The sequence below is a fragment of the Nocardia altamirensis NBRC 108246 genome, from assembly GCF_001612685.1.
GTDB lineage: Bacteria > Actinomycetota > Actinomycetes > Mycobacteriales > Mycobacteriaceae > Nocardia > Nocardia altamirensis.
The window spans coordinates 1-179509 of record NZ_BDAY01000019.1; the positions used below are offsets into that span (position 1 = coordinate 1).

Annotated in this window: 151 protein-coding genes, 4 tRNA genes and 1 pseudogene; 78 read left to right on the forward strand and 78 right to left on the reverse strand. The window is 66.5% G+C overall.

From position 1 onward, the window contains the following. Positions 1-175: 175 nt before the first annotated feature. The 6 genes from NA11_RS12305 to NA11_RS12330 all read right to left on the reverse strand — a co-directional run bounded on the left by NA11_RS12305 (position 176) and on the right by NA11_RS12330 (position 6000). Positions 176-1006 carry an ESX secretion-associated protein EspG gene (locus NA11_RS12305; protein ID WP_084654552.1) on the reverse strand — a complete coding sequence of 277 codons (831 nt, stop codon included), beginning with the start codon at positions 1004-1006 and terminating at the stop codon, positions 176-178. After that, positions 1003-2184, reverse strand: coding sequence for a PPE domain-containing protein (locus NA11_RS12310; RefSeq protein WP_069161988.1), 1182 nt, complete (start codon positions 2182-2184; stop codon positions 1003-1005). Before NA11_RS12310 ends, NA11_RS12305 begins: the two co-directional genes overlap by 4 nt. 43 nt (positions 2185-2227) lie before the next feature. Further along, entirely contained in the window at positions 2228-2545 is a 318-nt protein-coding gene (locus tag NA11_RS12315; RefSeq protein WP_069161989.1) for a PE domain-containing protein, read from the reverse strand. A 159-nt stretch (positions 2546-2704) separates the two neighbouring features. Then, entirely contained in the window at positions 2705-3055 is a 351-nt protein-coding gene (locus NA11_RS12320; RefSeq protein ID WP_069161990.1) for a metallopeptidase family protein, read from the reverse strand. A gap of 8 nt (positions 3056-3063) precedes the next feature. After that, positions 3064-4206: a septum formation family protein gene (locus NA11_RS12325; protein ID WP_439957068.1), complete on the reverse strand. Its 1143-nt coding sequence runs from the start codon at positions 4204-4206 to the stop codon at positions 3064-3066. A gap of 93 nt (positions 4207-4299) precedes the next feature. Then, complete coding sequence (locus NA11_RS12330; RefSeq protein WP_069161991.1) at positions 4300-6000, reverse strand: aldehyde dehydrogenase family protein; 1701 nt, start codon at positions 5998-6000, stop codon at positions 4300-4302. A gap of 92 nt (positions 6001-6092) precedes the next feature. Here NA11_RS12330 and serS point away from each other — a divergent pair, with 92 nt between their 5' ends. The 3 genes from serS (at position 6093) to NA11_RS12345 (ending at position 10853) form a co-directional block, all read left to right on the forward strand. After that, a complete protein-coding gene (gene serS / locus NA11_RS12335) occupies positions 6093-7355 on the forward strand; it encodes a serine--tRNA ligase (RefSeq protein ID WP_069161992.1) in 1263 nt (420 codons plus the stop codon). 148 nt (positions 7356-7503) lie between these two features. Further along, positions 7504-9369 (forward strand): putative bifunctional diguanylate cyclase/phosphodiesterase, encoded by a 1866-nt coding sequence (locus NA11_RS12340; protein ID WP_245745841.1) that lies wholly within the window; start codon positions 7504-7506, stop codon positions 9367-9369. A gap of 200 nt (positions 9370-9569) precedes the next feature. Further along, the gene (locus NA11_RS12345; protein ID WP_069162103.1) at positions 9570-10853 is read left to right on the forward strand and encodes an MFS transporter; all 1284 of its coding nucleotides are present in this window, start codon (positions 9570-9572) and stop codon (positions 10851-10853) included. A 143-nt stretch (positions 10854-10996) separates the two neighbouring features. On the opposite strand, the gene NA11_RS12350 is transcribed toward NA11_RS12345, so the two are convergent. Then, a complete protein-coding gene (locus NA11_RS12350; protein ID WP_141717547.1) occupies positions 10997-12010 on the reverse strand; it encodes a poly(ethylene terephthalate) hydrolase family protein in 1014 nt (337 codons plus the stop codon). A gap of 260 nt (positions 12011-12270) precedes the next feature. Further along, positions 12271-12918: a TetR/AcrR family transcriptional regulator gene (locus tag NA11_RS12355; RefSeq protein WP_069161995.1), complete on the reverse strand. Its 648-nt coding sequence runs from the start codon at positions 12916-12918 to the stop codon at positions 12271-12273. Between the two features lie 137 nt (positions 12919-13055). Here NA11_RS12355 and NA11_RS12360 point away from each other — a divergent pair, with 137 nt between their 5' ends. The 4 genes from NA11_RS12360 (at position 13056) to NA11_RS12375 (ending at position 17489) form a co-directional block, all read left to right on the forward strand. Then, positions 13056-14306 (forward strand): oxygenase MpaB family protein, encoded by a 1251-nt coding sequence (locus tag NA11_RS12360; protein WP_069161996.1) that lies wholly within the window; start codon positions 13056-13058, stop codon positions 14304-14306. A gap of 341 nt (positions 14307-14647) precedes the next feature. Then, entirely contained in the window at positions 14648-15604 is a 957-nt protein-coding gene (locus NA11_RS12365; RefSeq protein ID WP_245745842.1) for a DMT family transporter, read from the forward strand. A 277-nt stretch (positions 15605-15881) separates the two neighbouring features. Next, positions 15882-16871, forward strand: coding sequence for a peroxiredoxin family protein (locus NA11_RS12370; protein WP_141717548.1), 990 nt, complete (start codon positions 15882-15884; stop codon positions 16869-16871). A gap of 276 nt (positions 16872-17147) precedes the next feature. Continuing rightward, positions 17148-17489, forward strand: a complete 342-nt coding sequence (locus tag NA11_RS12375; RefSeq protein WP_069161998.1) for a BP74-related protein — start codon at positions 17148-17150, stop codon at positions 17487-17489. A 59-nt stretch (positions 17490-17548) separates the two neighbouring features. Here the strand turns inward: NA11_RS12375 and NA11_RS12380 are convergent, their stop codons facing one another. Both NA11_RS12380 and NA11_RS12385 read right to left on the reverse strand, forming a co-directional pair. After that, a complete protein-coding gene (locus tag NA11_RS12380; RefSeq protein WP_069161999.1) occupies positions 17549-19087 on the reverse strand; it encodes a Rieske 2Fe-2S domain-containing protein in 1539 nt (512 codons plus the stop codon). A 61-nt stretch (positions 19088-19148) separates the two neighbouring features. Continuing rightward, complete coding sequence (locus tag NA11_RS12385) at positions 19149-20102, reverse strand: hypothetical protein (RefSeq protein WP_245745843.1); 954 nt, start codon at positions 20100-20102, stop codon at positions 19149-19151. Positions 20103-20331: 229 nt separating this feature from the next. Between NA11_RS12385 and NA11_RS12390 the strand changes: the two genes are divergently transcribed. Both NA11_RS12390 and NA11_RS12395 read left to right on the forward strand, forming a co-directional pair. Beyond that, positions 20332-21078, forward strand: a complete 747-nt coding sequence (locus tag NA11_RS12390; RefSeq protein WP_069162000.1) for a lysophospholipid acyltransferase family protein — start codon at positions 20332-20334, stop codon at positions 21076-21078. Between the two features lie 15 nt (positions 21079-21093). Further along, positions 21094-21849, forward strand: a complete 756-nt coding sequence (locus NA11_RS12395; protein ID WP_069162001.1) for a lysophospholipid acyltransferase family protein — start codon at positions 21094-21096, stop codon at positions 21847-21849. Positions 21850-21911: 62 nt separating this feature from the next. Here NA11_RS12395 and NA11_RS12400 read toward each other — a convergent pair whose 3' ends face one another. Then, on the reverse strand, positions 21912-22757 hold the full coding sequence (locus tag NA11_RS12400) for an AraC family transcriptional regulator (protein ID WP_218023292.1): 846 nt from the start codon (positions 22755-22757) through the stop codon (positions 21912-21914). An 86-nt stretch (positions 22758-22843) separates the two neighbouring features. On the opposite strand from NA11_RS12400, the gene NA11_RS12405 reads away from it, so the two are divergent. After that, entirely contained in the window at positions 22844-23716 is an 873-nt protein-coding gene (locus NA11_RS12405; protein WP_069162106.1) for an NAD(P)H-binding protein, read from the forward strand. Positions 23717-24079: 363 nt separating this feature from the next. Here the strand turns inward: NA11_RS12405 and NA11_RS12410 are convergent, their stop codons facing one another. The 13 genes from NA11_RS12410 to NA11_RS12470 all read right to left on the reverse strand — a co-directional run bounded on the left by NA11_RS12410 (position 24080) and on the right by NA11_RS12470 (position 41955). Next, the gene (locus NA11_RS12410; RefSeq protein ID WP_069162002.1) at positions 24080-26332 is read right to left on the reverse strand and encodes a heavy metal translocating P-type ATPase; all 2253 of its coding nucleotides are present in this window, start codon (positions 26330-26332) and stop codon (positions 24080-24082) included. 152 nt (positions 26333-26484) lie between these two features. Continuing rightward, positions 26485-27426 carry a DUF8832 domain-containing protein gene (locus tag NA11_RS12415; RefSeq protein WP_069162107.1) on the reverse strand — a complete coding sequence of 314 codons (942 nt, stop codon included), beginning with the start codon at positions 27424-27426 and terminating at the stop codon, positions 26485-26487. A 273-nt stretch (positions 27427-27699) separates the two neighbouring features. Next, positions 27700-28413: a sterol desaturase family protein gene (locus NA11_RS12420; protein WP_141717549.1), complete on the reverse strand. Its 714-nt coding sequence runs from the start codon at positions 28411-28413 to the stop codon at positions 27700-27702. Between the two features lie 17 nt (positions 28414-28430). After that, a complete protein-coding gene (locus NA11_RS12425) occupies positions 28431-29198 on the reverse strand; it encodes a FadR/GntR family transcriptional regulator (RefSeq protein WP_069162003.1) in 768 nt (255 codons plus the stop codon). Positions 29199-29286: 88 nt separating this feature from the next. Next, on the reverse strand, positions 29287-30501 hold the full coding sequence (locus NA11_RS12430; RefSeq protein WP_069162004.1) for an MFS transporter: 1215 nt from the start codon (positions 30499-30501) through the stop codon (positions 29287-29289). A 41-nt stretch (positions 30502-30542) separates the two neighbouring features. Beyond that, on the reverse strand, positions 30543-32228 hold the full coding sequence (gene murJ / locus NA11_RS12435) for a murein biosynthesis integral membrane protein MurJ (protein ID WP_245745844.1): 1686 nt from the start codon (positions 32226-32228) through the stop codon (positions 30543-30545). Between the two features lie 107 nt (positions 32229-32335). Continuing rightward, the gene (locus NA11_RS12440) at positions 32336-32998 is read right to left on the reverse strand and encodes a hypothetical protein (protein ID WP_084654554.1); all 663 of its coding nucleotides are present in this window, start codon (positions 32996-32998) and stop codon (positions 32336-32338) included. Then, positions 32995-34671 carry an ABC transporter family substrate-binding protein gene (locus tag NA11_RS12445; RefSeq protein WP_069162005.1) on the reverse strand — a complete coding sequence of 559 codons (1677 nt, stop codon included), beginning with the start codon at positions 34669-34671 and terminating at the stop codon, positions 32995-32997. Before NA11_RS12445 ends, NA11_RS12440 begins: the two co-directional genes overlap by 4 nt. Positions 34672-34701: 30 nt before the next feature. After that, positions 34702-36381 (reverse strand): ABC transporter family substrate-binding protein, encoded by a 1680-nt coding sequence (locus tag NA11_RS12450; protein WP_069162006.1) that lies wholly within the window; start codon positions 36379-36381, stop codon positions 34702-34704. Positions 36382-36414: 33 nt separating this feature from the next. Further along, positions 36415-38103: an ABC transporter family substrate-binding protein gene (locus tag NA11_RS12455; RefSeq protein WP_069162007.1), complete on the reverse strand. Its 1689-nt coding sequence runs from the start codon at positions 38101-38103 to the stop codon at positions 36415-36417. 12 nt (positions 38104-38115) lie between these two features. Next, complete coding sequence (locus tag NA11_RS12460; RefSeq protein WP_069162008.1) at positions 38116-39996, reverse strand: dipeptide ABC transporter ATP-binding protein; 1881 nt, start codon at positions 39994-39996, stop codon at positions 38116-38118. Next, positions 39993-40913 carry an ABC transporter permease gene (locus tag NA11_RS12465; protein ID WP_069162009.1) on the reverse strand — a complete coding sequence of 307 codons (921 nt, stop codon included), beginning with the start codon at positions 40911-40913 and terminating at the stop codon, positions 39993-39995. The genes NA11_RS12460 and NA11_RS12465 overlap by 4 nt, the downstream gene beginning before the upstream one ends. Before the next feature lie 64 nt (positions 40914-40977). After that, positions 40978-41955 carry an ABC transporter permease gene (locus NA11_RS12470; protein ID WP_069162010.1) on the reverse strand — a complete coding sequence of 326 codons (978 nt, stop codon included), beginning with the start codon at positions 41953-41955 and terminating at the stop codon, positions 40978-40980. A 156-nt stretch (positions 41956-42111) separates the two neighbouring features. Between NA11_RS12470 and NA11_RS12475 the strand changes: the two genes are divergently transcribed. Further along, positions 42112-43002 (forward strand): hypothetical protein, encoded by an 891-nt coding sequence (locus tag NA11_RS12475; RefSeq protein WP_069162011.1) that lies wholly within the window; start codon positions 42112-42114, stop codon positions 43000-43002. A gap of 130 nt (positions 43003-43132) precedes the next feature. Next, on the forward strand, positions 43133-43972 hold the full coding sequence (locus tag NA11_RS12480; protein ID WP_069162012.1) for a Cof-type HAD-IIB family hydrolase: 840 nt from the start codon (positions 43133-43135) through the stop codon (positions 43970-43972). Between the two features lie 78 nt (positions 43973-44050). Here NA11_RS12480 and NA11_RS46600 read toward each other — a convergent pair whose 3' ends face one another. Then, positions 44051-47014 carry an N-acetylmuramoyl-L-alanine amidase gene (locus tag NA11_RS46600; RefSeq protein ID WP_069162013.1) on the reverse strand — a complete coding sequence of 988 codons (2964 nt, stop codon included), beginning with the start codon at positions 47012-47014 and terminating at the stop codon, positions 44051-44053. Between the two features lie 205 nt (positions 47015-47219). Between NA11_RS46600 and NA11_RS12490 the strand changes: the two genes are divergently transcribed. Further along, positions 47220-48815, forward strand: a complete 1596-nt coding sequence (locus NA11_RS12490; RefSeq protein WP_084654571.1) for a SpoIID/LytB domain-containing protein — start codon at positions 47220-47222, stop codon at positions 48813-48815. Positions 48816-48906: 91 nt separating this feature from the next. Here the strand turns inward: NA11_RS12490 and NA11_RS12495 are convergent, their stop codons facing one another. Then, complete coding sequence (locus NA11_RS12495; RefSeq protein ID WP_069162014.1) at positions 48907-49407, reverse strand: MarR family winged helix-turn-helix transcriptional regulator; 501 nt, start codon at positions 49405-49407, stop codon at positions 48907-48909. 108 nt (positions 49408-49515) lie between these two features. Here NA11_RS12495 and NA11_RS12500 point away from each other — a divergent pair, with 108 nt between their 5' ends. From NA11_RS12500 to NA11_RS12510, 3 genes are all read left to right on the forward strand, one after another. Then, on the forward strand, positions 49516-50520 hold the full coding sequence (locus tag NA11_RS12500; protein ID WP_084654555.1) for an EamA family transporter: 1005 nt from the start codon (positions 49516-49518) through the stop codon (positions 50518-50520). A gap of 85 nt (positions 50521-50605) precedes the next feature. Then, a complete protein-coding gene (locus NA11_RS12505) occupies positions 50606-51364 on the forward strand; it encodes a MerR family transcriptional regulator (protein ID WP_069162015.1) in 759 nt (252 codons plus the stop codon). A 94-nt stretch (positions 51365-51458) separates the two neighbouring features. Next, positions 51459-52013 (forward strand): alpha/beta hydrolase family protein, encoded by a 555-nt coding sequence (locus NA11_RS12510; protein WP_069162016.1) that lies wholly within the window; start codon positions 51459-51461, stop codon positions 52011-52013. A gap of 29 nt (positions 52014-52042) precedes the next feature. Here NA11_RS12510 and NA11_RS12515 read toward each other — a convergent pair whose 3' ends face one another. Continuing rightward, a complete protein-coding gene (locus NA11_RS12515; protein ID WP_069162017.1) occupies positions 52043-52690 on the reverse strand; it encodes a TetR/AcrR family transcriptional regulator in 648 nt (215 codons plus the stop codon). 105 nt (positions 52691-52795) lie between these two features. Here NA11_RS12515 and NA11_RS12520 point away from each other — a divergent pair, with 105 nt between their 5' ends. From NA11_RS12520 to NA11_RS12600, 17 genes are all read left to right on the forward strand, one after another. Beyond that, entirely contained in the window at positions 52796-53518 is a 723-nt protein-coding gene (locus NA11_RS12520; RefSeq protein ID WP_069162018.1) for an SDR family NAD(P)-dependent oxidoreductase, read from the forward strand. A 176-nt stretch (positions 53519-53694) separates the two neighbouring features. Continuing rightward, a complete protein-coding gene (glf, locus tag NA11_RS12525; RefSeq protein ID WP_069162019.1) occupies positions 53695-54924 on the forward strand; it encodes a UDP-galactopyranose mutase in 1230 nt (409 codons plus the stop codon). Further along, positions 54921-56861 carry a glycosyltransferase gene (locus NA11_RS12530; RefSeq protein ID WP_069162020.1) on the forward strand — a complete coding sequence of 647 codons (1941 nt, stop codon included), beginning with the start codon at positions 54921-54923 and terminating at the stop codon, positions 56859-56861. The genes glf and NA11_RS12530 overlap by 4 nt, the downstream gene beginning before the upstream one ends. 35 nt (positions 56862-56896) lie before the next feature. Beyond that, positions 56897-57481 carry a phosphatase PAP2 family protein gene (locus NA11_RS12535; protein ID WP_245745851.1) on the forward strand — a complete coding sequence of 195 codons (585 nt, stop codon included), beginning with the start codon at positions 56897-56899 and terminating at the stop codon, positions 57479-57481. Between the two features lies 1 nt (position 57482). Beyond that, the gene (locus NA11_RS12540; protein WP_069162021.1) at positions 57483-58409 is read left to right on the forward strand and encodes a decaprenyl-phosphate phosphoribosyltransferase; all 927 of its coding nucleotides are present in this window, start codon (positions 57483-57485) and stop codon (positions 58407-58409) included. A gap of 4 nt (positions 58410-58413) precedes the next feature. Next, positions 58414-60366 carry an arabinofuranosyltransferase AftB family protein gene (locus NA11_RS12545; protein WP_084654557.1) on the forward strand — a complete coding sequence of 651 codons (1953 nt, stop codon included), beginning with the start codon at positions 58414-58416 and terminating at the stop codon, positions 60364-60366. 226 nt (positions 60367-60592) lie between these two features. Further along, complete coding sequence (locus tag NA11_RS12550) at positions 60593-61672, forward strand: alpha/beta hydrolase (protein WP_069162023.1); 1080 nt, start codon at positions 60593-60595, stop codon at positions 61670-61672. A gap of 320 nt (positions 61673-61992) precedes the next feature. Next, positions 61993-63054, forward strand: a complete 1062-nt coding sequence (locus tag NA11_RS12555; RefSeq protein WP_069162024.1) for an alpha/beta hydrolase — start codon at positions 61993-61995, stop codon at positions 63052-63054. A gap of 334 nt (positions 63055-63388) precedes the next feature. Continuing rightward, positions 63389-64423: an alpha/beta hydrolase gene (locus tag NA11_RS12560; RefSeq protein ID WP_084654573.1), complete on the forward strand. Its 1035-nt coding sequence runs from the start codon at positions 63389-63391 to the stop codon at positions 64421-64423. Between the two features lie 426 nt (positions 64424-64849). Continuing rightward, positions 64850-65857: an alpha/beta hydrolase gene (locus NA11_RS12565; protein ID WP_069162025.1), complete on the forward strand. Its 1008-nt coding sequence runs from the start codon at positions 64850-64852 to the stop codon at positions 65855-65857. Between the two features lie 206 nt (positions 65858-66063). After that, entirely contained in the window at positions 66064-67860 is a 1797-nt protein-coding gene (locus NA11_RS12570; RefSeq protein WP_069162026.1) for an alpha/beta hydrolase-fold protein, read from the forward strand. A 176-nt stretch (positions 67861-68036) separates the two neighbouring features. Beyond that, positions 68037-68570 (forward strand): DUF732 domain-containing protein, encoded by a 534-nt coding sequence (locus NA11_RS12575; protein WP_069162027.1) that lies wholly within the window; start codon positions 68037-68039, stop codon positions 68568-68570. Continuing rightward, positions 68567-69553, forward strand: coding sequence for a cutinase family protein (locus NA11_RS12580; protein WP_141717551.1), 987 nt, complete (start codon positions 68567-68569; stop codon positions 69551-69553). The genes NA11_RS12575 and NA11_RS12580 overlap by 4 nt, the downstream gene beginning before the upstream one ends. A 190-nt stretch (positions 69554-69743) precedes the next feature. Further along, positions 69744-70763, forward strand: coding sequence for an LLM class F420-dependent oxidoreductase (locus NA11_RS12585; RefSeq protein WP_069162028.1), 1020 nt, complete (start codon positions 69744-69746; stop codon positions 70761-70763). Positions 70764-70953: 190 nt separating this feature from the next. Continuing rightward, the gene (fadD32, locus tag NA11_RS12590; RefSeq protein WP_069162029.1) at positions 70954-72867 is read left to right on the forward strand and encodes a long-chain-fatty-acid--AMP ligase FadD32; all 1914 of its coding nucleotides are present in this window, start codon (positions 70954-70956) and stop codon (positions 72865-72867) included. Between the two features lie 62 nt (positions 72868-72929). Beyond that, positions 72930-78272 carry a polyketide synthase Pks13 gene (gene pks13 / locus NA11_RS12595; RefSeq protein WP_069162030.1) on the forward strand — a complete coding sequence of 1781 codons (5343 nt, stop codon included), beginning with the start codon at positions 72930-72932 and terminating at the stop codon, positions 78270-78272. A gap of 81 nt (positions 78273-78353) precedes the next feature. Continuing rightward, the gene (locus tag NA11_RS12600) at positions 78354-79898 is read left to right on the forward strand and encodes an acyl-CoA carboxylase subunit beta (protein ID WP_069162031.1); all 1545 of its coding nucleotides are present in this window, start codon (positions 78354-78356) and stop codon (positions 79896-79898) included. Positions 79899-80077: 179 nt separating this feature from the next. Here the strand turns inward: NA11_RS12600 and NA11_RS12605 are convergent, their stop codons facing one another. After that, positions 80078-80575 (reverse strand): peptidylprolyl isomerase, encoded by a 498-nt coding sequence (locus NA11_RS12605; protein ID WP_069162032.1) that lies wholly within the window; start codon positions 80573-80575, stop codon positions 80078-80080. A 322-nt stretch (positions 80576-80897) separates the two neighbouring features. Here NA11_RS12605 and NA11_RS12610 point away from each other — a divergent pair, with 322 nt between their 5' ends. Then, positions 80898-84260 (forward strand): arabinosyltransferase domain-containing protein, encoded by a 3363-nt coding sequence (locus tag NA11_RS12610; RefSeq protein ID WP_069162114.1) that lies wholly within the window; start codon positions 80898-80900, stop codon positions 84258-84260. Between the two features lie 250 nt (positions 84261-84510). Here NA11_RS12610 and NA11_RS45595 read toward each other — a convergent pair whose 3' ends face one another. The 6 genes from NA11_RS45595 to dprE1 all read right to left on the reverse strand — a co-directional run bounded on the left by NA11_RS45595 (position 84511) and on the right by dprE1 (position 94762). Further along, positions 84511-84672, reverse strand: a complete 162-nt coding sequence (locus NA11_RS45595) for a hypothetical protein (RefSeq protein WP_167837625.1) — start codon at positions 84670-84672, stop codon at positions 84511-84513. 143 nt (positions 84673-84815) lie between these two features. Beyond that, on the reverse strand, positions 84816-88184 hold the full coding sequence (locus NA11_RS12615; protein ID WP_069162033.1) for an arabinosyltransferase domain-containing protein: 3369 nt from the start codon (positions 88182-88184) through the stop codon (positions 84816-84818). A gap of 15 nt (positions 88185-88199) precedes the next feature. After that, positions 88200-90026, reverse strand: a complete 1827-nt coding sequence (locus NA11_RS12620; protein ID WP_069162115.1) for a glycosyl transferase — start codon at positions 90024-90026, stop codon at positions 88200-88202. Positions 90027-90208: 182 nt separating this feature from the next. After that, positions 90209-92206 carry an arabinofuranosyltransferase gene (locus NA11_RS12625; RefSeq protein ID WP_084654560.1) on the reverse strand — a complete coding sequence of 666 codons (1998 nt, stop codon included), beginning with the start codon at positions 92204-92206 and terminating at the stop codon, positions 90209-90211. A gap of 316 nt (positions 92207-92522) precedes the next feature. Continuing rightward, on the reverse strand, positions 92523-93284 hold the full coding sequence (dprE2, locus tag NA11_RS12630; RefSeq protein WP_069162034.1) for a decaprenylphospho-beta-D-erythro-pentofuranosid-2-ulose 2-reductase: 762 nt from the start codon (positions 93282-93284) through the stop codon (positions 92523-92525). Further along, on the reverse strand, positions 93281-94762 hold the full coding sequence (dprE1, locus tag NA11_RS12635; RefSeq protein ID WP_245745846.1) for a decaprenylphosphoryl-beta-D-ribose oxidase: 1482 nt from the start codon (positions 94760-94762) through the stop codon (positions 93281-93283). Before dprE1 ends, dprE2 begins: the two co-directional genes overlap by 4 nt. A gap of 173 nt (positions 94763-94935) precedes the next feature. On the opposite strand from dprE1, the gene NA11_RS12640 reads away from it, so the two are divergent. Next, a complete protein-coding gene (locus NA11_RS12640) occupies positions 94936-95391 on the forward strand; it encodes a GtrA family protein (RefSeq protein ID WP_141717553.1) in 456 nt (151 codons plus the stop codon). A gap of 50 nt (positions 95392-95441) precedes the next feature. Here NA11_RS12640 and NA11_RS12645 read toward each other — a convergent pair whose 3' ends face one another. From NA11_RS12645 to NA11_RS12655, 3 genes are all read right to left on the reverse strand, one after another. Further along, positions 95442-96074 carry a pyridoxamine 5'-phosphate oxidase family protein gene (locus tag NA11_RS12645; RefSeq protein WP_069162119.1) on the reverse strand — a complete coding sequence of 211 codons (633 nt, stop codon included), beginning with the start codon at positions 96072-96074 and terminating at the stop codon, positions 95442-95444. A gap of 237 nt (positions 96075-96311) precedes the next feature. After that, positions 96312-98498: a molybdopterin oxidoreductase family protein gene (locus NA11_RS12650; protein ID WP_069162035.1), complete on the reverse strand. Its 2187-nt coding sequence runs from the start codon at positions 98496-98498 to the stop codon at positions 96312-96314. A gap of 179 nt (positions 98499-98677) precedes the next feature. Next, positions 98678-99160, reverse strand: a complete 483-nt coding sequence (locus tag NA11_RS12655) for a hypothetical protein (protein ID WP_069162120.1) — start codon at positions 99158-99160, stop codon at positions 98678-98680. Between the two features lie 310 nt (positions 99161-99470). On the opposite strand from NA11_RS12655, the gene NA11_RS12660 reads away from it, so the two are divergent. Together NA11_RS12660 and NA11_RS12665 are read left to right on the forward strand one after the other, a co-directional pair. Next, entirely contained in the window at positions 99471-100046 is a 576-nt protein-coding gene (locus NA11_RS12660) for a DUF4282 domain-containing protein (RefSeq protein ID WP_069162121.1), read from the forward strand. Between the two features lie 249 nt (positions 100047-100295). After that, a complete protein-coding gene (locus NA11_RS12665) occupies positions 100296-101144 on the forward strand; it encodes a helix-turn-helix domain-containing protein (protein ID WP_245745847.1) in 849 nt (282 codons plus the stop codon). A 50-nt stretch (positions 101145-101194) separates the two neighbouring features. Here NA11_RS12665 and NA11_RS12670 read toward each other — a convergent pair whose 3' ends face one another. The 3 genes from NA11_RS12670 to rfbA all read right to left on the reverse strand — a co-directional run bounded on the left by NA11_RS12670 (position 101195) and on the right by rfbA (position 103164). Beyond that, positions 101195-101620: a MarR family winged helix-turn-helix transcriptional regulator gene (locus tag NA11_RS12670; RefSeq protein WP_069162037.1), complete on the reverse strand. Its 426-nt coding sequence runs from the start codon at positions 101618-101620 to the stop codon at positions 101195-101197. A gap of 120 nt (positions 101621-101740) precedes the next feature. Then, complete coding sequence (locus NA11_RS12675) at positions 101741-102289, reverse strand: dTDP-4-dehydrorhamnose 3,5-epimerase family protein (RefSeq protein ID WP_069162038.1); 549 nt, start codon at positions 102287-102289, stop codon at positions 101741-101743. Positions 102290-102291: 2 nt separating this feature from the next. Beyond that, positions 102292-103164 carry a glucose-1-phosphate thymidylyltransferase RfbA gene (rfbA, locus tag NA11_RS12680; RefSeq protein WP_069162039.1) on the reverse strand — a complete coding sequence of 291 codons (873 nt, stop codon included), beginning with the start codon at positions 103162-103164 and terminating at the stop codon, positions 102292-102294. A gap of 237 nt (positions 103165-103401) precedes the next feature. Here rfbA and NA11_RS12685 point away from each other — a divergent pair, with 237 nt between their 5' ends. Then, complete coding sequence (locus NA11_RS12685; protein WP_069162040.1) at positions 103402-104394, forward strand: alpha/beta hydrolase; 993 nt, start codon at positions 103402-103404, stop codon at positions 104392-104394. A 133-nt stretch (positions 104395-104527) separates the two neighbouring features. Here NA11_RS12685 and NA11_RS12690 read toward each other — a convergent pair whose 3' ends face one another. Further along, entirely contained in the window at positions 104528-105241 is a 714-nt protein-coding gene (locus tag NA11_RS12690) for a DUF8020 domain-containing protein (RefSeq protein ID WP_069162041.1), read from the reverse strand. A gap of 178 nt (positions 105242-105419) precedes the next feature. Next, positions 105420-106139, reverse strand: a complete 720-nt coding sequence (locus NA11_RS12695) for a DUF8020 domain-containing protein (protein ID WP_069162042.1) — start codon at positions 106137-106139, stop codon at positions 105420-105422. A 308-nt stretch (positions 106140-106447) separates the two neighbouring features. Here NA11_RS12695 and rfbB point away from each other — a divergent pair, with 308 nt between their 5' ends. Next, entirely contained in the window at positions 106448-107464 is a 1017-nt protein-coding gene (gene rfbB / locus NA11_RS12700) for a dTDP-glucose 4,6-dehydratase (protein WP_069162043.1), read from the forward strand. A 7-nt stretch (positions 107465-107471) separates the two neighbouring features. On the opposite strand, the gene NA11_RS12705 is transcribed toward rfbB, so the two are convergent. Further along, positions 107472-109052, reverse strand: coding sequence for a DUF2142 domain-containing protein (locus NA11_RS12705; RefSeq protein WP_069162044.1), 1581 nt, complete (start codon positions 109050-109052; stop codon positions 107472-107474). Continuing rightward, complete coding sequence (locus NA11_RS12710) at positions 109049-110041, reverse strand: glycosyltransferase family 2 protein (protein WP_069162045.1); 993 nt, start codon at positions 110039-110041, stop codon at positions 109049-109051. The genes NA11_RS12705 and NA11_RS12710 overlap by 4 nt, the downstream gene beginning before the upstream one ends. A 70-nt stretch (positions 110042-110111) precedes the next feature. Here NA11_RS12710 and NA11_RS47040 point away from each other — a divergent pair, with 70 nt between their 5' ends. The 3 genes from NA11_RS47040 to NA11_RS12720 all read left to right on the forward strand — a co-directional run bounded on the left by NA11_RS47040 (position 110112) and on the right by NA11_RS12720 (position 112820). Further along, complete coding sequence (locus tag NA11_RS47040) at positions 110112-110243, forward strand: hypothetical protein (RefSeq protein ID WP_281196871.1); 132 nt, start codon at positions 110112-110114, stop codon at positions 110241-110243. Continuing rightward, positions 110230-110775 (forward strand): GtrA family protein, encoded by a 546-nt coding sequence (locus NA11_RS12715; RefSeq protein WP_141717554.1) that lies wholly within the window; start codon positions 110230-110232, stop codon positions 110773-110775. Before NA11_RS47040 ends, NA11_RS12715 begins: the two co-directional genes overlap by 14 nt. 128 nt (positions 110776-110903) lie before the next feature. Next, on the forward strand, positions 110904-112820 hold the full coding sequence (locus NA11_RS12720) for a glycosyltransferase (protein WP_069162046.1): 1917 nt from the start codon (positions 110904-110906) through the stop codon (positions 112818-112820). Positions 112821-112896: 76 nt separating this feature from the next. On the opposite strand, the gene NA11_RS12725 is transcribed toward NA11_RS12720, so the two are convergent. The 6 genes from NA11_RS12725 to NA11_RS12750 all read right to left on the reverse strand — a co-directional run bounded on the left by NA11_RS12725 (position 112897) and on the right by NA11_RS12750 (position 118912). Further along, positions 112897-113748 carry an SDR family oxidoreductase gene (locus tag NA11_RS12725; protein WP_069162047.1) on the reverse strand — a complete coding sequence of 284 codons (852 nt, stop codon included), beginning with the start codon at positions 113746-113748 and terminating at the stop codon, positions 112897-112899. Between the two features lie 181 nt (positions 113749-113929). Then, positions 113930-114976: a ribosome small subunit-dependent GTPase A gene (gene rsgA, locus NA11_RS12730; RefSeq protein ID WP_069162048.1), complete on the reverse strand. Its 1047-nt coding sequence runs from the start codon at positions 114974-114976 to the stop codon at positions 113930-113932. A gap of 204 nt (positions 114977-115180) precedes the next feature. Next, entirely contained in the window at positions 115181-116242 is a 1062-nt protein-coding gene (gene glfT1, locus NA11_RS12735; RefSeq protein WP_245745848.1) for a galactofuranosyltransferase GlfT1, read from the reverse strand. 70 nt (positions 116243-116312) lie between these two features. Continuing rightward, positions 116313-117152 carry a galactan export ABC transporter ATP-binding subunit Wzt/RfbE gene (gene wzt, locus NA11_RS12740; RefSeq protein WP_069162049.1) on the reverse strand — a complete coding sequence of 280 codons (840 nt, stop codon included), beginning with the start codon at positions 117150-117152 and terminating at the stop codon, positions 116313-116315. 10 nt (positions 117153-117162) lie between these two features. Further along, complete coding sequence (wzm, locus tag NA11_RS12745) at positions 117163-118182, reverse strand: galactan export ABC transporter permease subunit Wzm/RfbD (protein ID WP_084654561.1); 1020 nt, start codon at positions 118180-118182, stop codon at positions 117163-117165. Between the two features lie 124 nt (positions 118183-118306). Beyond that, positions 118307-118912 (reverse strand): bacterial proteasome activator family protein, encoded by a 606-nt coding sequence (locus tag NA11_RS12750; protein WP_069162050.1) that lies wholly within the window; start codon positions 118910-118912, stop codon positions 118307-118309. A gap of 250 nt (positions 118913-119162) precedes the next feature. Between NA11_RS12750 and NA11_RS12755 the strand changes: the two genes are divergently transcribed. Then, the gene (locus NA11_RS12755) at positions 119163-120365 is read left to right on the forward strand and encodes a cysteine desulfurase-like protein (protein ID WP_069162125.1); all 1203 of its coding nucleotides are present in this window, start codon (positions 119163-119165) and stop codon (positions 120363-120365) included. An 11-nt stretch (positions 120366-120376) separates the two neighbouring features. Here NA11_RS12755 and NA11_RS12760 read toward each other — a convergent pair whose 3' ends face one another. Then, positions 120377-121354 carry an NAD(P)H-quinone oxidoreductase gene (locus NA11_RS12760; protein ID WP_069162051.1) on the reverse strand — a complete coding sequence of 326 codons (978 nt, stop codon included), beginning with the start codon at positions 121352-121354 and terminating at the stop codon, positions 120377-120379. 108 nt (positions 121355-121462) lie between these two features. Between NA11_RS12760 and NA11_RS12765 the strand changes: the two genes are divergently transcribed. The 3 genes from NA11_RS12765 (at position 121463) to NA11_RS12775 (ending at position 123302) form a co-directional block, all read left to right on the forward strand. After that, positions 121463-122641, forward strand: a complete 1179-nt coding sequence (locus NA11_RS12765; RefSeq protein WP_069162126.1) for an alpha-hydroxy-acid oxidizing protein — start codon at positions 121463-121465, stop codon at positions 122639-122641. Between the two features lie 50 nt (positions 122642-122691). Continuing rightward, a complete protein-coding gene (locus tag NA11_RS12770) occupies positions 122692-123192 on the forward strand; it encodes a MarR family winged helix-turn-helix transcriptional regulator (protein ID WP_069162052.1) in 501 nt (166 codons plus the stop codon). A 25-nt stretch (positions 123193-123217) separates the two neighbouring features. Continuing rightward, a tRNA-Ser gene (locus NA11_RS12775) sits at positions 123218-123302 on the forward strand. Positions 123303-123354: 52 nt separating this feature from the next. On the opposite strand, the pseudogene NA11_RS12780 reads toward NA11_RS12775, so the two are convergent. Beyond that, positions 123355-124512 (reverse strand): annotated as a pseudogene (locus NA11_RS12780) (tyrosine-type recombinase/integrase); the annotation flags it as partial. A 141-nt stretch (positions 124513-124653) separates the two neighbouring features. Then, on the reverse strand, positions 124654-125004 hold the full coding sequence (locus NA11_RS44735) for a hypothetical protein (RefSeq protein WP_141717555.1): 351 nt from the start codon (positions 125002-125004) through the stop codon (positions 124654-124656). Positions 125005-125376: 372 nt separating this feature from the next. Here NA11_RS44735 and NA11_RS12790 point away from each other — a divergent pair, with 372 nt between their 5' ends. The 8 genes from NA11_RS12790 to NA11_RS12825 all read left to right on the forward strand — a co-directional run bounded on the left by NA11_RS12790 (position 125377) and on the right by NA11_RS12825 (position 129327). Next, positions 125377-125586, forward strand: a complete 210-nt coding sequence (locus tag NA11_RS12790; protein ID WP_069162054.1) for a hypothetical protein — start codon at positions 125377-125379, stop codon at positions 125584-125586. Between the two features lie 106 nt (positions 125587-125692). Further along, positions 125693-125950 (forward strand): hypothetical protein, encoded by a 258-nt coding sequence (locus NA11_RS12795; protein WP_141717556.1) that lies wholly within the window; start codon positions 125693-125695, stop codon positions 125948-125950. Continuing rightward, entirely contained in the window at positions 125947-127230 is a 1284-nt protein-coding gene (locus tag NA11_RS12800; RefSeq protein WP_069162056.1) for an AAA family ATPase, read from the forward strand. Before NA11_RS12795 ends, NA11_RS12800 begins: the two co-directional genes overlap by 4 nt. Then, the gene (locus NA11_RS12805) at positions 127227-127610 is read left to right on the forward strand and encodes a helix-turn-helix domain-containing protein (RefSeq protein ID WP_069162057.1); all 384 of its coding nucleotides are present in this window, start codon (positions 127227-127229) and stop codon (positions 127608-127610) included. Before NA11_RS12800 ends, NA11_RS12805 begins: the two co-directional genes overlap by 4 nt. Further along, entirely contained in the window at positions 127577-128227 is a 651-nt protein-coding gene (locus NA11_RS12810) for a hypothetical protein (RefSeq protein ID WP_141717557.1), read from the forward strand. The genes NA11_RS12805 and NA11_RS12810 overlap by 34 nt, the downstream gene beginning before the upstream one ends. A gap of 4 nt (positions 128228-128231) precedes the next feature. After that, on the forward strand, positions 128232-128423 hold the full coding sequence (locus NA11_RS12815) for a hypothetical protein (RefSeq protein ID WP_069162059.1): 192 nt from the start codon (positions 128232-128234) through the stop codon (positions 128421-128423). Between the two features lie 6 nt (positions 128424-128429). Further along, a complete protein-coding gene (locus NA11_RS12820; RefSeq protein ID WP_069162060.1) occupies positions 128430-128636 on the forward strand; it encodes a hypothetical protein in 207 nt (68 codons plus the stop codon). Positions 128637-128859: 223 nt separating this feature from the next. Then, the gene (locus NA11_RS12825) at positions 128860-129327 is read left to right on the forward strand and encodes a hypothetical protein (protein ID WP_141717558.1); all 468 of its coding nucleotides are present in this window, start codon (positions 128860-128862) and stop codon (positions 129325-129327) included. A gap of 104 nt (positions 129328-129431) precedes the next feature. On the opposite strand, the gene NA11_RS46285 is transcribed toward NA11_RS12825, so the two are convergent. The 4 genes from NA11_RS46285 to NA11_RS12845 all read right to left on the reverse strand — a co-directional run bounded on the left by NA11_RS46285 (position 129432) and on the right by NA11_RS12845 (position 132960). Further along, positions 129432-129932: a hypothetical protein gene (locus NA11_RS46285; protein WP_069162062.1), complete on the reverse strand. Its 501-nt coding sequence runs from the start codon at positions 129930-129932 to the stop codon at positions 129432-129434. Between the two features lie 5 nt (positions 129933-129937). Then, positions 129938-130195, reverse strand: a complete 258-nt coding sequence (locus tag NA11_RS12835) for a hypothetical protein (RefSeq protein WP_069162063.1) — start codon at positions 130193-130195, stop codon at positions 129938-129940. A gap of 975 nt (positions 130196-131170) precedes the next feature. After that, positions 131171-131761 carry a flavoprotein gene (locus NA11_RS12840; RefSeq protein ID WP_369691128.1) on the reverse strand — a complete coding sequence of 197 codons (591 nt, stop codon included), beginning with the start codon at positions 131759-131761 and terminating at the stop codon, positions 131171-131173. Between the two features lie 23 nt (positions 131762-131784). Continuing rightward, complete coding sequence (locus NA11_RS12845) at positions 131785-132960, reverse strand: helix-turn-helix domain-containing protein (protein WP_069162065.1); 1176 nt, start codon at positions 132958-132960, stop codon at positions 131785-131787. A gap of 823 nt (positions 132961-133783) precedes the next feature. Between NA11_RS12845 and NA11_RS12850 the strand changes: the two genes are divergently transcribed. Further along, positions 133784-134212 (forward strand): hypothetical protein, encoded by a 429-nt coding sequence (locus NA11_RS12850; RefSeq protein ID WP_141717559.1) that lies wholly within the window; start codon positions 133784-133786, stop codon positions 134210-134212. Positions 134213-134294: 82 nt separating this feature from the next. On the opposite strand, the gene NA11_RS12855 is transcribed toward NA11_RS12850, so the two are convergent. Further along, entirely contained in the window at positions 134295-135419 is a 1125-nt protein-coding gene (locus tag NA11_RS12855; protein ID WP_141717564.1) for a nitric oxide synthase oxygenase, read from the reverse strand. 869 nt (positions 135420-136288) lie between these two features. Between NA11_RS12855 and NA11_RS12860 the strand changes: the two genes are divergently transcribed. Beyond that, positions 136289-137359: an alpha/beta hydrolase gene (locus NA11_RS12860; protein WP_069162128.1), complete on the forward strand. Its 1071-nt coding sequence runs from the start codon at positions 136289-136291 to the stop codon at positions 137357-137359. A 5-nt stretch (positions 137360-137364) separates the two neighbouring features. Here the strand turns inward: NA11_RS12860 and hisC are convergent, their stop codons facing one another. Then, positions 137365-138444 (reverse strand): histidinol-phosphate transaminase, encoded by a 1080-nt coding sequence (hisC, locus tag NA11_RS12865; protein WP_069162067.1) that lies wholly within the window; start codon positions 138442-138444, stop codon positions 137365-137367. Positions 138445-138561: 117 nt separating this feature from the next. Between hisC and NA11_RS12870 the strand changes: the two genes are divergently transcribed. From NA11_RS12870 to NA11_RS12885, 4 genes are all read left to right on the forward strand, one after another. After that, entirely contained in the window at positions 138562-139281 is a 720-nt protein-coding gene (locus tag NA11_RS12870; RefSeq protein WP_069162068.1) for a dienelactone hydrolase family protein, read from the forward strand. 91 nt (positions 139282-139372) lie between these two features. Then, positions 139373-139462 (forward strand) — tRNA-Ser (locus tag NA11_RS12875). Between the two features lie 36 nt (positions 139463-139498). Then, positions 139499-139571 (forward strand) — tRNA-Arg (locus NA11_RS12880). 413 nt (positions 139572-139984) lie between these two features. Next, a complete protein-coding gene (locus tag NA11_RS12885) occupies positions 139985-141052 on the forward strand; it encodes an MAB_1171c family putative transporter (RefSeq protein ID WP_141717560.1) in 1068 nt (355 codons plus the stop codon). A gap of 84 nt (positions 141053-141136) precedes the next feature. Here the strand turns inward: NA11_RS12885 and NA11_RS12890 are convergent, their stop codons facing one another. The 4 genes from NA11_RS12890 to NA11_RS12905 all read right to left on the reverse strand — a co-directional run bounded on the left by NA11_RS12890 (position 141137) and on the right by NA11_RS12905 (position 143351). Next, complete coding sequence (locus NA11_RS12890) at positions 141137-141613, reverse strand: SRPBCC family protein (protein ID WP_069162070.1); 477 nt, start codon at positions 141611-141613, stop codon at positions 141137-141139. Beyond that, positions 141610-141933: an ArsR/SmtB family transcription factor gene (locus NA11_RS12895; protein WP_069162071.1), complete on the reverse strand. Its 324-nt coding sequence runs from the start codon at positions 141931-141933 to the stop codon at positions 141610-141612. The genes NA11_RS12890 and NA11_RS12895 overlap by 4 nt, the downstream gene beginning before the upstream one ends. Before the next feature lie 225 nt (positions 141934-142158). Beyond that, the gene (locus tag NA11_RS12900) at positions 142159-142881 is read right to left on the reverse strand and encodes a maleylpyruvate isomerase family mycothiol-dependent enzyme (RefSeq protein WP_069162072.1); all 723 of its coding nucleotides are present in this window, start codon (positions 142879-142881) and stop codon (positions 142159-142161) included. A 77-nt stretch (positions 142882-142958) separates the two neighbouring features. Beyond that, positions 142959-143351: a RidA family protein gene (locus tag NA11_RS12905; RefSeq protein WP_069162073.1), complete on the reverse strand. Its 393-nt coding sequence runs from the start codon at positions 143349-143351 to the stop codon at positions 142959-142961. Positions 143352-143456: 105 nt separating this feature from the next. Here NA11_RS12905 and NA11_RS12910 point away from each other — a divergent pair, with 105 nt between their 5' ends. After that, positions 143457-145031, forward strand: coding sequence for an esterase-like activity of phytase family protein (locus tag NA11_RS12910; protein WP_245745850.1), 1575 nt, complete (start codon positions 143457-143459; stop codon positions 145029-145031). On the opposite strand, the gene NA11_RS12915 is transcribed toward NA11_RS12910, so the two are convergent. The 3 genes from NA11_RS12915 to NA11_RS12925 form a co-directional block, all read right to left on the reverse strand. After that, on the reverse strand, positions 145012-145737 hold the full coding sequence (locus NA11_RS12915; RefSeq protein WP_084654563.1) for a DUF998 domain-containing protein: 726 nt from the start codon (positions 145735-145737) through the stop codon (positions 145012-145014). The two genes, NA11_RS12910 and NA11_RS12915, sit on opposite strands and share 20 nt — an antisense overlap. 249 nt (positions 145738-145986) lie before the next feature. Next, positions 145987-146397 carry a very short patch repair endonuclease gene (locus NA11_RS12920; RefSeq protein WP_069162075.1) on the reverse strand — a complete coding sequence of 137 codons (411 nt, stop codon included), beginning with the start codon at positions 146395-146397 and terminating at the stop codon, positions 145987-145989. Beyond that, positions 146394-147527, reverse strand: a complete 1134-nt coding sequence (locus NA11_RS12925; RefSeq protein WP_174567684.1) for a DNA cytosine methyltransferase — start codon at positions 147525-147527, stop codon at positions 146394-146396. Before NA11_RS12925 ends, NA11_RS12920 begins: the two co-directional genes overlap by 4 nt. Positions 147528-147929: 402 nt before the next feature. On the opposite strand from NA11_RS12925, the gene NA11_RS12930 reads away from it, so the two are divergent. The 5 genes from NA11_RS12930 (at position 147930) to NA11_RS12950 (ending at position 155884) form a co-directional block, all read left to right on the forward strand. Continuing rightward, positions 147930-149177 carry a KasA/KasB family beta-ketoacyl-ACP synthase gene (locus NA11_RS12930; RefSeq protein WP_069162077.1) on the forward strand — a complete coding sequence of 416 codons (1248 nt, stop codon included), beginning with the start codon at positions 147930-147932 and terminating at the stop codon, positions 149175-149177. Positions 149178-149283: 106 nt separating this feature from the next. Further along, entirely contained in the window at positions 149284-151200 is a 1917-nt protein-coding gene (fadD32, locus tag NA11_RS12935; RefSeq protein ID WP_439957066.1) for a long-chain-fatty-acid--AMP ligase FadD32, read from the forward strand. 320 nt (positions 151201-151520) lie between these two features. Beyond that, positions 151521-153344: an ABC transporter ATP-binding protein gene (locus NA11_RS12940; RefSeq protein ID WP_069162078.1), complete on the forward strand. Its 1824-nt coding sequence runs from the start codon at positions 151521-151523 to the stop codon at positions 153342-153344. Beyond that, complete coding sequence (locus NA11_RS12945) at positions 153341-155215, forward strand: ABC transporter ATP-binding protein (RefSeq protein ID WP_439957067.1); 1875 nt, start codon at positions 153341-153343, stop codon at positions 155213-155215. Before NA11_RS12940 ends, NA11_RS12945 begins: the two co-directional genes overlap by 4 nt. Positions 155216-155266: 51 nt before the next feature. Continuing rightward, the gene (locus NA11_RS12950) at positions 155267-155884 is read left to right on the forward strand and encodes a putative glycolipid-binding domain-containing protein (protein ID WP_084654564.1); all 618 of its coding nucleotides are present in this window, start codon (positions 155267-155269) and stop codon (positions 155882-155884) included. Here the strand turns inward: NA11_RS12950 and NA11_RS12955 are convergent. Then, a complete protein-coding gene (locus tag NA11_RS12955; RefSeq protein WP_069162080.1) occupies positions 155881-156264 on the reverse strand; it encodes an SRPBCC domain-containing protein in 384 nt (127 codons plus the stop codon). The genes NA11_RS12950 and NA11_RS12955 overlap by 4 nt on opposite strands. A gap of 16 nt (positions 156265-156280) precedes the next feature. Then, positions 156281-157291 (reverse strand): prephenate dehydrogenase, encoded by a 1011-nt coding sequence (locus tag NA11_RS12960; protein ID WP_084654566.1) that lies wholly within the window; start codon positions 157289-157291, stop codon positions 156281-156283. Between NA11_RS12960 and NA11_RS12965 the strand changes: the two genes are divergently transcribed. The 3 genes from NA11_RS12965 (at position 157290) to NA11_RS12975 (ending at position 158481) form a co-directional block, all read left to right on the forward strand. Continuing rightward, a complete protein-coding gene (locus tag NA11_RS12965; RefSeq protein WP_069162082.1) occupies positions 157290-157829 on the forward strand; it encodes a tRNA adenosine deaminase-associated protein in 540 nt (179 codons plus the stop codon). The genes NA11_RS12960 and NA11_RS12965 overlap by 2 nt on opposite strands. Positions 157830-157851: 22 nt before the next feature. Further along, positions 157852-158286 carry a nucleoside deaminase gene (locus NA11_RS12970; protein WP_069162083.1) on the forward strand — a complete coding sequence of 145 codons (435 nt, stop codon included), beginning with the start codon at positions 157852-157854 and terminating at the stop codon, positions 158284-158286. Positions 158287-158390: 104 nt separating this feature from the next. Next, positions 158391-158481 (forward strand) — tRNA-Ser (locus NA11_RS12975). 159 nt (positions 158482-158640) lie between these two features. On the opposite strand, the gene NA11_RS44740 is transcribed toward NA11_RS12975, so the two are convergent. Next, positions 158641-158937, reverse strand: coding sequence for a hypothetical protein (locus NA11_RS44740; RefSeq protein WP_141717561.1), 297 nt, complete (start codon positions 158935-158937; stop codon positions 158641-158643). A gap of 208 nt (positions 158938-159145) precedes the next feature. Beyond that, positions 159146-159832: a DUF8020 domain-containing protein gene (locus NA11_RS12985; RefSeq protein ID WP_069162085.1), complete on the reverse strand. Its 687-nt coding sequence runs from the start codon at positions 159830-159832 to the stop codon at positions 159146-159148. A 502-nt stretch (positions 159833-160334) separates the two neighbouring features. On the opposite strand from NA11_RS12985, the gene NA11_RS12990 reads away from it, so the two are divergent. Continuing rightward, positions 160335-161480: a hypothetical protein gene (locus NA11_RS12990; RefSeq protein ID WP_141717562.1), complete on the forward strand. Its 1146-nt coding sequence runs from the start codon at positions 160335-160337 to the stop codon at positions 161478-161480. Between the two features lie 27 nt (positions 161481-161507). On the opposite strand, the gene NA11_RS12995 is transcribed toward NA11_RS12990, so the two are convergent. Next, complete coding sequence (locus NA11_RS12995; protein WP_069162087.1) at positions 161508-161936, reverse strand: hypothetical protein; 429 nt, start codon at positions 161934-161936, stop codon at positions 161508-161510. 125 nt (positions 161937-162061) lie between these two features. Further along, positions 162062-162448: a winged helix-turn-helix transcriptional regulator gene (locus NA11_RS13000; RefSeq protein ID WP_069162088.1), complete on the reverse strand. Its 387-nt coding sequence runs from the start codon at positions 162446-162448 to the stop codon at positions 162062-162064. 62 nt (positions 162449-162510) lie between these two features. Here NA11_RS13000 and NA11_RS13005 point away from each other — a divergent pair, with 62 nt between their 5' ends. Continuing rightward, a complete protein-coding gene (locus NA11_RS13005) occupies positions 162511-163362 on the forward strand; it encodes an SDR family oxidoreductase (RefSeq protein ID WP_069162089.1) in 852 nt (283 codons plus the stop codon). Positions 163363-163380: 18 nt separating this feature from the next. On the opposite strand, the gene NA11_RS13010 is transcribed toward NA11_RS13005, so the two are convergent. The 3 genes from NA11_RS13010 to NA11_RS13020 all read right to left on the reverse strand — a co-directional run bounded on the left by NA11_RS13010 (position 163381) and on the right by NA11_RS13020 (position 165653). Beyond that, the gene (locus tag NA11_RS13010; protein WP_069162090.1) at positions 163381-163998 is read right to left on the reverse strand and encodes a carboxymuconolactone decarboxylase family protein; all 618 of its coding nucleotides are present in this window, start codon (positions 163996-163998) and stop codon (positions 163381-163383) included. Position 163999: 1 nt separating this feature from the next. Beyond that, a complete protein-coding gene (locus NA11_RS13015; RefSeq protein ID WP_069162091.1) occupies positions 164000-164323 on the reverse strand; it encodes a hypothetical protein in 324 nt (107 codons plus the stop codon). 73 nt (positions 164324-164396) lie between these two features. Continuing rightward, positions 164397-165653 carry an acyltransferase family protein gene (locus tag NA11_RS13020; RefSeq protein WP_069162092.1) on the reverse strand — a complete coding sequence of 419 codons (1257 nt, stop codon included), beginning with the start codon at positions 165651-165653 and terminating at the stop codon, positions 164397-164399. A 196-nt stretch (positions 165654-165849) separates the two neighbouring features. Here NA11_RS13020 and NA11_RS13025 point away from each other — a divergent pair, with 196 nt between their 5' ends. The 3 genes from NA11_RS13025 (at position 165850) to NA11_RS13035 (ending at position 166835) form a co-directional block, all read left to right on the forward strand. Further along, positions 165850-166050, forward strand: a complete 201-nt coding sequence (locus NA11_RS13025) for a hypothetical protein (protein ID WP_069162093.1) — start codon at positions 165850-165852, stop codon at positions 166048-166050. Positions 166051-166310: 260 nt separating this feature from the next. After that, a complete protein-coding gene (locus NA11_RS13030; RefSeq protein WP_069162132.1) occupies positions 166311-166511 on the forward strand; it encodes a hypothetical protein in 201 nt (66 codons plus the stop codon). Positions 166512-166574: 63 nt separating this feature from the next. Further along, on the forward strand, positions 166575-166835 hold the full coding sequence (locus tag NA11_RS13035) for a hypothetical protein (RefSeq protein ID WP_369691126.1): 261 nt from the start codon (positions 166575-166577) through the stop codon (positions 166833-166835). A 64-nt stretch (positions 166836-166899) separates the two neighbouring features. On the opposite strand, the gene NA11_RS13040 is transcribed toward NA11_RS13035, so the two are convergent. The 3 genes from NA11_RS13040 to NA11_RS13050 all read right to left on the reverse strand — a co-directional run bounded on the left by NA11_RS13040 (position 166900) and on the right by NA11_RS13050 (position 174078). Then, the gene (locus NA11_RS13040) at positions 166900-168438 is read right to left on the reverse strand and encodes a M4 family metallopeptidase (RefSeq protein ID WP_167837626.1); all 1539 of its coding nucleotides are present in this window, start codon (positions 168436-168438) and stop codon (positions 166900-166902) included. An 838-nt stretch (positions 168439-169276) separates the two neighbouring features. Then, entirely contained in the window at positions 169277-171574 is a 2298-nt protein-coding gene (locus NA11_RS13045) for an MMPL family transporter (RefSeq protein ID WP_069162095.1), read from the reverse strand. 209 nt (positions 171575-171783) lie between these two features. After that, entirely contained in the window at positions 171784-174078 is a 2295-nt protein-coding gene (locus NA11_RS13050) for an MMPL family transporter (RefSeq protein WP_069162096.1), read from the reverse strand. Between the two features lie 201 nt (positions 174079-174279). Between NA11_RS13050 and NA11_RS13055 the strand changes: the two genes are divergently transcribed. From NA11_RS13055 to NA11_RS13070, 4 genes are all read left to right on the forward strand, one after another. Next, the gene (locus NA11_RS13055; protein WP_069162097.1) at positions 174280-174861 is read left to right on the forward strand and encodes a TetR/AcrR family transcriptional regulator; all 582 of its coding nucleotides are present in this window, start codon (positions 174280-174282) and stop codon (positions 174859-174861) included. Positions 174862-174904: 43 nt separating this feature from the next. Beyond that, the gene (locus tag NA11_RS13060; protein ID WP_069162098.1) at positions 174905-175414 is read left to right on the forward strand and encodes an RrF2 family transcriptional regulator; all 510 of its coding nucleotides are present in this window, start codon (positions 174905-174907) and stop codon (positions 175412-175414) included. A 99-nt stretch (positions 175415-175513) separates the two neighbouring features. Next, a complete protein-coding gene (locus tag NA11_RS13065; RefSeq protein ID WP_069162099.1) occupies positions 175514-177247 on the forward strand; it encodes an ABC transporter ATP-binding protein in 1734 nt (577 codons plus the stop codon). After that, positions 177244-179163 (forward strand): ABC transporter ATP-binding protein, encoded by a 1920-nt coding sequence (locus tag NA11_RS13070; RefSeq protein ID WP_069162100.1) that lies wholly within the window; start codon positions 177244-177246, stop codon positions 179161-179163. The genes NA11_RS13065 and NA11_RS13070 overlap by 4 nt, the downstream gene beginning before the upstream one ends. The last annotated feature ends 346 nt before the right edge of the window (positions 179164-179509 follow it).

The following is a 179509-nucleotide window of genomic DNA, read 5'->3' on the forward strand; positions in this document are numbered from 1 at the left end:
CCCGGCAACCATTCGACTACCGCCCGATGGAGGGTCAGTAACCATCCGCCTCACCCCGACGGACCCGGCAACCAATTCTCTCCCGCCGATCCACGGTTACCAGCCGCGTTTGACTCCCCGCACAACTACCCCCACACCTCACCCGACAAGCCCCGCAACTACCGCCCGAGAACGACTACCCCTGCTCAGGCTTCAACGGAAACTCGTCCCGCTCCGGCAACGAATCAATCAAGTCCTGCAACGCCGTCCGCAACCGCCCCGTGGTCCCAGTGGCAAGCGACGTCCACTTCACCCCATCATCAGACCTACTCGCGGTCGCAATGAGTCGCCCACCTCGAGTGTTGTAAACCGCGATGTGGTTGTCCGTGACATCGCGAGTGCCGTCGCCGTACACCACACCGACGATCTCGGCGTGTGAGTCAATCTGCACCATCGCGGACGCCAACGTTTTCGCATCCCGTGGCGGCGTACCGACTTTGGCGAGTCGAGAGGCGGTCGCCGTCGCATCGCCGGTGTCGTCGAAGATCGGGACGAGTTGTTCGGTGGGCGCGTTCATTCCGGTGATATCGAGCGGGTCGGCCGCGCCGAGCGCCGCGATCACCGGGCCGGGCAGGTCGTCGCCGGCTTCGTCGATCACGTAGGACTGCGGCCCGCGCAGGGCGATGGTGACGAGATCATCGCCCTTTGCGAGACACATGCGACTCACCTGACCGTCGACGTGCAGCCGCAGCGCGATCACCCAGTGCGGTCGATACAGCGCGAACAGCCGGTCTTCGAGTTCCTGGTGGACCGCGTCGCCGATCAGCAGTTCCCGGTCGATGAGCGACTCGGCCGCCACCGCCATTGCGGCGTCGTGATCGGTGACGTTGTCGTACTGCCCGCGGGCTTGGAGCACCACGGGCAGTTCGTCGATCTCCAGTTTCTCCAGGAGGAACTGCATTTCGTCGAGCGACAGCACGACGGAAGCGAGCATGGACGGGCCGCGGCCCGCACCCAGCACCGTCACTTAGGCGTCCCGACGGCGTCGGCGCCGATCACCCCGTCCGCGGCGTAGCGGCCGTCGTTGAAGTGCTCGGTCGAGCGCAGGAGGTCCTGGCTCTTGTGCTCGGACTCGTCGTCCTCGTCCCGGACCTGGTTGCCGAGCAGCGGGCTGCCGGACGCGGGGTTGTTGCGCACCGGCGCGCCGGCAGGCTGGCTGACCGTGGCGTTCTCCACGACCGGAGCCGTGGTCGGCGTGCCGCCCGCGACGTGGCCTGCCGCACCCCAGCCTTCGGGGAGCTTCAACGAGCCGTTGCCGTAGGACGCCGAGCCGCCTGCCGCGCCGACCGACGCGGAACGCGTTGCCGCGCCGCCGACGGCCGCCGCCATGCCCATGCCCATCCCGCCGGCCATGGAAGCCGGTGCCGCACTGGTGAATCCGGGGGTCACCGCGCTGGTGACCGCCGAGATCGCGTGGGTGCCGATGGTGCCCGCCGTCGAAACACCGGTCGTCGCCACCGAACCCGCGAAGTTCGCGGCCTGCGTGGCGGCGCCTGCGACGGCGGGGTTGTTCACGAATGCGCCCGCCGCTGCGATCGCGGCCTGGATCGGATCGGTCGGCTGGGCGGCCTGCTCGACCCCGTTCGGGTTCGCCTGGCCCGCACCGTGCGCGATGGCGGGCGGCTGGGCGAACTCACCGGGGGTCACCACCATCGCGGTGGTCGCCGCCTCGTAGGTCTCCATGGTCAACGCGGCGCGCAGGTCGAGCGCGGCCTTGGCCGCCTCGGCCGCTTCCGCGGTGCCGTTCAGGACGCCGCCGGTCGAGTAGGCGGCGACCCGTGCGGTGTCGACGGCCACGATCTCCGGGATGCTCGGCATGGCGATCGACGCCACGGTGTAGGCGATCGCGTTGGACGCCGCCTTCGAGCCCATGGTGGCCGCCATGACGCCCTGCTGCTCGGCCCAGCCGATGAAGCCGGTGAGCTTGGACAGTGCCGAGATGCCGTTGATGCCCTGCATGCCGACGCCGAGCTCGGCCATCACCCTGGCGACGGTCGCGGTGGCGTCGACCCACGCGGCGGTGAGCCCGCCCCACGCGGTCGCGGCGGCCGAGATCGGGATCGCGTGCGCACCGGCGTTGAGCGCGATCGAGTTTCCTTCTGCGAGGCGGGGCAGCCAGAACACCCCGGTGATTCCTGCGGTCATGCGTTTCTCCCCTTATTTGTTCTTCTGTGCTTGGCCCGCAGGCTCAAAGTGCGCTACCGGTGGCCGCGATGCCCGCTGCGCGGACGATGTCCGAGCTCATGTGCGTGGCGAGCTGGCTGCGCAGGGTTGCGGCGGCGTGATGCAGTTCCAAAATCCCCTGGGCGACGGCGTTGTCGTGGGTCACCGCAGCCTTGTTCAGGTGCTGCGCGGCGTGCAACGACACCTCGTCGACGCCAGAGGGAACGACATGCGTCGCGGGTGCGGTCAACGCGGCGGCGGCGGCGAGCCGCTCGGCGAGTAGATCCAGCTCCGCGGCGGCGGCGAGGACGGCTTCGGGTGCGACTAGTACGTGGCCAACCATGACTCGACTCCTTCTAGTGGCGGCTATGGGGCGGAACCACGAGAATTCCCCCTTCGAGTGATAGGACGCGACAGCGAGGCAATCGGTTCCATCGAATCCCCTAAATTTTCTTCCTGTCACACCCCAACTGCAACCGCACTCATACAGCTGGGGTAAAGACTAGCCCCATCCCAGCTGATGCAGGCGGTCTTCGTCAATGCCGAAATAGTGTGCGATCTCATGAATCACAGTGATCGCCACCTCTTCCACCACTTCCGCCTCATCCGCGCAGATCGCGAGGATGGTGTCGCGATAGATCGTGATGGTGTCGGGCAGCGAACCCCCGTAATGGCTGTCCCGTTCGGTGAGCGCGATCCCCTGATACAACCCGAGCAGATCCGGGTCATTCGGATTGTGAGGTTCGATCAGCACGACCACGTTATCGATGGCCCTCGTCAGCTCGGGTGGAATCCGATCAAGAGCATCACCGACCAATTCCTCGAACCGGTCTTCGGACATGAATACCGACATCCGGCGAACTACCTCGGCTGGGGTTGCGGCGGCAGCGGCGCGGCGCCGGGCAGCGGCGCAGGCGTGGAGCGGCCGGTGTTCGGCGGCGGCACCGGAGCCTGACCGTTGATCAGGATGTCGCCCTTCGCCGAACCGGTGATCGGCGCGAAACCTTCCCGATCAGCCCCCTTGCCGATCATGCAGTCCAGTTTGCGACTGCCTGCCAGCCAACTGCGGGCATCCAGGTAGTCGAAGAACAGCGTCAGCGTCTTGTTGCGCACCACATCGGGCCCGCCGAGATAGTCGGACGAGGTGCGCGCGCACTCGTCCTCGACGAACTTGTCCTGCGCGTCCTTGTCGGGTGGGCCGCCCTGGAAGCGCTGGCCGAGATCGATGGTCGAGACGACCTCGACGGCATGCTGCTGCGCACAGTCCACCGGATCGGTGGGCAGATTCTGGTTGATGCCGAGGCACACTCCCGGCCCGTACACCTTCGACTGATCGTGTTCGGCGGCACTGCCTGTCGACGCGGGCGTGCCCGCGCTCGCCGCGTACTGCAACCCGCAGCGCAACGTGCGGTCGCCGTGCTGCCAACCGTCCGGGCTCGGGTACATGAGTCCGACGATGTAGCGCCCGCGCGGATCGAACTTGCCGTTCAGGTACTGCTGCACCGCGGGCACGCAGTGCTCTTCCTTCAACTCGGTGAGCCGCAGCGAGTCCGGGAATCGGGAGCCGGGCCCGAACTCCTTGCCCGGGTACTTCGCCATGTCGACGTCGGCCGCGACCTCGAACATGTGCTTGTTCTCGCACCGCACCTTGACCAGATCGGAGTGGTCCGGCTTGGTCCAGCTCAGGCAATCACCTTCGACGGCGGTGCCGAATTCCTTGTCGACCACCGGCTCTGCGGGCGAGCCCGGCGTGTGCGCCTCCAGCCCCTTGTTGTCGAAGCCGGTCACGAACATCGTCACCAATGCCGCGACCACGGCCCCCGCCGCGACCAGCAGCAGCCCCCAGCGGAGCGTCGGCGCAGGCACGTGGGTCTTGCCGGTGAACACACCGATCACCGCGTCGAACGAGCGCCGCACCGCGTCGACGCGCGAGGGTGCGCCGCGTCTGGTCGAGCGCCCGGACGGCTTGGGCTTGGGCAATTGATCGGAAGAGGACATCGCGATCCATCATGGCAGTCTCTGCGCTGCGGTGCCATTACCTGGCCTGATCAGCGCTTTCCGGGCAGATCTTGGCCAACGATCCGGCGCGGCGGTGCACTATCCGCGCAGCGCGGACACGAAGATGCCGGGGATCTTGGCAGGATTGCCGCTGGCGTAGAACTCGGTCAGCCTGCGTCCGGTGGTGGCCGCGGTGGCGTTGTCGACGAACCACGGCGGCTTGGGCGACAGCGCGAACTCACCGCGCAGCACCGAGCGCGGGGCGGGCCGGAACGGTCCGTACACCACCGTGCGCTCCACGTCGTCGAGCAGGAAAGCGTTGTGCACCACGCCGATTCCGCTTTGCACGTCGTCGAGCGTGTGGCCGGGGAACGCGCCCCATGACGCGCGCGGTGCGAGGAAGGCGAGCCCGGTCCAGGTGTTCACCGCGATCGCGCCGTAGCGCAGCCGTTCGATGGCGCGGTCGAAGCCGATGCCGAGCGTGCGGATGGTCGCCGGATCCGCGAGCACGTTGGCGCCGAGCGTCCCCGTCAGTTCCGTGTTCGCGAAATCGACCGCATGCTGCAGGAATTCGCCACCCGCATAAGGCAATTCGACCACGCCGAGCACCGGCGAGAAGTATTCGGTGCGCAGCAGCGGGGTGTCGCTGAGCGGCAACTGATCGACAAGCACCCGGCCCGAGCCGAGCTGCTCGGCCGCCGGATAGGACGTCAGCGCGTCCGCAACCCGCGCATCGCTGCCCGGATAGTAGGCGGTGCGCTGCGGTGCGGCGGCGAGCGCGACGCGCAGCTCGGCCAGGAACCTGTCCTTGAGCGCCCAGTCCTTGCTCACCACGATCGCCTGGGCGGCGACGCAGTTGTAACCGCCGTTGTGCAATCGCTGCGTCGCCACATGCTCGGCCTGGTACTTCAGGTCGGCATCGGACCAGTCGCCGGGCACCACGATCGTCGGCGATACCCCGCCGAGCTCGCTGGTGATCGGCTTGTCCAGCAGCGGCCGGTTGTCCTTCTTACGCTCCAGCCCTTCCGGGCCGGGCCCCCACACGATCGTGTCGTGGGTGTTGGCGCTGCCGGTCATGTGCACGTGCGCGACATCGGCGTGGTGCACGAGATAGTTGCCGGTCTCCGCGCCACCCGTGACGATCCGCAACACCCCGAGCGAGCACAGCGGCGCGAACACCATCTCGAACACCGTGTACAGCGGGTCGGTGATCGGGTTCAACTTCAGCATGACCACCCGGTTGTGCGCATACAGCTCGTACAGCGCGTCCAACGGCGGGATCGAGGTGATGTTGCCCGCGCCGAGCACGACGCCGATGCCGCCGGTCGCGGTCGGATCGAGCTGGGCGAGCCCGGCCCGCCTGCGTGCGGTGTCGGCGTCGACGCCAGGCCGCAGCCACACCTCGCCACGAAAGCCACTGAGCAGCAGTTTGTCGTAGCCACTGAGCGGCAGGATCGGTACCGCGACGCGACCACCCGGCGCGTCCTGCGTGGTGACACCGTCGAGCGGGCTGCGCCCTTCCTCCAGCGCGGTCAGCGTCGCGGAGAGCGCGGCGACGGCCTGCAGCAGGGTCAGTGGTCCCGACATCCATTCCTCGCCGACCAGCGGCGAGTTCTCGTCGAGTCCCTTGATGGTCCGCGCGGCCCGCACCCAGTCGTCGGCGAACCGCCCGGTTCGGGTGTGGATGTCGTCGAGGAGCTCCCTGCGACGACGCAGCGGGGTCTGCGCCCACACCTTCTCGCCCTCGGTCAGCTCGTGCAGTGCGTCATCGATCGCTGATTCGTCGAAAGTTGTGCCCACAAACCAACTATGCCCGTGTCGAGGGGCCGGTGGCCCGCATCCTGGGATATCGGCGTGAAACAGCAATGGCCCGACCACTAGGCTGAGTGCCCATGATCGACCTCCGATTCCTGCGGGACAACCCCGACGCGGTCCGCACCTCGCAGCGGGCCCGCGGCGAAGACCCCGCCCGCGTCGACGCGCTGCTGGAAGCCGACGCGGCGCGCCGCGCGGCGGTGGCCACCGCCGACAACCTACGCGCCGAGCACAAGGCGATGGGCAAGCTGATCGGAAAGGCGAGCGAAGAGGAGCGTTCCGCTCTGCTCGCGCAGGCGCAGGAGATGTCGGTCAAGGTCAAGGAGGCCGAGGCCGCGCAGCACGCCGCCGACGCCGACCTGGACGCCGCGCACCGCGCCATCTCGAACCTGGTCGCCGACGGCGTGCCCGCGGGCGGCGAGGACGACTATGTCGTGCTGGAAACCGTCGGCACCGCACCGGAATTCGATTTCGAGCCGAAGGACCATCTGGAACTCGGCGAGTCGCTCGGCCTGTTCGACATGGAGCGCGGCGCGAAGGTCTCGGGTTCGCGCTTCTATTTCATGACCGGCTACGGCGCGCTGTTGCAGCTCGGTCTGCTGCAGCTGGCGGCGCAGAGCGCGGTGGCCAACGGCTTCACCATGATGATTCCGCCGGTGCTTGTTCGCCCGGAGATCATGGCAGGCACCGGTTTCCTCGGTCAGCATGCGGCCGAGATCTACCATCTCGCCGAGGACGACCTCTATCTGGTCGGCACGTCGGAGGTGCCGCTGGCCGGCTATCACGCGGACGAGATTCTCGATCTGAGCGCGGGCCCGAAGCGGTACGCGGGCTGGTCGACGTGTTTCCGGCGCGAGGCGGGCAGCTACGGCAAGGACACTCGGGGCATCATCCGGGTGCATCAGTTCGACAAGATCGAGATGTTCGTCTACACCACACCCGAACAGGCCGATGCCGAGCATCAGCGACTGCTCGGCTGGGAGAAGGACATGCTCGCGGCTGTCGAGGTCCCTTACCGGATCATCGATACCGCCGCGGGCGATCTCGGCAGCTCGGCCGCGCGCAAGTTCGACTGCGAGGCATGGGTGCCGACCCAGCAGACCTACCGCGAACTCACCTCCACCTCGAACTGCACCACCTTCCAGGCCCGCCGCCTCGCCGTGCGCTACCGCGACGAGAACGGAAAACCGCAGATCGCAGCAACTTTGAACGGCACGCTGGCGACAACCAGGTGGATCGTGGCGATCCTGGAGAACCATCAGCAGGCCGACGGATCGGTCCGGGTGCCCGCGGCGCTTGTGCCGTTTGTCGGCACCGATCTGCTGGTACCGCCCGCGTAGGTCGGCGGCCCGGCACGCGGAAACGCCGAATTCGGACAGTCGATTTGGCGTACCGGATGTTTCGCTTGGATGAATAGCTGTCGGTTCGCCATGCCGGATTCACGGGATGTGGCAACCGCTGGGATTCGTTGTGTCTAGGCTATTCCCCGTGCGAGGAATCGGGGCGCGCGGCGATACCCGAACCCGGGTGCGGGCGGCATCGGCGCTGGCGACAGCTATGGTCATGGCTCGAACCACCGGGGCGTTCTACGTCATGGGTGGTGTGCTTGGTCTGCTGATAACCGCGATCGCCCCTGGCGACGAGGGTAATCGGCCGCTGGTTGGCGCGGCTGCGGCGATTGCGCTGACGCTCGGCCTCACGCTGCTTGCGTGGGGACCGCGACTGCCGCATTCCATTCACCACATGTACGTCGCGATCGCGACGGTGCTCGTCACGATCGCGGTCTACGCGTTCCCCAACACCGTCGGCTCGATCAGCCTCGCCGCGTTCTACGTGTTCGTCGCCTGCGATGCCGCGCTGTTCTTCGCGTGGTCGCAGGCGGCCGCGCACATCGCGTTCGCGATGGTGTTGTGCCTGTGGGTGTTGCCCGCGCGGCCGGTGCTGCCCGGATTGCCGTGGTGGTCCGGGCTCATTCCGGCCGGTGTCACCTTCGGCGTCGGCGTGGTCGTCGGCATCCTGACCAGGATGGCCTCGGAAGCCGATATCGACGTGCTGACGGGACTTTTGAACCGCCGCGGCTTCGACCGCGCGCTGAATTCCGCGATCGAGCAGGCCACCCGCACCGGGCAGGGACTCGCCCTTGTCCTCGTCGACCTCGACCGCTTCCAGAAGATCAACGACCACCTCGGCCACCGCGCGGGCGACGCCGTGCTGCAGCGGGTCGCCGACACCTGGTCGAAATTGCTTGCGCCGGATCAGCGGCTGGCCCGCTACGGCGGCGACGCGTTCGCGATGCTGTTGCCGAACACCACCGAGCAGGCCGCGATCCTGCTCACCGAGCAGCTGCGCGCGGCGGTGACCACCGGCTGTTCGGCGGGCGTTACCTCATGGCAGCCAGGCGAATCCGGCTCGCTGCTGGTCAGCCGCGCAGACGTCGGCCTCTATCGAGCCAAGCAGGCCGGACGCAACCGGACGGTGCTCGAGTCGTCGCGGCAGCTGCCGCTGGCGGTGGAGCTACGCGAGGCGATCGACCGCGGCGCGCTCGACGTGCACTATCAGCCGATCGTCAGCCTCACCGAGGGCGGCGGCAAGGCGGTCGGTGTCGAGGCGCTGCTGCGCTGGTCGTCGAGCGCGCAGCCGGACGTCACCACCGAGGGGCTGATCCGGGTCGCCGAGGAATACGACCTCATCGCCGATCTGGACGAGCTGGTGTTACGCCGGGCCTGTGCCGACGCGGCCAGGCTGCAGGACACCTTCGCTCAACTCGATCTGACGCTCAACGTCAATGTCAGCGGACTGGAGCTGGCCGAGGCGGGCTATGCCGACCGGGTCGCCGACATCCTCGCCAGCACCGGTTGGCCCGCCGACCAGCTGGTGCTCGAGGTGACCGAGAGCGAGCTCGCGGCCGAATCCCACACGGCCATCGCCAATTTGCACACGCTGCGGGACCGGGGCGTGCGAATTGCCATCGACGATTTCGGCACCGGGTACTCCTCGCTGAGCAGGCTGGCCACGTTGCCGAGCGACATACTCAAGGTCGATCAGTCCTTCGTCGCCGCGATCCGCTCCGACTCCCCGGCGCCGCCGCTGCTCGGCGTGATCGCCGCACTGTCCAGCGCGTTGGATCTGCAGGTGATCGCCGAAGGGGTGGAAACCGAATACCAGGCCGCGGTGCTCACCGAACTCGGCTTCGCCCTCGCGCAGGGGTACCACTACAGCGACTCGCACCCGGTGGCGGACCTGATCAGCGACCTCAACACGAACCAGGGCCGCGTCGGTCCCGGTGTGGCGGATCGCAGTCTCGACGACGGCGATTCGATGCACACCGCCAACGGTTGGCTGCCGCTCGGATAAACGGCTTGACGCAGGTCGCGGGGCTGCGCATGCTGGTCGACATGCGTTTGCTTTTCTACGCCAGTTGATTCGTCAGCGGGCTGTTCGCCCGTCGCACGAATAAGAACGGCTGTTTTCGTTCGGCGGCCCTGCGCCCGCGCTGGATTCCGCCGCGCCGGAGCTCGGACCCGATCGGGGTTCGTGCGCTCACTGTGCGCGCGGTGCTGTTCGCGGGCATCGGCGATCTGATCCCGCTGTACGCGCTGTACTCCCTCTTGTTCGCCGACCACGGGCTCAGCACCGGGCAGATCTCGGCGCTGTTCGCGATCTGGTCGACCACCGCCTTCCTGCTCGAGGTGCCGTCCGGCGCATGGGCGGACACGGTGTCGCGGCGCGCGCTGCTCGTGTTCAGCGGCGTGCTGCTCACCGCGGGATTCGCGATGTGGACCCTCGTGCCCACCTTCCTCGGTTTCGCCCTCGGCTTCGTCCTCTGGGGCGCGGCAGGGGCTTTGAAATCGGGCACCTTCGAGGCGCTGCTCTACGACGACCTCGCCGCACGCGGTGAGCAGGCGTCCTACGCGCGCATCCTCGGCTACACCCGGGCGGCCTCGGAGGCGGCCATCGTCGTCGGCATCGTCGGCGCGACCCCGCTGTACCTCTGGGGCGGTTACGCGCTGATCGGCTGGGCCAGTGTGGGATTCGCCGCGCTGCACACGGTGATCGCGTTGTCGCTACCGAGTGCGCCGCAGTTCGTGTCGGCGACCGCGGTCGATGAGCTGGAAGAGGAGGATGCGCCGGATAACCGTGCCGCAGTGGTGCAGTCGGCCGAACGCGACGAGTCGACTGTCGTGGCGCGGCCGTTCGCGAGATACCTGGGCATGCTGAAGGCCGGTGTCGGCGAGTCGATTCGGATCAGCGCCGTGCGCAACGGTGTGCTGCTCGGCGCGCTGCTGTTCGGTATCACCGCATTCGACGAGTATTTCGCGCTGCTCGCCGAGGAGGCCGGAGCGGCGACGGCGGTGGTGCCGCTGCTCGTCGGCGTGACCGTGCTCGGGTCACTGGCCGGATCCGTGCTGGCCGGACGCACCGAGGGCATGTCGGGACGTGCCATGGCGATCGCCGTCGGCATCGGTGGTGTGCTGTTTCTCGGCGGTGCTCTCGTCGCCGGTCTGGCTGAACACCGGCCTAGTGCGGTCTATGTGCTTACCGGCCTTGGCTTTACGGCAATCGGCATCTCCTACGGCATTGTCTACAACGCGGGCGTTGTCGCGGGGGCCCGCCTGCAGGACGCGATCGAGGGACCCGCCCGCGCCACCGTGACCTCGGTATCGGGACTGCTCGGTGAGGTTGTCGCCCTGGCGGTCTTCGCATTCGCGGCCGTCGTGACCACGTGGTGGTCGATGTCGGTGTTGCTCGCGATCCTAGGTGCGAGCATCCTTCCGATCGCCGTGCTCGCGCCGAAGTGGTTGCCCGCGAAGGTTGTCGAGCCGGTCGATTCGAAGTAGCGCCCGCTATTTGTGCCGTCCTGCACGCGGAGGCGTTCGCAGTCCCGGCACGAGTCTCGGCCGTGGTACGCCTGCGGCGCAGCAGGTCGACTTGCTGCGCCGCAGGCGGATCCGTCGTGCGGGAATTCCGTTCCCAGCCGGTCTTATTCGGGAAGAGCGTCGGCCAAGCGATTACGGAACACGTACTCGACGCCAGGGTCACGCGGCAACTCCCACGCGGGTCCGACGAAATACTTGGCGGCGTCCTTGTCGTCCTTGGCGAGGTATTGCATCCACGCCAAGGTGAGCGTGGTGAAGGCATTGTTCGGCGGCGCATCCATCGGCTTGGTGTGGTTGGCGCCGCGGATGCACGCCAGGTAGGCGGGCACGGTAAGCGTGGTGTGGTACTGAAGCCACATGGGGTGATACCAGTGCCACACAATCACATCCATGCAGCCGGTCATGTGCATGGTCGGCACGTTGAGCAGGATGCCGATGGCGTAGGGGCTCGATTCCCACGGCACTGCGCCGATGATCCGTGCCGCGGGATCGATGTAGCGGTACACGTCCGGCGGCAGGCTCGCGTTTTGTTGAGTCGCGCCGCCGCCGCCGGAATGCCCGACGAAGAAGATGCGGCCGAGATCCACCTTGCCGAACATCGGGTTGTTCGGGTCCTTGTTGGCGTCGGACAGCGTCTTCACGCCGATGATGCCGATTTCCGGAAGTCCATTGAGCAGGTCGTACGGCATCGCGACGACATAACCGTAGCTTGCCCAGAACTTGGCGCTCGCGTCGTACCAGCCGGGATCCTGTCCGGTGCCAGGCGCGAAAATAACCACCGGAGCGGGGCCTGAATCGGCGATGTCCTTCGGATAGTAGAAGTTGACGCCGAACGGCAATTCATTTCCCGACGGAAATGAATTGGTGCACTGCAGGTGTGACTGATTTCCGAAGAATCGGTACGACTCGTCCATGGCCGTGGCCCACGGTGAGGAGGCGCAGCTGTGTACTTCGTTGGTCTGTGCGGTCTCGTGTGGCCCTGGCTGGCCATATGAGGTCAGCGGCACGTCACCGGGCGCGAATCCGTCGTCGGCCGTTGCGGCCGGAGCGGTCCCGATCACGAGGCCGGAAAGAACCAATGCCGCGACGAAAGCGGCGCCGAACGAACGATGGCCCATGCGCGGCCGTCGCCGGCCGAGTTGTGCTGTCAGCAAAAGAACGTCACCCGCTTCCATTTCGAACGAATACAAGCAAGGGAACATGGCGCATCCAGCGCCGAATCGACATCACTGTGGGGCAAATCAATCCGACAGTCAAGCGGCCGCGCGCATTACTATTTGCCAGCACAGTTTTACGCGCAAAACATGCGGTTGCCCTCGAACCGGACGGGTCGAAGGGGATTCACGATATTTGTCGCAGCCGATGTCGCGCCCGGCGACTATTCGGCGAGCGGAACGCCGATGAGATGGCTTGCGGTGAGCAGGAATTGGTCGGTGGAGCGGTCGACCAGGTCGGTCCTGCTGATCGGGAGCGTGCCTGCGAGCCAGCTGTTGGTGGTCTCCCACAGTCCGCCGAGCAGATGGATCGCCGCGAATTTGGCTCGGTCGCCCACGCTTTCGACGAGGTCCGCGCCGACCTCGGCCGCGCAGGCCGCCATCATGATGCCCGCGAAGGAGCGCATCACCTCGGCTCTGCGCATGAGCAGCGCCGGGTTCAGCTGTGCTTCGACGGTGACGATGCGCGCCTTGCGCGGGTCGTCGGCGATCAGGTCGACGGCGGCGGCGATGGCGGCTCTGGTCTTGGCGTGGATGTCGGTCGGCGTCGTGAGGAACGCCGTGACCACCGCCTGACCGATTTCGTCGACGATGCGGTCGAACAGCTCGCTGAACACCGCACCGAGATCGTCGAAGCTCTCGTAGTAGTAGCGCTCGGACAACTTGGCCTGGGTGCACAGCCCGGACACGGTCAGCTTGGTGAAGCCCGAGGTGCCGATGATTTCCTGCGCGGCGTCGAGCAGTGCGGCGCGGCGGCGCGCTCTGCGCTGTTCGATCGGCACGCCGCCGTAAGACCGCGAGGTGGTAGCCACCGTTCCATTCTGGCATACAACCTTGCCAGATATCTGTTTCTGTGGGACGGTCTTGTCAGAATGTGCGGCCGACGCGCATTCGCGACTCGTAAGTGTTCTCTGCTCGACGCGAACCTCGACCCGACGGGTGAAGTGCAATGGCGCATGACAACCAGAAACTGCCCACTCCGCAGCTCTTCACGGAGTTCCCCTACAAGTACGCCGTGCCGCTGCTCGCGCCGGGTGACCTCAGCTGCACCGCGGCCCAACGCGACTCGTTCCGCCGGTTCAGCCAGGTCGGCGACCCGCTCGCGGACGCCGTCGTCGCGATGTTCAAGCGGCTGCCGGTCGGCGAGGGACGGCGCATGTTCGAGACGGCGGTCGAACACGGCATCGACGCCGTGCCGGACGCGCCGCCGGAGCTGAGCGCGCTCTTCGAACAGGTCGAGGCGGACCCGTACTGGCTCGATCGCACCAAGCTCGAACACGGCGCCAGGGTCGTCGGCCGCACCGGCGTCTGGGGTGGCATCGCCATGGGCATGTTCGCGCTGATGGGCGGCTACCTCGCGTCCCGCGCGGACAAGACCCTGGTCGGCACCGGCGACCTCGACGCGATGGCGCCGCGCAGACTTGCCGAGACCACCCAGTGGTGGCTGGACGTGACGACTCCCGGTGCGCTGGAACGCAATGCGGTCGGCTTCAAGAGTGTGCTGCGGGTGCGGTTGATGCACGCGCTGGTGCGTTCCGGCATGAATCGGCGCCCCGACTGGGATTACGCGGCATGGGACCACCCGGTCAACCAGGTGCTCACCGTCGGCACCCTCGGCCTGTTCTCCATGGCCAACCTGGTCGGCGCGCAAGCACTCGGCCTGCGCTTCTCCGCCAAGGAGAAGGACTCGGTGTTCCAGCTCTGGCGCTATGTCGGCTTCCTGCTCGGCGTCGACCCCGAGATCCTGCCGACGTGTGAGACCGACACCTGGCGCGCCTTCTGGATTCTCGCCGACACCGAGTTCATTCCCGACGCCGACTCACAGCGCTTGGCCCAGGCGCTCATCCCCGCGGCAGGCGGGCTGTTCATCGGCGCCGACACCGTGCCGCAGCGCGCGGTGCGCAAGGTGATCACCAGCTACATGGTCGCCTACAGCCGAATCGTCCTCGGACCGACCAACTCCGACTTTCTCGGCCTGCCCGCCAGCAAGTTCTACCAAGGCGCCGTCATGGCGACCGCCGTCGTCAACGGCGCACTCGAGATCCCGCGCCGCATCATCCCCGGCGCCACCCGCTTCCAAGAAAACCTCGGCGCGCGCATCCGCACCCGCCTGGTCCGAGGTTCCATCGCCCGCAACGGCGGCGACCGCACCTACGCCCGCCACGACACCTACGCCGCCCGCCCCTTGCGCGTGAGCTGACCCAGCGAACCTCGGATCCGCACCCCCCTCAGCGGCCCGCACTGCGCGCGCGAATCCTGAGAGCGGGTGCGGATCCCGACCGCGCGGGGTGACGCCATCGATGCCCGCCACGACACGCACGCCGCCCGCCCCTTTGCGTGTGAGCTGACCCAGCGGCCATTGGATCCGTATCGTTCGGCCGACCTGCAGTGCGCGTGCGAATCTCGAGACCGGTGCGGATCCCGACTGCGGGCGGCGGCATTGAGGCTCGTGACACCTACGCTGGCCGGGCGGGTTGCACGGACTGGCCGCGTCCATTGGGCGCGGTGCCGGACTGGTTGGGCGGCGGTAACGTGCCGGGGGTGAGTGCGCGGGTGCGGTGGGGGCTGGTTTTCGGGTTCTGCATCGGCGCGGGGGTGGCGGTGCAGGGGCGGATCAATGGTGCGCTCGGTGCGCGGCTGCATGATGGGATTGCCGCTGCGACGGTGAGTTTCGGGTCTGGTCTGCTGGTGTTGTTGATCGCGTTCGCGGTGCGCGGGTCGCTGCGCGACGGTGCCGAACGGGTTCGGCGGGCGGTGTCGACGGGTGCGTTGCGGCCGTGGCATCTGCTCGGTGGTCTCTGTGGTGCCTTTTTCGTTGCCTGCCAGGGGCTTACGGTCGCCGCGATCGGAGTCACCGCGTTCACTGTTGCGGTGGTGTCGGGTCAGCTGCTGAGCAGTTTGGTGGTCGATCGCCTCGGCGTCGCACCCAGCGGCCGGACGCCGGTCACCGCAATGCGATTCGGTGGTGCCGCGCTCGGTGCGCTCGCTGTGTTGATCGCTGGTTGGGAACGCACCGCCACACCGGGTGGCGCACTGGCGGTTCCGGAGGCGCTGCGCGGTGCGCCGACGGCGCTGCTCATCGTCCTGCCCGCGTTGGCTGGTATCGGCTTGGCCTGGCAGCAAGCGGTCAACGGGCGGATCGGCGAAGTCGGCGGCCCGCTGTCGGCAACGCTGGTCAACTTCTGCGTCGGTCTCGTCGCCCTGGTCGTGATCGAGGCCGTGGTCCTGTTCTGGTCCGGCCTTCCCACCGAATTCCCTACGCAGCCATGGCTCTACCTGGGTGGGCTGATCGGCATCGCGTTCATCGCGCTGGCCGCAGGCACCGTCGGTCGAATCGGCGTCCTCCTCCTCGGCCTCACCTCCGTCGCAGGCCAACTCGTCACCTCGATCGTCCTGGACGCCCTCACCCCGACCAGTGCGGGACTATCCCTCACCGCAGTGATCGGCAGCGCATTGACCCTGCTCGCCGTCGCCATAGCCGCCCGCTCCCACCCCTGAACCGCGCCATTGGTCAGCGCGGCCCGGCCCATGTGACTCGACTGAAGTGGTCCGATCATGCCGCACGGACAGCGCGGTTCGACCGGCGCGCGTTGATCGGGACGGTCTGACCACCAGGCTCGTTGGGTGCGGCCTGACCACCGCGGCTCGACTGGCGCGGTCCGCCCTGTGCGGTCTGAATCGGGGCGGTCGGTTCGCCGCGCTGTTCGACGGCTTCCTCGAAAACAGTTCTTGCGATTCAACTTTCACCACTGCGGTGGTGTGGGATCGTGCGCTCATGCTGATCGAATACGGGGTGTGGATTTCGCGGCTGGTGGTTGGTGTGCTGTTCGGGCTGTCGGCGTTGGGGAAGCTGGCGGATCCGGTGGGCACCCGGAAAGCGGTGGGGGAGTTCGGTGTTCCGCTCAGGTGGGTGCCTGCGGTGGGATGGGGACTACCTGCGGTCGAGGTGGTGGCGGCTCTTGCCGTGCTGCTGCCGTGGACGGCGCTGGCAGGAGCGGTGCTCGCGTTGGTGCTGCTTGTCGTGTTCACGGCGGCAGTGGTTCGGTTGTTGCGGAAGGGGGAACATCCGGCCTGCTCGTGTTTCGGGGCGGTCAGTGCCGCGCCGATCGGGGCGAAGACGCTGGTGCGCAACGGTGTACTGATCGTGCTGGTGCTGCTGGTCGCCGGTGGTGCGATCGCCCATCCGCGGGTTCCTGGCGGACTGCCCGTCGACGACGCGGTCTGGCTGGCGGTGGCTGCCGTCTTGATAGCAGCGCTGACCTGGGTGTGGGGCGAGGTGCGTGCCCTGCGCCGCCGGGTCGATGAACAAGCGTTGTCGACGCTCGGCGCCGAGGGCTTGCCGACCGGGGCGGTCGCGCCGGAGTTCGAGTTGCTCGATATCGCGGGCGGCCGAACGAGTTTGGCGTCGCTGCTGGCCCGCGAGCGTCAGGTGCTGCTGGTGTTCGTGCATCCAGGGTGCGAGCTGTGTGCCGCGCTGGCCCGCGAATTGCCGCGCTGGCAGGAGCGTACCGCCGACGTGCTGTCGATCGTGGTGGTCGGCAACGGTGACGCGGTCGAACACACCGAATGGGGAAAAGCGCAGGGCCTCAACGGCATCCCGGTGCTGGTGCAGCAGGGAAACGAGGCTGCATTGCGCTACCGCGTACGCGGCACTCCCTCTGCCGTGTTGATTGCTGCCGACGGACGTGTCGCAGCGCCGGTAGCGCGCGGCGCGATAGCGGCCCGCGAATTGATTGCGGCGGCGAAGCGAACGGTGCGCCGATAATTGTGCCGCGCGGTTGGTCCGATATTGTTCAACTATTCGAAAAGTACTGTGCGGTGCCAAAAATGCGGGAGTAACAGATAGTCGGTTCGATCGGTACCATCGTACCGGTCGGCGCAGCAACGTATTTCACCGAAAACGGACCGGTTCTCTAATTACGTTGCGGCGCAACCAGTTTCATTGCCAAACTACGGCGTGACCACTGATCTTCTCGATACCATCGAAGGGCTAGATTCTCCAATCAGAGTCGATTGGCCGCATTCGACCGAGGGAAAGATCATGGCACTCTTCGCATTCACCGATTACTCAGGCAAGGAATTCGTCATCCAGCTCAACAATGACCAACGAATAGAGGAGGCCAGGCGAATACTGAAGGGCGAGGAACAGATGTCGACCCATGTGATGGGCCGCATCAGGAAGACTCGCGTCGAGTACAACCCGGAGTGGGACTTCCACCTCGACCCGGACACCATCAGCTTCTTCACGGTGGCCATCGAGGTCTGTGACGCCAGCATCATGTACGCCAACGATCACCTCGACGAGGCGTGCGGCGCGTTCTTGCCCGGCTGCTTCTGGTGTCCCTGGTCATCCAAGCTCACCCGTGAGCTCAACGGCAAGTAGACCTGTTCCGCCAGAACCATTTCCGGTCGATACCAGATGGTATCGACCGGAGTCGCGTGTCAGCTGAGCTTGCGTGACCGCAGCTCGTGACCCTTGGACGTCTTGCACCGCCCCGATTCCAGATCCCACTGCCAGCCGTGCAGGTTGCAGGTGAGGGTATTGCCTTCGACCACACCGAATTTCGACAGGTCCGCCTTCAGATGCGGGCAGCGCCGCTGCATCTCCCACCCGGACAACTCGGTGGAAGCGGAATCGTCGTGTGCCTCGGAGAACCAGCCGTCGGCGTAGGCGATGCGCTCGTCGGTCAGGCATTTGAAGAACGTGTAGAGGAATTCGTTGTAGCCGCCGATCCGCCACGCCTGGAAGCGGGTGGACAGGAAGATGGTGTTGACCCAGTCGGGTTCCTTGTCCCGCAGCACGGTACGCACCAGCTCGGGGGCGATGCGGAAGCCGTAGCGGTACTTGCCTTCTCCCGCGATCGCGCCGCGCACCACCCGCTTGGGGAAGTCGAGCACGACGGTCTCGTCGCCGATCACCAGGCCGATCGGGTAGCCGATGCCGTCGCAGATCAGATCGCTCTGCGCCATGATCGGCTCGAAGAGTTCCTTCAGCGGTTCCAGCAGCGGGCCGTCACCCGTTGCCCAGGAAGCCTTTTGGGCCGCAAGCACCGGCGCGAGCCGCTTGGCCATCAGCTCGATGTACTCGGCCTTGTTGTCGTAGATCAGGCCGGGCTCGAACGGATGGGTGAGGTCGAGTTCGCGACCGCGCAGGTCCGCGACGGAGCCGGGGATCATCAGGATCCCGCCCTCGTTGCCGTGGATCCGCATCTGCTCCAGGAACACCATCTGGTCAGGGAAGATGTTGCCCTCGTCGCCGCGATCGTCGTTGAGATAGCGCAGCTCGTCGTCGAGGAACACCGGTGGTCCCGCGGACGGCACCACCCAGGTCGCACCGACCTGCTCGATGTAGCTGCGGCAGCGATCCATGCCGCGCTGGCGCTTCTGCTTGCCGAAGTTGGCCTTGGTGCGGTTCGGAATGTCGTAGACCATCGGGTACCAGATGGCGCCCGAGTACTGCAGCAGGTGGATGTCGATGTGGCCGAACGAGTCGTGCAGCACATCCATGTCGACCGGGCGCGCATCGTTCATGTTGAAACAGGTGGTCTCGCCGTCGGAGACGACGAGCCCGGAGTCGCCGATCGGTCCGTCGGCGGGCGCGCGCAGCGCGATGATCATGATGTCCAGGTCACCGCCTGGCCCGGTCACCGTGTGCTTGACCGAGTCCTCGGTCTCGAAGAACTTGGTGAAGCCGAGCTTCTCCAGTTCCCGCTTCAGATCCGGCACCGGGTAGTCCGGCAGCAGCACGGTCGCGTCCTTGTTGACGTGCTTGGCCAGGTTTTCCGCGTCGAAGTGGTCGCGGTGCAAGTGCGAGACATACAGGAAATCGCAATTGCCGAGCTCGTCCCAGTCCAGCTGGGTGTTGTCGGGGAACGGGAACCACGCGCCGAAGTAGGCGGGATTGACCCAGGGATCGCAAAGGATCGACCCGGCCGCGGTGCGGATGTGGAATCCGGCGTGTCCGACGCTGGTGATCTGCACGAGCTGCTCCTCCTGAAGCGTTGCCAGCCATCCAGGGTAGTGGTTGCCTCGAATAGGCCGTCTACGGGGCGACGTCGCCGATGCAGTAGCCCTGTGGGCCGGCCGTCAGCGTGAACGTGCGCGTCTGGGTGGCACCGGACGAGTTGGTCACCGGCGCCTGGACCGTGAGGTAATCGCCGCGCAGGCGCTCGGAACGGATCTCCTGGTCGGCGAACTTGGTCGCGCCGGTCAGCTTGCCAGGATTGTTGGCGAGCGGGGCGGCGATCGCCGTTCCGGTGCCCTTGGGATCCCAGCTCGCCGGGGCGGCCTTACACACCAGCGGGTACGTGCCTTCTTTGTCGGCGGGGTCGAGCGGTGCGCCGACGAACCGGGCGAGGTACCGGCGCACCGTGTGCCTGGCGTCGGCGTCGTTGTATTCGATGTCGGCACCCGCCGTCGCGACCCGAGGGCAGGCGTACTCGGTCTCGAGTGCGGCGCGTTCCACGGCGACCGTGACGGTCCGGTTCTTCCAAGTGATGCCGTCTTTGTCGGCCGTGCCCGGCTGCGCGAGCGCGGCCAGGATGGCCTGCTCGTCGGCGTACATGTCGGCGACATTGCGCGGCGCGATGGTCCAGCACTTGGCCTGCAGCTGGGTGAGGCTGTCGGTCTTCAGATCGTCGGCCCAGCGCTGGACGGCGGCGGGTAGTTCGGCGACGGCGCCGGTCGCCGGGATGGTGGTCGACGGCGCCGTGGTCGACGAAATGTGCGGCGTGGTGGGTACCGCGGCAGGTGGTGTCGTGACCGCGGCCGCGGGGCGGACCGGCTCCTCGTTCGGGATGCCCACCGCGGAGTCGCAGCCCGCGAGCACGAAGGCGCTCGCGACGGCCAGCCCGCCGAGCAGGGTGCGCGCTGGTCGGCGCCGCCGAGCTGCCCGGCACGCTGCTGCGGAGAGGTCCGATCGGACCGGGCGGGCGAGCACGGGGGAACGGCCGGCGGCGTGGGCGGATGCGGTGCGAAGAATTTCGGAGTTGTTCACATGTGCTGCTGTCTGGTCGAGCTCGGCACAGCCGAGCTGAGGTGCCCGATCGTGGTTCCGGTGCGACTTCCGGTGGCGTCCACACGATTTCGGTAGGGCGCTGTCCACTTCGACGATCCTTTTCTCTGAGCCTGCTTCGGGGCCGATCGTGCTGCCTCGACCCGGGGCGGCGCGCAGAAGTGGCGGCGCAGTGCCGGATGGGACAGTCTGCGACTACGCTAGCGGAATTGTGGAACCCGTCTACCGGACGATCATCGGCCTGGCCCGTACCGTCTTCTTCGTCGAAGGTCTGAAATTCACCGTCAAGGGCGATGAACATATCCCTGCGCGGGGTGGTGCCGTGCTAGCGGTCAACCACACCGGGTATATGGACTTCACCTATGCCGGCCTGCCGGTGCGCACCCCCAAGCGCTACGTCCGGTTCATGGCCAAGAAGGAAGTCTTCGACGACAAGATCTCCGGCCCGATCATGCGCGCGCTCAAGCACATTCCCGTCGACCGTGGTGCGGGCGCCGACTCGTACAAGGCCGCGGTGGAGTATCTGCAGCGCGGTGAGCTGGTCGGGGTGTACCCCGAGGCGACCATCAGCCGCAGCTTCGAGATCAAGGACTTCAAGTCCGGCGCGGCACGGATGGCGATCGAGGCGGATGTGCCGATCATCCCGATCGTCATCTGGGGTGCGCAGCGGGTGTGGACCAAGGGGTTCCCGAAGCGTCTGGGTCGCACCAACACTCCGATCTCCATCGCGGTCGGCGCGCCGATCCCGCCGGCCGAACCCGCGGCCGACCTGACCGCGAAGTTGCGCGCAACCATGCAGGAGATGCTGGTCGATCTGCAGCAGGACTACGTGCACGAACCGGGCGCCTACTGGGTCCCCGCCCGACTCGGCGGCAGCGCTCCTACCCTGGAGGAGGCCGACGCGCTCGATGCCGCAGAGGCCGCGGAGAAGGCCGCGCGAAAGAAGACGGCCTCGTAGCAGCGGAGTGTTCGGATGGCGCGGGAACCGGTTTACGACGTACTCACCGGCCTGGTTCGCACCATATTTCTGGTGCAGGGCCTGCGGATAGATATCGCAGGACAGGACCGTATCCCGCGCTCCGGCGGCGCCGTGCTCGCCGTGAACCACACCGCGTACCTGGACTTCATGGAGGTCGGTCTGGTCGGCCGCAAGTCGCACCGCAATGTCAGGTACATGATGAAGGCCGAGCTCGAGCACGGGATCGTCGGCTTTCTGATGAAGCACTGCAAGGCGATCGGTGTCGACCGCACAGCGGGCGCCGAGTCGTACAGCCGCGCGGTGCAGGCGTTGCGCGACGGTGAGCTGGTCGTTGTCTACCCGGAGGCGACCATCAGCCGCAGTTTCGAGCTCAAGGAGTTCAAGTCCGGCGCCGCGCGGATGGCGATCGAAGCCGAGGTGCCGATCATCCCGTTGGCCATCTGGGGTGCGCACCGGGTTTGGACCAAAGACATCCCGAAACGTATAGGCCGCAACAACTTTCCGATCAACATCCGCATCGGCGACCCGATCCCGCCCGCCGGGCCGCCCGACGAGCTCACCGCAACCTTGCGCAGCCGGATGGCTGACCTGCTCGCCCGAGCTCAGGACGACTACCCGATGGCACCCGGCGCCCGCTGGGTCCCCGCCCGGCTCGGCGGCACCGCGCCGACGCCTGCCGAAGCCGCCGTCCTGGAACAGGAAGAATTGGCCCGCCGCCGAGCGGCCAAAGCCAAGCAGTCCGGCCACTGAATTCACCAGTGGCACATGGCTGCGGCATCGGCCGAGAAGCCCGCACCGTGGTGTGCCACTCGTCAGAGATGGTGGAGGGGACGGCAGGGTGTCGGGGCGGGGACGGTGCCGCGGAGGAAGGCGGTCGGTGCGACGCCCATGAGGCTGCGGAAGTCGGCGACCAGGTGGGATTGGTCGTAGTAGCCGGTGGTGGCGGCCAATTGGGCCCATGGGGTGCTGCCTGCCTGGGACAGGACTCGGCGGACGCGGGCGATGCGGGCGAAGTGCTTGGGGGACAGGCCGACTCCGGTGGTGAACAGGTTGCGGAGTTGGCGTTCGCTCACGGCGAGGGCAGTGGCCGATTCGGGGACGGAACGGCCGGTCGAGATCTCGGCGATGGCGGAGCGGAGCAGGGTGCGATGGGCGTGCTGGGTGCGATCCTCGGAGATGCGTTGCGGTAGTGCGTTTTCCAGGAAAGGAAAGATCTCGTCGGGGCCGAGCTCGAGCAGCTCGTCGGTGAGATCGGCGGCCGCGCCGGGCAGTTCGGCGAGACGGATCACCCGATCGGTGAGGACGGCTGCGGGCACACCGAGCAGGGCGCGGGCTGCGCCGGGGGACAGCCGCATCCGGATGCACCCGGTCGGCTTGCTCGCCTTCGAGTAGATCGCCTGGGTTTGCGGGCCGATGACGAGCGCGTCCCTCGGGCCTGCATCCGGAAGCCGCAGCACCAGGGTGGTCGCGGCCTGGGGCAGGTGGGCGAACGGCTCGATCCGGTCGCGCACGGTCGGGACGTAGTCGAGTTCGGTGAGCCATGGGCGCAGCGATTCCGGTGCAGGCACCGTCGCGGCGACGAGATCCGCGGTCACGACGGGTGCCTGGCGCGGCAGGCCGACCGAGTCGGCCGGGCTTGGTGCACGCAGACTGATCACCAGCTCCACTGTAGGCAGCCCGCGGGCCCGCAGGTGTGCCGGAATTTCCTAGAGCTGCTTGCGGTCCGCGCGGCAGCGTGGCGGTCATGATTCTGATCACCGGTGCCACGGGCACCATCGGCAGCGAAGTCGTCCGGCAGTTGGTGGCGCGCGGCGAGCAGGTCCGAGCCGTGACGCGCGATCCGGCGCGCGCCGAGTTGCCGCCCGAGGTCGAGGTGGTGCGCGGCGACTACACCGATCTCGCTTCGATGGCAGCCGCGCTGGCGGGCGCCGACGCGGCATTCATCGTCGGGCTCCTCGGCCCGGACTACGTCGACCTCGATCGCGCGCTGATCACCACCGCCCGTGACGCCGGTGTCCGCCGCATCGTGAAACTGTCCGCCATCGGCACCGGCTCCGCGGACCTCGGCCGTGTCGGCACCTGGCACCTGCCCGGCGAACAGGCGGCGCGGGACAGCGGTGTCGACTGGACGATCCTGCGCCCCAGCTCCTTCGCTTCGAACACCCTGAGCTGGGTCGATGCCATCCGTGCCGGCCAGCCGGTGCCCAACATGACCGGCACCGGCACGCAAGGGGTGATCGACCCGCACGATGTCGCCGCGGTCGCCGTCGAGGCGTTGCTCGCGTCCGGCCACGCAGGGCAGATCTACACGCTCACCGGTTCGGAGCTACTCACCACCGCGGATCAAGCGGCCACGTTGTCCGCCGTGCTCGGCCGCCCGGTCGGGGTGTTCGACGTGCCGGATGCTGTTGCGCGCGAACACCTGCGCGCCGCGGGCAGGTCCGACGAATTCATCGACGGTGCGCTGGCAGGCCAGGCCTTCGTCCGCACCGGCGGCAACGCCGTCCTCACCGACGACGTGCACAAGGTCCTCGGCCGCCCGCCGCGCACCTTCGCCGACTGGGCCGCTGCCCATGCCACCGCTTTCGCCGCAGCGCCGACTTCCAGCGCCGAGTAGATCGGCGGGTGCTCAGAGTGGGAACCGGGTAGGCGTTTCGCGAGAAACCACCTGCGTCAGTTCCCACTCTCGGCAGGGAGCCGGTGGCTGTGAGTCGGCTGGCAATGTGGCGGGAGGTTGCCGAGAGTCGGCCGCTGACCGTTGTGGAGTGTTGTTGGGCCGCAGTAGTTTTCGGTTGCCGATATCGCTCGACGGAAGGTCCGATTCATGCTCGCCTTGCTAACCATCTTGGGTGCGACCGGCAGTGCTGCCGCGGCGCGGGCAACGGGAAGTGCCGCGATGGCGTTGGGAAACAGCAACATCCTGCACTGAAGCCGGAACGGGGCGGCACCGAGTGGTGCCGCCCCGTCCGTTGTCCGATCCCTACTGTGCGGTGGAGCGGAAGCGGCGCAGCCGCAGGCTGTTGCTGACCACGAAGACCGACGAGAACGCCATCGCCGCACCGGCGAGCATCGGGTTCAGCAGGCCCGCCATCGCCAGCGGGATCGCGGCGACGTTGTAGGCGAAGGCCCAGAACAGGTTGCCCTTGATGGTGCCCAAGGTCCTGCGGGACAGCCGGATCGCGTCGACGGCGGCCCGCAGGTCACCGCGCACCAGGGTGAGGTCGCTTGCCTCGATGGCGACGTCGGTGCCGGTGCCCATCGCCAGGCCGAGGTCGGCCTGCGCGAGTGCCGCGGCATCGTTGACGCCGTCGCCGACCATGGCGACGACCTTGCCCTCGGCCTGCAGTCGTTTGACGGTTGCCACCTTGTCCTGCGGCAGCACCTCGGCGATCACCTCGTCGATGCCGACCTGGGCGGCGATGGCCTCGGCAGCCGCCCGGTTGTCGCCGGTCAGCATGATCGGGGTGAGCCCGAGCCTGCGCAGCTGCGAAATTGCTTCGGCAGAAGTAGGTTTCACTGCGTCGGCGACGACCAGCACGCCGCGCGCGGCACCGTCCCAACCCACCGCCACCGCGGTCTTGCCCGCGGATTCGGCGGTCTGCATCGCCCGCTCCAGATCGGCATCCAGGTGCTGCGCCCAGTCGTCGAGCAACCGGGACCGGCCGACGAGCACCGCGTGCCCGTCCACCACGCCCTGCACCCCGAGTCCCTCGATATTCGCGAAGCCTTCGACGGTGCCGAGTGCGCCGAACCGATCCTTGGCGGCCTTGGCGATCGCCTGTGCGATCGGGTGTTCGGACGAATCCTCCAGTGCCCCGGCGAGGGCGAGGATCCGGTCAGCGTCTTCCCCTTCGGCCGCAACGACATTCAGCAGTGTCATGGTGCCGGTGGTGACGGTGCCGGTCTTGTCGAGCACCACGGTGTCCACCCGCCGGGTCGACTCGAGCACCTCGGGGCCCTTGATCAGGATGCCGAGCTGCGCGCCGCGACCGGTGCCGACCATCAGCGCGGTCGGAGTGGCCAGACCGAGGGCGCACGGGCAGGCGATGATGAGCACCGCGACCGCGGCGGTGAAGGCCGCGGCGACGGAACCGCCGGTGCCGAGCCAGAATCCGAGCGTGGCGACAGACAGCGCGAGCACGATCGGCACGAAGACGCCGGAGATCTGGTCGGCCAGCCGCTGGGCCTGCGCCTTGCCGGTCTGCGCGTCTTCCACCAGCTGTGCCATCTGCGCGAGCTGGGTGTCCGAGCCGATCCTGGTGGCGCGCACCACGATCCGACCACCGACGTTCACGGTGGCGCCGACCACCGCGTCGTCGGGACCGACCTCCACCGGCACCGATTCGCCGGTCAGCATCGAGGCGTCGACCGCGGACGAGCCGTCGACGACCACGCCGTCGGTGGCGATCTTCTCGCCGGGGCGGACGACGAACCGGTCGCCAACGGCCAACTGCTCTACCGGTATCCGCTGTTCTGCGCCGTCGCGCAGCACCGAAACCTCTTTGGCCCCGAGTTCGAGCAAGGTGCGCAGCGCCGCACCGGCCCTGCGCTTGGACCGTGCCTCGAAGAAGCGTCCGGCCAGGATGAACGTGGTGACACCGGCCGCGGCCTCCAGGTAAATGCTTCCGGTGCCGTCCATCCGCGAGATGGTGAATTCGAACGGGTGCTTCATGCCCGGCATGCCCGCGGTGCCCCAGAACAGCGCGTACAGCGACCAGCCGAGCGCGGCAAGGGTTCCCATCGACACCAGTGTGTCCATGGTGGCGGTGCCGTGGCGCAGGTTCGCCAGCGCGGCCTGGTGGAACGGCAGCGCGCCCCACACGACGACCGGCGCGGCCAGCGTCAGCGACAGCCACTGCCAGTTGGTGAACTGCAGCGCGGGGATCATCGCCATCGCGATCACCGGCACGGTCAGGACGAGCGAGACCAGCAGGAGGGTCCGCAGTGCAGCTGTCGGATCCGGTTCGGCGGCAGTGCTTTCCGCCGGTTTGCCGGTCGGCGCGGGCAGGGTCGCGCGGTAGCCTGCCTGCTCGACGGTGGCGATCAGGTCGGCAGGTGAGACGTCGCCGGTGACGTCGACCCGAGCCTTCTCGGTCGCGTAGTTCACCGTCGCGGTGACGCCGTCCAGCCTGTTCAGCTTCTTCTCGATGCGATTGGCGCAGGACGCGCAGGTCATGCCGCCGATCACCAGTTCAACCTGCCCGATGCCGGGTGGCTGTGTCGCGGTGGTCATCGTGTGCTCCGTTCTGTGCGGCACGGGTGGGGATCGGGTGGATCAGCGGCTGGGACAGTGGTGTACCGGCGTAGCGAACCGGCGCTTTTCGGTCACGTGGCTCATCGGATGCTCCGTTCGAGGCGGTGCGGTGTCGGCTCGACCCGCCGGGGTCAGTGGCCGTGCCCGGTGGGTGCGAGTTCGGGGGTGGCGCCGTGTCCGGTGTGCGCCGCCTCGGGCACGGCGGGTCCCTGGCCGACGGTCAGCGTGAATTCGGCTGTGCGGACCACTCCTTCGTGCTGGAAGTCGAGGAACAAGCGGTAATCGCCCGCGCTCGGTGCGGTGACATAGAAGGTGATGCCCGGTCCTGCGGGGGTTACGCCGTCGCCGGGGTGGCCGTCGGGGTGCACGTGCAGGTAGGCGAGGTCGGCGGTGCGCAGGGCGACAAGGTGACCGTACGCCGCGAGGTAGGGCTGGAGGTCGGTGACCGGCTTGCCGTCCTTGCTCACCGAGAGGGTGACCTTCGAGGCCTGGCCTGGGGCTACGGTGCCGTCCAAGGTGACGGTGTAGCCGCCGACCGTGCTGGTGGTCGCGGCGGCGGGCAGCGGCTGCGGGTCGTAGGTGCCCGCGACCCGCAGGTCGGTGCCGAGGGTCAGGTTCTCGCCGCCGTCGGGGGTGAAGTCGGCGAACACCCGGTAGTCGCCCGCCCGGCTCAGATCCAGTGGGACGCTCCAGGTTCCGTCGCCGCCGAGGACGGGGTGCACGTGCTGGAAGGCGACCATGTCGCGGCGGACCACGATCAGGTGCAGGTCCTTGTCGTGGGCGCGCTGGTAGCGGGTGAGCGGGGCACCGGCCTGGTCGAGGATGCGGAACCGCAGCGGGACGTTCGGCGCCGCGGTGGTGCGCGCGGTGTCGAGCCGCAGGGTGTATCCGCCTTCGGTGGCCATCATTCCTCCAGGTGCGTGGTCGGGCTGGGCGGCGGGCGCTGCCTCGTTGTGTGCGTTCGAATCGGGGGTGGTCGGTTCGGGTCCGACGGTCGCGCCGACCGCGACGGCGATCCCGAAGACGGCGGCCAGGCCGAGGGCGAAGCCGGCGAACTTGGTGGATGCGTTCATCGGATGCTCGCGTGGCACATGGTGGTCTCTCCTTCGCCGGGTGGGCGATGTCGTTCTGTTGAGAATTACCATACCCCCCTAGGGTACTTAGTCAAGATGCTTCTCGAGGGCGGTCGCCGTGCGCCTGGTCACAGGGTGTGCGCGAAATCGCCACCGCAGTGACGGCCTGCATGAGCGACGGCAGATACGCGAAAGACCACCGCCCGATGTGGGCGGTGGCCTTTCTGTCGAGACGTCGTTGGCTCGATCGGGGGTGATGACTCCGGCGCGGCCTCAGCCTGCGTGCAGGTTGCGGGCGGTGGGGGAGGATTCGGTGGTCGCGGGGTCCGGGTGGGTGCCGAACATGCGGTCGGCGGTGCCGGAGGTGGTGACGGTGAACCAGTAGTGCTCGTTCTTGTAGTGATGGTGGCGGTGATTGCGCCAAACCGCGCGGTAGAGCGAGCCTTTCGGCTTGTAGTCGGTGTGGATCAGATAGTGGATCCACTCGTAGCCGAGGCCGAGCACCGTGATGGTGAGCAGGAAAGTGAGGCCGAGGCCGAGGCGTGGGAACGCGAAGGCGGCCAACGCGATCAGGACAACGACCAGCACCGACAGCGTCTTGGTCGGGATGAAGATCAAGGGGATGTTGCGCGGATCCACGTGATGCGCACGGTGTTTGCGCGCCAGCTCGCTGTCGATCGGGATCGGTCCGAGCTGCCTTGGCCGCCAATGCAATACCGTCACGTGCACGATCCACTCGAAGGCCGGGAACACCGCGAGCATGACCGCGGGGACCAGCGCGTCGGTCAATTGCCAATCACCGACGACGATCCGGCCGACCAGCGCCGCGAGCAGCGTCGTGCCGATGAGCCACGGCGAGGGGTGGCGGAGGAATTCGCGGAACGCCGCGCCGAGCGTGAGCCCGCGGCGCAGCGATCGTTCGTCCTTGCGTACCTGCTCACGAGCCTGGGTATCCACGGAATCCTGGGCGGACTTGGGTTTCGTCATGGTGATTCCTCGATCAATCAGTGTCCGCTGAGGACAGCGATCAGAGCGGTGGTCGCCGGCTCGAGCAGTGCCCGTGCGGTTTCGGCGGCCTCTTGCGGCCTGCCCGCAACGATGGCGGCGGCCAGTTCGCGGTAGGCCCCGACATTGCCCACCTCGGCGGACATGATCGGCGCCAGCGCTACGAGCGCCGGTTCATACGCGGCCCGCAGCATGTTGAACATCAGCCGGAACACGATCGAGTCGGCGGCATCGACCACGTGATCCCAGAAGTCCATCGCATGTCGCTGCTGCTGCACCGGATCGGTATCTGTCGCAAGCGCTTCCACGCTGTTCGTCAACGCGGCGCGCACCGATTCGCGGATCGCGCCATTCTCGCCTGCGGTGCTCGAGTGCGGCTGATCTGCGTCGGGCGTGGCCATGCGCGCCGCCGCGAGCTCGGCCACCTTCGGCCCGTTGTGCAGCCGTGCCTCCAGAATGCTGCGCGCCACTGCGGGATCGAGCTCCCCGCCCTGCACCAACAGCCGAGGCAACACCTCGAGTCCTGCTCCCCGCCGATAGTCCAGCACGGTCGTCGCATCCCCTTGCCGAACCGAAACCAGCCCGGCCGCGGCAAGCCGCTGCAGCGCCTCCCGCACCGCGGGCCGCGAGACCCCCAATGCCTCCGCCAACTGCCGCTCACTGGGCAACGTCGCCCCAGGCGCCAGCTCCCCACTCAACACATCCGCCGCGATCTGCTCGAAGACATCCCCCGACACCGACCGCTTGACCACAGGTTGCAACGCCATACCCCCACTCTGCGCCACCAAAGGTAAGGAGGTCAAGTGGTCAGACCAATTTCCTCGTGGGGTCTCGTGACCACGGTGTGCAGGGATGTCAGTTGGGCGGAGTACGCCAGGGGAGCAGAAGTGAGCTGGTCAGGAGGGCGACGGCCGCGCAGGCGAGCGCGAAGCGAACGCTGGTCGCGGCAGCGAGGGCACCGCCGAGGGCGATGAACACGGGTTGGCAGGTGCGCGCGCTGACCGACCAGGCGATACCGACTCGGGACATGTGACGGTCATCGGTGGCGCGCATACGGAACGTGGTGAACACCGGGTTGAAGACGCCCGCGCAGAGCAGCAGCATCGTCTCGGCTGCGACGATGACGACGAGCCCGGCGATCCCTGGCTGAGCGAGCACGACGAAGCCGAGCCAGCAGGTGCGCAGCACGCCGAAGCCGAGCAGGACGGTGCGTTCGCTGAGCCGCGCAACCAGCCGCCCGGTCAGCACGGAGCCGATGATCCCGCCGAAGGTCGGGATCCCCAGCGCCAGCCCGTATTGCCAAGGGGCAAGGTGCAGTTCGCGCAGCATGAGGATCGCCAGCAGCGGTCCGGAGAGTCGGATCGCACCACCGAAGACCATCGCGTTCCAGAACAGTGCGTGCAATGCGCGGTGCCGGAAGATGTACTCCCATCCGGCGCGGATGTCGGCCACCCAGTGGCGTTCCTCGTCCGCGACCGGTGGCGGCGGCTCGGGTGTCCGCATCGAGCGGATGCCCAGTGCGGACAGCAGATAGCTGACGGCATCGATCAACACGGTGACACCAGCCCCGAACCACCCGATGAGCAGCCCGCCGATCGGGGCGCCGACACCGCCAACGGTCCAGAACGTCGTCTCGAAACGGCTGTTCGCGGCCGTCAGCATCGACTCCGGCACCAGTGATTTGAGGTGCGCCCCGCTTGCCGCACTGAAAACCATGGTGCCGAGCACCTGCACGGTGGTCACCAAGCACAGCTGCCAATAGCTGAGCACCCCGAATGCCATTGCGAGCGGGACGGTTACGAGCGCCGCGCAGCACAACAGGTCAGCCCCGATCAGCACCGGCCGCTTGCGGCGGAACTCCACGAACGGCCCGAGCGGCAGCGCGATGGCCGCGCTGGCTACGGCCGAGAGTGCGGCGAGCAGCGCCACTTGAAAGTCGGATGCGCCGAGCACGACGATCGCGATCAACGGCAGCGCACCGGCCCCGAGCGAACTCCCGAGCTGGCTGACCGTGAACGCGCCCCACAACCGACGAAAGTCCTTGGGAAGCTGCACTTCCTCCGTCAGCACGCGAACAGGTTAGTCCCGCCGTGGCCGTACGCGGCGGCAACTCACCGTGTGAGTAACGTTCGGGCGGTGCGGATTTCGGGGATGCCGATCAGATGGGTGGCCAGCAGGAAGACGGCGGTACCCACGGCGGCACCGGCGGCTAGCGTGGCGAGTTGGTCGAGGGTTGGGGTGTGGATTTTGTGCTGTATGAGGGCGATGGCGGCCAAGCCTGCTGCTCCGGCGAGGGCCGTTGCCCAGATCACACGGTGGACGGTGACGGCGACGGCAGAGAAGCCGAGCAGGCCGTGCCTGCGGCGGAGCAGGATATGGCCGATGGTGGCGCCTGCCACATAGGCGAGTGAGCTTGCGACGCTGAGCATCACGATGACGAGCTCGTTGGGCAGCATGGTCGCCGACACCGCCAGGACCGTCACCTTCGTCAGCACCATGCCGAAGTTGATCAGCGTGGGAGTGCGCGTGTCGTTGTCTGCGTAGAACACTCGCATCTGCAGCATGACCAGGGCGAACGGTGCAAGACCGAAGGTCGAGCAGGCGACGGCGGTGCCGATCAACCTGGCAGCGTCGGCGTCGACCCGGCCGGTGAACACCAGTTCGGCGAACTCGGGTCCGAGCAGGCTCATCGCCATGGCCACCGGTATCAGCGCGGTGCAGAGGTACCGGGCGCCGCGGGAGAGATCGGTGATCACCGCGGTGTGATCGCCGAGGGCCGCGGCGCGCGAGATGCGTGGCATCAGCACGGTCAGCACCGAGGCGGCGAGAATGCCATAGGGGACCTGGAACAGCAGCTCGGCATAGGTGTAGATGGATACGCCGCCGTGGTCGAAGGCGACCCGCATGGTGATCGCGACACCGATCTGGCTGATCCCGGCGTACAAGAGCAGCCAGCCGAGGACGGGCAGTCCGGAGCGGACCGGACGCCAGGTGTAGGGCAGTGGCCGCACTCGCCAACTCCACGTGAATCCGTTGCGCCGCAACGCCGCAACCAGCCACCCGGTCTGGCCGACGATGCCTGCGGTGGTGCCGACGCCGATCGTCAGCACCTGGGCGGTGGTCATCGAGGCAGGCGTGAGGGTGACCGGACCGGGAAGCAGCACGAACACCGCGCCGGTCAGCATGACGATCACGTTGTTCACCACCGGCGCCCATGCCGCCGTCGCGAAACTGTCCCGGACGTTGAGCACCGCGCTGACGACGACACCCACCCCGTAGAAGAAGATCTGCGGCAACAGCAGATAGGCCAGCCAGGTGGCGAGCTGCCGCTGCGCGGAGTCGGCGACGAACACCCGGACGACCAGCGGAGCGCACAGCACCGTGAGCACGGTGACGGCGAGCAACGCCGTGACCGCGGCGACCAGCACGCGCTGAGTGAACTCGCGAGAATGCTTGCGGCCGTGGCGACGTGCCCTGGTCAGCACGGGGACGACAGTGCTGGCGAGCACGCTGCCGAGCAACAGTTCGTAGATCATGGTCGGCAGGTTGTTCGCGCCGTTGTAGGCGTCACCGACGGCGGCGGTGCCGAGCACTGCGGCGATCACGAGCGTCCTGACGAAACCGGTTACCCGGCTGACGACTCCGGCCAGCGCCACCTGTCGACCCGCCCGAGCCAGCCCGGCCGTATCCGAACGGCTGTTGGCACCAACACCTTTCAGCGTGACGGGCGCGGTAGCGCGCCGCGCGGGTCGTTGGATCGGCAACGGTTGCGTCGCAAAACTGCCGTAGTCGTGCACCACATCCCCCTCGACACCGGTATCTCGACCCCAACCAGGCTACGGACATGACCTCGCACCCGTTCGACGGTGCCGCCGACGCGGCACGGGCGGTAGGACTGAGCTGGTCAGCTGGGGTCGGAGCCGCGGATGGCGGTGAGCCAGAGGGCGGCTGCCGCGGCGACGGTGGTCGCGGCGAAGAAGGTGATCAGGGTGCCGCCGTCGATGTAGACCCACATGAGGGCCGCGAACGGTGCGGCGACGGTGGGTTGGGCGTCGAGCAGGAGACGGCGGCGGATGCTGGTGGCTGTGGCCGTCAAGGCGGGAGCGTCCGGGGCGGGCATGGACGGGTTGTCGATCAGCCTGCCCGGCGGTTCGGTGGCGCGGATGCGGCCCGCCGGGTACAGGCGATGACCTGCGACGGACACGGATCGGTCGGTGAGGTCGGCGCGAGACTCGGTCAGTGTGAGCAGCATCGGGTCGAAATAGACCGGCACCCACCGCGGTCGGCCGGTGCCGCTTATCTCGAGCCAGGACCGGCTGACCAGCCGATGCTGTTGCCGGATGCGGGAAATGCCAACGGAGCGCGGCGTTCCCGACGGCCAGAACGCGAGACCGCCCAGCGCGACCGCGATCCGATATCCGGAATACCCGGTGATGCCGAGCGCCACCGTCGCCACCATCGCCACCTGGTCCGAATCGCCGAACGGCGCCCAGGCGAGACATACCGCCAGGGCGCCGATCGTCACGATGATCGGATAGGCCAGGGGGCGGCCCGATCCGAAACTCACTTCAAGAAGCCGATTTTCGTGTAGTCCAGGGAGGCGAGGCCCGCCGCGCCGTAGTTGGCGAGGTTGGCACGCACCGCGACATTGCCCGCGGACTGCATCAGCGGCAGCGAGAAGCCCTCCTCGAAGACCTTGCGATCGATCTGGTTCGCCAGCTCGATGGCCTTCTCCGGGTCGAGTTCCGAGACCGCCTGCTCGATCAGGTCATTGAGCTCCGGCGAGCCGATCCGCCCGTAGTTGCCCTGCAGATCGTTCGGGTTGTATCCGTAGATCTGGAAGAGGCTGCCGAGCGGGAACGGATCGCCGATCCAGCTCCACTGTCCGGCATCGAAGTCACCCGGCTGGATCACCTCGGTGAAGAACCCCTTGCCCGGCTTGGTGTCGATGTTCAGCTTGACCCCGACCGCGGCAAGGTTCTGCTGCATGATCTGCGCCATCTGGATCCAGGTGTCGTCCTGGTACATCACATCGCGGATCTCCAGCTTCTTGCCGTCCTTCTCGCGGACGTCGCCGTTGAGCTTCCACCCGAGTTCGTCGAGTTCCTTTGCCGCGGCAGCAGGATCGAAGCCGAGGCTGTTGTCCTTGTACCCCTTCTGCCCCTGCAAGTAGACGTGGTTGTTCAGCGGCTTCGGATCCTCGACCAGTCCGTTCTGGATCGCGGTGACAATGCCCTGGCGATCGATGGCCTTCGAGATGGCAACGCGCAGTTTCGGATCCGCCAGGATGGAGCCGGGAGCTCCGTTGAAGGTGAGGTGGCTCCAGCCGTTGCCCGGCGCGCGCCGGATGGCGACACCGTTGGTGCTCTTCGCGGTTTTCAACTCGTCGCGGGTGCCGATGCCGACCGCGTCGATTTCGTTGTTCGTCAGGGCGGGAATCAGCGCCGACGAGTCGAGGACGCTGTAGGTGATCGTGTCGAGTTTCGGCTTGGCACCCCACCAATTGGGGTTGTGGCCGAGCACAATTCGGCCCTGGCCGCGATCGGTGGACTGCACGATGAACGGACCAGCGGTCGGGCCGACCGCGTCGACCAGGCTCTTGTTGAACGCCTCTGGCGTCGAGGTCACCGATTTCGGAAACAAGAAGCTGTTGCCCGCGAATTGTCCACGCCAGTCGGCGTAGTGCTTCTTGAAGGTGATGACGGCTTGCTTGTCGTCGACGCCGCGTTCGACCTTCTCGACCCGATCGAAGCCGTTGTTGAGCGCGATCAGGAATGTCTTGTCGACGCCGCTGAGCGCGTTGGCTTGGGATTGGATGTCTTCCCAGGTGATCGGGGTGCCGTCGGACCAGACGGCTTTCGGGTTGATCGTGTAGGTGACCTGCTGCGGCTCGGTGCTGGTGAGCTTGATATCGGTGAAGTAGTCCGTGTTGATCGTAAGATCTGCCGCCGCATCGGTCTTGAACGCCCGCGGCATCATCGGCCGCAAGACGCCCGCGATCTCGAAGTCGTTGCCGTCGTTGGACAACGCGTTCCAGTTCGCCGGGTATGCGGAGATCGCAAGCCGCAGATTGCCGCCGTCGCGCAGGTCGCCGACATCGTGCGGGTTGATGTCGTTGGTCGAACCGATCTCGGCACGCGCGCCTTCCGGGGCGGCCTCGTCGCCGCCACCGCAGCCCGCCGCGAACAGCGCGAGCGCGAGCAGCGGTACCGCGACATACTTCGAGCTACGTATTCTCACCGAACGTCCTTCCGTTCATGAAGCCCGGACTCACTTCAGGAAACCGATCTTCGTGTAATCCAGGGACGCGAGCCCGGCCGCACCGTAGTTCGCCAGGTTGTCGCGAACCGCGACATTGCCGTGCGATTGCATGAGCGGCAGGGAGTGTCCCTCCTCGAAGACCTTACGGTCGACCTTGTTGGCCAGCTCGATCGCCTTCTTCGGGTCGAGTTCCGAGATGGTCTGTTCGATCAGATCGTTCAGTTCCTGGGAGCCGATCCGGCCGTAGTTGCCCTGCACATCGTCCGGGTTGTACCCGTAGATCTGGTTGAGGCTGCTGAGCGGGAACGGATCGCCGAGCCACGTCCACTGCCCGACGTCGAAGTTGCCCGGCTGAATTTCCTTGGTGAAGAAGCCGGACCCGGCCTTGGTCTCGATGTTCAGCTTGACCCCGACGGCGGCCAGGTTCTGCTGAATGATCTGCGCGATCTGCACCCAGACGTCCTGGTTGTACATGACGTCGCGGATCTCCAGCTTCTTGCCGTCCTTCTCACGGACGTCGCCGTTGAGTTTCCAGCCGAGCTCATCCAGTTCTTTGGCGGCGGCGGCTGGATCGAACGGCAGGCTGTTGTCCTGGTAGCCCTGCTGGCCTTGCAGATAGACGTGATTGTTGAGCGGCTTCGGATCCTGGACGAGCCCGTTCTGCATAGCCGTTGCAATGCCCTGCCGGTCGATGGCCTTCTGAATCGCCACGCGCAGTTTGGGGTCCGCGAGAGGGGAGCCAGGAGCTCCATTGAAGGTGAGATGATTCCACTGGTTACCCGGTGCCCGGCGGATCGCGATTCCTGGCGTATTCCGCGCTGTTTTCAACTCGTCCCGGCTCGCCAGCCCGGTGGCGTCGATTTCGTTGTTCTGCAACGCGGGAATCGTCGCTTCGGCGGCGAGCACGCTGAAAGTGATGGTGTCGAGCTTCGGCTTGGCACCCCACCATTTCGGGTTGTGGCCGAGGACAACTCGACCTTGTCCGCGGTCGAGGGATTGCACAAGGAACGGCCCTGCCGTCAGCGTGATCCCGTCGACTTGGCTCTTGTTGAACGCCTCTGGCGTTGCGGTCACCGACTTCGGGTACAGGAAGCTGTTGCCCGCGAATTGTCCACGCCAGTCGGCATAGTGCTTCTTGAAGGTGATGATGGCTTGCTTGTCGTCGACGCCGCGTTCGACCTTCTCCACCCGGTCGAAGCCGATGTTGTTCGCGATGAGGAATGCCTTGTCGGCCCCGCTCAGCGCGTTCGCTTGGGATTGGATGTCTTCCCAGGTGATCGGGGTCCCGTCGGACCAGACTGCCTTGGGATTGATCGTGTAGGTGACCTGCTGCGGCTCGGTATTCGTCAGCTCGACGGCGGTGAAGTAGTCGGTGTAGACCGAGAGATTCGCCGCCGCATCGGTTTTGAACGATCGCGGCAGCATCGGCCGCGACAACGCGAGGGTGTTTCCTTCGTTGCCGTCGGTGTGCAGGTTGTTCCAGTTCTGTGGCAGCGCACTCAGCGAAAGGCGCAGGTTACCGCCGTCGCGCAATTCGCTGACATCCTTCGGATTGATGTCGTTCGTGGTGCCGAGTGCCGCCGCCGAACCTTCCGGTGCGTCCGCGTCGTCGCCGCCGCAGCCCGTCGCGACCAAGGCGACCGCCATCAGCGGAATCACCAGTCGTGTTGTCATTGAACGGATCCGCATGGATGCGCTCCTTTCCGCAGGAATGCTGCGTTCTTACTTCAGGTAGCCGATCTTCGTGTAGTCGTAGGACGCGAGCCCAGGCGACCCGAAGTTGGCGATATCGGCGCGCACGCCCCAGTTTCCTTCGGACTGGGTCAGCGGCAGGGAATGCCCTTCCTCGAAGACCTTGCGGTCCACCTCATTGGCCAGTGCGATGGCTTTCTGCGGATCGAGTTCGGACAGCATGCGATCGATGAGGGTGTTCAGTTCTTCGGACCCGATGTGGCCGAAGTTGTTCTGCCAGTCGCCGGGGTCGTACCCGTAGGTCTGCGGGATGCTGCTCAGCGGGAATGCGTCGCCGACGAAGACGAACTGGGTGGCGTCGAAATCACCGGGGATGACGACATCGGTGAAAAAGCCTGCGCCCGGCTTGGTTTCGATGACGATCTTGACGCCGATCTGCGCGAGGTTCTGCTGGATGATCTGCGCGATCTGCACCCAGGTGTCGTCCTTGTACATCACGTCGCGGATGACCAGCTTGCGGCCGTCCTTTTCGCGGGTGTCGCCGTTGAGTTTCCAGCCGAGCGCGTCGAGTTCCTTGGCGGCGGCGGCCGGATCGAACGGCAGGCTGTTGTCCTGGTAGCCGGCCTGGCCCTCCAGGAAAACGTGGCTGTTCAGCGGTTTCGGCTTCTCGACCAAGCCGTTCTGCACGGCGGTCGCGATGCCCTGCCGATCGATCGCCTTCGAGATCGCTACGCGCACTGCGGGATCGGCGAGGATGGAACCAGGTGCGCCGTTGAACGTGATGTGCCGCCAGCGATTACCCGGTGCCCGCCGGATGACGACACCCGAGGACTTCCGCACCGTCGTCGCGTCGTCGATGGTGCTGAGCGAGACCGCGTCGAGCTCGTTGTTCTGCAGGCCCTGTACCCAGGCCGTTCGATCGAGCACGGTGTAGGTGATGGTGTCCAGCTTCGGCTTGTCGCCCCACCATTTCGGGTTGCGGCCCAACACGATTCGGCCTTGCCCACGATCGGTGGACTGCACGAGGAACGGTCCGGCGGTCGGGCCCATGTTGTCGACGAGGCCCTTGTTGAAGGTCTCCGGATCCGCGGTCACCGACTTCGGGAACAGCGACATGTTGCCCGCGAACTGTCCCCGCCATTCGGCGAAGGGCTGCTTGAACGTGATGACGGCCTGCCGGTCGTCGGCCCCGCGCTCCACCTTCTCCACCCGATCGAACCCGACGGTGATGGCGATCAGGAAGCGCTTGTCGGTGCCGTCGAGCGCCTTCGCCTGCGCTCGGATGTCCTCCCAGGTGATCGGATTGCCGTCGGACCATACGGCTTTCGGGTTGATCGTGTAGGTGACCACCTGCGGGGAAGTGCTGGTCAGCTGGACATCGGTGAAATAGTCGTGATTGACGGTGAGCTCGCCCGCCGCGTTGGTGTTGAAAGCGCGCGGCATCAACGGCCGCTCGATGTCGCCGATCTCGGCGTCGTTGCCGTCGGTCGACAGGGTGTTCCAATTCGCCGGGAATGAGGTGGTGGCCAGCCGCAGATTGCCGCCGTCGCGCAGCTCGTCCGCGTTCTTCGGGTTGATGTCGCTGCTGCTGCCGAGCGAGCTGGAGACACCGGCGGTCGATCCGTTGTCACCCGAACCGCAGCCCGTCGCGATGAGGCCTACCGCGACGACGGGTATCGCCCACCGCAGTGCAGGCATGCGCCTCGATCGAATCCCCATCGCGCTCTCCTTCTATCGGCTGACGGCAGGCACCGGAACCGCGTCGATCAGTTTCCGCGTGTACTCGTGCCGAGGATCCGCGAAAATCTGTTCCGCCGGACCGGATTCGACGATCTTGCCGCGGTACATCACCGCGATGTCGTGCGCCAGATTGCGCACCACGGACAGATCGTGCGAGACGAACAGGTACGACAGCCCGCGCTCGACCTGCAAGGCGCGCAACAGATTCAGCACACCGGCCTGGATGGAGACGTCCAGCGACGACACCGGCTCGTCGAGCACGAGGATGCTCGGGTCGAGCGCGAGCGCCCTGGCGATGCTGATGCGCTGCTTCTGGCCGCCGGAGAAGTCGGCGGGGTAGCGCTCGGCATGATCGCGGCGCAGGCCGACCTGTTCGAGCAGTTCCGGCACCCGGCGGGCGATCTCGTCGCCGGGGCGGCCGTCGATGCGCAGCGGTTCGGCCAGCGCGTCGAAGATCGGCAGGCGCGGATCGAGCGAGGCGGTCGGATCCTGGAAGACGATCTGCATCTTCCGGCGGATGCCCCGTTTCTGCGTGGTGGTCAGGGTTGCGACGTCGCTGCCCATGATCTCGATCCGGCCCGATTCCGGCGCGACCAGTTCCAGGATCTGGGTCAGCGTTGTGGACTTCCCTGAACCGGATTCGCCGACCAGCGCCAGCGTGCGGCCCTCGCGCACCTCGAAGCTGATGCCGTCGACCGCGCGGATCTCGCCCTTGCGCCTGCGGATCAGGATGCCCGAGGTGATCGGGAAGGTCTTCACCAGTTCCGAAACCCGCAGCACCACCCGGTCTCCGGTGTCGGCCTCGCCCTGCGGTTCGTCCACTTCGTGCCGGTAGGCCTCGAACAGCGCGTCGGTGCCGACCTCGGCGGTGCGGATGCAGGCGGCCGCGTGCCCTGGGTTGGTCTTCTCCAACGGCGGCTCGGCGACCAGGCATTCGGCGATCGAGATCGGGCAGCGCGGCGCGAACGAGCAGCCGGGCGGCAGCGCGTGCATGGCGGGCGGTGCGCCGACGATCGGGATGAGCGGCGTGCGGGCCGGGCGGTCCATCCGCGGGATGGAGCCGAGCAGGCCGACCGTGTACGGCATTCTTGGAGCGTTGAAAAGCTCTGCGGTGGTGGCGGTTTCGACGATCTTGCCCGCGTACATCACCGCGACCCGGTCGGCGAGGGTTGCCGCGATCCCCATGTCGTGGGTGATCATGATGACGCCTGCACCGGTGATATCGCGCGCTTTGCGCAGCAGGTTCAGGATCTGCTTCTGCACCGTGACGTCCAGCGCGGTGGTCGGCTCGTCGCAGATGATCAGCGCGGGATCGTTGGCGATCGCCATGGCGATGACCACCCGCTGGCGCATGCCGCCGGAGAACTCGTGCGGGAATGCCCTGGCGCGCACCGCGGCATCCTCGATGCCGACCAGCTCGAGCAGGTCGACCGCACGCTTGGCCGCCTCAGTCTTGCTCATATCGCCGTGTGCCAGTAGGGCTTCGGCGATCTGCTCGCCGACCCGGTACACCGGGGTCAGCGCCGACAGAGGGTCCTGGAACACCATGCTGATGGAACTGCCACGCAGCCTGGACAATTCGCGATCGCCGAGGCCGAGCAGCTCGCGGCCGCGCAGGCGAATCGAACCGGCGATCCGCGCCTGCTCCGGCAGCAGCCCGATCACCGCGAGCGACGACACCGATTTGCCGGAGCCGGATTCGCCGACGATAGCGAGCACTTCGCCATCGGACACGGTGTAGTTGACGCCGCGCACCGCATCGATGCGGCCCTCCTCGCTGGGGAAGGAGACGCGCAGGTCGGTGACCTCCAGCAACGGTGCGGTGAAGTTCTTTTCGACCGTCGCCTTCTCGGTGGCGTCTGCGCCCGTCATACCTTTGCCTTCTTCTTCGAGCGGGCCCGTGCGGCGGAGGGGTCGAACGCGTCGCGCAGTCCGTCACCGACGAGGTTGGCGCACAACACGATGGTGATCAGCACGCCACCGGCGAACAGGAACAGCCACGGATAGGTCAGCGCCGATTTGGTGCCCGCCGCGATCAGCGAGCCGAGCGAGACATCCGGTGGCTGCACACCGAAACCGAGGTAGCTCAACCCGGTTTCGGACATGATCGCCGCGCCGACCGCGAGCGTGGTGTCGATGATCAAGATGGATGCGATGTTCGGCAGCACGTGGCTGAGGATCACCTTGCGGGTCGGCGCCCCCATATACCGTGCGGCCTTGATGAATTCGCGGTCGCGCAGGCTGAGGGTCAGGCCGCGCACGATGCGCGCACTGATCATCCAGCCGAAGACGCTGAGCAGCACGATCAGCAGCAGAATCGACCCGCTGCCTTTCGTCCTCGGCGCGAAGATCGCGACGATGATGAAGCTCGGCACCACCAGCATCAGATCGACCACCCACATGATCGCGCGGTCGGTCCACCCGCCGAGCAGCCCGGCCGTCGCGCCTGCGGTCGCGGCGATGATGGTGGAGAAAAACGCCACGCAGAAGCCGATGACCAGCGATTTCTGCATGCCGCGCAGCGTCTGGGCGAGCACGTCCTGCCCGATCTGCGTGGTGCCGAACGGGTGCTTGGCGCTCGGCGGCTTCAACAGCGCGGTGTAGTCGAGCTGCTGGTAGTCGTACGGAATCACCGGCGGCAGCGCGAAACTGGCGACGAACAACAGGATCAGGATGACCCCGCCGACCACGGCGGGCTTGTTGCGCAGAAAACGCCGCAACACCAACTTGCCCCGGCCCGCAGCCGCGGCCTCCGGCGCGCCCTGGATGATGATCTCGGCTTCGGTCACGACCGCACCTCGCTGGCGCTCGGCTCCGTCGCGACCGACGGTGCTGCGTTGTTGGTTCGCTGGCTCACTTCACACGCACCCTGGGATCGAGCAAAGCAAGCACGACGTCAGCGAGCAGCCCCGACACCAACACCACGAATCCGGCGAACGCGGTCACGGTGACAACGACATAGATGTCCTGGGCGTTGATCGAGTCGACGAGCCACTCACCGACGCCGTGCCAGCCGAAGATCTTCTCGGTGAACGTCGCACCGGTGATCAAACCGAGCAGGCTGTAGGAGAACAGCGTTGCCATCGGGATCAGCGCGGTGCGTAGACCGTGCTTGTACAGCGCTCTAGCTCTGGTCAGACCCTTGGCGCGGGCGGTGCGAATGAAATCGCTCTGCAGCACGTCGAGCATCGCGTTGCGTTGATAGCGGCTGTAACCGGCCATGGCCCCGAGGGCGAGACTGGTCGTCGGCAGCACCATATGCTGCAGGCGGTCGAGAAATTGCGGCCACAAGCCGTCGATCCGGTTGGCCGAGGTCTCGCCGGTGTAGAGGAATATCTGCGTCTCGGTAAGGGTGTTTATCTGCAGCGCACCGTATTTCAGCAGTGTCGCCAAGAGGAACACTGGCGTGCTGATGACCAGCAGCGCGATGATCGTGGTGAAGTAGTCGCTGAATTTGTACTGCCTGATCGCGCCCGCGGCACCGATCAGGACGCCGAGCACCGTGCCGACCACCGCACCGATGATGAGCAGCCGCAGACTGACCAGCACCCGGCGCGGCAACTCCTCGCTCACCGGCTGACCGGCCAGCGTCTTGCCGAAATCCCCTTGCGGGATTCCCTTCAGCCAGGTGATATAGCGCTGCGGGATCGGATCGTTGAGATGCAGCTCTTCAGCTTTCGCATCAATGACCGATTGGGGTGGTCGCGGGTTGCGCTGTTCCAGGCTGTCCAGCGGCTTGAACGTCAGCGACGCCAGGCTGAACGTCAGGAACGACGCCAGCAGCAACAGCACGACATAGTGAAGCGCGCGTCGTAGCAGGAAGCCGGTCATCAGTCCTCGTGGTCTTTCGGCTGGATGGACCAGCGTCGAGTATTAGCCCCTGATCATAAGGACGTAAACCCGGTCGCGCGTGGCACGCGGCGTTCGGGCATGTCCATTATTCTGTCGGCACGGGAGCGCGCGGTTCGACGCGCGGGAGGGGACGTCGTGAGTAATCCGCAATATCCGGGTGGGTACACCCCATATCCGGCAAATCCGGTCGGCGGGTCGGCGCCGTCGGGCGCCACCGCGATCACCGCCGGAGTACTCGCCGGCGTCGGCGCCGTCAGCCAATTGTTCGGCGGCGCACTCAATATGGTCATCGGTATCGTCGACTTCGAGAGTCTGATCGGTGAGTACGACACCAGCGGGTTGTTAGGGCAGAGCTGGTTTCGGACCTGGGCCGTCGTGAGCGGCGTTGTCGGCGTGGTGACGGGGGTGCTGCTCGGCGTCGGCACGATCGCGTTGTTCAAACGGAAGCAGTTCGGGCGAATGCTCATCGTGGTCGGCTGTGCCGTGGCGATCATGGTGGGGATCGCCGGATTCGCGATCAATCAGTCCGTCGACAGTTCGTGGAACAGCACGCTCATCAATGGTGGCAGCGGACTGTTCTCGCTCATCTTCCCCATCGCGACCGCGATCTTGCTGCTGGTGCCTGCGACGAGCCGCTGGCTGGCCCACGTGCCCGGCGCGACGGCACAGTACGGCCCGTACCCACCGCAGGCCGCGCAGTTCCCGTCGCAGCCTGGTCCGTACGGTGTGCCGCCGACCGGCCAGCAGCCCGGTGCCGCGGTGCCCGACGGTCAGAACGCCTGGCAGCAGCCGTCCGGGCCGCAAGCGTGGGGCGTGCCCGTTGCGCCGGAGAACGCCTGGTCGCAACCACCTACACCGACCGAGCAAGCTCCGTGGCAGGCGTCGGCCGTTCCGCCGGCCGCGGGCCGGCCTGCCGACGCGGGACCTACCCAAGTGGCGCCATGGCAGCAGACGCCCGGGGTGCAACCGGCAGCGCCCACTCCCGCCGACCGGAACGGCGAGTCCACCTGGAAACCCGCGCCATAGGCACGGACACGCCGCCCTCGCTCGGCGTGCCCTCGGACGACACGATCCGGCATCGGTCGCAGGCCCGACATAACGCCAAGGCCACCTTCCTGGCGATACGCCGGGCACGACGGGATGGTTGTCGTGCAGGATGGAATGGGTGACCCTCCTGCACCTGCCCAAGCCGAAGATGGTGGCCACCGATGTCGACGGCACCCTCATCGATCACGACGAGCGGGTCACCGCGCGCACCAAGGCCGCGGTCGACGCGCTGATCGGCGACGGTGTGCCGTTCGTGCTCGCCACCGGACGCCCGCCCCGCTGGATTGATCCGGTCGTCAACGGACTCGGCTACGCGCCGCTGTGCGTGTGCGGCAACGGGGCGGTGATCTACGACAGTGCCACCGACCGGGTGCTGGCCAGCATGACGTTGGACGTGGCGACGCTGTCCTCGCTCGCGGACATCGCCGAGAAGGCGCTGCCGGGGTGCGGTCTCGCGGCCGAACGGGTCGGGGCGAGCGCGCACGACGCGGTCACCCCGCAGTTCGTCAGCTCACCGCTCTACGAGCACGCCTGGCTGAACCCGGACGACACCTCGGTCGCCAGGCACGAGGTCATCGACGCGCCAGCCATCAAGATGCTGATCCGACTACCCGGCGCGCGCAGCTCCGACATGCGCACCGTGCTCGCCCCGCTGATCGGCGAGCGCGCCGACATCACCTACTCCACCGAGCACGGGCTGATCGAACTGTCCGCGCCCGGCGTCACCAAGGCCTCCGGCCTCGCGCTGGTCGCCCAACGCCTCGGCGTCGAGCCGACCAACATCGTCGCGTTCGGCGACATGCCCAACGACGTCCCGATGCTCACCATGGCAGGCCACGGTGTCGCGATGGCCAACGCGCACCCCGAAGCCATCGCGGCCGCCGACGAGGTGGCCCAATCCAACTCCGAGGACGGTGTCGCCCGCGTCCTCGAGCGCTGGTGGGTCTGAGCGCGCCGTAAACGAACTCGGAGCTCGCGGCCGGTGACGTGGTCACGGGCGGCGAGCTCCGAGGAGAGCGGACCGGGTTCAGCCCGCGGGAGCGGGCGTCCGGGCAGGAGCGAATACTTCTGCTTGAGAAGGGATCTGGAGAGGGGCCTGGGCAGCGGCAGGTGCTTCGGCGGGCGCCGAGGACTCGGTCGGTGCTGGTGTCACCGCGGGTGCTTGGACCTCCGCGGGTACTGGAGCCTCTGCGGGGACCGGCGCACTGCGCGCCACTTCCTGCTGGTAGGTGTCGTTGTAGGTCTTCCAGACCGTGGTGACGATGCCGGTCATCTGGTTGAGGATCAGTGAACCGTTCTGGAAGTCCGAGCGCAGCCCGTTCGGGATGGTGTAGGCGTTGCTCGTCGGCAGGCCGAGCACACCTGCGTCGCCGCCGAGCTGCAGGAAGCGGTCGAGGATCGCACCGAGCACCTCGATGATCTGGCCGTCATGCGCCGTGTACACGTAGCCGTTGGCGAACCTGGCGTACTGCTGGCCGTGCGCGGCAGGCTGCGGCTCGGACTGTACGGCGCCGAGTGGTCCACGGGCCCCGCCCTTGTCGACCCAGTGCTTGGCGATCGGATTCTGATCCACCATGTCGAACAGCTTCTTGGCCAGCGCGGCCAACTGGGTGAGATCGGGCTTGGGCCGCTGCGGCGCAGCCTGCGGTGGCGTGGCCTGCGGTGCCGAGGGCGTGGTCCCGGTGCTCTGGTCGCTTGGCGGGCCGGCGCGGTAATCGCTTGGCGCGGGGGTGAATCCGCCGGTGGCGCCCGCGGCGATCGACCGGATCCGGTCCATCATGCCGTAGAGGGCGTCGCCGGGGCAGCTGGTGTTGCCGACGTCGCGGTGCGCGAACACGATCGGCAAATTCACTGCCTGGCCCAAGGCGTAGGAGGTGTACTCCGTGCCTTCGGAGTACATGGTGGTGTACCCGATCGGGTCGAGGTGGGCGATCCTGGACCGCCAGCCGATGAAATTGCCGATGGCGTCGATGGATTCGGCGGTCGGCGATTCCGATTCGTAGTTGCCCATCAGTGCGACACCAGCGGTGTTCTCGTTGAACCCGCCCGCGTGCGCGCCCTGCACCGCGCGGTCGAGTCCGCCGAAGCGGCCCTCGAAGACCTGGCCGTACTTGTCGACCAGTGCGTTGTAGCCGATGTCGCACCAGCCCAACGTTTGTGCGTGATAGGTGTAGATCGCGCGGACGATGCCCGCGGATTCTTCCTTCGAGTAGTCGTTGCGTCCCGCGGTGTGGTGCACCGTGATGCCGCCGAGGCCGTCGCCGCCGGGGCCGTCGTCGTAGGTGGGCCCATCGCAGCGAATGCTCTCGTCGGCGCCCCATCCCTCACGGCTGATGAAGGTGGGACCACCGCCGGGCAGCGGCGCGGCGACCTTGTGCAGCGCGCCGTCGATGGCGCCGCGACCCGGATCGATGAGGACCGCGGTCAGGTCGATGCCGGACATCTGCGCCGGATCGTCGGAGCGCGGCACCAACGGTGCGGCGTCGGTGGCCTCGGGTGCCGTTGCGGCGGCAGGCTTGCGGGTCGTCAGCAGCTGCACCGCGTTGGTGGTGCCGACATAGATCGGTTCGGTGCCGGTCTTGCCGCCGGGCGCGGTGCGATCGGTGCGGCGGGTGTCCACCGGTTCGGTGCTGAACCACGGACCCCAGCTGCCGTTGGACTGCCGGGCGCGGACCATCGTCTTGGTGTCCGCCAGATTCGCCGCGGTCACCGCGACCACGCTGAACGGTGTGTCCCTGGAGAGTTCTTTGACCTGCGCGCCGACCTGGTCGACCAGGTTCGGCGGCACCGCACCCGGCGCAAGCGCGGGGGTATCCGGTGTGGTGCCCGGCTCGAGCCTGCTCGGGTCGGCGACGAACATCGCGCCGGGTGTTGACTCGGCGGGCTGTCCGGAAACCGTTGCCGGAGTTTGGCTTTGGCCCGCGTTGTCCGCCGGGATGCCCGGCGTCGGAACGTTCGGCGCTGGTGCACCGGCAGGTGCCTGTCCGGGGATCGGTTGTACAGGTGCGGTGTTTTGGGCCGGTGCGGCGGCCTGCTCAGGCGTCGCGGCCTGTCCCGGGATGGCGTTCGGTGCCGGTGCGGCCTGACCAGGAACAGCAGGCTGTCCCGGTTCCGCGGCTTGGCCAGGGAACGCGCTCTGGCCCGGCGTAACTGCCTGTCCGGGGAATGAGCCTTGTCCTGGTGAGGTGGGTGCCGTGGCCTGTCCAGGGGCGGCGTTCGGCGCAGGTGCGACTGCTTGTCCGGGGACGGCGCCCGGAATTGGCGCGGCAGCTTGGCCGGGGAATGTGGTCTGTCCCGGTGCGGCGGCTTGGCCGGGGAACGTGGCCTGTCCCGGTGCGGCGGCTTGGCCGGGGAACGTGGCCTGTCCCGGTGCGGTGGCTTGTCCTGGGATCGCGTTCGGTGCAGGTGCGGTGGCCTGTCCGGGGAAGGTGGTCTGTCCCGGAGTGGCGGCTTGTCCGGGGAACGTGGCCTGCCCTGGGGTGGTGGCTTGGCCGGGGTAGGTGGCCTGGCCTGGTGTGTTGGCTTGCCCTGGCACGGTGGCCTGTCCAGGGAAGGGAGTCCGACTCTGTCCGGGAGTGGCGTTCGATCCAGGTGTGGGGAGCTGACCTGGCGCGCTCTGCTGGCCGGGAGTCGGGGAATTCAGCCGGGGTAAGGGGATTTCGTTGGGTAGCTCGATGCCAGGCGGTAGGGGTAGGCCGTCCGGAATCGGGATGGATGCGGGCAGCGGCAGCATCCGCAGATCGGACAGGTGCAGGTCAGGCAGGTCGAGCCCGGTGAGTTCGCGCAGCGGGAGCACGATGTCGGGCGCTGCGTTCAGCACGACCTCGGCGAGCTGAGCGGGGACGGCGGCCAGCTCGGTGCCGGTGGTCGAGCGATAGTCGGGCGAGTCGCTCATTGTCAGCACCGCGAGCGGGGCCGCTACCGCCAGCGTGGTGACAACCGGGAGCACGTAGGAACGTTTCGGTTTGCGGTACGGCACGAGCTTCTCCATTCAGGTCGAACCAGTGAATCGCCAGCGAATCAGGGTTGCTTCCTGATGTATCAACGATCACAATAGTCACAACTGTCACAAATCTAAACCTCTGGTTGAGGATTATGTGATTGCTCGAATGTAGCTCTCGGAATGCGGCCGGATGGAACGACATGCCGACAGGTATCGAATCCGCCCGGCCCCGGAAAACCGTGGGAGTGAACGGATGCGACGTCACACAGCACCGGACTTGCAGAGCACGGGGGGAGCACGACTGCGGGTGAGTTTCGCCCGCAGCACACCACGAACACGAAGCGGTCGACTACAACCCGCACTACCTGGGCGTTCCCTGCTCGCCACCGGTAGTGCGGCAGTACTGGTCGGCACCGTGCTCGTGCTGTGGGCATGGCCTGCGGAGACGCTGTATCGCACCGTGGCAGGTCCCGGCCACGGCAGGGGGATGAGTCAGCTCGGTGCATTCGCGAATGCGCAAGAGGGATGGACCGCCGAACGCATCTTGGCGCACTACTATCCCGGCGCGAAATTCAGCACCGTCCCGGCAACTACCGTCGGAATACGGCTCACCACTCAGGACGATTCCACGCTCGACACTTATGCCGACGCAGGCTTGCGTGTCGCCGGTCAGGAATTCGGCGGCGGACAGGCCGCGCATCTCACCCCGCTACCCAACGGCGGCGCCAACGTGGTGGTGACGGTCGGCTGCGACGGCGCCGTGGTGTGGCAGGGGGACACCGCAGACCCGTGGGTGTATCCGATCGACCCGGGCCCGGCCCGCCCCGCCGCCGAACACCTGACCCTGTGCGGCGGCACCGGCTATCGCGGCGCGCTCGGCGTGGCCACGGAGAACGGGCTGGCGCGCACCGTCAACCGGGTCGACGTTGAGGACTATCTGCTCGGCGTCGTCCCGGCCGAGGTGCAGGCCAACTGGGCGGACAAGGGTGCGGCCGAGGCATTGCGCGCGCAGGCGATCGCCGCACGGTCGTATGTCCTTGCCGAGCAGCGGTATCCGTACGCGCAGACCTGTGACACCACCGACTGTCAGGTGTATCCCGGCACGGTCAAGGAGGATCCGCGCACGGCCGCCGCCATCGCCGCCACCGCGGGCACCGTGCTGTTGCGCGACGGCCGGATCCTGCGCACCGAGTACTCCTCGGCGCCCGACGGCGGCGAGCCTGCCGACATCTACGCCTTCGACGTCGGCCCCGCCGTGCCCGAAACACCAAACGCGCCAACGGATCCGCGCAGGCAGACCGCTGTCGCGGACTCGCCGATCGACATCGAATACCGGCGCATCGGCGGTGCCGCCAGCGCGGTCGGCCAGCCGATCGGCCCCGAGATGGTGCTCCCGGAAAACGCGGGCACCTATCGCATGTTCACCAACGGCGTCATCATCGACACGGAAACCCTCGGCGCACAGGTCGTCGACTTCACCACGCTGATGCAGATGGTCCCCGACCCCGCTGCCGCACCCTCCGGCGCCACCCCGCCGCCCGCGGCCTCGGTCGCGCCCGGCGCCACCGCCGCCCCGACCACCGCTTCCACCCCAACGCCACGCCCAACCCCGAACCACCCGAATCCTTCGGGTACGCCGACGGGCGCGGCACCCGAAGGTGTTCCGACTGGTCCGCTGCCGGAGGCCGCGCCGCCTGGTGCTCTGCCGGGCAACGCTCCGAAAGATGTTGCGCCGGCGGGTGTTGCGCCGGACAGTGCTCCTACGGACGTTGCGCCAGAGGGCGTTGCGCCAGAGGCAGCGCCGCCGGGAGTCGTTTCGGAAAGTGCACCAGCTGGCGTCGTGCCGTAGTCGCCGACTGGTGCTGTGTCGGATCTTCTCCGACAGGCGTTGTGCCCCAGTAGGTTCCGATGGATGTCGCGCAATCCGCGGCGACCGGCGGCTAGTCGGGTACGCCGTCGCCGAGTGATTCGGCGAGGGTCCGGAGCAGGCCCGCGAGTTGTTCGCGCGCGGGCAGGTCCAGTGCGGCGAGGATGCGTTGCTCGTTGTCCATGTGCTTGGGCAGCACGTCGTCGATCATCTTGCGGCCCTCCGGGGTGAGTCGGACCCGGATCACCCTGCGGTCTTCGGGGCACGGCAGGCGCTCGACCCAGTTCTTCGCCACCAGCCGGTCGATGCGGTTGGTGATCGCGCCCGAGGTCACCATGGCGACCTTGATCAACGCGCCTGCGGTCAGTCCTTCGTCGCCGCCCGATCTGCGGAGCGTGGCGAGCACGTCGAACTCCCAGAACTCCATGCCGAACTCGCTGAAGAACCGCTTCAGCTCCTGTTCGAACAGTCGCGACAGCCGCTGGACTCGGCCGATCACCGCCATCGGCGACACATCGACATCGGGTCGCTCCCGATTCCAGTGCTGGGTGAACAGGTCAACCGCATCCGCCACGGACCTCTCCTCTCCACTTTAAGAATCTTAACATTCATCTACTTGACGCTGAGGGTCTTGAGCGGGTAGATATTTCAACGTTGAGATTATCAATGAGGAGCGAACGACATGACCACAAGCACCATCCCGCGGACCGGAAATTCGTACGCGGGCACCCTGGCGCTCACCGCCCTCACACCGATCGTCTGGGGTTCCACCTACGCCGTCACCACCGAATTCCTGCCGCCGGACCGCCCGCTGTTCACCGCGCTGATGCGCGCACTGCCCGCAGGTCTCGCGCTCCTGGCCATCACCAGGATGCTGCCGCACGGCCGCTGGATCGGACGCGCCGCAGTGCTCGGCGTCCTCAATATCGGCGCCTTCTTCCCGCTGCTTTTCCTCGCCGCATACCGGCTGCCCGGCGGCGTGGCAGGCGTCCTCGGCGCGGTCGCGCCGATGTTCGCGCTCGCCTTCGCCACCGTGCTGCTCGCCGAAAAGCCCAACGGCCGCAAGGTGATTGCCGGACTCATCGGCGTCTTCGGCGTCGCACTCGTTGTGCTGCGCGGCACCGCGCAACTCGACACCGTCGGCGTGATCGCCGGACTGCTCGGCGCCGCCTCGATGGCGGCGGGCACCGTGCTCACGCAGCGCTGGGGACGGCCGGACGGCGTCGGACCGCTCGCGCTGACCGGCTGGCAGCTCACTGCGGGTGGGCTCTTCATCCTCCCGTTGGCGCTGCTCATCGAGGGCGCACCGCCCGCGATGGACGGCAGGGCTGTCGGTGGCTACCTCTACATCGGCGTCATCGGCACCGCGCTGGCCTACTGGCTCTGGGTGCGTGGCATCTCGAAGGTGCCTGCCACCTCGGTTGCCTTCCTCGGCCTGCTGAGCCCGGTGTCGGCCGCGGTGATCGGGTGGATCGCGCTCGGCCAGGCACTCACCCCGCTGCAGATCACCGGTTTGGCCATCGCACTCGGCGGCACGTTGCTCGGCCAGCTGGCGGGTCGGCCCAAGACCGGAACGCCGACGCCGATCCCGGTCGCGCCTGCCAAGCCGGCCACCGTCGCCGCGTCGACCGTGACCGTCACCCCGATCTCGATCGCCGCTGAACCGGTCTTGGCGGCAGCCCGCTGAGCTGCCCATAATTGAGGTTGACCTTGACGCTACGTCAACTTGCATGCTGGTAGCACCGACAAGAGGAGAGGGGAGGACGACGGTCATGGGCACCCAGGAATGGTCCATCCAGGACCTGGCCAAGGCGGCCGGAACCACCAGCCGCACGCTGCGCCACTACGGCCAGCTCGGGCTGTTGACGCCGAGCCGGATCGGCGCCAACGGGTACCGCTACTACGACCAGAACTCCCTGGTGCGGTTGCAACGCATCCTGCTCCTGCGCGAACTCGGCCTCGGCCTTCCGGTCATCGCCGACGTTCTCGCAGGCGAACAGGATCCCGCCGCCGCACTGCGCACGCACCTGGAACTGCTTCGGCAGGAACAGGATCGGATCCGGCGCCAAATCGAGTCGGTGCACTCCACGCTGCACAAGACGGAACGAGGTGAACAACTCATGGCAGCAGAGGTTTTCGACGGTTTCGACCACACTCAGTACAAGGATGAGGTGATCGAACGCTGGGGCAAGGACGCCTACGAAAGCGGCGACAAGTGGTGGAACTCGATGAGCGATGCGGACAAGCAGGCGTTCATGCAGACCCACCTGGACATCGCCGCCGACTACGGCAAGGCACACGCCGCCGGGCTCGCGCCCGACAACGCGCAGGTGCAGGCCGTTGTCCAGCGGCACAGGGACTGGCTCGGCGTCGGCTGGCAGAACCGCGCCGTGGTGAAGGAGGCCTTCATCGGCCTCGGCGAAATGTACGCCGCCGACCCGCGTTTCGCGGCCAACTACGACGTGCACGGGGCAGGCACCGCGGAGTTCGTCCGTGACGCCATGAAGGTCTACGCCGAAGCCGCGCTCTAGCTCACCCAACCCGGCCGGCCGGTCCGCATACTGATGCGGACCGGCCGACCGTTCTACTATCACCACGCCACCATCGACGGGGAGGACGTACGACATGACCACCGAAGGTGCCCTCACGACGCGCCCGTCGACCTCGAACGAGCTGATCCCCGGCCTCACCATCGCGCTCGCCGGGCTCACCGCGCTGTGCAATCTGTGGGGCGCCAAGGTCATCCTGGAGTTGTTCGGCGATCGAAAGCCGCACGTCGACAGCTCACTCGTGCTGTTCGCCGGCCTCGGCGCCCTCCTCGCCGCAGTGGCCATCGGCTACGGCGTCTTCCTGATGTCGCGCCGGGACGAAGCGGGCCGCTACACCGTCGTCATCGCCTCCGGCGTCCTGTCGGTGTTCGGCATGGCTGCCCTCGTCTGCGCCCTCACCGGCTACCACCCCGACTACGCCATCGACTGGTACCCCGCCGAAGGCCCCGTCGCCGATCCCTTGCTCGCCGTCTTCACCGGCCTCGTCGGCAGCGTCTCCGCGCTGGTCCACCGCGCCTGGATCCCCAGCTTGACCAGCCTCGTCCTCCCGCTCGCCGTCTTCCTCCTCGCCTCATCCCGCCCCACCGCGACCTGGATCGCCCAGCCTCGCTGGACATCTCGGCGTTATTGACGCTTTCCCGTACCTCCGCCCGCGTGGGGCTATGACCGTCTTTCTGTGTGTGGCTGGCGCAGGGATTCCATCAGCTGTTCGTCGGTCAGCGGGGGAACCGGGAGGGGGTGGGCGGCGTCCGCGCGCAGACCGTCGAGGGTGAGGGCGAGGTGGCGGCGCCACGCGGTCGGGGCGGTGGTGGCCGTTGCTTCGAGGATTCTGGTGTGGGACCAGGTGATGAAGGCGATGTCCTCGAGGACCCAGTCGGCCCGAAGGGCGCCGGATTGCTGTGCGCGGGTGATGATTTGGCGCATCATGGTGTGTCCGGTCGCCTGGGCTGCCGCGATGGCGGTGCTCGGCGCGGCGCGGACGGCCAGCCCGCCGATGAGGCGGTCGGCGGCCTGGAGTTCGCAGATCTTTTCCACCAGGTAGACGAACGCCTCCCAGGGATCGGGGATTGCGAGCGCTTCCTCGGCGATGCGCCCGCCCGCTTCGATGCGGTCTTCGACGGCGGCGGCGATGAGGTCGTCGCGGGTGGGGAATCGGTTGTAGAGGGTGCCGATCGCGACACCTGCGCGGGCGGCGATGTCCTTGAGCGGGGCGTCGAGACCGCGTTCCTCGAAGACCGCACGAGCCGCGCTCACGATCGCGTCGCGGTTGCGACGGGCGTCGCTGCGTAGCGGCTTGTCCACGGGCATCCGCAGATCCTACAAATTCGAGCGCAGATTTATGTTGAGCCCTGGTTCAAGTTAATGCTACGGTCGACGCTAACTTGAACAAGGGCTCAACTTAACGAGGTAGTCATGTCGAAGATCATTGCGATATTCGGATTCGGACCGGGACTCGGCATGGGAACCGCACGACGGTTCGGCAGGGAAGGCTTCCGGGTGGCGGTGCTCGGGCGGAATCCCGACAAGGCACGGCGGCACGCGGCCGACCTCACCGCCGAGGGCATCGAGGCCGCCGCCTTTCCCGCGGACGTCACGGACGAGAAGCAGGTCAACGCGGTGGTCGCGCAAATCGAAGCGATACTCGGGCCGATCGACGTCGCAATGCACGGGGCAGCGGCCGACATGGCCGACCGCAGCCAGGCCACGCTCGACGTCGACCAGGCCGCGCTGCGTATCCCGCTGGCGCTGAAGCTCTACTCGCCGATCCTGATGACCCGTGCGCTGGCACCCGCGATGGTCGAACGCGGCGCGGGCGCGCTGCTGTTCTCGTCGGGAGCATCCGACCGCACCCCGATGCCCTACCTGTCCAACTTCGGCGTCGCACTCGCCGCCCAGCGTGGCTACCTGCACCAGCTGGCCGCCGAACTGCGCGACACCGGCGTCTACATCGGCCTGCTCAATGTCGGCGCGCTGATCGGCAACAGCAAGGCCGAGCAGATCGTCGACGAACATCCGGAGTTGGTGCCCGCAGGCCTCGAGCTCACCCGCGTCGGCAATGACGAACTCGGCGAGCTCTATTGGCGGATGTACACCGAGCGCCTCGACCTCGAGGTCGAGGTCGGCTTCCCGAGCTGAGTGGAGACCGCGCCGGGTCCGCAGGATGCTTTGCCAACATTCGGCAAAGTTCTGGTGGCCAAACGACGCATATCGCCCAGCTAGAAGCGCTGAAATGGGTCTTGGGCAGCGTGCACAACCACACACCTCGCGACTCCGCCGGGGCCGGGCGCAGACTTCCGATACTCTGGGCTCCCGTGACCGTCGCATCGTCCCCGGGTAACTCCGCCAACTCCACCGCACAGTTCGATTTGATTGTTGTCGGCTCCGGCTTCTTCGGGTTGACCATCGCCGAACGCGCCGCCAGCCAGCTGGGCAAACGCGTGCTGGTGATCGATCGTCGCTACCACATGGGCGGCAACGCCTATTCGGAACCGGATCCGGATACCGGGATCGAGATCCACAAGTACGGTGCGCACCTGTTCCACACCTCGAACAAGCGCGTGTGGGACTACGTCACCCAGTTCACCGAGTTCACCGGTTACCGGCACCACGTCTACGCGTACCACAAGGGCCAGGCCTACCAGTTCCCGATGGGCCTCGGCCTGATCTCGCAGTTCTTCGGCCGCTACTTCACGCCGGAGGAGGCCCGCAAGCTCATCGCGGAGCAGGCCGCCGAGTTCGAGACGAAGGACGCGCAGAACCTCGAGGAGAAGGCGATCTCGCTGATCGGCCGCCCGCTCTACGAGGCGTTCATCCGCGACTACACCGCCAAGCAGTGGCAGACCGACCCGAAGGAACTGCCCGCGGGCAACATCACCCGCCTGCCGGTGCGCTACACCTTCGACAACCGCTACTTCAACGACACCTACGAGGGCCTGCCCAAAGAGGGCTACACGAAGTGGCTGGAGAACATGGCCGCCTCGGAGCTCATCGAGGTCAGGGTCAACACCGACTGGTTCGAGGTGCGTGACGAGCTGCGCGCGGCCAACCCGGACGCCCCGGTCGTCTACACCGGCCCGCTCGACCGCTACTTCGATTACCAAGAGGGCGAACTCGGCTGGCGCACCATCGATTTCGAGACCGAGGTGCTCGAGACCGGCGACTTCCAGGGCACCTCGGTGATGAACTACAACGACGCGGACGTGCCGTACACCCGCATCATCGAGCCGCGCCACTTCCACCCTGAGCGGGACTACCCGGCCGACAAGACGGTCATCATGCGCGAGTTCTCCCGGTTCGCGCAGACCGGCGACGAGCCGTACTACCCGATCAACACGCCGGAGGACCGTGCCAAGCTCACCGCGTACCGGGCACTCGCCAAGAAGGAAACCGCAACGGAGAAGGTCCTTTTCGGTGGCCGTCTCGGCACGTACCAGTACTTGGACATGCACATGGCGATCGGTAGCGCGCTGAGCATGTTCGACAATGTGCTGCGGCCGCACCTGGAGACGGGTGCCCCCCTTGTCGACGAAAGTGCAGAATGACCTCCCAGCCCCTTTTGGAAGACATGACCACCGAGACTCGCGCGACATCGCTGCTGCAGCGGATCATCCTGCCCCGGCCGGGTGAACCGCTCGACGTGCGCACCCTCTACGTCGAGGAATCCAAGACCAACGCCAAGCGCGCGCACGCCGCCACCCGCACCTCGCTGTCGATCGGCGCGGAGTCCGAGGTGTCGTTCTGCACCTACTTCAACGCGCTGCCCGCGAGCTACTGGCGCCGCTGGAGCATCCTGCCCTCGGTGGTGCTTCGTCTGGAGCTGGCTGGCCACGGCCGGGTGGACGTGTACCGCTCGAAGGCGGATGGTTCGCGAATCCACGTGCAGGGCAAGGAATTCGCCGTCGCGCCTGGCACCGAGTCGGTGCACGTCGAGTTCGAGACCGATCTGGGCCCGTTCGAGGACGGCGGCTGGATCTGGTTCGACATCACCACCGACACGGCGGTCACGCTGCTGGCGGGCGGCTGGTACGCGCCGATCGAGGCGCCGGACGAGGGCAGCATCGCGGTCGGCATGCCGACCTTCAACCGGCCGACGGATCTGGTGAAAACCCTTGCCGCGCTTGGCTCCGACCCGCTGGTGCTGGCGAAGATCGCCGCGGTGATCGTCGCCGACCAGGGCAACCGCAAGGTGGTCGACGAGCCGGGCTTCGCCGAGGCCGCCGCGCCGCTCGGCGACCGGCTGTCCATCCACAACCAGCCCAACCTCGGCGGCTCCGGCGGCTACAGCCGGGTGATGTACGAGGCGCTGAAGACGACCGACGCCCAGTACATCGTCTACATGGACGACGACATCGAGATCGAGCCGGACTCGATCCTGCGCGCGCTGGCCTTCGCCCGCTTCGCCAAGAAGCCGATGCTGGTCGGCGGGCAGATGCTCAACCTGCAGGAGCGCTCGCACCTGCACAGCATGGGCGAGGTCGTCGACCGCGGCGTCTTCATGTGGACCTCGGCACCGAATGTCGAGTACGACCACGACTTTTCGAAGTATCCGCTGAAGGACCGCGACAACTCCAAGCTGCTGCACCGGCGCATCGACGTCGACTTCAACGGCTGGTGGACCTGCGTGATCCCGCGCCGGGTCGCCGAGGAGATCGGTCAGCCGCTGCCGCTGTTCCTGAAGTGGGACGACGTCGAGTACGGCCTGCGGGCGCGCGACCACGGCTACAACACGGTCACCCTGCCCGGTGCCGCGGTGTGGCACATGGCGTGGAGCGACAAGGACGACGCCATCGACTGGCAGGCGTACTTCCACCTGCGCAACCGGCTGGTCGTCGCGTCGCTGCACCTGCCTGGCAACGGCAGGGGCATGGTGGTCAACACCATCAAGGCGACGCTGAAACACCTGCTCTGCCTGGAGTATTCGACGGTCGCCATCCAGAACCTGGCGATCCGCGACTTCCTGGCTGGTCCGGAGCGACTGTTCCAGCTGCTGCCGAGCGCTCTCGGCGCCGTGCACGCGCTGCGCAAGCAGTACCCGGACGCGGTGATCCTGCCGTCGTCCACCGAGCTGCCGCTGGCCAGCCACCTCGAGGTGGGCGCGGTGGGTGAGCCTGCCAACCCGATCGCCAAGGTGGTTCGGCTGGCCAAGGGCGTTGTGCACAACCTGCGCCCGGCGCACACCCAGCATTACGAGACCCCGCAGCTGAATGTGCCGACGCTGGACGCGCGGTGGTTCTTGCTGTCGCAGGTCGACGGGGTTACCGTCACCACCGCCGACGGGCGCGGGGTGGTCTACCGCAAGCGGGACCCGCGCCAGGCCCTCGGCCTGTTCAAGGAAGCGATGCGCCTGCGCAAGGAGCTGGCCGCGCGCTTCCCCGAAATGCAGCAGCGTTACCGCGCCGCCCACCCGCAGCTGACCAGCACCGCGGCCTGGGAGAATGCCTTCGGCATCGGCGCCGACACGAAGGGTGAGAAGTCGTGAGTTTGGGCGCAGCGGACAACACCGCCGTGAACCCGATGCAGAGCACGAACGGCCACGGCGGACCGGTGTCCGCCGTGCCGTCGGCGGGCCAGACGCCGCCCGAGGTGCAGATCATCAACGCGGTGCAGTCGAGGATCGCCACTCCCGAGGTGATCAAGGCCGCCCGCGGCATGTCGCATTTCGGCGAGCACGCGCTCGGCTGGGTCGGCATCGCCGCGGCGGGCTGGCTCGTCGACAAGCCACGCCGCAGGCAGTGGGCCGGCGTCGCGGTCGGCGCGGTCGGCGCGCACGCCGCATCGATCGTGATCAAGCGGATCGTCCGCAGACCCCGCCCGAACGACCCGTCGGTGCAGGTCAATGTGTCGACGCCGAGCAAGCTGAGCTTCCCGTCGTCGCACGCCACCTCGACCACCGCGGCGGCCGTGTTGCTCGGCAGATTGACCGGGCTACCCTTGCCTGCGGTGCTCGTGCCGCCGATGCTGCTTTCCCGAGTTGTGCTCGGGGTGCATTATCCCTCCGATGTGCTCGCGGGTTCCGCGCTCGGCGCCGCCTCCGCGGCCGCTGTGCTCGCCGCTGAAAAGAGACTCGATGACCGCCGCACAAGAAAGAGCCTCCGCTGAGATGAGTGAAGAGCCGACCGGGACCGACCTAGCCGAAGGGGTCGTCAAGGGCCCACCGAAGACGTTGGCCGGTGGGCTGTTCAAGGCTGTCCGGCCGCGGCAGTGGATCAAGAACGTCTTGGTGCTCGCCGCACCGGTGGCCGCGGCCTCGGTCAACGAGCTGGACGTACTGACCTCCGTCGGCATCGCGTTCGTGGTGTTCTGCATGGCGGCCTCCGGCATCTACCTGGTCAACGACGCGCTTGACGTGGAGGCCGACCGGGCGCACCCGACCAAGCGGTACCGGCCGATCGCGGCCGGTGTCGTGCCGGTGAACCTGGCCTACCTGCTCGCCGTCCTGCTGCTCGCCGGATCGATCGCCGGATCGTTCCTCGCCTCCTGGCATCTGGCGGTCGTGATCGCGGTCTACATCGGCATCCAGCTGGCCTACTGCTTCGGTCTCAAGCACCAGGCGGTGCTGGACATCTGCATCGTGTCCTCCGGCTTCCTGCTGCGTGCCGTCGCCGGTGGCGCGGCCGCGGATATCGCTCCGTCGCAATGGTTCCTGCTCGTCATGGCGTTCGGTTCGCTGTTCATGGCGGCGGGCAAGCGCTACGCCGAACTGCAGATCGCGCTCGGCACCGGCGCCAAGATCCGCAAGTCGCTCGAGTACTACACGCCGACCTATCTGCGCTTCATCTGGACGCTCGCGGCGACCGCCGTCGTGGTGTTCTACGGGCTGTGGGCCTTCCAGCAGGACAGCCTGAAAGACACCAATTGGTACGCCATCTCTATGATTCCGTTTACCATCGCAATTCTGCGTTACGCGGTCGACGTCGATGGCGGCGAGGCCGGTGAACCCGAAGAGATCGCGCTGGGGGATCGTGTCCTCCAGTTCCTCGCAATTGCCTGGATCGGAGCGGTAGGTGTCGCTGTCTATCTCACCTGACGAGATGTTGGTAGCGGGAGTGGAGCGAACGGAATACGCGAACGAGGGGCCGGCTGCACAGCCGGCCCGCTCGGCGTTGCGGTTCGCCCGGCTATCCAAAGCCACGTTCGTCGGTGGGATCGTCCTCACCGTCGTCCTTTTCGCCGTCGGCGGCTGGCAGCGCCGCTGGATCGCCGACGACGGCCTCATCGTGCTGCGCACGGTGCGAAACCTGCTGGCAGGCAACGGCCCCGTCTTCAACGAGGGCGAGCGGGTCGAGACCAACACCAGCACCGCGTGGACCTACCTCGTCTGGTTCTTCAGCTGGCTGACCCAGGCGCGGCTGGAGTACGTGGTGCTCGGTGTCGCGCTGACGGCGTCGCTGGCCGCGGTGGTGTTCGCCATGCTCGGCGCGTCCCGGCTGTGGGGCGGCACCCGTGCCACGCTGCTGCTGCCTGCCGGTGTGCTCGTCTACATCGCGATCCCGCCCGCCCGTGACTACGTCACCTCCGGCTTGGAGAGCGGGCTGGTGATCTGCTGGCTCGGCCTGCTGTGGTGGCTGCTGATGCGGTGGGCCGTTACGGATCGGGTGCGCGTGCCTGCGCTGCTCGGCCTGGTTTTCCTCGCCGGCCTGGCTCCGCTGATTCGTCCCGAGATGACGCTGGTCGGCGGCCTCGCCTTGCTGATGATCGTCATCGCGCCGATGCCGGAGTCCCGGCTGCGCCCGATCGTGTTGCGCGGCTTGATCATTGCTGTCGCGGGCCTGGTGCCGATGGGCTATCAGGTCTGGCGGATGGGCTACTACGGCCTGCCCTATCCGAACACCGCGGTCGCCAAGGACGCGGGCGGCGCCAAGTGGGGACAGGGTTTCACCTACCTCTGGGATCTGGTCGGCCCGTACTACCTGTGGGTGCCGTTGCTCGTGCTGCTCGCCGGGGGCGTCGTCGCGGCACGGGCCAAGTCCGCCGAGGCCGATCCGGCCGGGCGGCACGCCGCCCCCGAATCAGCACGTCGCTGGAACGCGCGCCTGGTGCGCGAGTGGCTGCGCTCGCCCGCCGCGGTGGTCACGCTGGTGCTGGTGAGCGGTTTCCTGCTGACGCTCTACGCGCTGCGCGTCGGCGGCGACTTCATGCACGGCCGGATGCTGCTTCCGCAGTTGTTCCTGCTGCTGCTCCCGGTCGCGGTGGTGCCGATCCGGTTGCCGCAGGGCGGACTTCGCGCGGCGAGCGCCGCCGACTTGTCCTTCGTGGTGATCGCGTTCGCGCTGCTCGGCACAGCGGGCTGGGCCTTGTTCGCCGCGGGCACCACGGCTATCAAGACCGGCACCAAGATCAGTTCGACCGGCATCGTCGACGAGCGCGTCTACTACGTCCTCAACACCGGCCACGATCATCCGATCCTGGCCGAGGACTACCTGGACTACCCGCGGATCCGGTCCATGGTCGACACCATCGCCGCGCATCCGGACGGTGGCCTGCTGCTGAACTCGCCGTCGTTCATGTTCTGGGACATGGGCTTTCCGCCGCAGCCGATCCCGGACGGCGGGGCAGGCCATACCGTTTACTTCCTCAACCTCGGCATGACGAGCATGAACGTTCCGCTCAACGTGCGCGTGATCGACCCGATGGGCCTGGCCTATCCGCTGGCCGCGCACACCGAGCGGCTCGTCGACGGCCGGATCGGGCACGACAAGAGCCTGTACTCGGACTGGGTCGTCGTCGACACCGGCATGGTGGACCAGCGCCCGTGGCTGCCCTGGTACATGGACCCCAAGTGGGTGGCGCAGGCGCGCACCGCGATGTCGTGCCCGGCCACCGAGGCGCTGCTGGTGTCCTACCGGGACCCGTTCACCTTCGAGCGTTTCCGGCACAACCTGCGCAATGCGCTGACGTTCGCCAAATACCGCATTGATCGAGTGCCCAAGTACGAGATCCAGCGGTGCGGCCTGGTAGATCCTTACCCACAACCGCCGCGCTGATCACAGCCTCGCCGGGCCCGGTGTTCGCACCGGGCCCGGCGTCTGTCTTTGGTCGGGTCACACAAAGGGGTGCTTGCTCGGCTGTCTCGGTTCGATAACGCCCGGCTAACGATGACACGCTAGGCTGCGAAAGTACGCCCGTCGTGACGTCCACTTGTTGGGGGGTAGCGGCGGGTCATCGTGAGACGGCCGCCTTGGCTGCCGCAGGAACGAGAGGTCGAAACTGATGCGAGGCGTGTTCGGGCGTCTGAATACTCGAAGAGCCGGATCGTGGTTCAAGCGTTCGGTGCTGGTGTCGATGGCGATTCTGCTACCGCTCGGGGTGTCGGTAACAGGTCCGGCAGGCCAGGCGTCGGCGGCGTTCAATCCCGACGGCTTCGATTTCTGGGTCGATTCCAGCATGGGCCCGATCAAGAACCGGGTCTTCCGTGCCGCGGACGGCAACACCAGGCGCGTGGTCTACGCGCTGGACGGCATGCGGGCGCGACCGGATCTGAGCGGCTGGGAAGTCGACACCGAGGTCGTGCGCGAGCTGACCAAATGGAACATGAACGTCGTGATGCCGGTGGGTGGGCCGTCGAGCTTCTACGCCGACTGGCTCGGGCCGAGCAATTTCTTCGGACTCGGCAGCTCAGGCAGTTCCGGTAGTGCCGGCTTGTCGTCCAGCGGTTCCGGCGATTCCGGGTCCGGCCTGCTTTCCGGTTCCGCGGGCCTCGGCAAGTCGAACACCTACAAGTGGGAGACCTTCCTCACCCAGGACCTGCGCTACGCGCTGCGAGATCGTTTGGGCTTCAACCCCAACGGCAACGCCGTGTTCGGCCTATCCATGGGCGGCAGTGCCGCGCTCACCCTCGCGGCCTACCATCCGGACCAGTTCCGTTATGCCGGTTCGTATTCCGGCTACCTGAACATCTCGGCGCCGGGTATGCGCGAGGCGTTGCGGGTGGCCATGCTGGATGCGGGCGGCTTCAATATCGACGCGATGGCGCCGCCGTGGGGCCCGCAGTGGCTGCGGATGGATCCGTTCGTGTTCGCACCGCGGCTGAAGGCCAACAACACTCGGCTGTGGGTGTCCGCGGGCAGTGCGCTGCCGAGCGCAAAGGACGGCCTGAGTTTCAACACCTTCAACGCGATGGGGCTCGAGGCGCTCGCGCTGGCCAATACCCGTGCGTTCCAGGTCCGCATGCTCTCGCTCGGCGCCAACAACGCCACCTACGACTTCCCGGCCGTCGGTGTGCACAACTGGACCTATTGGGCCGACGAGGTCTATCGGATGATCCCGGATATGTCCGCCAATATCGGGTGATTTCTCGGTAATCGCCAAGAGGCCGCCCGGTGTCCAACGCACCAGGCGGTCTCTTTTCATGTGTCCGTCGCGGTCTTTTCACATGTCGGTAGTCCAACTCGGGTTTGGTAACGAATGCAGAGGGTAGCGGCGCCATAGTTGTGGGTTGGGTCACTTTCCAGCAACATGGAAGCATCCGCTACCGATTCATACACGGAGAGCATGTACTGAGGTCGATTCGTCCGTTTTCGGCGGACGATGGCCTGCGGTGCCCGACATGGGGCTTGGTGGAGATCGCCAAATATTTGCCGCCCCGGCCGCCAGAGTGAAAGGTCGAGTTGATGCGAATTGCCCGCTGGAGACGTAGGCCCGGTACATCCGGAGCCACAGGTTCGTGGGTGAAGCGATCCGCATTAGGGATCGCTGTCGCGCTCCTGCTGCCTCTCGGGATCTCGGTAGTCGGCACCGGTGCCACCGCATCGGCGGGATTCGACCCTGCGGCGTTCGACTTCTGGGTCGACTCCGGCATGGGCCCGATCAAGACCCGTGTGCTCCGCGCCCGCGACGGCAACACCAATCGCGTGGTCTACGCGCTCGACGGCATGCGGGCGCCGGAGCACCTCAACGGCTGGGAGATCGAGACCAACGTGCCCGCGGCGCTCGCGGACGCGAACATCAACGTCGTCATGCCGGTCGGCGGCATGTCCAGCTTCTACGCCGACTGGAACGCGCCGAGCCAGCTGGCAGGCATCCCGGCGGGTACCGGTTCGGCCTCCGGTTCGGGTGCGCTGAACATCCTTGCCGCAGGACCGGGCAAGAGCTATCGGTACCAGTGGGAGACCTTCCTGACCAACAACCTGCGCTGGGCGCTGCGCGACCGGCTCGGGTTCAACCCGAATCGCAACGGCATCTTCGGCCTGTCCATGGGCGGCAGTGCGGCACTCACGCTGGCTGCCTATCACCCGGACCAGTTCAGCTTCGCAGGCTCGTACTCCGGTTACCTGAACATCTCCGCGCCCGGCATGCGTGAGGCGATCCGCATCGCGATGCTCGACGCGGGCGGCTACAACGTCGACTCGATGGCGCCGCCGTGGGGTCCGCAGTGGCTGCGGATGGATCCGTTCGTGTTCGCGCCCAACCTGGTGCGCAACGGCACTCGCCTGTGGATCGCGGCGGGCAGCGGCCTGCCGACGGCGACCGACGGGCCGAGCTTCAACACGCTGAACGGCATGGGCCTCGAAGCGTTGGCACTGGCGAACACGCGTGCATTCGAGGTCAGGATGGCGACGCTGGGCGGTGGCAACACCGTGTACTCCTACCCGGCGTTCGGCATCCACGCGTGGAACAATTGGACCGACGAGGCGTACCGGATGATCCCGGACATGTCCGCCAATATCGGCTGACCCTATCGCTGCGAACAGACCGCCCGGCGCGCACTGCGCCGGGCGGTCTGTCGTTGTCCGGGCTGGTCGGGGCATGGGTTGGTGAATGGCTGAGTGGTCGCTACCGATGCGCTCACGCGGCGGTGGACATTGCCCGCCTAAATAGCTGGCAAACTTCTAGCTTTCATTACGATCCGGCATCTCCATGCGTTTTGGTGGGGGCATCGCGCGAATACTGCCTATAGAAGAACGGTATTGCCGAGAACTTCGCGCATGGAAGCCATCGGTGCCCAGTGTCGATCTGCATGCACAACAGTTGCGGTCAACGACGATCGCACAGCGAAAGGTCGAATCGATGCGGTCAGGCGGAGTGCGCGGGATAGTTGCCAATGGTCGACTAGCGGGGTCGTGGCCCGGGCAGGGCCGCCGGTGGTTAACGCGTTCCGCATTAGGTCTCGTCCTCACGCTCGCGCTGCTATTCGGTGCCGCGCTCGGCGGTTTCGGCGCTCCCGCACAGGCCGGGTACAACCCGGCAGGCTTCGATTTCTGGGTCGACTCCAGCATGGGCCCGATCAAATCCAGGATCTTCCGCGCCGCGGACGGCAATACCCGCCGGGTGGTCTACGCGCTGGACGGACTACGGGCGCGCAACGACCTGAGCGGCTGGGAGATCGACACCGATATCTCCAGGGTGCTGCCGCAGTGGAACATCAATGTGGTGATGCCGATCGGCGGCCAGTCCAGCTTCTATACCGACTGGATCGCGCCGAGCAATACCAACGGCCAGGCCGCGCCCTACGCCTGGGAAACGTTCCTGACCAGCAACCTGCGCTGGGCGCTGCGCGACAGGCTCGGCTTCAACCCGCGCGGCAACGCGGTATTCGGCCTGTCGATGGGCGGCAGCGCCGCGCTGGCCTTGGCCGCGTACCACGCCGACCAGTTTCGTTACGCGGCTTCCTATTCCGGTTATCTGAATATTTCCGCGCCAGGCATGAAAGAGGGCCTGCGGCTGGCCATGCTCGACGCGGGCGGCTACAACATCGACGCGATGTGGGGTCCGCCATGGGATCCGCGCTGGTTGCGTAACGATCCGTTCATGTTCGCGCCACTGTTGCGCGCCAATGGAACTCGGCTGTGGATAGCCACCGGCAACGGCATCAACGGACCACGTGATGTGATCAACGCACCGATCGACGTCTATCACCTCGGCAACGCGATGGGGCTGGAAACGATCGCCCTCGCCAACACTCGTGCCTTTGAAGCCAGGATGAACAGCCTCGGGCCGAGTAATGCGGTCTTCGTCTACACACCTGTCGGCGTACACAGCTGGAGCTACTGGCAGGAGCAGGTTTTTCAGATGCTGCCCGATCTGAGCGCGAATTTAGGCTGAGTTGAATTCGTAGCGCCCACTGGCCCTTCCGGTTAAGCTCCGGTCGCTCTCCCGGCACAATGCTCGAGCCGGGGTGCTGACACTTCCGGCCATCAGGTGAAAATTTGGTGTTCCGACACGACAATCACCGGTGCGACGCGATAGGGTCACCGCACCATCACAGATTGCGTACGGGCGGATTTCGGCCACCTGGATGCCTCGGTCTTGCTAAGGCAACGGGCGTCGAATATCGTCCAGCGGGCGCGAGTGTGACCAGATCGTTGTAGCGCGATACAGGTACTGGAGTCGGGGTCCGGTGCGATGTGCCGCGTGTCTCGTTGGCAGCACAGGTGCAGCTCGGTCCCTCGGGATCGCGGACCGCACCACAACAGGCAGAAAAGCAGAAAGAGAGCAGGATTCATGCGTTTCGGCAGGGCGGCCGCGCCGATGAGAACCGAGTCGGGCCGGCGAGGCGCACCTCGTAGTTGGCGTCAGCGAATTCTGGCAGTCGGTGCCTCGGCACTGGCACTTCCGATTGCCGCCGGTGTGGCGGCCCCGATCGCCACCGCGGCTCCGGTGCACGCACCGGTATTGCGTGCTCCCGCAGGTGGACTCGAAGATCTGATGGTCCCGTCCAGCATGGGCCCGATCAAGGTCACAGTGCAGTGGGCATCGCGCGGCGGCAACGCGGCGCTCTACCTGCTCGACGGACTCCGGGCGCGGGACGACCGCAACGCCTGGTCGTTCGAGACGAACGCACTGCAGCAGTTCGCCGCCGACAACATCTCCCTGGTCATGCCGGTCGGCGGCCAGTCCAGCTTCTACACGGACTGGTACAAGCCGAGCAGCCTCAATGGCCAGAAGACCACGTACAAGTGGGAGACCTTCCTGACCAAGGAGCTCCCGACCTTCCTCGAGGGTTACGGCGTCTCCCGCACCAACAACGCGGTGGCCGGTCTGTCGATGGGCGGCAGTGCCGCGCTCGCGCTGGCCGCGTACCACCGGGACCAGTTCAAGTACGCCGCGTCCTACTCGGGCTACCTGAACGTCTCCGCCCCCGGCATGCGTGAGGCCATCCGCATCGCGATGCTGGACGCAGGCCGCTACGACGTGGACGCGATGGCGGCACCGTGGAGCCCGGCGTGGCTGCGGATGGACCCGTTCGTGTTCGCGCCGCAGCTCAAGGGTCTGCCGATGTACATCTCGGCGGCCAGCGGTCTGCCCGGCCAGTACGACAAGCCGAACTCCGCGATCGGCGTGTTCAACACCAGCAACGCGATGGCGCTCGAGGCGCTCTCGCTGGTCAACACCCGTGCGTTCCAGGCTCGCCTGAGCTCGCTCGGCATCCCGGCCAAGTTCGACTTCCCGGCCACCGGTACCCACTCGTGGAAGTACTGGGAGGGCGAGCTCTTCAAGTCCCGCAACGGAATCCTGGACGCCACCGGCGCCTGGTGATCTCTGACTGGCGCTCAGGCCGCACCCCGCCGGGGTGCGGCCTGAGTCGCGTTTCGGGACAGATGATTGCGCGTGTCGTCCCGGTAACCCGGCTCCCACCGGGGTAGAAAGCTCTTGTGGCAGGGATTCGGCGCGGCAGATGGGGGAGACGCGAGCGTCGCGGCGCGCGTCTGGTCGGCGGGCGTCTCGCCCTGGTCGCCACCGCCATGGTCATTCCGTTGGCCGCAGGCCTCGCCCCGGCCGCCGCGCAGCCTGCACCTGCGCCCGCCCCGGCCCCCGCGCCGGAGGCTGCCCCGGCGACCGTGCAGAAGGTGATCTGGCTGACCGACCGCCGGGTCGCGTTATGGATCAATTCGCCATCGATGGCCACCCCGATCCAGGTGCAGCTGCTGCTCGCCAGGGACTGGAATACGCGCCCCGACATGCGATTCCCGGTGCTGTATCTGCTCGACGGCCTACGCGCCACCGATGACGAGAGCGGCTGGACCAAAGACGCGGGCGCGGTTGATTTCTTCGCCGACAAGAACGTCACCGTCGTGCTGCCGATCGGCGGCCAGGCCAGCTTCTATTCCGACTGGCTACAGCCGAACAACGGCAAGAACTACAAGTGGGAAACCTTCCTCACCAAGGAGTTGCCGCCGCTGCTCGAGGGCCAGTGGCGGGCCACGGATGTGCGTGGCATGGAAGGCCTTTCGATGGGTGGCACGGCGGCCATGTTCCTGGCTGCCCGCAACCCCGGCTTCGCCAAGTACGCCGCGTCGTACTCGGGCTTCCTGACCACGACCACGATCGGCATGCCGCAGGCCATCCAGTACGCGATGCACGACGCGGGCGGCTTCGACGTCGGGGCGATGTGGGGTCCGCCGTCCGGCCCGGAATGGGCCGCACACGATCCGTACACGCTGGCCGAGAAGTTGAAGGGTGTCACCCTGTACGTCTCCAGCGGGAGCGGCGCGTCCGGTCCGTTCGATCAGGCGTCCGGTATCCCCGGGGTCAGCACCAACTATGCGGGCATGGGCCTGGAGATCCTGTCGCGGCTCACCTCGCAGAACTTCGTCACCAAGCTCGGCAAGCTGGCGATCCCCGCCCAGGTGAATTACCGCCCGTCCGGCACACATTCGTGGCCCTACTGGGATTTCGAGATGCGCCAGTCCTGGGTGCAGGCTGCGGCCGCGCTCGGCGTCGACCCCGGCGCGAGTGCCTGCACGGTCGGCGGTTCGATCGCTCCCGTCGCGACAGCGAACGGCTGGCTCGGCCCGTGCACGAGCCCGGAGTACCAGGTCGCCGGTGGTGTCGCTCAGGACTTCCGGTCCGGCCGGGTCTATTTCACGCCGGCCGGCGGCGCACATGCGGTCGGCGGCATGATCGGCGGCGGATATCAAGCGGCACAGGGTCCCAACGGCTCGCTCGGCTTGCCGATCGATGACGAACGTGCGCTGCCGGACGGCAAGGGACGACTGCAGACCTTCCAGCACGGCGCGCTCTACTGGACGCCGCAGACCGGCGCGCAAGCGGTACGCGGCGCGATCTTCGACGAGTGGGGCAAGCAGGGATTCGAGCGCGGCCCCGCGGGCTATCCCGTCGGACCCGAGATCAAGACGCCGAAACGCGACGGCGCCGTGCAGGCATTCGAGAACGGCCCCTTCTACTACAGCGCGAAGACCGGTGTGCGCCGGGTCGGCGGCCTGATTCTCGACAAGTACGCCCAAATGGGTTACGAGAACAGCTGGCTCGGCTTCCCCGCCGCCGAGGAGCAGCCGTTGAAGGACCTCGGCCGGTACAGCCGCTTCGAGGGCGGCAGTATCTATTGGAGTCCGCTGTCGGGCACCTGGGCCGTCAAGAACGGCGCGATCATGGACGCCTGGCAGGTGCTCGGCTACGAGAGCGGCAAGCTCGGCTATCCGATCAGCGACGAGTTCCCGGTCCCCGGCGGCATCCAGCAGAATTTCCAAACCGGCTACATCCTGGTTCGCGACGGTAAACCCGAAGTACACGGCCTGTGACCCCGCGCGATCGATCGGGATATGGCGCCCTGCGTAACCACCACGGAGCGAGTTTTGCGAGCGACCCGTTCGCGAGACTAAGGGGCCGCGAACCACGCCGCGGCCACGCGGCCAACAAAACAGCTAGCCTGGGGGCCGACTACCCCCGTTCGCGAACAGATCGAGGAACAGAATTCATGCAGAGGACCCGTGGAAAGGTATTCGGCGTTGTAGTGGCTATCGCCGCTACCGGCCTGCTCGCCGCGTGTGGCGGGAACGACTCGACCGCGTCCAGCACGCCGACGCTGACCCGCACCACGGCGGCGACGACGCCGACCGCCGCATCCACTCCCGGCAGCGACACCAGCCAGCAGCAGGCGCCTGCCCCCGAGCCCGAGCAGCAGCAGGCGCCGACGGTGGCGCCGGAGCGGCCGCAGCCGGTGCCGACGAATGCCGCGCCGCCCGCCGACGACTCGAAGCTGAGCGACAAGGACAAGAAGTTCCTCGACGCGCTGAAGCAGCAAGGCGTCACCCCTTCCACGCCGGATATCGCGCTGAGCGTAGGGAACTACGTCTGTCAGGGCGTCAAATCCGGCGCGTCGGATCAGGATCTGATGACGTTCGTGACCGCGATGGCCGGTTCCGATCCGTCGTTCGATCCGGCCAAGATGCCGGTGGAGAAGGCGGGGCAGGCCTACATTTCCGCCGCTAAGCAGACGTACTGCCAGTGATCGGACGCCGTGGTTCGACATCTCGCCGGTCACGACCGGCGGGATGTCTTCTGCTGCTCGGGATTCCGGTCCTGATCGTCGTTCTCGCACTGCTGCTCTGGTACCTGCTCGCCGGGCTGCTCCGGCAGCCGAAGCCGGGGCCGCCCGGCCCGAAGGAACCGACCTCGCAGTCGGCGAGCTGTCCGGACGTCGAGATGATCTCGGTGCCAGGCACCTGGGAGTCCAACAGCAACGACGATCCGCGCAACCCGAGCGCGAACCCGATGTCGTTGATGCTCAACATCTCCAACCCGGTCCGCCAGCAGTTCCCGAACGAGCGGCTCGACGTGTTCACCGTCCCGTACGTTGCGCAGTTCTCCAATCCGATCGCGCTGCCGCCGGATGGTCAGCAGTCCTACAACAACAGCCGGTCCGAGGGCACGCAGCGGATGGTCGAGGAGATGCGGCGCCAGTACCGGGAGTGCCCGCTGACCACCTATGTGATCGCGGGCTTCTCGCAGGGCGCGGTGATCGCGGGTGATGTTGCCGCGGATATCGGCGCGGGCAAGGGCCCGGTGCCTGCGAAGCTGGTGCTCGGTGTGACGCTCATTTCGGACGGCCGCCGCACCGGCGACACCGGTCCCGGTCAGGCCGTCCAGGTCGGTGACGTGCCGCAAGGTGTCGGCGCCGAGGTGGCGTTGAAAGGCCTCAACGTGCCAGGCATCACGATGACCGGTCCACGCCCCGGCGGCTTCGGGGAGCTGGCCGAGCGCACCTTCACCATGTGTGCGCGCGGCGACCTGATCTGTGACGCACCGCGAGAAGCGCTGAGCCCGTGGAACATCATGAGCAGCGTCGGGTCGCTGGTGCGGGCCGCGGGCAACCCGGTGCACAGCCTCTATAACGGCTTCGTCGTCGACGACAAAGCTGACACTTCCACTCAGTGGACGGTCAACTGGGCGAACAATCTCATCGAATCCGCGCCGCATCCGCCGCATTCGTGAGAACTCACAGGCAATGCTCTTGTCGGAGAGCAGTACACCCAGTACTGCTCCGACAAGGTCGCCTCGCGTTGGGCAGCACGCTGTAAAGTGCGCTGATGATCGCGACGCAGGTAACCCCTGACTCGGTGTCCGGGGCGGGACCGTCCTGCACGGTCGCGCCCGATTTCCTTACAGCCAGGAGCATGAGTTCATGACAGAAGCCGCCGCACCGGCCGGTGAGTTGACCGCGCTGGGTACGCCGCTGCGCAGCTTCCGCTTCGCGGCAGCTGGTGAGGGAAACAAGCAAGAAGGCGGTGCCCGCAAGTTCATCCAGACGGCGCAGCAGGCCGAGGAGTACGGCTTCGACACCTTTGTCGTCCCTGATCATCTCGGTGATCAGATCGGCCCGGTCGCCGCGCTCGGCGCGCTGACCCAGGCGACCGAGCGGATCCGCCTCGGAACCTCGGTGCTGGCCAACGGCTTCCGGCACCCCGTTGTGCTCGCGAAGGATCTGGCCACCATCGACGTGCTGTCCAAGGGCAGGCTCGAGGTCGGCCTCGGCGCAGGCTGGAAGCAGGACGAGTTCGCCGCCGCTGGCCTGCCCTACGAGACGCCCGGTGTGCGGCTGGAGAAGCTGGACGAGGCGCTGACCATCCTGGACGTGTTGCTGCGCGGTCAGGAGTGCACGTTCGAGGGCAAGCACTATCAAGTGAACGGGGTCAAGGGCACGCCGCGACCGCGGCAGGGTCCGCGTCCGCCGATCTGCACCGGCGGTGGCGGTCCGAAGATGCTGCGGCTGGCCGCCAAGCACGCCGACATCATCTCGGTCGTGCCGGTGACCACCAAGAACGGTAAAGGCCTCTTGTCGGGTATCACCCTGGAGAAGACGATCGAGAAGGTGAACCTGATCCGCGCTGCCGCGGGCGACCGGTTCGCCGATATCGAGCTGAACTGGGCGATCACCGCGATCGTCATCACCGATGATCGCGAGAAGACCGCGGAGATGGCACTTTCGGCCATCGATCGTGGTCTGCACCCGGATCTCGAGGTGGACGTGAAGCTTTCGGTCGAGGACATCTTGAATTCGCCGTACGTCGCGATCGGTTCCTTCGAGGAGATCGCCGAGCAGATCCGTCGTGTGCGCCAACTCACCTCGATGTCGTATGTCGGGGTGTTTCCCACCCAGATGGACGCGTTCGCCCCCGTTATTCCCCTGCTGCGGGACGAGTGAGCCGGTCTTCTCTGTAACATGACTCTGGTTTGAGAACATCTAGCCGATAGCGGTCACCGCGCAGACCGCAGAAAATCTGCAGGCTGTCTCGGCACGTTGGAGCAGCCCGCGGGCGATGCGAGTCGGGGCCTCACAGGTAACAGCGGCGTTGGCGCCGTCTTGCTGCGTGTGCCTCGGAGGAGAAGAAGGAATGGAAGAGACTTTCGACGACTACCTGGACGAGACCGGGAACATCCGAATTCCCGAGGATCACACCCTGGTCGACCACGTCGAGAAGCACACCCGGAACGACGCGAACACCCTGGCGTACCGCTACATCGATTACTCGCGTGAGCGTGATGGCGAGGCGCAGGAACTGACGTGGCGTGAGTTCGGTATTCGGCTGCGCGCGGTGGCCGCACGACTGCAGCAGGTGACCAACCCTGGCGACCGGGTCGCGATCCTCGCGCCGCAGGGCCTGGATTATGTGATCTCCTTCTTTGCCGCGATCTACGCGGGCACCATCTCGGTGCCGCTGTTCGATCCGGACGAGCCTGGTCACACCGATCGACTGCACGCCGTGCTCGGCGACTGCGAGCCGGCGGCGATTCTCACCGCGAGCTCCTCCGCGGCAGGCGTTCGCCAGTTCTTCCGTGCCCTACCCGCGGCACAGCGGCCGAGGATCATCGCGGTGGATGCCATTCCGGACAGTGTCGGTGAGGGCTGGGTCCGGCCGGACATCGCGATCGATGACATCGCCTACCTGCAGTACACCTCGGGCTCGACCCGTACCCCGGCTGGCGTGGAGATCACCCACCGCGCCGTCGGCACCAACCTGCTGCAGATGGTCGACGCGATCAACCTGGACTGGAATTCGCGCGGCGTCACCTGGCTGCCGCTGTTCCACGACATGGGCCTGCTGACGGTGATCCTGCCCGCGGTCGGCGGCAAATACATCACCATCATGTCGCCGAGCGCGTTCGTTCGCCGCCCGTACCGGTGGATCAAGGAGCTGGCCGCGCAGTCCGACGGCGCCGGAACCTTCGCCGCCGCACCGAACTTCGCGTTCGAGCACGCCGCCGCGCGCGGTCTGCCGAAGAACGGCGAGTCGCTCGACCTGTCGAACGTGATCGGCCTGATCAACGGCAGCGAGCCGGTGACCACCTCCTCGATGAAGAAGTTCAACGAGGCGTTCGCGCCGTACGGGCTGCCGAAGACCGCGATCAAGCCCTGCTACGGCATGGCCGAGGCCACGCTGTTCGTCTCGGCGACCAAGGCCGAGGACGAAGCCAAGGTCACCTGGGTCGACCGGCACGAGCTGAACGCGGGCCGGATGGTCAAGGTCGAGCAGGGCTCGGAGAACGCCATCGCGCAGGTGTCCTGCGGCTATGTCGCGTTGTCGCAGTGGGCCGTGATCGTCGATCCGGAGACCGTCGAGGCCGACGGCGGGCACGAGCTGCCCGACGGCCGGGTCGGTGAGATCTGGCTGCACGGCAACAACATGGGCATCGGTTACTGGGGCCGTCCGGACGAAACCTCCGCGACGTTCCAGAACAAGGTCTCGCACCGGCTCTCCGACGGCAGCCATGCCGAAGGCACGCCTGCCGACGCCAATTGGATGCGCACCGGCGACTACGGCGTGTTCCTCGACGGCGAGCTGTACATCACCGGGCGGGTGAAGGACCTGGTGATCGTCGACGGCCGCAACCACTACCCCCAGGATCTGGAGTTCTCCGCGCAGGAGGCGAGCAAGGCGCTGCGTCCCGGCTTCGTCGCCGCGTTCTCGGTGCCCGCGAACCAGCTCCCCGCCTTGGTTTTCGACCAGGACAGCCATTCCGGCCTGAAGTTCGACGCCGACGACGCCTCCGAGCAACTGGTGATCGTCGGTGAACGTGGGCCGGGCGCAGGCAAGGCGGATCCGCTACCCATCGCCGACGAGGTGCGCGCCGCGGTGGCGCAACGTCACGGCGTCACCGTGCGAGACGTGCTGCTGGTGCCTGCGGGGTCGATCCCGCGGACCTCGAGCGGCAAGATCGCCCGGCGAGCTTGCAAGGCCGCTTATCTCGAGGGAACGCTGCGGGGTGGTTACACCCAGCAGGCTTTCCCCGATGCACCGGAAGAGTAATTGCCCAGGGGGTGGCCTCGACAGCCGACGCCCGGTACGCAGACAGGTAGCTTGAGGAATTGATGGCCGATAACGAGTCCACCCAAACGACCGACATCCTGCCCGCCGACGCGGAGGCCGACCAGGCCACCGCGTCGGTGCCTGCCGCCTCCACCGAGGTGGCCGTGGGCGAACCGGCCGATCTGTCGGTGCCCGAGCTGCGCGAATGGTTGCGCCGCTGGGTCGCCGACGCGACCGGGCAGCCGATCGAACAGATCACGGTGGATCGTCCGATGGAGGAATTCGGGCTGGCCTCGCGCGACGCGCTCGCGCTCGGCGGTGACATCGAGGAACTGACCGGTGTCACGCTGAACGCGACCATCGTCTACAAGCACCCGACGATCGCCTCGCTGGCCGAGGTGGTCATCAACGGCGAACCCGAGTCCGCGGACGACGCGTCCGACGATGCCTTCTACACCGCCGGGTTCACGCCGGGCGAGGCGCACGACATTGCCATCGTCGGCATGTCGACCCGCCTGCCGGGTGCAGGCGATACCCCGGAGTCGACCTGGGAGTTCCTCATCGGCCGCGGCGACGCGATCCGGGAGCTGCCGGAAGGCCGGTGGGCGGAGTTCCTCAGCGAGCCCGCGGTGGCCAAGGCCGTTGCCGACGGCAACACGCTCGGCGGCTATCTCGACCAGGACGTGGTGAAGGGCTTCGACGCGGAGTTCTTCGCGATGTCGCCGCTCGAGGTCGAGCGGGTGGACCCGCAGCAGCGCCTGATGATGGAGCTGACCTGGGAGGCGTTGGAGCACGCCAGGATTCCCGCGAGCGAGCTCAAGGGCGAGGCGGTCGGCCTGTTCGTCGGCTCGTCCACCAGCGACTTCATGTTGATCTCGGCGCTCGGGCTCAGCTCCGACCAGGATCCGAACGTGCCTGCGTCCGCGCAGGCCTACGGGATCATGGGCAGCTCGAACGGCATTATCGCCAATCGGATTTCCTACTTCTTCGACTTCCGTGGCCCGTCGGTCACCGTCGACACCGCGTGCTCGTCGACCATCGTCGCGGTGCACCAGGCGGTCCGCGCGCTGCGTGAGGGCGATGCCGATGTGGCGCTGGCTGGCGGTGTGAACATGCTCCTGGCGCCGATGACCACGCTCGGCTTCGACATGGGTGGCGGCGTCGCGAAGAACGGCCGGATCAAGGCGTTCTCCTCTGATGCCGACGGCATGGTGCGCTCGGAGGGCGCAGGCCTGGTCGTGCTCAAGCGGCTGGCCGACGCCGAGCGGGACGGCGATCGAATCATGGCCGTGATCAAGGGCTCCGCGGTCAACAACGACGGTCGCTCCAACGGCCTGCTCGCGCCGAACCCGGACGCGCAGGCCGACGTGTTGCGCCGGGCCTACCGGGACGCGGGCATCGTGCCGTCCACCGTCGACTACATCGAGGCGCACGGCACCGGAACGCCGCTCGGCGATCCGATCGAGGCCGACGCGCTCGGCCGGGTGATCGGTCGTGGCCGCGACGAGGACAAGCCTGCGCTGCTCGGTTCGGTGAAGACGAACTTCGGCCACCTGGAGTCGGCCGCGGGCGCGGCCAGCTTGGCCAAGGTCGTGATGGCGTTCCAGCACAACGTGTTGCCGCCGAACATCAACTACGCGGGCCCGAACCAGTTCATCCCGTTCGAGCAGGCACATCTGAAGGTCGTCGACGAGCCGACCGAATTCCCGCGCTACAGCGGCAAGGCGACGGTCGGTATCTCCGGTTTCGGTTTCGGCGGCACCAACGCGCATGTCGTTGTGCAGGAATATGTTCCGGCGTCGGCCGAGGTTGTGACCGAGCCGCTGGTGCCGATGGCCGAGGCGTCGAAGTCCGAGGCGGAGCTCGCCGAGCTGGCGCTCGCCGAGACGCTCGACGACGAGACGACCGACGTGATCGCGGAAGCGGACGCGGTCATCGCGGCGGCCGAGGATGCCGCCGTCGCCGAAACCGTTGCCCCCGTGGCGGAATGGACCGCAGCGCGGACCGAGCCGCTGCCGGTCATCCTGCCGGTTTCCGGCTACCTGCCTTCGCGTCGCCGCCGGGCCGCCACCGATCTGGCCGACTGGCTGGAATCCGATGCGGGCCGCGATGTTTCGCTGGAGGACGTGGCCAGGTCGCTGGCCAAGCGCAGCCATTGGCGTTCGCGCGGCGTGGTGATCGCCACCACGCACGAGGAGGCCGTGAACGGTCTGCGCGCCATCGCGGCGGGCAAGCCGGGCGCGGGCGTGTTCACCGCGGACGCTCCCGCCGCCATGGGCCCGGTCTGGGTGCTCTCCGGATTCGGCGCGCAGCACCGCAAGATGGGCAAGACGCTCTACCAGGAGAATTCGATCTTCGCCAAGGCCGTCGACGAGGTCGATGTGCTGGTGGAGGACGAGGCCGGGTACTCGATCCGCGACATGTTCCTCGACGACAGCCAGGACTACAACGTCGGCACCTCGCAGGTCGGCATCTTCACGATCCAGATCGGCCTGGCCGCGGTGCTGCGTGCCCACGGTGCGGAACCCGAAGCGGTGATCGGTCATTCGATGGGCGAGGTCGCCGAGGCCTACATCGCCGGTGGTCTGCCGCTCGAGGACGCGGTGCGGGTGATCTGTGCCAGGTCGCGCCTGATGTACGAGGGCGAGCAGATGATCACCGACGACGACGTGCGCAACATGGCGCTCGTCGAGTACAGCGCGGAGGACATCGAACGGCTGCTCGTCGACTACCCGGATGTCGAGGTCGGCGTGTACGCCGCACCGACCAACACGGTGATCGGCGGCCCGAAGGAGCAGGTCGAGGCGATCGTCGCGCGGGTCGAGGCCGAGGGCAAGTTCGCTCGTATCCTGCAGACGCGGGGCGCAGGCCACACGTCGCAGATGGACCCGCTGCTCGGTGAGCTGGCCGCAGAGCTGGCCGGTATCGAGCCGACCACGCTGAAGACCGGCCTCTACTCGACAGTGCACAAGGGCGCGTTCTACCGTGCGGGCAACGAGCCGGTGCACAACGAGGACTACTGGGTCAAGAACATGCGCACCAGCGTGTATTTCACCAACGCGGTGAAGCTCGCGGTGGACACCGGGCACACCACCTTCCTGGAGCTCGCGCCGAATTCCGTTGCGCTGATGCAGGTTCTGGGCACCACCTTCGCGGCGGGGCTGCACGACGCGCAGCTCATCCCGACGCTCAAGCGCAAGGAAGACGAGTCGGCGGGCGTGATCGGCGCGCTGGCTCAGCTGTACGTGCACGGGCACAAGGTGAACCTGTCGTCGCTGCTGCCCGCGGGCGCATACGCCGACGTGCCGCGAACCAGCTTCGTGCGCAAGGAATTCTGGCCGAAGGTTTCACTGGCTGCGGGCAGCGGAAACACTCGGGTGCCCGGTGCGCACGTTGCGCTGCCGGACGGCAGGCATGCGTGGGAGGTGCAGGCCGCCTCGGCAGGCGACCTCACCGCGCTGGTGAATGCCGCTGCGGCACAGGTGCTCAGCGACGTGTCGCTCGGTGCTTCGATCGCCCACGGTGCCGTACCCACCTCGGGGACGTTGACCACCACACTGACCCCGCACCCCGGTGGTGCGTCGGTGCAGGTGCATGCCAGGGCGGGTGCGACCTTCCGGCTGCTGTTCGACGCGGTGGTGACCTCCGGCGCACCGCTGCCCGAATCGGTAGTGGCCGTGGCTGTTCCGGCCGCCGTCGCCGCCGCGCCGGTGAACGGTGCCGAACTGGAGGTCGTGGAGACCTTCGGTGAGCGGTGGGATCCGAACGGCGCCCAGAAGCTGGAGGATCGGCTCGCGCTGATCGTCGCCGAGTCGATGGGCTACGCGGTCGAGGATCTCCCGATGGAGATTCCGCTGATGGAGCTCGGCCTCGATTCGCTGATGGCGATGCGCATCAAGAACCGCGTCGAGTACGAGTTCGACATCCCGCAGCTGCAGATCCAGGCCGTGCGCGACGCCAACCTGAACGAGGTCGGCAAGGTCCTGCGCTACGCGATCGAGCACCGCGACGAGGTGCAGGCGATCGCCGACAAGCAGGCCTCGGGTGAAGAGATCGCGGTCGACGGCGGCTTCATCGCCGCAGCCCGTGCCGCGGTTGCCGCCGGCGAAGATCCGGCCGCGATTGCCGCTGCGGCGGCAGAAACCGCTGTGCCCGAGGTGGTTACGCCGACTGCCGCGGATGAGCCGGTGGCTCCCGCGAACGAAGTGGCTCCGGCCGCGGCAACTCCCGCGGTAGCCGAGTCGGCGAAACCCGTTGTAGCCGAACCGGTTCCGGCTGCACCCGCGGCACCTGTCTTCGGCGGTCATGAGTCGGCCAACGAGGACGACGTACCGCCCCGCGACGCCGCCGAGCGCTTGACCTTCGCTACCTGGGCGGTTGTCACCGGCAAGTCCGCGGGCGGCATCTTCAACACCCTGCCGATCCTCGAAGAGGAGGTCGCCGAGAAGTTGGCGGCCCGCCTCACCGAGCGGGTCAAGGCCGAGGTCACCCTCGACGACGTGCTCGACTGCGAGACCATCGAGCAGCTTGCGGATATCGTGCGCGAACTGCAGAACAGCGGTGCCGATGTGGACGGCTTCGTCCGCCCGCTTCGTCCGCGTCCCGAGGGCTCGAATGCCTTGCCGGTCTTCGTGTTCCACCCGTCGGGCGGCAACACGCTGGTCTACGAGCCGCTGTTGAAGCGGCTTCCGGCCGACACTCCGATGTACGGCTTCGAACGCGTCGAAGGCGACATCATGGAGCGGTCGACCCAGTACCTGTCCGAGATCCGCAAGTACCAGGGCGACGGCCCGTACGTTCTGTACGGCTGGTCCCTCGGTGCGGTGTTCGCCTTGCAGGTCGCCCAGTTGCTGCGCGCCGAGGGTGCGGATGTGCGCCTCGTCGGCCTGATCGACCTGGCCATGCCGGTCGAGAACGAGGACAACAGCCCCGAGGAGCGGGTGCGTCGCATCGAGCGCTACCAGGTGTTCGCGAAGAAGACCTACGGCGTCGAGGGTGAACTGCCGGACGAGCAGATCCGCGAGCTGGCCGCCGCCTCGGATGAGGATCAGTTCAAGATGATCAGCGACCTGGTCAAGATCAGCGGCACCAAGATCCCCGGCGGCGTGCTCGAGCACCAGCGCACCTCGTGGATCGAGGGCAGGCATCTGGCCAAGACCACGCCGAGCCATTACGACGGCGATGTCGTGTTGTATCTGGCGGATCGCTACCAGGACGGCATGATCGAGCTCGAGCCGCGTTATGCGGATCGGCGCCCGAATGGTGGCTGGGACGAATACATTCCCAATCTCGAGGTCATCCACATCCCGGGCGACCACCTGCAGATCATCGATGAGCCGCGGATCGGAAAGATCGGAGCCGACCTCACCGCGAAACTCGCCGGGATCGAATCACGGAAGGGGTGAAGTGAGGGAGCTTCAGCGAGCGAACCGAGAACACAGCGCGCCAGGGCGAACGACGGAACCGAGCGACAGCGAGGTGCAGTCGTGAGCACTACGGCCGAGAAGCTTGCGGACCTGCGGAAGAGGCTGGATTTAGCGCAGGAGCCCGCAGGCGAAGCGGGGGTGGCGAAGCGGGCGCGTAAGGGGATCCCGAGCGCTCGCGATCGGATCAACATGCTGCTCGATCCGGGCACCTTCGTGGAAATCGGTGCGCTGGTGCGCAAGCCGGGTGACCCCACCGCGCTGTACGGCGACGGCGTTGTCACCGGGCACGGGCTCGTCGACGGCAGGCCGGTGGCCGTGTTCTCGCATGACCAGACCGTCTACGGCGGTTCGGTCGGCGAGATGTTCGGTCGCAAGGTCGCCGGGATCATGGAGTACGCCGCCAAGGTCGGCTGTCCTGTTGTCGGCATCAACGACTCCGGCGGCGCGCGCGTGCAGGAGGCGGTGACCTCGCTCGCCTGGTACGCCGAGCTCGGCAGGCGCCAGGAGCCGTTGTCCGGTCTGGTGCCGCAGATTTCGATGATCCTCGGCATGTGTGCCGGTGGCGCGGTGTACGCCCCGATCAACACCGACATCGTGGTGGCGACCGAAGAGGCGCACATGTTCGTCACCGGTCCCAAGGTGATTCGCGAGGTGACCGGCGAAGACGTCAGCTTGGAGGAGCTCGGCGGCGCACAGAGCCAGGCCGAGTACGGCAACATCCACCACGTCGCGGCCGACGAGCAGTCCGCATTCGACTGGGTGCGCCACTACCTGAGCTTCCTGCCGACCAGCTGTCAGGAGTCGCCGCCGATCGTGAATCCGGGCCTGGAGCCGGAAATCACCGACAGCGACCGGGAATTGAACGGACTCGTGCCGGACTCGGACAACGCCGCGTACGACATGCACGAGATCCTGCTGCGGATCTTCGACGACGGCGATTTTCACGAGATCGGCGCCACCGCCGGCCGCAACATCATCACCGGCTTCGCCCGCGTCGACGGCCGTCCCGTCGGTGTGGTGGCGAATCAGCCGATGGTTTCCGCCGGCGCGTTGGATGCGCGGGCGTCGGACAAGGCAGCGCATTTCGTGCGGCTCTGCGACGCGTTCGAGATCCCGCTGGTCTTCGTCGTCGACACCCCCGGCTTCCTGCCCGGTGTTGAGCAGGAGAAGATCGGCGTCATCAAGCGCGGCGGCCGGTTCCTGTTCTCCTTCGTGGAGGCGACGGTGCCGAAAGTGACTGTGGTGATTCGCAAGTCGTACGGCGGCGGCTACGCGGTGATGGGCTCCAAGCAGCTCGGCGCCGACGTGAACCTGGCATGGCCGACCGCGCGCATCGCGGTGATGGGCGCGGAGAGCGCGGTGAGCCTCATCGGCGGCAAGCAGATCGAGGCCGCACCCGAGGAGCAGCGGGCTGCCCTGCGTCAGCAGATGATCGACTTCTACAACGCGACCATGGCGACCCCGTGGGTGGCCGCGGAGCGCGGCTACATCGACGCGGTCATCGAGCCGTCGAGCACGCGGCTGGAGCTGCGTAAAGCGCTGCAATTGCTGCGGGACAAGACGTTGGCGCGCAACCCGCGCAAGCACCACCTGCTGCCACTCTGACTGCAGGAGTCGGAATCGGGCCGCACCCATTGGGGCGCAGCCCGATTCACGGCCCACCTTGGATGACAGTCTGAGGTAGTCGACTATCTCGGTGTTTGTCTTATTCCGTTGCGGTGGGTTCTTCGTCCTCGTTCGAGAGCCGTCCCCGGCAGGGGCGGCCTGATCGTCGATCTGGGTTGTCAGGCGATGGAAGCCGACTCGATCACGACGTCTTCCTTCGGCACATCCTGGTGGCCGCCCTTGCTGCCGGTGGCAACGCCCTCGATCTTGTCGACCACGTCCTGGCCCTCGATGACCTTGCCGAACACCGTGTAGCCCCAGCCCTGCGGGTTCGGCGCCTTGTGATTGAGGAAGTCGTTGTCGCTGGCGTTGATGAAGAACTGCGCGGTGGCCGAGTGCGGGTCGTTGGTCCGCGCCATCGCCACCGTGTACTTGTTGTTCTTCAGGCCGTTGTTGGCCTCGTTCTGAATGGGCGCCTGGGTCGGCTTCTGCGTCATACCCGGTGCGAAGCCACCGCCCTGAATCATGAAGCCGGGGATGACTCGGTGGAAGATGGTGCCGTCGTAATGACCGGCCTTCACGTAGTTCACGAAGTTCTGCACCGAGGTCGGCGCCGTGTCGTCGTCCAGTTCCAGGACGATCGGTCCGTAATTCGTCTGAAGATTTACGTTGGTCATGCCCCCTACCTTTCCAGGGTGTGGGTTACCAGTCAGCAGTACGGTGCCCATCCGCGTGGATTCGGGTGGCGGCTTTACGCCGTCGTATGCGCAGGGTTTCCGTCGAATGTGCTGGTAGTGAATATTTCCGGGCACGCGAACCCGCCTTGACCACAACGGCGCAAGTTACTCGAGCGCGTTCCAGACCAGCGAAACCCAGGGAACTCCGAACAGGAGGCGTCGTGCACTCCGACAAATCGACCACGGCACTGGGCGAATGCCCGGCGCGGCTCTTGCGGAGGCAGCGCCCGCACAGACACGCGGCCAGATAGCATTGCGAACCGTGCCCGACGCCGCTACCGCTGTCTTGACTAAACCACCCGCTGCACCCGAGGCCTCTCCGGCCGATTTCCGGACGGCGCGAATAGTCGCGTTCGTCGCCGGTGTGCTCGGTGCGCTGTTCGCGCTGGCGACGCCATTCCTGCCGGTGTCGCAGACCACCGCGGTGCTCAACTGGCCGCAGGGCGGCACGCTCGGCAACGTGCAGGCGCCGTTGATTTCGCAGATGCCGGTCGACCTGAAGGCCACCATCCCGTGTAGCACGGTGGCACAGCTGCCGGAGCGTGGCGGCATGCTGTTGGCCACTGCGCCGCCGCAAGGCGACCGGGCCGCATTGGAGGCCTTGTTCATTCGAGTGTCGGACACCTCGGTGGACGTGGTCGACCGGAATGCCGTTGTGGTGTCGGCGCTGCGGGCGGACATGGAGCGGTGCTCGAACATCGAGCTCATTTCCAACCACGAACGCACACACGCGGAGTTCGTCGGCTTGACCAGGACGATCACTCAGCCGGTCGCAGGTGCGGCGCCGGGGACCGTGCAGCAGGTCGAGGTGCCGGTCGAGGGCACACTGACCGGTGATCTGCGGCCGCAGGTAGTCGGCGTCTTCTCCGAGCTGAAGGGCGCGGCGCCCGCGGGGCTTTCCTTCAAGATGACGGTGGACACCCGCTTCAGCACGAGCCCGACGGTGATCAAGCTGATCGCGATGATCGCGGCGGTGCTGTGCACGCTGGTCGCGCTCGGTGCGTTGGCTCGGCTCGACGGCAGCGACGGTCGCGGACACCGCAGGATTCTGCCCGCGAATTGGCTGAAGCTGACCTGGGCCGACGGTGCGGTCGTCGGCACACTGCTGGTCTGGCATTTCATCGGCGCCAATACTTCCGACGACGGCTACATCCTCAGCATGGTGCGGGTCGCGCCGCACGCCGGCTACATGGCCAACTATTTCCGCTGGTACGGCGTCCCCGAGGCGCCCTTCGGCTGGTACTACTACGTCATCCAGGTCTTCTCGGAGATCTCCACCGCAAGCCCGTGGGTGCGCCTGCCCGCACTGGCCTGCGCCATCCTCTGCTGGATGGTGATCAGCCGCGAGGTGGTGCCCCGGCTCGGGCGCGGTGTGCGCACCAGCAAGGTGGCCCTGTGGACCGGCGGACTGGTCTTCCTCACGTTCTGGTTGCCCTACGACAACGGGCTGCGTTCGGAGCCGATCGTCGCCCTCGGCGCGCTGCTCACCTGGGTGTCGATCGAGCGGGCGATCGCGACCGGCAGGCTGCTGCCCGCAGGCGTCGCGGTCCTGATCGCGGCGTTCACGCTCGCGGCCGCACCCACCGGGTTGATGTGTGTCGCCGCGCTGCTCGCCGGTATCCGGCCGCTGGTGTGGATCGTGGTGCGCAGGCGACGGCAGTTCGCTGAGCACGGCGGGAAGTGGTGGGCCACGCTGCCGCTGCTCGCGCCGATCGTCGCGGCCGGGCTGCTCGTGCTGATCGTGGTCTACAGCGACCAGACGTTCGCGGCCATCCAGGAGGCCAACCGGGTGCGTCAAGCCACCGGGCCGAACCTCGCCTGGTACGAGGACTACCTGCGCTACTACTACCTGTTCGTGCTCACCCCCGACGGCGGGTTGCCGCGCCGGTTCGCGTTCCTGATCATGCTGCTGTGCCTGTTCACCACCATGCTGGTGTTGTTGCGGCGCAGGCAGGTTCCCGGCATCGCGAGCGGGCCGAGCTGGCGGTTGATGGGCGTGGTCTTCGGGACCATCTTCTTCATGATGTTCAACCCGACCAAGTGGACGCACCACTTCGGCGCGTACGCGGGCATCGCTGGTTCGCTGGCCGCGGTGACCGCGGTCGCTGTCTCGGCATCGGCGTTGCGGGCGCGGAAGAACCGCGCGATCTTCCTTGCCGGGTTGATGTTCGTGCTCGCGCTCGCCTTCTCCGGCATCAACGGCTACTGGTACGTGTCGTCCTACGGCGTACCGTGGTTCGACAAGGTGATCTCGCTGCGCGGGTACCAGTCCAATACCCTGATGCTCGCCCTCTTCGGCCTCGCACTGGCCATGGTGGCCTGGCTTTCGCTGCGCGAGGGTTACACCAAACCGCAGGCATCGCCGAAGTCGGCGCGCGGCAAACGGATTCGCAAGTTCGCCGCGATCCCGCTGACAGTCGTCGCCGCGCTGATTGTCCTGTTGGAGGTGGCTTCGCTCGCCAAGGGCGCGGTGTCGCAATACCCTGCGTACTCGCTGGCCCGCTCGAACTTCGACGCGCTGCGCGGCAACAGCTGTGGTCTCGCCAATGACGTTCTGGTGGAACCGGATCCGAACGGCGGCAGGCTGGCGCCGATCATCGATCCTGCGTACCCGCTGACCGACCCCAACGATCCGCTGGCAGGCGTCGACGCGGTCGGCTTCGGTCCCAATGGGGTGCCCAAAGACCTGTCCGCCGACACCGTCGAGGTGAAGCCGGGTACCGGCAACACGTCGAGCCAGTCGATCGGCCCCGCGTTCGAGAAGGGGCAGAACGCGGGCACCGGCGGTGGCGAGGGTGCGCGCGGTGTCAACGGGAGCACCGTTGCACTGCCCTTCGGGCTCGACCCGGCGACCACGCCGATCCTCGGCAGCTGGCAGGAAAAGGTGCAGCAGCCCGCGCACGTCACGTCGAGCTGGTACGGGCTGGCGCCGCGTTCGGAGGACAAGCCGCTCGTGGTGATCACCGCGGCGGGCCGCATCCTGTCCGTCGACGACACCGGCGACACCGAGTACGGCCAGTCGCTCACCGTCGATTACGGCAAGCGGCTGCCGGACGGCAGCGTCGAGAAGCTCGGCACCTACCTGCCGCGCGATATCGGCCCGCGCCCGTCCTGGCGCAACCTGCGGGTGCCGCTTGCCGAGATCGCGCCGGAGGCCGACGCGGTGCGCATCGTCGCCAACGACCCGATCCTGATCGGTGAACAGTGGCTGGCGTTCACGCCGCCGCGGATGCCGAAGCTGGAGTCGCTCAACAGCTTCCTCGGTTCGGAGCAGCCGATCCTGGAGGACTGGGCAGTCGGACTGCAGTTCCCGTGCCAGCGTCCGCTGTACCACAAGAACGGCGTCGCCGAGGTCCCCGGCTACCGCATCCTGCCGGACCGCCCACTCGCCATCACGTCCACCAACACCTGGCAGGCCCAGGAGTTCGGCGGTCTCCTCGGCTTCTCCCAGATGCTCGCGAGTTCCGCCACTGTCCCGACCTACCTGAAGAACGACTGGGCTCGTGAGTGGGGCTCCCTGGAGCGCTACGACCAGTACGACCCCACCGCCACCCCGGCCGAGCTCGACACCGGAACGGCCACCCGCTCAGGCTTCTGGTCCCCCGGCAAGCTCCGCGTCTTCTAACCGAATACCCCTGTCCCGCAGGCCCGGCGACCGGCCCCAGCCGCTCGCCGGGCCTGCGGGCGTCTCGGACCCTGGTGCGCTGAGACCCGTGCCGACCGCCGCAGTCGTGGATGTCCCGGATACGACAAAGGCACCGAATCGTGGACGATTCGGTGCCGCGGGTGACGGGAGGACGGTGGTGGGGGATCGGTGTGGAGATTCCTCGGCGCGGGTCCGATCGATGCCGCGTCGGGGTTGTCGGGGGCGGGTCTCAGACCTTGGTCATGCGCTGACCGAGTTCGCGGCGGAGGACCTCTTGGGCCGGGAGGCGGTTGAGGACACGCAGGATGGCGGGGCGCAGTTCGCGCTGTTCGTCCTCGGTGAGCAGACCGACGAGATCACGCAGATCCATCTGGTCGAATGCCGACGTCATAGTGAACAGATTACGGTTTCCGAGGGAATTCGTCCTGTGATTGTGCGGTGAAATCGGCGTCCAACCGGTCTGTTTACGACATCTTTGCGTCACCGCAACACCGGACCGTCTGGTCCGGTGTCGCGGGAAATGGCAAACGGCCCCTATCGGACTCGGATCGGATCGTCCTTGGCCACGCCGGATCGCGTGACAACGGTGACGCCGATCTCAGCGGGCTCGGCCTGCGGATCGTACGGGGTGAACTGCTCCAAGGAGCCCCAGTCGCGCGACCAGTCGTGGTCGAGATAGGTGGGGACGGTCTTCGATTCGAGCAGCAGCCCGGTCCAGCCGAGCGGCCCGCCACCGATATCGTCCTGCCAGGCGTTGGAGGCATCGGACCCGACCCGGTCGGGAAGAATGCGCCACCGTGGCACTTCTGCGACACCGTCGTGGTGGTTGAACGGGCGCTGGCACGGGAAGGCGAGCCCGACGTGCCAGTCCAGCAGCACCGGATCCTTCGACCCGACCACCGAATTCAGCGTCGCCAGCTTGGGCAGCCGAGGCGGCGTGACGGCGAGCCACTGCTTCGGCGTGATGTCGTTGTCGACCGCGACCAGCCGCACCGCGTTCGCTTCGAGCGGCAGCTGATTCAGCGGCACCCGCAGGTTGCGCCAGGACGGCGCGGGACCGATATCGAGCGGGTCGACCGAGCCGAGCTTGCGCACCGACCCATCCGCCTCGCGCACACCGTATTCGACGTGCAGCTCCTGCCCGTAGGTGACCACACCGTCGACGTCGACGTGCCGGATCCGGCCCGCCGCGGTGAGCGCGAGCACCTGGTAGGCCGGGTCGTGGCGCATGCTGTCGCTGAGGTCGAGGCCGTACCACTGGGTGGTCAGCGACGCCTGCTGCTGCTCGCCTTCCTGGTAGCTGCCCATGATCGGCGTCGTCGCCGGGTCGAGGCCGAACGGGAGGGCGACCGAGCTGCCGTTGATGCCGGTCTGCTCGGAGGTGCCGCCGCCGGTGCCTGCGCCGGTGGTCTTGGTTGTCTTGTTCTTCGAGTCGGAGTTGATCGAGTTCGCGCCGCCCGAGACGGTTTCGTCGGCGTCGGCGGTGAGGTCGCTCGCCACTCCGTTGGGCGTGAATCCCTTTGCTTCCGTGGCCAATCCGTCGGTGGGTGCGCCGGTGATGGGCAGCAGCAGCGACTTGGCCGTGTCGGTCTCCACCAGCACTTCATTGGCGAGCGCGCACGAATCACCGGTCAGCGACTCGAAGTTCGATTTGGCGACCGAGTACGCCGGATACTGGGCGACCGCGGCCTTCGCGAGCGAGGCCACCTCGAACAGTACGAGCAGCGCCGCGGCGATGGTCAGCGGCGCGGAGGCGAATCGATCGAATCGCTTGGGCGCGCCACTGACTCGGCGATACGGCTCCCGATAGTGCAGCCACACCGCGACGATCAGCGCGACGCCGCTCAGCGCGAGGAACAGCGTGGAGAAGCCCTTGCCCGCGACCAGCGGCGCCTTGTCCCACCACGGCACCCCGTAACTGGACACGTACCACCAGCCGTTGGATCCGGTGAAGGTGATGGCGAGCAGGAACAGCACCGCGGCCGCGAACAGTGCCCGATTGCGTGGCGACCGGATACCCTCGGTGCCCACCGCGACCGCGGCGAGCGCGGCCAGCGATCCGGCAAGCCCGGCGTAGACGCCGAAGTGGTGGGTCCACTTGGTCGGGGTGAACATCATCAGCAGCAGCGACGCGAACACGATGCCGAGGATCCGCACCGACGGGCCGCGAGAAGTGCCGGGAATGCGGCCCTTTCGCAGCACCTGCAGCACGCAGACCAGCAGGCACAGCAGCATCACCAGCACGCCGAAGCGCCGCGCGAGCGAACCGTCCGGCGAGAGCATCAGCAGCGAATCCCAGCGCGTGCGTTCGTCGAACCACGCCACGTTCGGTCCGACGATGGTGCGCGCCCTGGTCGCCTCGAGCACCGTCGACAGCGTCTGATCCGCGAAAACCACCACAAGCACCAGGGTTCCGGCGGACAGGCCAGGTGCGAGGACCGCCGCATACCGGAACACCGAGTTCAGCCAGGAGGGGCGGCCGGACTGCTTTGTCTGCGAGGACTTTTCGCCCGCAGGCCCGCCCGGCGCGTCGAGTCCTCCTGTCATCGCCGGACTTTCGGCGACACCGCCGCCGACCGCAGGCACCACCCCGCGCGCCCGCTTGATGATGATCTGCAGCACCGGCCGCGATCCCGCGATCAAGGCCGCGATGCAGATCAGCCCGGTCGGACCGGCGGCAAGGGAGAACCCGGCGATCAACACCGCGACCGCGGCGGGCAGCAGCCGCCCGGTGGCGATGGCCCGCTCGATCGAGCACCAGGTGAGCAGCGCGCCCGCCGCGATCAGCGGCTCCGGCCGCAGCCCGTTGTCGTAGGGCAGCCAGAAGGCGAGGAACACCAGCCCGGCCGTCCACAAGGCCACCTTGTTGCGCCGCACCCTGGCTCCCAAGCGCGGCAACACTTCCCGGCTGATCACCAGCCAGCACGCCACGCCGGCGAACACGGCGGGCAGCCGCATCCACGGGCTGGCGTCGGAGATCCTGGTCATCCACGCCAGCACCTCGTAGGACCAGCCGAACGGCGCCTCCGGCACCCCGAACCAGCGGTAGTAGTTCGCCATGTACCCGGCGTGCCCCGAGGCCCGCGCCATGTTCAGGATGTAGCCGTCGTCGGAGGTGTTGGCGCCGATGAAGTGCCACAGCCCGAGCGTGCCGAGCACCGCCGCGTCGGTCGGCGTGAACCGCCACCAGTGCGCGGGCAGGAAGCGGCGGGCGCGGCGCCCGTCGCTGGTGTCGAGCAGATGCAGTGCGAGCAGCGCGACGAGCGTGCAGACAACGGCCGCGATGATCGCGGCCAGCTTCAGTGCGGACGGCGACGAGGAGAACCGCGAGTCGATGTCGGCGTGCACCTCGGCGCCGTCCAACCGCGCTGCCGGGAGATCGGTGAACACACCGACCAGCTGCGGCCGGATATCGCGAGTCACGGTGTTGCGGAACGGTGTACCGTCCTGCCGCGTCGCCCCGGTGATCTCGGTGGTGGTCGCGGCGGCCGTCGACTCGATGGCGACGGCGGTGCAGCCCGTGCCCGCAGTGATCTCGGCAACCGGCGCCGCGAGCAGCGGCACATCACGCAGCACGACCGAGAGCACGCCGTCGGCGACCGAAACCACCAGTCCCTTGGTCGCCGCCTGGCCCGAACTGACCGGCACGGTGGACACCACTGTGCCCGACCCCACCGCCTGCACGAGCGAGCACGGCAGCGTCGCGTTCAGCCGTAGCGGCTGATACGACACCAGCGGTGCCTCGACACTGCTGACGCCGGCCTGCGGCCAGTCCAGCGTCGCCCGATCCTGCCGCACCGGCAACAGCGGTGTCAGCAGCGCCAGCACGAATCCAAGGAGCCCGGAGACGAGGGCGATCAGGCGGTAACAGGTGAACGCTCGAGTAGATCGGTCCGGTCGCACGGTCGTTGATGCTAGCTACCTCACCGCCCGAACGTTCCAGAGCCACACGTCGTCGACGCGAGCCGGTTCGAAGCCGAGCAGCTGCGTCACCGTGCTGCGCAGGGTGTCGACGTTCTTGGTCGCGGGCAGCACCAGCACGTCCGCCTGCCAGAACTCGAGGTCGGCGCGGGCCTGCGCGCGGGTCTCGTCGGTGATCGGCGGCACGGCCCCCGTCTCCTGTGCCCGCACCAGCAACGTGGTGGTCGCGCGCCCCTCCGGACCGTAGATGCCCTTCTTCGTCGCACCGGTCGGGCCGACGAAATACCCACCGGCCAGCGGGAAGTCGAAGCCTGCGTCGGCCTGCCAGCGCAGCGCGCCTGCATCGAGCGGTCGTGACGGCGGCACCATGACCACCGAGCCGGTGCCGACGTAGTTGCGCACCGTCCCGTCCGCGAAGAACTCCGGCGTCGGACCTCGCTCGACGACGGGAAGGATCGTCGGAACCAACGGCAGCAGCGCCAGCGCGAGCGTGCCGAACCAGGCCAGCGGCCGCCAGTCCACCGGCGACTCGCGCCACCGGCCGACCGCCCGCTGGGTGGCCAGCGCGAGGATCGCCGCGATGGCGGGAATCGCCGCCATGGTCAACCGCGTTTCCAGCACCGTGCTCAGCAGCGGGACGTGTTCGGCCCAGCGCCAAGGCAATTCGACGCCAGTGTTTTTCTTGCCGACCATCGCGACCGCGCCGAGCGAGAGCACGCCGAACACCATGATCACCACGCCTGCCGCACGCACCACCCGATCCCGCCACAGCAGCGCGATGGTGGTGGCGAGCAGGAGCAGCAGCGGCCAGCCGAAATAGGCGTTCTGCTCGGTCTCGTTGATCGCCACGTACTGGCCAGGCGAGAACAGCCCGCCCAGCGATTCCGACGGGAACTGCACGATCGCCTTGAGGTCGTTGCCCATCGGGCCGTGATCGATCGAGCGGTAGCTTTGCGGGCCGAAAAACTGCCACCAGAGCGGGATTTCGGTGAGCATCAGGGTGATCACCGCCGCGAGCAGGACCGTCGGCGCGATCCCGCGCAGCACGCGCACCCCGTAGCGCGGCGCATGCAGGAAGTACACGATCGCGAACAGCCCGAACGCGAGCGCGAAGATCAGCAGCGGCTCCTCGCCGAGCGCGATCTGCATCGCGACCAGCAGGCCGAGCGCGACGGCATCGCGCACTCGCCTGCGCGGCTGGTCCGGCCCGGTCACCGCGGCCCGGCGGGCCATCCGGATCAACTGGCCCGCGGTGATCGGAAGCAGCACCAGCACAACGAAATTCGGGTGCGCATTGGCGTGCGAGATCATCGCGGGCGCGAAACCGCAGAACAGTCCGCCGGTGCCCGCCGCGAGTTTGGACTCGACGAGCTCCCTGGAAAACAGCCAGTACCAGCCGAATGCGGTGGACGCGAGACCGAGCGTGAGCACGAGCACGAACGTGACCGTCGGCCCGAACATCAGCGTGATCGGCGTGAACGGCACCCCGACCCCGAACATGGCCGTGTTGGCCATCATGTTCACCCCGGCCGGGAAGTTCTGCAGGGTGGTGCCGAGCGGGTTCTCCAGGTTCGCCACCGAGTGCGCGGTGACCGCGAAGAACCACTCCCACATCGTCTGGTCCTGACCGCTCTTGATCAGGTACCCGCTCTGCGTGTTGCGCCACTGCCCCGACAGGACGACCACGGCCAAGGCGAGGTAGCCGAACCCGAACAGCAGATCGGCTCGGTGCAGGCGCGGGAATCTTCGTGTGCGGGCCGGGGCCGACGGCCCCGCGGTAAGCACTCCGGTCGCGGTGGTTTCCCTGCTCGCAACCCCTACCACCGACTCGTCCTGCGTGCCCGAATCGGCCTGTAATGCCCGTACCACCTGCAAACGTCTCCTCTATAACTACAGCTCAGCCGCCTACGGTACCCAAGGACGCGGTGCGTCGCCTGGCAACCGAGGCAGCGATCGACTGGGACACGGCAGCGATGTGCCGCTGTCATGTCCCATTCGATGCCGCGTTATCGACGGATGGTGACGAGGGCGAACGGGCCGATTTCGGTGGTGGTGAAGCGAGGATCGGCGAAGAGTGCCTTCGGGAACGTCACCGGATAGCGCTTGACGTTCGGGTCGTTCGGGTAGACGTCCTCCGCCAGCTTCAGCGCGTAGCTGTCGCCACCGTTGCGGAACAGGAAGGCGTCCGGGGCCCGCCACGGGCTGGCTGCCAGCGCATCGAGCAGCGCGCTCGACGACTTCAGCGTGCTCCACTGTTTGATGGCCGCGGCCCTGCCCTGGAAATCGGCCAGCGGGTTCGCGTAATGCGGCGTGAGCGCCTGGAAGCCGTAATACGGATAGAAGGCCAGGAAGCTAGTGTCCGCGGTCAGCACGACGGTGTCCGAGCGCGGTCGTCCGGTTTGCGCTAGGAGTGCCTTGTCCACCTCGCCGTAGTGCGCCACCGGCGAAGGGTTGCGCTGATCGCCGCGCTGACCGTTGCCGTCGGTATCGGTGTACGCGGTGGTGATCTCCGGGTCGAGGACGTGCGGGATGTCCTGGGTGAATGCCAGCGCGGCGGCCACGGTCACCACGGTCACCATCAGACGGAACCGGCCAGGCTCGTTCAACGCCTGGTAGATCGCTCGCGTCCCCTCCACCACCCCGAACGCGCCCGCCGCGGCCAGCAGCGCGAGCAGGATCGGCTCCAACCGGAACGACAGCAGCGTGGTCTTCGCCACCGTCGCCGTCATCGAGAGCAACGTCCACAGGTAGACCGCGACGACCCCCATGCCGAGCGCCTGCGCTCGACGCGACGAGCCCGCCCGCAGTACCAGCCAGATCACCCCGATCAGGCACAGTGCGCCACGCAGCGAGAACTCGACCATCGGGAAGAACAGTTCCGCACCGGACTCGGGCAGGTAGTGCTGTGCGGTGCCGGTGCTTGCCGTGGGGCTGCTCAGTGTCTTCAGCAGATACGGCGCCCACACGATCGCCGCGAGCACCCCGGCGATCACCGCGATTGCCACCAAGCGAACCAGCGGCGCGAGCGCGGCCCGCCAGGCGGGCGGCCTGTCGGCACCGGCCCGCCGATCCGCGGCCCGCCGTTCCCGCACCGCGAGCCCGGCAGCGAGCAGCCCCATCAACGCGACAGCGAAGGCCGCGAGGAGGAAGTAGAGCGTGTAGAAGGTGGCGCCCAATCCGAGGAACAGTCCGGTGCCGAGCACCGCACCCCAGCCACCCGCGGTTCCGGCCTTACCGTCCGCTGGGCGATGCAACGCGCCCCACGCCAGGATCAGCGCAGGCGGCAGCAGCAGCACGATGACGGCGCTGTACGCCTCCGGCGACGCGTACGCCAGCACGATCGCGGTGACCGCGGCCGTCACGGCGATCGCCCAGTCGGCGCGAATCAGCTTGGACCACAACACCAGCGAGATCACCGCAGCCACCGCGATCGAACCGATCGCGTACGGCTTGAACGCTTCCCACCCGGCCATGCCGAGCACGTCGGCGACCCGTCCGCCGATCCAGAACCACCCCGACGGATAGAACGGGGGCAGATTCACATAGGTCATGTCGTGCGGGACCGGAGAATCGGTGAGTCGGGTCAGGAACTCGGTCCGGAACTCCTGGTCCACCGAGACGCCGAACAGGTACAGCTTGGTCGCCGCGAGCGGCATCCCGAGGGTGAACGTGACGAATGTCGAAATGCCAACCCAGGACAGCGCTTTGGCCAACCATGGGGCGCCGAGCCAACCCGGCAGCGTGCCTGCCCGCCGGGTCAGCGCGATCGCTGCGATCAGCAGGGCCGCCGCGAAGACCTGCCCGACCGTCGTCAGCGCACGAGTCACGTTGGAGGAGTTGAACGCTGGCCAGTCCACCATCGAAAACGCGGTCAGCCCAACGGCTGTCACCACCAGGGCAACCAGCCCCGCCAGGACCGCCTCGCCGATTCCGGCTCCGGCCTGCCTGGCCAACAGGGCACCTCGGCCGCGGGGTGCGGCGTGCTCGGTGACCGCCGCGGTCATCGATCCACTCCGATACCGCAACCGGCACACCGACTGGATTGCGCCCGAAATCCCAGGGCGATCTGCGACCGCACGTCGGTGGTCTCGGCGCACGGCAGGGTGTCTCCGATTACTCGCATGGCATCTCCGGGTTCCCTCGGGTCGGCATTCGCATCGGCGCTACGACACCCGTGGAGGCGTGCCGGCGACCGGCGATCATGCTGCCAGGTCCGGCCGCCGGATGCGTCAGCGTGCTGGTCGTGGCGACAGAAAAAAGCCGCACCGCCCGGACTCACGCGGCTGCGCGAGGCCGATCGCGGTGCGGCTCACCAAGCTCCTAGATGGGCAGCTTGCGGAAGATCGGGCGCGGGATGTGGCGCAGGATCATCATCACGAACCGCCAGGTGCCCGGCGCCCAGATGAGATCCTTACCCTTCTGCGAGGCCGAAACCGCAAGCTCGGCAATGACTTCCTTGTCGACGGTGAGCGGCGCCTCTTTGACGTGCGCGGAGAACCTGGTCCGCACCATGCCGGGCCGGATCACCAGCACGCGCGGGCCGTGCGGGCGCAGCGCCTCGCCGAGCCCGAGGTAGAAGCCGTCCAGGCCGGCCTTGGTCGACCCGTAGACGAAGTTGGTGCGCCGCACCCGCTCACCGGCGACCGACGACATCGCGATGATCCGCCCGAAGCCCTGCGCCTTCATCTTCTCGCCGAGCAGCACGCCGACCGAAACCGATGCGGTGTAGTTGATTCCGGCGACCTGCACGGCCTTGCGCTGGTTCTGCCACAGCTCTTCCGGGTCACCGTCGAGGGCGAAGGCGACGATGGCGACATCCACGTCGCCGCCGTCCCATGCCGCGTCGATCACCTTCGGATGGCTGTCGGTGTCGAGCGCGTCGAAGTCGATCACGTCGACCTGGGTCGCGCCCGCCGCCTTCATCTGCGCGACCGCGTCCTCGCGGAGCGGATCGTTGGGCAGCGCGGCCAGCACGATGCGCGCCGAACCCTTGCGCAGGTATTCGGTGCAGATCGCCAGGCCGATCTCGGAGGTCCCGCCGAGCAGCAGGATGGCCTGCGGGTTACCGACGGCATTAATCACTGCAGCTCCAGCCTTCTCGCCATATCGGACATGAAAACGCCTGTGGGGTCGACACTTCGGCGGATCTTGATCCACTCGTCGATCCGCGGGTACATCTGGTGGAACGTCTCCGCGGTGGTCCGCGAGTCCTTCGCCGTGTATAGGCGGCCACCGAATTCCAGTACGCGCCGGTCCAATTCGCTGACCAGCTCGTTCAGGCCCGGCTTGATCGGGAAGTCGACGCAGATGTTCCAGCCCGGCATCGGGAAGCTCAGCGGCGCCGGGTTGCCCGCGCCGAACAGCTTGAACACATTCAGCGCCGAGTAGTGCCCGGACGCCTGGATGTCGATGATGATCCGCTTGAATTCCTCGACCGCCTCGGTCGGCACCACGAACTGGTACTGCAGGAAGCCGTTGGAACCGTAGCCGCGGTTCCACTCCGCGATCATGTCGAGCGGGTGATAGAACTGCGTCAGGTTCTGCACCTTGCCGGTGTAGTTGCCGCCCATCGCGTAGTACGCCTCGCCGATGGAGCGCAGCGTCAGCTTGTTCATCGTCCAGTTCGGGAAGATGTCCGGCACGGTCATCAGCTGCGGTGCGTCGAACTTCAGCGGCTTCTTGCGCAGCCGCTTGGGCAGTTCGTCGGCCTTGGCGAGGCGGCCGCGGGTGATGGTGGCGCGGCCGAGCTTGGGCAGCGGGCTGATCACGTCGAACCACGCGCTCGAGTACGTGTAGTTCGCCTCGCTGCCGTCGCTGTGCGCCGCGATCGTCTCGTCGAGCGTCGTCGTCTTCACACCGTCGTTGAGGAAGTACGCCGACTCGGTCGGGGTCATCTCGATGGTCGCGCGCACGATGATGCCGGTGAGCCCGTTGCCACCGACGGTCGCCCAGAACAGCTTGGCGTTGCGCTTCGGCGTGATGTGCTGCACCTGCCCGTCGGCGGTGAGCAGATCGATCGAGCGCACGTGGTTGCCGAAGCTGCCCTCGCTGTGATGATTCTTACCGTGGATGTCGGAGGCAATGGCGCCGCCGATCGTCACTTGACGGGTGCCTGGCAGCACCGGGACCCACAGTCCGAACGGCAACGCCGCCTTCATGAGCTGGTCCAGGCTGACGCCGCCGTCCACATCGACGATCCGCGTATCGCGGTCGATCCGATGGATGTTGTTCAGCGCCGTCATGTCGATGACGAGCCCGCCCGCGTTCTGTGCGTGATCGCCGTAGGAGCGGCCGAGGCCGCGCGCGATCACGCCGCGGCGCAGGTGCGCTGGCTTGGAGTCATTGTCCTCGGCGACCATGGCGACGGCCTTGGCGATCAGTTCGGGATCGCTGGTCGAGAGCACTTCGGAAGAGGTTGGTGCGGTGCGACCCCACCCGGTCAACGTGCGGGTCTGCGTCGGCAATGCGAACGCGTTCCCGGCGGCGGCGTCGCCGTTTGTGACGGTCGCGCCGTTCTCGTTCCCGGTCGTCGTGGTGGCGGTCGGAGCTTTCGTGGACATCGGGATAGAGGCTACAGGTATGACCGCACATCCGGTCGGTCTCGCTTACCCCGCGGTAGCGGCTGAGCGGTCAGCGCCGGAGGAGGTAGCGCAGCGTGACCACGTAGGCGCCCGCTCGGCCGCAGTCAGACACAGTGATACGTATCGCTTTCGGTACGGCTACGCTCGTCCGCGTGCATGCCGATCCCCATCTGCCGCTCCCGGCCGAATTGCCGCTGGTCGACGAGCCGGGCGGTACCGATGTCGACCTGAAGACGCAGATTGTCCGGTTCACCCTGACCGGTGGTCTGTCGGCGATCGTCGACTTCGGGCTGTACAGCCTGCTGTTCAACCTGGTCGGCCTGCCGCGGGAGGCGGCGAAGTCGCTCAGCTTCATCGCGGGCACGACGACGGCGTATCTGATCAACCGCCGCTGGACGTTCAAGGCGCCGCCGAGCCGAGCGCGGTTCGTCGCGGTGGTGATTCTCTACGCGGTGACCTTCGCGGTGCAGGTCGGCATCAACGCGGTGCTGTACGAGGCGTTGCCCGACGCGCCGTGGCGTCAGCTGCTCGCGTTCGTCGTCGCCCAGGGCACCGCCACCGTGATCAACTTCATCGTCCAGCGCGTAGTGATCTTCAAAATTCACTGACCGCGTTCACTGGGATTTCCTAGGCCCCATAGCAGTTGGACAGGTTTCGGTCACCGGCTGACGAGCGCGTTCGCGGAAAGTGCACGGCTCTCGGCTTTGGCGCCGAAGTAGTCGCCGCCCTTGGCGCGGACGTTGTCGGTGCCCCACTCGCGCTGTTCGCGGTCGGCGGGGACCAGATGCGGAATGTGCTTGCGGCAGTGGATGTATGCCTCTTCGACGTCGACGACGACCCAGCGTTCCGCGGCCCGGCCCTTGTGGCTCTCCGGTAGGCCGGTGACGTGGCGGCGGAGCGCGTCGTCTTCGACGATGCGGGCCGCGCCGTTGATGTGCAGGCCGATCAGGTCGCGGACGAAATCGAGGAGCATGATGCCGACGTGCGGGTTCTCCAGGATGTTGCCCAGGCTGGCCAGCACGCCGTTGCCCCGGTATTCGGGGTAAGCAATCGTGCGTTCGTCGATGACGTGCAGAAAGCCGGGCAGGCCTGCGCGGAAGCTCGAATCGCACTCGCCGTGCTTGTCCGCGGTCGCGATGAACGCCATGTCCATCCGCCCGATGAACTCGATCATGGTGGGGTTCAGGTGATCCAGCACCTGGTCGTCGTAGAAGCGACCAGCTCTTTCCTGGGTGCCGTACCGGTCCTGTAGCTCGTGTTCGCCGTCGCTACCGCAGTGTGTACCAGGCATCTTCGCCACCCTCTGGTTGCCGGAATCCGGTCCTTCGAGGGTCGACGTCGAGCCCGCGACTAAACCGAAATCCTGTCCATTTTAGTCAGATCGGCTTGAGCAAAACTACGAAATCCATGTTGAGAATGCACTGAATGCTTAGTTAGCACAAGGGTTTCCGGGAAATCGCGACAAGCCGACCGGCCGGGATCTTCAGCCTGATCCGATCGGTCGGCACTGTCGTCGATTCGACGGACCTCACGCCGGGGTCAGGGTCACCGGCACCCCGTTGAACACCGCGTTGCCGGAGGGCACGTCGACCACCGAATCATCGGTCAGCACATTCGCGTTGACGCCTGCGTGCGCCCTGGCGACGGTCTGCGTGCTGTCGGCGTGACCCCACCCGTGCGGCAGGCTCACCACGCCGGGCATGATCGCGTCGGTCGGCTCCAGCGGCACCGTCAGCGTCCCCGCGGCCGACTTCACCACCGCGTGCTCGCCGAGCCCGAGCCTGGCCACGTCATCGGGATGGATATGCAGCGTGCACCGGTTCGACCCGCTGACCAGCGTCGCGATGTTGTGCATCCAGCTGTTGTTCGACCGCAGCTGACGCCGCCCGATCAGCACCACGTCCGGCGCGGAGTCGGCGAGCTTGGCCCGCATCCTGGCCACGTCGTCCAGGAGCGGCGGCGGGGCGAGCTCGACCAGCTTCGATGCGGTCCGTAGCGCCCCCGGTAGCTTGGGCTGCAACGGCCCTAGGTCGACGCCGTGCGGATTGTCGAGCAGCGCTTGCAGATTGAGCGTTCCACCGGCCCACTCACCGTACGGGCCGAGCCGCAACATCATGTCGATGCGCTGCTCGGTGGTGTTCTCGCCGACCAATTCGGCACGCCGGTCGGCCATTCCGGCCTTGTGCAGGGTGCCTGCCATGATCAGTTCGTCCACCGCGGTGAGCGGGTCGACCCCGTCGACCCCGTCGTGCGGCGAGCCGGAGACCGCCGCGGCCAGGCGGGCCAGCACCGCGGCCTCCGAGGGGCGCGCGCCGAGCGGCACCAGCGGGCGCGAATAGCGCGCGTAGTTGCGCACCGCGAACTGCAGCAGCGCGAAGTCGTAGTGCGGCGACTGGGTCGGGCGCGGCGGCGGCAGGATCACGTCGGCATGCTTGGTCGTTTCGTTCAGATACCGGTCAACGCTCACCATGAAGTCGAGCTGTGCGAAGGCGGCATCGAGGCGGGCCCCGCTCGGCGCGGACAGCACCGGGTTGCCGGCGACCGTCACCAGTGCGCGGATCTGTCCCTCGCCCGACGTCAAGATCTCGTCGGCCAAGGTCGCGACCGGGAACTCGCCCATGGCCTCGGGCAGCTCGCGGACCCGGCTGGTCCAGCGCCCCAGCGTGAACGGCCTGCTGCGGACGATCCCGCCCGCCGCCGCGGTGGCGAACATCGCGCCGCCCGGCGCGTCGAGATTGCCGGTGAGCGTGTTGATCGCATCGACGAGCCACTGGGTGATCGTGCCGAATTCAGCTGTGCAGGTGCCGATTCTGGCGTACACCGCCGCCGTCGGCGCCGCGGCGAGCTCGCGGGCCAGGCGGATCACCGTCGCCGCGGGCACCCCGGTGCGCATCGCTACCGCGTCCGGGCTGAATGCCGCTGCGGCTGTGCGCAGTTCGTCGAGTCCGGCGACCTCGACGCGCACGTCGGTGAGCTCCTCGGCGAACAACGTGTGCACGATCCCGAACAGCAGGTAGGCGTCGCTACCCGGCCGGATGAAAAGATGCTCGTCGGCGAGCTTCGCGGTGCGGGTCACCCTGGGGTCCACCACGACGAACCGGCCGCCCCTGCGCTGCAGCGCCTTCAACCTGCCCGGGAAATCCGGTGCGGTGCACAATGATCCGTTCGATTCCAGCGGATTCGCGCCGAGCATCAGCAGATAGTCGGTGCGATCGAGATCCGGCACTGGCACGGTGAGCGGATCGCCGAACATCAGCCCGCTGGCCACCTGCTTGGGCATCTGGTCGGCGGTGCTCGCCGAGTAGATGTTCCTGGTGCTCAGCGCGCGCAGCAGCACAGGCACATACAGCGCGCCTGCCACGGTGTGCGCGTTCGGGTTGCCCAGATAGGCCGCCGCGGACTGTTTCCCGTGCTCGGCGGTGATCTGCGGGAAGCGCTCGGCGATGAGGTCGAAGGCCTGGGTCCAGGTCGCGGTCTGCCAGGTGTCGGTGGCCCGGTCCCGGATCATCGGCTCGGTGATCCGGTCGGGGTCTTCGTCCAGGTGTCCGAAGCTCGCCCCCTTGGGGCAGATGAACCCCTTGCTGAACGGATCCTCCCGGTCGCCGCGCACCGAGGTCACATGGTCGTCCGGATCGAGCGTCACCTCCAGCCCGCACACCGCCTCGCAGAGCGGGCAGGTACGCAGGAGGTTACGAGAGTCCGTGATGTGGGCCATGCCCCATCCTCTCGCGCTATCGCCGGTCTGAAAAGAGAACACGGGATATGCGATCGACGAGCGATGGTCGCGACCGTAAAACCAAAAACGACCGACATCCACACGCCGGGGCAGTCGGCGTGTTCAGGATGTCGGTCGTACTAGCCGGGCGTTGGCCCGGCGGTCTTCGGGTTGCTTCTTCAGCAGGCGACGCTGGTGAGCTGCGTCCGCTTGCGGGCGGTTGCGGCACGCACGGCGGCGCCGAGCGCGACGACCGGCGGGATCCAGCGGGCCTCGGCGGGCGTGACGCCCCAGCAGGCCGAACCGGCCGAGAGCTGAGTGGGCGGCAACAGGATGCCTGCGCCGTCGGTGTGGACGACGGCCCCGGCCGCGATGAGCGCCTCGAGCGCCAGCGTGGCCTTGCGGAGGCCGGTGACCAGGTGGATCTCGCGACGCTCCGCGCCGGGGATCTCGATGACCGGGCCGGACAGGTTGTTCGCGCGCAGGAAGCGGCGAACCTGGCCGGCCAGCTCTCCGCTGACCTCGATGCCGGACACTTCGTCATCGGTGATCAGGCAGAGACCATTGGCCGTTTCGGCGACCGTCCATCCGCGCTGGGTGTAGTCCTGCGCAGCGGCGGTCATAGTGGCCGCCGAGACGGAAGTCGGAAACGTGGTGCGCACTGTCTTCTCCATTCCCCGGTAGATCTGGGTCCTGCTTCATGGGGCCTATCGCCGCCAGACATCTTCGGTGTTACGCGATCTTCAAAACTTCTTTGCGAGTGTTGGCTACGTCTCTTCGTCACTCCTGTGACAGCGAATTGCTATGACGTTGCTCGACATTGCTCGGTATTGTTGTCCCGCCGCTACTTTCGCCCGCTGACCTGTTCTTTCGCTGTGCCGTTCCTGCGAGACTGCTGAGGGCGGTGGGTTTCGTGAGATCCGCGTGCGCCGCCGATTGGCCCGGATGGATGCGAGCGGGGAGTATTTGGTCATGAGCGACGAGCCCAACGGCAACGCCAAGGGAAGTGCGCTGCCGGACCCAGAGGAGTACGAAGCCGAATCGCGGTGGCTCACCTGGAAGGAATCGGCGGCGCGCCGGTTCTCGCGTGCCGACGCGGTCGAGGAAGAGGTGGCGCCGGAGCCGTTCGAGAGCCCGCGCGCCTTCGGTCAGTGGGCTGTCGAGGCGGCCCGCGGCCTGCTCGACGTCCAATTCCATCGGCCGGCCACGCGCACGCTGCTGCCGCTGGCCTACATTCTCGGCTTGGCGTTCGCCGTCGCGGCGCCGATCGCGCTGACGGTGTCGATGTGGCGGATCTCGGCGGTGCTCGGCGTGCTCGCCGCGCTGATCGGGGTGCCGCTCGGGCTGACCATCGCGGCCGTGGTCCGGTTGATGCTGGAGTTCCTGGTCAGCGTGTCCAGGCTGGCGACCAGGGTCGAGCACATCAGTGAGCTGGCCGACGATCTGTTCCAGGCACTCTCCGATGTCGCCGAGCCGGTCAACCAGCTCTCCGAAGACGTTCGTGCGGTGCAGTTCTGGCGCTTCCGCAAGCGCGGCTCGCGCAGGTAAAGTCGGCGAAACCGCACTTACCCATGGCATTTGGCGTTGTGATGCCACCGGCGTGGCTGAGACACCCACCATGCCCTATGGCAGATTTGCTGTGAAAGAATGCGGTTCCGATGCCCGGGTATTGCTTATGGGTATCTGATAGGGATGGTCGATGAGGAACTCAGCTGAGTTCGGGAGAGCGACCATTGCACGGCACCACTTGGGGGAGACACGCTAATGGCTTTACCGCAGGCAACGACTGGATCGACCATGCCTAGGCGCCAACTCGGCCGCCACTTACGCGATCTGCGCAACCGGGCCAGGATGACAACCAGAACGGCCGCACAGCAACTGGAGTGGTCCGAGGCCAAGATCTGGCGGATCGAAACCGGCCAGACCTCGTTGCGCAGCCTCGATGTCGAGGCGATGTGCAAGGTCTACGGCGCGCCTGCCGAGCTCATCGCACCGCTCACCGCGCTCGCGCGGGAGACGAAGGCGCGGGGGTGGTGGACCGCCTACGGCGACGTGATCGCCGAGGGATTCGAGGTCTACATCGGCTTGGAGGAGGCGGCCACGCGGCTGTCCACCTACGAGAACGAGGTGGTGCCCGGCCTCTTGCAGACCGAGGCATACACGCGCGCACTGCTGCTGGCCGCGCGGCCGGAGATGCCTGCGACCGAGGTCGACCGGCGGGTGCAGCTGCGCATGGCGCGCCAGGCGTTGATCACGCGCGCCGACGCGCCGCTGTACCTGGATGCGGTGATCAGCGAGGCGGTGCTGTGGCGATGTGTCGGCAGCGACGCGGTTTCCGCGGGCCAGCTGGCGCACCTGCGTCAGATGCGTGACCTGCCCAACGTCCGAATCCAGGTGATACCAACGGATTCCGGTTATCACGAGGGCATGGAATCGGGTCGCTTCGTCATGCTCGAGTTCCCGGAACTGCGCCAGGGCGAGCTGCCCGAGCCGCCGGTCGTCTACGTCGAGGCGTTCACTGGGCCGGTCTATCTCGACAAGGAAATCGAGATCGAGCGCTACCGCAAGGCATTCACCAGCATCAAGTCCGTCGCGGTCGACGCGCGCGAGGGGATCGAAGAGGCGAGCGCGGGGCGCACCGCCTGAGTGGCGTGGCCGGGCTCCGGCTCGGCCTTACGCGCGGGACGTCAAGTGCGTCAGCACTTTTGGCCGGGTGAGTCCCAGGTATTGGTGAGCACCGCCCGATGGGTCCACACGGCCTCCTCGTGCACCTCGCGACCCTTCTCGGTGAGGCAGACGAAGACGGCACGCCGATCATCGGCGCACATGGTGCGGCTGACCAGCCCATCGCGCTCGAGCCTGGCGACCGCGCGGGACAGGGCGCTCTGACTCAGGTAGATGTCGTTGGCCAGATCGCTCATTCGATAGTTGCCGCAGTTGGCCTCGATCAGCCGGTCCAGCGTCTCGAACTCGCTGAGCCCGATCTGGTGCTGTCCCTGGAGCGCTTTTTCGAGTGCGCAACTCACCGTCGCGTGCCGGTCGAGCAGCTCGCGCCACTCGCCGAGAAGCCCGGTCGGCGCGACGGTGCGGCGGGCTGGTTCAGTTGTCGACGGCTTCGACATGGCCCCATCCTAGTGGTTGGCAAGGCTTCATGCAACTGCATTAAATGTACTCGCATTTTATGCGCATGCATAGGATGGGTGAGGTGTCCCAGCTCATCATGCCGGTCGGCGCGGCAGAGCTCAGGAAAACGGCGGCGCCGCGGTGTCCTTGGCGGACCGGACGAAGGTCAGCGGCGTGCCGTCCAGGCCGACCGTCGGCCAGTCGATGCCGAGCCGCGGATCGAAAGCATCGATGTCCCTGTCGAATTCGGGCGCGTACTCGAGCGAACACAGGTAGGTGACGGTCGAATTGTCGGCCAGCGACAGGATCGCGTGGCCGAGCCCCTCGGACAGGAACATCGAGCGTCGATCGACGTCGTCGAGCAGCACGCTGTCCCACCGGCCGTAGGTCGGCGAGCCGGGCCGCAGATCGACAACCACATCGAGAAACGCGCCGCGCACGCAGGTCACATACTTGGCCTGCCCCGGCGGATCCTCGGTGTAGTGGATGCCGCGCAGCACGCCCGCCGCCGAGACCGAGCAGTTCACCTGGCGCAGATCGAAGGTGCGGCCGGTCGCCTTCTCGAATTCCGACGCCTTGAACCCCTCGAGAAACATGCCGCGCCCGTCGCCGAGCTGACGCGGGGTGATCACCCACGCGCCGGGCACCGCCAGTTCGCGAAACTCCATCGTCACCAATCCCGTCCGCGTTCGATCAGGTCGAGCAGGTAGCTGCCGTAGCCGGAGCGGACGAGTGGTTCGGCGAGCTTGCACAGCTGCTCGTCATCGATGTACCCCTGCCGCCACGCGACCTCCTCGGGCACGCCGATCTTGAGGCCCTGCCGTTCCTCGATGGTGCGCACGTAGTTGGCGGCGTCAAGCAGCGAATCGAAGGTGCCGGTGTCCAGCCATGCGGTACCGCGGGCCAGCACGTCGACCCGGAGTCGATCCTGTTCGAGGTAGGCCCGGTTGATGTCGGTGATCTCGTATTCGCCACGCGCGGAAGGCCTTAGCGTGCGGGCGATCTCGATGACGTCGTTGTCGTAGAAATACAGCCCGGGGATGGCGTAGTTCGAGCGGGGCGCCTTCGGCTTCTCCTCGATGGACACCGCGCGTCCGTCGGTGAACTCCACGACACCGTAGGCGGTCGGATCCGACACCCAGTAGGCGAACACCGCACCGCCGTCGATCTCGGTGAACCGGTGCAGGCTGGTGCCGAGGCCTGGCCCGTGAAAGATGTTGTCGCCGAGCACCAGCGCCGCCGTTTCGGTGCCGATGTGGTCGGCGCCGAGCACGAAGGCTCTGGCCAGACCGTCCGGCTCGGGTTGGACCACGTAGGTGATCGCGATGCCGAACTGGCTGCCGTCGCCGAGCAATCGGGTGAACGCCTCCGCGTCCGATGGCGTGGTGATGACCAGGATGTCCGTGATGCCTGCGAGCATCAGCGTGGACAGCGGGTAGTAGACCATGGGCTTGTCGTAGACCGGGACCAGCTGCTTGCTCACCCCGCGCGTGATCGGGTGTAACCGGGACCCGGTGCCGCCCGCCAGAATGATTCCGCGCATGCCGAGGAGTCTGCCAGCTCGGCCTGTCCTGGGCGTCGGCGAGGTTCCGACTGCTCGTCGAATTGATTACGGAATGGGCTTTCGGAGTTCCCGTACCCGCCGGTTCGGCGATCCTGTTGCTTAGGTCACACAACACATGGTGTTCTGAAAGAGCACTGTGTGAGATGTCAGCGCCGACACCTCGCCTGGGACCGTCCGGTCGTGATGCGGCGCGCCAGTAGGTGAGGTAGGTGCGCGATGACCGCGATCAGCGTCGGCGAATCCGGCATGGTGATGAATCCGGAAAATCTGAGCGCACCGGCGCGGCTGCTGCTGGCGGCGTGCCTCAGCGTGGTCCGTCCCGCCTTGCGTGCGGCGCCTATCACCCGCGTGACCATCCCGATCGGCGCCGCCGCCATCGACACCCTCGCGCGGCTGCGTCCGGAGCCGCGCGGCGTCGACCGAGAGCGGGTGTCGCTCAACGGTTTCCGGATGGAGATCGTGCGTCCGGCGGGCGCGGCGAGTGCACTGCGGCACGGTGCGGTGATGTACATGCACGGCGGCGGATTCGCGGTCTGCGGGCTGCGCACGCATCGACCGGTGGTGGCGAGCCTGGCCAGGCGCACCGGACTGCCCGTGGTGAACGTCGACTACCGGCAGCTGCCGGGCAGGCGCATTACTGATTCGATCGAGGACTGTCTTACGGCATACCGCTGGCTGCTGCGCCACGGCGCCGATCCGAGCCGGATTGTCTTCGCGGGCGATTCGGCGGGCGGCTACCTGGCCTTCGCCACCGCGCTGCGCGCAATCGAGGTGGGTCTGCCCGCACCGGCCGGGCTGGTCGGGTTGAGCCCGCTGCTCGATCTGGATTACGTGGCCAAGCGCGGCCACGTCAACGTCAAGCGCGACCCGTACATCCCGCTGCTCGCGCTGCAGGCGGTGGTCCGGATCGGCGCCGAGGTCGACGGCATCCTCGACCCGTTGCTCTCGCCGGTGAACGGCATCCTGGCCGGCCTACCGCCGGTGCTGCTCATCGCCGCCGAGGACGAGGTGCTCCGCTACGACTGCGAGCTGATGGCGCAGCGGCTCACCGCGGCGGGTGTGCCGAATGCGGTGGAGCTCTGGCGCGGTCAGGTCCATGCGTTCATGAGCATCGCGCCGAGCCTGCCGGAGAGCAGGGCGGCGCTGGCACGGGTCTCGCGCTTCGTCCGTGCCCGGATCGAGGAGAGCCAGCAGGCGCGGACCGCGTAAAGCTGTTCGGCCTGTCCAGGCGAGCCCCGTTCCGCTGTGGCCGGGACGGGGCTCGCGCATGTCAGGGAACGAGCGAACCCCGCTCTAGTGCGCTGAGCGGGGTTCGTGTCGTATGTGGTTGTGCGCGTTGAAATTACTTCGCGGCCGGCGGGGGCTGGATCGACGGCTGGTTGATGGTGATGAAGTACTGCACCGCGGCGGCGATCGCGACCGGGGCGGTCACGAAGATCTGGCCGGCGACGACGCCGAGTGCGCCGACGGAGGCGATGCCGAAGAGGCAGCCGACGGCCGCGGCCGGGATGAACGCGCCGAACAGGCCGACGATGGTCGCCATTGCGGCGATGGGGGCCATGATGCCGCCGAGGACACAGCCGACGGCGGCGCCGCCGAGACCACCGACGAGGGTGCCGATGGTGGCGCCCATGCTGATGGTGCTGGTCATCCGGCTCCAGGCCGCCTGCTCACGGTCGTAGTCGGTCTTCCACGGCGCCTTGTCCTCGTACGGGAGGGCGACGGGCTTGTAGACCGCCTTGTTCATGTCGAACTGCGGGGTCAGCGACGCCGTGCGGTCGGAAATGTTCGCGGCGATCGGGAATTCGAACTCGTCGACCCGGAACTTCAGGTCGGTGCCTGCGACGGTGGTGCCGTTGGCGGCCTTGATCTTGAAGACGCCGTCTTCGACAACCATGGAGCCGGAATCGGTCTTGATGATGGAGGTCGCGTCGACGGCCTCGGCAGTGAAGTTGACGGCGTCGGTAGAGGCCGGTGCCGCGTTCACGGTGCCGGCGGTGGCACCGAGCGCGGCGATGAGTAGCGCCGAGGTAACGGCAAACTTCTTGGCAATCATAGGTTTAGGTCCTCATCCAGGTGCTTTTAGCAGGGGTGGGGGCCGGAAACTGGGTCCGCAAACTGTCAGTAACACGGCCGGGCCCTAAGAAAGCCCTGCTCGACCGGGGTCGAGCAGGGTTTCCTAGGCTCGTCTTCTTCAGTTGTGCGAATTCAGTTGTGTCAGTGAACTTCTGGTCTTACTTCGGAGCGGGCGGCGCCACGAACGGGGCGGTGGTGGTTGCAAAGTACTGGATTGCGGCGCCGATCGCGACCGGAGCGGTGACGAGGATCTGGCCGGCGACGACGCCGAGGGCGCCGACGGAGACGATGCCGAAGAGGCAGCCGACGGCCGCGGCCGGGATGAACGCGCCGAACAGGCCGATGATGGTGGCCATGGCCGCGATGGGGGCCATGATGCCGCCGAGGACACAGCCGACGGCCGCGCCGCCGAGGCCGCCGACGAGGGTGCCGATGGTGGCGCCCATGGCGATGGTGTCCTTCAGGCGGTTGAACGCCGCCTGCTCACGGTCGTACTCGTTCTTCCACGGCGCCTTGTCCTCGAACGGCAGGGCGACGGGCTTGTAGGTCGCGTGCGCCATGTCGGTCTGCGGCGTCAGCGTTGCCGTGTTGCCCGAGATGTTCGCGGCGATCGGGAACTCGAACTCGTCGACACGGAACTTGAGCTCGGTGCCAGCGATGGTGGTGCCGTTGGCGGCCTTGACCTTGAAGACGCCGTCTTCGACGACCATGGAGCCGGAGTCGGTCTTGATGATGGACTGGGTATCGGTAGCGTTCGCCGTGAAATTAACGGCTCCGCTCTCGGCTTCGGGAGCCGGTGCCGCGTTGACGGTGCCTGCGGTCACGCCGAGGGCGGCGATCAGCAGCGCCGACGACACGGCGAATTTCCTCATCAGCATTTTGTGTGGAACCTCTATGTGAAGCGTTCGGAGGGGACTAGACGATCGAAATCTAGACCAGCTAACGCGTGGTGAACCGGTTGTGACCGTTAATTCAAATTTTGTTCACCAAAGAGACCCTCAGCATGGTGGGTTGTCGGAAATGCGTACTCTGACCGGGGATTTGAGCTTAAAACAAGTCCAGCGGTTCTATACCTACCGAACAGTATGAGACGAACGTCACAGATCGCAACTCTGGCGGCTGGATCGAGTTGTCTTGGGGTGGCGTCGATCCCGCCAGGCGGAACCTGCCGACGTAGAGTCATGGCGTGCGATTGCTTGTCACCGGCGGAGCCGGATTCATCGGAGCCAACTTCGTCAAGCAGGCCGTTGTCGACCACGCCGACATCACCGTAACCGTTCTGGACGCACTGACTTATGCCGGGAATCGAGCGTCCCTGGCCCCGGTTGCCGATCGGATCGATTTCGTGCACGGCGATATCGCAGACCTGGATCTGGTCGACGAGCTCGTCAGCGGTGTCGACGCGGTCGTGCATTTCGCTGCCGAATCGCACAACGACAACTCGCTGGCCGAACCGTGGCCGTTCGTGCAGACCAATATTGTCGGAACCTATTCGCTGTTGCAAGCCGTGCGGCGCCACGACGTTCGCTATCACCATGTGTCGACCGACGAGGTGTACGGCGATCTGGCGCCCGAGGATCCGGCGTTCACCGAGAACACCCCGTACAACCCGTCGAGCCCGTACTCGGCGACCAAGGCGTCGAGCGATCTGCTGGTGCGCGCATGGACCCGCTCGTTCGGCGTCCGCGCCACACTCTCCAACTGCAGCAACAACTATGGGCCGTATCAGCACGTGGAGAAGTTCATCCCGCGCCAGATCACCAACCTGATCGACGGTGTCCGGCCACGGCTCTACGGCGCGGGTCATCAAGTGCGCGACTGGATCCACGTCGACGACCACAACCGCGCGGTGTGGGACATCCTGCAGCGCGGGCGGATCGGGCAGACCTACCTGATCGGCGCCGAGGGCGAACTCGACAACAAGTCCGTGGTGCGGATGATCCTGGAAGCCTTCGACCGCGACCCGGACGACTTCGACCACGTCACCGACCGGCCAGGCCACGATCAGCGCTACGCGATCGACGCCTCGCTGCTGCGCGCCGAACTCGGGTGGAAACCCGAGTACGCGGACTTCCGCACCGGACTCGCGGCGACCATCCAGTGGTACCGCGACAACGAATCCTGGTGGCGCCCAGCCAAGGCCAGCACCGAGCGGGCGTACGTCGCCGCGGGCGAAGTGACCCTCGACGCGACGTCCGACTGACCGGCGATCAGCCCCAGACGATCTCGTAGTACTTCCATGCCGCGCCGACGAGCGCGATCACGGTGGCGACGATGACGGTCACCGCGGGACCGACGGTCGGCGTCCGCCCGGCGATGTTGGTGAGCCGCAACGGCATCCAGCGCAGCAGCACCGCGAAGGCCACGATCGCCAGCGGCACGAAGTAGCGGCCCTGTACGCCGTCGATGATGTAGTAGCCCACCGGCGTGAACGACATGTACAGCGTCACGTAGATCATCGCGACGCTGGCCGCGACGGTCAGCGCGACGAGCAGCGTGCGCCGGAAGGTGGCCGCGGTCATCCGATCCGCGACGCCGATGCTGACCGCGAACGCGAACAGGCAGGCCAGCATCGTCAACGCGGGCACATCGATGTAGGCGAAACCGAGCTCGCCGAAGAACTGGCTGAACCACCGCTCGTCGCGCAGCGCGATGCTCTCGCCGAACACGCTGAGGAAATGGCCTGGGTCGGTGAGGATCCCACGCAGCTGGTCGCCGGGGCGAACCGAATACCATTGGTGCTGCGGCCGCATCAGGCCCATGCCGTCGCCGGTGGGCGCCGCGACCTTCATCCACGCGGCGAAGACCAGCCCGCCCACCGCGGCGAAGAACCACGGAATCGCGCGCTGCCAGCCGCTGAACCCGAAGCGTTGCGCGGGCACCAGGACAACGAGCATCGCGAGCAGCACATAGGTCGGCTTGCTCACCGGCAGCAGGATCGTGGCGGCAAGCAGCGCACCGGTTTCCACGCGGCCGAGCCGGTCGCCGAGGAACAGCGCCTTCACCAGCAGCGCCGACACCATGATCGCCAGCGCGTTGGTCATCGTGTCCGCGGTGACGGTGCCCGCCTGGAACACCGCGATCGGCAGCACCGCGACGGTGAACGCCAGCCACTGCGCCCGGTACCTGCGCAGCGCGTACAGGCCGAAGCCGACGACGGTCAGGTAACTCAGCAGCCCGGCGAGCCTGGTCAGCGCGACCATCCCGGCGACGTCGAGGTCGAACAGCTCGGCAAGTCGAATGCCAACGGCGGCAGGGATATACGGCACCGGCGAGTAGGCGGCGGTGTTGGTGAACCAGACCGGTTCGGTGGCGTCCGACACCGCGGCGCCGCCGAGCCGGTCGTAGGCGCCGGGGTCCTCGACCATCGAGTCCGGCTCGTCCGGATTGGTGGTGTAGTCGCGCAGCGCGTAGCCCATCAGGGCGGTGATGCTCTTCGGCACGTCGCCGCCGTAGGCGACGCCGCGATTGTCGTGGATCTGCTGTGGCAGGAGCCCGCCGTGCGCGACCTGGTAGGCGCGGCCGAACTGGGTGATCTCGTCATGACCCCAGAAGGGCGGCGTGATGACCGTGAACAGCCCGCCGAAGATCGCGACCAGCACGGTGAACGCAACGGTGGCAGGCCCGAGCCGGGCGACAACCCTGCTGCCGAAGCCGCCTACCGAGCGGGACTCGGTCGACGTCGCGGCGGTGTCATCGGGCAGCGCCGTGGTCTGCGCGCCGTTCGTCGACTCGTTCAGTGCCTGTTCGGAATTCGGTGCTGTCGCCGCTTTTTCCGCCGATGCGGTCACGCGCCGGCTCCGCCGGTGCGGGCGTCACCGCCGTTGCCGGTCAGCCGCACGTCCTCCGCGCCCACTGCGGAGTAGCGCAGGTACACCAGCCGCGCCGCTTCGTGCCGCGAGCGCCGGATGCCGTCCAGGATCAGGCCCGCGGTCCAGGCCAGGCTGCCGAGCAGCAGCAACGTGAAGCCGAGGAACAGCGTCGGGAACCGGGGCACCTCGCCGGTGTTGTAGAACTCGACGACGATCGGGATGGAGAGCACGATCGAGACCAGCCAGCTCAGCGTGCCGAACAGGCCGTAGAACAGGACCGGCCGCTCGTGCCTGGCCAGCCCGATGATCAGCGCCAGGATCTTGAACCCGTCGTGATAGGTGCGCAGCTTGGATTCGCTGCCCGCCGGGCGATCACGGAAGCCGACCGGCACCGCGGTCCGCGGCACCCGCAGGTGCAGCGAGTGCACGGTCAGCTCGGTCTCGATCTCGAACTCGCGGGAGACGGCGGGGAAGCTCTTCACGAAGCGGCGGGAGAACACCCGGAACCCGCTCAGCATGTCTTCGACGTTCTCGCCGAACACCTTGCCGACCACGCCGTTGAGCACCTTGTTGCCGGTCTCGTGGCCCGCTCGGTACGCCGAACCGTTCTCGTCCTGCTTGCGGACGCCGAGGATGTGGTCGTAGGGGCCGTCCAGCAGCGTCTTGATCATCAACGGTGCGGCCGACGCCTCGTAGGTGTCGTCGCCGTCGATCATCAAATAGACATCGGCCTCGATGTCGGCGAAGGCGCGGCGCACGACGTTGCCCTTGCCCTTGGTGTGCTCGTGGCGCACGATCGCGCCTGCCTCGCGTGCGCGTTCGGCCGTCTTGTCCGTACTCAGATTGTCGTAGACATAGACAACGATTCCCGGCACGGCGGCCAGCAGGTCGGCAACGACCTTGCCGACGGCGGCCTCTTCGTTGTGGCACGGCACCACTGCGGCAATACGAAGCTCGGTGGAGTCCACCCGGTCAATCCTCGCGATCGGTGGCGAATGTGGGAACACCGGGAGGGTACAGGGAACCGGACCGGAACGCGTGGCCGACCTCACCGCGTTGGCGTTGCGCATTTCGGCCGAGGTGCGCAGGCTCCGAGTTGTCCGCGCCCGTCCCGCCGTCTCCGACGGCTGCCGTGCCGCTCGGGTACCGTCGGGCGGTGCCAACCAGTGAATCGACCGCGCAGGCGGGCGAGACCGTGCCGCCCGCCGACGCCTCGTTCGTCGGGAAGGTAGTCACCGCGCTCAAGCAGGGCAGCGCATTCCTGGTCGTCGGTGCGATCGGGTTTCTCGTCGACGCGGGCACCTACAACCTCCTGGTGTTCTGGGGCGGCGAAGGCCTGCTTTATCACTACCCATTGCCTGCCAAGATCATTGCGATCGTGGTGGCGACGGTGGTCACCTACTTCGGCAACAAATGGTGGACGTTCGCCCATAAGAAAACGGACAATCCGGGCCGCGAATATCTGCTCTACGCCGTTTTCAATGTCATCGCGATCGGCCTGCAACTGGGCTGCCTAGGCTTCTCCCGCTACGTGCTCGACCTGTCCTCGCCGTTGTCGGACAACATCTCTGGCACGCTCATCGGCCAGATCGTGGCCGTGGTGTTCCGCTACTGGGCCTACGACACGTTCGTCTTCACGGGCGCTCGGACACCCGGCGACGGTGCCGAGAGTGGCGCTCCAGCGAATGGTCAGCAACAGTAACGTGACACGGCGGCACCGCGCCTGAGCAGGCAGCTATCGAGCGTGGTTGATATCCTCACCCCCGCCGCGAACGGCATCCAGGGGCGTGTCTGTCCCGTCCGGCACGAGCGACGATTTCGAGGGACTTCATGGATCAGTCGGCTACCCAAGCCGTGACCGAAACGAATGCACGAGCAACGGCCGTTGACGCCCCGGCCACCCTGCGCTCCGACCATCGGGCGCCGGAACGACTGGTGTTGCAGCGGGGCATCTTCACGGGTCCGTCGGCGAAGGTGAGCGACGAGCTGTACGCCGTCGTCAAAGGCCGCGCCCACCGCGAGCGCCAGCTGCTTCGCCTGGACAAGGGCGCATCCGCGCACACCAATTCCTACTTCGGCCGGTTCGCGGCGAGCTACTGGCAGCGCTGGACCACCGTCACCCAGGTGCGGGTCTCGATGGTGCTCGACGTCGCAGCGAAGGCCAAGGTCCGGCTGGTCGCCTCCGATATCGCGGGGCACCGCAGGATCATCGACACCGCGCAGGTCACCGAGAGCGGGCCGTTGACGCTGACCGCGCCGCTCGACCAGTACGTCGACGGCGGCGCGATGTGGCTCGAATTCGATGCCGTCGGTGGCGATCTCGGCATCGCCGAGGTCAGCTGGACCACGGCGGCGCCGGATCACATCCGCCCTGTCGCCATCGCGATCTGCACCTTCAACCGGGCCGAGGACTGCGCGCACACGGTAGCGGCGCTGGCCTCCGACGAGGTCGTGCTCGCCGCGATCGACGCCGTGTACGTGGTGGATCAGGGCACCGACCTGGTGGAGAACCGCCCGCGCTACCAAGAGGTCGTCCCGGTCTTCGGCGACAAGCTGCGCTACATCCGGCAGCCGAATCTCGGTGGGGCAGGCGGTTTCACGCGCGGGCTCTACGAGGTGTCCGCGGCCAACGAGCACGCCGACGTCATCCTGATGGACGACGACATTCTCTGCGAGCCGGAAACGGTGCTGCGGCTCAACGCCTTCGCCAACATGACGGTGGAGCCGACGCTGGTCGGCGCGCAGATGTTGTTCCTGCTCAATCCCGACTACCTCAACGTCGGCGCCGAAGAGGTGCACCTGCAGGACCTGCGGCACGGGCAGAAGGTGCCGAAGGCGTTGCGCAACACCAGCATGCTCAAGCGCAACCAGGAGCGCAGGGTCGACGCGGGCTACAACGCCTGGTGGACCTGCCTGATCCCGGCCGAGGTGGTCGCCAAGATCGGGCTGCCGGTGCCGATCTTCTTCCAGTGGGACGACGTCGAATACGGCATCAGGGCGCGCGAGAACGGTTTCGTCACCGTCACGCTGCCGAACGCGGCGGTGTGGCACGCGGACTTCTACTGGAAGGACTACGACGACTGGGCGCGCTACTTCAGCACGCGCAACTCGTTGATCGTCGGATCGCTGCACACCGATCTGGATGCGAAGGCGATCTCCCGCAAGCTGTTCCGTGAGCTCTCCGAGCAGCTGGTCGCCATGCAGTACGGACTGGTGCACACCACGCTGCAAGGCATCGAGGACTTCCTGAAGGGCCCGAAGGTGCTGCAGGACGGCGGGATCGACGCACTCGCCGCCGCGAGGAGCAGCAGGGCGGACTATTCGGAGACGATCAAGCATCCGGCGTCGACTCCGCCGGTGCGCTCCGGTGACATTCAGTTGCGCCGCGCCAGTGGCGAACCGAGCCGGGTCATCCTGGTGCTGATCAAGCGCGCCATCAACCAGTGGTTCGGGCGCACCCAGCACGGCGTCATCGGTGTCACTCGCGAAGACGCCTACTGGTGGCATGTTTCGCTGTTCGACCATGTGGTCGTCACCGACGCCTCGCAGTCCGGTGTCCGAGTGCGGCAGCGGGACAAGGCACGTGCCCGCAAACTGTTGCTCCGCACCATCCACGTGCTGCGCCGCCTGCGCCGGGAACTGCCCGCCTTGCAGCGCGAGTACCGTGCCGCGGTGCCCGAGCTGACCAGCCGCGCGAACTGGGAACGGTTGTACGGCATCGAAAGCCCGGCCAAGCCGCAGGCCTAGCGAAGGAACGACGAGGGCCTGCCCGCCGACATCGGCGGGCAGGCCCTCGTTCAGTTGTGCTGGGTGACGGGGTCTTTCACAGGAACAGGTCGGTGGTGAGTTCGCCGTCGCCTGGCGTTACCCGGTACTTGTCCAGGTCGGTGATGCCGTGGGCCGCGAGGACATCGTCATCGATGAAGAAGTTGCCCGACGTCGACTTGGCCGGGGACGTGAGCACCAGATAGGCCGCGTCGGCGTAGATGTCGGGGGTGCGCGAGGTGGAGATCATCTGCTCGCCGCCGAGCAGGTTCTTCACCGCGGCGGTGGCGATGGTTGTGCGCGGCCACAGCGAGTTGACGCCGATCCCGTCGCCCTTCAGCTCCTCCGCCAAACCCAGTGTGGTGAGCGACATTCCGTACTTGGCGATGGTGTAGCCCAGTGCCATGCCCGCCCACTTCGGGTCGAGGTTCAACGGCGGGGACAGCGTCAGGATATGCGGATTGCGGTCGGCGGCGGCCGATTCGCGCAGGTGCGGGATGCTCAGCTTGGACAGCAGGAAGCTGCCGCGGCAGTTGATGTCCTGCATCAGGTCGTACTTCTTCATCGGCAGGATGTCGGTCGGGGAGATGTCGATGGCCGAGGCGTTGTTCACCACGATGTCGATGCCGCCGAATCGCTCGACCGTCTGGCGCACCGCCTCCTCGACCGCCTCGTCGATGCGTACGTCGCCGACGAACGGCAGCACCTGGCCGCCCGCCGCCTCGAGCTCGGCCGCGGCCGTGTGGATCGTGCCAGGAAGCTTGGGGTGCGGCGTATCGGTCTTGGCGATCAGGGTGATGTTGGCCCCGTCGGCCGCGGCCCGCTTCGCGATCTCCAGGCCGATGCCACGACTGCCGCCCGACATGATCAACGTTCTGCCCGCGAGCGGCTTGGATCCCGATTCCGTCATTGACCTGCTCCTGTCGTCTGCGCCGCGGGTGAGCTCCCGCGGCCTTACGCACTTCGACAGTAAGCGTAAACCTCGGTTCTATGCAATCAGTTGCATAGGGGTAACCGGCGTGCCCGGGTGCGGGGCGGGCGGCGCGGATCGCCGACCGTGTGCCGCCCACCCCGCGATTCCGGGCAGTGTCTCAGCGTTTGGTGCCGCGAACGCGGTAAGCCTGGCGCTGCTGTTTGGAGATGTCGCGCCAGACGCGCTTGCGCTCGGCTTCCAGCCGCTTGTCCTGGCGCGCCGCCATCCAGGCGTTTTCCTTCGCGAGGCGCTGGTAGCTGTCGAAGCGGCGCTGGGTGAGCTCGCCGCTGTCGATGGCTTCCTGGACGGCGCAGCCGGGTTCGCCGTTGTGTGCGCAATCGGCGAATCGGCACCGGGCGGCGAAGGATTCGATGTCGCTGAAGGTCTTCTCGATCCCTTCGGCGGCGTCCCACAGCCCGACCCCGCGCAGGCCCGGTGTATCGATGAGCGTGCCGCCTGCGGGTAGCGGTCGCAGTTCCCGATGCACCGTGGTGTGCCTGCCCTTCTTGTCCGCGGCCCGAACGGCGTTGGTGGCGAACACTTCCTGGCCGAGCAGCGCATTGGCGAGGGTGGACTTGCCCGCGCCGGACGGCCCGATCAGCGCGACCGTCCCGTCGAGCATGGCGGTCAGCACATCGAGCCCGGCGCCGTTGTTCGCGCTGACGGTGAGCGCGACCGCGCCCGGCGCGACGGCCTGCACCTCGTCGAGCGGGATATGCACTGCCGCATCGGCTTTGGTGAGGACCACGATCGGCTGCGCGTTGCTCTCCCAGGCCAGCGCGAGCATGCGCTCGATCCGCCCGAGATCGACGTCGCCGTCGGCCGCGGTGCAGATCAGCACGGTGTCCACATTGGCGGCCAGCACCTGGGCGTGCGAACGCCCGGACACCGACGAGCGCATGATCGCCGAGCGGCGCGGAAGCAGTTGCCGCACCGCTGGTTCGGCGTCGACGGTGACCCAGTCGCCGGTGCACAGCCCGCTGACTTCGGCATCGGCCCTCGGGCACCGAGCGCGGACAACGCCGTTCGGCGTCGCGACATCACATTCGCTGCGATCCATCCGGATCACCCTGGCGGGGACGCAGCCTTCCTCGATCATCGAGGTGTATTCGAGTGCTACGGCTTCGGTCCAGCCGTATGGAACAAGGAGGTCGTTGTCGACCATGATGGAAGGAATCCTTCGTTGGGCGCGAGCCCAACCAGGGGCTCAGCGAGCGGAGAATGAGGGGGAGTTTCGTGTGGCGGCGTGCGCAAGCACAGCTCGTCCGGACACGACAATCCGCACAGTCGTAGCCACGGTCCACACCTCCTTGCCTCTCTCGCAGTTGCCTCACACCATGGCACGCCCTTCGTGCCGCCCGCAACCGAATTAACTGGGCTTCTTCGGGTCCGGCTTGCCGAACTGCTCGTTGCGGCCGAGGGCGCGCAGCTGGAACCATTCGCGCAGGCCGGCCGGGTCACGCCGGGTGACGAGGAAGAACCAGGAGAAGCGAATCCATTCCTGCGGCAGCAGCTTGCGCATGCCGGGCTGCGACATCAGGTAGCCGCGGTTGCGGTAGGTGAAATAGCGTTTCACCGGGTCATCGGGGTACTGGGTGTGCATCCGGCCGCCGAGGATCGGCTTGAACTCCGCGGCGCCGTTGGGATGCAGGTACGCGGTCTGCAGACAGGTGCCGAAGGGCAGCCCGGAGCGGACCAGCCTGCGATGCACCTCCACCTCGTCGCCGCGCACGAACAGCCGCAGGTCGGGCACGCCGATCAGATCGACCGAGGCGGCGGAGATGAGCGCGCCGTTGAACAGCGACGCGATGCCGGGCAGGAAATCCTCGTCGCCGAGTTCGGACCGCAGCCGCCGCCACACCACACCGCGGCGCAGCGGGAACGCGAGGCGATCCGGTTCGTCGATATCGCAGACCACCGGCGACACCTCGACGAGCCCGTGCCGTCGCGCGCAATCCAGCAGGATGGCAAGGACTTCCGGGCCCTCGGGCCGACCGTCGTCGTCGGCCAGCCAGACCCAGTCCGCGCCCATGCTCAGCGCGTGCAGCATGCCGAGCGCGAATCCGCCTGCGCCGCCGAGGTTGTGCGCCGACCCGAGGTAGGTGACGTCCATCGGCTGATCGCGGACCAGGTCGGCGACCTCGGACTCGTTGGCGTTGTCGACCACGATCAGGTGATCGACCGGTCGTGATTGGGACGCAATGACTTTCAGCGACTCGGCGAGCAGTTCGCGGCGCTTGTGGGTGACAACGACCGCGACGATGAGTGCGTCGGGGTTGGCGTAGGCGGGTGAGCTCGCCGGCTGCGCCACCGGCTCGTCGGCCTTTTCACCGACGGCGGGCACCGTGTCGCCGGAATCCTCCGGCGCGGAGTCGACCTGGGCTTCGGCCCCGGTCTCGATCGGGGTGTCCTGCCCGGTCGGCTCACTCATGCTGTGCCTCCGTGGCATGGGTGGGGGGCCTGCGTGGTTACGCAGGCTGCCTCCTTCGGCCCTGACCCACTCATGCCTGATTCCGCTCCAGTTCTCGTTCGTTGCTCATGGACTGTTCCGCTTCCAATTCGCGCAGCACTGTCGCGACGTGGTTTCCCGCGTCCGGACCCTCGTAGGCCCGCACCACTTCTTCGATGCCGCCACGCAAACGGATCTGTCCGTGATCGACCCACATCGCGGTATCGCAGAGCTGCGCGAGAAATTCGTTGGAATGACTGGCGAATACCAGGATGCCGGATCTGGCCACCAATTTCTGCAGACGCAGCCGGGCCTTCTTCATGAATTCGGCATCCACCGCGCCGATGCCTTCGTCGAGCAGCAGGATCTCGGGATCGATCGAGGTCACCACGCCCATGGCGAGGCGCACTCGCATGCCGGTCGAGTAGGTGCGCAACGGCATCGACAGGTACTCGCCCAGCTCAGTGAAATCGGCGATCTCATCGATCTTGGCCAGCATCTGCTTGCGTGTCTGCCCGAGGAAAAGACCACGGATGATGATGTTCTCGTAGCCGGAGATTTCCGGGTCCATGCCGACGCCGAGGTCGAATACCGGTGCGACTCGGCCGCGGATGCGCGCGCTACCCCGCGTCGGTTCGTAGATGCCCGAAAGCAGCCGCAGCAGTGTCGATTTGCCCGCACCGTTGTGCCCGACCAGGCCGACCTTGTCGCCTTCCTTCAGCGAAAGCGTGATGTCGCGCAGCGCCTCGACGACAACGACATCGGACTGGTTGCGTCCGATCGCGCCGCCGGCTTTGCCGAGGAAAGCCTTCTTCAACGAACGCGATTTCGCGTCGAAGATCGGGAATTCGACCCAGGCGTTGCGGGTTTCGATACTCACATGATCGGTCATCGATCCGCTCCTAAACCCAGTACGGCACGCGCGAACGGAACTGCTTCATCGCGAAGATCGCCACGATCCAGCCGATCACGGTGATGGTGCCGACGATCACCCAGTGATACAGATGCTGGTCGTCGCCGAGCAAAGGTGCGCGGATGATCTCCAGATAGTGGTATGTCGGAATGACTTCGAGCAGTTTCGCACGCTCGCTGACCTGGCCACCCTGATCAACCAGGCTCTTGGTATTCCACATCACCGGGGTCAGCACGAACAGCATCAGCGTGAGACTGCCGAGGATCGGCGTGATATCGCGGTAGCGGGTGCTGAAGATGCCGAACACGATCGACACCCACATCGCATTGAGGAAAAGCAGCCCGAGCGCGGGGATGGCGAATATCGCGGTCCAGTGCAGTTTCTCCCAGACACCGAACGCGACGAGCACAACGGCATAGATCAGCATGTTGTGTGCGAAGAACAGCAACTGCCGCCACACCAGGCGGTAGACGTGCACGCTCAACGCCGACGGCAACTGTTTGATCAGCCCCTCGTTGGCGACGAAGACATCGGCGCCCTCGAGAATGCTCGCGTTGATCACATTCCAGACGATGATGCCGACCGCCACGTAGGGCATGTAGTCCTTGATCGGCTGGCCGAGCAGCGCGGCGTAGAGCAGACCCATCGCGGCCGCTTGAACACCGGTCGCGATGGTGATCCAGAACGGTCCGAGTACCGAGCGCCGGTACCGCTGTTTGATGTCCTGCCAGCCGAGGGAGAGCCACAGTTCACGCTGTCCGAAGCCGACGCGGAAGTCCTTGAATGCCCGCTGAAAGGTCTGCGAATCCGAGCCGATCGGCTCGGTGCTCACCGGCTCGGCGGTCGCTGTGTCGACGGCGGCTTCCTCCGGCACGGCAGGGGCGTCTCCCGTGCTCACGGGATCCTCGTCTGCCGAGCCGTCATCGGCGCGCACCGAGCTGTCGCCGGAGGGATCATCCTCGGGACGCACGGAATCATCTGGCAGAACTTTGCTGTCATCTGAACGCATCGAGCTCTCTTCACGACGCCCCGAACTCTGGTCTGAGTCGGGGCGAGCGGCAGCGGCGGGCACGGTGCCCGAGCCTACCCTTGGATATTGCTACCGACCCGGCTGGCACACGCGGGTCAGCACCTCAGAGGTACTGCCCGGAGCCGCCGGTGACGTGATTGGCCTGGCCGCCGCGGGGGTCCGCCGCGTGGATGCCGGGCGGTAGCGCGCCCTGGCGCATCTGCTCGAGTTGGGCTCGCGCTGCCATCTGCTGTGCGAACAGCGCCGTCTGAATCCCGTGGAACAGGCCTTCCAGCCAGCCGACCAGCTGCGCCTGGGCGATCCGCAGCTCGGCGTCCGAGGGGATGGCGTCGTCGGTGAAGGGCAGCGTGAGCCGCTCGAGTTCGGCGCGCAGTTCCGGGGCGAGGCCCTGTTCCAGCTCGCGGACCGAGGATTTGTGAATTTCTTTCAGCCGATTCCGGCTGGCGTCGTCGAGCGGTGCCGCGCGCACTTCTTCGAGCAGCTGTTTGATCATGGTGCCGATGCGCATGACCTTCGCGGGTTGCTCGACCATGTCGGCCAAAGATTCGCCGGAATCATCGCGGTCGTCCGACTCGTCCTTTTTGTCCTCGTCGGTCACCACCTGTGCGGTGAAGGGCGCGTCCGCTGCGCCCTCCGCGGGGATGACCAACGGGCGGCCGTCCGGTCCGACAACGACGATGTGGTCCGGTGCCTCATCCGATTGCGTCATGGTCCCTATCATGTCGCGTTGCCGAGGAACGCGCTAAACCGGTGTTCACAGGGCGTAGAAGGACCAGGTGCGCCGGGGTTGCCCGGTCCTCGTCATAGCGATGCGGCGGCGTTCTATTCTGTTCGGGTCGTGTGGTTCGGATTTGCTGAAAGTCGGTTGCCATGCTGAGTCCCAGGTCGCTGTGCCCCCGTTTAGTGGCGGAGGGGAACGCGGTTACACAGGCTCGCCCGCTGCCCTTAGAGTGGCCAACATGACTTACGACGTCGCGAGGGTTCGGGGCCTGATACCGTCCCTCGGCGACGGCTGGATTCATCTCGACCCGCAAGCGGGCATGTTGGTGCCCGACGCGGTATCTCGCGCCGTGTCAACGGGATTCCGAACTTCCTCTTTTTCGCATATCGGTCGCAATGGTGCCGCGGTGCGCAGCGCCGCCATTCTGGACGCGGCCCGCGAGGCGGTGGCGGATCTGGTCGGCGGCGATCCGGCGGGCGTTGTCCTCGGCCCCGACCGAGCCGTCCTGCTCGCCTGGCTCGCCGAATCGCTGAGCTCGCGGCTCGGGCTCGGCACCGGCATCGTGCTGTCCCGGCTGGACGACGAGGCGAACGTCGCGCCGTGGTTGCGTATCGCCAATCGCTACGGCGCCCATGTGCGTTGGGCCGAGGTGGAGATCGAAACCTGCGAGATGCCGTCGTGGCAGTTCGAGGAACTGATCGGGCCGACGGCGCGGTTGGTCGCGCTCACCGCCGCCTCGCCGATCGTCGGTTCCGCCCCCGCGGTCCGGGTGGCCGCGGACCGCGTGCACGAGGTGGGTGGGCTGCTCGTCGCCGACGCGTTCGGCGCCGCGCCCTACGCGCTCATCGATATCGACGAGCTCAACGCCGACGTCGTCGCGCTCAGCGCGCCGGCCTGGGGTGGCCCGCAGATCGGCGCCCTGGTGTTCCGTGATCCGGCGTTCCTCGACCGCATTCCCTCGATGTCGTTGAACCCCTACGCGAAGGGCGCCGAGCGGCTCGAGGTCGGCGGGCATCAGTACGCCCTGCTCGCCGGGCTGACCACCTCGATCGACTTCCTCGCCGGGCTGGACGAGCGGGCACGGGGCAGCAGGCGGCAACGACTGGAAATGTCGATCACCTCGTTGCAGGACTACCACGATCAGCTGTTCGAGCACCTGATGGATGTGCTGGACAAGATCCCGAACTTGACCGTGATCGGCCGCGCCTCCACTCGAATCCCCACTGTCAGTTTCACCCTCGCAGGCATGCAGGCCGAGAAGGTCGCGGCCAAGCTCGCCGACAACCGCATCGGCACCGTCAGCGGTGTGCACGGTGGCAGTCGGCTGCTCGACGCGCTCGGCGTCAACGACGAGGGTGGCGCGGTCACCATCGGACTTGCGCCCTACACAACCAAATTCGAGATCGATCAGCTCGGCCGCGCCCTAGTCGCTTTGGAGTGATCCCGCCGGGTTCACACGGTCAAGGTGACCTTGCCGAAGGCTTCACCGGATTCCAGTAGGCGGTGTGCCTCGCCGGCCTCAGCCATCGGAAGTTCCGCGTGGATCACCGGAACCACGCTGCCGTCGGCGACCAACGGCCACAGCTGCCTGCGCACATCAGCGATGATCGCGGCCTTGCTGCCTGCGCCGGTGGCCGGGCGGTTGCGCACGTTGGTGGCGTGCACGGTGCCCCATTTCCGCAGCAGCGCAGCAATATTCAGCTCGCCGACGGCGCCGCCCTGCATGCCGATCACGACCAGATGCCCGAAATTCGCCAGCGCATCGACGTTGCGCGTCAAGTAGGCAGCGCCCATCAGGTCCAGGATGACGTGCGCGCCACCGGATTCGGTCACCGCCGCGACGAAATCATCGGTGCGGTAATTGATCAGCAGGTCCGCGCCGAGTTCCTTGCAGCGTGCCAGCTTGTCGTCCGATCCGGCGGTGACCGCGACGCGCGCGCCGAGGCTGCGTGCCACCTGGATCGCGTGCGTGCCGATGCCGCTACCGCCGCCGTGGATCAGCAGCAGCTGGCCTGCCTGCAGGCCCGCCGTCAGCACCAGGTTCGACCACACGGTCGCCGCCACCTCGGGCAGGGCGGCGGCCGCACCCAGATCCAGGCCGTCCGGCACCGGAAGCAGTTGGGCGGCAGGGGCGACCACCTTCTCGGCGTAGGCGCCACCGGACAGCAGCGCGCACACGCGACCGCCCACCTGCCAGTCGTGCACGCCCGCACCGAGTTCCGCGATCACGCCGGAGCACTCGAGGCCGAGGATCGTGCTGGCACCGGGCGGTGACGGATAGAGACCCTGGCGTTGCAGCAGATCGGCCCGGTTCACCCCGGCCGCCGCCACCTCGATGAGGACCTCGCCGTGGCCTGGCGCCGGATCCGGCGCCTCGGACCACACCATCACCTCGGGCCCGCCGAAACCGTTCAGTTCGATTGCATGCACAGTCCCATCCTGCCCCGCCGGAACGCAGGCCGCGCGCGGGCCGTTTCCACGGATCGGATTTGCGCGAGCGGCCCGCAAAGGGTGGGCGCACCGACTACCGTCACGGTCGTGAGCAGCAGTTTCGCCGATTTCCAGCACGAGATCTACCTCGGCGGTCTCAGCGGTGCGGTACCCGAGTTACCCATGACGGCAGCGGGTTTGGAGCGACGAGCCGAAGAAGTGCTCGAACGCGACGCCTTCGCGTACGTGGCGGGCAGCGCGTCGTCTGAGCGCACTGCTGCCGCCAATCGGAGCGCCTTCGACCGATATCGGCTACTCCCGCGCATGCTGCGCGGCGCCACCGCGCCCGGCGCGCGTGACCTCTCGGTGGAGGTGCTCGGCACTCGGCTAGCCGCTCCGGTGTTGACCGCGCCGATCGGCGTGCTGGAACTGCTGCACAAGGGCGGCGAGGTGATCGCCGCGGCGGCGACCAAGGAACTCGGCATCGGCTCGGTGCAGTCCACCGCGGCGTCCTCGACCATCGAGGAGGTGGGCGCGGCCGCGGGCGAATGGTGGTATCAGCTGTACTGGCCCGCCGATGACGATCTCGCCAGATCGTTCGTCCGCCGGGCCGAGCGGGCCGGGGCCAAGGCCATCGTCGTCACCGTCGACACCCCGAGTCTCGGCTGGCGACCGCGCGACCTGGAGCTGGCGCACCTGCCCTTCCTGCACGGCAAGGGGATCGCGAACTACCTGTCGGACCCGGTCTTTCGCGCCAAACTCGCCGCACCGCCCGAGGCGAGCGCGGACGCCATGCGTGCGGCGATCCTCGCCTGGGCCGGGCTGTTCGGCAACCATGCGCTGCGGCCCGCCGATCTCGCGCACCTGCGGGAATGGACCGAGCTGCCGATCGCGGTGAAGGGCATTCTGCACCCCGACGACGCCCGCCAGGTGGTCGACGCAGGCGCCGACGCGGTGGTGGTGAGCAACCACGGCGGCCGTCAGCTGGACGGCGCCGTCGCCGCGCTCGACGCGCTGCCCACCATCGTCGCCACCGTCGGCGACCGTGCCGACGTGCTGTTCGACTCCGGCATCCGCACCGGATCGGACATGCTCATCGCGTTGGCGCTCGGCGCCAAGGCGGTGCTGTACGGGCGGCCGTGGGTGTACGGGCTCGGCATCGCGGGCCACGCCGGTGTCCGGCATGCCCTTCGGCTGTTGCTGGCTGATTTCGAGACCGCGATGGGCCTCGCCGGTTGTGCGAACCTTGCCGCGGTGCAGAGATCACTCGTCGTGACTGCCCGCTAAGCGAAATGGCTTTCTCTCACAGCGAGTTTCCCCAGGTGGTCGGACATAGAATGAGCAGCGTGCATCCCGAATCGAGCAGTCCCGTCGCGGCGGAGCCGAGATGGCTCACCCCGCCGCAGCAGCGGGCCTGGCGGGCCTACATGGACGGGCATCAACGCCTGATGACCGCGTTGAATCGGCAGTTACAGGCGGACAACGACCTGAGTGTCGCCGAATACCGCATTCTGGTGCTGCTGTCCGAAGCGCCCGGTCGCGCCTTGCGGATGAGCGAGCTTGCCGACGGTGTGCTCTCCTCCAGAAGCCGCCTCACCCATCAGATCCGGCGCCTCGAAGCCCAGCACATGGTGCGCCGCAACACCTGCCTCGAGGACGGTCGCGGCGTCCTCGCCGAACTCACCGACGAAGGCATGCGCCGCCTCGAATCCGCCGCCCCCGGCCACGTCGAGGCCGTCCGCCGCAACTTCGTCGACCTGCTCACCGCACACCAGCTCGAGGTCATCGCCGAAGTCTTCGCCCGCGTCGATCAGGAAATCGGAACGCGCCCCCTCTGAGCCGTCCGCTACCATCGTCGTCTGAGGAGACGTGGCAGAGCGGCCGAATGCACTCGCCTTGAAAGCGAGCGTCGCGAGAGCGACCGGGGGTTCAAATCCCTCCGTCTCCGCAACCGCCCCTGACCTGCCCCGGCTGGTCAGGGGCACTATTTTCGGGGAGGTCGGCACCGCTGGCCGACCATCTGGCCACATTTTGGCCACACTGGCCGCAGCGGCCTTGTCCAGCGCTTCGCCGACGGCGTCCAAATCGTCATCGAACAAGTCCGCGTAGGTGTCCAAGGTCATGGCGGCCGAGGCGTGCCCGAGCATTCGTTGCAGCGCTTTCACATTGACCCCGGCGGATATCGCCAGGCTCGCCGCTGTGTGCCTGAGGTCGTGCGGGGTTACCCGAGGAATGTCGGCGGCCTTCACGGCCTTGTTGAACCAGCCCGAGTGACTGATGGGTCGTTTCAGGTGCTCGCCGTTCTTGCCGGGGAACACCAGAGTGCTGCGGCCTTTGCCTTCACACTGTCGCGCAAGCTCGGTAACGATGAACGCAGGGATAGGCACCGACCGTTCGTCGTCCGATTTCGGCGTACCGACATGGACCTCCATGTTCACCTGTACGGCGTTCTCGACCACGGTGAGCCGCTTGCGCAACAAATCGAGGTCCTTGACCCGCAAGCCGATTGCCTCTCCCCACCGGATACCGCAGTACGCGAGGACCAGCACAAGTACGCGATGTTGTCCGGACTTGCTGGCGAGCAGAGCAACTTGCTCATGCGTGAGATAGGTGCGGGGCTTCCGCTTCTTCTTCGGCAGGTTCTCGACGCCGCGAGCCGGGTTCCTGGCCAACCGCTTGCTCTTGACCGCAGTGTCAAGAATTCCTGCGAGTACGCCGTAGGCGCGGATGATGACGGTAGCGCCGCTGCCCTTCTTCACCACCTTGTCCGAGTCGTTGCGGTCGATGATGGTCCGTCCCATTTCTGAGATCCATGTCTCAACCGAATCAAGGTCGACATCCGCGATACGCACGCCACCCCAACGCGGTTCGACATGTATCCGCCACGCGGTTTCAATCGATTTATAGGTCGACGGCTTCAGGTCAGATTCCTTGCGCACCAACCAGTTCGGCGCAAGCTCGCCCACAGTGATACGCCCTAGCGACGGCGCGACGTAGTCGCCCGTCATCTTCTGGACTTCGACCGTGCTCTTGAAGTTCTCGGCGTCAACTTTGCGCCGAAATCCCCGCTTGCTGGTCTGCTTGCCGTCCGGCTTGCGGTAGCGGACTCGGTACCGCTTCTGGCCGGATTGTGTGGAGTACGGCTCGACTGTGGCCACGCCTATCGACCCCCGACCGTCTCGCTACGCTTATCCATGCTGCTGCTCCATTTCCTTGCTGGGTTGTGGGGTGGTGGTGTCCGTGACCCTCGCCGCCCGCAGCGCCAACTACGGGACTTCCGGCGGGGGTCACCCTTTGGGTCATGCTTTCTTCTGGCCGGATGTGGTCTTGGGGAGTAGGCCGTATTCGTCGCTGCGGCAGATCTCGACATACCTGGCAGCGGTCCGCTCGGATACCTCGAACCGTTGCGCTATTTTCTGCAAAGGCTTTTCGTCGATGTACTCGCGGTACAGGGCGGCGGTCTCGGTGAGTAGGGCGTCGGTGATCTTGCGGCGTGAGTTCTTCCGCGCCGCCTCGTATGCGGCGTGTGCGGTTCGCTCGTCGGCGAACTGGGGTTCCTGTCCGGGCGGTGCGACGGTGGTCTGAGCCGTGCTCTTGAATGCCTCATCCATCCACTGATTGAGCTGGCGGCGGATTACCTCGAAATCCACGGGTCGCACGCCTCGTCCGGTTGACTTCGCCGAAACCTGGACATCGACGCAGGTCGGCTCACCGTTGCGTATCTCGAATGTGGCTGTGAGCGAAGGCTGATCACGAGCGCCGGACAGTCGGATGGAGACCTCACGCGGGCACACCAGGTCTCCCAGTTCCACCAGATCCCCCCTTTGGTCCCAGACGATCCAGCCAACCGGGTTTCCATCCATCTCCAGGGGTAGCCGGGCGATCCATCCGCTCGGGCTCATTCACTTCTCCGATCCGTCGATAGGACGCTCAGCTAATGACATGGACAGCTTGTCATTAGCTCCGCCAAGCTGTCAATGCCGGGTTATCGACGGAAATCAGTAGCGACGCAAGGAGATCGAATGACTACCCAGGATGGGCACGCCACTCCTGAACAGCTGGCGCAGCGGTGGCACACCACTCCGGCATCACTGGCGCAGGACCGTTACCGGGGGACAGGGCCGAAGTTCCTGAAGCGAGGGCGGCGCGTGCTGTACCCGTGGTCCGAGGTTCTCGAATGGGAGCAGCGAAATACGTTGTCCCGCACCGACGAACGATCGGGGGTGGCGTGAGGTGACCCAGAGATTCACGCGCCCCGGCGCGTCGATGGCGACCGGGGCAGCGAATGGTCGGGCGGACCGATTTCAGGATATAGCGACGAGTCGGTGGGTGCGGTGCATGGCCGATGTGAAAGCGATTGCGCAGCGGTGGAATCTGCGCGGCGACTACGCGCCGTCGCAGCATCGGGAGTGGCCGAATCCGTCGCTCGCCGAGGAACGGTCCGAGCATCTGTTTCATGAGGATGCCCGTAGGTTCGCGCTAGAGGTGCTCCGTGCCGTCGACGGGGGTGTCGCCGCGTCCGAGGTGTGGGCGCAAATCCTCGAGGGCGGGCGGAGCCTACGCCGCTCGGCACACGCGCGAGGGGTAGTGGAGTGAGCAATTACGAAGCACCACAACCAGATACGGCGAACCTGCTCGATGGGCTGCGTGATGGCGGATGGTTGGACGCGCAACAGTTCCCGCCGTTGGCGTGGTGTGTGGAGGGCATCATTCCCGAAGGGTTCGGGTTGTTGGTCGCGCCACCGAAGGCGGGTAAGTCGTGGTTCGTGGCGGGTGTCGGGTTGGCGTGCGCGGGCGGAGGGTTCGCGTTGGGCCGTATCCCGGTGCAGCGTCGGCCCGTGCTGTATCTGGCGCTCGAGGACGGCCACCGCCGCCTACAGTCTCGATTCCGCACACTGATGGCGAATAAGCCTATCCCCGAGGGTATTTCGGTGATTATCAAGGCTCGTGCCAATCAGGTGGTCCCGATGATCGCCGAGTACCTGATCCGTCACGCCGACGCCGCGCCGTTGGTCATCCTGGACACGTTGGGCAAGGTACGCCCACCCAAACAGCGCGGCGAGGATGCCTACGCCGCCGACTACGCGATCGGCAGCCAGCTCAAAAGCGCCATCGACAGCGCGCCCGGTGCGTCGCTGCTGGTGGTGCATCACACCCGCAAGGCCGAGTCCGTCGATTTCGTGGACGCGGTCTCCGGCACGCAAGGCATCGCCGGGTCAGCGGATTTCGTGCTCGTACTCAATCGCAAACGCAAGTCCGATCAAGCGGTGCTCTCAGTCACCGGGCGCGACGTGCCCGAGAACGAGTACGCCCTTGTCACCGACGCCGGGCGCTGGTCACTCGACGGCACGGACCTGATGGACGCGGCGGCGACCGTGACGACCAGGCAGCACACGGCCAACCTCGGTGATCGCACCGCCGATGCGCTCGCCTTTGTCGCGAGTCGGCCGCTGGGCACCCGAGCAACCGATCTAGCGACCCATCTGGGTATCGGCAACGACGACGCCGGGAAGTACCTGCGACGGCTGCACGAGAAGGAACTCATCGGCAAGCGAACACGCGGTGTGTACATAGGAACGTCCGAAGTGTCCGAACGGACCGTACACCCTGATACCCCCAGTTCAGAGCAGCAATCGCTTTCGGACACCGGAGCCGATCATTCGGACGCCTCCGCCCAAGTGTCCGAAATCCCGATGAATCTGTCCGAACCAGAAACGCATCATGACCAGGGGAAACGGCCGCTCTCGTACCGTTCGGACACATCGGACAGCGACGTAACGCCGATGGATGCGTTCTTGCAGAACGTGGCCGTACTGCCACCGCCTCGAAGGCGACGTAGCCGAGGTGGTCAGTCGATCGACCGGACCAAGTCATGACCGGGCTGTCGTTCGATCTGGTACTCGCGCATTGGCTCGCCGCCACCGAAATCACCCGCCGCCAACAACACGGCCTGCCTGTGCCCGAACGACTTCGGACACACCTCCGTGCCCTCGGTGTGGCGCTGGCGTCCGCGACCGGACCAGCCGATGCCGCCACCTCGGCAGGATCGGAGTCGACCGGTCCTGATCGGTTCATCACCACCGCCGAGGCCGCTGCCGCGCTGGGTTGCAGCACCCGTCACGTCCGGCGGCTTGGTCAGCGGATCGGCGGCCACAGGATCGGGCACCGATGGCTGTTCGACACCGACGCCATCACCGAACACAGAGACGGAAGGAACACCGAATGCGATACACACCCGGACGCGGACGCCAGGTAATCGGTAGCGCCGCAAGCCAATTGGATCCCTTGGCGCGACCACCACTGGAACTACTACCCGAGAAGCTGGTCGAACTCATCACCGAACGCGACCGACTACGCGACCAGTGCAGCACAGCCGAGTCCTGCCGCAACAAACTGTTCGATCCAGCCCGCGACACCGAAGCCCAGCAGGCCGACGACACTGCCGCAGCCGACGCGGCCCGCGCAGGTAAGCCCATCCCGAAACCGAAAGCCGTACCGGCCCTTGCCGAAACACGCGCTGCTGCCGAGCGTGCCCTCGCTGCTCACCGGACCGTTCTCGCCGAAGTCACCCAAGAATGTATCGACGAGCAATGCCGGGCTCGTGACGCCGCCAGCGACCCGCGCCCGGATCGGCTGGCCGAACTCGTCCCGCTCGCCGAACAACTCGCCGCAGCCCTCCAGCACGCGGTCTCCGAGGCCGCCGCCCTGGACTGGTTGCATGGCCGCGGCTACTTCACCGCCGCACAGGTCTGGCCGGTCGCTATCGACACCGACCTGCGGCGCCAGGGCCTCACCATCGACAACACCAACCCATTCCCCGCCCGAGACCTCATCCTCGGCGCGATCACCCAAGCACTCACCACGGAGGTCTAACCCCATGACCCACACCCGAATCCAGGACGCCGACAACCCATACCGCCACCGCGACCTACTGGCCAGCATCGCCGCCAAGCAGAGCGCACAACGCGTACGCGTGGACAGCCAGGGCAAGCCCCTCGAACCCCCAAAGCCACACCGCTACGACGGATTCGGCAACCTCCTCGGACCGTCCGAGCCGGACAAGGCATAGACCGAAATGTGGTTGCCCGTATCGGGGCCGGAGCTGGTGTGGCTCGACCGCAGCCAGCCCGGCCACCACATCGGCATCACCCGCCACTGGCTGACAAACCCGACGCGCGAGCAGTACCTCACCGAATGCACCTGCGGCTGGACGCAATGGAACATCGCGCTCAACCCCGCCGTGCTCTACGCCGCACGCCACCAGCGCAACGCCGTGCGATAGACCAACAGCTCAGGGAATGCGGAGCGGGCCGCGACCGCCATCCAGCCCGATCAACCCCTGAATCTGTGAGTTGACCCGTGTCGGCCGACGGTGATCGATACGACTGGGCCCACCTGGCGAGCCCGTGCTCGCCCTGCCACCTGGTCAAGACCTTGAGCGAATCCGTCGCAGCCAGAAGGCAAATGCCTGCGCGGCCGAGCCGTGCACTGGATGATTACCTGGCATGACGAACTGGTTCGCGGGTGTTGCGACGATCGTTGTTGGTTTCTGGGCAGGCTGGGTCTCGATGCGGGTATCGAAAGTCCTTCCGCATGAGCGTTTGAAGCAGCTCGCTGAGATCAGAGCTGAGCTTGAGGTGCTAGACAGCGAACACGTCATCGATGCTGCTATCCGACGCGAGTTGCGGATGTTGAAGAGACTTAACGATGCTCGGGAAGTCAGTCGGCTTCGCTACACGGTGGAGCTGATCTCGCAACACCCGCTTACCGCTTCGGCGGCAGCCATGCTCGTGTTCGTCGTTTCGCAGCTTGTTGGAATACAGGCTGTTCGGCGGCTCGGCGACGAGGCGCCCACCTGGCAGCGAATGGCCGTAGCGATCCCCGAGGTGCTGCTCTTGATCATCATTGCCGCTGTCTATTTCGTCACCAGCCGTTCAATGCGCCGCGAGCGACTGCGGCGGTCTTCCGGCTAACCAACTCTCCACAGCCCAGGCACACGCCCGGTAGGGGGTCGACCACATCAAATGAGCCCACCCAGGGCTTCGGAACGCGACTCGAAACCTGAGTCGCGTTACACTTAGTGCTTTTTGGCCATCTTCTTTGCCGCCTTTTTGGCGACCGCGTTCTTTGCTGCCTTTTTGGCGACCGGGGCGAGTTGCTTCGACCGCACTGGAGCGCCGATCACGCCTGACGTCGCGGTTCGACGAGTAGCACGGCCGGAGATTGTCACCGATACGTTGGTCGGCTTCTTCTTGGCCTGCTGGGTAGTGGGCGTGACCTTTGGGCGTGCGCCTCGGGCACGCTTGGCGGTGCTTGACGTTCCGTCCCCATAGCGCTGTCGGGCAGCTTCGCCAGAGGTCCCCAGGACCTCGCCAATTGCCGCCCAACTTTTGCCCTGCTGCTTCGCAAGCTCGACCCAGAGGCGCACGTTGCGTTGTGCGTTCGATAGCTCGATGACCGATTTGCCCAGACCTTCCAGTGCATCGGTCTCGACGACATTGGTTGGCTCGAAGTTATTTTCGAACCGGTCTGCGAGCTCGTCTGCGTGCGCGAGGATCTCCTCCAACGATCGGGGCATCTACCTCACCTCGGCTTCTGGAATCGCTTCAAGTACTTTGTTCGGGCTTTCATGGTGTGGATGACGAACAACGATCCATCGTCGCGGAGCACGTAGCCCACCTCAATCAGTGTCGGGTTGCAGGCGGCACCTATCACCATCGTGAGCCCGTCGTCGTCTTCAAATGTGCGGATAGCGTTGTTCAATGCGTGCAAGATGTCTGCTTCGTCGAATTCGCGCTTGAGTGCACTTGTATGGATGTGGATGCGCGGCCTCGACGCCATGATAGCAAGTTAACTTGCGACATGCCGGTGGCCAAGCGCACACGCCGATGCAAGATGGCTGATCATCTGTGCTGGTCCAAGGCTTGCCGTCGACATCGTTGCGAGCAGATCGAGGGATCGGCCGAAAGAGGATCCTCAAGGCGCACCTGGCACCCAGGCATGCGGGGGGCGGTAGCCCTTCCCCCTGGTCGGAGCGCTGGCGGTTGGCATAGCGTCTGTGGCTTTGTACGGGATTGGAGATTTCTGCACCTCGTAGGGATCGGGGTCGGCATCGCTGGCCCAGTCCGGCCGGACAACGCCTCGGTGGTGCATCTTTCGCACGCTCAGCTTGAGCATATGGGGGCATACGGCACCGGGGTGCGGCGAACCTGGTGCATAATTCCTCCGTGCCGCATCGCCGCCGCGTATTCCTCAGTGTCGCTATTGCGGCGTGCGTGGCGCTGTTTTCGGGATTGGCCGGTCTTCGAGCCATGCCGACGCCCTTCCAAATCGAGGCCCTTATGCTCGCCACTCTGGCTGGCGGTACAGCGGCCTGGTACGCCACTCGAGCCCCTCGCGACGACTCGCCGCACCTGTCAATCGCAACATGGCTGATAGCTGAGGCCGCATGGGCTGCAAGGCATACCGCGATCGAGCGGCATATAAAAAAACTCTGAACGTTGTGCGGGATTGCAACCAAAGCTGTCGTGATCCCGAACAGTTGCAGGTCAGAGGGCTAAGAATTGCCGCCCGACGACAGAGCTCAGAACATTCGCGCTCGACATGACTTCTGACCTGGACGTTTGTGTGAATTGCCTTGTGTTGGTGGGGAATTGGATAGCAATTTCGAGGGGTGTACATGGCCGCACCGACACCGCGCCCGGGCGTTCCGCGCGGTGTCACCAGAACTATGAGGATGACGAGCCGCCCTGGGGAGAGAGAAATCCTGACTGCCGTGTCGAGTCAGTAGGCGGGGGTGTGAGTTTCAAGAGCGGCCTACTTCGGTATAGACAACCGCGGGTCGTCGAGTAGTGCTTGCCATGCTGCGGCCCACGGGAACCGGTCGGCGGCGTCGCCACCGGACTTCGGTTCGTGTGGTGTGTCTTCAACCAGCATGGCTACGCCCCATTGCGAGAGCTTGTGTACTGCGTCCTGCACGGCAGGAAAACTGATCAATGCTCGATTGGCGAACGGTACTGCTACGACGGGCAGCTCCAGTCCGACGCCTTCGACCAGGAGCCCAAGCGGCAAGGTATCGGAGATGCCCGCCGCCCACTTCGCGAGCGAGTTGGAGGTGATCGGCGCGACAATCATTCCGTCGGCAGGAGGAAGCGCGTCCGGCGAATCGGGATCTTTGTACTCGCTACGCACCGGGTGACCGGTCTTAGCCGCCAGAGCATCAGTATCGATGAATCGGCGGCCATTCGGTGAGGCGATCACGCACACATCCCAACCGTCTGCGTGTGCCAGATCAATCAGTTTGTCGACGTCTCGGGCGACTCGTGCACCGGTCACGATGGCGTACAGGACAGGCGCTCCGTTCTCGTTCACTGGCCCATCGTCCCAGCAGAGACAGCCACAAGTCACACGTTCGGCGGGCGAGCCGTAGGTCAGAGGGTGACGCCGACCCATCGCGCGAATGCACCCAGGCTGTCACTGCGGCGCCGCTCGGCTGCGGCGATCCCGTACAGCGTTTCGCGGACGCCGGGGTGCAGTTTGGTCTGCTGGGGCGCGACGCTGCGGGCCGTATTGAGTGCTTTGAGCGCGTTGTCTGTCCGGCCAGCGAGTAGCCAGGCGCGGGCCGTGTCTTGCCAATGATGGCCTGCTCGCGGCGGTGCGACATCGGTGGGCAAGTGCAACGCCGATCCGTCGCGCGCGGCTTTGCCTGGGTCGCCTGCCTCTAATTCGACTGCACAGGAGTGGATTTCGGTGTTCGCCTTGCTGAATACGGTGCCGTAGGAGTCGCATTCGCCCTTAACGAATCGGGCTAACTTCCTCGCCTCGCTGATGTGGTCACGAGCGGTATCGAGTCGGCGATCTCGCGCGGAAATGATCGCCCCCGACAGATGGGTGAATCCGAGCACTTCGACCGAGGCGGGATCGTCGTCGTTGATCTGGCCGAGGGCCTGGTCGACAAGCTGGAGGCCGACATCGTTGGACCCGTAATACATCAGCACCTTCGCTCGCCGGGGCTTGGCCTGCACGGCATACAGCGGATCATCGGCTTGTGCAGCCGCCCATTCCAATCGGTCCAGCGACGGCAACGTGAGCGTCATGAAACCAAACCGGTGTGTCAGCCGCTCCGACTGGATATACGCGTGGGCCAGGAGCGAGAAGATTCGACCACGTTCGGCATCGTTTGATGCTGCGTGCAGCGCGCCGTACAGCTGACGAATCAGCACAGGGAGCCGGGTTAATGCAGTACGGCCCTTGTCATTTCGGTATGCGCGATTGACATCGGCCAAGGACTTGGTGAGCTGTGCAAGCGGCAGGGGTTCAAGCGGTCGAACGTAAGTGCCTTCGGCCAAGATGGCGCGCAATTCGGTAAGACCCTCGAGTGGTCCGTCCTCTTCGAGAGTGTCGTAGTACGGCGTCCCGGTCAGTTGCTCCGGCTCGATACCAAGCGCTTTCGCAGCGGCGGCAACGAATCCCGGTGATGCCGGTTCGCGCCCTTGCTCGACTGCCTTGACCATGCTGAGGCTGTAGGCGGCGCGGGTAGCCAACTGGCGCTGGCTGAGTCCGGCTACCTTGCGTTCGGCGGCAATTCGCCGCCCTGCATGGCCCATGTTTCGAGCGTAGATCGATCACCTCGCTCTGTCCCTCTACTGACCCTTAACGGCCTCGCCAGCCACGAAGCTGATTTCAGCCCCGCCGCCGGGTCGAACGGTTCGCTAGCTCCCCGGCGGTGGGTGCCACCCAACGACATCGAACGCGGCAGGGGTGAAGCGGTGGGGTTCAACTGGTGGCGGGAGACCGAGTCAGACGGCATGTCTGTCCAAGAGATCGTGGACCGCGTCCAAGCCGAATGGCGAGCTGAACGCCGACGTAGTCGGGTCAAGGATGAGCACCCTTCCGATGTGGGGCTGTGGCCAAGGGGATGGCCGCACGAGGCACCCGATCGGACCCTGAGTGTGCCGGAAGCGCACGCCACTATGCAGCGGCATCGAGAGTGCCGCGCGGATGAATGTCCGCGCAAGGCGGCAGCACGGCAAACACTGATTGCCGCTGGGCGCATGAAGCCGGACGCATCGCGGGAGTACTGAGCGGCACCGGCCGTCCGAGAGGAAACGACTGCGGCCCGGCACCTGGTGAAGGTGCCGGGCCGCTTGTCCGTGCCGTGGACACATCCTGGCCACAATCCGCTGTGAATCCGGGTCAATCGGTGTAAGTCACGGTGATGTGTTTCAGCTGGTAGAGGGGGTCCTGATGCCCCAACCAGCACCCCTAGAAGGGTTCAAATCCCTCCGTCTCCGCCAAGAACCACGCAGGCACCTGTTATCGGCGAGTGCGGCGTTGGGCGACGAAGCGGATCTGCGGCGAGCCCCTATTCTCGGGGGCAGTAGTTTCCATTGTGCTGGAACCTGTTGCGGGGCAGGATCGGATCGTGTGATGAACAGACGAATTCGAGGAGCTTTCCTGCTGGCTGTTTCCGCTGCGGCGGTCACACTAACCCCCTTCAGTGCCGCGCCCGCGGTTGCGGCGTCCCCCTTCAAGGCCCCCGTGGTCACCTTCGAAGGCACCGGACCAGGCACGGTGACCGCGACCCTGCACAACCCGAACGACCGCGGCCAGTGCTGGGCCGAGGCAGGCGTCGGCCCCAACAACGACCACGTCTTCTTCGGTGAGGCCAAGCCGGAGTCGCTGGCGCAACCCGGCCAGACGATCAAGACGTCGCTGACCGGTCTCCAGCCGGGATCCACCATCACCGCCCGCGGCGGTTGCGCCGACACCAGCCCCGCAGGCGGCTACGAGCTCGGCGAAACCGTCACCGTCGCCGTCCCCTCCGGCAAGCCCGCAACCGGCAGCTTCGGAAGCTGACCCGACCCGCTAGAGGCGGCGCAGGCTCGCCCCGAGCCTGCGCCCCTCCGCACCGAACCCTGTCGCCACGGAGACAGCGGGATTACTCCTCGGGGTCGCCGCTGAAATCTCGCCGGACGAAGTTGGGGCGGATGTCGGGGTCGGGTGGGTCGTAGTAGCGGTGGAAGGTGGGGGTCAGGCCGGACGAGATCGGGGGGTTGATCCAGCTCCAGTCGGTGGGGCAGGTGCGGCCCGCTGCTTCTTCGCGTTTGACGTGATCGCAGAACTGTTTGGCGACGGTGTGGTGGTCGACGATGTAGACGCCTGATTTGCGGAAACTGTGCAGCACAGCGCGATTGAGTTCGACGAGGGCCGAGTCACGCCACAGGTTGCGTTCGGAGCGCGTATCGAGGCACATCATTTCGGCGATCAGCGGCAGCATGTTGTAGCGGTTGGTGTCGCTCAGGTTGCGTGCGCCGATCTCGGCGCCCATGTACCAGCCGTTGAACGGCGCGAACGGGTAGGTGATGCCGCCGACCTCGAGGTTCATGTTGGAGACCGCGGGCAGCGCGTGCCAGCGCAGGCCGAGTCCGGCGAACCATTCGAACTCCGGATGCTCCAGCTCAACCTCGCGGGCCAGCTCTGGCGGGATGTCGAACCAGCGGATCGGTTCGTCCGGCGTGCTGATCAGCAGCGGGAGAATGTCGAATGGTGTTCTGGCGCCACGCCATCCGAGTTTCATCGCGAACTCGGTGAGGGTGATGTTCGCCGCGTCGCCGGTGACCGTGCCGTCTCCGTTGCGGTAGCCCGCGTAGCGGATGAGCTGCGGGCTGACGATGCGGAACTCGCGCCCGTCCGGCTGTCGCGGCGGCCCGACGGTGATCATCGATTGGATGGCGCCGCCGTTGGTGGCCATCTGCAGGTGCTGCCAGCAGACCTCGGCCAGGTCGCGCGCGGACCGCACTCGCCGCGCGTCGAGCAGTTTCAGTGAGCGCCAATGCTTTCGGCCGACACAGCGGGCGTGATTGCGCCACGCGAGTTTGGCCCCGATCAGGATTTCCTCGGCGGTCTGCTGGTAGCTGCCGGTCTGTTCGAGTTGTTCCAGCGCGGTGCGGCGGCGCTGGGACGACAGGTGGGCCAGTTCTGGCATGCGGAAGAATTCGTCGCACTCGCGCAGCCGGCGTTTCAGGTCGGTGCTGAAAGGTTTTGTGTCAGGCGAGTTTTCGATCGGTGTTGCGGGTAACACAGGATTCACGGTTTTCTCCGGTCGGGCATAGGTACTGCGGTGAAACAGACAAGTTCGAGCGGGAGAATTCGCGCAGGTGCGCAGCCGGCAGCATCGCTCGCCGGTGGTCCGCGGGTGCGGGGTGCGAGTGCGATGCCGGGAATTAGCTTCTGCCCGAAAATGATTGTTGCCACGCAGGGACTGTCCCTGCTCCGTACCGAGCGGCCGGTCTGTTTGCTGGGTATGTGCGCAGCGTAATGACCTCGATGCCGATGGTGCGGATCAACAATCATGCGCGTCCTAGTTCATGCCCGGAAAGGCCCGGAGAGTAGCGTACGGCGAGTGTGCTGATGGTGTGCCCGGATTTGCTGGATTTGCTGGGTTGGTCCACGTCGGCGCTGAAAATTGGTGACGTTCAGTGTCATTGACTCTGGCAGTTGATGTCGGCGTGCGCGTTTGCTCGTGCGCAATGCGAACGCGTCAAGGGTTGTCCGCGCGCATCCGGCCTTGTCGTGGCCGGATCGGCACGCCCTCTTGGCTCTGGTGTTGCTCGAGTCGTCCGGTAGCCCGCGTACTCACGGTGGGTGCTCGTGCGCCACGTCGTGACTGGACATTCGCCGCAATGGTTGCGAGTCGGTGTCGAACTGTCGACCGGCTGGGGTGCCGACGGCCGGATTTCGGTGATCTCGGATACAACGGCTTCGGCTCGGCCGTCGGCCCGCCGTCCCGTGGCCGAGAGCCGTTCCGGATGGAAATGTGCAGGCAGGCCCATGTGCTCGCCGACCGAGCAGCGAAAGTGGCCCTGGTCACATATTATTGCGACCCGCTATGGCCACCCGATCGAGCCGGGCATTTCTGGCAGGATGGGTCGCATGCTGTCTCGGCGTGGGGTGCGGCGCTGGGTTTCCAGCGTCTTGGTCAGCGCAGCACTGATTTCGGGTGCTGTGACGTTCGGCGCTCCGCAACTGTCGGCGGCGCCCCCGGATGATCCGAAACCGAGCACCGGCTCCTCGGACGGCCCGGCCCCCGCCGAGCCGACGACCAAGCAGCCGGCGCACCCGGCGATCGACCACATCGAACCGATCAACGACCGATGGCTGCGCGTGTTCGTCGCCTCACCCGCGATGAGCCGCCTCGTCGAAGTGCAGGTGCTGCTACCGCGCGACACCGCGAAGCCGCGCCCGACCGTCTACATGCTCGACGGCCGCAGCGCGAGCCCGACCAGCAACAACTGGACCGAACTCGGCCACGCCGACACGTTCTTCGAGGACAAGGACGTCAACGTCGTCCTCACGGTCGGCGGCCCGGCCAGCTTCTACACGGACTGGCAGAAACCGGATCCGGTGCTCGGCACGAACATGTGGGAGACGTTCCTGACCCGTGAGCTGCCACCGTTGATCGACGCGACGTTCAACGGCAACGGCCGCAACGCGGTGATGGGCGTGTCCATGGGCGCCGAGGCCGCGATGATGCTCGCCGTGCGGCAGCCGCAGCTCTACACCGCCATCGCGGCGCACAGCGGCTGTTTCTCCATGGGCACCGACCTCGGCCAGGCACAGGCGAGGGCCGTGATCGCCACCTATCGGGGCGTGCCGGACAACATGTTCGGCCAGCAGGACGATCCCGCCTGGCTCGACCACGACGTGACGCTGCACGCGGAAGCGTTGCGCGGCAAGACGATCTACATGTCCGTCGGCAGCGGCATCCCTGGCGTCCACGATGTGCCGGGCACCCCCGGTGTCGACGCGGCGACCACCATCAGCGTCGGCGGGCCGCTCGAGGCGGCCACCAACAACTGCACGCGCAGGCTCACCGACCGGCTTCGCGTGCTCGGGATCCCGGTGACCGCGGACTTCCGCACGACCGGCACCCACTCGTGGCCGTACTGGGCCGACGAGTTGGCGCGGTCGTGGCCGGTGATCGCCGGCGCGCTCAGCAGGTAAGACCCTTAACCGAGGAAGCGCGCGACAACCGCCGGGTCCGTGGCGAATTCGAGGAACAGATCGTTCTCGTGCGGATCGCCGATGGTCACCCGCACGCCGTCGATGCCGTAGGGACGCACCAGCACTCCCGCCTCGGCACTCGCCTCGCCGAACTCCGCGGTGCGCTCGCCGAGCGGCAGCCAGATGAAGTTGGATTGGCTCGGCGGCACCTGATAGCCGGCCGCGCGCAACGCATCGCGCACCCGGTCCCGTTCGACAACGAGAGTGTCTGTGCGGTCCAGCAATTCGTGCCGCGCCTCCAGCGAAGCGATCGCCGCCGCCTGCGCGACCCGGTTGACGCTGAACGGAATGTGCACCTTCGTCAGCGCCGTGATCACCGCCGGATCGCCGACCGCATAGCCCGCGCGCAGCCCCGCGAGGCCGTACGCCTTCGAGAAGGTGCGCAGCACAAGAACATTGGGCCGGGTGCGGCCGAGCTCGACGCCGTTCGGGAAGTCCTCCGGCGCGAGCCGCAGATACTCGAAGTAGGCCTCGTCCAACACGATCAGCACCTGCTTGGGCACTGCGTCGAGGAAGCGAGTCAGCTCCGCCTTGCCGACTGCAGTGCCGGTCGGGTTGTTCGGGTTGCAGACGAAGATCAGCTTGGTGCGCTCGGTGACCGCCGCGGCCAGCGCATCCAGGTCGTACACCAGGTCGGGGGTGAGCGGCACCTGCACGGCTGTCGCGTTGCCGACCTTGGTGACGATCGGATACGCCTCGAACGAGCGCCAACCGAACAGCACCTCGTCGGTCGGTGCGTCACAGGTGATCTGCACCAGTTCCTGGCACAGCGCGACGCTGCCGCAGCCGACGGCGATGTTCTCCGGCGCGACGCCGAGGAAATCGGCCAGCGCCGCGCGCAATTCGACGGCTTGGTTGTCCGGATACCGGTTCGCCAGCTCGGCGGCCTCGGCGATGGCTTTGGCGGCGGAGGGGAGCGGACCGAACGTGGTTTCGTTGCTGGCGAGCTTCACCGCACCGGGATGGTTGCGGCCGGGGACGTACGCCGGAATCGACTCTAGGTCCGGCCGGGTTGACGCTGTCACCCTCCAACCATATGTCGCCGCGCGGAAAGTCAGGCCTGCGTACCGAAAATTCTGTGGGTAACCGAGCCTCAACAGGAATTTCTTCCGAAGATCAAGAAGTCGCCCTACCCTGGATTCATGTCGGGTACTTACAACGACCTTGCCCCGCTGCGCACCGACGAACTGGAACCCGAACCTGCGACCGAGACGAGACGTCTGGCCGCCGACAGTCAAGTGCCCATCATCGTGCTCGAACCGGAGGGGCACGCCCGCGGCGGCATCGTGATCCTGCACGAATCCCGCGAGTTCACCGGCCCCCTGCTCGCTTTGATGGGTGCGCTGGCCTCCGAAGGCTGGACCGTGGTGGTGCCCAACCTGTTTCATCGCACCGATCCGCGGGGTGAGGTGTTCGGCGAGGAACTCTTCGACGATTTCGACGCCTGCTTCGACTGGCTCACCCGCCGCGGCGTCTTCCCCGACACCATCGGGGTGCTCGGTTTCGACTCCGCGGGCACCGCCGCCTTCCTGGTCGCCACCAACCGCCCGGTCGGCGCCGCCGTGAGCGTCGCGGCACCAGGCATCGTCGAACCGCTCACCGAACAGGCCGACGCTCTCGTGTGTGTCGCCCCACACCTGCAGGCGCCGTGGCTCGGTCTCTTCGGCACCGACGACCCAGCCACCCCGCCCGCCGAAGTCGAGCGACTGCGCGACGCGACCGGCCGCGCGGCAGTAGCCAGCCTGGTCGTCAGCTACCCGGGGCTCAACCACCGCGCCGACCGTCCCGTCACCGACGACGACTACGCGACCGTCGACTCACAAACCAGGATTTTCGACTGGTTCGACAGCAACTTACGCTGATAACCAGCCGTTTTGCGATCTGGACAACGGCTCCTGTAACCTTCATGCTCGGCGGTTCGAAAGGACCGGTGCCCTCGAAGAGAAGGCTCCAGGAGGCGTGCCAGAGCGGCCGAATGGGACTCACTGCTAATGAGTTGTCCCTTCACGGGGACCGGAGGTTCAAATCCTCTCGCCTCCGCCACACTCGGGTAACCGAGTACAACAACTGAATAACCACGCGGCTGTAGCTCAACGGATAGAGCATCTGACTACGGATCAGAAGGTTAGGGGTTCGAATCCCTTCAGCCGCACAACATGAAAGCCCTGGCAGGCCAACTGCCAGGGCTTTCATCATTTCACGAGGCATCCGTCGGATCTGCCACAGTCACAGCTTCGGCGTCAGCCCATGCCTTCCCGCAGTTGGGTGATCGCCGTGGAGCCGTGGCGCATCTGCTCGGAGGCAGCCTCCACGCCCTTCATGCGTTCGCCCCTCGTCCCCACGAGACCGAACGCGTTCGCTACGTCCGCGAAACCCACCCGTGCGCGACGTCGCAAGTTCCACCACGAAACATGGTGGTTGTCTTGCGATTCCATCTGCCAGCTTGCTCGCATTACTTCCGTTTGTGCGGCCGAGGCGGCAGTATCCTCCGACGGGCACGAGTTCTGCTGGACCAAAGAGGATGCGTCGATGTCGTCACCGATACCGGGAGTCGTGTCCTGGGTAGTGATCGGCTACGTCACTGTTGTCGGGTCGGGTCGGTTATGGCTTGTCGGCGGCGCTGTTATCGATCGGCTCGTAAACCACGTGGGCCTGTGGTGCATCGCGACCCTGCTGATATATCAGTGCGCGTCGACGCCGACCATCGATGACCCGGCGAATCAGCTTGCCCTGGGCTGCGTTCTCATGACCACCACATACCTGAACAGCATTGGTCGGCTCGTCAGCGCTGATTCCGTATGGCGCAACCAGCGCAACGCCGGTCTCCTGGCCCTGGCCGCGACGGCCTTGATAGTCCTGACCGTGGCATCTGCCAGATACTCGGGACGGTCGATCGACCTGCGTATCGTGGGGGTTGGACTGGGCATCGGTTGCGCCTTTGCTGTCACCTTCACCACGTTCGTGATCACTCGCAGCTGCCTCGGCGCACTCCGTGATGTCGATACTCCGCGCGCGGCGCGGATCGTGTGTATCGGCCTGATCGGCAGCAATGCCGTTCTCTGGGGTGCGCAGGTGCTCGCGCTTTCCCAGCTGGCCACCGGATTGCCCGATGGACCACAGCTGTCGCTGGTCCAGGCTGCGTTCATCCTGTGGGTCGCGACCAATACGACACTGCACGCGATACCGCTTGTCGCGGAGTTGGTGCGGCGAGCGGGTATGGATCGCGCCACCAGAACCTGCCGTCGGCTGTTGCCGCTGTGGCGTGATCTCACCGCGGCGGTTCCGGAGATTGTCATGCCTGCCGATGCGCGGCACGACTCGGATCCGGCCACCCGTCTACTGCGGATGACTGTGGAAATCCGCGATGCAATGCTTCACCTTGGCGCTTACCTCCCGGCCGAAACCGGTGAAACGCAACGCAATACCGTACGCGAGCCCAAATCGGACCGGGGGATTGCCGAGTACGCACATCGGCTGGTGCGAGCGGCGCAGGCCAGAAAGACAGGCTTACCGCCCGCCGGCACCGGGGCACCACCGCCATTGCCCGTGGTTGCGCACGATTTCGACGCCGAGCTCGCGCACCTGATCGACCTGGCCCGCATCTGGCCACAGGCCAAGGCCGCGGTGGGTTGATGGAACTCGTAGCGCTCGCGCTGGCGGCAAAGCCCCGCCGACATCGAATCATCTTGAGCGGCAGGGCTTTTGCCGACCTCAGAGCTATTCTGCGAACAGGGCGGCGTACCTACTCAGGTACAGCGGCCAGCCTGCATCGCCGTCGACACCATCGGTGATGGCCTGCCAGCCGGGTCCGTGCCGGTCGATATTGCGGTGTTCCAGTTCGACTCTGGTGCGCTGTGGGGTCTCGGCGATGAAGCGGACCTCGACTTCGCTGGTGTTGTCCTGTGTGGTCTCGATCTGCCATTGCGGGCCGATATCCCAGCTGAAGACGACCCGATCGGGCGGCTCGTAGGCGAGAATGCGCGCCCAATGGCATTCGCTGCCGTCGACGCCACGGTCGTAGATGTGTCCGCCTACTCGCGGATCGAAGACGGTTTCGGCGATGGCGACCCCGAGCAGGTTGTGCTCTGGTGGTTTGAAATCCCCGAAACGCTCGGTGAATACGGTGAAGGCGCGCTCGATGGGTGCTGCGACGACGATCTGCTTGCGGACCACCGCGGCCGGTGCCTGAGTCATGAACTCTCCTCTGTCGATTCTTCGATGACGTCCTCGTACCCGGCCAGCGCTCGGTTCCAGAACGTGTCGAGCTGGTCGCGCAATGCCGCCACACCGGCCGGGTTCAGCCGATAGATACGGCGCGTGCCTGCCATGCGGTCGGTGACCAGCCCCGCATCCTTGAGGACTTTCAGATGCTGGGACACCGCGGGCCTGCTGACCGGCAGCTCATCGGCTAGCTCACCGACGGCCCGCGGACGCTCCGCCAAACACGCGACGATCGCACGCCGAGTGCGATCCCCGAGTGCGTCCCATCCATCACCCTCTTGGTTAGTGCTCACGAACGGTAAGTCTCCACTTACGGAAAGCTCTGGTCAAGAGTCAGATGGCAGAAAAGACGAACAACAACCACCACACACGGCAAAGCCCCGCCCTCAGGGCGGGGCTTTCCTGTTCTCCGGCACGAGTGGCACACCACGGAGAGGCCTTCTCGCACTTTGCCGCAGCCATGTGCCACTCGTTGAAACTGGCCGACCCACAGGTCAGTCCGAAGGCGTCGTTGCGGTCTACTTCCAGTCGGGCAGCGCGGGCAGATCGCCGGTGAGGTCGGCGCCGTCCGAGCGACCGAGCAACCAGGCGGCCAGGGCGGCAACCGGGCCGCTGATGGTCTGGGCGGGTGTCCCTGCACCGACGATGCCGGTGAACGTGGAGTCGGTGGCACGCAACGAGAACGCGGGGACGGGTTCAGCTGCGGCGGTGGTGATTCGGTTCATGTCGACGGTCGCCTGGGCGAGGATTCGAGCGGCGAAGTCGGCAGGCCAGTCGGCGGGGGTGAACCCGACGTTCAGGTCGACGTGGTGAATCTCTACTTCCTGCAAGCGCATCCAGCGCACCTCGGTGGCCGGGATCGGACGCCCCTGCCTGGTGCGGACTTCCGCGTGCCACGCTTCGTCGGTCAGTGAATTCGCCACGGCCTGCCAGCGTTTCGCGGCAGCCTCGTTGTCGGCGAGTTGTGCGTCCATCGGCCGTGGCGCGCCGGCCTCGATGTCGAAGTCACGCAGAAACATGTTGGCGTACTGCGGAATCTCGACTCCGGTGTGCGCCCAGAGCAGCAAATTGAGCACGCTGTCGGCATTGCGTGCGACGTGCGCGAGCACATGGCCGCGGGTCCAGCCGGGCAGCAGCGACGGACCGGTCAGGTCGTCGTTGCCCAGCTTGCGGATGCTGTCGAGGAGACGATCGGTCGCCTCGGCGAGAGTGTCGAGTGAGACTAAGGAGTCGCTGGTCACACCTGCGACCCTAGCGACCCGATGGTCCGGCCCGCCGAGGATTACCGGCGGACCGGACGCGCTGGCGCGCCGACGTGCTACTCGGCCACGATCGCGTCGACTTCGATCTCCACCAGCAGGGCCGGGGTGATCAGTGCGCTGATCTCGTACATGGAGGTGGCGGGGCGGATGTCGCCGAACACCTCGGCGTGCGCCTTGCCGACCTCGGCCCAGCGCGAGATATCGGTGACGAAGATGCGGGTGCGGACCACATCGGCGAAGCTCGCGCCCGCCTCGGTGAGTGCGGTGTCGATGCGGCGCAGGACTTCCCTGGTCTGCTCGCCGATGTCGTCGCCGCCGACCGCCTGGCCACCGGGCAGCGATGCCGTTGTGCCGCTGACCACGATGGTATTGCCGAGCTTGACGGCGCGGCTGTAGCCGACGAGATCTTCGAATTCGGAGCCGGAGGAGATGTTCACACGAGCAGTCATGGCGTCAGCATGTCATGGGCTTGCCTGTGCCTCGAACCGTGTTTCGACACCGAGTTGTCATCCCCGCGTCGACCGGATGTCGGATCCGCGCGGTACGCAGTCCCGGTGAAAGCTGTCTCTCGTCCCCGAGTCGTCGCCGTCGCCGTGCTTTGCGTCGGTGTGCTGGCCGCAGGCTGTTCCTCTTCGAATTCGACCGCGGATTTCACCGCGACCAAGGATAAGCCGCTGGTGATCTCCCTGGACGACCTTCTCGCGAAGACGGGTGGCAGCGCCGCCATCCGCATCGCCGACCCGGAGCACGGGAAGGTGACCCGTCGCGTCGACGGCGCACTCGTCTACACCCCGAACCCGGGCTACACCGGTACGGACACCCTCCAGGTGACCACTACCGACGCGGTCCGCCTGTACACCACCGACATCCCGGCGATCGGCGAGTTCGGCGGAACCACGGTGCAGGGCAGCGGCTTCGGCTCGGCATGGACGCCGGTGCCTGGCAGCAAGGACGAGTTCTACGGGCTCACCGACCGCGGCCCGAACGTGGACGGCCCTGGCAAGAACGAGAAGCTTTCGCCGACACCGAGTTTCGTGCCGAAGATCGGCAAGTTCAAGCTGGTCGGCACCCGCGCGGTGCTGCAATCCTCGCTCGATCTGCACACCGCGGCGGGCGTCGGGTTCAACGGTCAGGTCGACGTGGCCGCGAACACCGGCGAGACCATCAAGGACCTCGCCGGAAACGTGTTGCCGCCCACCGATCACGGCCTCGACCCCGAGGGTCTGGTCGCGCTGCCCGACGGCACCTTCTGGGTGTCCGACGAATACGGCCCGTTCCTGGTGCATTTCGACGCCAAGGGCGGCGAGATCGAACGCCTCGCGCCCGGATCGGGTCTGCCCAAGGAACTTTCGCTGCGCACCCCGAACCAGGGTATGGAGGGCCTGACCATCACCCCGGATGGCAGCACCCTTGTCGGCCTGGTGCAGAGCGCCCTGAATGCGCCCGGGCTCAACGGTTCTGCCAAGGAGGTGTCGTTCACCCGCATCGTCACCGTCGATCTGAAGACGAAGGCCGTCAAGGAATTCGTTGTGCCGTTGGAGAACCCGAAGACCACCAAGGTCGCCGACTCGGAGATCACCGCGCTGAGCGCAACCACCTTCCTGATCGACGAGCGCGACGGCAACCTCGCGCCGAAGGCGGACAAGAAGCTGTGGACCGTCGACATCGCCAAGGCCACCGATGTCGGCCCTGACGCCAAGGTGCCCGGCGCGCAATACGATCCGGAACGCGGCGGCCTGCTGGTCGACGGCAAGCCGCTGGAGGCGTTGGTCGGCACCGTGCCGACCACCGAGGCCGTCGCCGCGCTGAGCAAGGTCGGCATCACCGCGGCGGCCAAGACGACGAACCTCGACCTCAACGGCCTGGTCAAGGATCTCGACGTGGACGGAAAGTTCTTCGGCCACGACAAGATCGAGGGCATCGCCACCCTCGACGGCGGCAAGACGCTCTATATCGCCAACGACAGCGACTTCGGGCTGGCGGGCAGCAAGGGCGAGCAGCCCCCGTTCGGGCTCAAGCCGAAGACGTTGCCCAACGGCGTGCAGGACAGCGGCGAGATCCTCTTCGTCGACACCACCAAGCTGCCCGCGAAGACCGCGAGTCACTCGGTCAAGCTCGAGGTGAAGTAGTTCGATCGGTGGGGTCGGTCCATTCCCGGCCCTCCAAGATCACCGCGGCGGCCAACGTGATCAGCCACAGCGACATCGAACCGACCTGAATCCGCTGGGCGATGCCGAGCGCATAATCGCCGGGCAAATTGTCGGCGACCAGCATCCACACGGTCGCCGCCGAGCCGACCACCAGCACGACGAGTCCGAACTCGCGCAGGATCCGCCACCGGTTGTAGCGGAACGCCGCGAGGCTGAACGCGAAGGTGGCCGCGGCGATCGAGGTGACCGCGATGGTGCTCGACAACGCATGCGGCTGGTGCAACTGCGGGAACAACTCGCTGGGACCACCGCCGCACGCGGTGTCGCTCGCCGTGCAGTCGCGCAGCGGAAGCAGCACATCGGCAATGGTCGCCGCGCCGAAAAAGAGCAGAGCGACCCAGCCGACGGTGGTGAGCCTGCGCCGGGGGAACACCAGCAGTCCGCCGATCGCGGCGGGGATGAGCAGCGCTCCGACGATCTTGTCCGCGGTCGCGAAGACCGCCCGATAGGGCTTGCCCTCCGCGTCCAACTCGCTGAGAAACGAGTTGACCGGGTCGACGTCGATCGGCAGAACGAACTCGAGCACCCAGGACGAGTAGCAAACCCCGGCGATCAAGATGGCCGTCGCGATCGCCAAAGACGCCACCCGCACGCGCCGTTCGGCGATCCTCTGGCTATCACTCACCAGTTCATTCTCCTACCTACTGCTGGACCGATGTTCAACGGTAACCAAACACACGCCTTTGCCACCTTGTCCACAGGCTCCTGTCAGGTTCGGCGGACAGGCTGAAACCGAAGCGTTCCTGAGGAGGTCCCATGATCGGCTACGCAACAGCCGCCGCCGGAGTCGTCGTGATGTCGGTGATGGTGGCATCGAGCTACCTGGCCGCGCACGCGCCACGCACGTTGGTCCGCGTCCGGAGTCGCCGCTGAATCACCGGCCGAGCGCGGCCTGCACGCGATCGGCCGCAGCAACGGCATCCTCGTGTTCCCACACCCGGATCACCTGCCACCCCGCCTCGATCAGCGCCGCGTCCGTCGCGCGATCCCTGGCCACATTGCCCGCGAGCTTGGCGGCCCACCATTCCGCGTTGTTGCGCGGATCGGTCGCGTGCTGCGGGCACCGATGCCAGAAGCAGCCGTCGACGTAGACCGCGACCCGCCGCCGGGGAAACACCAGATCGGCCCGCCGCCGTTGCCCACGGAGCGGCGCCCGATCGACGAAGTACCTGACCCCGCGCCGATGCAACTCCCGCCGCAACGCCAGCTCGGGTTTCGTCCCTGCCCGCCGTTGCCGCGACATCCGCGCGCTGGTCGCCGCATCGGTGGGCGGCCCGGCACTCATGCCGCCCAGCCGCCCATTCGGTCGAGATGGCTCTCCACGTCGTCGAGGAATCCCGGCGGAAATCGCAAGCTGCCCATGCCGGTTCGCCGGAGGAACCCTGCGGTCGCCCGCGCCGAGAGCAGCCGCGAATCGGTGAGGAAGTTCCGCAGATCCTCGTACGGCTCGTGCACCGGCCAGGTCGAAACGGGCACCCGGTAGGCGACCCCGTTCCTGCCCCACGCGGCCACGGGCCACGGCGTGTCGGGCGGCAACGGCTGGTCGCCTGGAATCGGGTCGAGCGGCGCGGCCAGCCGGGATCCGACCCAGTCGGCCATCCGCACGCTCACCGCGTTGCCGACCAGCTTCCATCGATGCCCGTGCCGGACGCCGGGCACCTCGGTCGCCGGCGCGGTCCACCCCGCGTCGAAACCTTGCAGCCGTTCCACATCCACCAGCCCCGGCGTGACGATCTCACCGGACGGCAGCCGAACGGCGGGCGGACTCGCGATGCCGAGCGCCGACCCGCCCTTCAGCGTCGGCACTGCGTTCACCGCCCAGCCGAGCCCACGCACGCCCTCGGTCCAATAGAACCCGCACGGATCGTTGTCGGCGTCACCGACGATGCGCGGCCCTGCGTCCTCGCCGAACAGCACCCCGCGCGGGTCCTCGGTCCGCGAAGCCAGCATCAGCACCCGCTGACGCCGCTGTGGCAGCCCGAACGCCCGCGCGTCCACCACTCGATAAGCCCAGGTGTATCCGAGCTCTTCCAGGGCGCTGGTGATGTGCCGCATCGCCGCGCCGCGACCGAGCTGCAGCATGAACGGCACGTTCTCGATCAACAGCCAGCGCGGCCCGCGCTTGCGCCGTACCAGCCGGAACACCTCGTCGACCAAGCCGGACCTGGTGCCGGTGATGCCTGCGGTGCGCCCGGCTTGAGACAGGTCCTGGCAGGGAAATCCGGCAGCGACCAGCTCGGTGCCCGCCGGTATCGCACGCAGCCTGGTGATGTCGGAATGCAGTGGCACATCAGGGAATTGAGCTGCGAGTACCCCTTGGGCTCCGGCATCGATCTCGCAGAGCAGCTCGGTCTCCCAGCCATTGCGGCCGAGGCCGAGTTCGAGCCCGCCGATCCCGGCGAACAGCCCGACCATCCGCGCGCCCGTCACGACCGTCCCTTTCCTCGCGTCCTCGGTCGAGACGCCGCCGACGTCGCCTCGTGCCCGGTGAGCAGGGTACTCGAGTTGGTTGGCGCCGTCCGCGAACTACGCCATGACCGTGCACCTGGTACCGTCCGCGTGTCAGCGAAGTGATCGGTGCGCTGCCCCTCGATAATGGTTATCGGCCGATCGCGGGTGCTGCCCTGATGACAGGTTGGCACGCTGATCTGCCTGCGCTCCAGCGAGCCCTTCGCGGCCGCCGACGCGGCGGCGTCGGCACTCGTGGCCGCCCGCGGCACGTCGCATGTGAAATGCCCATGCTCGACAAGGTTTTCGGCTTCACCAGTGTTTCCAGCTCGGCAAGTTTCCAGAGCGAGGCTAGGGAAGTGAGCGAAAATGCAGGTACCTTCCAAAACCAGGAGCTTTCCCAACGTTGTCGTCACCAGCCTGGCGGCGACCACGTCGATCGCCGGTGACATCGACTCGACGTGGAAAGGCCTGCTCAACGGGGAGAGCGGCATCGACGTGCTCGAGGACAGTTTCGTCGAGCAGTTCGAATTACCGGTGCGCATCGGCGGGCATCTCAAGGTCCCGCCTGCCGAGAGTCTGACCAGGTCCGAGGTCCGCACGATGTCCTACGTCGAGCAGATGGCCACGGTGCTGAGCCGCGAGGTGTGGCGCAACGCGGGCAGTCCCGAAGTGGACAAGGACCGGCTCGGTGTCGCCATCGGCACCGGACTCGGCGGCGGCGAGTACCTGATCGACGCCCGTGATCGCCTGAAAAATGGTGGCTACCGCAAGATTTCACCGCTCACCGTGCAGCGCGTGATGCCGAACGGCTCGGCCGCCTGCGTCGGTCTGGAGCTCGGTGCGCGCGCGGGCGTCGTCACGCCGGTGTCGGCCTGCTCGTCGGGTTCGGAGGCGATCGCCAACGCGTGGCAGATGATCGTCATGGGCGACGCCGACATGGTCGTCACCGGCGGCGTGGAAGGTTCCATTCAGGCGGTGCCGATCGCGGCATTCACCATGATGCGGGCGATGAGCACCCGCAACGACGACCCGAAGAGCGCCTCGCGGCCGTTCGACAAGGACCGCGACGGCTTCGTGTTCGGCGAGGCGGGCGCGATGATGATCATCGAGACCGAGGAGCACGCGAAGGCGCGCGGCGCGACCATTCACGCGCGAATCATGGGCGCAGGCATCACCTCCGACGCGTTCCACCTGGTCGCGCCCGATCTCGAGGGCAAGGGCGCGGCGCGCGCGATGACACGGGCGATCCAGAAGGCCGGGCTGAGCAAGCAGGACGTCACGCACGTCAACGCGCATGCGACCGCAACCCCGATCGGCGATACCGCTGAGGCGCTGGCGATTTCGTCGGCGGTCGGCAAGCACGCCTCGGTCTACGCGCCCAAGTCGGCGCTCGGACATTCGATCGGCGCGGTCGGCGCGCTGGAGTCGGTGATCACCGTGCTCGCCATTCGCGACGGCATCGTCCCGCCGACGCTGAATCTGGACAATCAGGACCCGGAAATCGACCTCGACGTGGTCAAAGGGCAAAGCCGGTCGGGCCGGATCGATTACGCCGTGAACAACTCGTTCGGTTTCGGCGGACACAACGTGGCGATTGCCTTCGGGCGGTACTGAACGACGGAAGGCGGCGCACCTGCTAGCCTTCCCGACGCTTCGTTATCGACCTGTGTTCGGTGTAACTGCACGGCCTGAGTGCGTGCGTTGGCAAAAGGATAAGGCGATGATCGACGAGACCTTCGACGACTATTTGGATGATCAGGGCAATATCAAGATCCGCGGTGACAAGACTCTGATCGACTTCGTCGACAAGCACAGCGCGGAGAACGGCGACGACCTCGCCTACCGCTACATCGACTATTCGCGGGAACGCGATGGCGAGTACCAAGACCTGACCTGGCGTGAGTTCGGCGTCCGGCTGCGTGCGGTCGCGGCCAGGTTGCAGCAGGTGACGCAGCCAGGCGACCGGGTGGCGATCCTGGCGCCGCAGGGGCTGGACTATGTCGTGTCCATCTTCGCCGCGGTCTACGCGGGCAATATCGCGGTCCCGCTGTTCGATCCGGAGGAGCAGGGACACACCGACCGGCTGACCGCGGTGCTGAGCGACTGCAACCCGGCGGCCATTCTCACCGTGAGCTCGGCGGCGGTCGGGGTGCGGAACTTCTTCCGGCATCTGCCTGCGACGCAGCGCCCGCGAATTATTGCGGTGGAAGCGATTCCGGACAGCGTCGGTTCGGCGTGGGTTCGCCCGGATATCAATATCGACAGCGTCGCCTATCTGCAATACACCTCGGGCTCGACGAGAACCCCTGCGGGCGTTGAGATCACGCACCGCGCGGTCGGCACCAATCTCTTGCAGATGATCGATGCCATTGGCGTGACCGAGAATTCGCGCGGTGTCACCTGGCTGCCGTTGTTCCACGACATGGGTCTGCTGTGCGTGATTCTGCCGACCGTCGGCGGCGGATTCATCACCATCATGTCGCCGAGCGCGTTCGTCCGTCGTCCGTACCGGTGGATCAAGGAACTGGCCGCCGCTTCCGATGGCGCCGGGACCTTCGCCGCGGCACCGAATTTCGCGTTCGAGCATGCCGCGGCGCGTGGTAAGCCGAAGCCGGGCGAAGAGCTGGACCTGTCGAATGTGATCGGTCTGATCAACGGCAGTGAGCCGGTGTCGGTGTCGTCGATGAAGAAGTTCAACGAGGCGTTCGCGCCGTACGGGCTGCCGAAGACGACGATCAAGCCGTGCTACGGCATGGCCGAGGCGACGCTGTTCGTGTCGGCGACCAAGGCCGAGGACGAGGCGCGGGTGGTGTATGTCGATCGCGGCGAACTGAATTCGGGCCGGATGGTCGAGGTCGAGCAGGGCACCGACAACGCGATCGCCCAGGTCTCCTGTGGTTACGTTGCGTTGTCGCAGTGGGCGACGATCGTCGATCCGGAGACCGGGGTCGAGCGCGCGGACGGCGAGGTCGGCGAGATCTGGCTGCACGGCGAGAACATGGGCATCGGCTACTGGGGTCGCCCGGACGAGACCAAGGCCACCTTCCAGGCCAAAATCGTTGCCAGGCAGCCGGCGGGCAGTCACGCCGAAGGCACACCCGACGACGCCAATTGGATGCGCACCGGCGACTACGGCGCCTATCTGGACGGCGAGCTGTACATCACCGGCCGGGTGAAGGACCTGGTGATCGTCGACGGCCGCAACCATTACCCGCAGGATCTCGAGTACTCCGCGCAGGAATCGAGCACCGCCTTGCGCCCCGGCTTCGTCGCGGCATTCTCGGTGCCCGCCAACGAACTTCCGGAGCTGGTCTTCGCGAAGGACAGCCACTCTGGCCTGCGGTTCGACGCCGACGACACCTCCGAGCAGTTGGTGATCGTTGCCGAACGCAACACCGGGGCAGGCAAGCTCGAGACCGATCCGGTCGCCGACACCGTCCGCGCGGCGGTATCGCAGCGGCACGGCGTCACCGTGCGCGATGTGCTGCTTGTGCCTGCGGGTTCGATTCCGCGCACCTCCAGCGGCAAGATCGCCAGGCGGGCCTGCCGGGCCGCTTACCTGGACGGCACCCTGCGCGGCGGTTATCAGCAGCAGGCGTTCCCCGACGCGGTCGAGCGGGAAAACGCGTCCGTCTAGAGCAGGATCTCCTGCGCAATCTCGAATTCGCTGACCTCGGCGCCCACGATGTGGGCGCCGAGGTCGTCTGGTCTATGGCGTAGACACGCCCTTGACCTCAAGAATGCTTCAGGTTGTTGGCTGGTCTCATGACACCGGTCGCGCGCTGTGAGAAGACGGTGATATCCAGCACGGATACCACGGTGGAGGTATCAGAGTGGACAGAAAATCGGTTGGCTCAACAGTCTGATGCTGCCACCCTGAACTGTCGGACCTCGATGCGAACATCACCGAGTGTCCCGTCTCGCGACACCGCAATCCACACACCTCGAGGGGGACCTATGTCAGTCGCAGTGGACTTCGCCGCGACCGATCAGGAGGCCGATAGAGCCGAGCGGCCGACGGCGCCTGCGCCGGGCCGCATGGCATCGTTACGGCGCTTCTGGCCGTACATCCGACCGCATCGGCGCGCGCTGCTCGCCGCGACCGCGCTCGCGGTCCTTTCGTCGCTGACCGCGGTCGTCATCCCGCTGATCATCGCGAGGATCATCGACGGACCGATCGCCAGGCGCGACTTCGGCGCGGTGTTCGCGCCGGTGCTGCTTGTGCTCGTGCTCGGCCTGCTCGAGGCCTTCGGCGTGTGGGGACGTCGCTGGCTGGTCTCGAAGCCGGCCACGATGTTCGAGATCACCATGCGCGCCAAGATCTTCCGCAAGTTGCAGGCGCTGGCGATCGGGCGCCACGATGCCTGGGAATCCGGGCAGCTGCTCTCGCGTGCGGTCGACGACATGGCCACCATGCGCCGCTTCGTCGCGTTCGCAGGCCCGTTCCTGATCATCCACCTCATCCTGATCCCGGTCGGCCTGCTCACGCTGGTCGGCTTGAGCTGGCAGATCGGCCTGATCTTCGCGATCATGGCGATCCCGCTGACCTACATCTGCATCCGCTTCGAGCGGGAGTACGCGGTGGCGTCACGGCGCTCGCAGGACCAGTCCGGCGACCTCGCGACCACCGCGGAGGAGTCGGCGCAGGGCGTGCGGGTGCTGAAGGCGTTCGGTCGCGGACTGTTCTTCGGCGGCCGGTTCACCGCGCAGTCGCGGGAACTGCAGCAGACCGAACTGCTCAAGGTGAAGCTGGACGCGCGGCTGTGGTCGGCGATGACCGGCCTGCCGCAGCTCGCCATCGCCTTCGCGCTTGGCTACGGCGCCTACGCCGTGGTCAACGGCTCGATGACGCTCGGCTCGCTGGTGGCCGCCATCACGTTGGCGAACTTCCTGCAGTGGCCGATCATTTGGACCGGCTTCCTGCTCGCCGAGCTGAACGACGCCCGCACGGCGGGCGATCGGTACTGGGAGATCATCGACACCCCGGTCGACATCACCGACCCGGCCGATCCGGCGGAACTGCCCGAGCTGATCGTCGGCGAATTGCGCTTGGAGGGTGTGAAGTTCGCCTTCCCCGACGCGAAAGACGAGGTGCTGAAGGATGTCTCGCTCAAGATTCGGCCCGGCGAGACGGTGGCCCTTGTCGGTGCGACCGGTAGCGGAAAGACCGCGCTGCTCAACTTGATTCCGCGGCTCTACGACGTGACCGGCGGTGCGATCACCATCGACGGCATCGACATCGCGTCGATGCGGCTGACCGATCTGCGTGCGCTGGTCTCGGTCGCGTTCGAGGAGCCGGTGCTGTTCTCCGCGAGCGTGCGGGAGAACGTCGCGCTCGGCGATCCGGAGGCCGACGACGACGCGGTCCGCCGCGCGCTCGACGTCGCCCAGGCGACCGAGTTCGTGGACAACCTGCCGTGGGGCCTCGACACCAGGATCGGCGAACAGGGGCTGAGCCTGTCCGGCGGTCAGCGGCAGCGGCTCGCGCTGGCCCGTGCCGTCTTGAGCGGGGCGGGGGCAGGCGGGCGCAGCCGGATCATGGTGCTCGACGATCCGCTGTCCGCGCTCGACGTGGAGACCGAGGAGCGAGTGCAGGACCGGCTGCGCACGGTGCTGGCAGGCGCGACGACGCTGCTTGTCGCACACCGTCCTTCGACGGCGGCACTGGCCGACCGGGTCGCGGTGCTTGCCGACGGCCAGATCGTCGCGGAGGGCACCCATGACCAATTGCTGCGTACCAGCAGCCGATATCGAGAACTGATGGGAGGTGAGCAGCAGTGAGTACCGACATTGCCACCACGAAAGACACGGTGACAGTCGAGGGTTCGTCCGAACCGCGCGACGAGGCCGCCGACTGGCGCGGCATCGCCAGCGAGGACAAGGAGATCACCGAGGCCGGAAACCTGGTGCTGGCCGGCCGATCCCGGCGACTGCTGCTCGACCTGGTCCGGCCGTACCGCAAGCTGGCCGCGCTCGCGCTGGTGCTCATCGTGGTCGACAACGCCGCGATGGTCTCGGCGCCGCTGTTCGTCGCGCACGGGCTCGACGCGGGTATCAGCGAAGGGCGCAAAGGCAATTGGTCCCCGCTCACCTGGACGGTGGGCGGCTACCTCGGTGCGGTGCTGCTCGGCATCCTCACCACGTTCCTGTTCCTGCGCGTCTCCGGCAGGCTCAGCCAGAGCGTGCTGTTCGACCTGCGGGTGCGCTCGTTCACGCACGTGCAGCGGCTCAGCGTGGCCTTCCACGAGAAATACACCTCGGGCAAGGTGGTCGCGCGGCTCACCGGCGACATCGAGACGCTGCAGGAACTGCTGGAGAGCGCGCTGAATCAGGCACTGAGCGCGATCCTTTCGGTGCTCACCATCGCGGTGCTGCTGATCTATCTCGACCTGACGCTTGCCGCGATCGTGCTGATCGGTTTCGTGCCGCTGGTTTTGGTGACCCGCTGGGCGCAGCGCAGGCAGCGGGCGGGCTACCGGCGCACCCGTGGCGCCATCGCGAAGGTGGTCGTGCAGTTCGTCGAGTCGATGGGCGGCATGCGCGCGGTGCAGACCTTCCGGCGTGAGCAGCGCAACGAGTCGGTGCTCGCGTACGAGGACAGCGAGTTCCAAGAGGCCACCACCACGGCCATGCGCGGCATGGGCGACTACGCCGGACTGACCAGGCTGCTCGGCAACCTGACCACGGTGATCATCATCGTCGTCGGCGCTTGGCAGGTGATCGAGGGCAACCTCGCGGTGGGTGTGCTCGCGGCATACCTGTTGTACCTCAACGAGTTCTACGGTCCGCTCGATGAGCTCGCCCAGGTGTTCAACTCCTATCAGTCCGCCGCGGCGGCGTTGGAGAAGATCTCCGGCGTGCTCGAGGAGGAGCCCTCGGTCGTCGAACCCGTCGATCCGATCCCGCTGACGAAGGCGTCCGGCGCGATCCTGCTGGACAAGGTGTCGTTCGGTTACGGTCCGGACCGCCAGGTGCTGCCGGAGTTCACCCTCGACATTCCGGCCGGGCAGGTGGTCGCGCTGGTCGGCGCCACCGGTGCGGGCAAGTCGACACTGGCCAAGCTGTTGACGCGGTTCTACGACCCGTCCGACGGCGCGGTCAGCCTCGACGGGACCGACCTGCGCCGGGTGTCCGATACCGATCTGCGGCGCAATGTCGTGATGGTCACGCAGGAGTCCTACCTGTTCTCCGGGTCGGTGGCCGACAACATCCGGCTCGGCAGGCCGGACGCGGCCGACGAGGAGGTGTTCGCGGCGGCCCGCGCGGTCGGCCTGTACGACTTCGTGCAGGCGCTACCGGAGGGCTTCGACACCGACGTTCGCAAGCGCGGCGGCAGGCTGTCCGCCGGTCAGCGTCAGCTGGTCGCGTTCGCCAGGGTCTTCCTGGCGGATCCGGCGGTGATCGTGCTGGACGAGGCCACGTCCAGCCTGGACATCCCCGGTGAGCGGCTGGTGCAGCGGGCGCTGGAAACCGTGCTGCGCGACCGCACCGCGGTCATCATCGCGCACCGGCTGTCCACGGTGGCGATCGCGGACCGGGTGCTGGTGCTGGAATCCGGTCGGATCGTGGAGGACGGCGCACCGGCCGACCTGATCGCGGGCACCGGCCGGTTCGCCAGCCTGCACGCGGCATGGCGGGATTCGCTCGTGTGATGCGAGCTGGTGTGGTGCGGCCAACCCCGTGGCGTCGCTTACGGTAGATACGTGACGACTCCAGCCCCCGACAGCCAGGCCGCTGGCCATGAGACTGCTCCGGCCTCCCGTTGGCCGGCGATTCTCACCTGGCGCGCGCACAACGCGTCACGGATGGAGTCGGTCCGCGTCACGCTCAACGGCAATCGCGTCCGCGCCGCCGGTCGCATGATCGGCGGCGCGTGCGATGACCACCCCGCGTTCAGCGCGTCCTACGACCTGGTCACCGACGAGGCGGGCGCCACCAAGCGCCTATCGCTGCGCACCACGACGGCGGCAGGGGAGCGGCACGCTTCCATCGCCAGGGACGAAGAGAACTACTGGCTGGTCGACGCGGGCGGCAGCCACGTCCGCTCCACCTTCGCAGGCGCGCTCGATGTCGACGTGGTGCTCAGCCCGTTCTTCAACACCCTGCCGATCCGGCGCTTCGACCTGCAGCACGCGGTGCACGACGTGCAGGTTCCCGTCGTCTACGTCCGGCTGCCCGACCTGCTTGTCCAGGAAGCGAGCCTCACCTACAGCAGTGCCGCCGACGGAATCAGCGTGCTGTCACCCGTCTCCAGCGCGACCGTCACCGTCGACGCCGACGGTTTCCTCCTCGACTATCCGGGTCTGGCCGAGCGCATTTAGATCTCGGCGGCCAACTGCCGCAAGAGGTCGAGGCTGTTGCGCCAGGCCATCGCGCTGGTGTCCGGATCGTCCAGCTCGCCGGTCTCGGTGATGTCCACCCTGGTGCCGCCGTCCTGCGGAGTGAGGGCGAATTCCACCACCGGGCCAGGCAGCGGATGCCATTCGAAGGTGAAGCGGTGCTGCGGCTCGACCGTGCGCACCGTGGCAGGGAAGCTGCCGTGCTCGTCCCAACGCAACACCATCGCGCCGCCCGGTCGCGGATCCACCTCGGCGCCGCCGAACGCGTACCACGCGGCGATGTGCTCGGCCTCGGTCAACAACGGCCAGATCGTTTCCGGCCGGGCAGGAAGAACAATTTGTTCGTGCACTGTGGATGCCATGTGCCCGCTTTCCTGGTTAGTCCAATCGGGTGATAACCCCGCCACGCAGTCCTGCGTCGCGCAAGTTTCGCAACCAATTGTGGTCACCGGGGCGGACATCGGTGACTTCCCAGCGTTGAGTCGTTTCGTAGCGCGCCCTGGCGTCGTGGCCCGCTTCGACAAGATCGGCGAGGGAATTCTGCGCGCGCAAGCTATCGCGTGCGGCGCCGAGCACCGTCAACGTTTCTTCCAGCACTTCCAGAATTGCCGCGGAATTCGGTTCGCAAATGGCACGAACGAGTGCCGGTGCGGTCGCGGCGACGCGGGTGCCGTCGCGGAATGAACCCGCCGCAAGCCCGAGCGCCAAGTCGCCGCCCGCCGCGCCCGCCGCCGCCAGCGCCTCGGCGAGCACATGCGGCAGATGCGAGATCCTGGCCACCGCACGGTCGTGCTCGTCGGCCAGCACCGGAACGACCACCGAGCCACAGTCGATGGCCAGCCGCACCACCCTGGTCCACGGGTCGACATGGGTGCCCTCGTCCACCCCCACCGCCCACACCGCGCCCCGGAAGAGGTCGGAATCGGTGGCGGCCCAGCCGGATTCGGAGGTGCCTGCCATCGGATGGCCGCCGACATAGCGTGCCGAGAGGCCTTGGGCGCGCACTGCGGCAGCGACCGGCGCCTTCACGCTGACCACGTCGGTCAGCGCGCAGTGCGACGCGAAGGCGGCGATGGACGAGACCATGTGCTCGACCGCGGGCATCGGCACCGCGATGACGATCAGCGCGTCCGCCGCGGCGGCCCGCGTCAGCGTGGCAGGCAGGTCTTCGGTGACATCGAAGCCGTCCGCCCGCGCGGCGTGTGCGCCAGCTGCCGAACGGTTGTAACCCCAGGCGTCGTAACCGGCCGCGACGGCGGCGCGTAGCAGAGAACCGCCGATCAAACCGGTTCCGAGGACGCAAACGGGGGCTTTCGCGGCAGGAGTCACCCGAACAGATTCGCATACGACTTCAACATTTCCGCTCGCACAGACTACCGTTGCGGCCATGGCAGCACAGCGCTCGGGCACGAATAGGGCGACGTCGGATGATTACGACGACGTAGAAGGGTTCGCAGTGGCGGTTGTCCGCGAAGAGGGCAAATGGCGGTGCAGCCCGTTGACACAGGCTGCGCTCACCGATTTGTCGGCCGCGGAAACCGAACTGAAGGCTTTGCGCAGCTCGGGCGCTGTTTTCGGCTTGTTGGACGTCGACGACGAGTTCTTCATCGTGTTGCGGCCCGCGCCGAGCGGCACCCGGATGCTGGTTTCGGACGCGACCGCAGCCATCGACTACGACATCGCCGCCGACGTGCTCGACGCCCTGAACGTGGAGATCCCGGACATCGACCCCGACGAGCTCGACGACATCGAGCCGTGGGAAGAAGGCGACCTCGGCGTGCTCGCCGATCTGGGTCTGCCCGAGCCGGTGCTCAGCGTCATCCTCGCCGAGACCGATCTCTACCCGGATGAGCAGCTCGGCATGATCGCCCAGCGCCTCGGCTTCGCCGACGAACTCGCGGCGGTGCTGGACAAGCTCCCGCGCTGACGTGGGTCTTTCGGACACTGACATGGTGCGTGCCGCGATCGCCGCGGCGGCCGCCGCCGATCCGCGCGACGTCCCCGTCGGGGCCGTCGTATTCGATTCCACCGGAAGGGAACTCGCGCGCGCCGCGAACGCCCGCGAGGCCCTCGGTGACCCCACCGCACACGCCGAAGTTCTCGCCCTGCGCCGGGCCGCCGCCGTAAACGGTGATGGCTGGCGCCTGGAGGGCGCGACCCTCGCCGTCACCCTCGAGCCGTGCACCATGTGCGCGGGCGCCCTGGTCCTGTCCCGCGTCTCCCGTCTCGTCTTCGGCGCATGGGAACCCAAAACCGGCGCTGTCGGTTCCCTCTGGGACGTGGTCCGCGACCGTCGCCTCAACCACCGCCCCGAAGTCCGCGGCGGCATCCTCGAACCCGACTGCGCCGCCCTCCTCAACGCCTTCTTCCACACCCAGCGCTGACCCGCCCGCCGCCGTCACCGCACCTTCCGTGCCCCAGATCACACCCGGGCCACCACCTTCCAGCCGATTTAGCGATCAGCCCCCCTTCCGGTATGGTTGTCCGCGGTGGCGTGTCCGAGCGGCCTAAGGAGCACGCCTCGAAAGCGTGTGAGGGGTAACCCCCCTCCGAGGGTTCAAATCCCTCCGCCACCGCCAGGAGCCCCTCACCTGTTAACTCAGGTGAGGGGCTTTTTGCCCTGGCAGCTGCTGCACTCCGCTGTGTCGCCCTAGATGATCGCCGCTGCCTGGAGCTGAGCGAACGAGATCGATACTTCTAGTTGGCTGCCTGTGCTTCGGATGGCGCTAGGCGGGCAGCTACTGCTCGCCGGGGGTCGGGTCGTCCGGCAGTTCGCCTTCCTGGAAGACCAGGAGTGCCAACCATGGCGCGGATCGTTCTGTTCGGGGTTCGAGATCCACCGAGTATGTGGCGACAGTATTTCCGGCGTCGTCGATTATCGGCAGCGTCGTTGGAATCACATGGCCGTTGCGGACCGTCAAGACGGGATGTATGTCCTGCTGGTACTCCACGCTCAGCGTGCCCAATTCCTCGCGCCGAGCCTCGAATACTGGAACCAGATTTTTCGCTTGGGGTGTGGCTTGCACATCAGACATGGCGTTGCCTCCTATGGTCCGGTGCGGTACCGGCCCTGGTAAAGCGTCCCACGGAGAACACGTCACCATGCCTAAATCGCAAGGGGCACAAACGGACTAGACGGAACGGTATTCGGGAAGGCAATGGAAAGAAGCGAAAAAGGCCCGCCTCCAACAGTTCTGGTGGGGGCGGGCCTTTAGGCCGGTGCGTGCACCGGTCAGCTGATCATCAGGGCAGGACCTGCGGGATCATGTCGGGGGCGACGGCGCCGACGATCGCGCCGATCACGGCGGCGAGCACCACGTAGGTGAGCGAGCTGATCGCCACGCACGCGAAGTAGCCGACGATGAAGGCGAGCAGGCCGGGGATGCACAGGACGGCGGCGATGCCGAGACCGACAAGGGCGCCGCCGGCGAGGCCGTTGGCGAGCGGGTCGTGGTTCTGGGCGTCCGGGTTGGTCGCGATGGGCTTCAAGCCGGCGGCGACAGGCTTCAGTTCGGCGGCGACCTCGGGGGTCACCTGCGGGGTGAGGACGAGCGTCTTGCTGTCCTGGGAGATCTGCGGAGTCAGCGCAATGGTGTTGCCCGCGACCGTCTTCAGTGACAGCGGGAACTCGCTGACCTTCGCGCCGGTGGCCGATTCCACCTTCACCGCCGAGGCGTCCGCGGTCAGGGTGAACTTGCCGTTGTCCAGCGTGGTGGAGATGGTCTTCAGATCCGGCGCCGTCGTGGTCTTGTAGTCGACGCCGCCCTCGCTGGACTTCGCCACCAGGTTTTCGGCCAACCGAGCCTGCTGCGCGGAGTAATCGGTCGCGGACGCGGTTCCCGCGCTGGCGACAGTGGCCACTACGGCGAAGGGCAGCACCGCCGCGGTGAGAACATTGCGGCTTACGCGCAGGGCAGCCGTACGAAACATATCGGTTTCCTCCTGAACTCCGATCCCGGATGGAACGCCTTGCGCCCCAGCCGAATCGAAGGATTGATATCGATAGCGAGCCCATTCATATCCGACAATCCTCTGAAAACGAATCGAATGTGGCGAGCGCCATATTCGGCGCTGAGCCACCCAGGGGCCGTTACAACAGTTGTGTACTATTCGCCGAGGTGGGAGACCTCTTTATCGTTCGATGATCGTTTAGTGATTTCCCGCATTAGCCGTCCCCGCAGCGCTGAAAGTCATTGCGCCGCCGCCGCCAGCGCAACCTCCGTCCGGTCATTCGACGAGTGGCACACCATGGAGAGGCCCTCTCGGCCGTTGCCGCAGCCATGTGCCACTCGTGCCAAGGATCGGTGCATGTTTCCGCCGTTGGTCGGGTGGGTACTTTGGATGGCGCTCATTTCAGTTGGGTTGGTCGTATGCTGCTCGAGGGCGCGGGTAAACCTGATGTACCCGCAAAGCTTGGGACATAGGGGCATCGATGTCACCGGACTACCGTCGGCAAGACGAGCTATCTACGCAGGACACCGATGTGTTCCCGGCCTACTCGGACGACCATGAGCCGTTTCGGTCGCGGCAGCAGCCTGCTCGGAAGCGTCAGTGGGTCGGCCGGTACGCGCTGACCGGGCTGGCGGCGCTGGTTGTCGGGTCGGTGATCGTTGTCGGCGGTCTGGCCGCAGGCGGCTACTTCACCAAGTCCGCTGACGAGGGCAAGAGTGCGTTGACTACGACGGCGAAACCGCCAACGACCACATCGGCCAAGGCTGCACCGCTGAGCCCGCCCGCGGCAGGCGCGCCGTTGTCGACGGTGATGGCTTGGGTGCGCGCGGGCGCCCCGGCCGATATGGCGAAGTTTCACACCGCGACGGCGAAGAGCGGGACGGTCAGCGACCTGGGTTCGGCGGTCGCCTTCGTCAGCCCGTCCGAAAAGATCCGATGCATGACGTCCGCAAGCGCCAAGGGCGGGCAGGGCCTTACCTGCATGGCTGAGCTGGACAGCCCCCCGCCGCGGCCGGCAAAGGCCAAACAGGGCAACTGGGCCGGTGGCTGGATCGAATTCCCCGGTCCCACCCTGGGTATCGGGAGCGTGCGCGGCGACCCCGGCCAATTCACCCTCGGTGACGGTGCGACCCTGCCTTACGGCAGCAGACTCACTTTCGACGACTATGACTGCCGCATGGATGAAACCGGCTTGTTCTGCATCAACAACACCGCGGGTTCGGCGATTCAGCTCAGCTCGGCGGGGGCGGTGCCGTTCGGTTGCCTCGGCAAGGTCGAGCCGAAGGACAACGGACTCGCATTCTCCTGCAACACCTTCGACGCCACGGCTACCAGCACCCCGAGCAGCACGTCCACCGCGGATCATGCTGCTGTCGGATCTTCCTGCGACAGTGCGGATGCCGGGTCTTTCGGCACTGCGAAGAACGGCAAAGAACTGCTGTGCAGCGAGGGCAGTGACCGTCGTGGCTATCGGTGGACCGACCCCGGCCCCTTGGCGAGCGGAACGAACGAGGACGGGGAGGTGTGCGACCGCGACGGAGAGAAGTACGGCAAGTCGGCCGACGGAAGTGCCGTCATCTGCCGACAGACCGGCTCCTCCACGTGGCGGTGGCAGTCGACGTCGTAAAACCGTGCGCCCGAACGCAACTGCGCGCTAGGGCAGGCGTTGGCAGGAGCTTCCGGTGTCGAGACCCGCGCCGGTGACGTCGACGGTGATGTACATCGACGAGGTGTATTGGCCTGGCACGCTCTGGATGGCGACGAGGTTCTGCGATCCGATGCGGGTGGGGGTCCAGGTTGCGGTGACGGTCTTGTCTGCCGGATGGAAGACCGCTTCGCCGGGAATGCGTTCACCGTTGCCGGGGATGACGCCGCCGGAGAGCACGAAGAAGACCGTGCCAGGCGCGACGTCGTCGTCGCTGACGGCGGCGCGAACGGTGGCCGGGCACCCGGTCACCAGGCCCTCTTGGCCGGCGAACACTTCGACCGCGAGCACTTGAGCGTTGGCGGGTGGGCCGGTCATGACGGCGATGGCGGCGAAGGCCGTGGCGCCGACAGCGGTTCGAGCGAAAGACCTGATCATCGTGCTACCTCCTCGGAAAGGCTGGTATACGGGCGACCCGGTACGACGGCGGAGCTGGCAGATCGAACCGCCGTCGGGGAAAGCCTAGCCCTGGTGGCCATCGCCTCGCGTCGGAAGCTTGGACCTCACTCGGTGCGGGCATGGAACCGCACGATCGTCTCGGCATTGGCGCCGACCCAGGCGAGCAGGCCGTGCAACTGTTCCGCCGCTTCGGTGCCGAGCGGCGTCAAGGCGTAGCTGACCTGCGGTGGGATGGTCGGTTCGACGGTGCGTTCGGTGAGGCCGTATTCGGTGAAGGTGCGCAGGTTCTGCGACAGCATTTTCTCGCTGATGCCGCCGATCCGGTCGCGCAGCACGTGGAAGCGCATCGGGCCGCAGCGCAGGGCGGCCAGGATGAGCACGCCCCAACGGCTGGTCAACTTGTCGAGGACGGTCCGTGCCGGGCAGTCCTTGTCGAATACGTCACGTTGCTGAGTCGCGTTCGAATCGCTCGCCTGGGAACCTACTTCCATACCATGAGCTTACTTCAAAGTAGGCCCTTACCAACGGTTAGTCGCATTCGTAGGGTGAGTTCATGGCTATCAACACGGTTTTGGTGATCGGTGCGACCGGTCACGTTGGCGGACAGGTTGTTTCGCAACTCTCGGCGACCGGGATCACGGTACGCGCACTCGCGCGTAACCCCGCGGCGGCCGCGTTGCCCACCGGCGTCGAGGTGGTGCCAGGCGACCTGACCGCACCGGCCACGCTGATCCCGGCGCTCGACGGTGTCGACGCCGTCTATCTGACCTGGCCGATGCTGTCCGGCGACGTGGCGAAGGCAGTGGTCGACGTGATCGCCGAGCGCACCGGTCGCCTCGTCCTGCTGTCTTCCGGCGCGGTCCGTGACGACCGCGACGACCAAGACAACGCGATCGGCGCCGCTCATGCCGCCATCGAAGCACCGATCAAGGCATCCGGCCTTGGCTGGACCTTCTTGCGCCCGCACGCTTTTGCCACCAACACCTTGGAATGGGCGTCGCAGATCCGCACCGGCAACATCGTGCGCGGCGGATACGGTGCAGCGATGATGACCCTGGTGCACGAGGCGGACATCGCGGCGGTCGCGGTGCGCGCGCTGACCACCGACGGGCACGTCGGCGTGAGTTATGAGCTGACCGGTTCGCCTGCACTCAGCCGGATCGACCAGGTGGCAACCATCGGCGCAGCATTGGGCCGCCCACTGGAATGGGCGGAGCTCCCACCGGAACAGGCGAAGCAGTACATGGATTGGGTGCCGCGGGATGCCGTCGACGCCGTGCTTGAAGCCTTTGCCGCGCTGGTCGATACCCCCGGGCAGCCGACCTCGACGATCCAGGACGTCACCGGATCGCCCGCCCGCACCTACGCGCAATGGGTGGCCGACCATGTCGCGGACTTCGCCTGACCGGTCGTAGGCGAATCCCTATTCGCCGCGCGAGAAGAACCGGACCGGGGGCGGCACCTTGTACCCGAAGGTCTTGATGAACCGCGCACCGATCCGCGCCTCCTTGGGCTCCAACGCTGCCGCGCCGACCGTGTTCAGCATCCGATTGATGACGTTGAACGTGGTGCCCACCCACACCGCTTCTTCGAACGCTTCCGCGGAAACCCCTGCGTGCCTTACCTTGTCGGCGTCGCCGGGCGTGAGCCCGTCGGGGTCGCGGACCATCTTGGCGAGGAATTCCAGCATCGCCTGCGCCTCGGGCCTTGCCGGTGAATCGGCGCCTTGGGCCAGCGACAGCTTCACCACGTTGATGTCGGTGTAGGCGCCTGCGATCGCGTGATGGGCGGACGCGCAGAACGGGCACTCGTTCGCCTTGGAGGCTTGTGTCGCAAAGATTTCGCGCTCAGCCACCGTCCAGAACGAGGGCCCGCGCATCACCTGCTGGAAGAGATCGGACAGCGGGGTGCCGAAGAAGCGGTGCCGATAGAACAGCACCTTGAGCACCGCGGGCACCGGAATCCTGCTGAACAGCTCCATCGTGCCGAGCACGACCTTGGTTGGTCGATCATGTCCGGATTCGATTGCGCCGATGTACATGTCAACGTCCTTCCCAGGCCCGGCGAGCGGCTCGCAGGCGCCGGTCGGCGGCCCCGTAGGCGGCGACGACGGCCGCCTCGAAGATCTCGTCGTCGCTGTGGCCCGCGTCCGTCACCGCGGTGACGGATTCCTGGGTGATCCGGTACGAACGGTCCGCGACCAGGTCGACGAACGGCACCAGCGCCGCCGGGATTCCGTCACCGCCGTCCCCTTCGGTCGCGCGTGTGCGGATCTGCCTGCGCACCTCGACCGGCAATCGACCGGGCGCGGACGCGAGGTGCTCGCCGAACTGCTGCCACTGTTCGTCTATCGACTGCCGTGCCATCGCCCCATTCTCGCCGATCGGCCCCTGTCACCGGAAGAGAAAGTCGGCAAAGATCATTGGCGGCAGCACGCGGTCAGGCGGGCGCCGAACTCTTGTCCGCGGTGCGCCGGCTGGTGCTGAGCAGCGCCGCCCCGAAGACCAGGCTGAGCACCGCCAGTGCGGGACCCGCCGGGAACAGCCCGAACTGCCAGATCGAATACACGCCTCCCGCAGCAAGCGCGGTACCGGCAACGGCGGGCATGGTCGCGTCGCGCGCAGCGTAACGGGCGCAGAACATGTCCCAGCGCGCGCTGAGCTGCACCACACCGGCCAGCACGACCGCACCGAGCAGAATCCACAACGGCCTTGTCTCCCACCATGTTTGCGGATCGCTCGGCAGCAGCGTCGTGGGCGCGAGCGTCGCGATCCCGGTCAACACCGCGATCACCGGAACATGCCAGAGGTAGATGGTCATCAACAGCGGCACGATCGCGCCGACGACGCCGCGCACGGCGCTGCCCGGTTCCCAGCCGATCACCCGCCGATCGACCAGGGTTACCAGCGCGAGCTGCAGCACGGCGAGGATCGAGATGGCCGAGGTGGGCGGCGCGAGGTTGGACACCTGCGCGTCGCCGACGCCGAGGGTGGTGGGAAAGTACGGCCCGGGCCCGACCATGAGCACCAGCAGCGCGACGCAGAGCCCGGCCAGCAGCAGCACGCCGAGGTCGGAGATCCGGCCGAGCGCACTGCGCGCGTGCAGCACGCCGAGCTGGTGGCAGAACAACCACACGAACAGCAGATTCGACTCCGCTACCTGCCCGGCACCGCCGAATCGCAAGGCGTCGACGGCAATCGAGCAGCCGAGCAATGCCAGCGGCAGCAGCAACGGCAGCCGATCATGCACCGCGACCGCACCCGGCGCGATCGCCACCGCGACCAGATACACCGCGAGGAACCACAGCGGACTGGCCACGACATGGGCGGCGGCCGTCGCCGTTCGCTCGGACAACCCGCCGATGAGCGCGATCAGCGGCGTGAGCACCGCGACCAGCGCGAGCACCGGTGCGGTGAGCCGCCGTATCCGCGGACCGAGGTATTCGCCGTAGGTCGCCCCTGCGGCCCGCCACCGGTCGACGATCAGCGTGTTCGCGAACCCGCCCGCCAGAAAGAACAGTGGCATCACCTGGATGAGCCAGGACAGTGCCCAGATCGGCTTGCCGTGCAGCGCGGGCTCGGCGCGGACGACGCCGTCGGTGACCGTCACGCGCACCGAAATCCAGTGGATGACAACGACAATGCTGATGGCGAAGACCCGGAGCAGGTCGACGGTCCAGCTGTGTTGTCTGCGCACACCTGTGACCTACCCGGCCCGGCTGAACAGGGGATGAAATACGCGACACGCTTGGGGGCACGAGCCGGCGAGCACTAGTTCGGTCCGGATCGGATATTTCGGAGGATCGGGGGTATACGACCCGATAGCCAAGTGCGGGAAGGACGTGAGCCCAATGCGTCGAACTGTCCGCTCGAGACCGATGAGCGAGAGAAACATGAGAATCGGAAGCATAATCGTCTTGATCTGGTTGCTGGTCGGTGTGGTCGCCGCAGCCCAGCGGGACTACTTCGACAGCGGCCCGGTGAACTGCGCCGGCTTCGGCACCATCGCGGTCACCGTGATCGCGGGTCCGCTCAACTACATGGGCGTGAACCCCAAGGTCGCGGATTGCAATGTGCCGCAACCCAGTCCGTAACCGAATGCGCCGGTAGTCACGAACACTCTTCCGGCACAACCTATTCGGCGACCTCGCGCCCGTTCCTTCGGCGCGGGGTCCGCCGTGTGTGGACTTGCTGTCACCTAGCCAGGTCGCAGACCGGCCGCGCTGTTCCGGCACCGAGCACCCGCCGGGAACTGTGCCGGTCGCGCGGCACGCAGGCGGATTCGGCACGCTCGGCGCGTCGCGTGATGGACCAGATAATGGGGTGCTCGAAATACGCCGAAGAACGAGGCAACATGAAACCAATCAGTCTGATTATCGTCATCTGGCTGGTGATCGGCGTGATCGCCGCAGGCCAGCGGGACTACTTCGACAGCGGCCCGGTGAACTGCGCCGGCTTCGGCAACATCGCGCTGACCATTCTGGCCGGTCCGCTCAACTACATGGGCGTGAACCCGAAGGTCGCCGACTGCAACGTGCCCCAGCCGAGCGCCTAGGGGGGGATAACTCCTGCTCGAGCGGGTATCCCGAGGTGGGGAGCACGAAAGGACATCGGTGACATGCCCGACCACGAGATCCGCCACCGCGATATCCACGCACGAGCGGTACGAAATACGGGTGCCCGGCTGTTCAGCCTGCTCGTACTCCTGTGGTTGGCCATCGGCCTGCTCGCGGCGGGCCAGCGCCACTATTTCGAGAACAGCCCGACCAACTGCGCGGGCTGGGGCACGATCGGCGTCACCGCGCTCGCAGGTCCGCTCAACTACGTCGGCGCGAACCCGAAGGTCGACAACTGCACGGTGCCGCAGCCGAGTCCGTGAAACGGGCCGTGACATGACAGTAGGCCAGGCCGCCGAAGCGATCCTGGCCTGCTGTCTGTGGTGATTAGGTGTTGCGGTTCAGCTTCGGCAGCTTGGTCGCGCTGATGGCGTTGTTCACCTGGGCGCAGTCAGCCGCCGTGGTGCCTGCGACCTTGTTGGTGACGTTGCTGTTGCACGCCGTCGCCAACTTGCTCGCCAATGCGGCGTAGTTGGAGTTGGACGACAACAGCGTCTGGGTGGTCCAGTACAGGGCGGCGGCCTTCGGGATGCCGATGCCCGTGACGTTCACGCCGTTGAGGCTGCCGCCGTCGACGATGAGCTGTGCGGTCTTGTTGCCGACACCACTGTTGGTGTGGACGCCACCGCTGTCACCGCTACCGGCGTACCAGTACTGACCCTTGTAGGTGTCGGGATCCTGGAAGGCCTTCGGGTTCTTCATGTCCCGGATCACGCCGATCGAGCTGCACGCGCCGAGCCGCCACCGGTTGGCGGCAGTGTTGCACGGGTTGCTGGTGTTCACCAGGAAGACGAGCTCGCCGAAGATGTCCGACATGGACTCGTTGATCGCACCGGGCTCATTGCGGTAGACCAGACCGTTGGTGTGCTGAGTCACGCCGTGGGTGAGCTCGTGCCCGGTGATGTCCTCGGTGGTGAGACCGGAGCCGTAGGCCATTTGGCTGCCGGACCAGAAGGCGTTCCGGTACGGGCATTCCGTCGTGGTGCAGAGCCGGACGGTGGCGCGCAGTGCCTTGCCTTTGCCGTCTCCGGTGTCGGAGCCGATGAGGTTGGTCAGGTTGGCCAGCTTGGTGTACTGGGCGTAGAACTTTTCGGTGTTGCCCAGGTAGGTGTAGATGTCGTCGACATCCTTGATGCCCGTGGCGGCCTGGCCCTCAGACCTGGTGGAGCGCAGGCTCCCGCTGCCACAGCTGACGTTGTTCGGGTTGACGCGCCGGTTGGCGTTGTCGCACACGACGCGGTTGAGGTGCTTGGTCTCGCTCCAGCTGTCGAGCACCTTGTCGGTCTTGTTGGCGTCGACGAAGACCATCCACTGGGCAGGCTCGCCCTTCTCGTCGCCGTCAGCGCCGGCGATCTCGAGCTTGAACGCCGGAACGGCGACACTCTTCGCGCCATCCTTGGCTGCCAGCTTGGCGTCGTACCAGAAGGTCTTCGTCTCGGTGACGCTCAGCTTGTCGGCCGCCGTCTTGCTCTGCTCGGCAACCTTTTTCAGCGCGGTGGCCTTGACCTGCTCGGACGGAGTCTTCGACGCGTACTTGCCCTGTGTGCTCTGGGTCAACGATCCGCTCGCCGCGATGAGCGAACCATCGGCGGCCAGGGACTGCGCGACCGAGGCGCCGAAGACGGGCACCCCATCGACCTCTTGCCGCAGCCGCACCGTAGAGCCCTCACCGACCTCGAAGGTGCTGTCGACGACGAGAGTGCCGACGGCATCGCCGAATGCCTTCTCGACGCCCTTGGCGTGTGCCTGCGCCGCGGCAGGTGCCTCACGAGTTGTGCCTGCGGGAGCAGGCACCGGAGTCTTGGGTACCACCTCGAGCACGGCGCCCTGCTGGTCCTTGGTCACATCCTTCGGCGCAGTGGACAAGTCCGAAGCCTGTGGGGTAGCGGGCGGTTCGCCGTATGCCATCGGCCCTGATGCGAAAGCCGTTGCTACAACGGCCATTACAGTGAATAGGGTCCATCTCGCGGACCTTCTATGTGTTGAATTCATAGTTTTGATTGGAACAACAACCAGTGCCAGTTCGGGCTGGAATTGGCTGCGTTCCAACGGGGCTGCGGCCCGGATTCTTCAATTCCCCGGCAGGGTAAGATTTTTCGTAAGATGCGATCTGTTGTCAGGTCGTTGCAGCCCGAGGATCTTGATGTATCGATCGTATAGAAAAATCTTGATCCGATGGTGAAAGCTGTACACAGAAATGGATTTCGGTGTTACCTGCCGAAACGCGGCCTACCGCTTGTCCATGGTCGAAGATCAAGTGTGAGCACTCTCACCTGGCCAAATCTTGACGCCTGACGTCAAGTGGGGTTGGCATCCGATCGCCCGACTCGCGGTGAATCTTGTCAAAAGCTACTGCATCGCGTCGGCGAGATGCGATTATTTTCCAGCCGTCTGGCGTGTACTGCACGAATTGCCTTGGTCTGCAACAGATGCGGTACCCAGTTGAACCCGATGAACTGTATCAGGTTGCGCAAATTCGGCATGCGGAGAATGGCCGAATTGTCTCCGGTTGAACGGTCGGATATGCACCAGTTGAACGCGGATGGCTGGCTCATCGCAGCGCGCATTTGTCGTGAATGTTGAACAGCCTGTCTGTAAAGCTAATTCAGCACCGAGCGTGGTCGTGGTAGAGCTGCCATTGCAAAAAGGTTGCGCCATATGATCAATGCGTGCCCCCACCCGATGGCGGGTGGGGGCGTTCGGGTCAGCTGACCTCGGCCGACTGCTTCGCCTGCGACGGCTGCTGCTCGCGCAGCGCGACCAGCTTGGCGCCCTCGACGTCGATATCGGGCACGATCTTGTCCAGCCACTTCGGCATCCACCACGCCCACTTGCCCATCAGCGCGAGCAACGACGGAATCAGCACCATGCGCACCAGGAAGGCGTCGAACAGCACGCCCGCCGCGAGTGCGAAACCCATCATCTTGGCGGTCACGTCGGACTCGAGCAGGAACGAGCCGAACACCGAGATCATGATGATCGCCGCGGACGTGACCACCCTGGCCCCGTGGTGGTAACCGCTGATCATCGCCTCCTTCGGCGGTTTGCCGTGCACGAACTCCTCGCGCATTCGCGTCACCAGGAACACCTGATAGTCCATCGCGAGCCCGAATACCAAGCCGATCAACATGATCGGCAGGAAGCTCACGATCGCCCGCGGATCCTCGATCAGCCCGAGCTTGCCCTGCTGGAAGATCAGCACGGTCGCGCCGAACGTGGCCGCCATCGAAAGCAGGAACCCGAGCGCGCCGGTGAGCGGCACCAGGATCGAGCGGAACACCAGGATCAGCAACACGAAGGCCGCGCCCGCCACGATCGCCATGTACGGCACGATCTTGCTCAGCAAGACATGGTCGATGTCGGCGTAGATCGCCGTGGTGCCGGTGATCCCGTATTTCATGCCGTACTCGTCTTCGAGCCGTCCCTCCGCGGCACGGGCGTCGCGGACCAGGTCCTTGGTGGACTGATCGTTCGGGCCCGACTTCGGCACCCCGTTGATGAGTGCGCCCTGGCCGTCCTTGCTGAGCGTCGGCTCGGTGACGTAGTCCATGTCCGGCGAGGATGCGAGTTCGTCGCGCAATGCGTTCAGCGCGGACGTGCGCGCGATCTCCGCGACCCCGGTGAGATCGACGGCAACCTGCAGCACGCCGTTGCTGCCCTCCCCGAATCCGGCCGTGCGCAGCTCGTAAGCCTTACGGACAGTTGAGGTCTTGGGCATGCTGTCCTCGCCGGGCAGCCCGAGATTCATCTGCGCGGCAGGCAGCGCGAGCAACCCGAGCACGATCACGCTCAGGATCAGCGCGACGGCGGGCGCCTTGCCGATGAGCTGCGCGAACCGCATGCCGTTGGTGACCGAGCTGTCGTCCTCCGGGTCGTGCTTGGCGATGAGCGGCAGCTTCGGCTTGAACAGGAATCGTCCGAACGCACCGATCAGCGCTGGCATCAGCGTGATCGCGGTCAGCACCGCGAACCCGGCCGCCACGGCGCCGCCGAGACCCATGAAGGTCAGGAACCGAACGCCGACAATGCTCAACCCGACCAGCGCGATGATCACGGTCAGCCCGGCGAACACCACCGCAGAACCGGCGGTGCCGAGCGCGGTGCCTGCCGCTTCTTCCGGTGAATCCTGTACTGCCAGTTCGTGTTTGTATCGCGACACGATGAAAAGCGCGTAGTCGATGGACAGCGCGATGCCGATCATCGATGCCAGGAAGGTGGTGAAGCTCGGTATCGAGAGGAAGCTGGTGCCGAGGAAGATCAGTGAGGTCGCGGCGCTGAGCCCGATGACCGCGGTGACGATCGGCACGAACGCTGCCACGATCGCGCCGAACGCCACGATCATCACCACCAGCGCGACCGCCATGCCGATCAGCTCCGACTTACCGCTCGGCGCTTGCTGTTCCATGGCGATGGTGCCGCTCATCTCGACCGTCAACCCGGAGGCGCGGGCCTGGTCGGCCACGTCGTAGGCGGCCTTGCGGTTGTCGGCGGTGACCGCGGTGAATTCCTTGATGGTGAACGGGACGCTGAAGAACGCGACGGTGTCCCGGTCGGTCTTGTTGAGCACGTTCAACGGTGCGCCGCTGCACTTCGCGGGATCCGGGTCGCCGACAAGGCAACCCATCTCCTCGGTCGCGGTGACCGGGTTACTGATCGGCGTGCTGTGGTCGACGATGTCGAGGTGGTTCAGCTTCTCGATCAGCGCGTCGATGGCCTGCCGGTTGACCGGATCGGTGAGCTGCTGTCCCGCGGGCGCGCCGAGGACGTAGGTTCCGGTGACCGCGTCGAACTTGAATCCCGCGGACATACCGGGGAAGTGCTGGTCGAGGATCTGCGTCGCGCGTTCCGACGGCAGGTTCGGCATGCTGAAGTCGTCGCTCATCGGCTTCTTCAGCTGGGCTCCGAGGCCGCCGAGCACCAGGAAAAGGACGATCCAGACGGGCAGCACCAGCCACTTGCGGCGGAAGGCGAACTTTCCCCACCGGTATAGATACACGGACACAGGGTTCTCCTCGCGGTGATCGAGTCGTGCCGGATCGGATCGAGCGACAAACGCGCGCGGGCCGACGTGGCCCGCGGGAACTACCGAGCTGAGAGGTCGAACTGCCTCTGAGTCTGCTGCGGTCGGCTCACAAGATCAAGAACTAACCCGTCAAACAGCACGGCCCCGCACCCGGAATTCGGGTGCGGGGCCGGAGTTTGTCGCGACGATCAGCTGACGCCGACCGGCACCTGCTGTGTCGGCGCCGACCGTTGCTGCAACTCACGCAGCTTCGCGCCTTCGACGTCGATATCGGGCAGGATCCGGTCCAGCCACTGCGGCATCCACCACGACCACTTGCCCATCAGGACGAGCAGCGACGGGATCAGGATCATCCGCACGATGAAGGCGTCGAACAGCACGCCCGCCGCCAGCGCGAAGCCGAACGACTTCGCTGTCACGTCGGTTTCCAGCAGGAACGAACCGAACACCGAGATCATGATGACCGCGGCCGAGGTCACCACGCGGGCACCGTGGTGATAACCGGCCACCACCGCGTCCTTCGGCGACTTGCCGTTGACGAACTCCTCGCGCATGCGCGTCACCAGGAACACCTGGTAGTCCATCGCGAGGCCGAACACCAAGCCGATCAACATGATCGGCAGGAAGCTGACCAGCGGATGCGGATCCTCGATGAGGCCGAACTTGCCCTGCTGGAAGATCAGCACTGTTGCACCGAACGTCGCAGCCATGGAGAGCAGGAACCCGAGCGCCGCGGTCAGCGGCACCAGGATCGAGCGGAACACCAGGATCAGCAGCACGAACGCGGCACCGGCGACGATGGCCAGATACGGCACGATCTTGCTGAGCAACACATGGTCGACGTCGGCGTAGATCGCGGTGGAGCCGGTGATCCCGTATTCGATGCCGAACTCGGCCTGCAGCTGTTCCTCCGCGTCGCGGGCGTCGCTGACCAGGTCCTTGGTCGCCTGGTTGTTCGGGCCCGACTTCGGCACACCGTCGAGCAGCACGCCCTGCTTGTCCTCGCTCCACTGCGGTGCGGTCACGTAGTCCATGCCTGGGTAGGCGGCGAGCTTGTCGCGGAGCGCCTTGACCGCGTTCTCGCGCACCTCGACCGGCACCTTGGACAGGTCGGCCGCCACGTTCAGCACGCCGTTGCTGCCCTCGCCGAATCCCGCGGTCCGCAGCTCGTAGGCCTTGCGGATGGTTGAGGTCTTCGGCTGGCTGTCGTCGCCGGGCAGGCCGAGGTTCAGCCCGGCCGCCGGTGCGGCGAGTGCGCCGAGCACCACGACGCTGAGTATCAGCGCGACCCAGGGCGCCTTGCCGATCAACCGGCCGAAGCGCATGCCGAGGGTGACCGCAGTGTCGTCCTCGGGGTCGTGCTTGGCGACGAGCGGCAGCTTCGGCTTGAACAGGAAGCGGCCGAACGCACCGATCAGCGCAGGCATCAGCGTGATCGCGGTGAGCACCGCGAATCCGGCGGCGATCGCGCCGCCGAGACCCATGAAGGTCAGGAACTGGACGCCGACGATGCTGAGCCCGCCGAGCGCGATGATGACGGTCAGCCCGGCGAACACCACCGCGGAACCGGCGGTGCCGAGCGCGGTGCCTGCCGCTTCTTCCGGTGAATCCTGTACTGCCAGTTCGTGTTTGTATCGCGACACGATGAAAAGCGCGTAGTCGATGGACAACGCGATGCCGATCATCGCGGCGAGGAAGGTGGTGAAGCTCGGGACCTCGATCACCGAGGTGCCCAACATGATCAGCGAGGTGGCCGCGCCGAGGCCGACGATCGCCGTGAAGATCGGGACGAAGGCGGCGACGATCGCGCCGAACGCCACGATCATCACGATCAGTGCGACGCCCATGCCGATCATCTCGGACTTGCCGCTCGGCATCTCCTGCTTCATCGCGATCGAGCCGCTCATCTCGACGGTGAGGCCTGCGTTGCGCGCGTCGGAGGCGACCGCATAGGCCGCGTCGCGCTGCGCGTCGGTGACGTCGGTGAACTTCTTGATGGTGAACGGCACGTTCAGCACGGCCACCGAGTCGGGCACCGTCTTGCTGAGCACGTTCAACGGGGCGCCGCTGCACTTGGCCGGATCCGGATCGGCAAGGCAGCCCATCTTCTCGGCCGCTTCGACCGGGTTGACCAGCGGTTTGGCGTGGTCGACGATGTCGAGGTCTTTGAGCTTGGCGAGGAACGCGTCGAGCGCGGTGCGGTTCGCCGGGTCGGTGAGCTTCTGGCCTGCCGGCGCACCGATCACGTAGGTGCCGGTGACGGCGTCGAACTTGAACGCTGCGGAAGCACCGGGAAAATGCTTGTCCAGAATGTCGTTCGCGCGTGCGGACGGCAGGTCCGGCATGCTGAAATCGTTGCTCATCGGCTTGCTGAGCTGCGCGCCGAGACCACCGAGCAGCAGGAAAAGGACAAGCCAGACGGGAAGCACTATCCATTTTCGGCGGAAAGCGAACTTCCCCCATCGGTAGAGATAAACGGACACGAGGAGAACTCCTAGCGATGCTTGGGGCGTGCTGATTCAGGCCGGAGACAAGCACTCGCGGGGTTGCCCTGCCCCCCGCCTACACATTGACGCTTTCTGCCTACCGTGCGGTAGGTAGACTACCCAAGGCTTAAACGGAGGGACAACCTCAATTTTGTCGGCATCATTAGCTCAGCGCACGAGTGGTGAGAGGATCATCCCATGACTCTTCGGTCTGCCTCAGACACCGTTGCCGCTGGTCGGAGTACGAAAATCGCGATCCGCGACGCCGCGGTGAAGCTCTTCAGCGCCAAAGGATTCGAACAATCGAGCCTGCGCGAGGTGGCCGATGCGGTAGGAATCACAAAGGCCTCGCTCTACTATCACTACGCCTCGAAGCTCGATCTGCTGCTGGCGATCATCGACCCGATCCTCGATCACGTGCGTGCGGTCGTCGAGAATCTCGACGAGGTGCCGCACGACGCGGACGGCATCCGTACCGTGCTGCGCACCTACCTGCGCGGCCTGATCGCGCACCGGGACGCGGGCGGCCTGATCATGCGCGACACGGCGGCCATCGTGAACGCGATGGTCGACAGGTACCCCGACCTCATCGACAACAGTCAGGTGCTGCGCGACTGGCTCGCCGGACCGGACGCCAGCGATGCGGCCAAGCTGCGCGCGTCCGCGGCCCTCGAAATGATCCGGGTCGCACTGGTTTCCAAGGAACTGGTGCCAGGCGCCGACGACACCCTGGTGGAAACCACCTTGTTGGATGCGGCGACCAGCGTGCTAACCGCGTAGATTGCAGCTACTGACCGGACCAACCGGAATGCCAGGAGTCGCTGTGCACATCACCGCGAAGGTCGATTACGCGGTGCGGACGCTGCTCGAGATCGCCCGCGCACCGAAGCTGAACCAGGCCCCGTTCGCCGCCGCGCCTGGCGTCCAGATCGCGCCCGTCGTGAAGGCCGAGGCGATCGCAACCGCCCAGCGAATCCCGCCCAAGGTGCTGGAGACCGTGCTCGGCGACCTGCGCCGCGGCGAGCTGGTGATCAGCAGGCGCGGCCCCGACGGCGGGTACTGGCTGGCCAGACCAGCCACCGAGATCTCCGTCGCCGACGTGATCCGGGCGATCGAGGGCCCGCTCGCGTCGGTGCGCGGCGAGCGTCCCGAGGACGTGACCTATCCCGGCGCCGCCGAATCCCTGCAGCGGGTCTGGATCGCGTTGCGCGTGAATATTCGTGCGGTACTGGAGAATGTGTCGATCGACGACATCGCCAATGATCGGCTGCCGCAATTCATCGACGCGCTGACCGAGGACCCGGGTGCCTGGGTGCGCAGAGAGCATCGCTGACCAGTGTGTTCGGCGCGAAAGCGCCAGCAGGAATGGCAGCTGTGCCGGTCGAAACCGCGATGACGTGCGTCACTCGGTGCGAGTAGCCTGCGATTCATCATGTTGATTCGTCTGCTTCGTACCTCGCTGCGCCCCTATCGCACCCAGTTGGCGGGCGTCGTGGTCCTGCAGCTGATCGCGGTGATCGCGATGCTCTACCTGCCGAGCCTCAACGCCGACCTCATCGACAACGGCGTCACCAAGGGCGATATCGGCTATATCTGGGACACCGGCCTGTGGATGCTCGCGGTCACCGGTGTGCAGATCATCGCCTCCGCCTGCTCGGTGTACCTCGGTGCCCAGGCGGCGATGGGCGCAGGCCGCGATATGCGCGGCGCGCTGCTGCATCGGGTCGGCACCTTCTCCGCGCGCGAGGTCGGCATGTTCGGTGCGCCGTCGCTGATCACCCGCAATACCAACGACATTCAGCAGGTTCAGCTGCTCATCGTGATGTCGGCGACGATCCTGGTGATGGCGCCGATCATGTGCATCGGCGGCATCTTCATGGCGCTGCGCGAGGACCTCGGCCTGTCCTGGCTGCTGCTGATCGCGGTGCCCGCGCTCGGGCTGTCGATGGCGTTCATCATCAGCAGGATGGTGCCGGGCTTCCGGGACATGCAGACCAGGATCGACGAGGTCAATCGGGTGCTGCGCGAGCAGATCACCGGCATCAGGGTGGTCCGCGCCTTCGTCAGGGAACGCCAGGAGACCTGGCGCTTCGGCATCGCCAACTCGGAGCTGACCGACACCGCGCTGCGCGTCGGCAGGTTGATGGCGTTGATGTTCCCGCTGGTCATGCTGATCAGCAATGTCACTGCGGTGGCGGTGATCTGGTTCGGTGGGCACGCCGTCGACGCGGGCACCATGCAGATCGGCTCGCTCACCGCGATGCTGTCCTACATCATGCAGATCCTGATGGCTGTGATGATGGCCTCGTTCCTGGCCATGATGGCGCCGCGCGCCGCGGTCTCCGCCGACCGGATCGGCGAGGTGCTGGAGACCGAGTCGTCGGTGGTGCCGCCGCCGCTGCCGCAGCCGTTCAAGGGTGACCCGGCCGAGGTCGACTTCCAGTTCGCCGAGTTCGCCTATCCCGGCGCGGAGAAGCCGGTGCTGAAAGGCATTCGGTTCCAAGCGAAGCCGGGCACCACCACCGCGATCGTCGGCTCCACCGGCGCGGGCAAGACCACGCTGCTCAACCTGGTGCCCCGGCTGATGGACGTCACCGACGGCGCGGTCTACCTCGGCGGCACCGACATTCGGCACATCGACCTCGAGGTACTGCGCGAGCAGATCGGCCTGGTTCCGCAGAAGGCGTACCTGTTCTCGGGAACGGTCGCGAGCAACCTGCGCTATGGCAACCCGGACGCCACCGACGAGGAACTGTGGCGATGTCTGGAGATCGCGCAGGCCGACGACTTCGTGCGAGAGATGGCGCAGGGCTTGGAGACTCCGGTGGCGCAGGGTGGCACCACGGTCTCCGGCGGTCAGCGCCAGCGGCTCGCGATCGCCAGGGCGCTGGTGAAGGCGCCGCGGGTCTACCTGTTCGACGACTCGTTCTCCGCGCTCGACGTCGCGACCGACGCCAGGCTGCGGCAGGCACTGCGCACGGTGACCAAGGATTGCTCGGTCATCATTGTGGCGCAACGGATTACCACCATTCGCGACGCCGACCAGATCGTGGTGCTCGAGGACGGCGAGATGGCAGGCATCGGCTCGCACGAGCAGTTGATGCGTGATTGCAAGGAATACCAGGAAATCGTGGCGTCCCAGCTCAGTGCGGAGGAGGTCCGATGAGGCCGGGCATGCCTGCCCCCGGTGCGCCCGGGACCAAGCCGAAGTCGTTCAAGCCGTCGCTGAAACGGTTGTTGCGCAGGCTCGCGCCGGAGAAGAAATACGTCTGGCTCGTCATCGCGCTCGCCATCGGCTCGGTGGTGCTGAACACCCTCGGTCCGTACCTGCTCGGCAAGGCGACCAACCTGGTCTTCGACGGTGTGGTCGGCAAGCAGTTGAACTTCGCGCCAGGCACCACCAAGGAGCAGGCGGTCGAAGCGCTGCGGGCCAAGGGCCAGAACACCTTTGCCGACATGCTCAGCGCCATGAACGTGGTGCCAGGCGTCGGCGTCGACTTCGATGCCGTCGGCCGGGTGCTGCTGCTTGTGCTCGCCCTCTACGTCGGTGCCTCCGTGCTCGGCTGGCTGCAGGCCTACCTGCTGAACCTGGTGATCAACAGGACGGTCAAGCGCCTGCGCAGCGACATCGAGGACAAGCTGCATCGGCTTCCGTTGCGCTACTTCGATTCCCAGGCGCGCGGCGACGTGCTGAGCCGGGTCACCAACGACGTCGACAACGTGTCGCAGAGCCTGCAGCAGACCATGAGCCAGCTGATCGTCTCGCTGTTCACCGTGCTCGGCATCCTGGTGATGATGTTCTGGATCTCGTGGCTGCTCGCGTTGATCGCGCTGCTCACCGTGCCCGCCGCGATCATCGTGACCGCGCAGATCGCCAAGCGCTCCAAGCCGCATTTCGTGGACCAGTGGAAATACACCGGCATGGTGAACGCCCAGGTCGAGGAAGCCTACACCGGCCACGAGATCGTCACGGCGTTCGGCCGCAACCGCGAGGTCGGCCAGGAATTCGACAAGCGCAACGAACAGCTCTACCAGTCGAGTTTCAAGGCGCAGTTCATCTCCGGGCTGATCATGCCCGCGATCATGTTCCTCGGGAACGTGAACTTCGTGCTGGTGGCGCTGGTCGGTGGCCTGCGGGTGGCGACGGGTCAGCTCTCGCTCGGCGAGGTGCAGGCGTTCATCCAGTACTCGCGCCAGTTCAGCCAGCCGCTCACCCAGATCGGCGCGATGGCGAACCTGCTGCAGTCCGGCGTCGCCTCGGCCGAGCGGATCTTCGAGATCCTCGACGCCGAGGAGGAGAGCCCGGATCCGGTGATGGCCGATGCACGACCGGTCGACCGGGGACAGGTCGAGTTCGAGGGCATCTCGTTCCGCTACGAGCCGGAGACGCCGGTGATCGAGCGGCTGTCGCTGATCGCCGAGCCCGGCCACGTGGTCGCCATCGTCGGCCCGACCGGCGCGGGCAAGACCACGCTGGTGAATCTGCTGATGCGGTTCTACGAGCTCGACTCCGGCACCATCACCATCGACGGTGTCGACACCACCGAGATCACCCGCGACCATCTGCGGTCCCGCATCGGCATGGTCTTGCAGGACACCTGGCTGTTCAAGGGCACCATCCGGGAGAACATCGCCTACGGCAACCCGAACGCAAGCGAGGAAGACATCCTCGCCGCCGCGCGCGCCGCCTACGTCGACCGCTTCGTGCACGCCCTGCCCGACGGCTACGACACCGTCATCGACGAGGAAGGCTCCGGTGTCAGCGCGGGCGAGAAGCAGCTCATCACCATCGCACGGGCCTTCCTGGCGAAGCCGTCCATCCTGATCCTGGACGAGGCGACCAGCTCGGTCGACACCCGCACCGAACTGCTGGTGCAGCACGCCACCGCGGCCCTGCGCCGCGACCGCACCAGCTTCGTCATCGCCCACCGCCTGTCCACCATCCGTGACGCCGACCTGATCGTCGTCATGGAACAGGGCCGCATCGTCGAACACGGCACCCACACCCGCCTGCTCGAGGAGCGCGGCGCCTACTATCGCCTCTACAACGCCCAATTCGCGGCGGCTGCCGCGGACGCGTAGGTCCGGACCGCCGCCTCCGGAGCGAGACAGATGGGAGCCAACACCCGGGAGCGTCCTCGGTGATGTCCCACTCGGTGCCGCCTGCTTCCGCGAGTGGTACATGGTGGAGGCGACACGCCGTAAACGCCTCCGTCATGTACCACTCGTGAACCGCTACCCGTGCGAACGGGACATGGCTGCACCAACTCTCGCGCCGGAACCCCCTCCGAGGTGACAAGCCTCGCGTCGGCGTGAGAGAAGTGGTTGCCGGGGCTCGTTGGCGTGAGAGAAATGGTTGCCGGGCCCATCGGCGTGAGAGAAGTGGTTGCCGAGGTTCGTTGGCGTGAGAGAAATGGTTGCTGAACTT

Excerpts from the sequence above, each read along its gene's own strand:
- NA11_RS12540 (WP_069162021.1), top strand. The coding sequence starts at position 57,483 with ATGAGTGAAGAGCCGACCGGGACCGACCTAGCCGAAGGGGTCGTCAAG.
- NA11_RS12665 (WP_245745847.1), top strand. The coding sequence starts at position 100,296 with ATGCCTAGGCGCCAACTCGGCCGCCACTTACGCGATCTGCGCAACCGG.
- NA11_RS12360 (WP_069161996.1), top strand. The coding sequence starts at position 13,056 with ATGGCGCATGACAACCAGAAACTGCCCACTCCGCAGCTCTTCACGGAG.
- NA11_RS12530 (WP_069162020.1), top strand. The coding sequence starts at position 54,921 with ATGACCTCCCAGCCCCTTTTGGAAGACATGACCACCGAGACTCGCGCG.
- NA11_RS12575 (WP_069162027.1), top strand. The coding sequence starts at position 68,037 with ATGCAGAGGACCCGTGGAAAGGTATTCGGCGTTGTAGTGGCTATCGCC.
- NA11_RS12625 (WP_084654560.1), bottom strand. The coding sequence starts at position 92,206 with ATGACCGCGGCGGTCACCGAGCACGCCGCACCCCGCGGCCGAGGTGCC.
- NA11_RS12755 (WP_069162125.1), top strand. The coding sequence starts at position 119,163 with ATGACTTACGACGTCGCGAGGGTTCGGGGCCTGATACCGTCCCTCGGC.
- NA11_RS12970 (WP_069162083.1), top strand. The coding sequence starts at position 157,852 with ATGGTGCGTGCCGCGATCGCCGCGGCGGCCGCCGCCGATCCGCGCGAC.
- NA11_RS12460 (WP_069162008.1), bottom strand. The coding sequence starts at position 39,996 with ATGACGGGCGCAGACGCCACCGAGAAGGCGACGGTCGAAAAGAACTTC.
- NA11_RS12690 (WP_069162041.1), bottom strand. The coding sequence starts at position 105,241 with ATGATTGCCAAGAAGTTTGCCGTTACCTCGGCGCTACTCATCGCCGCG.
- NA11_RS12820 (WP_069162060.1), top strand. The coding sequence starts at position 128,430 with ATGTGGTTGCCCGTATCGGGGCCGGAGCTGGTGTGGCTCGACCGCAGC.
- NA11_RS12810 (WP_141717557.1), top strand. The coding sequence starts at position 127,577 with ATGCGATACACACCCGGACGCGGACGCCAGGTAATCGGTAGCGCCGCA.
- NA11_RS12670 (WP_069162037.1), bottom strand. The coding sequence starts at position 101,620 with ATGTCGAAGCCGTCGACAACTGAACCAGCCCGCCGCACCGTCGCGCCG.
- NA11_RS12870 (WP_069162068.1), top strand. The coding sequence starts at position 138,562 with ATGTCGGGTACTTACAACGACCTTGCCCCGCTGCGCACCGACGAACTG.
- NA11_RS45595 (WP_167837625.1), bottom strand. The coding sequence starts at position 84,672 with ATGACGTCGGCATTCGACCAGATGGATCTGCGTGATCTCGTCGGTCTG.
- NA11_RS12790 (WP_069162054.1), top strand. The coding sequence starts at position 125,377 with ATGACTACCCAGGATGGGCACGCCACTCCTGAACAGCTGGCGCAGCGG.
- NA11_RS12770 (WP_069162052.1), top strand. The coding sequence starts at position 122,692 with ATGAGCAGCGTGCATCCCGAATCGAGCAGTCCCGTCGCGGCGGAGCCG.
- NA11_RS12480 (WP_069162012.1), top strand. The coding sequence starts at position 43,133 with ATGGAATGGGTGACCCTCCTGCACCTGCCCAAGCCGAAGATGGTGGCC.
- glfT1 (WP_245745848.1), bottom strand. The coding sequence starts at position 116,242 with ATGAGTGAGCCGACCGGGCAGGACACCCCGATCGAGACCGGGGCCGAA.
- NA11_RS13070 (WP_069162100.1), top strand. The coding sequence starts at position 177,244 with ATGAGGCCGGGCATGCCTGCCCCCGGTGCGCCCGGGACCAAGCCGAAG.
- NA11_RS12805 (WP_069162057.1), top strand. The coding sequence starts at position 127,227 with ATGACCGGGCTGTCGTTCGATCTGGTACTCGCGCATTGGCTCGCCGCC.
- NA11_RS12455 (WP_069162007.1), bottom strand. The coding sequence starts at position 38,103 with ATGGGGATTCGATCGAGGCGCATGCCTGCACTGCGGTGGGCGATACCC.
- NA11_RS12395 (WP_069162001.1), top strand. The coding sequence starts at position 21,094 with ATGGCGCGGGAACCGGTTTACGACGTACTCACCGGCCTGGTTCGCACC.
- NA11_RS12320 (WP_069161990.1), bottom strand. The coding sequence starts at position 3,055 with ATGTCGGTATTCATGTCCGAAGACCGGTTCGAGGAATTGGTCGGTGAT.
- rsgA (WP_069162048.1), bottom strand. The coding sequence starts at position 114,976 with ATGGTCGACAACGACCTCCTTGTTCCATACGGCTGGACCGAAGCCGTA.
- NA11_RS12500 (WP_084654555.1), top strand. The coding sequence starts at position 49,516 with ATGACCACAAGCACCATCCCGCGGACCGGAAATTCGTACGCGGGCACC.
- rfbA (WP_069162039.1), bottom strand. The coding sequence starts at position 103,164 with ATGCGCGGAATCATTCTGGCGGGCGGCACCGGGTCCCGGTTACACCCG.
- NA11_RS12605 (WP_069162032.1), bottom strand. The coding sequence starts at position 80,575 with ATGACCAACGTAAATCTTCAGACGAATTACGGACCGATCGTCCTGGAA.
- NA11_RS12550 (WP_069162023.1), top strand. The coding sequence starts at position 60,593 with ATGCGAGGCGTGTTCGGGCGTCTGAATACTCGAAGAGCCGGATCGTGG.
- NA11_RS12505 (WP_069162015.1), top strand. The coding sequence starts at position 50,606 with ATGGGCACCCAGGAATGGTCCATCCAGGACCTGGCCAAGGCGGCCGGA.
- NA11_RS12515 (WP_069162017.1), bottom strand. The coding sequence starts at position 52,690 with ATGCCCGTGGACAAGCCGCTACGCAGCGACGCCCGTCGCAACCGCGAC.
- NA11_RS12645 (WP_069162119.1), bottom strand. The coding sequence starts at position 96,074 with ATGCCTGGTACACACTGCGGTAGCGACGGCGAACACGAGCTACAGGAC.
- NA11_RS12955 (WP_069162080.1), bottom strand. The coding sequence starts at position 156,264 with ATGGCATCCACAGTGCACGAACAAATTGTTCTTCCTGCCCGGCCGGAA.
- NA11_RS13000 (WP_069162088.1), bottom strand. The coding sequence starts at position 162,448 with ATGGAAGTAGGTTCCCAGGCGAGCGATTCGAACGCGACTCAGCAACGT.
- NA11_RS12685 (WP_069162040.1), top strand. The coding sequence starts at position 103,402 with ATGACCGCGATCAGCGTCGGCGAATCCGGCATGGTGATGAATCCGGAA.
- NA11_RS12960 (WP_084654566.1), bottom strand. The coding sequence starts at position 157,291 with ATGGCCGCAACGGTAGTCTGTGCGAGCGGAAATGTTGAAGTCGTATGC.
- NA11_RS12925 (WP_174567684.1), bottom strand. The coding sequence starts at position 147,527 with ATGGTCGGGCTGTTCGCCGGGATCGGCGGGCTCGAACTCGGCCTCGGC.
- NA11_RS12845 (WP_069162065.1), bottom strand. The coding sequence starts at position 132,960 with ATGGGCCATGCAGGGCGGCGAATTGCCGCCGAACGCAAGGTAGCCGGA.
- NA11_RS13010 (WP_069162090.1), bottom strand. The coding sequence starts at position 163,998 with ATGTACATCGGCGCAATCGAATCCGGACATGATCGACCAACCAAGGTC.
- NA11_RS12815 (WP_069162059.1), top strand. The coding sequence starts at position 128,232 with ATGACCCACACCCGAATCCAGGACGCCGACAACCCATACCGCCACCGC.
- NA11_RS12570 (WP_069162026.1), top strand. The coding sequence starts at position 66,064 with ATGGTCATTCCGTTGGCCGCAGGCCTCGCCCCGGCCGCCGCGCAGCCT.
- NA11_RS12860 (WP_069162128.1), top strand. The coding sequence starts at position 136,289 with ATGCTGTCTCGGCGTGGGGTGCGGCGCTGGGTTTCCAGCGTCTTGGTC.
- NA11_RS12985 (WP_069162085.1), bottom strand. The coding sequence starts at position 159,832 with ATGTTTCGTACGGCTGCCCTGCGCGTAAGCCGCAATGTTCTCACCGCG.
- NA11_RS12660 (WP_069162121.1), top strand. The coding sequence starts at position 99,471 with ATGAGCGACGAGCCCAACGGCAACGCCAAGGGAAGTGCGCTGCCGGAC.
- wzm (WP_084654561.1), bottom strand. The coding sequence starts at position 118,182 with ATGCGTTCAGATGACAGCAAAGTTCTGCCAGATGATTCCGTGCGTCCC.
- NA11_RS12920 (WP_069162075.1), bottom strand. The coding sequence starts at position 146,397 with ATGAGTGCCGGGCCGCCCACCGATGCGGCGACCAGCGCGCGGATGTCG.
- NA11_RS12520 (WP_069162018.1), top strand. The coding sequence starts at position 52,796 with ATGTCGAAGATCATTGCGATATTCGGATTCGGACCGGGACTCGGCATG.
- NA11_RS12370 (WP_141717548.1), top strand. The coding sequence starts at position 15,882 with ATGCTGATCGAATACGGGGTGTGGATTTCGCGGCTGGTGGTTGGTGTG.
- NA11_RS12425 (WP_069162003.1), bottom strand. The coding sequence starts at position 29,198 with ATGGCGTTGCAACCTGTGGTCAAGCGGTCGGTGTCGGGGGATGTCTTC.
- NA11_RS44740 (WP_141717561.1), bottom strand. The coding sequence starts at position 158,937 with ATGTCTGATGTGCAAGCCACACCCCAAGCGAAAAATCTGGTTCCAGTA.
- NA11_RS12965 (WP_069162082.1), top strand. The coding sequence starts at position 157,290 with ATGGCAGCACAGCGCTCGGGCACGAATAGGGCGACGTCGGATGATTAC.
- NA11_RS12410 (WP_069162002.1), bottom strand. The coding sequence starts at position 26,332 with ATGACCACCGCGACACAGCCACCCGGCATCGGGCAGGTTGAACTGGTG.
- NA11_RS12585 (WP_069162028.1), top strand. The coding sequence starts at position 69,744 with ATGACAGAAGCCGCCGCACCGGCCGGTGAGTTGACCGCGCTGGGTACG.
- NA11_RS12675 (WP_069162038.1), bottom strand. The coding sequence starts at position 102,289 with ATGGAGTTTCGCGAACTGGCGGTGCCCGGCGCGTGGGTGATCACCCCG.
- NA11_RS13030 (WP_069162132.1), top strand. The coding sequence starts at position 166,311 with ATGAAACCAATCAGTCTGATTATCGTCATCTGGCTGGTGATCGGCGTG.
- NA11_RS12310 (WP_069161988.1), bottom strand. The coding sequence starts at position 2,184 with ATGACCGCAGGAATCACCGGGGTGTTCTGGCTGCCCCGCCTCGCAGAA.
- NA11_RS12990 (WP_141717562.1), top strand. The coding sequence starts at position 160,335 with ATGTCACCGGACTACCGTCGGCAAGACGAGCTATCTACGCAGGACACC.
- NA11_RS12695 (WP_069162042.1), bottom strand. The coding sequence starts at position 106,139 with ATGCTGATGAGGAAATTCGCCGTGTCGTCGGCGCTGCTGATCGCCGCC.
- NA11_RS12905 (WP_069162073.1), bottom strand. The coding sequence starts at position 143,351 with ATGACTGCTCGTGTGAACATCTCCTCCGGCTCCGAATTCGAAGATCTC.
- NA11_RS12470 (WP_069162010.1), bottom strand. The coding sequence starts at position 41,955 with ATGACCGGCTTCCTGCTACGACGCGCGCTTCACTATGTCGTGCTGTTG.
- NA11_RS46285 (WP_069162062.1), bottom strand. The coding sequence starts at position 129,932 with ATGCCCCGATCGTTGGAGGAGATCCTCGCGCACGCAGACGAGCTCGCA.
- NA11_RS13005 (WP_069162089.1), top strand. The coding sequence starts at position 162,511 with ATGGCTATCAACACGGTTTTGGTGATCGGTGCGACCGGTCACGTTGGC.
- NA11_RS12720 (WP_069162046.1), top strand. The coding sequence starts at position 110,904 with ATGGATCAGTCGGCTACCCAAGCCGTGACCGAAACGAATGCACGAGCA.
- NA11_RS12750 (WP_069162050.1), bottom strand. The coding sequence starts at position 118,912 with ATGACGCAATCGGATGAGGCACCGGACCACATCGTCGTTGTCGGACCG.
- NA11_RS12650 (WP_069162035.1), bottom strand. The coding sequence starts at position 98,498 with ATGGCCCACATCACGGACTCTCGTAACCTCCTGCGTACCTGCCCGCTC.
- fadD32 (WP_069162029.1), top strand. The coding sequence starts at position 70,954 with ATGGAAGAGACTTTCGACGACTACCTGGACGAGACCGGGAACATCCGA.
- serS (WP_069161992.1), top strand. The coding sequence starts at position 6,093 with ATGATCGACCTCCGATTCCTGCGGGACAACCCCGACGCGGTCCGCACC.
- NA11_RS12825 (WP_141717558.1), top strand. The coding sequence starts at position 128,860 with ATGACGAACTGGTTCGCGGGTGTTGCGACGATCGTTGTTGGTTTCTGG.
- NA11_RS12315 (WP_069161989.1), bottom strand. The coding sequence starts at position 2,545 with ATGGTTGGCCACGTACTAGTCGCACCCGAAGCCGTCCTCGCCGCCGCC.
- NA11_RS13035 (WP_369691126.1), top strand. The coding sequence starts at position 166,575 with ATGCCCGACCACGAGATCCGCCACCGCGATATCCACGCACGAGCGGTA.
- NA11_RS12490 (WP_084654571.1), top strand. The coding sequence starts at position 47,220 with ATGCGACGTCACACAGCACCGGACTTGCAGAGCACGGGGGGAGCACGA.
- NA11_RS12450 (WP_069162006.1), bottom strand. The coding sequence starts at position 36,381 with ATGCGGATCCGTTCAATGACAACACGACTGGTGATTCCGCTGATGGCG.
- NA11_RS12995 (WP_069162087.1), bottom strand. The coding sequence starts at position 161,936 with ATGATCAGGTCTTTCGCTCGAACCGCTGTCGGCGCCACGGCCTTCGCC.
- wzt (WP_069162049.1), bottom strand. The coding sequence starts at position 117,152 with ATGACCGATCATGTGAGTATCGAAACCCGCAACGCCTGGGTCGAATTC.
- NA11_RS12795 (WP_141717556.1), top strand. The coding sequence starts at position 125,693 with ATGGCCGATGTGAAAGCGATTGCGCAGCGGTGGAATCTGCGCGGCGAC.
- NA11_RS12940 (WP_069162078.1), top strand. The coding sequence starts at position 151,521 with ATGTCAGTCGCAGTGGACTTCGCCGCGACCGATCAGGAGGCCGATAGA.
- NA11_RS12835 (WP_069162063.1), bottom strand. The coding sequence starts at position 130,195 with ATGGCGTCGAGGCCGCGCATCCACATCCATACAAGTGCACTCAAGCGC.
- fadD32 (WP_439957066.1), top strand. The coding sequence starts at position 149,284 with ATGATCGACGAGACCTTCGACGACTATTTGGATGATCAGGGCAATATC.
- NA11_RS12415 (WP_069162107.1), bottom strand. The coding sequence starts at position 27,426 with ATGAACGCATCCACCAAGTTCGCCGGCTTCGCCCTCGGCCTGGCCGCC.
- NA11_RS12510 (WP_069162016.1), top strand. The coding sequence starts at position 51,459 with ATGACCACCGAAGGTGCCCTCACGACGCGCCCGTCGACCTCGAACGAG.
- NA11_RS12350 (WP_141717547.1), bottom strand. The coding sequence starts at position 12,010 with ATGGGCCATCGTTCGTTCGGCGCCGCTTTCGTCGCGGCATTGGTTCTT.
- NA11_RS13065 (WP_069162099.1), top strand. The coding sequence starts at position 175,514 with ATGTTGATTCGTCTGCTTCGTACCTCGCTGCGCCCCTATCGCACCCAG.
- dprE1 (WP_245745846.1), bottom strand. The coding sequence starts at position 94,762 with ATGTCCACGAAAGCTCCGACCGCCACCACGACGACCGGGAACGAGAAC.
- NA11_RS12850 (WP_141717559.1), top strand. The coding sequence starts at position 133,784 with ATGAACAGACGAATTCGAGGAGCTTTCCTGCTGGCTGTTTCCGCTGCG.
- NA11_RS12405 (WP_069162106.1), top strand. The coding sequence starts at position 22,844 with ATGATTCTGATCACCGGTGCCACGGGCACCATCGGCAGCGAAGTCGTC.
- NA11_RS12420 (WP_141717549.1), bottom strand. The coding sequence starts at position 28,413 with ATGACGAAACCCAAGTCCGCCCAGGATTCCGTGGATACCCAGGCTCGT.
- NA11_RS12565 (WP_069162025.1), top strand. The coding sequence starts at position 64,850 with ATGAGAACCGAGTCGGGCCGGCGAGGCGCACCTCGTAGTTGGCGTCAG.
- pks13 (WP_069162030.1), top strand. The coding sequence starts at position 72,930 with ATGGCCGATAACGAGTCCACCCAAACGACCGACATCCTGCCCGCCGAC.
- NA11_RS13025 (WP_069162093.1), top strand. The coding sequence starts at position 165,850 with ATGAGAATCGGAAGCATAATCGTCTTGATCTGGTTGCTGGTCGGTGTG.
- NA11_RS12545 (WP_084654557.1), top strand. The coding sequence starts at position 58,414 with ATGTTGGTAGCGGGAGTGGAGCGAACGGAATACGCGAACGAGGGGCCG.
- NA11_RS46600 (WP_069162013.1), bottom strand. The coding sequence starts at position 47,014 with ATGGAGAAGCTCGTGCCGTACCGCAAACCGAAACGTTCCTACGTGCTC.
- NA11_RS12890 (WP_069162070.1), bottom strand. The coding sequence starts at position 141,613 with ATGACTCAGGCACCGGCCGCGGTGGTCCGCAAGCAGATCGTCGTCGCA.
- NA11_RS13015 (WP_069162091.1), bottom strand. The coding sequence starts at position 164,323 with ATGGCACGGCAGTCGATAGACGAACAGTGGCAGCAGTTCGGCGAGCAC.
- NA11_RS12535 (WP_245745851.1), top strand. The coding sequence starts at position 56,897 with ATGCAGAGCACGAACGGCCACGGCGGACCGGTGTCCGCCGTGCCGTCG.
- NA11_RS12560 (WP_084654573.1), top strand. The coding sequence starts at position 63,389 with ATGCGGTCAGGCGGAGTGCGCGGGATAGTTGCCAATGGTCGACTAGCG.
- NA11_RS12930 (WP_069162077.1), top strand. The coding sequence starts at position 147,930 with ATGCAGGTACCTTCCAAAACCAGGAGCTTTCCCAACGTTGTCGTCACC.
- NA11_RS13055 (WP_069162097.1), top strand. The coding sequence starts at position 174,280 with ATGACTCTTCGGTCTGCCTCAGACACCGTTGCCGCTGGTCGGAGTACG.
- NA11_RS12375 (WP_069161998.1), top strand. The coding sequence starts at position 17,148 with ATGGCACTCTTCGCATTCACCGATTACTCAGGCAAGGAATTCGTCATC.
- NA11_RS12555 (WP_069162024.1), top strand. The coding sequence starts at position 61,993 with ATGCGAATTGCCCGCTGGAGACGTAGGCCCGGTACATCCGGAGCCACA.
- NA11_RS12725 (WP_069162047.1), bottom strand. The coding sequence starts at position 113,748 with ATGACGGAATCGGGATCCAAGCCGCTCGCGGGCAGAACGTTGATCATG.